The organism is Chloroflexus sp. MS-CIW-1 (assembly GCF_030444705.1).
Classification (GTDB): domain Bacteria; phylum Chloroflexota; class Chloroflexia; order Chloroflexales; family Chloroflexaceae; genus Chloroflexus.
In genome coordinates this window covers 1609216-1839901 of sequence record NZ_JAUBWR010000001.1, presented here as the reverse complement: position 1 = coordinate 1839901, position 230686 = coordinate 1609216, and the positions used below count along the sequence as shown (strand labels likewise).

189 protein-coding genes, 2 tRNA genes and 2 pseudogenes (2 of these 193 running past the window's edge) are annotated in these 230686 nt (G+C 53.5%); 117 read left to right on the top strand and 76 right to left on the bottom strand.

The genetic code is table 11. The annotated features are described in order from the left end of the window. Positions 1 to 1066: the 3' portion of a serine/threonine-protein kinase gene (locus QTO31_RS07375; protein ID WP_301428574.1), read on the top strand. 380 nt of this gene lie to the left of the window's left edge; the window shows 1066 of its 1446 coding nt (coding positions 381–1446); its start codon lies beyond the left edge, outside the window; it ends in the stop codon at positions 1064 to 1066. A 315-nt stretch (positions 1067 to 1381) separates the two neighbouring features. Here the strand turns inward: QTO31_RS07375 and acs are convergent, their stop codons facing one another. Both acs and prpE read right to left on the bottom strand, forming a co-directional pair. Beyond that, positions 1382 to 3316, bottom strand: coding sequence for an acetate--CoA ligase (gene acs / locus QTO31_RS07370; RefSeq protein WP_301428573.1), 1935 nt, complete (start codon positions 3314 to 3316; stop codon positions 1382 to 1384). A gap of 383 nt (positions 3317 to 3699) precedes the next feature. Next, positions 3700 to 5628: a propionate--CoA ligase gene (gene prpE, locus QTO31_RS07365; RefSeq protein WP_081910079.1), complete on the bottom strand. Its 1929-nt coding sequence runs from the start codon at positions 5626 to 5628 to the stop codon at positions 3700 to 3702. 570 nt (positions 5629 to 6198) lie between these two features. On the opposite strand from prpE, the gene QTO31_RS07360 reads away from it, so the two are divergent. Then, positions 6199 to 6678, top strand: a complete 480-nt coding sequence (locus QTO31_RS07360; RefSeq protein WP_301428572.1) for a hypothetical protein — start codon at positions 6199 to 6201, stop codon at positions 6676 to 6678. 303 nt (positions 6679 to 6981) lie between these two features. Here QTO31_RS07360 and menH read toward each other — a convergent pair whose 3' ends face one another. Continuing rightward, positions 6982 to 7785, bottom strand: coding sequence for a 2-succinyl-6-hydroxy-2,4-cyclohexadiene-1-carboxylate synthase (gene menH / locus QTO31_RS07355; RefSeq protein ID WP_301428571.1), 804 nt, complete (start codon positions 7783 to 7785; stop codon positions 6982 to 6984). Between the two features lie 483 nt (positions 7786 to 8268). Between menH and lon the strand changes: the two genes are divergently transcribed. Further along, positions 8269 to 10701: an endopeptidase La gene (gene lon, locus QTO31_RS07350; RefSeq protein WP_301428570.1), complete on the top strand. Its 2433-nt coding sequence runs from the start codon at positions 8269 to 8271 to the stop codon at positions 10699 to 10701. A gap of 30 nt (positions 10702 to 10731) precedes the next feature. Here the strand turns inward: lon and QTO31_RS07345 are convergent, their stop codons facing one another. Continuing rightward, positions 10732 to 11097: a DUF309 domain-containing protein gene (locus tag QTO31_RS07345; RefSeq protein WP_301428569.1), complete on the bottom strand. Its 366-nt coding sequence runs from the start codon at positions 11095 to 11097 to the stop codon at positions 10732 to 10734. A gap of 217 nt (positions 11098 to 11314) precedes the next feature. Next, positions 11315 to 12460 (bottom strand): glycosyltransferase family 4 protein, encoded by a 1146-nt coding sequence (locus QTO31_RS07340; RefSeq protein WP_301428568.1) that lies wholly within the window; start codon positions 12458 to 12460, stop codon positions 11315 to 11317. Positions 12461 to 12472: 12 nt separating this feature from the next. On the opposite strand from QTO31_RS07340, the gene QTO31_RS07335 reads away from it, so the two are divergent. The 3 genes from QTO31_RS07335 (at position 12473) to QTO31_RS07325 (ending at position 15246) form a co-directional block, all read left to right on the top strand. Beyond that, positions 12473 to 13519, top strand: coding sequence for a CehA/McbA family metallohydrolase (locus QTO31_RS07335; protein WP_301428567.1), 1047 nt, complete (start codon positions 12473 to 12475; stop codon positions 13517 to 13519). A 275-nt stretch (positions 13520 to 13794) separates the two neighbouring features. Beyond that, positions 13795 to 15006 (top strand): anion transporter, encoded by a 1212-nt coding sequence (locus tag QTO31_RS07330; RefSeq protein WP_301428566.1) that lies wholly within the window; start codon positions 13795 to 13797, stop codon positions 15004 to 15006. 164 nt (positions 15007 to 15170) lie between these two features. Beyond that, positions 15171 to 15246 (top strand) — tRNA-Arg (locus QTO31_RS07325). A 185-nt stretch (positions 15247 to 15431) separates the two neighbouring features. Here QTO31_RS07325 and QTO31_RS07320 read toward each other — a convergent pair. The 9 genes and pseudogenes from QTO31_RS07320 to QTO31_RS07285 form a co-directional block, all read right to left on the bottom strand. Further along, complete coding sequence (locus tag QTO31_RS07320) at positions 15432 to 16634, bottom strand: hypothetical protein (RefSeq protein ID WP_301428565.1); 1203 nt, start codon at positions 16632 to 16634, stop codon at positions 15432 to 15434. Positions 16635 to 16720: 86 nt separating this feature from the next. Further along, positions 16721 to 17548 carry a glycosyltransferase family 2 protein gene (locus QTO31_RS07315; RefSeq protein ID WP_031459547.1) on the bottom strand — a complete coding sequence of 276 codons (828 nt, stop codon included), beginning with the start codon at positions 17546 to 17548 and terminating at the stop codon, positions 16721 to 16723. Positions 17549 to 17964: 416 nt separating this feature from the next. Next, positions 17965 to 18588 carry a chloride channel protein gene (locus tag QTO31_RS07310; RefSeq protein WP_301428564.1) on the bottom strand — a complete coding sequence of 208 codons (624 nt, stop codon included), beginning with the start codon at positions 18586 to 18588 and terminating at the stop codon, positions 17965 to 17967. Beyond that, positions 18512 to 19057 carry a chloride channel protein gene (locus QTO31_RS07305; protein ID WP_081910014.1) on the bottom strand — a complete coding sequence of 182 codons (546 nt, stop codon included), beginning with the start codon at positions 19055 to 19057 and terminating at the stop codon, positions 18512 to 18514. The genes QTO31_RS07310 and QTO31_RS07305 overlap by 77 nt, the downstream gene beginning before the upstream one ends. 51 nt (positions 19058 to 19108) lie before the next feature. Next, the gene (locus tag QTO31_RS07300) at positions 19109 to 19579 is read right to left on the bottom strand and encodes an SRPBCC family protein (protein ID WP_301428563.1); all 471 of its coding nucleotides are present in this window, start codon (positions 19577 to 19579) and stop codon (positions 19109 to 19111) included. A gap of 12 nt (positions 19580 to 19591) precedes the next feature. Then, positions 19592 to 20464: a hypothetical protein gene (locus QTO31_RS07295; protein WP_051871118.1), complete on the bottom strand. Its 873-nt coding sequence runs from the start codon at positions 20462 to 20464 to the stop codon at positions 19592 to 19594. Between the two features lie 108 nt (positions 20465 to 20572). Next, positions 20573 to 20644 (bottom strand): annotated as a pseudogene (locus tag QTO31_RS19255) (zinc ribbon domain-containing protein); the annotation flags it as partial. Between the two features lie 28 nt (positions 20645 to 20672). Continuing rightward, complete coding sequence (locus QTO31_RS07290; RefSeq protein ID WP_301428562.1) at positions 20673 to 21974, bottom strand: hypothetical protein; 1302 nt, start codon at positions 21972 to 21974, stop codon at positions 20673 to 20675. Positions 21975 to 21984: 10 nt separating this feature from the next. After that, on the bottom strand, positions 21985 to 22734 hold the full coding sequence (locus QTO31_RS07285; RefSeq protein ID WP_301428561.1) for a VOC family protein: 750 nt from the start codon (positions 22732 to 22734) through the stop codon (positions 21985 to 21987). A gap of 112 nt (positions 22735 to 22846) precedes the next feature. Here QTO31_RS07285 and QTO31_RS07280 point away from each other — a divergent pair, with 112 nt between their 5' ends. From QTO31_RS07280 to QTO31_RS07225, 12 genes and pseudogenes are all read left to right on the top strand, one after another. Next, a complete protein-coding gene (locus QTO31_RS07280) occupies positions 22847 to 23851 on the top strand; it encodes an MDR family oxidoreductase (protein ID WP_031459552.1) in 1005 nt (334 codons plus the stop codon). 434 nt (positions 23852 to 24285) lie between these two features. After that, a complete protein-coding gene (locus QTO31_RS07275; protein ID WP_301428560.1) occupies positions 24286 to 25332 on the top strand; it encodes a PhnD/SsuA/transferrin family substrate-binding protein in 1047 nt (348 codons plus the stop codon). A gap of 78 nt (positions 25333 to 25410) precedes the next feature. Continuing rightward, positions 25411 to 26196 (top strand): phosphonate ABC transporter ATP-binding protein, encoded by a 786-nt coding sequence (phnC, locus tag QTO31_RS07270; protein ID WP_301428559.1) that lies wholly within the window; start codon positions 25411 to 25413, stop codon positions 26194 to 26196. Further along, positions 26186 to 26974, top strand: coding sequence for a phosphonate ABC transporter, permease protein PhnE (gene phnE, locus QTO31_RS07265; protein WP_031459555.1), 789 nt, complete (start codon positions 26186 to 26188; stop codon positions 26972 to 26974). Before phnC ends, phnE begins: the two co-directional genes overlap by 11 nt. Further along, positions 26974 to 27804 carry a PhnE/PtxC family ABC transporter permease gene (locus QTO31_RS07260; RefSeq protein ID WP_301428558.1) on the top strand — a complete coding sequence of 277 codons (831 nt, stop codon included), beginning with the start codon at positions 26974 to 26976 and terminating at the stop codon, positions 27802 to 27804. Before phnE ends, QTO31_RS07260 begins: the two co-directional genes overlap by 1 nt. Positions 27805 to 27822: 18 nt before the next feature. After that, complete coding sequence (gene phnG / locus QTO31_RS07255; protein WP_031459557.1) at positions 27823 to 28242, top strand: phosphonate C-P lyase system protein PhnG; 420 nt, start codon at positions 27823 to 27825, stop codon at positions 28240 to 28242. Between the two features lie 18 nt (positions 28243 to 28260). After that, complete coding sequence (gene phnH, locus QTO31_RS07250) at positions 28261 to 28893, top strand: phosphonate C-P lyase system protein PhnH (protein ID WP_301428557.1); 633 nt, start codon at positions 28261 to 28263, stop codon at positions 28891 to 28893. Positions 28894 to 28944: 51 nt separating this feature from the next. Continuing rightward, a complete protein-coding gene (locus tag QTO31_RS07245) occupies positions 28945 to 30111 on the top strand; it encodes a carbon-phosphorus lyase complex subunit PhnI (RefSeq protein ID WP_301428556.1) in 1167 nt (388 codons plus the stop codon). Further along, a complete protein-coding gene (locus QTO31_RS07240; protein WP_031459560.1) occupies positions 30111 to 30977 on the top strand; it encodes an alpha-D-ribose 1-methylphosphonate 5-phosphate C-P-lyase PhnJ in 867 nt (288 codons plus the stop codon). The genes QTO31_RS07245 and QTO31_RS07240 overlap by 1 nt, the downstream gene beginning before the upstream one ends. Then, a complete protein-coding gene (locus QTO31_RS07235; RefSeq protein WP_031459561.1) occupies positions 30974 to 31813 on the top strand; it encodes an ATP-binding cassette domain-containing protein in 840 nt (279 codons plus the stop codon). Before QTO31_RS07240 ends, QTO31_RS07235 begins: the two co-directional genes overlap by 4 nt. A gap of 14 nt (positions 31814 to 31827) precedes the next feature. After that, positions 31828 to 32517 (top strand): phosphonate C-P lyase system protein PhnL, encoded by a 690-nt coding sequence (locus QTO31_RS07230; RefSeq protein WP_301428555.1) that lies wholly within the window; start codon positions 31828 to 31830, stop codon positions 32515 to 32517. Between the two features lie 50 nt (positions 32518 to 32567). Further along, positions 32568 to 33788, top strand: a pseudogene (locus QTO31_RS07225) (alpha-D-ribose 1-methylphosphonate 5-triphosphate diphosphatase); the annotation flags it as partial. Here the strand turns inward: QTO31_RS07225 and QTO31_RS07220 are convergent. Further along, positions 33729 to 34241, bottom strand: a complete 513-nt coding sequence (locus QTO31_RS07220) for a hypothetical protein (RefSeq protein WP_031459564.1) — start codon at positions 34239 to 34241, stop codon at positions 33729 to 33731. The pseudogene QTO31_RS07225 and the gene QTO31_RS07220 sit on opposite strands and share 60 nt — an antisense overlap. Before the next feature lie 388 nt (positions 34242 to 34629). On the opposite strand from QTO31_RS07220, the gene QTO31_RS07215 reads away from it, so the two are divergent. Then, entirely contained in the window at positions 34630 to 35043 is a 414-nt protein-coding gene (locus QTO31_RS07215; RefSeq protein WP_301428554.1) for a hypothetical protein, read from the top strand. A gap of 162 nt (positions 35044 to 35205) precedes the next feature. Continuing rightward, on the top strand, positions 35206 to 38508 hold the full coding sequence (locus tag QTO31_RS07210; protein ID WP_301428553.1) for an EAL domain-containing protein: 3303 nt from the start codon (positions 35206 to 35208) through the stop codon (positions 38506 to 38508). Between the two features lie 106 nt (positions 38509 to 38614). On the opposite strand, the gene QTO31_RS07205 is transcribed toward QTO31_RS07210, so the two are convergent. Together QTO31_RS07205 and QTO31_RS07200 are read right to left on the bottom strand one after the other, a co-directional pair. Continuing rightward, positions 38615 to 39595: an AAA family ATPase gene (locus QTO31_RS07205; protein WP_051871121.1), complete on the bottom strand. Its 981-nt coding sequence runs from the start codon at positions 39593 to 39595 to the stop codon at positions 38615 to 38617. A gap of 85 nt (positions 39596 to 39680) precedes the next feature. Continuing rightward, entirely contained in the window at positions 39681 to 41066 is a 1386-nt protein-coding gene (locus tag QTO31_RS07200; protein WP_301428552.1) for a hypothetical protein, read from the bottom strand. Between the two features lie 249 nt (positions 41067 to 41315). Here QTO31_RS07200 and dps point away from each other — a divergent pair, with 249 nt between their 5' ends. The 3 genes from dps to QTO31_RS07185 are packed head-to-tail and all read left to right on the top strand — an operon-like array spanning position 41316 to position 43735. Beyond that, a complete protein-coding gene (dps, locus tag QTO31_RS07195; protein WP_031459570.1) occupies positions 41316 to 41807 on the top strand; it encodes a DNA starvation/stationary phase protection protein Dps in 492 nt (163 codons plus the stop codon). 16 nt (positions 41808 to 41823) lie between these two features. Further along, entirely contained in the window at positions 41824 to 43110 is a 1287-nt protein-coding gene (locus QTO31_RS07190) for an extracellular solute-binding protein (protein ID WP_301428551.1), read from the top strand. A gap of 58 nt (positions 43111 to 43168) precedes the next feature. Beyond that, positions 43169 to 43735: a zinc ribbon domain-containing protein gene (locus QTO31_RS07185; RefSeq protein WP_301428550.1), complete on the top strand. Its 567-nt coding sequence runs from the start codon at positions 43169 to 43171 to the stop codon at positions 43733 to 43735. 28 nt (positions 43736 to 43763) lie between these two features. On the opposite strand, the gene QTO31_RS07180 is transcribed toward QTO31_RS07185, so the two are convergent. From QTO31_RS07180 to QTO31_RS07170, 3 genes are all read right to left on the bottom strand, one after another. Further along, positions 43764 to 44909 carry a class I SAM-dependent methyltransferase gene (locus tag QTO31_RS07180; protein ID WP_301428549.1) on the bottom strand — a complete coding sequence of 382 codons (1146 nt, stop codon included), beginning with the start codon at positions 44907 to 44909 and terminating at the stop codon, positions 43764 to 43766. Between the two features lie 104 nt (positions 44910 to 45013). Further along, positions 45014 to 45400, bottom strand: coding sequence for a hypothetical protein (locus tag QTO31_RS07175; RefSeq protein ID WP_201771213.1), 387 nt, complete (start codon positions 45398 to 45400; stop codon positions 45014 to 45016). A 503-nt stretch (positions 45401 to 45903) separates the two neighbouring features. Then, a tRNA-Leu gene (locus QTO31_RS07170) sits at positions 45904 to 45989 on the bottom strand. A 585-nt stretch (positions 45990 to 46574) separates the two neighbouring features. On the opposite strand from QTO31_RS07170, the gene QTO31_RS07165 reads away from it, so the two are divergent. The 3 genes from QTO31_RS07165 (at position 46575) to QTO31_RS07155 (ending at position 50287) form a co-directional block, all read left to right on the top strand. Then, entirely contained in the window at positions 46575 to 48374 is a 1800-nt protein-coding gene (locus QTO31_RS07165; protein ID WP_301428548.1) for a DUF1800 domain-containing protein, read from the top strand. Between the two features lie 30 nt (positions 48375 to 48404). Continuing rightward, complete coding sequence (locus QTO31_RS07160) at positions 48405 to 49775, top strand: DUF1501 domain-containing protein (RefSeq protein ID WP_301428547.1); 1371 nt, start codon at positions 48405 to 48407, stop codon at positions 49773 to 49775. 83 nt (positions 49776 to 49858) lie between these two features. Continuing rightward, on the top strand, positions 49859 to 50287 hold the full coding sequence (locus tag QTO31_RS07155) for a cupredoxin domain-containing protein (protein ID WP_301428546.1): 429 nt from the start codon (positions 49859 to 49861) through the stop codon (positions 50285 to 50287). 196 nt (positions 50288 to 50483) lie between these two features. Here QTO31_RS07155 and QTO31_RS07150 read toward each other — a convergent pair whose 3' ends face one another. Genes QTO31_RS07150 through QTO31_RS07140 form a run of 3 tightly spaced genes read right to left on the bottom strand, consistent with a single transcriptional unit; the run spans position 50484 to position 52865 of the window. Beyond that, complete coding sequence (locus QTO31_RS07150; protein ID WP_301428545.1) at positions 50484 to 51533, bottom strand: agmatine/peptidylarginine deiminase; 1050 nt, start codon at positions 51531 to 51533, stop codon at positions 50484 to 50486. A 5-nt stretch (positions 51534 to 51538) separates the two neighbouring features. Further along, entirely contained in the window at positions 51539 to 52426 is an 888-nt protein-coding gene (locus QTO31_RS07145; RefSeq protein ID WP_301428544.1) for a carbon-nitrogen hydrolase, read from the bottom strand. Between the two features lie 28 nt (positions 52427 to 52454). After that, entirely contained in the window at positions 52455 to 52865 is a 411-nt protein-coding gene (locus tag QTO31_RS07140) for a gamma-glutamylcyclotransferase (protein WP_031459873.1), read from the bottom strand. A 159-nt stretch (positions 52866 to 53024) separates the two neighbouring features. Here QTO31_RS07140 and QTO31_RS07135 point away from each other — a divergent pair, with 159 nt between their 5' ends. From QTO31_RS07135 to QTO31_RS07125, 3 genes are all read left to right on the top strand, one after another. Beyond that, complete coding sequence (locus QTO31_RS07135) at positions 53025 to 53948, top strand: LLM class F420-dependent oxidoreductase (protein ID WP_301428543.1); 924 nt, start codon at positions 53025 to 53027, stop codon at positions 53946 to 53948. A gap of 136 nt (positions 53949 to 54084) precedes the next feature. Further along, positions 54085 to 55338, top strand: a complete 1254-nt coding sequence (locus tag QTO31_RS07130; RefSeq protein WP_301428542.1) for an MFS transporter — start codon at positions 54085 to 54087, stop codon at positions 55336 to 55338. Positions 55339 to 55622: 284 nt separating this feature from the next. Continuing rightward, complete coding sequence (locus tag QTO31_RS07125; RefSeq protein WP_301428541.1) at positions 55623 to 56339, top strand: SGNH/GDSL hydrolase family protein; 717 nt, start codon at positions 55623 to 55625, stop codon at positions 56337 to 56339. A gap of 139 nt (positions 56340 to 56478) precedes the next feature. Here QTO31_RS07125 and sfsA read toward each other — a convergent pair whose 3' ends face one another. Then, positions 56479 to 57255 (bottom strand): DNA/RNA nuclease SfsA, encoded by a 777-nt coding sequence (sfsA, locus tag QTO31_RS07120; protein ID WP_301428540.1) that lies wholly within the window; start codon positions 57253 to 57255, stop codon positions 56479 to 56481. Between the two features lie 283 nt (positions 57256 to 57538). Between sfsA and QTO31_RS07115 the strand changes: the two genes are divergently transcribed. The 10 genes from QTO31_RS07115 (at position 57539) to QTO31_RS07070 (ending at position 74852) form a co-directional block, all read left to right on the top strand. Continuing rightward, positions 57539 to 58543 carry a homoserine kinase gene (locus QTO31_RS07115; RefSeq protein WP_031459868.1) on the top strand — a complete coding sequence of 335 codons (1005 nt, stop codon included), beginning with the start codon at positions 57539 to 57541 and terminating at the stop codon, positions 58541 to 58543. A gap of 50 nt (positions 58544 to 58593) precedes the next feature. Then, a complete protein-coding gene (locus QTO31_RS07110; protein WP_301428539.1) occupies positions 58594 to 63774 on the top strand; it encodes an Ig-like domain-containing alpha-2-macroglobulin family protein in 5181 nt (1726 codons plus the stop codon). Positions 63775 to 64515: 741 nt separating this feature from the next. Beyond that, complete coding sequence (locus QTO31_RS07105) at positions 64516 to 65250, top strand: MIP/aquaporin family protein (RefSeq protein WP_301428538.1); 735 nt, start codon at positions 64516 to 64518, stop codon at positions 65248 to 65250. A 66-nt stretch (positions 65251 to 65316) separates the two neighbouring features. Continuing rightward, entirely contained in the window at positions 65317 to 66315 is a 999-nt protein-coding gene (gene dhaK, locus QTO31_RS07100; protein WP_028456952.1) for a dihydroxyacetone kinase subunit DhaK, read from the top strand. A 59-nt stretch (positions 66316 to 66374) separates the two neighbouring features. Further along, positions 66375 to 67019 carry a dihydroxyacetone kinase subunit DhaL gene (gene dhaL, locus QTO31_RS07095; protein ID WP_031459865.1) on the top strand — a complete coding sequence of 215 codons (645 nt, stop codon included), beginning with the start codon at positions 66375 to 66377 and terminating at the stop codon, positions 67017 to 67019. 43 nt (positions 67020 to 67062) lie between these two features. After that, a complete protein-coding gene (gene glpK, locus QTO31_RS07090) occupies positions 67063 to 68559 on the top strand; it encodes a glycerol kinase GlpK (RefSeq protein WP_031459864.1) in 1497 nt (498 codons plus the stop codon). An 84-nt stretch (positions 68560 to 68643) separates the two neighbouring features. After that, positions 68644 to 70314: an anaerobic glycerol-3-phosphate dehydrogenase subunit GlpA gene (gene glpA, locus QTO31_RS07085; RefSeq protein WP_031459863.1), complete on the top strand. Its 1671-nt coding sequence runs from the start codon at positions 68644 to 68646 to the stop codon at positions 70312 to 70314. An 18-nt stretch (positions 70315 to 70332) separates the two neighbouring features. Continuing rightward, the gene (gene glpB, locus QTO31_RS07080; RefSeq protein WP_031459862.1) at positions 70333 to 71571 is read left to right on the top strand and encodes a glycerol-3-phosphate dehydrogenase subunit GlpB; all 1239 of its coding nucleotides are present in this window, start codon (positions 70333 to 70335) and stop codon (positions 71569 to 71571) included. Positions 71572 to 71599: 28 nt separating this feature from the next. After that, the gene (locus tag QTO31_RS07075; protein ID WP_031459861.1) at positions 71600 to 72826 is read left to right on the top strand and encodes an anaerobic glycerol-3-phosphate dehydrogenase subunit C; all 1227 of its coding nucleotides are present in this window, start codon (positions 71600 to 71602) and stop codon (positions 72824 to 72826) included. Between the two features lie 118 nt (positions 72827 to 72944). Beyond that, on the top strand, positions 72945 to 74852 hold the full coding sequence (locus tag QTO31_RS07070) for a protein kinase domain-containing protein (RefSeq protein ID WP_301428536.1): 1908 nt from the start codon (positions 72945 to 72947) through the stop codon (positions 74850 to 74852). 175 nt (positions 74853 to 75027) lie between these two features. Here QTO31_RS07070 and QTO31_RS07065 read toward each other — a convergent pair whose 3' ends face one another. The 4 genes from QTO31_RS07065 to QTO31_RS07050 form a co-directional block, all read right to left on the bottom strand. After that, positions 75028 to 76227, bottom strand: a complete 1200-nt coding sequence (locus QTO31_RS07065) for a glycosyltransferase (protein ID WP_301428535.1) — start codon at positions 76225 to 76227, stop codon at positions 75028 to 75030. A gap of 1 nt (position 76228) precedes the next feature. Further along, entirely contained in the window at positions 76229 to 77446 is a 1218-nt protein-coding gene (locus QTO31_RS07060) for a patatin-like phospholipase family protein (protein WP_031459858.1), read from the bottom strand. A 197-nt stretch (positions 77447 to 77643) separates the two neighbouring features. Next, positions 77644 to 78171 (bottom strand): polyhydroxyalkanoate synthesis regulator DNA-binding domain-containing protein, encoded by a 528-nt coding sequence (locus QTO31_RS07055; RefSeq protein WP_028456961.1) that lies wholly within the window; start codon positions 78169 to 78171, stop codon positions 77644 to 77646. A 329-nt stretch (positions 78172 to 78500) separates the two neighbouring features. Beyond that, positions 78501 to 78977 carry a phasin family protein gene (locus QTO31_RS07050; protein ID WP_031460578.1) on the bottom strand — a complete coding sequence of 159 codons (477 nt, stop codon included), beginning with the start codon at positions 78975 to 78977 and terminating at the stop codon, positions 78501 to 78503. A 541-nt stretch (positions 78978 to 79518) separates the two neighbouring features. Here QTO31_RS07050 and QTO31_RS07045 point away from each other — a divergent pair. The 4 genes from QTO31_RS07045 to QTO31_RS07030 are packed head-to-tail and all read left to right on the top strand — an operon-like array spanning position 79519 to position 85238. After that, a complete protein-coding gene (locus tag QTO31_RS07045) occupies positions 79519 to 80766 on the top strand; it encodes a PAS domain-containing protein (RefSeq protein WP_301428534.1) in 1248 nt (415 codons plus the stop codon). A 37-nt stretch (positions 80767 to 80803) separates the two neighbouring features. After that, on the top strand, positions 80804 to 81109 hold the full coding sequence (locus QTO31_RS07040; protein ID WP_301428533.1) for a circadian clock KaiB family protein: 306 nt from the start codon (positions 80804 to 80806) through the stop codon (positions 81107 to 81109). Positions 81110 to 81113: 4 nt separating this feature from the next. Further along, positions 81114 to 82646, top strand: a complete 1533-nt coding sequence (kaiC, locus tag QTO31_RS07035; RefSeq protein ID WP_028456966.1) for a circadian clock protein KaiC — start codon at positions 81114 to 81116, stop codon at positions 82644 to 82646. 33 nt (positions 82647 to 82679) lie between these two features. Continuing rightward, entirely contained in the window at positions 82680 to 85238 is a 2559-nt protein-coding gene (locus tag QTO31_RS07030; protein ID WP_301428532.1) for an EAL domain-containing protein, read from the top strand. Positions 85239 to 85246: 8 nt separating this feature from the next. Here the strand turns inward: QTO31_RS07030 and QTO31_RS07025 are convergent, their stop codons facing one another. Further along, positions 85247 to 86050, bottom strand: coding sequence for an SDR family NAD(P)-dependent oxidoreductase (locus QTO31_RS07025; RefSeq protein ID WP_301428531.1), 804 nt, complete (start codon positions 86048 to 86050; stop codon positions 85247 to 85249). Between the two features lie 38 nt (positions 86051 to 86088). Next, positions 86089 to 87213 (bottom strand): ArsA family ATPase, encoded by a 1125-nt coding sequence (locus QTO31_RS07020; protein WP_301428530.1) that lies wholly within the window; start codon positions 87211 to 87213, stop codon positions 86089 to 86091. Between the two features lie 329 nt (positions 87214 to 87542). Between QTO31_RS07020 and QTO31_RS07015 the strand changes: the two genes are divergently transcribed. From QTO31_RS07015 to QTO31_RS07000, 4 genes are all read left to right on the top strand, one after another. Next, positions 87543 to 88181, top strand: a complete 639-nt coding sequence (locus tag QTO31_RS07015; RefSeq protein WP_031460572.1) for a cyclodeaminase/cyclohydrolase family protein — start codon at positions 87543 to 87545, stop codon at positions 88179 to 88181. Continuing rightward, positions 88178 to 89035 carry a bifunctional 5,10-methylenetetrahydrofolate dehydrogenase/5,10-methenyltetrahydrofolate cyclohydrolase gene (locus QTO31_RS07010; RefSeq protein ID WP_031460571.1) on the top strand — a complete coding sequence of 286 codons (858 nt, stop codon included), beginning with the start codon at positions 88178 to 88180 and terminating at the stop codon, positions 89033 to 89035. Before QTO31_RS07015 ends, QTO31_RS07010 begins: the two co-directional genes overlap by 4 nt. Before the next feature lie 103 nt (positions 89036 to 89138). Next, positions 89139 to 90443: a phosphoribosylamine--glycine ligase gene (locus tag QTO31_RS07005; protein WP_031460570.1), complete on the top strand. Its 1305-nt coding sequence runs from the start codon at positions 89139 to 89141 to the stop codon at positions 90441 to 90443. Positions 90444 to 90490: 47 nt separating this feature from the next. Beyond that, complete coding sequence (locus QTO31_RS07000; RefSeq protein ID WP_301428529.1) at positions 90491 to 90916, top strand: GNAT family N-acetyltransferase; 426 nt, start codon at positions 90491 to 90493, stop codon at positions 90914 to 90916. A 252-nt stretch (positions 90917 to 91168) separates the two neighbouring features. Here QTO31_RS07000 and QTO31_RS06995 read toward each other — a convergent pair whose 3' ends face one another. Continuing rightward, positions 91169 to 92437 carry a cystathionine gamma-synthase family protein gene (locus QTO31_RS06995; protein ID WP_031460568.1) on the bottom strand — a complete coding sequence of 423 codons (1269 nt, stop codon included), beginning with the start codon at positions 92435 to 92437 and terminating at the stop codon, positions 91169 to 91171. A 36-nt stretch (positions 92438 to 92473) separates the two neighbouring features. Then, positions 92474 to 93715, bottom strand: coding sequence for a DUF445 domain-containing protein (locus QTO31_RS06990; protein WP_301428528.1), 1242 nt, complete (start codon positions 93713 to 93715; stop codon positions 92474 to 92476). 39 nt (positions 93716 to 93754) lie between these two features. Here QTO31_RS06990 and QTO31_RS06985 point away from each other — a divergent pair, with 39 nt between their 5' ends. Next, on the top strand, positions 93755 to 94789 hold the full coding sequence (locus QTO31_RS06985; RefSeq protein WP_031460566.1) for a mechanosensitive ion channel family protein: 1035 nt from the start codon (positions 93755 to 93757) through the stop codon (positions 94787 to 94789). A gap of 177 nt (positions 94790 to 94966) precedes the next feature. On the opposite strand, the gene QTO31_RS06980 is transcribed toward QTO31_RS06985, so the two are convergent. The 3 genes from QTO31_RS06980 to QTO31_RS06970 form a co-directional block, all read right to left on the bottom strand. Continuing rightward, on the bottom strand, positions 94967 to 95911 hold the full coding sequence (locus tag QTO31_RS06980) for a CPBP family intramembrane glutamic endopeptidase (RefSeq protein ID WP_301428527.1): 945 nt from the start codon (positions 95909 to 95911) through the stop codon (positions 94967 to 94969). Positions 95912 to 96244: 333 nt separating this feature from the next. Next, positions 96245 to 96895: an SdpI family protein gene (locus tag QTO31_RS06975; protein ID WP_301428526.1), complete on the bottom strand. Its 651-nt coding sequence runs from the start codon at positions 96893 to 96895 to the stop codon at positions 96245 to 96247. Then, entirely contained in the window at positions 96888 to 97187 is a 300-nt protein-coding gene (locus QTO31_RS06970; protein ID WP_031458696.1) for an autorepressor SdpR family transcription factor, read from the bottom strand. Before QTO31_RS06970 ends, QTO31_RS06975 begins: the two co-directional genes overlap by 8 nt. Positions 97188 to 97362: 175 nt before the next feature. Here QTO31_RS06970 and QTO31_RS06965 point away from each other — a divergent pair, with 175 nt between their 5' ends. The 3 genes from QTO31_RS06965 to QTO31_RS06955 all read left to right on the top strand — a co-directional run bounded on the left by QTO31_RS06965 (position 97363) and on the right by QTO31_RS06955 (position 99854). Further along, positions 97363 to 97842 carry a hypothetical protein gene (locus QTO31_RS06965; protein WP_031458695.1) on the top strand — a complete coding sequence of 160 codons (480 nt, stop codon included), beginning with the start codon at positions 97363 to 97365 and terminating at the stop codon, positions 97840 to 97842. A gap of 12 nt (positions 97843 to 97854) precedes the next feature. Beyond that, positions 97855 to 98961 carry a PHA/PHB synthase family protein gene (locus QTO31_RS06960; RefSeq protein WP_031458694.1) on the top strand — a complete coding sequence of 369 codons (1107 nt, stop codon included), beginning with the start codon at positions 97855 to 97857 and terminating at the stop codon, positions 98959 to 98961. 152 nt (positions 98962 to 99113) lie between these two features. Next, entirely contained in the window at positions 99114 to 99854 is a 741-nt protein-coding gene (locus QTO31_RS06955) for a beta-ketoacyl-ACP reductase (RefSeq protein ID WP_031458693.1), read from the top strand. Positions 99855 to 100277: 423 nt separating this feature from the next. Here QTO31_RS06955 and QTO31_RS06950 read toward each other — a convergent pair whose 3' ends face one another. Next, positions 100278 to 102086 (bottom strand): 5'-nucleotidase C-terminal domain-containing protein, encoded by a 1809-nt coding sequence (locus QTO31_RS06950; RefSeq protein WP_301428525.1) that lies wholly within the window; start codon positions 102084 to 102086, stop codon positions 100278 to 100280. A gap of 776 nt (positions 102087 to 102862) precedes the next feature. Between QTO31_RS06950 and QTO31_RS06945 the strand changes: the two genes are divergently transcribed. From QTO31_RS06945 to QTO31_RS06900, 10 genes are all read left to right on the top strand, one after another. Beyond that, positions 102863 to 103723 (top strand): DnaJ C-terminal domain-containing protein, encoded by an 861-nt coding sequence (locus QTO31_RS06945; RefSeq protein WP_031458691.1) that lies wholly within the window; start codon positions 102863 to 102865, stop codon positions 103721 to 103723. A 430-nt stretch (positions 103724 to 104153) separates the two neighbouring features. After that, the gene (gene gltB / locus QTO31_RS06940; protein ID WP_301428524.1) at positions 104154 to 108755 is read left to right on the top strand and encodes a glutamate synthase large subunit; all 4602 of its coding nucleotides are present in this window, start codon (positions 104154 to 104156) and stop codon (positions 108753 to 108755) included. A 157-nt stretch (positions 108756 to 108912) separates the two neighbouring features. Further along, the gene (locus QTO31_RS06935) at positions 108913 to 109062 is read left to right on the top strand and encodes a hypothetical protein (RefSeq protein WP_173424543.1); all 150 of its coding nucleotides are present in this window, start codon (positions 108913 to 108915) and stop codon (positions 109060 to 109062) included. A gap of 62 nt (positions 109063 to 109124) precedes the next feature. Then, positions 109125 to 110624, top strand: coding sequence for a sugar transferase (locus tag QTO31_RS06930; RefSeq protein ID WP_301429447.1), 1500 nt, complete (start codon positions 109125 to 109127; stop codon positions 110622 to 110624). Beyond that, complete coding sequence (locus tag QTO31_RS06925; RefSeq protein ID WP_301428523.1) at positions 110624 to 112108, top strand: O-antigen ligase family protein; 1485 nt, start codon at positions 110624 to 110626, stop codon at positions 112106 to 112108. The genes QTO31_RS06930 and QTO31_RS06925 overlap by 1 nt, the downstream gene beginning before the upstream one ends. Beyond that, positions 112105 to 113067 carry an NAD-dependent epimerase/dehydratase family protein gene (locus tag QTO31_RS06920; protein ID WP_301428522.1) on the top strand — a complete coding sequence of 321 codons (963 nt, stop codon included), beginning with the start codon at positions 112105 to 112107 and terminating at the stop codon, positions 113065 to 113067. The genes QTO31_RS06925 and QTO31_RS06920 overlap by 4 nt, the downstream gene beginning before the upstream one ends. 36 nt (positions 113068 to 113103) lie before the next feature. Continuing rightward, positions 113104 to 114210 carry a YbhN family protein gene (locus tag QTO31_RS06915; protein WP_301428521.1) on the top strand — a complete coding sequence of 369 codons (1107 nt, stop codon included), beginning with the start codon at positions 113104 to 113106 and terminating at the stop codon, positions 114208 to 114210. Positions 114211 to 114213: 3 nt separating this feature from the next. Then, on the top strand, positions 114214 to 115368 hold the full coding sequence (locus QTO31_RS06910; RefSeq protein ID WP_301428520.1) for a glycosyltransferase family 4 protein: 1155 nt from the start codon (positions 114214 to 114216) through the stop codon (positions 115366 to 115368). A gap of 11 nt (positions 115369 to 115379) precedes the next feature. Next, on the top strand, positions 115380 to 116021 hold the full coding sequence (locus tag QTO31_RS06905; RefSeq protein ID WP_301428519.1) for a phosphatase PAP2 family protein: 642 nt from the start codon (positions 115380 to 115382) through the stop codon (positions 116019 to 116021). A gap of 275 nt (positions 116022 to 116296) precedes the next feature. Further along, the gene (locus QTO31_RS06900) at positions 116297 to 116512 is read left to right on the top strand and encodes a helix-turn-helix domain-containing protein (protein WP_031458683.1); all 216 of its coding nucleotides are present in this window, start codon (positions 116297 to 116299) and stop codon (positions 116510 to 116512) included. Positions 116513 to 117230: 718 nt separating this feature from the next. On the opposite strand, the gene QTO31_RS06895 is transcribed toward QTO31_RS06900, so the two are convergent. The 3 genes from QTO31_RS06895 to QTO31_RS06885 form a co-directional block, all read right to left on the bottom strand. Then, positions 117231 to 118193, bottom strand: coding sequence for a sortase (locus QTO31_RS06895; protein ID WP_301428518.1), 963 nt, complete (start codon positions 118191 to 118193; stop codon positions 117231 to 117233). Between the two features lie 318 nt (positions 118194 to 118511). Continuing rightward, positions 118512 to 119000, bottom strand: coding sequence for a plastocyanin/azurin family copper-binding protein (locus QTO31_RS06890; RefSeq protein ID WP_301428517.1), 489 nt, complete (start codon positions 118998 to 119000; stop codon positions 118512 to 118514). A 117-nt stretch (positions 119001 to 119117) separates the two neighbouring features. Next, positions 119118 to 120422 carry a pseudouridine synthase gene (locus QTO31_RS06885; RefSeq protein WP_301428516.1) on the bottom strand — a complete coding sequence of 435 codons (1305 nt, stop codon included), beginning with the start codon at positions 120420 to 120422 and terminating at the stop codon, positions 119118 to 119120. A 135-nt stretch (positions 120423 to 120557) separates the two neighbouring features. On the opposite strand from QTO31_RS06885, the gene QTO31_RS06880 reads away from it, so the two are divergent. Beyond that, complete coding sequence (locus QTO31_RS06880) at positions 120558 to 123974, top strand: adenylate/guanylate cyclase domain-containing protein (protein WP_301428515.1); 3417 nt, start codon at positions 120558 to 120560, stop codon at positions 123972 to 123974. Between the two features lie 471 nt (positions 123975 to 124445). On the opposite strand, the gene QTO31_RS06875 is transcribed toward QTO31_RS06880, so the two are convergent. Further along, on the bottom strand, positions 124446 to 124937 hold the full coding sequence (locus QTO31_RS06875; RefSeq protein ID WP_035419022.1) for a septum formation initiator family protein: 492 nt from the start codon (positions 124935 to 124937) through the stop codon (positions 124446 to 124448). A 64-nt stretch (positions 124938 to 125001) separates the two neighbouring features. Between QTO31_RS06875 and QTO31_RS06870 the strand changes: the two genes are divergently transcribed. Together QTO31_RS06870 and QTO31_RS06865 are read left to right on the top strand one after the other, a co-directional pair. After that, complete coding sequence (locus QTO31_RS06870; protein WP_011955408.1) at positions 125002 to 125424, top strand: helix-turn-helix domain-containing protein; 423 nt, start codon at positions 125002 to 125004, stop codon at positions 125422 to 125424. Next, a complete protein-coding gene (locus QTO31_RS06865; protein ID WP_301429445.1) occupies positions 125421 to 126131 on the top strand; it encodes an IS630 family transposase in 711 nt (236 codons plus the stop codon). The genes QTO31_RS06870 and QTO31_RS06865 overlap by 4 nt, the downstream gene beginning before the upstream one ends. An 80-nt stretch (positions 126132 to 126211) precedes the next feature. On the opposite strand, the gene QTO31_RS06860 is transcribed toward QTO31_RS06865, so the two are convergent. Both QTO31_RS06860 and pdxH read right to left on the bottom strand, forming a co-directional pair. After that, on the bottom strand, positions 126212 to 126628 hold the full coding sequence (locus tag QTO31_RS06860; RefSeq protein ID WP_031458677.1) for a polymer-forming cytoskeletal protein: 417 nt from the start codon (positions 126626 to 126628) through the stop codon (positions 126212 to 126214). Between the two features lie 608 nt (positions 126629 to 127236). Further along, entirely contained in the window at positions 127237 to 127872 is a 636-nt protein-coding gene (gene pdxH / locus QTO31_RS06855; RefSeq protein WP_031458676.1) for a pyridoxamine 5'-phosphate oxidase, read from the bottom strand. A gap of 49 nt (positions 127873 to 127921) precedes the next feature. Between pdxH and QTO31_RS06850 the strand changes: the two genes are divergently transcribed. Further along, entirely contained in the window at positions 127922 to 128503 is a 582-nt protein-coding gene (locus tag QTO31_RS06850) for a hypothetical protein (protein WP_035419019.1), read from the top strand. A 14-nt stretch (positions 128504 to 128517) separates the two neighbouring features. Then, entirely contained in the window at positions 128518 to 129744 is a 1227-nt protein-coding gene (locus QTO31_RS06845) for a glycosyltransferase family 4 protein (protein ID WP_031458674.1), read from the top strand. A gap of 328 nt (positions 129745 to 130072) precedes the next feature. Here QTO31_RS06845 and QTO31_RS06840 read toward each other — a convergent pair whose 3' ends face one another. From QTO31_RS06840 to QTO31_RS06805, 8 genes are all read right to left on the bottom strand, one after another. After that, positions 130073 to 132025, bottom strand: coding sequence for a glycosyltransferase family 39 protein (locus QTO31_RS06840; protein WP_301428514.1), 1953 nt, complete (start codon positions 132023 to 132025; stop codon positions 130073 to 130075). Between the two features lie 384 nt (positions 132026 to 132409). After that, positions 132410 to 132763 carry a DUF192 domain-containing protein gene (locus QTO31_RS06835; protein ID WP_031458672.1) on the bottom strand — a complete coding sequence of 118 codons (354 nt, stop codon included), beginning with the start codon at positions 132761 to 132763 and terminating at the stop codon, positions 132410 to 132412. 7 nt (positions 132764 to 132770) lie between these two features. Then, positions 132771 to 133712 (bottom strand): type II secretion system F family protein, encoded by a 942-nt coding sequence (locus QTO31_RS06830; protein ID WP_031458671.1) that lies wholly within the window; start codon positions 133710 to 133712, stop codon positions 132771 to 132773. Between the two features lie 9 nt (positions 133713 to 133721). Beyond that, entirely contained in the window at positions 133722 to 134723 is a 1002-nt protein-coding gene (locus QTO31_RS06825) for a type II secretion system F family protein (RefSeq protein ID WP_031458670.1), read from the bottom strand. A 42-nt stretch (positions 134724 to 134765) separates the two neighbouring features. Continuing rightward, positions 134766 to 136166 (bottom strand): CpaF family protein, encoded by a 1401-nt coding sequence (locus QTO31_RS06820; RefSeq protein WP_301428513.1) that lies wholly within the window; start codon positions 136164 to 136166, stop codon positions 134766 to 134768. Between the two features lie 49 nt (positions 136167 to 136215). Further along, positions 136216 to 137466: a CpaE family protein gene (locus QTO31_RS06815; RefSeq protein ID WP_301428512.1), complete on the bottom strand. Its 1251-nt coding sequence runs from the start codon at positions 137464 to 137466 to the stop codon at positions 136216 to 136218. 122 nt (positions 137467 to 137588) lie between these two features. After that, positions 137589 to 138629 carry a Flp pilus assembly protein CpaB gene (locus QTO31_RS06810; protein ID WP_301428511.1) on the bottom strand — a complete coding sequence of 347 codons (1041 nt, stop codon included), beginning with the start codon at positions 138627 to 138629 and terminating at the stop codon, positions 137589 to 137591. Between the two features lie 247 nt (positions 138630 to 138876). Further along, positions 138877 to 139761: an alpha/beta fold hydrolase gene (locus QTO31_RS06805; protein WP_301428510.1), complete on the bottom strand. Its 885-nt coding sequence runs from the start codon at positions 139759 to 139761 to the stop codon at positions 138877 to 138879. A gap of 85 nt (positions 139762 to 139846) precedes the next feature. Between QTO31_RS06805 and QTO31_RS06800 the strand changes: the two genes are divergently transcribed. Genes QTO31_RS06800 through QTO31_RS06785 form a run of 4 tightly spaced genes read left to right on the top strand, consistent with a single transcriptional unit; the run spans position 139847 to position 143507 of the window. Further along, positions 139847 to 140536 (top strand): uracil-DNA glycosylase, encoded by a 690-nt coding sequence (locus tag QTO31_RS06800; RefSeq protein WP_301428509.1) that lies wholly within the window; start codon positions 139847 to 139849, stop codon positions 140534 to 140536. 40 nt (positions 140537 to 140576) lie between these two features. Next, the gene (locus QTO31_RS06795) at positions 140577 to 142328 is read left to right on the top strand and encodes an alpha-amylase family glycosyl hydrolase (protein ID WP_301428508.1); all 1752 of its coding nucleotides are present in this window, start codon (positions 140577 to 140579) and stop codon (positions 142326 to 142328) included. After that, positions 142328 to 143104 (top strand): HipA family kinase, encoded by a 777-nt coding sequence (locus QTO31_RS06790; RefSeq protein WP_301428507.1) that lies wholly within the window; start codon positions 142328 to 142330, stop codon positions 143102 to 143104. Before QTO31_RS06795 ends, QTO31_RS06790 begins: the two co-directional genes overlap by 1 nt. Continuing rightward, positions 143085 to 143507 carry a DUF3037 domain-containing protein gene (locus tag QTO31_RS06785; protein ID WP_301428506.1) on the top strand — a complete coding sequence of 141 codons (423 nt, stop codon included), beginning with the start codon at positions 143085 to 143087 and terminating at the stop codon, positions 143505 to 143507. The genes QTO31_RS06790 and QTO31_RS06785 overlap by 20 nt, the downstream gene beginning before the upstream one ends. Here QTO31_RS06785 and QTO31_RS06780 read toward each other — a convergent pair. The 6 genes from QTO31_RS06780 to QTO31_RS06755 all read right to left on the bottom strand — a co-directional run bounded on the left by QTO31_RS06780 (position 143502) and on the right by QTO31_RS06755 (position 149608). Further along, on the bottom strand, positions 143502 to 143873 hold the full coding sequence (locus QTO31_RS06780; protein ID WP_301428505.1) for a roadblock/LC7 domain-containing protein: 372 nt from the start codon (positions 143871 to 143873) through the stop codon (positions 143502 to 143504). The genes QTO31_RS06785 and QTO31_RS06780 overlap by 6 nt on opposite strands. Positions 143874 to 143905: 32 nt before the next feature. Next, complete coding sequence (gene recR, locus QTO31_RS06775; RefSeq protein WP_031458661.1) at positions 143906 to 144520, bottom strand: recombination mediator RecR; 615 nt, start codon at positions 144518 to 144520, stop codon at positions 143906 to 143908. A gap of 83 nt (positions 144521 to 144603) precedes the next feature. Beyond that, on the bottom strand, positions 144604 to 144906 hold the full coding sequence (locus tag QTO31_RS06770; RefSeq protein ID WP_031458660.1) for a YbaB/EbfC family nucleoid-associated protein: 303 nt from the start codon (positions 144904 to 144906) through the stop codon (positions 144604 to 144606). 337 nt (positions 144907 to 145243) lie between these two features. Then, entirely contained in the window at positions 145244 to 146197 is a 954-nt protein-coding gene (locus QTO31_RS06765; protein ID WP_031458659.1) for a TIGR00266 family protein, read from the bottom strand. A gap of 78 nt (positions 146198 to 146275) precedes the next feature. Next, positions 146276 to 147622, bottom strand: coding sequence for a transcription termination factor Rho (gene rho / locus QTO31_RS06760; protein ID WP_031458658.1), 1347 nt, complete (start codon positions 147620 to 147622; stop codon positions 146276 to 146278). A 1464-nt stretch (positions 147623 to 149086) separates the two neighbouring features. After that, positions 149087 to 149608 (bottom strand): adenine phosphoribosyltransferase, encoded by a 522-nt coding sequence (locus tag QTO31_RS06755; protein WP_031460160.1) that lies wholly within the window; start codon positions 149606 to 149608, stop codon positions 149087 to 149089. Between the two features lie 205 nt (positions 149609 to 149813). On the opposite strand from QTO31_RS06755, the gene QTO31_RS06750 reads away from it, so the two are divergent. The 10 genes from QTO31_RS06750 (at position 149814) to pstB (ending at position 164156) form a co-directional block, all read left to right on the top strand. Continuing rightward, positions 149814 to 150749: an ABC transporter ATP-binding protein gene (locus tag QTO31_RS06750; protein WP_301428504.1), complete on the top strand. Its 936-nt coding sequence runs from the start codon at positions 149814 to 149816 to the stop codon at positions 150747 to 150749. Positions 150750 to 150771: 22 nt separating this feature from the next. Further along, entirely contained in the window at positions 150772 to 151638 is an 867-nt protein-coding gene (locus QTO31_RS06745; protein WP_236631234.1) for an ABC transporter permease subunit, read from the top strand. A 128-nt stretch (positions 151639 to 151766) separates the two neighbouring features. Then, the gene (locus QTO31_RS06740) at positions 151767 to 153767 is read left to right on the top strand and encodes a GAF domain-containing protein (RefSeq protein ID WP_081910028.1); all 2001 of its coding nucleotides are present in this window, start codon (positions 151767 to 151769) and stop codon (positions 153765 to 153767) included. A 125-nt stretch (positions 153768 to 153892) separates the two neighbouring features. Then, on the top strand, positions 153893 to 154858 hold the full coding sequence (locus QTO31_RS06735; protein WP_301428503.1) for a TerC family protein: 966 nt from the start codon (positions 153893 to 153895) through the stop codon (positions 154856 to 154858). Positions 154859 to 154870: 12 nt separating this feature from the next. Then, entirely contained in the window at positions 154871 to 156802 is a 1932-nt protein-coding gene (locus QTO31_RS06730) for a peptidoglycan recognition family protein (RefSeq protein ID WP_301428502.1), read from the top strand. Positions 156803 to 156888: 86 nt separating this feature from the next. Continuing rightward, positions 156889 to 158829: a choice-of-anchor Q domain-containing protein gene (locus QTO31_RS06725; protein ID WP_301428501.1), complete on the top strand. Its 1941-nt coding sequence runs from the start codon at positions 156889 to 156891 to the stop codon at positions 158827 to 158829. 443 nt (positions 158830 to 159272) lie between these two features. Next, on the top strand, positions 159273 to 161363 hold the full coding sequence (locus tag QTO31_RS06720; protein ID WP_301428500.1) for a PstS family phosphate ABC transporter substrate-binding protein: 2091 nt from the start codon (positions 159273 to 159275) through the stop codon (positions 161361 to 161363). A gap of 103 nt (positions 161364 to 161466) precedes the next feature. Next, entirely contained in the window at positions 161467 to 162381 is a 915-nt protein-coding gene (gene pstC / locus QTO31_RS06715) for a phosphate ABC transporter permease subunit PstC (RefSeq protein ID WP_301428499.1), read from the top strand. After that, positions 162381 to 163337 carry a phosphate ABC transporter permease PstA gene (pstA, locus tag QTO31_RS06710; protein ID WP_031460169.1) on the top strand — a complete coding sequence of 319 codons (957 nt, stop codon included), beginning with the start codon at positions 162381 to 162383 and terminating at the stop codon, positions 163335 to 163337. Before pstC ends, pstA begins: the two co-directional genes overlap by 1 nt. 18 nt (positions 163338 to 163355) lie before the next feature. Then, on the top strand, positions 163356 to 164156 hold the full coding sequence (gene pstB, locus QTO31_RS06705) for a phosphate ABC transporter ATP-binding protein PstB (protein ID WP_035419455.1): 801 nt from the start codon (positions 163356 to 163358) through the stop codon (positions 164154 to 164156). Between the two features lie 157 nt (positions 164157 to 164313). On the opposite strand, the gene rpmB is transcribed toward pstB, so the two are convergent. Beyond that, positions 164314 to 164499 (bottom strand): 50S ribosomal protein L28, encoded by a 186-nt coding sequence (gene rpmB, locus QTO31_RS06700; protein ID WP_081910030.1) that lies wholly within the window; start codon positions 164497 to 164499, stop codon positions 164314 to 164316. A 105-nt stretch (positions 164500 to 164604) separates the two neighbouring features. Between rpmB and QTO31_RS06695 the strand changes: the two genes are divergently transcribed. The 16 genes from QTO31_RS06695 (at position 164605) to QTO31_RS06620 (ending at position 184923) form a co-directional block, all read left to right on the top strand. Further along, entirely contained in the window at positions 164605 to 165459 is an 855-nt protein-coding gene (locus tag QTO31_RS06695) for a DegV family protein (protein ID WP_031460171.1), read from the top strand. Beyond that, a complete protein-coding gene (gene recG, locus QTO31_RS06690; protein ID WP_301428498.1) occupies positions 165456 to 168047 on the top strand; it encodes an ATP-dependent DNA helicase RecG in 2592 nt (863 codons plus the stop codon). Before QTO31_RS06695 ends, recG begins: the two co-directional genes overlap by 4 nt. 49 nt (positions 168048 to 168096) lie before the next feature. Further along, positions 168097 to 169173, top strand: a complete 1077-nt coding sequence (locus tag QTO31_RS06685) for an E3 binding domain-containing protein (protein ID WP_031460173.1) — start codon at positions 168097 to 168099, stop codon at positions 169171 to 169173. A 251-nt stretch (positions 169174 to 169424) separates the two neighbouring features. Continuing rightward, positions 169425 to 170495, top strand: a complete 1071-nt coding sequence (locus QTO31_RS06680) for a 6-phosphofructokinase (RefSeq protein WP_031460174.1) — start codon at positions 169425 to 169427, stop codon at positions 170493 to 170495. A 40-nt stretch (positions 170496 to 170535) separates the two neighbouring features. After that, positions 170536 to 171024, top strand: a complete 489-nt coding sequence (locus QTO31_RS06675) for an SRPBCC family protein (RefSeq protein ID WP_031460175.1) — start codon at positions 170536 to 170538, stop codon at positions 171022 to 171024. Next, positions 170981 to 171226: a hypothetical protein gene (locus QTO31_RS06670; protein WP_031460176.1), complete on the top strand. Its 246-nt coding sequence runs from the start codon at positions 170981 to 170983 to the stop codon at positions 171224 to 171226. Before QTO31_RS06675 ends, QTO31_RS06670 begins: the two co-directional genes overlap by 44 nt. Positions 171227 to 171596: 370 nt before the next feature. Beyond that, positions 171597 to 172391: a DUF6754 domain-containing protein gene (locus QTO31_RS06665; RefSeq protein ID WP_031460177.1), complete on the top strand. Its 795-nt coding sequence runs from the start codon at positions 171597 to 171599 to the stop codon at positions 172389 to 172391. 4 nt (positions 172392 to 172395) lie between these two features. Beyond that, a complete protein-coding gene (locus QTO31_RS06660; RefSeq protein ID WP_301428497.1) occupies positions 172396 to 173064 on the top strand; it encodes a hypothetical protein in 669 nt (222 codons plus the stop codon). A gap of 28 nt (positions 173065 to 173092) precedes the next feature. Further along, positions 173093 to 176620 (top strand): hypothetical protein, encoded by a 3528-nt coding sequence (locus QTO31_RS06655; RefSeq protein ID WP_301428496.1) that lies wholly within the window; start codon positions 173093 to 173095, stop codon positions 176618 to 176620. Next, complete coding sequence (locus tag QTO31_RS06650; protein WP_301428495.1) at positions 176605 to 177255, top strand: hypothetical protein; 651 nt, start codon at positions 176605 to 176607, stop codon at positions 177253 to 177255. Before QTO31_RS06655 ends, QTO31_RS06650 begins: the two co-directional genes overlap by 16 nt. Positions 177256 to 177385: 130 nt before the next feature. After that, positions 177386 to 179419, top strand: coding sequence for a glutamate mutase L (locus QTO31_RS06645; RefSeq protein WP_301428494.1), 2034 nt, complete (start codon positions 177386 to 177388; stop codon positions 179417 to 179419). An 853-nt stretch (positions 179420 to 180272) separates the two neighbouring features. Then, positions 180273 to 180971 (top strand): histidine phosphatase family protein, encoded by a 699-nt coding sequence (locus QTO31_RS06640; protein WP_301428493.1) that lies wholly within the window; start codon positions 180273 to 180275, stop codon positions 180969 to 180971. A gap of 6 nt (positions 180972 to 180977) precedes the next feature. Next, positions 180978 to 182195: a bifunctional glutamate N-acetyltransferase/amino-acid acetyltransferase ArgJ gene (gene argJ, locus QTO31_RS06635; protein ID WP_031457865.1), complete on the top strand. Its 1218-nt coding sequence runs from the start codon at positions 180978 to 180980 to the stop codon at positions 182193 to 182195. A gap of 15 nt (positions 182196 to 182210) precedes the next feature. Next, positions 182211 to 182954 carry a hypothetical protein gene (locus tag QTO31_RS06630; RefSeq protein WP_301428492.1) on the top strand — a complete coding sequence of 248 codons (744 nt, stop codon included), beginning with the start codon at positions 182211 to 182213 and terminating at the stop codon, positions 182952 to 182954. 21 nt (positions 182955 to 182975) lie between these two features. Next, a complete protein-coding gene (argH, locus tag QTO31_RS06625; RefSeq protein WP_301428491.1) occupies positions 182976 to 184361 on the top strand; it encodes an argininosuccinate lyase in 1386 nt (461 codons plus the stop codon). A 40-nt stretch (positions 184362 to 184401) separates the two neighbouring features. Then, positions 184402 to 184923, top strand: coding sequence for an N-acetyltransferase (locus QTO31_RS06620; RefSeq protein ID WP_028457041.1), 522 nt, complete (start codon positions 184402 to 184404; stop codon positions 184921 to 184923). Between the two features lie 572 nt (positions 184924 to 185495). Here the strand turns inward: QTO31_RS06620 and QTO31_RS06615 are convergent. Then, positions 185496 to 187130 carry a trypsin-like serine protease gene (locus QTO31_RS06615; protein WP_301428490.1) on the bottom strand — a complete coding sequence of 545 codons (1635 nt, stop codon included), beginning with the start codon at positions 187128 to 187130 and terminating at the stop codon, positions 185496 to 185498. A 313-nt stretch (positions 187131 to 187443) separates the two neighbouring features. Between QTO31_RS06615 and QTO31_RS06610 the strand changes: the two genes are divergently transcribed. From QTO31_RS06610 to QTO31_RS06600, 3 genes are all read left to right on the top strand, one after another. Further along, the gene (locus QTO31_RS06610) at positions 187444 to 187659 is read left to right on the top strand and encodes a Franean1_4349 family RiPP (RefSeq protein ID WP_301428489.1); all 216 of its coding nucleotides are present in this window, start codon (positions 187444 to 187446) and stop codon (positions 187657 to 187659) included. A gap of 359 nt (positions 187660 to 188018) precedes the next feature. Continuing rightward, entirely contained in the window at positions 188019 to 189398 is a 1380-nt protein-coding gene (locus QTO31_RS06605) for a PP2C family protein-serine/threonine phosphatase (protein ID WP_301428488.1), read from the top strand. After that, positions 189376 to 190287, top strand: a complete 912-nt coding sequence (locus QTO31_RS06600) for a hypothetical protein (protein ID WP_301428487.1) — start codon at positions 189376 to 189378, stop codon at positions 190285 to 190287. The genes QTO31_RS06605 and QTO31_RS06600 overlap by 23 nt, the downstream gene beginning before the upstream one ends. On the opposite strand, the gene QTO31_RS06595 is transcribed toward QTO31_RS06600, so the two are convergent. Together QTO31_RS06595 and QTO31_RS06590 are read right to left on the bottom strand one after the other, a co-directional pair. Continuing rightward, a complete protein-coding gene (locus QTO31_RS06595) occupies positions 190270 to 191232 on the bottom strand; it encodes a CobW family GTP-binding protein (RefSeq protein ID WP_301428486.1) in 963 nt (320 codons plus the stop codon). The genes QTO31_RS06600 and QTO31_RS06595 overlap by 18 nt on opposite strands. After that, on the bottom strand, positions 191216 to 192343 hold the full coding sequence (locus tag QTO31_RS06590; protein ID WP_301428485.1) for a lipocalin-like domain-containing protein: 1128 nt from the start codon (positions 192341 to 192343) through the stop codon (positions 191216 to 191218). The genes QTO31_RS06595 and QTO31_RS06590 overlap by 17 nt, the downstream gene beginning before the upstream one ends. A 609-nt stretch (positions 192344 to 192952) precedes the next feature. On the opposite strand from QTO31_RS06590, the gene QTO31_RS06585 reads away from it, so the two are divergent. Further along, positions 192953 to 193414: a hypothetical protein gene (locus QTO31_RS06585; RefSeq protein ID WP_301428484.1), complete on the top strand. Its 462-nt coding sequence runs from the start codon at positions 192953 to 192955 to the stop codon at positions 193412 to 193414. Here QTO31_RS06585 and pyrC read toward each other — a convergent pair. Both pyrC and QTO31_RS06575 read right to left on the bottom strand, forming a co-directional pair. Then, positions 193411 to 194406 (bottom strand): dihydroorotase, encoded by a 996-nt coding sequence (gene pyrC, locus QTO31_RS06580; RefSeq protein WP_301428483.1) that lies wholly within the window; start codon positions 194404 to 194406, stop codon positions 193411 to 193413. The genes QTO31_RS06585 and pyrC overlap by 4 nt on opposite strands. Beyond that, positions 194403 to 195335 carry a TerB family tellurite resistance protein gene (locus QTO31_RS06575; protein WP_301428482.1) on the bottom strand — a complete coding sequence of 311 codons (933 nt, stop codon included), beginning with the start codon at positions 195333 to 195335 and terminating at the stop codon, positions 194403 to 194405. The genes pyrC and QTO31_RS06575 overlap by 4 nt, the downstream gene beginning before the upstream one ends. Positions 195336 to 195643: 308 nt before the next feature. On the opposite strand from QTO31_RS06575, the gene QTO31_RS06570 reads away from it, so the two are divergent. Further along, positions 195644 to 195874, top strand: coding sequence for a hypothetical protein (locus QTO31_RS06570; RefSeq protein WP_301428481.1), 231 nt, complete (start codon positions 195644 to 195646; stop codon positions 195872 to 195874). On the opposite strand, the gene QTO31_RS06565 is transcribed toward QTO31_RS06570, so the two are convergent. Continuing rightward, complete coding sequence (locus QTO31_RS06565) at positions 195839 to 198577, bottom strand: TPM domain-containing protein (protein ID WP_301428480.1); 2739 nt, start codon at positions 198575 to 198577, stop codon at positions 195839 to 195841. The genes QTO31_RS06570 and QTO31_RS06565 overlap by 36 nt on opposite strands. A 142-nt stretch (positions 198578 to 198719) precedes the next feature. Then, the gene (locus QTO31_RS06560) at positions 198720 to 199700 is read right to left on the bottom strand and encodes a hypothetical protein (RefSeq protein ID WP_236631086.1); all 981 of its coding nucleotides are present in this window, start codon (positions 199698 to 199700) and stop codon (positions 198720 to 198722) included. Positions 199701 to 199850: 150 nt separating this feature from the next. Between QTO31_RS06560 and QTO31_RS06555 the strand changes: the two genes are divergently transcribed. Next, on the top strand, positions 199851 to 200042 hold the full coding sequence (locus QTO31_RS06555) for a hypothetical protein (protein WP_028457053.1): 192 nt from the start codon (positions 199851 to 199853) through the stop codon (positions 200040 to 200042). 132 nt (positions 200043 to 200174) lie between these two features. Here the strand turns inward: QTO31_RS06555 and QTO31_RS06550 are convergent, their stop codons facing one another. Further along, positions 200175 to 201254 (bottom strand): STAS domain-containing protein, encoded by a 1080-nt coding sequence (locus tag QTO31_RS06550; RefSeq protein ID WP_301428479.1) that lies wholly within the window; start codon positions 201252 to 201254, stop codon positions 200175 to 200177. Positions 201255 to 201339: 85 nt separating this feature from the next. Continuing rightward, on the bottom strand, positions 201340 to 202083 hold the full coding sequence (locus QTO31_RS06545) for an SDR family NAD(P)-dependent oxidoreductase (RefSeq protein ID WP_301428478.1): 744 nt from the start codon (positions 202081 to 202083) through the stop codon (positions 201340 to 201342). Between the two features lie 262 nt (positions 202084 to 202345). Here QTO31_RS06545 and QTO31_RS06540 point away from each other — a divergent pair, with 262 nt between their 5' ends. From QTO31_RS06540 to QTO31_RS06510, 7 genes are all read left to right on the top strand, one after another. After that, positions 202346 to 203401 carry a ParB/RepB/Spo0J family partition protein gene (locus tag QTO31_RS06540; protein WP_031457846.1) on the top strand — a complete coding sequence of 352 codons (1056 nt, stop codon included), beginning with the start codon at positions 202346 to 202348 and terminating at the stop codon, positions 203399 to 203401. Between the two features lie 643 nt (positions 203402 to 204044). Next, positions 204045 to 205076, top strand: coding sequence for a LacI family DNA-binding transcriptional regulator (locus QTO31_RS06535; RefSeq protein WP_301428477.1), 1032 nt, complete (start codon positions 204045 to 204047; stop codon positions 205074 to 205076). Between the two features lie 118 nt (positions 205077 to 205194). Beyond that, positions 205195 to 206520, top strand: a complete 1326-nt coding sequence (locus tag QTO31_RS06530) for an ABC transporter substrate-binding protein (RefSeq protein WP_031457844.1) — start codon at positions 205195 to 205197, stop codon at positions 206518 to 206520. Between the two features lie 99 nt (positions 206521 to 206619). Then, positions 206620 to 207756 (top strand): carbohydrate ABC transporter permease, encoded by a 1137-nt coding sequence (locus QTO31_RS06525; protein ID WP_031457843.1) that lies wholly within the window; start codon positions 206620 to 206622, stop codon positions 207754 to 207756. Further along, complete coding sequence (locus QTO31_RS06520) at positions 207753 to 208673, top strand: carbohydrate ABC transporter permease (protein WP_031457842.1); 921 nt, start codon at positions 207753 to 207755, stop codon at positions 208671 to 208673. The genes QTO31_RS06525 and QTO31_RS06520 overlap by 4 nt, the downstream gene beginning before the upstream one ends. A gap of 27 nt (positions 208674 to 208700) precedes the next feature. Next, complete coding sequence (locus tag QTO31_RS06515; protein ID WP_031457841.1) at positions 208701 to 210110, top strand: glycoside hydrolase family 32 protein; 1410 nt, start codon at positions 208701 to 208703, stop codon at positions 210108 to 210110. A 698-nt stretch (positions 210111 to 210808) separates the two neighbouring features. Next, positions 210809 to 211456, top strand: a complete 648-nt coding sequence (locus tag QTO31_RS06510; RefSeq protein WP_051871034.1) for a Uma2 family endonuclease — start codon at positions 210809 to 210811, stop codon at positions 211454 to 211456. 132 nt (positions 211457 to 211588) lie between these two features. On the opposite strand, the gene QTO31_RS06505 is transcribed toward QTO31_RS06510, so the two are convergent. From QTO31_RS06505 to rny, 5 genes are all read right to left on the bottom strand, one after another. After that, entirely contained in the window at positions 211589 to 213430 is a 1842-nt protein-coding gene (locus QTO31_RS06505) for an SLC13 family permease (RefSeq protein WP_301428476.1), read from the bottom strand. Positions 213431 to 213550: 120 nt separating this feature from the next. Continuing rightward, positions 213551 to 214249 (bottom strand): 3'-5' exonuclease, encoded by a 699-nt coding sequence (locus QTO31_RS06500; protein ID WP_301428475.1) that lies wholly within the window; start codon positions 214247 to 214249, stop codon positions 213551 to 213553. A gap of 8 nt (positions 214250 to 214257) precedes the next feature. Next, positions 214258 to 216099: a DUF294 nucleotidyltransferase-like domain-containing protein gene (locus QTO31_RS06495; protein WP_301428474.1), complete on the bottom strand. Its 1842-nt coding sequence runs from the start codon at positions 216097 to 216099 to the stop codon at positions 214258 to 214260. A 336-nt stretch (positions 216100 to 216435) separates the two neighbouring features. Further along, positions 216436 to 216768 carry a stage V sporulation protein S gene (locus QTO31_RS06490; RefSeq protein WP_028457061.1) on the bottom strand — a complete coding sequence of 111 codons (333 nt, stop codon included), beginning with the start codon at positions 216766 to 216768 and terminating at the stop codon, positions 216436 to 216438. Positions 216769 to 216966: 198 nt separating this feature from the next. After that, positions 216967 to 218499 (bottom strand): ribonuclease Y, encoded by a 1533-nt coding sequence (gene rny, locus QTO31_RS06485; protein WP_031457837.1) that lies wholly within the window; start codon positions 218497 to 218499, stop codon positions 216967 to 216969. A 362-nt stretch (positions 218500 to 218861) separates the two neighbouring features. Between rny and QTO31_RS06480 the strand changes: the two genes are divergently transcribed. The 3 genes from QTO31_RS06480 (at position 218862) to rimI (ending at position 221523) form a co-directional block, all read left to right on the top strand. Then, entirely contained in the window at positions 218862 to 219647 is a 786-nt protein-coding gene (locus QTO31_RS06480) for a DUF4058 family protein (protein WP_301428473.1), read from the top strand. Between the two features lie 283 nt (positions 219648 to 219930). Beyond that, positions 219931 to 220758: a hypothetical protein gene (locus tag QTO31_RS06475; RefSeq protein WP_301428472.1), complete on the top strand. Its 828-nt coding sequence runs from the start codon at positions 219931 to 219933 to the stop codon at positions 220756 to 220758. 123 nt (positions 220759 to 220881) lie between these two features. Then, complete coding sequence (gene rimI / locus QTO31_RS06470) at positions 220882 to 221523, top strand: ribosomal protein S18-alanine N-acetyltransferase (RefSeq protein WP_031457833.1); 642 nt, start codon at positions 220882 to 220884, stop codon at positions 221521 to 221523. On the opposite strand, the gene QTO31_RS06465 is transcribed toward rimI, so the two are convergent. Both QTO31_RS06465 and QTO31_RS06460 read right to left on the bottom strand, forming a co-directional pair. Then, positions 221478 to 222542, bottom strand: coding sequence for an SPL family radical SAM protein (locus QTO31_RS06465; protein WP_031457832.1), 1065 nt, complete (start codon positions 222540 to 222542; stop codon positions 221478 to 221480). The genes rimI and QTO31_RS06465 overlap by 46 nt on opposite strands. A gap of 8 nt (positions 222543 to 222550) precedes the next feature. Continuing rightward, positions 222551 to 223342, bottom strand: a complete 792-nt coding sequence (locus tag QTO31_RS06460; protein ID WP_031457831.1) for an inositol monophosphatase family protein — start codon at positions 223340 to 223342, stop codon at positions 222551 to 222553. Between the two features lie 582 nt (positions 223343 to 223924). On the opposite strand from QTO31_RS06460, the gene QTO31_RS06455 reads away from it, so the two are divergent. The 5 genes from QTO31_RS06455 to QTO31_RS06435 all read left to right on the top strand — a co-directional run bounded on the left by QTO31_RS06455 (position 223925) and on the right by QTO31_RS06435 (position 229313). Continuing rightward, positions 223925 to 224992, top strand: coding sequence for an STAS domain-containing protein (locus QTO31_RS06455; protein ID WP_051871033.1), 1068 nt, complete (start codon positions 223925 to 223927; stop codon positions 224990 to 224992). 391 nt (positions 224993 to 225383) lie between these two features. After that, the gene (locus QTO31_RS06450; RefSeq protein ID WP_269077973.1) at positions 225384 to 225515 is read left to right on the top strand and encodes a hypothetical protein; all 132 of its coding nucleotides are present in this window, start codon (positions 225384 to 225386) and stop codon (positions 225513 to 225515) included. Between the two features lie 60 nt (positions 225516 to 225575). After that, positions 225576 to 226541, top strand: coding sequence for a glycosyltransferase family 2 protein (locus tag QTO31_RS06445; RefSeq protein WP_031457829.1), 966 nt, complete (start codon positions 225576 to 225578; stop codon positions 226539 to 226541). Positions 226542 to 226855: 314 nt separating this feature from the next. Beyond that, positions 226856 to 228667, top strand: a complete 1812-nt coding sequence (locus QTO31_RS06440) for an NYN domain-containing protein (protein ID WP_031457828.1) — start codon at positions 226856 to 226858, stop codon at positions 228665 to 228667. After that, on the top strand, positions 228660 to 229313 hold the full coding sequence (locus QTO31_RS06435; RefSeq protein ID WP_031457827.1) for a phosphoribosylanthranilate isomerase: 654 nt from the start codon (positions 228660 to 228662) through the stop codon (positions 229311 to 229313). Before QTO31_RS06440 ends, QTO31_RS06435 begins: the two co-directional genes overlap by 8 nt. Positions 229314 to 229433: 120 nt before the next feature. Here QTO31_RS06435 and QTO31_RS06430 read toward each other — a convergent pair whose 3' ends face one another. The 3 genes from QTO31_RS06430 to QTO31_RS06420 form a co-directional block, all read right to left on the bottom strand. Beyond that, on the bottom strand, positions 229434 to 229793 hold the full coding sequence (locus QTO31_RS06430) for a YraN family protein (protein WP_031457826.1): 360 nt from the start codon (positions 229791 to 229793) through the stop codon (positions 229434 to 229436). Beyond that, positions 229780 to 230286: an HNH endonuclease gene (locus QTO31_RS06425; protein ID WP_031457825.1), complete on the bottom strand. Its 507-nt coding sequence runs from the start codon at positions 230284 to 230286 to the stop codon at positions 229780 to 229782. Before QTO31_RS06425 ends, QTO31_RS06430 begins: the two co-directional genes overlap by 14 nt. A gap of 322 nt (positions 230287 to 230608) precedes the next feature. Further along, positions 230609 to 230686: the final stretch of a spermidine synthase gene (locus QTO31_RS06420; RefSeq protein WP_236631084.1), read on the bottom strand. It continues 1557 nt past the right edge of the window; 78 of the gene's 1635 nt are visible here — the last part of the coding sequence; its start codon lies beyond the right edge, outside the window; its stop codon occupies positions 230609 to 230611.

Here is a 230686-nt window from a genome sequence, read left to right as displayed (position 1 = left end):
TGAGGACCTCGAACAAATCCTCGAACGAGAGGGGCGAATTGACGAGCAGCGGGTCTTGCGCTGGGCTGATGAGATTTGCGATGTGCTCAGTTATCTGCACGGGAAGGGCTTTATCTATCGCGATATGAAGCCTTCTAACGTGATGATTGAGCCAAGCGGCGATGTGAAGTTAATCGACTTTGGCATCGCAAAACTCTTTAAGCCCACCGAGCGCGGGACGCAAATCGGGACACCGGGCTATGCTCCACCCGAACAGTATCAGGGTCTGGCCACCCCACAATCTGATGTCTATGCGTTAGCGGCCACGTTGCACCACCTGCTTACAGGGCGTGATCCAACCCAAGAGTTACCGTTTTCGTTTCCACCGGCCCGGACACTGGTTCCAACCATCTCGGAACGAACGAGTGCTGCGTTAGAACGGGCACTACAGAAGGCGCCCACCGATCGCTTTGCTACGATGGATGAGTTTCGAGCAGCACTGATCCCCTCTACGAAACCACAACCGGTACAGGTGCGCGTTGTCCCCAAACCGGCACCGGCTGCATCAGCCGCTCGTCCGGCAGTCTCTCCATCGCAAGCTGCACCGGCGACAACAGTCTCTCCTGCTATACCTCAATCACCACCAGCATCGGCAAGCGGCACGACAATTCAATCGCCGAAGGTACCACCGCGTCGATCACCGGCACGGTTTATCGGTTGGTTTTTCGTGCTAGGGTTGATTGGGTTGATCCTGTTGGCTACATTCGCGACGGTGACCCGGCCAGATTGGCTGACACTAATCATCGATCCGGTATCAGGTGACAATACCAATTCGAGCTTCGGTGAACCTCTCCAAGTTACGTATGAGCTAGAGATAACCGTTCCGTCTCATGCTACTGACGAAGAAATTCTTGCCGCTTTCCGAGAGGCTTTTCGTGCACGAGTTCAGCAAGAGTACAGTGGACGGGCGCAGATCAACCAAAATATCCCCATTAGCTACTTTGGAAAACCAGAGCAGATAGAAGAGAGTAATGACCAGATTACCTATCGAGCACGTTTGATCGGTACAATCTGGGTCAGGAAGTGATGGTTGAGACAGGCTGTATGCCACGGTTGTCTCTGCGCTAACTTCCCATTTGCGCTGAAGCGGCTATGCTGTCGCCAGCGAGGACGGATCAACATTCTCAGCCGACCCGACAGCAACGAGGAGTGGTCAGAATGGCGTGCTTCCCCTTCTCTCCGTATGTGGGGGTGAAAGGGGAAAGGTGAGGAGCCAGCCATACCCTGACCTGGCGGGGGGTAAGTGAGGAGGGAGGCCGCCGTACTGCTGCACAGCCACGCTCTGTAACAATGACAGGGGCGCACCGCAGTGCGCCCCTGCTTCGTGTTCGTTGTTGAACGACTACTCTTCAAGCGTTGAAATATCACCTTCGGGCAGACCCAAAGCCCGTGCTCGCAAGACACGGCGCATAATCTTACCCGACCGAGTCTTCGGTAGTGAAGTTACAAACGTGATCGAGTCAGGCCGGGCGATGGGGCCTAATTCGTGCCCAACGTGTGCACGCAGCTTTTCTTCCAGCTCGTGGCTTGGCTCGTAACCGGCACGCAGGATGACGAATGCGTGAATCGCATTGCCCTTTACCTCGTGAGGCAGACCAATGGCCGCAGCCTCGGCCACTGCTGGATGGCTGACCAATGCACTTTCAACTTCGGCAGTACCGAGTCGGTAGCCCGATACTTTAATGACGTCGTCAAGCCGACCGATGACCCAGACGTAGCCATCTTTATCTTTGCGTGCACTATCGCCTGCGGCGTAATACGGCGGCACCTTTTGCCAGTATCCTTCGACGTAACGCTGCGGATCGTTGAGAATCGTCCGCATCATGCCGGGCCATGGAGACTTAATAACGAGCAGACCATCCTCATCTGGCGCGCATGGTGTGCCATCTTCGTGCACGACATCCACTTCAATCCCAAGGAATGGCCGTGTCGCCGAGCCTGGTTTCAGCGGTACCACTGGTGTTGGCGTAATCATGAAATGTCCGGTTTCGGTTTGCCACCAGGTATCCATGATCGGGCAACGGTTGTGACCGATCTTTTCGTAGAACCACTTCCACGCTTCGGGGTTAATTGGTTCACCAACCGAACCGAGCAGGCGGAGCGTACTCAAGTTGTGGCGAGACGGCCAGAGTTCGCCAAACCGCATCAGACCACGAATTGCAGTGGGTGCGGTGTAAAGAATAGTAATACCGTGCTTATCAACCATGCTCCACCAGCGGTCGGGATAGGGATAGTTCGGCGCGCCCTCGTACATAAATGAGGTTGCACCGTTAATCAATGGCGCATACACGATGTACGAGTGACCGGTAATCCATCCCGGATCAGCAGCACACCAGTACCGATCTTCGTCTTTGATGTCAAAGACAAACTTCAGGGTCGTGTACGTCCCGACCATGTAACCGCCGTGCGTATGGACGCCCCCTTTGGGCTTGCCCGTCGTTCCTGACGTATAGAGGATAAAGAGCATATCCTCAGCGTCCATCTCCTCGGTTGGGCAATGACCGTTCGCGATTGGCAAGCCGAGTAGATCATGCATCCAGAAGTCACGCCCCTGCTCCATGGGTACGCCGTGGTTTGTGTGCCGGAAGACAAGGCAGGTTTGTACGGTGGGGGTACGCGACAACGCCTCGTTGACGATCTTCTTCAGCTCAACGATCTTGCCGCGCATGTAGCCACCGTCGGCGGTAATCAGGACCTTGCTTTTAGCGTCAGCCAGGCGGTCGGCCAGCGCCGCTTCTGAGAACCCACCGTAGACCACACTGTGAGCAGCGCCAATCTTGGCGCAGGCCAGCATGCTAAACATCAACTCTGGGATGCGGGGCATGTAGATGGTTACAATATCACCCTTCTTGACCCCCATGCTCTTCAAGACGTTAGCAATCCGCGATACTTCATAATTGAGCTGGTAGTAAGAGTAGGTGCGCTGACTCCCGTCTTCGCCCTCCCAAATCAGGGCCAGCTTGTTCTTGCGCCACGTCTTGAGGTGGCGGTCAATGGCATTGGCGACGATATTGGTTTTACCGCCGACAAACCATTTGTAGAAAGGTTTGTTACTGTCGTCAATCACCTTTTCCCAGGGTTGATACCACTCCAGTTCACCAGCCATATCGGCCCAAAACTCTTCGCGGTGGGTGATCGTCCATTGGTAGAGTTCGTCGTAGGAGTTGAAGCCTTTTTTGCGGGCATAAGCCATTACATTCGATTGCTCAACCAGCGCCGGGTCAGGGTAATACATTTCACTTGTGTCGGGCAGCGCCACTTCGCGAGTCTCGGTCATGAGTCGAACCTCCTTGTTACGTGTTTGCACGGCAGTCTACATATCGTTGTGGATATGCCGATTATAGGCTGTGCCGCGCACTCATGTCAACCAGTCTTCTGTGGATATTTTCACGATAGCGAATGATTGTGATCGGAGATTAAAGATACGGTAAAGTTTTGCCAAATCATTCATGCCCTCACCTTCCCCCCTGGCCCCCGTCCTCTCCCACGCTGCGGGAGAGGACGGGGGGGACGAGCGGAGCGGGGGCGATCCTGCGCCTGTCACCGATACCGCGTTTACACACCCCTCTCCCGCAGTGCGGGAGAGGGGCTGGGGGTGAGGGTGATGGTCGTGCAGGCACGGGACGTGCCTGATGAGAGAGCTGGTTTTTTGATCAGACACTACGAGAGATCGCTGCGCAGTAACTCAATCGCTTCACGCACCATATCAACGGTAGCGTCGTCTTCAATTGTGCTCAAATCACCCAAGTTATCACCTTGATAGACGGCGCGAATGACACGACGCATGATCTTCCCCGACCGTGTCTTGGGCAGCATACTCACAAAGTGCACCGCTTTTGGTGTGGCGATGGGACCGATCCGTTCACGAACCAGTTGCCGGATTTCGTTGGCGATGTCGTCTTGCATCTGCGGTGTAATGTGCTGTTTGAGCACCGCCACCACCAGCACATCTTCGCCCTTCAGCTCATCACGCACGCCGATCACGCTGGCCTCGGCCACTGCCGGGTGGGCCGAAATCACCTCTTCAATCTCGCGCGTTCCTAAACGATGACCGCTTACATTGAGCACTTCATCGGCTCGCCCAAGCATGAACAGATAACCGTCTTCATCTTTGATGGCATAATCACCGGTCATATAGAGGAGTTTGTCTTTGAAGTGTCCCCAGTAGCCTTTTACGAAGCGGTCATCATCGTTCCACAGCGTGAGTAATGTACCGGGTGGAAGGGGGCCATGCTCGACCAGAAAACCTTTCTCGCCCGCCGGTACCGGATTCCCATCGGCATCAACCACCTCAAGCCGATGACCGAATGCCGGTTTGGTTGGGGAACCTGGCTTAATCGGGAGCAACTCGACGCCAACCGGATTGGTGACCATCGGCCAGCCACTTTCGGTCTGCCAGTAGTGATCGATGACCGGTACCCCAAGTGTGTTCGTTGCCCACTCGTAAGTTGGCGCATCGAGCGGCTCGCCGGCAGCGAAAAGGAGTTTTAGCGAACTAATGTCAGCGTCACGCATCCAGTGTTCGGGGAATTTGCGCAGTGCGCGCAAGGCAGTCGGCGCAGTAAAGACATGCGTGACCCCGTACTTCTCGATTACGCGCCACCAGACACCGGGATCAGGATGATCCGGACGCCCTTCGTAAACTACCGTCGGTACACCCTTGAGGAGGGGGGCATAGACGATGTAAGAATGGCCGACGACCCAACCAATATCGCTGGTGCTCCAGAAGACATCACCGTCACCGCAGTTGTAGATGGTACTCATACTGGCGTAAAGGGCTACCATGTAGCCGCCTGTATCACGTACCACTCCTTTGGGTTTGCCGGTTGTGCCTGAAGTGTAAAGAATGTACGAGGGATCGGTGCTAGCGACCGGTACCGGTTCGACATACCGTTCACCACGTTTCGCCAGTTGCTCATACCAGTCAAGATCGCGTCCTTTTTGCAATTCAACCGGCACCAAACCGCGATTTAGAACCAGTACATCGCGTACACTATCGGTATTAGCCTCGGCAAGCGCCTTATCGACAATTTCTTTCAGCGGTACTGGTTGACCTTTGCGCATACCTGCATCCGCAGTTACGATCAGCACCGGTTCGGCGTCGTCGATCCGCGATGCAAGTGAAGTAACCGAGAAACCGCCAAACACCACCGAATGAATGGCCCCAATTCGGACACATGCCAGCATTGCAAAGATGGCTTCGGGCACCATCGGCATGTAAATGATGATCCGATCACCCTTCCGTACACCTAGATTGCGGAACAGGCCGGCCAGTCGATTGACTTCGCGGTATAGCTCGAAGAAGGTCAGCGTGCGTGATTGACCGGTTTCCGCGCTCTCCCAAATGAGAGCCGCCTGCCCACGTCGTTTGCCAAGGGCGTGACGGTCAACCGCGTTGTAGCACAGGTTTGTTTCACCGCCAACAAACCAGCGCGTGAACGGCGGATTACTGTTGTCAAGTACCTTCTCCCATGGTTTAAACCAGTGTAGTTCAGCGGCGAACTCTGCCCAATACGCTTCTGGCTCTTCAATCGATCGGCGATAGACGGCTTCGTAGCCCACGGCGATCCTCCTCTGCGAGTTTGCAATCGTATTTTGAGGGAAACAAAATAGTTGCTCTATTATACCATCGCCGAGTCACAAATAGCACAGGTTGGGTCGGGGATAAGCTCCTCCGAAACGCATCTAAGCTATGTTTACGGCTGGTTCAGGCTGAAGGACGAGCAATCTATGTTGCCATCCGGGTGTGGATGAATAAGATGAATTGAGAGCTCCTATCCACATATCGAAGATGGCGGGCAAGCGGTCAATAGTATAGTGGTCAACGCGGCCCCTTGTCTTTTCGTAAATAGGTGCGGAAAAGAATCTAGTAGTGAAAGCTGTGAAAGTTTATTATATATAGATGCTAAAGCGAAGAATACCACTTGTTCATCTGCTCCTGTTAAGGTATGCTATGTGCTGAATGATCTGGCTGCGGTTTACCTCCTGTTCTGGGGTTGAGATATTGCAAGCCAGCCATGGGAATCGTGCAGTTGTGTGTCGAACATCCTCCGTTTGAACGGAACCCTGATCCTGGCTTTTTATCTCCCTTCATTCCCACTGATGTAGGCTAGCGGCCATCGATTACAAGCAACATCATGATCACAGAAAGAAACAACAGTGTCAGACAAAAAACTGGACATTCGGATTAAGTTTTTGCTGATCGGTGCAGAGGCGCTGTTTGTTAGCATCCTTGGCCTCATGCGCCTTTTAATTTTGGGCTGGCTGGCTTTGATTTTTGGAATTTTTCTGATTGTGGCATGGATGGGTTTTCATATAGTCTTGATGACTGCATTTATTCTAAGTTTAAGATCAAGGATCATAGATTGGGTGCTCTATGGCGCCGTCCATTTGTTTTACATGCTGGCGTGGTTATTTCAATACGATGCTGACGATCTACGCATATGGTGGGTAATTCAACTTTTGCCTTTCACCGGTGGTTTGGAGCCATTTCTAAATGAATGGGGTGGAACTCTGTTTTTAATAATGGCCGCGGCTACTTTTATTTGCTATGTGATTATCTTCATTCTACTCATTGTTCGGATCGTGCAATTTCTGGTGTCTCTCAATAAGGATACAAAGGATACACAAACCACATAGGCTTTCAGACAGAAGCTACTTCATCCATCTCTCTACGTGGATATATCTACACTCAGTGATACAAGAGGTTCGTTGTGCAGCGTGCGAAAATCACACTTCCGCACTGTTGTGTTGCATACCGGACAGTTTTGTACTGATGAAGCTGCTGATGACCACCACTACAATACTGATCAGTGCCCGATCAAAAGAGTGCCTGGTCTGCCTGTTCGACTGTGCGTGTACTATGTCCTTACCTGCGCAATCCTGCGGGCGTATCGGTTCATTTCCTTCACAGGGAAACGTTCCATCTGGCTCTAGAATCAGTCATGCCAGAAATGCGCTAACCAGTTCGGCAACCGCTGCTGGTTGTTCCAGATGAACGGCATGTCCGGCATCGGGTACAATGGCGTGACGGGCATGAGGCATCAGTTCGGCCATACGAGTGGCAATTGCACAGAACTTGGGATCGAGTGCGCCTGTGATCAAGAGGGTAGGGGTAGTGATGGTTGGTAATATCTCCCACAGCGATGGTTGCCGCCCAACACTCATCCCGCGTAAAGCGTTGGCGTAGCCGATTGCACTACCGGCCAGGCGTTGTTTGCGTTGCGCTTCACGAACAGCGGCTGGCAGTCGCTGTTGGCTGGCAAACAGCGACTGCGATTCCCAAAACTCAACGAACCATTCCAGACCTCCGCGCTCAATACGCTCGGCCAGTTCTTCATCACTCGCCAAACGTGAAGCTCGTTCGGCTGGGTCAGCCAATCCTGGTGAAGCGCCAATCAAGACCTGCCTGCCGACTCGCTCTGGTGCGCTGGCCGTGAGCAGTAACCCAATCCGTCCCCCCATCGAATAGCCCAGCAGATCGGTACGCGCAACACCGAGCTGGTCGAGTAAAGCGAGGAGATCGCTAACACACTGTTCGATAGCGTAGCGTTGCGGATCAGACGGCACGGCACTGGCACCATGTCCGACCAGATCGATCATTATCAACGTGCGGTGCTGGCTCAGCGCCGGTACCAGTGCCTGCCATGTCTGACTGCTGCCGGTGAAGCCATGGATCAAGAGCAGCGCCGGGCCGTTACCGGCTATTTCGAAGGACAAATAGATGTCGTTAAGTGTGATCTTCATTGTTCTCCTGTAACCTGATACGATAGTCATTATCTTATCATACTGGCGACCGTTGCTATGATGCTGGGGTGAGAGGGAATGCGTTGCAAAGTCCTTTCTGTTGGGCAATAGTGACAGAGGTGAGAGGTGAGAGGTGAGAGGATTGAACGAGAGGGGCAGGTCGTCAACCTGTCCCCCCTTTTCTCCTTCCTCGCGCCGTCTGGCAGAGAACAGTACAGGGTGAGCAGTCGTTTTCATCACTGCGAGAGCGAATTCCCCCTTCCCCTCTCTGTGTGAGAGCGGCAGGGGGGAAGGTGAAGGCGCCCCCCCTTCCTCTCCCGCAGCGTGGGAGAGGAAGGGGGCAGGGGGGAAGGTGAGGGGAGGGATACATATTTGCTCTCACCCGAATACTGGCGGCATATGTTACACTGGATGTACAAAGACCATAATGCGCAGGCTTTTGATCGCCTGAATTTCTGAATTAGCCTGCGCAGGAGCAAAGATATGACCACGACTCCGGCTAATGAACAATCGGCATCACCTACCGCCGGTACGGTTGTGTACGAACGACCGGTACTTCCGCTGCTTGATAGTGTCTTGTTTCCACAGATGCTGGCTCCGCTCTTGGTAAGTGATGAGCGGGCGATCAATGCAGTTGAACAGGCTGCCGCCAGTGATAGGCTGGTACTGGCGGTGGCCGTGCGTGGCCCGGCGGCTGATACAAACGTTGGACTTGAAGACCTTTACACGGTCGGGGTTGAGGCAGTTGTGCAGCGCCTACGCCGCTTGCCCGATGGCACACTCAGCATTGTGCTCGAGGGGCGCCAGCGCATGCAGATTGTCAGTGCGGTAGCCGAATACCCGGCGCTGCGTGTACTGGCAACACCACTCGCTACGCCGCCGCTCGATGAAGATGACGCGCTGATGGTCGAGGCGCTGAGTCGTACTATTCTGACCACCTTCGAGAAGATCGTGCGTCTATCGCGGAACCTGCCCGATGATGCGTATCTTTCCGCGCTTAACAGTGCCGAACCAGGCGAATTAGCCGATATTATTGCTTCGCTGCTCCCGATTTCTATTGAAGACCGGCAGCGTATTCTCGAGCTAGTTGATATTGAGCAGCGGTTACGTCAGCTTGAGATTCTGCTGGCGAAAGAGCTGGATCTCCTCGAACTAGAAAATCGCATTCACAGTCAGGTGCAACAAGAGGTTGATCGCAGCCAACGCGAACTCTTCCTGCGAGAGCAGTTGCGGGCGATCCAACGCGAACTCGGCCAAGAAGACCCGTCGCGTCGGGAACTTTTCCTCTTGCGTGAACGGGCAGCGGCTGCCGGTTTACCAGCCCATGCGATGGCGCGCTTTGAAGAAGAGTTGGCACGGCTTGAATTGATTTCGCCGATGTCTCCCGAACACGGGATGCTGCGCACCTATCTTGATTGGTTGCTTTCACTACCGTGGAGTAATGCCAGTCCAGAGAATCGCGATCTGCGGGCAGCGGCAGCAGTCCTTGAACGGAACCACTACGGGTTGCGGAAAGTCAAAGATCGTATCCTGGAATACATCGCAGTGCGCCAATTGGCCGGTCCGTCAAAACGAGCGCCCATTCTCTGTTTCGTTGGTCCGCCGGGCGTAGGCAAAACCAGCCTTGGTCAGAGTATTGCCGAAGCCCTTGGACGGCGCTTTGTCCGTTTGAGTCTGGGTGGTGTTCACGACGAAGCCGAAATTCGTGGTCACCGACGCACCTACATCGGTGCGCTACCCGGTCGGATTTTGCAGCGGATGAAGGTCGCCGGTACGATCAACCCAGTCTTTATGCTCGACGAAGTAGACAAACTGGGAAGCGATTTTCGGGGTGATCCGGCAGCAGCGCTACTAGAGGTGCTTGATCCTGAACAAAACAGCACGTTCAGCGATCACTACCTCGATCTTCCCTACGATCTCAGTCAGACCCTCTTCATTACAACGGCGAATGTCGCCGAGGATATTCCCGACCCACTCCTCGACCGAATGGAGCTGGTGGAACTCCCCGGCTACACCGAAGACGAAAAGCTCCATATCGCTCGTCGTTTTCTCATTCCGCGTCAGATGACCGATAGTGGCTTGCCGCCAGCGACTATTCGGTTTGGTAACCAGACCATCTCCACCATTATTCGCCACTACACATACGAAGCCGGGGTACGCAACCTCGAACGCGAGATTGGTGCTATCTGTCGCAAAATCGCTCGCCGGATTGCCGAAGGGAAGCGCTATCCGCGTCAGATTACGCCACGGGCACTGACCAAACTGCTCGGCCCGCCGCGCTTTGAAATCGGCAAAGTTGATCCGGTCGATCAGGTAGGGGTGGCGATTGGTATGGTCTACACCAGCGCCGGTGGCGACATTATGCCGGTTGAAGTGGTATTGATGGACGGCAAGGGCAATCTGCTTCTCACCGGGCAGCTCGGCGAAGTGATGCAGGAATCGGCGCAGGCTGCGCTCTCGTTTGCACGGGCGAACGCCAGTCGGCTGGGGATTGAGATTCGTCATTTCGACAAAATTGATATTCACGTTCACGTTCCCGAAGGTGCGACACCTAAAGATGGCCCATCGGCTGGAGTAACAATTGCCACGGCCCTCGTTTCGGCATTGACCGGGCGGAGCGTGCGCCATGACATAGCCATGACTGGTGAAATTACATTGCGAGGTCGCATCTTGCCGATTGGCGGGGTTAAAGAGAAAGTCCTGGGCGCGTACCGGGCCGGTATCCGCGAGATCATCTTACCGAAGCGCAATGAACACGATTTGGTCGAGATTCCCCAAACATTGCGGCGACACCTGAAGATTCACCTGATCGAGCGGATTGAACAAGCGCTTGATCTGGTGTTGGGGCCGCCACCGCCGAAAGAGCCGCGGCGAGCGCCACGGGTTATTCCGCGCCGTGATCGCGATGAGGAGTAATGCAAGCCATCTGCTTTGCGCGCAGCGTTCTCATTCGTGGCTCACTATCGTTAGCTTTGGAGCCGGTGCCTGTTCCGGATTATCCAGCACGGCTGTTACCGCGGTTGCCAGCGCATTCAGATCGATCCCGCGATAGTGCAATGGCAACCGGTGCAGCCGACGTTGGGCTTTGGCCCAGTTGAGACGAAGACCACGATAGTTCCCCTGTTGCCACTTCACCAGCGCGGCTGCGGTCTGGATCAACGTCTTGTAAAACTCGGCGTCTGTGCCCTGCGCCGCTCGCCAGCATATTTCCCACTGTTCGTGGGCGTGCCAGTATGCCCCTTGATTGAAAAGCTGAATCCCGACGCTGAACGGATCTTCTGCTACGGAAGGTTGTTCGTCGTGAATGGTCATAATGAGCCTCGACAGGTGTCTTCATCTGAACGTAGGTCGCTTCAACATGTTCGGATGTTGGTCATATTCGCCAATACATATCGTTCACCTGCAACGTTAGCCCAAAAGCACGCGCCACCAGCCTTGTGTGCCAGGAAAGCATTGGTGAAACCGGCGCACGCTCCCTGTTGTTAGAGGGGTAGAACCTGCCCCAGGCGATACATTGGTTGTTATCTGCTCACGACACGGTCAGCAGCACCTCAAGCGTTTGCCGGGCACAGGCTTCCCACGTAAACAAACGGGCACGAGCCAGACCACGCTGACGCAACGTTTCGCGCAGCGTTGCATTGTCGATCATCTGCATGATTGCGGCAGCAATCGCATTGGTATCGAGGGGATCAACCAGCAACGCCGCTTCACCGGCCACTTCAGGCAGTGACGAACTGGTACTGGTAATGACCGGGGTGCCGCACGCCATTGCCTCGATCACCGGCATGCCAAAGCCTTCGTAGAGCGATGGAAAGATAAAACACAGCGCACCAGCCAAAAGCGCAGGCAGTTCGCTGTCGGCAACGTATCCGATAAAATGGACGTAATGCGTGATTCCTAACTCCTGCGCCCGACGTTCAATTGGAGCACTTAGCCAACCACGTTTGCCGACGATCACCAGATCGATCTCATATCCGGCGGCTAGGGTTATTGCCAGTGCCTCGATAACCCGGGTCAGATTTTTGCGTGGTTGCACGGTGCCGATGTAGATGAGATAGGGACGTTGCTGTAAGCCATAACGAGCCTGCACGTCGCTGATCAGATGGGAATCGGCAGGTGGCCTGAATGTCTCACTCAAACCGTGATAGGTAACTGTAATCCGCCCTGGATCAACACCGTACCACGTCACCAGATCGTGTTTCGTTGCTTGCGAGACGGTGAGTACGTGACGGGCCGCACGGACGTTCCAGCGGGTCGTCAGTTCGAGTTCGAGGCGACGGCGGGCGGTATGGGCTTCCGGGAATACGCGGAACCCTACGTCGTGAATGGTAACGACCGTCGGTGGGTGGATGAGAGGGATCACATGGGCTGGTACAAAGAGCACATCAGGGCGAGCGAGCCAGCTTGTCGGACCAAGCCGGAGGTGTGTCCAGAGACGCGGGAGACGAATATCGCGTACTGTTGTGCGTGGACGCAAAGGCGGGAGTCGTTCACATCCACCATTGGTATACAAGCGGAAGCTAACATCAGCAGGTGCGATCCGATCAAGAGCCGCAATCACTTCATAACTGTACCGTTCAGTACCGGTACGTTGCTTCATCGTCACCCGACTGGCATCAATATCGATGATCTTCATACTGCTCTGTGGTAGCATGCAGAGGGCAACATTTGTCATCTGGAGTGTACCATGAATTATCCGTTCGTCTATCCTGGTGCAATACACATGCACACGACCTATTCTGATGGCTCGGCGACCTTTCCGCAACTGATAGCGGCTGCCCATGAAGCAGGGCTACGCTGGATCATCGTGACCGATCACGACACACTGGCCGGTCTGCCGTTTGCCGGATGGCACGACGATGTCCTGGTGATCGTCGGTCACGAGATCACACCCGATCATAATCACTTCCTGGCCCTCAATGTGGATACCGTGATCAGCAATGAATTGCCGCCGCAGCAGTTCATCGATGAAGTGTACCATCGCGGAGGCTTCGGCATCATTGCTCACCCCGATGAGCGAGTTCGTAATTCGTTCAAAGACATTTATCGCTGGGATGACTGGACGATTGATGGGCCGAGTCAGCGTGAAGGGCGAGTGGTTGGGTTAGAGCTGTGGAATCTCATGAGCGACTGGAGTGAACATCTCACCGACCGCAACAAGCTGGCACTTATACTAAACCCGCGTCTTGGTCTGAGTGGTCCAACGCTAGCGACGCTGGCCTGGTGGGATCGGCTCAATATGGTTGGCCGACGTACCTTTGGGATTGGCGGAGTCGATGCTCATGGCTTCAAACGTCAGGCGCCGTGGGGTGAGATTGAAGTCTTCCCCTACCCGTGGATGTTTCGCACGCTGACCAATTACCTCTTGCTGCCTGAGCCGCTCAGTCACGATGCGACAATTGCCACCAATCAGGTCTATGCTGCGTTAACAGCCGGTCGTTGCTATTTCGTCAACCGGCTCGACGGTGATGCGCCATCAATAGTTTTTCGGTTAAGCCGACCGAATGCCCTGGCCGAACTGGGGGATACGCTCAGTCTGACCGATAGCCCTCTTCTGGTTGAAGTTGATGTCGGCGCCGATGCCTATGTTCGTCTGATCGTGAATGGCGAGGTCATGACCAGTGGCGTGCGACGGATACGCCAAACAGTTACCGACGATGGTGTCTATCGCGTGGAAGCTTACTGGGGTGGGAAACCCTGGCTCTTTACTAATCCGATCTTCGTGACTCCCTGAGTCTGGTAGACCGGCGTACCCGCTACAAGGCCTTGGAACATGTTCTCCTGCGTGCAAGGGGTAATGGCGTGCTCCGAGATGGGCGCTTGCCATCCCTTCACCGCAGAATGCAGGCCTTCACCCTGCCCACACAAACGAGCGGATCAGGCTCTGAAACCCGCTGAATCGCTGGCAACAGGACAGTATGGCAATACGTCTCCTGGACATGCATCGCATTTGCTCATACAATACCGCTGTACAGTCATCATTCTTGTTCTTAGAAACCTGTATCATTTATGGTGATCCCCGTTCTTACGCTGCTCATCGTTGCAGCGACAATCATTGGTATTGCCGTTGGTCGCTGGCCGCTAATTCGCGCCGACCGTACCACAATTGCGCTGATCGGGTCGGCACTTCTGCTTGGCATTGGCGCCATCTCGCTCGAAGAAGCCTACGCTGCGCTCGATCTGGATACCATCCTCTTACTTTTCGGCATGATGGTCATCAACGGCAGTCTCTTTCTCTCCGGCTTCTTCGGCTTTATTACGCAACGAGTCGTACAATTCGCCCGTGGTCCACGCTCATTATTAGCCCTGGTCATTGGGGCGAGCGGCGTATTATCGGCGCTCTTCCTCAACGACACCATCGTGATCATGATGACGCCAATCGTCCTCGAGGTAACTCGCTCGTTACGTCGCAACCCGCTACCCTACCTGATCGGTCTGGCGGTAGCGGCGAATATCGGTTCAACTGCTACCATTACCGGTAATCCACAAAACATCATCATCGGTAACGCTTCTAAAATCCCCTACCTCGATTTCGCCATCGCTCTGACCCCAACTGCCCTCATTGGGCTGGTGATCTGTTGGGTGATTGTCATGCTCGTCTATCGTGACGAATTCCAGGGCGGTACCCTCACTGCTCCTGATATTCTACGCACACGGATCTACCGTCCGCTCCTTCGCAAAGCAGCGCTGGTCATCAGCTTCATGCTGATCGCATTTCTCATCGGTGTACCGGTACCGCTGGCGGCATTTTTAGCGGCGGCCATCCTGCTTACCACACGGCGCTTACGTCCTGAGCGCGTGTTCAAAATCATCGACTGGAACCTTCTCACCTTCTTTGCCGGACTTTTTGTGGTTACACACGCACTCGATGTTCAAGGTTGGACGGAACGTCTCTTTATTACGCTGCGCCCACTGGCTCAGGCTGGGATGGTACCGTTCGGTATCGTATCGGTCATTCTCTCGAATCTGATCAGTAATGTACCGGCCGTGCTCTTGTTACAGGGATTAGTACCGGCGTTTGCCGATCAACAGCGAGCCTGGCTAACGTTAGCGGCAACAGCAACCCTGGCCGGCAACCTGACGTTGCTCGGTTCGGTCGCCAACCTGATCATGGCCGAACTAGCCGCACGCTGGGGAGTACGGGTAACCTTTAGCGCGTATCTGAAGGTCGGTCTGCCGGTAACCATCTTGACTGTCATCGTGAGTCTGGTACTAGTTTGAAAAAAGGTGGCAGCGGTACCGTGCTCACCAATTGCTGGCGCACGTGGCTGGCGAGAGGTTCCTGGCGCAAGAGTCTGGTATTGGTGCGCGTAAAAGATGGTCGTGCTGTCGCATCACTCATACTTGCACGTAAAGAACGAGTATGGTACACTCGGGAAGGATACGCCCTCGTAGCTCAGGGGATAGAGCAGCAGTTTCCTAAACTGCGTGTCGTGCGTTCGAGTCGCACCGGGGGCGCCAGCAGCAAACGTGGGCAGAGCGATGTAGCTCTTTGCCCACGTTTGGTTTTGGCGTAGGTCAACGAGCGATCAAATATAGCATAACCGGCCAGGGTTCGATTACCATCCGCTATCACGCTCAAGAGCATGTCGGTTCGCAGCGAGCCGATCCTACTCAAAGCTTCATTAGTCGTGAAGCGACTGAATTCATTCAGACAGTTGCGCAAACTGCCGTACAACAGGTGCGCCGGGCGGCAATGATGTGACAGCCTGTCTGGTCAAGGCAACCAACAACAGCAGACAACACCCCCACCACGATGAGCCAAACACTCCATAAGCCAGGCGGGTATATTCTGGTAACAAATCAACGGTAAAAGGAAATATATCGGCTACTGCGTACAGATACAGCCCAATCAAGGCCGGTGTTGAAACAGCCGAGTAAAGGAGGACGGGCCAGTGTTGGTTTGCAGTTGCCATGATCATAAACGGCAACACCCACAACACATATTGCGGTGAGATACCTGCATATACCACATAAAACAACAGGAACACGATCGTTGCCTGCATTGGCAAGGTAATGTGAAACCGACTCATATACCACACCGCCCATCCGTACAGACCAAGAAAACCGTAAGCCGACAGCGAAATCACTTGCAGAGTCATATCAACCGGAAAACGTTCACCGGTAAGCGGGACATAGATTGTGCGGACCGGGACCATCACACCGAGCAGGGCATGTCCACGATAACCAAACAACTCGCGAATCACGGCTGCGGCATCGGCGAGCAGAAATGGGATGAGCAGGAAGAGCACCGGTAGTATGGCGTAGAGGATGAAGTGAATCTGGCGAGACAATGATGGTTGCTGACGGGCAAACATGGGTAGCAGTAAGACCGGAAATGACTTTAGCGCAATGCCAATGCCGAGCGCACCGGCTGCCCGTCGCCAGTGGTGTTCGGTGAAAAGCATCGCCAGTGCTACCCCACAGACAGGGAGAGCATCGAACTGACCGTGCCAGCACGAGATGATGATCGATACCGGATTCAGGGCGTAGAGTGCGGCGGCTAACAACGCACGCTGGGGGAATTGCGTGTGACGCCGGACGTACCTCCAGATAATAGCCACCATCGCAACATCGGCAATGATGATGGGGAGGCGAATTGCCAGTGAAAACGGCAAGACACCTTGCCAGTGAAGCCACAATGCAGTCATTTCAAAGCCGACCCACACCGGCGGGTACGGATATATGCCCGGCGTATGCGTGTATAGACCAAACATCCCCCGTTGATGAATAATCTCCGCTACGTGTTGATAATTATGGATATCGATAATATCACGTGCAGATAAACTTGCGCATAAACGCACGACACCGGCCAGGATCAGTAACCAGGCAATACGCGACATCAGCATCAATCTCCTGTTCGTCTCCGTGCTCTCTGTGGTGAGAACATTACCTTTGCCGACACTCACCACAGAGCACACAGAGTACGATCCATCTACTTTTCGTCTCCGTGCTCTCTGTGGTCTCTCAAGAGCGTGTGATACACAGTCAGACCAATTGTGAGTAACCAGGTTGCGAGTAGCCCATAATGCTTTTGATAAAAATAACGTAAACTGTTGCGGTAATGATGACTGGCAACACGGGCAGCAGACCAGCTTTGCCCGCCAAGATGAACGACAGCGAAGGTAGGGATATACATCACTTTCCAACCAGCTTTCCGCATTCGCAGACACCAGTCGTTATCTTCAAAATAGAGGAAGAAGTGTTCATCGAGCAGACCGACCTGCTCGAATGCGGCCCGCCGCACACACATACACGCCCCTGAAACCCAATCCACTTCCAGAGGTGACCGGACACCCCAATCGTGCAGATCACCACGCCTGAACAGCCGGTAAAGACCACGTTTGGAGAGGTAAGGTAATGTCGGATCGTTACCATATGCGAAGGCTTGGGGTGCCCCGCTAGCCGTTAACAACTGCGGCGATAAGATAGCAGCCTGGGGATATGCTTCAAGCAGCGCCGGCAAACGGACCAATGTCGTAAAAGGAGCCAGTACGTCACTATTCAGAAGGATTACTGCCTGACCGGATGCCAGGCGGAGGCCGAGATTATTACCGGCAGCAAAACCCAGATTCTCTTCACTACAGATAACCTCTACCTGTGGAAACTCCCGCCTGACTGCCGGTACCGTCTCGTCGTGTGAGGCGTTGTCAACCAGAATGATTTGCCAACCGGCCCGATCCGCTTCTGTCGCAAACTGTCTCAGACAGTTAAGTGTTAACTCACGGGTGTTGTAGCTGAGGACAATGACCGAAGTCTTCATCTGCGACCTTTGTGTCTTGACTGGCAATAAACCTGTGGATGATGGTACCACGTTTCGCAGCAGGATAGGTTTCTGGTGGTGGTCAGCAGGTCTCCGATGTTCGATAGCGATTGATCTACTAATGAACGTGACGAACGCACGGTGATCCAAACTGCCTGGGACAGGTGAGAACCTGACTGTGACAGTGGGATATGCACTGTGCGCCAATTGTATTGATAACGTCTCATGCCATACCAAATGTTGCTAAGCAAACCTCTGGATCATTGACACGGATCGTGTCACTCCCATCTGTTCACCGCCTTCCTCGTGTTGACGTATGAGTTTGATGGGATGGTTGTACACGGGTTACCCAGACAAGGTTGAGGAAGGGTGCTATGAACTACTGAAGCCATGCTTCAGCAGTTCAAACGTCCTGATTATATCCAGACAATAACACAAGCCCCATACCCAATCAATGCCCCCAATACCAGAAGTGGAGCGAATATACTACCAGGTGCACCAGTGCTGTAACTGGCAAGGGTAAGGAGCATGCGCATTGTGAGAAAACCCAGAACAGACTGCATGCCGATTTGTCCTAACAAAATATGCTCGGTAAAGCGATGACCACCCCCAATAAATTCTGGATACCAGAAACCAGCCAGATCTACGATTGCCCCGATGACAGCCGTGTAGAAAAGTTTCTGGCGTTGGTTTAAACGATCAACCAGGCTCAGCCCTCCGACCAAAGCTTTATTGAAGAGAACACCAACCAGGCCACAGACAACCCCTAACGCAGCAAACATCGCTAGGGTGTGCAACGGCTGAATTGAATGATCGGGGACAATAAATACTGGTAATTGCCCGGTAAACAGGCGACTAACCACATTCCCAACCACAGCCGCTACAAATGCAGCACTAAAGACCGTCGGACGGAAATCTCGTTGTAGTTCTTCTAACACAAAAATCAGACCGGCCAGCGGCGCGTTAAAAGCGGACGCAAGACCGGCTCCTGCTCCAGCCGCAATTAAGGTCAGACGCTCGCGTGGCCCGCTGTGAAGCATTGCAGCAACACCGGCCAACAGCACCACCGATCTGAACGCTCGGCCCCTCACGACCTAACACTAATCCGCTTCCAAGGGCCAAAACACCCCCGATCAACTTTACCGAAATGATACGCTGCCATCGTAGATCACGTAGACGGTGTAGTACAGCTTCAATGTGAGGAATCCCACTGCCGGCAGCCTCTGGTGCATAGCGCTGCGTGAGCCAGACAGCTAGAGTCGCACTACTGACCACCCATAGTATTGTTAGCAACCATCCAAAGGGCACCTGCTGGAAAGACTCTATCATTACCGTGCGTAATCCATCAGCAACACCAATAAGCCAGCAGAAAAGAGTAGTATAACCACCAGCCAGCAGTCCTACTACCATCGCTAGCGGGAGTAATCGTCGTCGCTGTTGTCGTTGATCGAGGTATTCGGCTAACTCATTGGCCAAAACTTTTGGTTCAGAAACGGGAGCTGTGCTCATACCTTTATCGTTCCGCTGCAGGATCTCGGTTATCGTATGCAAGCAGTCCAATCACCGTGAAGGTGTCACCTCTTCACACACCTGACGCAGGCGTATCATTTGGGCCTGGGCGTCCAGTTTCATCAGCGGGGCAATCGTGAGCGGCCAAATGAGATCAAGACCAGGCACACGCAAGCGGTACTCAATGCGATTGTGGATAAGCGTTTGATCAGGATTTTCCTGCGACGGGAACCACTGCCAGGCATCAAACCCTTCCCAGAAGCCGTCGAATGCCCAGAGAATCAGGCCCGGTCGTCGTTCAACGACGAGATAACCGGCTTCTAGCAATGGCCCTACACCGGTTAGCCGTAACCGCCAGCGCGCACCGGTCGCGAAGTTCCAGCCGTCGAGCGGTATAAATTGCACGGCTGGCGACATCCAGCGTTTCATCAATGCCTCATCGGTCATAACTGTCTCGACACGATCCATCGCGGCATGAACCACCACAAATTCTTCGAGCAGATGTGGAAAAGCAGCTTCCATCGTCGTATCCTTTCACGAGCCGGTCGGTAGCGACCAGATACCAAAATTGTCGAAGTGAACCTCAACCCCACCTTCTTCGCGGTAGCAGGCCGTTGAAACGCCAACCCGTCCGGCGCCAAAGGTGGTATCACGGAGATCGGCAGCCAGTGCGCCGTTCACGAACAGCCGAATCCGATCACCTTGTCTGATGACACGTAGCCGATTCTGCTCACTGATGCGGGCCAAGCGACGTGGATCACCTTCGGCTAACACAACCGGTTCGCCTTCGGTTGTGATCGCCGAGAGGCGGTAATAGTCAATGAAAAATTCAAACTTGTAGAAGCCAACATTCCGTTGCTCGGCAAAAATCAAACCGCAACTACCATTCTCTCCACCACGGAAGATTTGACAATCGACTTCGCTCATAAAATCAGTGAATGAGCTGAGTTCGTACAGTTCATACGATGTGCCACGTCCAGTCCACAATACCTTAAATACACCATCTTCGATCAGGTCAAGTTCAATCTCTTGAAATTCTCCGGTAAACCAGGCATTCCTGTTATCAACAAATTCATCGTAAAAGACTTGTCGCGCATGAGCGAAGAGTGTACTGACTTCAGCGTCGAGTGCTGCTGCCGTTTGCGTAGGGGCAATCTCTGTCAATGCCTGGGCCGTCTGTGCCTGTGCTATTTGTGCCAGTGCAGCAGCACCAAGAGGTGTCGGCTGACCGATGATTCCACCGATAGCGGTCGCCGATGCTTTCTGGAGTACGAAAGTGGTAGTGCGAGCAGGAGAAGGCGTCAGCACTGTCGCCACCGATGGCGGCGCTGCTTCAGGTGAGCGAAATAATTGGATAAGAAACGCACGACTCCCAATGACAACTAGAGCTAGTAGAGCAACAGCCATAATGATCCAGCGCCATCTGCCTGTCTGAGCGGAGGCGATGCTGGAAGATGGTGCGGGTGGAGTTTCCGATGGTAGCGGTATTTGTGGTGGTTCCGACAAACGGTTACCACAATTGGGGCAAAAACGCCCGGTAGACGCGACTGGCGAACCACATTGTGGGCAAGATCGTTCTGAAGACATAGCTTTTGCGCCTCACGCTGTTCAATTCTTAAACCTGTCGTGCACCGGCAAGACTCACTCCGGCCAGACTCCCGCCAACGATCCGCACCGGCAACCCGATCAGAGACTGGTATTCAGCCGTGATCCGTTGGATATCGCCTTCGGCGTCATTGCGCCCCAATACTACGAGTGTCGCCTGCGTTGCAGCTACCGGCTGGCGTACTCCCAGAATGGTTGATGCGACCAGACGTTCGGCTAAGGCTTGTGCGTGCGGGTCGATCAACCCAAGTGCTGCTTGTTCCCAGTGGCTTTGGGTGAGTAATTCCCCAATCAGATGCACATCCTCCTCGCGTTGTAGTCGGCTTGCCGCAGCACGCAACAGGGCCAGGATAAGCCGCGATCGCTGCTGTTCAGCAAGGACAAAGCTGGTTAATGCGGAAGGTGTCATCTGCTCGGTCGTCGCGCCGGTTGTAACGCTCGTGTGCGCAGGGAGTCGGTCACGTAGGTAGCGTATAAAATCCGTGAGACGCAGTGAAGCCAGGATTGCTCCCTCTTGACCCTGCGGAAGGTCAACCGCTGTTACTAGCTCAGCGACAAGGCGTTCCGCGAGCGTTAATGCGGAACGCAGGCGAAATGGTGGTTGACGAGGTTCATCACCGACGCGAATCGTCCAGATGGCACAACCTGGCGGCAGATGAACATTCCCGCCGATCAGGGCCTGATGTGGCTGAACAACCAGTACTTCATTGGCCGGTGCGCAAACAGTCGTTAGCGTGCCGATCAATTCCAACCCGCGACTGTCGAGATGATACAAACCCTCGGCGCAGGTAATCGCCAGCTCGCGTGGCGCAAGGTGAACATTGTAGGCGGTCACCAGAGCCTGCGCGACCGCAGCGATAACCGTAGCAGCACTTGCTTCACCGGCGAGTGGATGTAAAAGCAGCCGTGCACCCCCACCAAACCGCACAAACTCTTCGCGCATCAGGGCAACCCAAGCCATTAGTGCTGGCCCCCACCACGAACTGCGCGGTGGACGATGACGATCAATCTCGCTGACGGCATCTGCATATTCGTGCGGCCCCGATGACAGAAACAAGGCAGTGCAAGGAATGGATTCAGTCCGTTGCCACACCCGAATCCGAATAACCGGTTCAGGATCAGGCTGAAGTGCTACCAACACCCCGCCACCGGTTGGCCAGAGTAGCGTATGGATTCCGGTTTCGGCAACTACCCCACCACACAGATCAACCCAACCCGGTGCACGTACCACGGTTATAGAGCGGTCACGGTCGAAAAAACCACCCCGCTCGGCACGCACACGTTGCAAAAAACGCTCAAATTCAATAGCCACAAGCAGGGTCCTATGCTACATGTTCAGCCACAATCGCCGCACCAAGCGTTGCGGTAAGGTCGGGAAAATGCAACCCCTTCAGGGTAACGGCACAGATCCCTTCGCCCCGGCGCATTAGCCGATCAATCACGCGCTGATCACCTGAATCTGGACCACGTAGCACAATGGTACTTTCACCCAACGGAATGCGCACCTCAGCGGGAGCTGCCTGGGGTGTGATCCCCAACAACATCGCATAGCGGCCAGCACTTGCTATGGGATTGGTTACTGCTACAATCACTTCGGCAATACCCCGCGCACCATTACTGTGCCCCCAAAAATCAGCATCAGGCACCCGCAACGAACGATCGGTTACATCACCGCACAAAAATGGGAGATCGGGACTGGGCGGCCATGCCGTCTCCCAGGCCAGGCTGAGACCATCAGGTCGGATGCGACCACCGGGAACTGGTCCATTCATCATTAAGCCACGGTCGGCTGCTGCGGCAACAGCAATCGTCGTATTGACCGGCAACAGGGCAAAATCGATCAGACCAGGACCGACAGCTACGTGTCGCCACCAGCGATGTTCAGGAGCCGGCCGTCGAAACGCCAGCAACTCAAGGTACGTTCCATCAGGAAAGCTAATCAGCGCATTATGGGTCGCGCCATCAGCATGCTCACCGCCTGGCGCCACCACAAATCCGGCTGCGGTATAGGCCGCTACTGCCGACGACAATTGCTCTACCAAAATGACGACGTGATCAAGTGCGTGAATCATGCAAACTCCATTACAGAAGGTATAGTGGCGGTTCCTGTTGGCAAAGACTCCTATCCTCATTATAATCGACAATACAGAAATCACACCTGATAGCACAAAAGGAGAAGCGGCGATGAGTGAAGAACGCTTTACGGCCCTGGTGGTGGAGGAGGGGGCTGACGGTCGGAAGGTTGAGTTTCGCGAATTGCCTTTAAGCGCCTTACCAGAAGGTGAGGTGTTAGTAAAAGTTGCCTATTCTACTCTCAATTATAAAGATGGTCTGGCGATTACCGGCAAGGGAAAGATCCTGCGCAGCAGCCCGCTGGCGCCGGGGATCGATTTTGCCGGTACCGTTGTCGAGTCGGCAGATCCGCGCTACCGGCCCGGCGACAATGTCGTTCTTACCGGCTGGGGCGTCGGTGAACGGCACTGGGGCGGGTACAGCCAGTACACACGAGTAAAAGGTGAATGGTTAGTACCACTCCCAGAGGGAATGAGTCTGAAACATGCGATGACCATCGGTACCGCCGGATTCACGGCGATGCTCTGCGTGCTGGCCCTTGAGCGGCATGGGTTTATTCCCGGACGCGAAGTGCTTGTCACCGGCGCCGCCGGTGGTGTGGGGAGCGTTGCAGTAGCTTTGCTGGCAAAGGCTGGCCATAAGGTGATTGCGGCAACCGGTCGTCCTCATGAAGAAGCTTATTTGCGTGACCTCGGCGCCAGCGGCATTCTTGATCGAAATGTACTGAGCAGTCCCGGTCGCCCACTCGAAAGTGAACGCTGGGGCGGCGCTATCGATACGGTTGGCGGGGCAGTGTTGTCGGGCGTATTACGGGCAATGGCAATGCGCAGCGCAGTTGCGATCTGCGGCAATGCCGGTGGCGCCGAGTTTACGACCAGCGTGTATCCATTTATTTTGCGCGGTGTGACAATGATCGGGATCGAATCGGTCATGGTACCGCGCGAAGAACGACTCGTTGCCTGGGAACGACTGGCCCGCGATTTGTCGCCAGTATTGCTGGATCGGATGACAACCGTCATTCCATTCGCCGAATTGCCCGCTTATGCCGAACAGATTACTAATGCGCAGACCCGTGGTCGCGTGGTAGTCGATATTCAGAATAGTAAGGAGCGGTAAGAAGGCAGATTTCCTATCCCTGCATCAACCCTCTTCCTTTCTCAAAGCGAGAGAGGAAGAGGGCTAGAGGGGAAGGTGAAGGCTTCGCAATGTTTCAATGGTTAGTCGTGCTTGATACACGCATGAACGTCATGTCGCCACTAATAGCAATCTCCACCCTGCGCCGTTCGTCCGAGAGTGCACGTTACTGACCCGCCTGCATACCCCGACAATCAAGAACATTTTTCCAGACCCACACGAAACGACTACATGGTTGCGCCGCACGCTTCTCAACTCTTCCTTCTCAAGAGTGATGTACACCTTTTGCACAGACTTTATACTAGCTTATTCAATTCACAACTTTAACATAATCTTCTCATAACAATAACCGGCTATATTGCACAAGGCGATGCAAAAGCCTCGTCAGCGATGCCTGCAAAGGAGGATGCCCGGTTATGCAGTCGATACGATTCCTGATCGTTTTGTTGATGGTGACACTGGCACTGTCTGCATGTGGTGCCAGCGGTGGTGGTACGGCAGCAAATCCAAATTCACCGATTATCATTGCCTGGTTACCCAACGAGTCTGGCGCCGAACTTAAAGATGCACGTGACGCTATCGGTACAGTCATTAGTGAAACGCTAGGTCGTCCGGTTGAGCATCGAACAACCACTGACTACCTGATCGCAGTAGAAGCACTGGCTAACAACACTGCCCATCTCGGTTTCTTCGGCGCTGAAGCATACGTGCAGGCGCACGACAAGAACAGCAAAGTGATACCGTTGGTCATTCCAAGCGGTTCTGACGGTCGGCTCGAAACGGCTGTCTACTACAGTTGGTTAGCAGTAGTACGTGGTCAAGAAGGGAATTACCAGGAAAACGGCGTCTTCAAAATCGACAACATTCAGGGTAAGCGCTTCTCATTCGTATCGCCTAGCTCAGCCTCAGGCTTCCGCGTACCATCTGCGAATATCGTCAAATACTTCAGTCAGCAGGAAAAGTGGAAGAATTTGACCTCTGAAGAGCTGATTGAAGGCGGCCCGAATAAGTTCTTCAGCGAAGTTCTATTCGGCCAATCGCACCAGGGAGCCGCCATTAACCTCCTTTCGGGTAAAGTGGATATTGCCTCGTTCTGCGATGCCTGTGTTGCCAACTATATCGAGTTAGTATCCGGTGAGGAAAACAAGCCCGGTGCGGTGTATCGTGTTCTGAATAACGCTCCCGAACCGTTTGATAAGTTCCCCGGTGCCGAGTTTGTGATTATCTCATCGACACTGGTCATTAATGCTCCATTTGTTGCGAACAGCAGTATGTTGACTGCCGATGAGATCAAACGTCTTCAGGATGTGCTAACTTCCGATACTGTTGCCAATAATCCTCGCATCTTTGCGACGAAAGCAGAGATTGATGCAGGCTTCAAGCCATTGTTCCGCAAGACAAAGGACGAACGGTTCCTGGCTGTTGATGACTCGTTCTTCAACCCGATCCGAGAGCTGCGCTGACGGAAACACAACGTATAGCACTGGCGCCAGTTGATCGATTGGCGCCAGTGCTTCATCTGTGAAAAGAGGTGAGGTTCTATGAGCCTGCTTGAACTGCATTCGGTGACAAAGCGCTACGGTGCCGAAACCCTTGCTCTTAACTCGATTACTTTTTCGGTTCAATCCGGCGAGTTCGTTGCGATTATCGGCCCTTCTGGTGCTGGTAAATCGACCCTACTGCGCTGTATCAATCGCCTGATCGATGTTTCAGAGGGAGATATTCTATTCAATGGCGTAAGCGTACCAAAATTACGAGGCAAGGAACTCCGCCATCACCGCACTCAAATCGGCATGATCTTCCAGCACTACAACCTGGTAAACCGTCTCAGTGTGCTCGAAAATGTGTTACACGGGCGATTGGGATACAAAAATACATTCCAGGGCATTCTTGGCCTCTACAGTGAGGAAGAAAAGCGCGAGGCAGTACGTATTCTCGAAACACTCGGTCTGTACGAGCAGATGTACAAGCGCTGCGATCAGCTTAGTGGTGGTCAGAAGCAACGTGTCGGCATTGCCCGGGCACTGGTGCAACAGCCAAAGATGCTGCTCTGTGATGAGCCAATTGCCTCACTCGATCCGAGTTCAGCCAAGGTCATTATGGATACTCTGCGCGAAATCAACCGCACAATGGGGATTACAGTCTTGGTTAATCTTCATCAGGTTGACGTGGCATTGCACTATGCCGAACGAATCATCGGTATCAATCGCGGCCAAGTCATCTACGACGGCCCGCCACATGCACTGAGCAATGCGCAAATCTACCAGATTTACGGCTCAGAGGCTGGCGAACTGATCCTTGATCTAAAGGAGCGCTATGCAGCCTGATACTTTTTTTCGCCGTCGCCGTCTCCAATCACTGCTCTTTTTCGTCGTTATTCTTAGTGTTACCTACGGCAGCATTGTACTCACGCAGTTCGATGTGGTACGAGGACTCCTTGCCGTACCACAAGCGTTTGCATGGGCGGTAGTAAACTTCATCCCAGACGAACGGGCCTGGTCGCGGCTACCAAATATTCTGAGCAAGCTGCAAGAGACGGTACTGGTTGCGATCGCATCGTCGACTATCGCCGCCGTGCTTGGCCTGGGATTAGCCCTCTTTGGTGCAAACACTACCCGTCCCCATCCGTGGTTTAGCCTGCCGGCCCGTGCGATTGCCAGTGTGTTTCGGAATATAGATGTATCGGTTTGGGCGTTAATCTTGCTCTTCTCGTTTGGGCAAAGTGGGTTTACCGGCTTTTTCGCTCTTTTCTTCGTTACACTTGGCTTCATCACGCGCGTGATGATTGAGACTATCGACGAAGTGGGAGTGGAACCGATTGAAGCACTACGCGCCACCGGAGCAAGTTATGGTGCGATTATCAGTCAGAGCGTTATTCCATCTTGTTTGCCGCAACTGATCAGTTGGCTCCTGTACATGATCGAAACCAATATCCGCAGTGCCACGTTAGTCGGGATTCTGACCGGAACCGGTATTGGATTTTTGTTTGATCTCTACTTTAAGAACTTCAACTACGGGTCGGCCAGCCTAGTGGTATTGGTGACAGTTGCCGCCGTTTTACTCATCGAAACGGTATCGAACGCTATCCGAAGGATAATTCTGTGATGGAAGCATCTCTACCCTCACGCCGAATCCGTTTACGCCCACGCAATCGCGCCAACACCGTATTACAAGTCACTTTGATCACCTTGGTGTTGCTGACTGCGTATGGCCTGGTGACACTCGACACTCGCAACATCGATGTGTTTGCCGCTTTGGGCAATATGTTCAACGACTTTCGGATCGTGTTTCTCGAAGCACGATTAGAACGATTAAGTTGGTTTGAATTGTTTCGGGAGTTGATAACTACTGTCGGTATGGGGCTACTAACAACCGTTACTGGTGGGATCATTGCTTTTTTCCTCTCCTTATTTGCTGCCCAGAATCTGACGCCGCGGCAGGTTACCGACACTGTGAAAGCCCTAATGGCATTCATCCGTGCTGTTCCGACCGTGCTCTGGGTACTCTTCTTTGCTGTCACAACCGGTCTGGGAAGTGTCGCTGCTATTCTCGGTATGACCTTCCATTCGATCAGCTATCTGGTGAAGGCATACGCCGAGACATTTGAAGAGCTTGATTCCGGTATTCTGGAAGCACTGCGTGCGAGTGGAGCTAACTGGTGGCAGACGGTGTTCCAGGCAGTTGTGCCGTCTACTGCCTCTGCTCTTCTTTCGTGGACGTTTGTGCGCTTCGAGATTAACTTCTCGGTTGCGATTGCGATGGGTGCAACTGCCGGTGCCGGCGGTATCGGATTTGATATGTTTATGGCAAGCGCCTTCTACCTTGACTTACGCGAGCTGGGTGTGTTCACGTATGCAGTACTGATCTTCGCCATTCTGCTGGAATGGACCGCAACTCGTCTGAAAGAAACGGTCGGGATTAAGCGTCCGGTATAGTATCGATCAGGAGTTCGCATGCTTAGTACCTCTCATATTCTCAGTTGTAGTCCACCGCATCTGGTTTGTGAATTGGCCGAACAGGTGCTGACCAGATACGACCGTGAGGCAATAACATTCATCAGCGGGCCAAGGTATGTGCTGGTGCAATTGCGGGTCGTTGATGGAGTAGCCGAGACGGTTTTTCATGCGGGCGAAATCCTGGCTACCGAAACCAGATTAGAACTTAATGGGCAATTTGGCTTTGGCATGGTTATCGGACGTGATGCCGATCACGCAACTGCGCTAGCTGTGCTCGATGCAGCCCTACGCATGCCGGGCAATCCACACGCTGACCTGTACCCGCGCATTGCTGAATTGGAGCGCACCCTACGAGCCGCCTGCGAACAACGTTTTGCCGCTGCCGCTGCCACCAGAGTCGCGTTTGAGACCTTTTGATGAGCAAGAGTAATCTCTATGAGCCTCGTTGCTGCACCGCAAACACCACTTGAGCGATTCAACGGTCAGACCTTTCGTGTTCTGCTCGATTGTCTGGCTCGTCCTGGCAAGATCGGGCAGTTACCGCCACCTCCATTTACAAATGTCCCCTCACCTGCTGATGGAACACCGCCTCAGCTTACGGCCATTGCTGCCTGTATGAGTCTGCTTGATCAAACGGTGGGTTTTGTGCATGCCATCAATCAGACCTGGCTACCAATCAATCATCCACTATCGCGATGGATCACGGTGCGTAGCAATGTCCGCATGCTCACGCCATCAATGGCTGACTTCGCATTGTTGCACGATTTGGCCAGTATTGCACTCCTGCCCGAATTGCCTGTGGGAACAATGCTCTACCCCGAACAGAGTTGTACCGTCTTTCTCTGCGTACCAACCCTTGTCGCCGGTGGCAGCACTCTGCGTCTGGCAGGACCGGGAATCGCCACGACGGTGACCGTTGGGTTACCTGAGGCTACACCAAACGAGCTAGCAGTATTAACCGTGCGACGTGGACAGTTTCCATTAGGGATCGATCTCTTTCTGATTGATCGGCAAAGCTGCTGTTTGGGCTTACCACGCACGACCGAGATTACGTTATGCCGGTACTGAGACACACATCGGTCGTATTCTGAACAGGACAACACCGATCAAGGAGCAATTATGGGATACGTTGCTGTACGAGGTGGGAGTGAAGCTGTAGCACGTGCCGAAGAACTGGTTGATTGCCTGCGCCTCCTTGGCGGCAATACTCCACTTCAACTGCCACAAATACGGGATCAGCTACGTCATGCAGTCAGCCGAGCAATGCACGAGGGCGCACTCTACGCCCCGCTCCTGGCTGCACTGGCAATTAAACAGGCCGAGGGTGATAGCATCGAGGCCGCTTTTCTACTCCGCGCATATCGTACAACGCTGCCGCGTGTGATGACATCGTTACCGCTCAGTGGACGTGATATGCGCTGCCTGCGTCGTATCTCTGCTTCGTTCAAAGACATACCCGGCGGCCAGATATTGGGGCCAACGACCGACTATTTGATTCGGCTATTGCAACCGGCCCTGATGCACGAAGATGTGCGGGCAGTGATTAAGGCTGCCGAACGGTATCGAGAGCTTATCGCCAGTGCTCATCATCAGCCGGGTGAAGTAGGTCAGTTTCCGAAAGTCATCGACTATATGCGTCAAGAGCAAATGATCGTTGACATCCCCCCAGAACCGTCTGCTGAAGAACCTTACGATATTACTCGCGAACCGCTCATCTTTCCCTGCCCACGCAGTGCCCGTTTACAGGCGCTGGCGCAGGCCGATACCGGCAGTTTGATGAGTCTGGCGTATAGCAGTGTGCGTGGCTATGGCGATGCGCACCCGACTCTGATCGAACTACGGTATGGGTATATCGCGGTGCAAGTTGCTCACCCCCTCACAGGTGAGCCGGTCGTCATCGGTGAGATTGAGGCTACTGAGGCTGAGGTTGCTTCAAAAGCGCATAGTGTCACCAATACTAACGAGCCGCCACGCTTTAATGTCGGATATGGCTTTGCGTTTGGTCAGAGTGAGCTAAAGGTCATGAGCATGGCCATTCTTGATAGTGTCTTAACCCAGGCCCGTGCCGGCAGCCTGGCAGGAGAGTCAGGGCCAGCCGCACAGGAAGAATTTGTGCTGCTCCATACCGACGGTATTGAGGCGAGTGGGTTTGTCTCTCACTTCAAATTACCCCACTATGTCACATTTGCAGCCGACCTTAGCGTCCTTGGCCGTGCCCGTGATCATCACGCCCAGCGCCAAACACGTCTCAACCAGCTCGTTGATCAGGCGATCAAGGAACAATAATGACTGAACTGACAGACCAGTTGTACCATTTTGCGCTTCTTGATGAAGATGCACAGCGGGAAATCCGACGCAAGCTGTTGAAAGCCGTTGCCATTCCCGGTCACCTCGTTCCTTTTGCTAGCCGCGATATGCCTATCGCGCGTGGATGGGGCACTGGTGGACTACAAATTACGCTTTCGCTGATTACGCCGGAAGATACGCTCAAAGTGATCGATCAGGGTGACGACGAAAGTGTAAACGCAGTCAATCTGCGTCGCCTCATTACCCGTACCACCGGTGTTGCGACGACGACTGATACTACTGCAGCAACCATCATTCAAACCCGCCACCGAATACCCGAAGAGCCGATGCGGGCCGATCAAATTCTGGTATTGCAGGTACCAATGGCCGATCCACTCCGCTGGGTGGAACCAAACATCGAGCGCGCAACAATAATGCACAGTGAAGCCGATTACGGCAAGATGTGGGTGTACATGTACGAGAGTATTGTGCGCGCAGGCGATCTTCGTATCGCCAGTCAATATCCGGTCATAGTCAATCGTCGCTATATGATGGACACCACACCCATTCCACGCTGGGATGTACCAAAGCTGCACATGGCCGAGACGCTCTATCTCTTCGGTGCCGGTCGTGAAAAACGGATCTATGCTGTCCCACCTTACACCGCGGTCGAGCCACTTCAGTTCGAGGACTATCCCTTTCGCACGGAATATCGTCCAGGTCAACGTTGTGCCCGTTGTGGTGCCGAGAACACCTTTCTCACCAGTCATTTTGTAGCCGACGCGCATGGCGGTCGGTGGGAAACTACCTGCTCGGATGTATCGTATTGTACAAAACGATGTGCAGCAACGGAGACAACTGCATGAGCGAACAGTGGCTTTTACGAGTCGAGCAGCTTGAGAAGCACTTTGGCCCTGGCTGCCCGGTGTGTCGTCAGCTTACCGGCCCGACCACCGGTCGATCACGCTGTCCACGGTGTGGCACCGTCTGGGCTTGCGTCGATGTGAATTTGCAACTTCACGCAGGTGAAGTCCTGGGCATCGTCGGTGAGAGTGGCAGCGGCAAGAGCACCCTGCTCCAAATGATCTATCTTGCCTTGCGCCCCGACAGTGGTCATATCTGGTATCGCGAGAGCGACGGTCAACTGCGTGATCTGACCACCCTTAACCGCTACGAAGCACGTCTGTTCCAGAACACACACCTCGGCATTGTTTATCAACGGCCAGAGCTTGGCCTAAATATGCGCTTTTCAGTTGGTGGAAATGTCGCCGAAAAATTGTTGCTAGCCGAGTGGCGGCACTTTGGGCGCATTCGCGTTCGTACCAGCGAATTGATGAACAAGACCGAATTACTACCCGAACGGATCGACGATGAACCGACAACCTTTAGTGGCGGGATGCTCCAGCGCGTCCAGATTGCCCGAGCATTAGCCAGCCATCCAACCATCCTGTTACTCGACGAGGTCACCAGCGGCCTCGATGTTTCAGTTCAGGCCAGAGTACTCGATTTGCTCCGTCGTATCCAATGGACGGATCGGATCACAATGTTGCTGGTTTCACACGATCTAGGTGTAGTACGTCAACTTGCACGCCGCACTATCGTGATGAAAAACGGCCATATTGTCGAAGCCGGCCTTACCGACCAAATCTTGGAAGACCCTCAGCATCCGTATACCCAGCTCCTGGTCTCGTCGGCATTGTAAACCATTTAACACGTATGAATTATCTTCTTGAAGTCAAAAACCTTTATAAATCATTTACACTGCATCTAATCGATGGACGCACTATTACTCCGGTGTGTGACGTAAGTTTTAGCGTTGCTGCCGGCGAGCATCTCCTGATCCACGGGCGCAGTGGAATGGGGAAAACCAGTATTCTCAAATGTATTTATCGCACCTATGTGCCGACGTCGGGTACAATCTGGTTTCAATCGCACCAGTTTGGGCGAATCGATCTGAGCCGTGCCGATGAACGGATCATCATCGACCTCCGCGAAAGTGAAATTGGCTTCTGTTCTCAGTTTTTGCGCGTCCTACCACGAGTCTCTGCCCTTGACACAATCTGCGAACCCCTCTACCGCCAGGGCCTGGATCGTACAGCGGCCCAGGAGATTGGGCGTGAATGGTTACGGCGATTAGGGATTGCTGCCGAATTGTGGCAGGCCAGTCCGATGACCTTTAGCGGCGGTGAACAACAACGGATCAACTTGGGCCGGGCATTTATTGCCCGTCCGCGCCTGCTGCTCCTCGATGAACCAACCGCCAGCCTCGATGAGACCACCAAACAGGTTGTAATCAACATGATCCGGGCTGCACAACGCGAAGGAACGGCTATCATTAGCGTCTCTCATGACCTGACGGGTTTAGGAGTGTATGCAGATCGGCAGTGGACATTCCCATCAAGGTAAATGTTGAGACGTTCTTCGATCAGTGATCTACTTGCTGGAACACGAGGAAAGCTGTGCAATTCTTACTCACTAATGCTACTGTAGTATTACCTGATCGAGTCATTGAAGAGGGCTGGGTTGCGATTGAACGCGGGCACATCAGTGCCATCGGACGCGGTTCACATCCGCTAAGTGCAACGATACCCCAACTCGATCTGGCCGGTGCATATTTGCTCCCTGGCCTGATCGACCTGCACTGTGATGCCATTGAAAAGCTGGTACAACCGCGCCCCGGTGTCGAAATTGAAATCGGTGTTGCACTACACGCCGCCGACCGTCTCTTGCTCGGCTGTGGTGTCACCTGTCAGTTTCATGCCCTTTCGCTGGATGATGCTGAATTTGGAGTACGCAGTGAACGTTTTGTCCATGATTTTCTCCACCATCTGGCAACAGAGCACCACTGCGGGGCACGTCATTTCATTCATGCGCGCGTCGAAATGAGCAGTCAACGTGGCCTTGAAGCGCTGAAATTGATGTTAGGGCATCCCCTCGTACGGCTGGTCTCGATTATGGATCATAGTCCGGGGCAAGGACAATACACGACCGAAGCGGCGTTTCGAGCGTATGTTGCCCAGACGACCGGCCGCAGTACAACAGAGATCGATGAAATCCTGAACCGCAAACGGGCTTCCCAAAAAGACATCCCTGAGCGAATTAAACAAGTTATCGAATGGGCTACTCGACACGGCTTACCGGTCGCCAGCCACGATGACGATACCCCAGAAAAGGTAGCCCAGTGGGTTCAGTATGGCGTGCGGATTGCCGAATTTCCCACTACATTGCGCGCTGCACAGGCTGCGCATGCCGCAGGAATGGCAGTGGGCATGGGAGCGCCCAATGTGTTACGCGGAAAATCGAGCAGCGGCAATGTGAGCGCACTGACCGCGATTGAAGCCGGTGTTGTCGATTGGCTCTGCGCCGACTACTATCCCGCCTCTCTCTTATCGGTAATCTTTCGTCTCGCCGACCGTGGAACGCTCAGCTTACCGGCTGCCGTAGCGCTGATAAGCTACAATCCAGCACGAGCAGTTGGTCTCGATCACCTTATCGGCAGCATTCAGCCTGGTCGTATTGCCGACTTGATCGTCGTGCGCCGCATGCCCGATCCAGTGGTGCAACAGGTCTTTGTGGGAGGGCGACCGGTTTACACCTGGGCCGAGCACATCGAGCCATTACCCTTTACCGGTCACCATCCGTTGCCCAACCATTTGCCGCCACCACACAGCGATTGACCCAAACGACCAGCGGACAAGACCTTCAGGGCCGATAGCAAAGAGGAATGCCAGCGGAATACCGCTCAACCAGCGTCCCCATTCTGGCGGTGGTTGACCATCAATCGATAACATACCAACGTAGCGAATGCTGTAACCGTTGAAAATCCCGCCGATCTCCAGACCCACGACTGTCAGCCAGAAAACAAGCGCAGCGAAACCCCACTTGCGAGAAAGCATGCCGGTTGGCCAGAAGAGTAATTTGAACAGACTGCTCAGAACATACCCGGCGCCGAGAATAATGATCGTTACGTACCCGCTGCTCTGTAAGGTGGAAATGAGCCAGATCACGAATCGCTGGAATCCTTCGTTGTGGCCAAGAAGCCATTCGGTGATCCAGACACTGCGCTCAAACCACCACCAGCCGGCCAGTGGGAGAAACACAACTGCCAATGCACATTTGAGATGCAGCATAGGTATAGAGAGAAAACGTCATAGCAATACAGAACATCCTTTTACAGTATACAGCATTCTCGTCGATCAAGGATTTTTAAAGTCTTCCAGGTATGTTCATCATACTTAACGTGAGTTCGGGATAAGGAATTGCACTGCTACCCACTGGGACGGCGGCGATGGGATGCGCCTGATGGCGGCGCTGCGGGGTCGGTCATCGAATCAAGCCAAAGTCGAGCAACCCGCTTATGCCGGCACAGGGTCAGTACCGCCATGTCGCTACAAAGCGTACAATGGAATCCCCTGCCAGGTTGGTCACGTGCCTTCATTCCGTCTCGGGGATAAATTCCTGGTATAATGAGATAAAGTACACCTTTATCATAAGCAGTACAATGGAGAAACAATTCCTATGTCTGCCATAACTGACACCCTTGATCGAGTGTTTGATCGCTTACTCTTCCTGCCACCGCAACCACCTGCACCAGAAGTCAATATCGCCGAAGAGGTCGGTGAAGAAGAGGTCGTACCGGCCACACCCGGCGAGCGAGCTTTCAGCATCTCACTCTTTATCTCGGCAACCCGTTGTACCCTGCAATATGTACTTTTGCCGATTGTCTTGCCATTGATTGGACTAACAACCGACATCTCGCTTCCCCTGGTCATTCTCCTCGATCTGCTGGCAATCGCCATGCTGGTGCGCAGTTTGCGCTACTTCTGGCAAACACGCCATCCACGTCGGTTTGATATGCTCCCCCTTTCAAGTGTCATTCTTTTCATTATTCTCTTTGCACTGGGATTCGATATTTGGCAACTATTGCACTAAAATAAAACAGGATACGTCCCCACTCTACGGATGCCTGCTGTAAGCCTGAATTGATGCTCAGATACAGTCAGGCATCTATTACTGTAAACATCATTGCAACGCTATGCAGCAAAAGCGGTATACTACCATCTATGAAGACCAATACAACGATATGCTAATGGTATGAACCATCACGAATCATTGCCACAAAGCACGTTCCTCAATAATAGCTCAGTGTCAGAAGCTTTACGAACATTTGCAGAATGTCTTACTGAAATCGTTATTATTCTCGCACCTGATTACACTATTCAATTCATCAACACCGCAGTCAGTACCTTGCTTGGCTACGAATCGGCAGCGCTCCTCAACCGCTCCTTCTGCCAACTCATTCATCCAGATGACTACGTGATTGTCCGGCAATACCTGGATCAACTAGCAGTTGGTCAGTGTGGCGCACAACCGTTACGGGTGCGCCTGCGCCATGACGATGGAAGCTGGCGTATCTTTGAACTGCACATCTGTCATCACCAAAACCAGGCGCCGATTAACGGTATTGTACTGAGCGGATACGACATTACTGCGTTGCTTGCTGCCGATTATGCGTTGAGCAATAACGAGATTCGGTATCGCCAACTCCTCGAACTGATGCCAATGCTGATCGTGATCAGCAGTTATTCCGAGGGATTAATCCGTTACTGCAATCCAGCCGGTGCCCGCATGTTCGGTGTCTCTGATCCGGCAGAGGTGTTGAATTGCCCACTCACCGAATTCCTTTCGGCGGAAGAGCATACCCGTATGTGGCGTCGGCGGCAAGAGCTGCAAAATGGCGAGACTCTCAAACCCGCTCGTTACCACATTTATGCACGTGATCAGGTGGTACGAGTGGTGGAAGTGCAGGGTATCATTATCGAAAATTCTGGAGAGCTACAGGTGCTCAGCTTCGGGTTCGATGTCAGTGATCGCATCGAGGCCGAACGTCAGCTTAACCTGCGGGCAAAGGTACTGGCCCAGATCAACGAAGCGGTGATTGTGACCGACCGCAGTGGCGCGATTATCTACCTGAATGAAATGGCCGCCAATCTCTATGGAGTACGACCGGAAGAGGTGATCGATCAACCCCTCTCACGTCTCTTTACTGCCGAGCCATTACCCTACCAGTCATACGAACATCCTTCCTGGAATACTACTCTGCATCGAGGTTGGCGTGGCGAATTACTGCATCGTTTGCCCAACGGGCGCACGATGATTGTTGATGTCAGTATCGATCCACTGTATGACGATGAACTAGCGAGCGGCGGCGCATTAATCGTTGTGCGCGATATTACCAGCCGTAAGCAAGCTGAAGAACGATTGCGCCTTCTTGAGTCGGTGATTGTCAATACCAACGATGCTGTTCTCATCCTTGATGCCGAGCCACTCCAGGCGCCAGGGCCTTTTATCCGTTATGCCAACGCTGCCTGTACCCATCTGACCGGCTACGCAACCCAAGAGCTGATTGGCCGCAGCCTGCGAATTTTGCATGGCCCGGCGACCGATCCAACTACGCTGACGATGCTCTGGCAGGCAATGGAACGGCAACAAACGATCCGCCTTGAAATACTCTACTACAGCCGTGCCGGCGAACCGATCTGGGTCGATATGAGCCTGTCACCGGTTACAAATGAGCGCCATCAGACAACCCACTTCATCGCCCTGCACCGTGATATTAGTGCGCAAAAGTTAGCCTCTTTCCTTGAGCATGATCGTTCAGAGATTCTGGCACTCTTGCTTCAGCACAGTCCGGTGAACACGGTTCTGACGAAGCTAGTTGAATTGATCGAACGACAACGCCCGCATTGGCTGGTATGGACGGGAATCGATGGGCATACGTCGGTGTTCAGTAAGCGATTAAGTGAGGCGGCTGAACAGATTGAATTACGCATTCGCCAATTACTTGCCCATGCCCACCATTCGCGACCAATACCGATTGATTTGCGTACTCACTGGACCGATTTGTGCCATTACGGTGTGACTGGCTGCTGGCTCTGGCCCCTTGCCGGTACAAAAGGCGCACTGGCTATCTTCCATACCCAAACTGAATGGATGTCCGAACGTGATCAGGTCCTTTTACGAGTTGTCACTGACCTGCTAAGCTTGATTGCCGATCATAACCGGCTGAACACCCAACTGCGTTATCAAGAAAGGTACGACACACTGACCGGCTTACCTAATCGCCACCTGTTGCAGGAACGAATTGATCTGGCCCTGCATGATGCGCGTGAACATCGGCGTACAGTCGCACTCCTCTTTATCGATCTCGATGGCTTCAAGCAGATCAATGACTCGTTGGGTCATCCAACAGGTGATCGATTCCTGAAGCATGTCAGTCAGGTCTTTGCGACGTGTGTGCGTCCTCAAGATACGCTGGGCCGTATGGGCGGCGACGAGTTTCTGCTGCTAATGCCCGATCTGCCGGATGCACGCCTGGCCGATATGGCTGCTTACCGCCTCCTTGAGGCTCTGCAAACGCCATATCTCCAGGAAGGACAGGAACTACGGCTGACTGCCAGTATCGGCATTAGTCTTTTCCCACGCGATGGGGTTGATAGCATGACACTGCTCAAGAATGCCGAAAGCGCTATGCATCGGGCAAAGGAAACAAAGCGGAACGGTTTTCTGCATTATCGTCCTGAACATAGCCGCCGTGCTCATAACCGACTCGCGTTAGAAGTACAGTTGCGACGTGCTATCGAACGTCACGAACTCAAGGTCTACTATCAGCCTCAATACGACCTGGTCAGTGAACGGATCGTCAGTGTCGAGGCTTTGGTGCGCTGGCATCATCCCCAACGCGGCCCTATCTCGCCTGGTGAATTTATCCCTATTGCCGAGCAAAGTGATCTGATCGTAGACATCGGGTCATGGGTGCTGCGCGAAGCTTGCCGTCAGACAATGGAATGGCATCAGGCTGGCTACCCCCTGTTGCGTATGAGTGTTAACATTTCTGCTCGTCAATTGTTACGACCCGAGTTCATCGCTGAAGTAGCAGCGATCATCCACACGACTGGCTTACCGGCAAACTGCCTTGAGCTGGAGATTACCGAAGGGGTGATGCTTGATGACCCAATGTATGCTGCGCACCAGATCGATCAACTACACCAGATAGGTGTGCGGGTGGTGCTCGATGATTTCGGTACCGGTTATTCATCGCTTGCGTATTTGCGTCAGTTACCACTCGATGCACTTAAGATTGATCAGGCCTTTGTACGGGCTATCGATGAGCAGAACCAGATGGTAACGAACAGCCGAGCTTTACTGCGAGCAATTATCAATCTGGCCCATAGCCTTGGTCTGGCTGTTATCGCCGAAGGTGTAGAAACACCTGAACAACGCATCGCGCTGGCCAGTATGGGATGTGACATTCTACAGGGTTACTTGTTCGCTCCGCCATTACCGGCAGCGGAGGTCTGGCCGACTATTTTACGTCTGCAAGGGGATGATACGTAGGGGCGATTTGCGCCCCTACACCGTAGTATGCTCATGCGGCATACACGCCAATTGCTAGCACTTAACATACCTGCCTGAAAGACACCGTCGCAACCGGAGAACTTACTCACCGAAGCTCCTCTTCACCCTCTACCGGTACCGGAATCTGCGTCAACATCTGTTGGAGAATACCGATGGTTGTCTGGCCGCGCAAACGTGCCTCAGCCGTTAGAATGAGACGATGGTTGAGCGCTGGTATCACCATGGCCTTTACGTCATCGGGAAGCACAAAGCTGCGACCGGCCATTGCTGCGCGCGCCTGAGCCAAATAGGCAAGCGCCAGTGAACCACGCGGACTCGAGCCCAACTCGATGTCAGGGCGCTCACGAGTAGCGCGTGTGATCGTCACCAGATACCGACGTACTGGCGGACTAATAGATACCCCACGAACGGCTGCCTGTAGAGCGCGTACTTCACCTGCATCCACAACTGGTGATGGCAGTGATCCTGTTGCCGCTGTGAGTGATCGCTGCACGATCTCTTCTTCTTCATCAGCATTTGGATAACCCATCGCAACTTTGATCAAAAAGCGGTCAAGCTGTGCTTCGGGTAACGGGAAAGTACCTTCTAGCTCAATCGGATTTTGGGTCGCGATGACCATAAAGGGACGTGGGAGGGGACGTGTTTCACCATCAATCGAGACTGTGCGCTCTTGCATAGCTTCGAGGAGGGCGCTTTGCGTGCGTGGCGTTGCCCGATTGATTTCATCGGTGAGCACGATCTGGGCAAAGATAGGACCGGGACGAAACTGAAACTCACCGATCTTTTGATTAAAGAACGAAAGGCCGGTCACATCAGACGGTAACAGATCAGGGGTAAACTGAATGCGCTGAAACGTACAACCCAGAGCACCGGCCAGGGCACGAGCAAGTGTTGTCTTACCCGTACCGGGCACATCTTCGAGAAGCACGTGACCTTCACACAATAAAGCAGCAAGCAACAGATCAATGATCGCTTCTTTACCAACAATAATTCGACCAATCTGCTCACGAATGGCTGTCGTGATGCGATGTATTTCGGCGATAGCAGTTGCAGAAACTGTTGACACGATAAACACCCTACTCCCGAGAAAACAGAATGGTGACAAACAATGGCATTATAACAAACCCTGCAATGTCCGTTCCTGCTACCGGCTAACGGTTCAGCGGCATTGTAACGTAGTATCCATCAGTGCCACCAGGTCGAGTAGCGAACGGCGGATTCCCGGTCGTAATCAATGCCCGCGAATTCACCGAGTTGGGGTTCAAATTAACGACAACCGCCAGCCGATCTGAGGTAACGGCTGCGGCAACCGCCGGCGAACTTCCAGCCGTTGCCCCCGGTGCCGCCAGCGCAGCCCACAACAGGCGCTGTGAGAAATCAGATTTGACAACCAGCACAAACGGTTCACCACTTTCATAACCCCCCAGCGTTTGCGCAAATAACTGCATCCCACTACGGCCTTGCAAGCAACATGCGGTATCACCCACAATGAGCAGCGTTCCATCTGCTGCAACCGCCAGCCCACGAATCGAGATGGAATTTCCTTTACCATCGCTCAAGCGGGTTAGCAACCACTGCCCCCGTAGCAGCGTGCCGGTTGCAGGATCAAAACGTCCATACCAGGCCAGCGATTTAGCGCCGCTGAGATTAAACGGATTGTTGTAGGAGTCAAATTTGATCAATTCACTCGCGCTCAATACGCGATGAATGTCAGCCGGGTCGTGCGTAAAGATAGAATTCCCGCCATCGGTAAATCCGGCCATGTAGAGCATTCCATCAGCCCCCATTACCAGACGCCGACCTTCGCTATCAGCGGTAAGACCGGCCCCTTTAACAACACTCGCACTAAAGCCGTAGCGTTGCCATGCCAGCTCACCATCGTTCAGCCGATACGCACGAAGGAAGGCAACTTTCAAATCAGAAGCGGCCTGCGTATAGCCGGTAGCAAACACCAATCCACTGGTAGCGTCAATGGCAATATCGTGTACTGCCGTACCAAGTACGTTGATTGAACGCGGTATCCCACCGTTGGCCGGATACACCAGCAACATCCGGTCGGCAGCCATGAGCGCCGCTACCCGGCCATCGTGGGCAATAGCACAACGGACTACATTCCCTGGCGTTGCCGTCCACTGGATTGTCGTCAAATCCGGAGCAACCACACTCAATCCATCTGGACCACATACAACCACGCTACCATCACTGGCTAACGCCGCATGACTCAGCGTAGATGCGACACGAACAATCCGACTGATCGTTCGGCCATCAGCAGCAATCTGCACCAGTGCACCCGATCCACCGTTCGGTAAAACAGTCTCTGGTACACCGGCCAGTACCGGCACATTTCCGGCAATGATTACATTGCCGGTAGAGGTTATACCAACGGCAACAAGTGCATCGTTCTGCTCACTCACAAGATAACCGGCAACGGTCGGTGGCGAACTTTGCACGATGGGAATCCAGAGTGTCACCGGCCCTGACTGCTGCGCTTGAGCGACAGACACCAACATGATGACGAGTAAAAAGAGATTTGTCATGCGGAAAATCATAGGGATGCAGTCCTGATTATGCTTTGTACATCAGTACTAACCGGCCTATCTTGTTGTCACCGAATAAGCGGTACATAGCTATCACACCCATCAACATATCAAACTGTGTCTGGCAAAACCAGCCTTACTTTGGTATGATGATAGTACTAGTGATGACACCCTCGACTGCTGTCATCGCCGCTGTCAACCGTAATCGTTACGGTCTGGCAAGGACAAAGCGACATAAGGAGGGACAGTATGACACAGACAACCGAATTCGCAACGCGCATTGATATTCCGGCCGAGCATCGGCGCACGCTGATTGCGATGCTGAATCAGCAATTGGCCGATACGTTCGATCTGATGAGTCAGGCCAAGCAGGCCCATTGGAACGTTAAAGGGCCACAGTTTTTAGAGCTACACGAGTTATTTGATGAACTTGCCGGTCGGCTGGCTGGCTTTGTTGACCTGCTAGCCGAGCGTGTCACGGCGCTAGGCGGCACTGCTCTTGGTACAGCCCGTATGGCCGCCGCTGCCTCCCGCCTGCCGGAATATCCGACTGATATTACCGACGGTATGAGCCACGTCACCGCGCTTGCCGACCGCTTTGCGGCGTATGCCCAAACTACCCGTCAGGGGATCGATCTCGCTACCAGCCTGAACGATCAGGCAACGGCTGATTTGATGACCGAGATTGCCCGTGCTGTCGATAAGGATTTGTGGTTCCTTGAAGCGCACTTACAGGGATAACACGGTGTACCGTTGTGTGATTCGTGCCGCGGCGCTCATTGGCGTCGTGGCACTTCTGTGTACAGCGTGTGCCGCACCAACACCAACACCAACACCTGTCTCCCCTATCGTTGCTGCCACTCCAGTACCGACACCAACGCCATCACCTACTCCCCCGCCACCCCCAACAGCCACACCAGTCGCTCGTCGATTAACCATCTTGGTTGCAGAACCAGATGATGCACAACCAGCAATTGCTGCCGAGCTACAACAGGCAGCTCAGATCGCCACACTTGATATAACTATCGTTCCACGCAATCCTGATGGTTTGTTGTTAAGCCTGGCAACCGATCAGATGCTCGGTCTACCACCACCAGACTTGATCTGGGCCAATCAAGAAGCATTAGTGGGCTTGCTTGCCGATAACGCACTAGCACCACTCAACGTTGATCTACCACTTGATGTCCTGCCCGGTCTGCAAGCGATTGCGCAAACGGACACAACATTGTGGGGGGCGCCAATCACGGCCCAAGACATGCTCTTATTACTTTACCAGCCCGACCGTATACCACCGGCAACAACAACCGAACTCGTAACGCTCACCCAGGCCGCCCGCACACCAGAGCGAGCCGGCTTCGTACAGGGTTGGGGAGCAGCACGCTGGCTGGCGCCGTGGTTGTATGCTGCTGGCGGCGCCTTTACGACCCCTGATGGTACACAACCAACCCTTGACACACCGGCTATGACTGCGACGCTAACCCTGTTGCGAGATCTCTACCGGGCAGCACCCCGTAACGGTGATAGCTATGCCCATGGTCAGCGCTTGCTGGTACAGGGAATGGCTGCCTACGCTATTGATGGCGATTGGGCCTGGTCAACGTATCAGACGATCAGTGATACGTTTCAGATCGGGATTGCGCCACTCCCTACCTTCGCCGGTGCGCCGGCACGTCCGCTGATTGGCGGTAGTCTGCTGATGCGCCACCGTGATGGCAAAGCCACAACCGACGACATCACAGCACTCCTTGCTGTGCTTTATCAACCTGAAGTTCAATTACGGCTGAGCGCGGCCCTAGGACGTCTGCCAGCGCTTGGAAGCCTGCTATCCGATCCGAGTATTCAATCCAACCCACGTCGGGCTGTAGCCGCTGCGCACGCGGCTACGGCGCCAGGTCTACCGCCAACACCGGCTGCCCGTTGCGCAGTGTTCGGCATTGAATCGTATCTGTACAGTGCAACAACCGGAGACCTACCGCTCAACGATATACCGGCAAAGATGCAGCAAGCAGCACTGGCATGTCTACGTCAGTATATGCAACCTTAACTCGATTGTCTGCGTCATATCGAAAGACGTACAATGTTGAATGCAGAAAGGGAATGCTATGCATTGCCCGCATTGTCAGACTGAATTACCCGATGATGCCCGCTTCTGCATCGAATGCGGTATGGCGGTGCGCGTGACAACTGGCGAAACCGTCCAACTACCGTCATCACCGGACACAACGATTGCTTGCACAGCTTGTCATAGCATCAATCCGTCTCATGCTCGCTTTTGCGTCTTCTGTGGTGCTGCGATACACCATGGTACCGTGCGACCGGCAGTGAGCCTGCCGCGCAGCACTTCATTACCGCAGCCACAACAGACACGTGATAGTGGGTTTGAGGCTGGCATTACCCTCCTTCTCATCGGTGCAGCTTTCTTGATTCCGATGATCTTCAGACTGCCGCCAATGATCTGGCCCAACATCTTGATGGTGCTTGGTATCGCCCAACTATTGATCCACCTGCGCCGGGGTACTCTTTTCCCCGGTATCCGCAATGCCATCTGGTTGTTCGGGTTAGGTGTGCTTTTTTTAATACCGAAGCTTTTACTACCGGGGTTGTTCTTACTCGTTGGCCTTACCTTGCTAATTGAGAGCTGGAATTGGAGAAGAAAGGCACCATTTTGACATTAGCGAAACCAACCCATTGTTATCTTCATTTCCAGTAAGCAACGACATCAAACTCAAGGAGGTGCTTATTCGAGTTTCGTTTCCGAATAGGACGGCATTCGACTCGAGAAAATCCGAGTTCTGACAACATCTCAACATACAATTGTTCCGTTGAAACTAATGTCCCATAAAATGTTGAGTTGCCGACGATATAGTGTATTTCTGCGCCAGACGCTAATAGCTTTGGCAACTCACAAAAATGTTTCCACATATCCTCAACATACCTAGCGATATACTTTGCAAGTAACGCTCCACTTTTTTGCCGTGAACTTGCAATTGTTTGTAAGACACTCTCAAGATAGGAACTTTTGAAGTGTTGTTCTGGCCGTTCCCAGTCAGCAAGCCGACTCGTAGCGATCCCCCAAGTCCCTCCAATCGCTGTCCAATCCAGTTCACCTGCCTCCCGCCCATTGCTCAGAAACCCCAGCCAGTACATATATGGACGTAATTCACGAATGTATGACATCCGATTGGCATAGGGAGGGGACGTGATCACCAGATCGAATGGCCCAGCGACACGTTCTGCAAGGTGACGTGCATCAGCCAGAGAGACAACGGCTTCACCGGTCGGATTATCGGCAGCACTGCTAAGAACAAACTGAACATGATTGGCAAACACATCTCCTGTGTTGAAGAGCAAAAGGCGTCTGGTGTTTTGTTCTCTCCGGAACGACAACGATTGATGGTGGAAAGAGGCATTCGACTCCTCCATCAATGTGCGACAGAAGGCCACTAATAAGAGGTGACGTACTGAAGTATTTGGTTGGGTCACATGCTCAATAGCCGCACGGAGATAGCAGAGAAATTCACAAGTCTCTGGACTCCACCAGCGCTCGATATGAAACAGTGGTGGTGCCGGTATTGGTTCAACAGCACGACGTTCCACAAGGTGTAACACCTCATGGCAGGCTGCACGTGTCTCCTCGATCTGTTTCATCGAGTACCGGGCACTTTTGACTTGCGCCAGCCATACCAGGAATGGATTGATGTCTGTAGTCACACAGACATGGCCATGATATGCGGCGGAGAGTGCTGTTGTTCCTGTTCCACAGAATGGGTCTAAAATCCGTTGGAAACCGGAGCAGCCTGTAATAATCTCTTCAACAAGTCTGAGAGAGTAAGCTGGGGTCAATCTGATCCATCCATGTCTCCCACTGTTAGCGTTCAATTTTTGCGTATACTCGGCTCGTTGCTGAAGGTGTTCTCTTCTTGCACATATACTCATACACTACCTTGTTATGTCAACAAAACTCTTAAAATATCTTCTACTGCCTTACGGAGAGTCGGGCTATTTCGCTCGAAGAAACTCGCAAGGTCATAGCCAATCACGTCTCGCATAAAATCGTAAACTGAAATAAGTGGATCATTTGCACCAACAACACCTGTGAGCAGCATCCATTTCTCACGTCTATATCGATCCGAAATATCTGTATCAATTTGTGTTGAAAGAATAGCAGCACATGGCAAGTAAGCTTGTGTATATGCTGTTGCTGCATTCGCAATATCAGCATTTTGGCGCTTTGCGTCCTTACTCTTATAACCCTGTCGAACCTCAAAGACCGTTCCTTTTAACGTAGCAGCGACTCCTGGATCTACACCGATTTTCTTGGTTGATTCTTGCATCCATGCAAAATTTTCTCTCGTTTCCCCTTATCAGCAATTCGATCAAGAGGAATACGACCATCGAGGTACAGGGTTCGTTTCTTCCCCGATACCAAGAGGACATCATAAGACCATATCACATCTTCGTCTGAGAGGTCTAAAGTGTCTTTCAGTATTGTTCTAAAAAGTCGTTCGCATCCGATTCCGATCTGTCGATAGAGACTCGTCATTCCACCTGCGGCTCTATGCGCGGTATACATCATTGGATTATCCAGTCCAAACCAGCTATACAACGAGTCAGCTTTGTAAAGGTTTTGAAACTGTTGTAATGTTAAGCCTCCGCTCGGAGCGCCCTGACCAAACCGAGGCTTATATTCCGCACAGGTTTTAATCGGGTCAAGGAGGATTTTGAGGTATAGTTCATCCCCACCTTTCAAGTAATATTTCCTTTCTGGACATATCAACACACTTCCAGTGTTTCAAATCAGTAGAGCGACCATCATGGTCGCTCTGCATTGTTCGTATGGTGCCGGAGACGGGACTCGAACCCGTAAGGGGTTTCCCCCAGCGGTTTTTAAGACCGCAGCGTTTGCCTTTTCGCCACTCCGGCTTTCTGAAAAGACATTCCTGGCCTCTTATTATACCACTATTCAGGAGCAACGTTGCAACGACGGATGTTGCTCGTAGGCTTTTTCAACCCCTCACCCCCGGCCCCTCTCCCGCGCTGCGGGAGAGGGGTGTAGTGCAACGACGGATGTTGCTCGTAGGCTTTTTCAACCCCTCACCCCCGGCCCCTCTCCCGCGCTGCGGAAGAGAGGTGTGGTGCAACGACGGATGTTGCTCGTAGGCTTTTTCAACCCCTCACCCCCGGCCCCTCTCCCGCGCTGCGGGAGAGGGGTGTGGTGCAACGACGGATGTCCGTCGGCGCACGGCAATGGCAGGCGCCAAACGACCCAGCTTGCGAGGATGATGTGCGCTGATACGCCAACCGATGGCTTCCAGCCGCCGATCTTGCTCACTCTTCACGCCTCTCGCCAATTGCACGGCTGGGAAAGAATCTGGAAAAGTCTCAATTGAGCGGTAGTAGTAATTGATAGCAAAAGACAGTACCTTCAGGCGATTTTCAATTCTTCCAGTCAAGATTACAATTTTTTCAGATCGTTGAGCAATGACTCAAGTATCTGAAAGGTAAGCTATGGAAATTACGCGCCGCAACTTTCTGGAAGGAAGTGTAGCTCTCGTTGCTGGTGTGGTCACTGCGGGAGTGGCCGCTACTGGAACACCACCCGCGCCGGTGGCTGCGTGTTCATACACACAACCTGCATCGCTCCGTACCATCGCAATGCGCCGACTGGCGTTCGGTCCCAGCCCTGAATTGATGGCAATGTATGATGCCACACCGGGTGCCAGTGATGAGGAGCGATTTGACAACTGGGTTCGTCAGCAACTCAACTATACAGCCATCGACAACACGCCCTGTGCGAATCGGATTGCCTCGGCCCAACTCAAGATTCGCTACACCCACAACGGGCAAACGATCAACGAAGTCCGTCCACTCAGTTGGCTGTCTGCCTCACGTGAAACGCTCTGGCAACAGCGAGTTATTCCTGATTTACCCTCGGCCGAACGGATACGTCCCTACAACGAAGTGCGTGTCGCCACATGGATTCGCGCTGTGTGCAGTCGCCGACAGCTCTTCGAGGTGATGGTTGATTTCTGGCACAACCATTTCAACGTGAATGCCACGGCCAATCAACGCATTGCTGCCACCTGGCCAGACTACGACCGCATCATCCGTACTCACGCACTGGGGAATTTCCACGCGATGCTGACCGAGGTTACCAAAAGTGTGGCGATGATGTACTACCTCAACAATGTTAGCAACAAGGCCGGCGGTGGTGAGGGCGGTAACGAAAATTTTGCCCGTGAACTCTTCGAACTACACACACTGGGTAGTGATAACTACCTCAAGTTCTACGATCAACGGGGAAATATCCCGGTGGTTGAATATGGGAGCGAACGCTACGCCGCATCCTACATCGACTATGATGTCTATGAAGCCTCGCGTTGTCTGACCGGATGGACTATTGCAAACGGACGTGACGGTCGACCCAACACGGGAGCGTTCTACTTGATGGATTCCTGGCACGACAACTATCCCAAAACCGTGCTGGCGCCACCTCCCCTCCCTGGCATCGAACCGGCGCCCAACTTCCCCTTCAACAACGGCGCCGAGCAAGATGGAACCAAACTCTTGCGTCTGGTGGCTTATCATCCCGGTACGGCCAGACACCTCTGCACCAAGTTGTGTCGAAGGCTTGTTGCTGATAATCCACCGGAATCGCTCATTAATACCGCGTACAACGTCTGGATGCAACACCGTGAATCGCCAGATCAGATTCGGCGCGTGGTTGAGGCCATTCTACTTGCACCAGAAGCGAAGAGCACGTTCGGCGCTAAAATACGGCGGCCATTAGAAGCAATTTGGGCCTTTCTGCGGGCAACCAATGCTTCGCTCCCTAACGACGTGGCAGAAGTTAACGGTGATGCAACCAAAGGTAACTACTGGGAGAGTCTGTTCTGGAGTGTTGATCAGACCGGTCACCGGCTGTTTGGATGGGACACACCAACCGGCCATCCTGACCGCGCTGAATACTGGGCAAATACGAATGCCTTGCTCAGGACATGGAACAGTTTCTACACCTTAGCCCAATCATGGGGTGGGAATGTTGGGATCGATATCGTTGGTCAGACGCCGGCTGGTCTGTCTTGCGTGGGTATTGTCGATTTCTGGTTGCAGCGGATGCTGACTTACACGCCGACTGGCGATTTACGAACGTTGTTGATCGACTTCCTGGCTCAGGGCTTCGACCCGAATCAACCACCACAGCCGCTTCCAGGTGCACCTGACTGGCGATCACCTGAAGCGGTACGTGATCGCATTGTGGCGATGGTCCAGTTACTGGCAATGAGCCCCGAATTCTGGCTCCGTTAACAAGCACCGAACCAGAGGAGAACCTTACCTATGCAATGGACACGCCGTGAATTTTTGATGGGATGTAGCGCCGCAATTGCGGCTATGGCTGCTGCCCGCATCGGCCAATTGGCATTTGCCGAACCGGCTCAACCGCAGGCTACCAACGAGATTTTCATCCAGATTTTTCTGCGCGGAGGGTGTGATGGGTTGAGCCTGCTCTGCCCGTATGAAGACAACTATTATCGGACGGCGCGTGGTTCGCTGGCATTACCGACAAGCGGAGCACATGCTCCGCTGCGAATTGAACCATACAATCCCTCTTTCAGCATGACAGCCTTTGGCCTTAATAGCCGAATGCCACACCTACGTGATCTGTACAACAGTGGACATCTCGCATTCATCCATGCTTGCGGGCTGGTCGATGACACACGCAGTCATTTTGACGCAATGGATTACATCGAGCGTGGCACACCTGGGAATAAGACGACTAACAGTGGCTGGCTCACACGCCACTTGCAAACTCAGGGTGGTGCAACGACCCTCTTACCGGCAGTGGCTGCCAGCAGTGCAACACCGGCTTCACTTCTGAGTTACAATGGCGCAGTAGCCGTTACGTCACCCAAGGCATTCAAAGTAGATACCGGCTGGCGTTACAATCGACCTCAAGAAAATTATCCGTTCCTCAATGTTCTGCGCGAGATGTACAACCGCAGCTCGATTAACCCACTCGCTCAGGCCGGACGGCGTGTCACGCAGGTGATCGATCTGATGCGTGCCTTGGGGGATTATACGCCAGCCAGTGGTATTACGTACCCTGACAATTCATTCGGTAATGCCCTTAAGACAGTTGCACAGTTGATCAAGGCCGATCTGGGGCTTCAAGTGGCAACGATTGATTTTGGCGGTTGGGATACGCACGAAGCGCAGGCGAATAGTGATGGAAGCGGGTATTTACCTGACCGGCTCGGTATCCTCTCGCAGGGCTTGGGGGCTTTTTACAACGATCTCAGTGCTTATCATAGCCGGTTGACCATTGTCGTGCTGAGTGAGTTTGGTCGTCGGCTTGGCCGTAATCAGTCGAATGGAACCGATCACGGGCACGGCAATGTGATGATGGTGCTGGGTGGAAATGTGAATGGTCGTCGTATCTACGGTACCTGGCCAGGGCTTCATCCCGATCAGCTCGATAAGCGGCAGGACCTCCAGATTACGACCGACTATCGGCAAGTGCTGAGTGAGATTCTGGTACGCCGACTTGGCAACCCAAAGCTTGGTGTAGTCTTCCCCGGATTGGCAGCGTACAATCCACTAGGTATTGTAAGAGGTCCCGATCTGCCACCCGATCTTTCGGCAAACACGACTACGCTGGCAGATACCGGCTATCAGGTATTTGTACCGGTGATTCAACAGTGTCGTTAGCCGGTTAAATGCCGGTATGTCTTGTACGCTATTGCATGCAAAGGGGCAGGTTCTAAACCTGCCCCTACCGTTCTTGAATGATTATGATGTCTATCAGATGGCTGCTGGTACTCTTGACATTTCTGCTCGGCGCCTGTGCTACCCCCACAGCAGCCGTTGATCTTACCATTCGTAGCAACGGCTGTATTCCGGCGACGGTCATCATCCCGCCCGAACGTGAGCCAATACTGACTATCCGCAACACAACTGCTGATGCAATGGTCGTGAGCATCCCCACCATGGATCGCTGGGTCGAAGTAGCGCCGGGCGCTGATAGTGTACTCGAATTGCCCCGCTACATTATGGGGTCGTTTGATCTCTTCTGCCTCACTGCTGCCGATCATAGTGCACTAGGGGGTGATAACCCGTTTCTGTGTGTGTTGGAACCGGCAGAATTGATGCCGGTGGCCCGCTCAGCGGGTATGCTGGTTATCGAACCGCACAACCGAATACGCGAGATTCTTGGGCAGTAGTCGCACTCTCATTGAGAGAAGAGAAAGAAGAGTAGACAGCGAGGGAAAGTGCGTAACCGGTCGTTAGTATGCAGAGACGTGCAACTTCCTGTACCGGCGGCGGTTACGACCTGCCCTCGTCATCTGCGGTCATACCTGTCACCGCATGAGACGGGCGAGGTTTACGCTCGCCCTTCCCATCGCCATGAGCCATTAATTAATTGATCGCTGCTGCCGGTACCTGTTGACTGAGACAGTGCCACGATCCAAGCCCCCAGACCACATTGGTCGCATCAATACCCACTACCCGACGGGTAGGGAAGCAGCGCTGCAACACTTCACAAGCCCGCACATCGTTGGGGTGGTTGAAGGTCGGCACAATAACGGCATGGTTAGCAATGTAGAAATTAGCATACGACGCGGGCAGGCGCTGACCCTGGAATACGATTGGCGGCGGCATTGGAATGGTCAGAATAGTGAGTGGCTTCCCGGCGGCATCACGCATCAGTTGCAACCGCCGTAGATTGTCTTGCAGCACGTGGTAGTTTTCATCGCTAGGGTCTTCCTCGACGACCGTAACCACGACTCCAGGCGCCACAAACCGGGCCAGATCGTCAATATGACCGTCAGTGTCATCGCCAACAATCCCTTCGCCCAACCAGAGAATAGTATGCACACCAAGCATATCGCGCAGACGCTGCTCGATTGCCTGCCGGTCGAGGTGTGGATTGCGGTTAGGGTTGAGCAAACATTGTTCGGACGTCAGCAGTAAGCCATTTCCATCGACGTCAATTGAACCACCCTCTAACACCATCCCTCCACAGAAACGGGGTACACCGAGGTACTCGGCCATGCGGGCCGGGATCTGATTGTCGAGGTCGTAAGGTGGGTATTTGTTTCCCCAGGCGTTAAATTCCCAATCGGTAGCCGCCAGTTGTCGCCCCTTGGGAGTATCGCGCACCACAAAGATCGCACCGTGATCACGACACCAGGCGTCGTTGGTTGGAAACTCGTGCAATCGAATATCACCGGTAGCGCCGGCTTCAGCGAGGAAAGCCCGCGCCTGCTCGGCCATCGCAGCATCGTTTACATTGATATGAACTGTCTCGCCACGAGCCAGTTCAGCCACGAAGCGAGCGTACACTGGCCAGATGCGGTCGATGATCCCGGGCCAGCTCGCCTCTTTGTGAGGCCACGACAACCAGGTGGCCTGATGTGGCTCCCATTCAGCGGGCATCCGGTAACCCAATTCAGCGGGGGTTGCCATCGTGTTTACTCCTCATCGATATAACGGCGCGTTATCTCACCGTAGGCGTCAATTCGCCGATCTCGCAGGAATGGCCAATGAGTACGCTGCACATCGATCCGGGATAGATCAACGGGTGCGACTAGTACTGCCGGTTTATCAACCGGTGCGCGAGCAATAACTACGCCTGCCGGATCGGCGATAAAACTCTGCCCCCAGAACTCGATGCCACCCGCAGGATCGCCTTCGTGACCGGTACGATTGATGCTGACCACATAACAACCGTTGGCAATTCCATGTGAGCGCTGGATGATCTCCCAGCTTTGATGTTGGGCCACGCCATATTCAGCCTTCTCGGCGGGATGCCAGCCAATTGCTGTCGGATAGCACAAAATATCGGCGCCCCGCAGCGCAGTCAGCCGGGCAGCCTCTGGATACCACTGATCCCAGCAAATAAGCACACCAATGCGGGCGTAGCGGGTCTTGAACACCTTAAAGCCCAGATCACCCGGTGTAAAGTAAAACTTTTCGTAAAACAGCGGGTCATCGGGAATGTGCATCTTGCGATATTTCCCCAGATAACGACCATCCGCATCAATGACAGCAGCCGTGTTATGGTAAAGACCTTCGGCCCGCTTCTCAAAGAGACTGGCAATGATCACCACCTGCAACTCAGCAGCCAGGCCAGCAAGTCGCTCAGTACTAGGGCCAGGTACCGGTTCGGCCAGCGCAAAGAAATCGTGGTTCTCGCTCTGGCAAAAGTAGAGGGAACGAAAGAGTTCAGGCAGACATACAATCTGCGCTCCTTGCTCAGCCGCAGCGCGAATACCTGCCTCTGCGGCTGCCATATTGGTTTCGGGATCGGCAGTACAACGCATCTGCACCAGACCGACCTGCACGATTCGTCGGGTCATTCTTGCACTCCATTCATCATAAAGATGACTACCATTCGCCACGCTCGATCAAGCGTAACTCGCCGCGTCGAATAGCGGCTTCAACCGCAGCACCGGCTACATACACCCAGGCGGATCGCGTACCATCAACCGTCTGTACCGGTAATTCCACCCGCTCGTACAAATTGTCAGCACGACCGGGAACGTAATCCTCCAGTTCATCGAGCAATGCCAGAATATGCTGATAGCGTGCCGGATGAACATCAATCAGCTCACCGAAGACGGTTGCGTTTTGTGGGACGAGATCAGCAGCCCGCACGAGAAAGGGATACGGTCCGGCCGTGTAAAGAGCAGCAGCCGACAACCAGGCACGTGTTTCGCTTACAGTGTGCCCTGCCAGGAAACGGGCATAGTTCGTTTGACCTCGTTTCAATGTTCCGTAGACAAAAAATGGACGCATCAATTATTTTTCGCGGTATACTATCAACACGCCGCAACGCGGCTCATACATACTATAGCAGGTTTCGCCAGATCAGTGATAAGCACAGCCTGCCACTGCAAGCTGGCTGACCAAACCGCACAGAACTGCAAGGGCGGAAACATCCTCAGGAGAGGCACGATGACGATTGAAGTAGCATTGATGGTTGAAGGCCAGAATGGGCTAACCTGGCCGCGCTGGCAACGACTGGTGCAGGCAGCAGAGGATTTGGGTTTTGTGGGGCTGTACCGCTCCGACCACTTTACCAATGCGAATCCCCCTGAAAAAGAATCGCTGGAGTTGTGGGTTTCACTCACCTGGCTCGCCTCACAGACAAAGCGGATTGAATTCGGGCCATTGGTCTCGCCAGTTTCATTTCGACATCCGGCATTGACGGCAAAAATGGCAGCCGCCGTTGACGACCTCTCAGGTGGACGACTACAGCTCGGATTGGGGGCCGGCTGGCAGGAACGTGAACATTCCATGTTTGGCTTTAAGTTGCTGGCAGTTGGCCCCCGATTTCAACGGTTTCGCGAAGGACTGGAAGTCATCACCCGCCTTTTACGCAGTGATGAACCGGTCACCTGGATCGGTGAGTATTACCAACTGCGCGAAGCAATCCTGTTGCCGCGTCCTGTACGACCGGACGGGCCGCCGATTGTTATCGGTGGCAATGGCGAGCAGCGTACTCTGCCACTTGCTGCTCGTTATGCCGATGAATGGAATGCCGTGTTCGTTCCGCCAGCCCGTTTCGTCGAACTCAATGCCAGACTCGACACGCTGCTGGACGCGGCGGGCCGCCCACGCAACGCGGTACGGCGTTCGCTCATGATAGGGTCGGTGTTCGGACGTGATGAGCGCGAAGTTGAACGGTTGCTGGCCGGCCGCAGCCGTGCACAATTGCGAGATCGCGGGATTCTGGTCGGCGTGGCCGACGAAATTGTTGAGCAGATTGCGGCTTTTGCCGCTGTTGGTGTCGAGCGCATCATGGTGCAGTGGCTTGATCTCGACGACCTCGACCGCTTAGCAGCCTTCGCCAATAGGGTCTTGCCCCAACTTGCGTGAGTGCATGCCCCTACCGACGAAGAAGATATTGTCAATACTTCCATACTGGTTTTGATTCCGGTACCGCATGGAATCTCTCGTCAAACGTTGTGTTGAACCAGGCAGTATTTTCCCTCCCTGTGACAGATGAGAGGGTATGGAGAGCGCCTGGTGTGGAGCGATGTTCAAGATGAATACTGCGCAACAGATGCCCAACCGCTGGCAAACCATTCTCTGGATCATGTTTGCCGCCCAGTTTCTTTCCGCAATCGGTTTTTCCATCATCTTTCCGTTTCTTCCACTCTATGTCGCGTACCTCGGTGTGGCTACGGTTGGCACGGTGGCCCTATGGTCAGGATTAGTCTTCTCGCTTCAGGCCTTGACAATGGCGATTGCAGCGCCGATCTGGGGATCACTGGCCGACCGGTTCGGATACAAACTGATGGTTGAACGGGCAATGTACGGTGGTGCTGTGATCTTGCTGTTGATGGGATTTGCACGCTCGGCTGAAGAATTAACGTTGTTGCGCACCATTCAGGGCTTGATTACCGGTACCATTTCGGCGGCTAATGCGCTGGTTGCAACGGTCACCCCACGCGAACGTATGGGTTTTGCGATGGGAACACTGCAAATGGGTTTGTGGAGCGGAACGGCAGCCGGCCCACTGATCGGTGGTGTAATGGCCGAAACCCTTGGCTTTCGCGCAACGTTCATCACCACTGCCGCACTCCTGTTCATATCGGGTATTCTGGTAACGATTGGCGTGCGTGGGAATAGGAGGCCTTCCACGCCTCGCAAACAGCAACCGTTGGCTATATGGCAAGGCTGGTTGACGATCATCCGCACTCCGGGCATCAGTCCGGCCTACGGTATGCGCTTCCTCAGCAGCCTTTCCCAAACCATCTTGCTCCCCTTTGCGCCATTGTTTATTGCCAGTTTGCTTCATCCAAATGATCCGGTCAGTGCGTACACTGGTCTAATCGTTGGAGTATCTTCGGCAGCAGGAACAGCAACAGCGATCTGGCTTGGTCGGCTCGGTGATCGGATCGGTCATCAACAGGTATTGATGATGAGTGCGATATTGGCCGGAATCGCCTTTTTGCCGCAAGGACTGGTTACAAATGTTTGGCAACTGCTCATCCTGCAAGCGCTCAGTGGGGCAGCGATAGGCGGTATCACACCTTCATTAAGCGCACTGCTTGGTCGTTACACAGCAGCCGGTAATGAAGGCACCGTTTATGGGTTGGATAGCTCGATTGTCTCTGCTGCGCGTGCAGTTGCGCCACTGATCGGTACCATAGTGGTAGGTGCTCTTGGGTTGGGAAGTGTCTTTTTGGTCAGCGGCATGGCCTGTTTGGTGATCGCGATGAGTGCTGCACGCCTCCCAGCGCTGGTTGCGACGACCAAATGACTACGTTATGTTCGCTTGAACTGGGAGTATGGGCCAACACCCGCGGCCCCAAGGCGACTGTGTACATCGGGTGGCATTGCCAGCAAGTGTGTGATCTTCGTCGGTATCACTCGGTTATCAGTAACCAAAGCTGAGAACTCCGAAAACCTCTAACGTGCCCTTCGCCCACTTCCGCTCTCGAAACGAGAGCGGAAAGAGCATATTCATACCGACTCCGGTGACGACATCTGGCATCCATTGTGGTAAAAAGAAGGTAGGACAACGACCAGATCGGAGGTGTGCGTTTGAGCCATCGTTTTTGTCTTCTCGGCCTCGTTCTGTTAGGTATGACCTGCATTGGCGGATTCGTCGTCTGGCAGCGGGCCCGTCACTTTGAACGACTCTTCTACCTTACCCGTCTCGATCCGATTGGATTGAATATGATCCGGAATGAACCATCATCAACGGCGCCGATTGTGATGTTCGGCGACTCACGAGCAGCCGCCTGGCCAGCACCGACAGGATTTTTCATCACGAACCGGGGTGTTCCTGGGCATACCAGTACCCAATCGCTGCTTCGGTATCGTATGCACGTCAGTCCCTTGCAGCCAGCACTGGTTATCATTCAGGTGGGAGTGAATGATCTGGTTGCGCTGCCATTGTTAGCCAACGATGCTGAATCGATCGTTCAGACGACCATTGCGAATATCGGCGAGATGGTAGACCTAGCCAGAGTCGATGGCAGTCGGGTGATTCTCACCACGATCTTTCCGCTCGGTCCTGATCTGTTCTCGCACCTCGATCCGGGAACGGGTCAGATTCAGACCGCGATTGAGCAGGTGAATGCTGCTATACGTGCAATGAGTGCGCCAGATGTAATCATATTTGATAGTGCAGCGCTCCTGGCCGACGCAAGTGGTTACGTAGCTGAGGCATACCGCGCTGATCTGCTTCACATTAATCCAAAAGGTTATCAGGTGCTGAATGAGGCGTTGTCGATGCTGTTAACCGATACTCAGTGAGTCTTTGTACGACAAAGAACCGAGGAACGCAATGGAACGTCAGATGAACAACCGTCCCCAATTTCACAACGAAATACTGACGCGGCATAACGCAAAACAGATGGCGCCACCTACCCGCGGAAAATTTCCTCACAGATCGTCAACAGCCACGCCGCACATCAAGTGGTACCGCCGCAAGTGAGTTAAAAACCGGTACTTCGCGACCAAGCGTGATACCGGTGATCGAGACAGGACAACTGTAGGCGTACACCTCCACTCCTACCGAGCGTGCAAGCCGTAGTGCACGACTGAAATCAATATCGATCGTTTCATCAGGAGCAAACGCACAGCCTTTAGAACGTTGAATGATAAACACCACGGCTGCCCGTTGACCGTTACGGGCCGCATTGATCAACAGCTCGAGATGACGATGACCACGCTCGGTCGGTGCATCGGGGAAGACGGCAATGCCTTCGACAAGGTGAGTAACTGACTTCACCTCTAAGAGACAGGTATCTAGCCCTTCACTCAGGCGAAAATCGATGCGATGGGGACCCAGTTGCACATCACGCTGCACACGTGAATAACGGGCAAACTGTGGGAGCGCACCGAGTGACAAAGCCGCGGCAACCAACCGATTGGGCAACTGGCTATCAAGTGAAACGAGATCACCATCTTGATAGACAGCCACAACCTGAAACGCAGTCTTCCGGCCCACTTCCTCACGTGGCGCGAGTAACAGGCGAGCCCCTGGAACGAGGAGATCGATCAAACGCCCTCTGTCGGCGAGATGGGCACGTACCATTCGTCCACCCATCTGCGCCTCAACCAAGAATTGACCGGATCGTGCTGCAAAGTTGGCTTCAACCAACGGTGCACCGGTTGAGAGCGGCACCCGAACGATGGTGTGTTGTCCTGATCCTTGCCCTGTTGCCATACCTATAGTATACCACGACCGGTTTCATCTTTTGCAATCGCATAGCGTGGGGAGGGGATAATGCCTTACCCCGCAAGCGCATCCTGATAAACGGGCGCAGCGCGCTGTTCCCTGACCGACGCATCGCAACAGGCGGTGGGTGGTACTGCCGGACGGTACCCGATGTTGCCCATAGAGAGGGACGGTTCGCGAACCGACCCTCATTCGTCGATACCTGCATCTGTATTGTCACTGATCCTCGCGATGGTACAATACAGGAGGAAGCTGACGATGAGGGAGCTAGATGCTGACTCATGAAGATATTGCCCGCGTACTGGCACACTACGATGTCGGCGAGCTACGGTCGAGCCGCGCCGCCGGCCACGGTATGATCAATGAAACAGCGATTGTTGAGACCAGCTTCGGACGCTTTGTGCTTCGCCGTAACCGGCGCTTTAGTGGCTTACAAACCATCAAACTACGTCACCGCCTACTCGAATGGCTCCGACAACGAGGCTTTCCTGCACCACGAGTCCTGCCAACCAGGAATGGCGAAACAATGGTGATCATCGATGAACAAGTCTACGAGCTTAGCATATTCATCGTCGGCGATGAGTTCGATCCCGCTCGTCCACGACAACTGAGCGATGTTGGTCGGGTCCTGAGTAGTTATCATCGGGCTGTTACCGATTTTCCCGAACCACCACCACCATCAGCACCGCGTTATTTACCATCCAGCTTACGTGGACTGACCGAACGCTTGATCACTCGTGACATACTCGGTGATTTAACGCTCCCACTGCACTGGTACGAGCGACGCATTGCCGAGTTATGCCATCAGTTGAGCGATGAGACCTACGAATCTTTACCACATCTGCTGATCCACGGCGACATGCATCGCGATAATATCATCTTTCGCGGTGATGCAGTAGCGGCCTTAATCGATTATGACCAGATTGGTATTGATGCACGCCTGGTCGATATTGCCGATGCACTGGTCGATATGGCGATCGGTTCGCCGCCCCCCAACTGGCCAATGTGGGGAGTGTACCGGGCGCCACTCGATCTCGAACGAGTACGGCTCTTTCTCAAAGCCTATAATGCAGTTGTTCCGCTATCGCGCACCGAAGCTCAGGCACTACCGGCGATACTCGAAGTCATCTGGCTACAGGGAAATTTGCGCCGAACGCTCAGCACGCCAGACGCCGAACCTGAATATCACCTTGAATTACTAGGACAGGGACAGTGGCTGGCTGAGTGGATGGATCGCCATCGCGACCGCATTCTGGAAGCGGCAATGGTATACTGAGCACTATGCAGCATCACGAGTGAGCATATTTTATCCAGGTTCTACTTCGCATGAGAGCAAGCATTCAGCGAAGGATACGTGCGCTAGCCCATCTCTGGATGATCCTCCTAAGTGGGGTGGTGATCACATTACTAGGTGGCCTGGTCATACGCTGGCTAGCGCCGTTGTCCCCATGGGTTGAAACACCAACAGTTCAACTGCGCGATCCGTTGCCGCAGAGCAGTGCGGTACATCCGCGCAGTACGATAACACTCGTGTTCAGCACACCGATGAATCCGTTCACGGTCGTGCGCTCACTCCGTATTGATCCGCCACTAGATAGCTCATATCAATGGTCGGAAGATATGCGCGTGTTGCGCATTATTCCTAATCAAGCGCTTCAACCGGCTACGACGTACCGCATACAGGTTTTCACGACTGCTCAAAGCCGGTGGTGGCGACCGTTGGCCCAGGCGCTCGATGTGTCATTTGTTACCGCAGCTCAACCAACAGTTCAAACTGCCCTCGCCCCGCGCCGACTCGACGCTCCAATCGTACTCATCTTTAGTCAACCAATGATTCCTGCAGATGTTATCGATCAACCGGCTTTGCTCCAAGGGGTACGACTCTCACCACCATGGCCACTACGCGGTCAATGGCTTGATCAACGAACGCTCCTGCTTCAGCCTACCATCGCATTTACCGCAGCTTCAACATATACTCTCACAGTAGACAGTACCTTCAGCGATGCCCAGGGTATCGAATTAGGGCAGCCGTTCCGCTGGCAATTCACTACACCCTGGCCGAACCTGATTGAACAGACACCTCCGCCAGAAAAGCGCTGGGTAAACCCGCAGCAACCGTTGGTGTTGGTATTTGATGCCCCTGTTGATACTCGTCTGCTCAGCACGGCGCTCGATATTACGCCATCAATCAGTGGTAGTTTCACCAGCGCCACAACGAATAACCGATACACGGTTACCTTTACACCGTACACCGGCTGGGTGCCCGGGCAGACCTACCAGGTTCAGCTTCGCATCCCGAATACAACCCGTCTGCTCCAGAGTTGGCGCTTTTATGTCGAGCCAGAACCAACATTACTGGCCTCATTTCCAGGTCAAGGTCAGGTTCTGATGCCCGATCAAGAGATTCGTCTGCTGTTTAGCACACCGATGGACGAATCGGAACTGCGGGCCGGGCTCAGCTTTGAGCCACCGGTAGACGAGTTTAAACTAACTGTTGAGGAAAATCGGGTCATTGTGCAACCGGTGATCCAGGCAGCAACAACCTATACCATGACAATTGCGGCCGGTGTTCGTGACCACAGCGGAGTCCCGTTACGCATGCCAGTATCGTTAACAGTACGAACAGCTAGCCGTCCACCACTATTCCGAGTTCCTGGGGATGTCTTGCAACACTTTCCGGTCAACGCTTCGCCGGCAATTGTCGTTGAACGCACAAATCTGCGTGCGTTTCAGGCCCATCTCTACCAGCTTGATACTACGACCCTGATCCGTGCGCTTTCTCTGCACCCAGACGAATGGTCACGTTTTGTCCCAGAACGGTACGTGCAAACGCCAGTGCGCGTCTGGCGTGAAACCTTGAACGATCCACCCGACAGTCTGGTACGCAGTGTCTTTGCCATTACTGCGAACAGTAGCGGCGAATTATTACCCGCCGGTGCCTACTACTTGCGCCTCACGACCGATAGTGGATTACGGGTTGATCGACTTTTACTTATTTCATCAATGCGTCTGACAGTGATACCAAACAGCGATGAACTCCTGGTATGGGTGACAAAGAGTGGGAGCGGCGCACCCTTAAGCGACATCCCATTGAGCATCTATCTCGACGAAACAATGCTTGCCAGCGGCAAAAGCAACGAACAGGGTCTCTGGCGTGTTCCACTTGCCAATTTGCGTACATTTACCGGTGGCAGTGCCGGTCGTACTCTGGTAGCAGTAGCTGAAGACGACGGTATTGCCCTGAGTAGCATTCAGCTTCTCGACACATTTACCCCTCCGGTTAAAGCATTAGTCGCTGTTGATCGATTGAGTTACCGACCAGGGAGCATCGTGCGCGTCAATGGTCTTGTTCGCGAACAACAGGCAAATGGCCGATTAACCCTACCCGCTCCGAGAACGTGTCGCCTTACCCTCAATAGTACAACCTTGATTAGCGATGCCACTGCCGTTACCTGCACAATATCCGATAAAGGTATCCTCAACGGTAGTCTGCGGCTCGATGCGCGCACCGCACCGGGAACATACATCGTACAGGTCGCCATCAGTGACACCATCTATCAGATACCGATCAGAGTTACTATCCCGACTACCGGTGCCACCATCCACGTAACGCCAACCCGTCCCACCGGTCTCGCGGTTGATGTCACCCGTGCCAACCTGCCAATCAGTGGTGCGGTGATAAGCTGGAACCTGCGACTCGAAACCCTATCCATCGTTGAACTTGATGGCATAGCTGGTGAAGTGCTGGGATCAGCGAGTGAAACCTCATCAAGTGCAACGACCGATCAGAGTGGCCGAGTCCAAATTAATCTGCCAGCAGATGAAAACCTGATCCGTCCACTCCGGTACGAGCTCCACCTGACTGCACAGTTGCCCGACGGCGAGCAACTCCAGCAAAACACAAGTGGAATCATTCATCCGCGCAGCCCGCGGTTGTCTATTGATGCACCAACCGTCATTGCGCAAAACGAACGGGCAACAATTACGTTTACTTTGCAGAACGCTGAAGGTCAACCTCTGTCCAATACGCTGATAGAGCTGGAAGTTCGGCGTCAGATTGGTGATCCACCACTAATTATGCGACGGGTACGTACCGACCAGAATGGTCAGGCAACGACCGCACTGGTCCCGCTCCTCCCCGGACGCTACGAGCTGAGCGCCCGTTCTGGATCGAGTGTGAGTCGTCGGCAGTTGTGGGTAGCAGGTTCTGGAATTGCCAGTAGTGAACCCTGGCTGATTCCCGACCGCACCGCCTATTCAGTTGGTGATACGGCTCGTCTGCTTGTAAACGGACCGACCAGTGGTACCCTTCTGCTTATTGTCGGCCAGGGTGAAACAGCCCGTATCGCGCTGACCAGAGCACAAGCCGGTAACATGATGTTGCTTCCGATCACCGATGATCTCCCACCGCTAACAACCATTACCGCACTGATTGACGACGGGGTGAATCTGTGGACAAGTACGGTGAGCCTGTACATTAATCCACCATCACCACCACAGATCGCATTGTCGCAACGAGAAGTACTGCCAGGCTCAACTCTTACCCTGACCACTACCGCATCAACGGCAAATCTGTTTGTGGTGCTGACACCCATTCATGCACCGACGATTAATCTCGATGATTGGAATCGCCCGCTCACCAGTTCCTCATCATTCCGGCAAGGACTCTCTGGCATTATCCTGCCAGCAACTCCTGAGTCGACCGATCAGCAACACCGAATCTCGGTTCGTCTCCCGCAGCAACCGGGACGCTGGTACCTTAATGTGATTGCGATCGATGATCGTGGTTTTGCGACAGCAACCAGTACCCTGATTGATACCATTCAGTCAGTTGAAGCAATTGCTACTCCTTTACCGCCGCTCCGTACAAATGACACTGCCGTTGCCACGCTTATCTTGCGCAATATCGACCGCGAGGCGCGTACGGTACGCACTCGTCTCTGGGTAAGTGGCGGCATCCTGCTTGATCCAATCGAACAAATCGTTACGATACCGGAGCATACTGTCATGCCTATCCATTGGAACATACGACCACAACCCGATGTCGCGCTTATCGGTCTGCGTTACGAGGTGATAGACACTGCACCCTTACCACCGATTGAATACGCGATACCGGTCATCCGCGAGTCATTTTTGCCTCAAACGACCCAAACCCGTTTGGTTAACGATTCGCTCGAACTGAGTCTGGCAGATGACGAGCACGAGATTATCATCGCCGCTAATGCCCGATCTGCGCTGGCCGACCAGGCACAACGCCTGTTTCAGACCACGGCGCCCACTGCCGAAAGTCTGGCTGCGGCAATCATTATTGGTAACGAACTACAACGTACTGCTTCAACAACAACTGAAGTCGAGTATTGGCAGACAGCCATTGATGGTTCATTGCGTCAATTACGTACCCTTCGCAATCCTGATGGTGGTTGGGGATGGTGGCCAGATCATCCATCTGATCCGTTTATCACCGCTTTTGTGCTCGAAGCAATTGCCAAGATTGACCGCCGCGATGGACAGAACCCACTGCCAGGCGAATCTGCGATACGTTATCTGCAACGCGAACGATCAGCCCTTCCCCTCGATGTGCAATCATACATCGATTATGTGCTGGCAAAACACGGTATCAACGACCATCAGGAACCGGCATCCGACAATCTGACACCAACCGCACGTGCTTTTACCGCATTACGGCTCCGCCAATACAGAAACCAACTCCTGGCTCAATTCTGGACCACCGCCGGCAGTGGCCTACCGTGGGCAGGAGCCGAAGGAATGCCTGCCAGCGCGCTGGCCGTAAGTGCAAGTATCATTCAGGCATTAGCCGAAGAACAACCAACCGCTCCCAAACTCACGACCTGGCGTACTGCTCTCTTGCGACGCTGGCAAGGTGAGGGCTGGCCGACACCATACGAAGCGGCGCGTGTAGCGCTGGCACTGGGTCCAATGCTCTCAGCAAATGGTGCAGAGGTTACGGTATGGCATAACAACGACCGGCTGACCGAAGCCCAAACCCTGACTAATGTAGAACGCTGGCGATTACGAGGGGGAACATTGCGCATTGAGCCAACCAATGGGCCAGCACTCATCGCTATTCGCCGTGCAACCGCTGAGCATCCCCAAATCGAAGCAATACAGGCACAGCTCAGGTATCACCAGAGTATCAATCCACTGACCATCGATCAACCTGTTCAGGTCGATCTCATTCTGATCGTCAAAGAACCTTTTCTTCGCCTCGATGTCACCATTCCGCTACCAGCGGGGTTAACCCCAATCCAGGTAGATAGCGGCGCAACGCTCGCTTATTCTCGAATTGAGCGTGAACGGCGCACGGTTCGATTCGGTGGCGTCAATCTAACCCCCGGTGTATATCGGTTGACCGTTACTGCCAGAACAACAACCGCCGGTCACTTTCAGACACCGCCAGCAATTATTGCCACGCCGGGGAGTGGGTTGCCTGAACTGTTTGTGAGGGAAAAAGATACGATCATCATCACGACGGCGCCAACGAACTGATACCGGACGGATGCATCACTAGAGATTTTCTGAATTTTCATCGTTTGGTGTCATAACCACCGTCGCCTGGGAGCGCGAGCCTCCGGCGCGCAGCCTACAGTCGCCTGGGAGTGCGAGCCTCCGGCGCGCAGCCTGCACCGTGCCCATCTCAGCCGCACACCATCGCCCCGTGGCTCGCCATAAGAAAAGCGAAGAACTCGCCCCTGCTGATGAAGATGCCCCTCCCACTCGCTCTTCTTCTCTTCTCGTCCCTCTCCTCACTTAACCACTGCTAGGACTGGTAAACCTCATCAACCAATGTTGCAATATTGAAACACTTTTGTTCAGTACCTGGCATAGCCATAGCTTGACGCTCCTGTTCCACATTTGTTACCATATTTGTGCAGCAACTCAATGAAGAGGGGCGATTTCCCAACACTCGTGTATGCCCCACAAAACCTTACAAAATATATTTTTAGCCAGCAAACCCATCCGGACCGCGCATTGCACGGTGCAATGCATCGTGTTGTCATAAATTGTGACAGGAAAGGAGGTGCGCAGGGCGGGTCGCCGATTGCTACCCGTTAGACGGCGTGTACGCCCAGTTCAGATGCGCCGGTACGCCACGAGCAGCGTACAACGCGACGGGACACGGTCGCACGGCAATTGGCGCGCATCACGTTCTCTGCTTGAACGCTGGATCAAAGGTGATTCGTTGGGAACTGGTTCTGGCTGTTTTGTATTGCAAGGAGGAGACCCTCTATGCCTGCGTCCTTTCTGGGCGAAGTTTTTGGTACCATGGTACTGATCCTGTTTGGCAACGGTGTCGTGGCGAACGTATTGCTGACGCAATCGAAGGGCAACGGTGGTGGCTGGATCGTGATTACCACAGGTTGGGCATTTGCAGTGATGTGTGGTGTCTTTACAGCAGCAGCCTTGGGTAGCCCTGGGGCTGATCTTAATCCAGCCGTCACCGTGGCTGTCCTGATTCGCGGGGGCTACGACTTCGGAACTGCCGTGATGCACATTGTGGCGCAATTTATCGGTGCCTTTATTGGCGCCACTCTGGTCTGGCTTGCCTACCTCTCACACTGGGAAGTAACGAAAGACCCTGGCCTCAAACTGGCTTGTTTCAGCACCGGCCCGGCGATTAGCAATCCGGTCAACAACATCATTACTGAAGTGATCGGTACCTTCGCGCTGGTATTCATCATCTTCGCTATCTTTAGCGCCAACGGTGCCACAGGCGGAAATCCGGCGAGCGGTCTGGGTCCATATCTCGTTGCAGCACTGGTTTGGGGTATTGGTCTTTCACTCGGTGGTCCAACTGGCTACGCGATCAATCCGGCACGCGATCTTGGTCCGCGAATTGCACACTTTGTGCTACCCATCGCCGGGAAGGGCGACAGCAACTGGGGGTATTCGTGGATACCGGTCGTTGGCCCGCTCATCGGTGGCTCAATTGCCGCCTTATTGGCGAATGCGCTGGGTATGTGAGATACTAGATACTGTTGCGCATCGCCTACGAACGGTTAGCAATTATCACTTCAAGGGAGGAAGCCTGTGAAGAAGTTGATTAACGCTCCAGAGAATGTCGTCAAGGAGGCACTGGCCGGAATGGCAATTGCCCATGCCGATCTGATCCAGGTGCACTTCGATCCTGACTACATCGTGCGCGTCGGTGCACCACATAACAAGGTCGGCGTTATCTCTGGAGGTGGCTCTGGTCACGAACCGATGCACGGTGGCTTTGTCGGCTACGGCATGCTCGACGCTGCCTGTCCGGGTGCCGTCTTTACCTCACCGGTACCGGATCAGATGCTTGCCGCAACCAAGGCTGTCAATGCTGGAAAGGGCGTGTTACACGTCGTCAAGAATTATACTGGTGACGTGATGAATTTCGAGATGGCAGCAGAACTGGCTGCCGCCGAAGGTATTGAGGTCGCCAGTGTGATCACCAACGACGATGTGGCAGTTGAAAACAGCACCTGGACAGCCGGTCGGCGCGGGGTAGGAGTGACCGTGCTGCTCGAGAAGATCGTCGGTGCTGCGGCAGAAGCTGGTGCTGATCTGGCGACGTGCAAAGCAATTGCCGAGCGAGTCAACGCGAACGGTCGCAGCATGGGGATGGCTCTGACCCCCTGCACCGTACCCCAGGCTGGTAAACCGGGCTTTGAGCTAGCCGAAGACGAGATGGAGGTTGGTATCGGCATCCATGGCGAACCCGGCCGACGCCGCGAGAAGTTGGCGCCGGCGCGTGATATTGCCGAGATGCTTGCTGGTCCTATTCTTGAAGACCTGCCCTTCAAGAGTGGTGATGCTGTACTGGCCTTCGTCAATGGCATGGGTGGTACACCACTGATCGAGTTGTACGTGATGTATAATGAACTTGCCCGTATCTTGAAGGATCGGAACATTACCATTGCTCGCTCGCTCGTCGGCAGCTACATCACGTCACTCGAAATGGCAGGTGTGAGCTTTACCCTGCTCCGTCTTGACGATGAGATGATTAAACTCTGGGACGCTCCGGTCCATACGCCGGCGCTACGCTGGGGAATGTAAGGTATCAGTATGTATAGCGGGGCAAATTGCCCCGCTACCAGATCGCACGCAGAGGAACTATGCAGATCACCGCCGATCATGTGATACGTTTTCTCCAATTGGTCGCTGAACGGGTTAAAGAGCAGCGTGACTATTTAACCAAGCTCGATGCCGCAATCGGTGATGCCGACCACGGTGTCAATCTTGATCGTGGTTTCAGTACAGTGATGAGCAAGCTGCCAACTGCAACCGACCGGAGCATTAGTGGTCTACTGAAACTGACCGGCATGACACTGATTTCCACCGTTGGTGGCGCCAGTGGGCCACTGTATGGCACAGCCTTCCTGCGCGCAGGAACAGCTATTGGGGATCGAGCGACGATTGGCGCTGAAGAACTGATTGCTGCACTGAGCGCTGCGCTTGATGGCATTCAAACTCGTGGGAAAGCGACTCGCGGTGAAAAGACGATGATCGATGCGATTGCACCAGCAATCGATACGCTGAAAGAGCAGTATGCAGCGAGCGGTGATCTGTTGGTTGCAATGCGTGCCGCTGTCGCTGCATGCGAACAGGGTATGATTGCGACTGAACCAATGCTAGCAACCAAAGGACGTGCATCGTACCTCGGTGAACGTTCAATTGGTCATCGTGATCCTGGTGCTGCCTCGGCTTATCTGATGGCCCAGGCGCTGCTCGAGACCATTGAGCGTGCAGCACAAGGTTAATGTGTCCCGTATGCCGCACAGGTAGACAAAGGAGTCATGAATTATGGCAAAGTATGCCGCCGCAATCGATCAGGGAACAACTAGCACCCGCTGTATGATTTTTGACCACAGTGGCAATGTCATTTGCTACGACCAGAAAGAACACGAACAGATCTATCCCCGACCCGGCTGGGTAGAGCATAGCCCTGATGAGATTTGGGAACGTACTCAAAGTGTGATCCGCAGTGCATTGAGCAAAGGTGGCCTCAGCGCGAACGACATCGTCGCTGTTGGGATTACCAATCAACGTGAGACGACGGTGGTCTGGAACCGCAACACCGGACGACCAGTCTACAATGCGATTGTCTGGCAAGATACGCGCACCGATCAGATTTGTAATGAATTGGCAGCCGACGGTGGACAGGATCGCTTCCGGCCCAAGGTTGGTCTCCCGCTGGCAACCTACTTCTCTGGTCCTAAGATCCGCTGGATTCTCGACAATGTTCCCGGTGCACGCGAAGCCGCTGAAGCTGGTGATGTGATCTTTGGTAATATCGATACCTTCTTGACCTGGTGGCTGACCGGTGGCCCCAATGGTGGCGTTCATGTCACCGATGTCACGAACGCTTCGCGCACGATGCTGATGAATCTCGAAACCCTTGATTGGGACGATGAGATACTCGGCATTATGGGTATTCCACGGCAGATGCTGCCCAAGATTATGCCGTCAAGTATGGTCTACGGCACTGCTACCGGCGAGCTGGCCGGGGTACCGGTAGCCGGTATTCTGGGCGACCAACAAGCAGCAATGGTTGGTCAGACCTGCTTTGATGTCGGTGAGGCGAAGAACACCTACGGCACCGGATCGTTTATGCTGCTCAATACCGGTACCAAACTCGTTCCCTCGAAGAGCGGTCTGTTGACAACTGTTTGCTATAAGTTCGGTGATCAGCCTGCCGTTTATGCTCTTGAAGGCTCTATCGCTATCACCGGTGCATTGGTACAGTGGCTGCGCGACAATCTCGGCCTGATCACCTCGTCGGCTGAGGTCGAGTCGCTTGCTAATCTGGTTGAGGACAACGGTGGCATCTATTTCGTCCCGGCCTTCTCTGGTCTCTTCGCCCCGTACTGGCGTTCCGATGCACGTGGGGTAATCGTCGGCCTGACGCGGTATGTCAATAAAGGTCACATTGCCCGTGCGGTACTTGAAGCGACTGCGTACCAAACCCGCGAAGTTCTCGACGCGATGGAACAGGATTCGGGTGTGAAACTGACCGCATTGAAGGTCGATGGTGGTATGGTGTACAATAATACCCTAATGCAGTTCCAGGCTGACATCCTGGGAGTGCCGGTTATTCGGCCGAAGGTTGCCGAAACAACGTCGCTTGGTGCTGCGTATGCCGCTGGCCTGGCAGTTGGCTTCTGGTCGAATACCGATGAGATGCGCGCTAACTGGGGTGTCGATCATACGTGGACGCCGCAGATGGACGAGGCAACCCGCGAGCGACTCTACCGAGGTTGGAAGAAGGCGGTCACCCGCACCTTCGATTGGGTAGAGTAACCCGCTTTCCTGTACGCATACAATGGTAGCAAGACCGGCGGGAATCTGTACCCTGCCGGTCTTGCTGACGATTAGGAGCTTATGATGCAAACCATCTCTACCGATGTATTAGTGATTGGCGGCGGCGCAACCGGCACAGGCTGCGCGCTCGACCTCGCAATGCGTGGAATCCGTTGCGTGCTGGTCGAAAAGGGAGATTTGACCCATGGCACAACTGGCCGGTATCACGGTCTTCTGCATTCGGGCGGGCGCTATGTGACCAAAGACCCGCAATCGGCGCGTGAATGTGCGCAGGAAAATGCAATCTTGCGCCGCATTATGCCGCATTGTATCGAGCAGACATCTGGGTTCTTTGTCATCACACCGTGGGACGATGAAAGCTATGGTGATGTCTTCGTCGCCAATTGCCACCGTACCGGTGTGCCGGTGCAAGAGATCAGTGTCGCCGAAATGCTGCGTCGTGAACCACTCCTCAATCCCCGTATTTCACGGGTCTTTGAGGTTCCCGACGCTTCCGCCGATTCGTTTCTCGCTACCCATTCCGTAGCGCTGGCCGCACGTGAGTACGGCGCCGACATTCGTACCTATCACAATGTGATCGAATTGATCCGGGTTGGCGACCGGGTTGTAGGAGCAGTCGTTGAAGACCTGCGTAGCGGTGAACGGATTCGAATCGACTGTGCTTATGTCTTAAATGCGGCTGGGGCCTGGGCTGGCAAAATTGCAGCACTGGCAGGCGTAACGGTAACGGTCGTACCGGGCAAGGGTACAATGGTGGCGATGAATCACCGCATGGTAAACACGGTGGTGAACCGCTGTAAACTCCCATCCGATGGTGACATTATTGTACCCATTCACACAGTAGCCGTCATTGGTACGACCGATGTCCACGTTCCCGATCCTGATGTCTTCGGGATTGAACCAGAAGAGATTCAATTTATGCTCGATGAAGGTGAGAAGCTCGTTCCCGGCTTCCGTCAATATCGTGCGCTACGTGCCTGGGCTGGTGTCCGTCCGCTTTACAAAGACAAAGATGTCGCCAGCGACCGTGATATTCCTCGCACGTTCAAGTTACTCGATCACGAAGAGCGTGACGGCGTGAGCGGTATCTTTTCGATTGTTGGTGGTAAATGGACAACATATCGCCTGATGGCCGAGCAGACGGTGAATGAGATTGCACGACGGTTAGGCAATACCCAACCCTGTCGCACTGCTAGTGAAGTGCTGCCGATCCCGAAGTTTGAGCACACTCGTCACGCTACTGTAACCGTTTCACCTGATCCGGCAGCGCAGACTCCCCACTACTGGCTCGGAAAACCACTGGCACTGGTCGAGAGCCAACACGCCGCCGGTGATCTGATTTGTGAATGTGAACTGGTTACCCGTGATCGGATTCAGGCCGCAATCGATGCTGGCGCTCATAATCTCGACGATATTCGACGCGATGTGCGGATGGGCATGGGGCCGTGTCAGGGTGGCTGGTGTATCTATCGCACGGCAAATATTTTGTATGAACGGCGCTGTGCCGATGGTCTGAGCCACGTTCATACCAATGAAGCGATACTGCATTTTCTCCAGGAACGCTGGAAAGGTCTTACCCCAGTCCTGTGGGGTGATCAGTTACGCCAGGCCCGCCTCGACGAATTGATCTACTACGGTGTCCTGGGTATTCAACGTCTGCGGGCACTGGCCGAACCGGGGGGTGGTCTGGTAACCCAACATCCGGCTATCGCAACCGAATATGTACAGGCGTAAGGCACCAGGAGAGCTGCTATGTATGATACGATCGTCATCGGCGCTGGCCTGGCTGGTTTGATGGCAGCAATCGGGCGTGCCGAACGCGGTGAAAAGGTGATGGTGCTTGCCAAGGGTCATGGGACAACGCACTGGACGACCGGCTGTCTCGACCTCTTTGCCGAGGTTGATGATCCTATCGCCGGTATCATTCAACTTACCGACCAGCGTCCACACCACCCCTATGCCCTGGTTGGCCTGACAATGATCGAGCAGGGCGTTGCCCGATTCCGGGCTATCTGCGAAGCGGCTGGCTACCCGATGGTTGGCAACTTCAACCGAAATCTGCTGCTCCCTACTGCTTTAGGCGCGTTGCGCCCCACTGCTTTTGCACCTGCAACAATGATAAACGGTGATGCCCGTCAGTTGCGCGATGGTCGGCCAACGCTGATCGCCAGTTTTGGCGTACTCCGTGACTTTTTTCCACCGCTTATTGCCGCCAATCTCCGTGCTCAGGGGATTGCTGCCGAAGCAGCATTGTTAGCCCTGCCACCAACTGGTCGCCAACACGATTTCAGCCCGGTCATCCTGGCACGCATGTTCGACCAACCAGACTTTCGGGCCAGAGTTGGTGAACAACTTGCTGCATTCGTGCGCAAGGGCGGCTATGCTCGTATTGGTATGCCAGCAATTCTAGGCTTGAAGCATCCTACCGAGGTGGTACGCGACCTCCAGAATCGGGCGGGTGCCCTGATCTTCGAGATTCCCACACTACCAACCTCTGTCGCCGGTATGCGGTTATATCACATTCTGGAAAACGCATTGCTCAGTCTTGGTGGTAGAATGCAGTTGGGTGGATTTGTCCAACGCGGAGAACCCCTCAAGGAAACGCTGGTGGCTGTGTTCAGTGAAGCGGCAGCCCGTGAACAACGTCATACGGCCCGACGCTGGGTATTGGCAACCGGTGGCATTCTTGGTGGTGGCATTCGCGCCACGCCGGAAGGTCACCTGCGTGAAACCGCTCTTGACCTACCCCTTCAGACACCCGACAGCCGATCCGGCTGGTTTGCAGCACGTTTTCTGGCTGAGCAAGGTCACCCTGTCTTTCAGAGTGGTGTGCGCGTTGATCGGTCACTACGCCCCCTCGATGCCAGCGGTCGCTTAGTATATGAAAACGTGATGGTGGCTGGCAGCGCACTCGCCGGTTTTGATCCGGTTCGCGAAGGATGCCTTGAAGGAGTTGCAATTGCCACCGGCTGGGCAGCCGGACAGCAGTAGCAGCCCATTTGCGAGAGGGACAATCACCATGGATCATATTGAGCTATCGCTCACGCAATCGCTCGATCACTGTATTAAGTGCAACATCTGCACTGCGGCCTGCCCCGTGGCCGCCGTAACCGACGCCTTCCCCGGCCCAAAATATGTCGGGCCGCAAGCCCAACGCTTTCGTCATGCCGCGCAGCCGGTTCCTGATGCCTCCGTTGATTACTGTTCGGGATGTCGGGTTTGCAATCAGGTCTGTCCGACCGGTGTGCGAATCGCTGAACTTAATGCCCGTGCTCGAGCGCAGATGGTCGCCGAGCGTGGGATGCCTCTTCGTAACCGAATCATTGCGCGTTCTGGATTGGTTGGGCGCCTGAGTTGTGGACCACAGGCGCCTCTCGTCAATCTGACGCTGAGCTTTGCGCCCGCACGCTGGCTCATCGAACAAGTGCTGGGAATTCACCGCCACGCTCCACTGCCAAAAGCAAGCACCTACACGTTCCAACACTGGTTCCGACGTCGGAAATCAACGGTGGCCGGTCGACGCCCTAAAGTGGTCTACTTCCACGGTTGCAGCACAAACTACTACGAACCACACGTTGGTAAAGCGGCAGTGGCCGTGCTCGAACATCTTGGGTTTGAGGTGATCATTCCACCACAGCGCTGCTGTGGCCTGCCCTTACTCTCCAACGGCGATTTTCCGGCTGCGCAGAAGCACCACCAGTACAACGTTGCGCAACTGTTACCATTCGTTCGCGCCGGTATACCCATCGTCGGTACCAGCACCAGTTGTACGCTCACTCTGAAAGAGGAAGCTCCGGAACTCCTCGGTCTCCACGGTGATGATGTTCGCGCAGTGGCTGCCGGTACGTATGACATCTTCGAGTTCTTGCGTAACCTTCACGAGCGCGGTGAATTACGCACCGACTTCCGCTCGATTGAACGTCGCCTCCCGTATCACCCGCCATGTCAGTTACGCGCCCATCGCATTGGCCGTCCGGTACTCGATGTATTAGGTTTAGTACCAGGCTTGCACCTTGATGAGAGTCGGGCTGATTGTTGCGGTATCGCCGGTACATACGGCTTGAAGCGTGAAAAGTATCAGATTGCAATGGACGTTGGGAAGCCACTTTTTGACTTTGTACAAGCCAGTGGTCAAAACCTCGCTTTGTGCGATAGTGAAACCTGTCGCTGGCAAATCAGTGGTGCTACCGGGGTAGAAACCCGTCACCCGATTGAAATCCTGGCCGAAGCATACGGAGTTCTGTAGTATATCTCAATGTATTTTCAACTTTTATTCGGAGCAGCGTAGTATCCCACTGCTGCTCCTACATTTTGTTATAATACGTGCTAGTCTTGTACTATATGTGCGTAGGAACTATTTGTCGATGATTGAACCAGAAACAGTCTTACAAGGTCGTTATCGCATCATATCCCAAATTGCCAAGGGAGGTATGGGGGCGGTCTATCGAGCGCGCGACCTCCGCTTGCGCATCGATGTTGCCATCAAACAAACCTTGTTTAACGATGAGGCATATCGACAAGCATTTGAACGCGAAGCTCAAATCCTGGCCCGCTTGCGCCATCAAGCATTACCACGGGTCATTGATCATTTCATCGAACCACAAGGTCAATTCTTAGTTATGGAGTTTATCCATGGCGAAGACCTGGGCAATCAACTGGCCCGTCTCGGTCGTCGTTTCGCCTCGCCGCAAGTCTTACCCTTGGTAGTAAAATGGGCCGATCAACTCCTCGACGTGCTACACTACTTGCACACACGACCGGTACCGGTCATTCATCGAGATATTAAACCAAAAAATCTGAAATTAACCCCAAACCACGATATTATCTTGCTCGATTTTGGGCTAGCGCGCGGCGGAATGACGGTTGTAGCCGGAATTGACGGCTCAGGGTCGCGAAAGGTCTACGGCTTTACCCCACCATATGCACCTTACGAACAGATGCGCGACGGCGAACCAGACCCGCGCAGCGACATTTATTCGCTCTCGGCAACATTGTACCATCTGCTAACCGGCGTTTTGCCACCTGATGCGATGACTCGGATGGCAAAGCTGATCCATGGTCAGCCCGATCCCCTTCAGCCGATTCGCAGTCTGGCGCCCCATGTGCCAGAAGGATTAGCCCGGTTGATCGAGCAAGGGATGGCTACCCTGATCGATCAACGTCCGCAATCGGCCCGTGAAATGCGTGAAGCCTTGCACCGACTGCGCGGAAAACCGGTAACACCAGCAACACCGGTAACAGTACGTCCTATCGCTTCAGAACCATTGCCAGTACCTCCCGATACGACCGAAACACCAACCGAACCAGTGCCAACTCCATCGCAGGCGTCACCGATCACCCCACCAGTAACACCGTCACGTGCGACATCACCGACGCCGGTAGGAACACAGTATCGCCGCCTGGTAACCGGTAGCCAGGTTCGTAGCCTGGCATTTACGTCCGATGGCAAATCGATCATCGCCGGCCACGATGATTATACGATCAGTGTCTGGGATGTAACGCACGGTGAACAAACGCAAACTCTGCGCGGCCACGAGAGCACTGTGCGTGCGGTTGCTGTCAGTCCTGATGGAACACTGGTTGCCAGCGGAAGCGACGACGAGACAGTCCGTATCTGGACAACTACCGACTGGCAGTCTGTACAGATCATCCGTCAAACCGGCACTTCTATCGAGAGTCTCTGCTTCAGTCCCGACGGTCGTTATCTGGCGGTTGGCGGTTGGGGCATGGCGATTACACTGTACGAGATCCGAAAAGGGAAGATCGAGCCGATTGGCCTGTTTAACAGTCCTTTTGTTCATTCACTGAGTTTTTCACCAGATAGTTCATTGCTGGCTGCCGGTTGTTACGATGGCGCTATCTACCTCTGGCAAACAGCGACACATCAGCGGTTAAAACCGATTGAGGGGTTTAATACATTCATTTACAGCGTCACTTTTAATACTGCCGGTACCATCATTGCCGCCTGTAGTGGTACCGCTATTCGCCTCTGGCGCGTGCGAGATTTTCTGCCTCTTGACACCTTACAAGGCCACACTGCACCGGTGCGCGGTCTGGCGTGTAGCCCGCGTATCCCATTGCTGGCTTCAGGAAGTGAAGATCGGAGCGCTCGTTTTTGGTTGATAGATCAATCGCAGCCACTCCCCCTTATCCTCGAACACAGCTCTGGCGTCAGTTGCCTGAGCTTCAGCCCCGATGGTCAACTCCTGGCTACCGGTACCCACGATGGCCGTATTTACCTCTGGCAAGCGCCGGTCGAGAGTCAGGTTTAGAACCTATCCGACATATCCTGTCGCAGCAGAAGATCGGTCGGGGCGCAGCACCGCTACGCCTGTACATCAGGATGCGCTCGTGGGGTAAGGAATAACCCTTACGTTGCCCTGCCCTGGTCTTCGGGTTACGTATGAACCTGAGCGACATCGGGATTTTTGCGCAAGCTCTCACACCTCACCGCACCCGCTCAACCAGCGCGATGATCCGCTCTGCACGTCGGCCATACGTGTGTTCAGCAGCCACTGCTCGCCGTGCGGCTATCAGCGCCGGGTCGCCTTCGTTCAGAGCCGCGGTGAGTGCCGCCTGCAAACCAGACAGGTCACGTCGTGGGAAACTATAGGCAAGCTGTGGTGGTACAATCTCGTGTAACGCCGGAATCGCCGGTATGACAATCGGCAGACCCAATGCCAGATATTCAAACAACTTCAACGGCGAGGCTGTTACATCGGTAACGGTATCGGGAATGACAAGAACATCGGCAGCGCCTAAACAGCGCACTACCTCGGCCTGCGGTCGTGGCGGCAACACGTAGAGATCGGCTGGCGTCGCTGTTGTCTCAGCAACCCGTAATCCTTCACTGACTGCGTGTGCAATCAGGGCTGCTCGCTCACCAGGTCGCCCACCGAGTATCAGACCGCACAACGTCGGATGGGTAGCCTTGAGTGCCCGTAAAGCACCGAGAAGACCCTCAAGCCAGCGATGAGCAAAGGTCATGCCTGCGTATGCGATGACCGGTACGGTGGGTAACAAACCAAGTTCGGCACGACACTGAGCACGATCTTGCGATGTAAATATTCGTTCATCGTAAGCATCTGGAATAACCGCAACATCTGCCGGATCACGCCATCCGAGCTGGGCCAACAGGGACCGGAAATCATTTGTCAGTGATACGACGGCAGTTGCCCGACATAGTGCGGTACGATCAATCAGATCGAGTAATCCACGCGCCCAACGCTCTTTCGCCCGCGAAGGATTCCGTGACTCAAAATCGTGGACTTCGTAAATCACCGGTATTCCGAGCTTTGGGCCGAAGATACCGGCCCACCAGGCCGCAATGATCGGCTGACGAATATAGACAGCTTCAACCTGATGACGTTGAGGCGCAACCCGCATCGCGGTCATCGCTGCAAAGACTGAGTGCTCAAGGTAGTACAACAGTGTACTCTTGTAGAAGCGTGAGAGCTTGCCAATGGCCGGTCGTGGCAGATGCACGACATTCAATTCACTGAAGCGACTCGGTTCAAACCCCCAACGTGGAATCAGGGCCAGCGTATCCGGTCGGCGAGCTATCAGCTCGCGGAGCGTGGTAAACGTTTGCAGGGCATTAGCTGACTGCAAATTCAAACTAGTGGGGTATGCAATATAGACGATCATCTTAGCGCGCAACCTCAAGCCGCGACAACAAACGATCAAGCTCGGCTAACGTCGATGCCAGACCGGCCGGCGCAGGATGCAATAAACCGCCGGTCACCAACGCAGCGCGTACAAGCTGAGGATCATCACCGGCCACCTCCAAATTACGGAGGTCTTGTCTGATCCGTTCATCACTGATGGGAATGCCATGACGAGCCATCATTGCCCGGTAATAGGGATAGTGTTCGCACAACTGCTGGGCCACACTTTCAAAACCATGACGCGCAATCGTCATCCGGGTCTGGAAACGCATCGTATTTTCGGCAAACATGATTCGGTCACGGCGCGACGGTTCGATCAGAATAATATCCACCTCAGGATGGCGACGACGCACCTGCTTGATATGATAGTGCAAACCGGCGTGAATGAACGTGCGGAAGACCTGATTACCAATCCGCTGAATACCCTGTTCGCTGATAGATTGTCCCGGCGCATGGCGGCGATTATCAAACGGCACCATTGGATTAATACAGACGATCAGGTCAGCACCACGCTCGATTGCTACATCAAGACTGGCCGTACCGCGTAAGCCACCATCGATATAATCACGCTCGCCGATTCGTACTGGCTGATAAAAGATCGGAATAGCGGCTGACGCGCAAACTGCCAGCGAGATCGGCACATGCTCGAGCGGTGGTAAGCCAAAAACGGCCCGTTCTCCAGAATCGAGATCGGTCGCTATGATCAACAACTCGCGATCCAGATCGGCAAAACGGTTTGAGCGACCGGGCTGTTCAAAAGCCAGCCGCAGATACCGCTCGAGCGCTCGCGAATCGTAGATACCGGTAGGTAAGCCAACAGCCAGCGTCTCAATCAAATCAAGAAGCGATGCTTCCCCACCTTCACGAAGCCAGCGCCGTAACGTTTGAGCCAGCGCCCCAGGTAAGTGCATCACCCGACGCAGCATATCAACCACATTTAACTGGTACAAGTGATGTGGTTCAAGCTGATCAATACCGAGCAACGAGCTTTCAAGGACACTGATCAATGTACGCGGTGACATATTGTTGGCCAGGCAGGCGTTCACCAAAGCCCCAGCGCTTGTCCCCACGTAAATATCAAACTCGTTGACTGACAAACCTTCAAGCACCTGGTCAATGGCACAGAGGGCGCCAATTTCATAAGCGGCACCGGCGACACCTCCACCGGCAAGAACCAGAGCTGTCTTGCTACGCTGCATAACCAGCCTCTTTGCGATAACGTATACCAGCGAGCCAGGGATCGTGCGATGTTTTGGTCAGCGCCAACGAACTGTTTGCCCTGCCAGGGCGATACGGTGATAGTTAACAGCCTGACAGAAGCGATTCAGCATCACCCAACGATCACGTTGGATACACCAACTGAGAACCAGGTCATTGTCAAGCTGGCTGTCGATGTTCAACGACGACGTAGCAATTGTTCAACTGTACTGGCCAGGGCATCAATCTGGGCATGGAGACGCTCGACATCGTTGCGCGTCGGCACATTGGCAATCCGGTCGGCAAGTTGATGCCGGGCATCGTCGGCAAACTCTTTGCGTAGTAACAGTTTGCGCCAGCGATCAGCCTCTTCGGGGGAAAGTTCACCTTTGTCAACCAGGATATCGATACGCCGCCCAATTTCAGCTTCGATCAAGTCGTCACCACCGAGCGAACTAAACAGCACCCGACGCAAGTTAGAGATCGTATCTCCCCCAACCTGGATCAGGTCGGTCAATAAATTAGTTGGCAACGGTGACCGGCGTCCACGAGCCTGCAACACAACCTGCGCCAGAATATTCGCGGTAATATCATCACCTGTTTCGTTATCAAGCACCTGGACGGTTTCACCCTCTTGGATGAGGCGAGCAATACCGTCAAGCGTGATGTAACGTTTCTGATTGGTATGGTAAAGTTTACGATTTGCGTATTTCTTAATCAGGTGCATAGGAATTGCCGCCTTGTACCGGATGCTGGTATGCGTAGTGTGCCCACTAACACAACTGGTACGAACACGAGATGCAAACAGTCTTAGCGGCAATTATAACACGCTGCGCCAAAATGCCGACAACGACGATTTACCATCCTTCACATTGCCAGGGACGAAAAGAACGCTGAATAGCCCGGATGGCGAATACGCACTGTTCACTGTGGAGCGATGCACAGCGGTGAACACCATGTTCAGCGAAAGAAACATGATACGGGCGAAGGAAAAAACACGCCTTCGCCCTTTCCATTTACGGTACCGTGCGTCTTGCCATGGCAGGCAGAGTATTCCTACTCTCCGGCACTCTCTTCCTTGGCCTCACCCCGCGTGCGATTGCGCGTGGGAGTCTCTTGTGTCCGGCGCAGCTCTTCTACACGCAAGGCTAGCTGGGCGATCTTGGCGCTCAGCTCATCAATGTCGCGCTTGGAAGGAATATTGAGCCGATTGAGGAACTGCTCAAAGCTAGTCTCAAACTGGGCTGCCAGATTGTTCAGATTGGTCTGAACCTGATCCGACTGAGGCACAGCCGTCTTACGGAGGTTCTCCATAGCCTCCTCAAACAGCTTCTGGGCATCTTTTTGGGCCAGCTCGCCACGCTCAACCAGCCGATTCAGGAAGGCTTCCGCTTCTTCACGGCTGAGCGCAAAGGCGCCGATACCGGCCAGTATGAGCTTCCGAACGATCTCAAACACCTGGACACTCGGATTGACCGGTGGCTTCTCGTCGATTTGGCGAACATTGACTTCGATCTCTTCTACAGTTGTCATACTTGCCTCCTGCTTTATATGGATCACGTTCAGGTCATCTGTATCATAGCACAGTCTATGCGATTTCGGTAGACGTATAACGCGCTGCGTTACACGTCCAAGTATAACACGCTGCGTCATGAAAGTCAACGCTCCTATGTATATCAAATTGCTATGGGAATTATTGCAAGTGGCTGTACCGGGTAGCGTGCGTAGCCCCCTCATTTCATAATGAGGAAAGGGTACAATGAAGGAAACCCACCTCTACCAATGGAGATGGTCACGAGCAACGAGGAAACAGAGTCTGACCGTCGCTATTCGTTGGAATGGGAAGCGGCACGTCTCCTGAACATGATGCTCTGCCGACAGGTCAGGAAACGCTTCATTCCTCATCTTTGCATATCACCTCTGCCAGGTCGGTTGAAAATGTTGAAAACTGCTCACGAACCTGTTTACTACTTGACAGTCAGTTAAAGCCGGTACATCATGCATAACTGTGAGTATTATATTGTAATATGCTGTTATCACACAGGTTCGTCTTAGCCGTTTGCTTTCGGATGGAATGAAGCGCAGCAATCCGGGCATTATTACACGCTGCGTTGGCAAACACGGTCCGACGAGGAGGATCATTATCGAACCGCCGACCCGCTCAACAGCCGAAGAAAATCTGCGAGCCATTGTCAGTCATGACGCCGATGGTGCCATTATTGTTGACAACAGTGGCGTGGTGCGGTTCTTGAACAGTGCCGCTGAACGGCTGCTTGATCGACATGGCGCTGAACTTCATGGGCAAGTTTTTGGTTTTCCGCTGGTCGTTGGTGAACGAGCGGAGGTTGAAGTGTTGCGCCCAAACGGCGAATTTGCCGTTGCCGAAATGAGGGTCGTGTCGATTGTTTGGGAAGGGCAGGATGCGCTGCTTATCACTCTGCGCGATGTCACCTTCGAGCGTCAGGCCGAGACAGCCTTACGCGAGGCGGAAGAGTTTAGCATTACTATTCTCAATTCGTTGACGAATGAAATTGTTGTCCTTGATGAGCAGGGTAAGATCGTGGCAGTGAATGAGGCCTGGCTGCGGTTTGGGCGCGAGAACGGGATTACCGATCTGGCTGCGATCAGTGTAGGTGCTGATTACTTTGCAGCCTGTGCGGTAGACAAAACGTTAACCGGTGGCATAGATGTACTGCAAGGGTTGCGGGATGTATTAGCAGGGAATAAAGAAGAATTTTCCTGCGAGTATGAACTCCCTACCTCAGCCGGAACCCGCTGGTTCGCCCTACGTGCAGTGCCGTTACGTGGAAAACGGCGCGGTATTGTCATTTCTCATACAGACATTACCGAACAACGGCGAGCAGCGCAACTCGCTGCCGAAGCTGAAATGCTACGCGAACAGGTACGACAGATGGAGCGCGAGCTGACCAATGTTGATGCGCTCTCGCGACCCGAAGACACAGCACGTTCGCGTTTGAGTTCACTACGCCAGCGGCTGCCCGAGGTCTTCGAGTATGCGTTGCATCGCTATGGATCATTGTTAGATGAAGCACTGCAAAGTCGGATTCACCGTACCCAGTTGCCACCGCGCGCGTTACGTGAATTGGGTGAATTTCTCGGTTCAGGATGGGCTACTCCGCGCGATCTGATCGATATTCATTTGCAAGCCATCCGGCAGCGGAGCGCACAGAGTCCACCGAAAAAACTACAAGCCTATGTTGAAGAGGGCCGTTTACTTTTGCTAGAATTAATGGGTCACTTAGCATCGTTTTATCGATCACTTGCAATTGGTGAATTAGCTTCTCGTCCTCCAGAACAATAGCAGAGGCTCATACGCTGACTGCTGGGATGAAGGGACTGTGAGTAAAATTGTTTTGCATCTCTACATTGCGGGTCAGACACCACGCGCTGAACGAGCGATTAACACTCTACGCCAGATGCTGGAATATGATCTGGCCGGCTATGAATGTGAACTGACAATTATTGATGTGTTGGCCGATCCACAGCAGGCAGAAGATCAAAAAATCCTGGCAACACCGACTCTGATAAAGAGTTCGCCTCCGCCATATCGACGAATTATTGGCGATCTATCGAGTGTTGCCGATCTCCTAAATGTACTGAATTTGCCACCAAAGACAGGTTCATCAATGATAAACAAGGAGTAATCAGGTGTGCGCTGATCACATCGAACGTCTGCCAACCGGAATTACCGGTTTTGATCATATTGCCAACGGTGGTTTGCCGAAAGGGCGTACCACTCTTGTTTCGGGTACTGCTGGTAGCGCCAAGACCGTCTTTGCTGCCCAGTTTCTGGCTGCCGGTATTAAGCGGGGCGAGCCAGGTGTGTTTGTCACCTTTGAAGAGACACCCGAAGCATTGCGTCGCAATATGCTCGGCTTTGGCTGGGATATTGCCCGCTGGGAGGCAGAGGGGAAATGGGCGTTTGTCGATGTTTCGCCACAACCTGAAGAGGAGATCGTTGAACTGGGCACGTACGATCTGGGTGCGTTGCTGGCGCGAATCGAGCATGCAGTACGCAGTATCGGCGCCGTTCGCCTCTCGCTCGACTCGCTAGGCGCGATCTTTACTCGTCTGAACGATACCCGAGTGGTACGCAACGAGTTGCTTCGGATTGTCAGTACCCTCCGTCGTCTCGGTGTAACGGCGGTGTTAACCGCCGAACGAACGCAAGAGTATGGTGAGATTGCGCGCTACGGGGTGGAAGAATTCGTCTCTGACGACGTGGTAATTCTGCGTAACTTGCTCGAAGATGAAAAACGGCGGCGCACCGTTGAGATTCTCAAGTTCCGTGGTACATCGCACCAGAAAGGGAGCTTTCCCTTCACCGTGATCCCCGGTGAAGGTATTCATGTGATCCCCCTGTCGGCAATTGAACTGAAGCAACGCTCCTCAAATGTCCGTACCACTTCCGGGAATGCCGAGCTAGACCGAATGTGTGGCGGTGGTTTCTTCCGCGACTCTATTGTACTGGTGAGTGGCGCAACCGGTACCGGCAAGACCCTCATGGCAACCACCTTTATGGCAGCCGGTGTCCGTCAGAAAGAACGCTCACTGTTGTTTGCGTTTGAGGAGAGCCGTGATCAACTCTTCCGTAATGCCATCGGCTGGGGAATCGATTTTGAGCAGATGGAACGCGATGGTCTCTTGCGGGTCGTTTGTAATTACCCCGAAGTGACCAGTCTCGAAGACCAGTTGATCTTTATGAAAGCGGAAATCGAGCGCTTTCGCCCACAACGAGTGGCCGTCGATAGTCTATCGGCGCTTGAACGTGTTTCGACAGTGAAGGGATTCCGTGAGTTTGTGATTGGGCTGACATCTTTTATCAAGCATCAAGAGATGGCAGGCCTCTATACCTCAACGACCCCTACGCTGCTCGGCGGTTCATCTATCACCGAGGCCCATATTTCGACAATTACCGACTCGATTATTCTATTGCGTTATGTTGAGCTATTCGGGGAGATGCGTCGCGGATTAACGGTCTTGAAAATGCGTGGCTCGAGCCACGACAAAGATATTCGCGAGTTTACAATTGATAGTCGTGGAATGCACATCGGACGACCATTCCGCAATATCTCTGGTATTCTGTCGGGCCAGTTTACGCATATCGCACCGAGCGAAATTGAACGGTTAAGCGCAATGTTCCGCGACGAGGAAGGGACGGAAACAGCAGAAACGAACTAAACCGCCGTTCTGTAAGGTACGAGGAGGCTTTTCGTGCAGCACAACGATAGTGAAGTCGATCAACCATCACGTGCTGATGATCGTGCGTGGTCGAATCTGGATCAGCGGACGCTCGAAACGATTGTTGCTAACAGCACGAATGCCCTGCTTGTGCTCGATCAGAACGGGTATGTTCTCTTCGCGAATCGGGCCACCCAGCGATTGTTCGGTCGTCGGCCCGATCAGTTGGAGGGCAGCCCGTTTGGTTTTCCCCTGCAACCCGGTTTAACCGTTGATGCCGAGATTATCCGTCCCGATCAGTCAGTTGTGATTGTTGATCTGCGAGTCGAGCCAATAGAATGGCAGGGTTCATCGGCTCTCCTCGCAGTGCTGCACGATATTACCGAGCGTAAACAAACCGAACAGTTTCTTATCGAAACGCAACAGTTACTCCATTCAGCACTTGACGCATTGCCATCCGCCATTGCAATCCTGAATCGCTATGGGCAAGTTCTGGCAGCTAACATTGTCTGGCTGCAATTGGGACCTTTATTGGGTGTTGAAAGTGCTGACTGTGCAGTGGGGGCGTCATTTCTGGCTGCCTGCCACCTGGGTCAACCCCCGGCAGGGTTGCTTGCCGATACAATTGAACGGTTGTTGCAAGGGGCCGACGAACGTTTTGAAGGTGAATTTGCGGCCGTAGGAGATGGGCATCGGTGGCTAGCAGTGCGAGCAGTGCGGTTTGGGAACGATGAGCGGGTACGGGTGGTGATCACGCTAGAAGATGTTTCTACTCGTCATCAAGCCGAGCAAATTGCGGTGGCTCGTCGTCGTGTTCTAGAGATGATTGCCTGCCAGTACAATTTGAAGACGATTATGCGCGAGTTACTCGTGTTGATTGGGCAGCAGATCGTCGATCTGATATACAGTGCCTTTACACTCCACTCGCATGGTTTATTTGTCAGCTGCAGCGCTGTACTCGAAACAGCCGACCTGCAACAATTTGATGCATGGGCACACGAGGTTCTTTCATTGGTGCCGTGCCGGTATCAACGCATCACCGAGCTAGCTTCTGATACACCATATTGGTGGTCTTCGGTTGAGCCGCTTGTCCGCAAGTACACCATCAAACGAGGTTGGATTATCGGGATACGAACAAACCGCGATGCAGCCGATGGGTGTCTATTGCTATGTCGGCGGGACGATACGCCGTTAAGTGGCGATGAACGAAATCTGCTTGAACAGATTGAACAATTGACGACTATCACGATTGAACAGCAGACGACACTGGAAAAACTGGCGTATCAGGCTCATCATGATACCCTCACCGGGTTGCCAAATCGCTTGTTGTTTGAAGATCGGTTGCAGCAGGCGATCGAACACGCTCGGCGTACAGATACGTTAGTGGCAGTGCTCTTCATCGATCTGGATCGTTTCAAACAGATCAATGATACGCTAGGCCATACGATAGGTGATCTCCTGTTAATTCAAGTGGCGCGCCGGTTTGAATTGTGCATTCGCGCAACCGACACCTTAGCCCGCCACGGTGGTGATGAGTTTTTACTGGTACTGCCTGATATTACTGCGCCACAGCAAGTAGCCGTCGTAGCGCAGCGTCTGCATGAATCGCTCATGCATCCTTTTTTCGTCAATGGGCACGAAATCTTTGTCAATGCCAGTATCGGCGCAAGTCTCTATCCTATTGATGGAAAGGATGTCGTTGCGTTGCAACGGGCCGCCGATATTGCGATGTATCGGGCGAAACAGACCCATAGTAGCTTTCAGTTTTTCGATGCAACGATTGCGGCCATCTCATCCGAGCGCTTACGGATCGAGACGCTCCTCCGGCGTGCCATTGAACGTAATGAATTGCTTCTCTTCTACCAGCCTCTGGTTGATCGAACCGGTACCCTGGTCGGTTTGGAAGCGTTGTTACGCTGGCAAAGTGCTGAGCTGGGAATGGTCTCGCCAGCGAAGTTTATCTCTGTCGCTGAAGAGACTGGACTGATCGTGCTTATCGGACAATGGGTATTGCACGAAATTGCCCGTCAGATCAAATACTGGTTGGAGGCAGGACTGCCCGTTGTACCGGTCGCCGCGAATATCTCGGCCATTCAATTTGCCCAAACCGATTTTGTTGAGCAGGTAGAGGATATTCTTAACACGGTTAATCTGCCGTTGTCCTGGCTCGAACTGGAACTGACCGAGAGTATGCTCATGGGGCACATCGAGAATCTCCGTCAGCAGCTTAACCGACTCCGTCAGCTCGGCGTGACGCTAGCGGTTGATGATTTCGGCACCGGTTATTCGTCACTTGCCTACCTCCACCGGCTACCGATCAACGTGCTTAAGATTGACCGTTCATTTGTAGCTTGTCTTGATGATGCTGATGCTACTGTTGAACGAAGCCTGGTGGAAACCATTATCACATTAGGCCATCGTCTTGGGATGCAGGTGGTGGCTGAAGGGGTCGAGACCGCTGAGCAATACCGGATACTGGAAGCAGCCGGTTGTGATACGTTCCAGGGGTATTATATCGCCCGTCCACTATCGGTTGCAGATGTGGTAGACTGGCTGAAAAAAGGGCGCAGCGGTGCTGCGCCCTGCCAGTAACGTGTATGCTATCGGTTACGCTGCACCGCCGCTTTCAGCAAACGCCAGATCGCACGATGGCGCGGCATCACCTCAAAGACCTGCCCATTCTTCCCTTCACGGACAATGCGCAACGCCAGGGCTGCTGTCTCTTCGGCAGTCGTGCCAAAGATGCGGAGCACTCGTGGTAATTGTTTGATCGCTTCTCCGCCAGGACCAACTGTCTCAAAATGGTTGATCATATCGGTCGGTACCATACCAGGAGTGAGGACGTTGAAGCGTAAATAAGGGTGATCCTGGTAATCACGGGCAAAGGCTTCGGTGAGACGGACAATAGCGGCTTTAGAGGTGCTGTAGGCCGAGAGAAAACGCTGGGCACGTTTTGCCCCACCACCAGACAGATTGATGATCTGACCATTCCGCTGCCCGATCATGTAGGGTAATGCAGCACGACAACCGTAGTAGGTACCAAGTAGATTCACCCGGATCACCTGTTCCCAGGCCTCAGGTGGCACATCGAGGGCATAGCCAAACGGCCCAGAAATACCGGCATTATTGACCCACAGATCGATGCGACCCATCCGTTCGGCTGCCGCTGCCGCCAGAGCTTCGACTTCTGTACGATGGGAGACATCACAGCGGATACCGCTGACGTTTAATCCGGCAGCCTGCAAGGCCCGCTCAGCTTCGGCAAGGTTGCTGGTATTAACCGATGAGATAATGACCTGCGCACCGGCACGGGCTAGCGCTTCAGCAATAGCACGACCAATGCCACGGCTACCACCGGTAACGACAGCTTTCAGATGGCTTAAGTCGGTATGAGTACGAGCCATAACGTCCTCTCTCACATACAACAGGCGGTCGCAATTGGTTAACGGCGTTGGATGGTCAATCGGTCACCTTCCCGGATGGCACGGATCGGAACCCCGCGCAGCGCTGGCGGTAAGAGCAAATGGCGTCGATACGGCCCAAGTGACACGATGAGTTCGTCACCACTGACGCTGATACTGAGATCATCACGATTGACACCCGGTAAAAACAGACTCAGATACGGAGCGTTGGCCGAATTCACGGTGATAGGAGGTTGGAGTGGAGCTAGCGGTAGCATCAACTCACGCCCCAGCGTGACAAATGGTGCAATCGCCCCCGGTGTGGCCCTGAAAAAGAGAGGTACCTGGCGTAAGCCTGACCAGCGCGTAGCCACTGCCGCTACCACTGCGTTCTGCTCATGGCGTGCATCGGCCAGCGCAGAGTCTTCTTTACCGGTCGGTAACAACGGACCGACAATCAGCGCATCGAGATTCAGTCCGAAGAGGTGAAATGCCGGTACAGAGATGATTGCCTGCCGAAGACCGGCCTGATCGGGGCGAATGACCAGCCTTGCCCGAACCCATGTCGGATCGAGTACTGCATCGCGCAATTGCTCAAATTTCACTCGTGCATCCTGCATACGACCGATCTGCTCAAATGGCAGGAGATGAGCAGGTAGCGCAGCTCGTGCCAGCGAGTCGCTCGATTGACCAGGGCCACGGTCAAGCCCAAAGAGTTGACGCATCAGCCAACGGAATGTATCGGGGACGGCCAGCGCACGAAGCAACCCGTCGACCGAACCAGCATCAACACAGATCAGCGCATAACCGCGACGGGCATGTTGTGCCAGACGGTAGACGGCTAAAAACAGATCAATACCGGGAAGCAAAGGTAAATCTTCGCCACTGATCGGTGGTCCTGGCAAATTGAGCTGGGCTTGTAACTCGTTCCAGACACTGTTCAACTCACTCAAGATTTGAAATGTCCACAGATCAAGATGCCCGGTCAACGTCGTCGGCTGTGGTGCAAGCGGAACCCCAAGCAAGGTAACACAAGGGTGCGCCGGAGCGAGGCTAACCAGCAGCGTCGATTGCCCCTGATTTGACGCGGCCACAGCAGTAGCGGTCGCCGCGATAGCACTGGCTTCACCACTAAAAATAATGACGTGCGAATGTGCTGGCCACATAGGTTATTCCATCACACTTGCCGGAAATACCCTACGATCACCGGATTGCGAGTAGAGAAAGCGCTGTTTCTACAAACAAACTCACTTCAGAGACACAAACCAAGGTCTTTGCCCTTGTGGCGTATTGCATATGATACTCCACCACTCCTGTCACGTGGTCACATTATACCCCTGTTGCGGAAGATGCTCGTTATCAGTTGCATAACCAGCGCAGATGTCGAAACCTACCGCATCTAGGTGCAGATCGCTGGTAGCAGCAATCGGCTATAATGATCGGTATCAAACGCCATCGTGCGTTTTATTGGGATCGTTCTACTCCGGGAGGCGATATGTCAGAGTCATTGATGCAACAACCACTCGGTGCCATCCTCGACGCTTTGGCCTCACGTGCGCCAACGCCGGGTGGTGGTAGTGTGGCAGCTCTTACCGGCGCCATGGCTGCTGGATTGGTCAGCATGGTTTGCGAACTGACCATCGGCAAACCACAGTTTGCCGAAATGGAAGATGAATTACGCACGATTCATGCCCAGGCTGAGCAATTACGCAACGAGCTACAGCGCCTTGCCGATGAAGATATTGCTGTATTTAACCGGCTAGCTGCTGCCTATAAACTGCCACGTACCACTGAAGCCGATGCCGCAACCCGCAAGGCTGCCATCCAGCAGATTACCCGCCTCGCAGCGGAAGTCCCACTCCGCACTGCACAGGCTGCTGCTGCGTTGTTACCACTTTGTACAACACTGGCAAACAATTGTTCTCGCATGGTTGTCAGTGATGTAGGAGTCGCTGCCCTCCTGGTGCGGGCTACAGTGCAGAGCGCGGCACTGAACGTTGAAATCAATCTCGCTACACTGGAGGATCAACTCTTTGTCCGCGAAACTCGTGCGCAATTGCAGGATCTACTCATCGGGCTTGGTGATGAGGTTGATGGCATCGTCACCATTGTTCGGGGAAGGATGGTCGGATGAGCGCCCGTATTCTTGATGGTCGTGCAGTCGCACAAGCGCTCCGCACCGAACTAGCTCAGCAGATCGCTGAGTTGCGTGACCGGATTGATCGTCCACCTACAATTGCGGTCATTCAGGTCGGTGATGATGCGGCAGCTACGCGCTATGTGCGCAGTATTGATCGGTTATGTCAATCGCTTGGTGCTGCCTGTCGCGCAATCGCGTTACCAACCGTAACAACCCAAACTGACCTTGAAGCAACGGTAGCCGACCTGAGTGCTGATGATCGCATCGATGGTATCTTACTGCAACTACCGCTCCCCCAAGGGTTATCGCTCGATGGGGTGTTAAGCCGACTTGCCCCTGAAAAAGACCTCGACGGTATTCATCCGATCAACGCCGGTCTCCTTGCGCAGGGACGTGCCGCGTTGATACCGAATACTCCCGCCGGTGGCATGGAGTTACTCCGGCGTTTTGAGATCGAGGTGCGTGGGAAACGGGCAGCCGTCGTGGGACGCTCGGCAATTGTCGGGCGGCCAATGGCCTTGCTCTTGTTGCAAGCCGATGCGACGGTGACCATTTGTCATTCACGTACACCCGATCTTGGCGCAGTCTTACGTGAGTGTGACATCATTGCTGCTGCGGCCGGACGGCCCGGTTTAATCACTGCCGACATGATCAAGCCTGGTGCTACCGTCATCGACTTTGGTACGAATGTCCTCGCCGATGGCAGCATGGTTGGCGATGTTGATTTTGCCGCTGCGGTTGAGGTTGCTGGCGCAATTACGCCAGTTCCCGGCGGTACCGGTCCGGTTACGAATGTCATGCTAATGCGGAATTTGATCACGGCAACGCGAACCCGTCTAGGCATTTGAACAGGTACATTCCTGCAAGACAAGCGGATTGTCCACGCTCTGAACCGGCGCTCGACCTGGCGTAACCAGCAATATGGTGTAGCAAGCGAAGGAAACTACCAGTATGAAAATTCTGGTGCTTGGGAATGACGGACGCGCCCATGCGTTAGTTTGGAAACTCTTCGCCAATCCAACCGCTGACGTTCTGGTAGCACCGGGTAACGGTGGCGCCTGTCAGATCGCACCGCAGGTTGACCTGGATCCGCTCCAACCGGCTCAGATTGCACAGTGGGCTTTTTACGAACAGATCGATCTCATCGTGCCTGCTGCAAGCGAACCGCTCTGGGCCGGACTGGTTGATGAGGTTATTAGTATGCACATCGGGGTGTGCGGTGCATCAAAACGTAGCAGCCAGCTTGAGTGGAGTCGTTGTTTCACGAAAGACCTTCTGTTACGCTATCAGTTACCGACCCCCCACGGACGTTGTTTCACCAGTCTACCGATGGCCGAGAAATACCTGGCCGCGCAGCCATTGCCGGTTGTGCTGCGCGGTGATCATCCCGCCTCCGGCGAAGGGGTCTACCACGACCGTTATACAGCACTCAAAGCATTGCAGGCGCTGTTCACTTCGCAACCGGTGGAAGACAGTAGCCCTGGCGTCGTCATCGAAGAATTTGTTGAGGGGCCGCTGGTAAGCTTTTCAGCCATCACCGACGGCAGTCATCTGGTATCGCTACTTCCAGCCCGCATCTATGAAGGTCTGGGACCACAGCCGGACAGTCCACCGGCGCCGGGGATGGGCGCCATTACCGGTAACTCGACATACGCACAGCGCCTGACAGCCTACCTCGAGCGGCACGTGATGCAACCATTAGTTGCGGCCATCGCCCGCGAGCAGTTGCCTTACTGGGGCATCATCGGTGTTGATTGCATCATCGGCACCCAAGGCCCGCGGATTATCGGTTTGCGTTGCAGTCTCCGCGATATGGAAGCACAGGCTGTTTTACCACGAATGATCGATGATCTGGTACCCTACTTTGAAGCGGCGATTGCCCGTAATCTGCACCGATTACCACCGATTCGCTGGCGCGATGAAGCTAGTGTAGCCTTAGCCCTGGTAACCCAGGGCTATCCTCATCATTATCCGCTCAATGCGACGGTAGAAGGCCTAACCGATGTAGACGAAGGTATCCTCGTTTTCCATGATCAAACCGATTCACCATTGATCTTGCGCTACGATCCAGCCCGTCGTGAACGCTTATTAGGCGGCGGGAGCGGAGGCATGTACCTGACCGGCGGTCACGTTGTGACGGTTGTAGCATTGGGGGCAACATTAGCCGGTGCACGCGGCCGTGCACTGATTAACGCTGAACGTATTCGCTTTCCGGGTCGTACCTATCGCGAGGATGTCGGCGCCAGTGAACGGTAATTGACAGTCGAGAGAGGTACCCTCCTGTAACTAACGGAGGCTGACAGTTGAACATCTTCATAGCTACCACAGACGAGGAAATTGCTGCCTGCTATCCGGTCATGCGTGAGTTGCGACCGCATCTCACTGCAACAGCATTTGTACCACGCATTCGCCAGTTGATGGCGGTAGGTTATCAATTGGTGGCACTTGTTGATCACGATGAGATTGTCGCCGTCGCCGGTTTTCGGATTGGTGAAAATCTGGCCTGGGAACGATTCCTCTACGTTGACGATTTAGTGACTCGTGCTGAACGACGTTCCAACGGCTATGGTGCTATTCTGCTGAACTGGTTGAAAGATTTCGCAGCCAAAGCTCATTGTCACCAATTGCATCTCGATTCTGGCACCTGGCGCAAAGATGCTCATCGCTTTTATGAACGCGAAGGCATGCAATTGAGTAGTTTTCATTTTACGTGCGATATACACCCCTGACGTTAATAGAGAAATTTGAGAGGGAGACCGTATCTTCCCATTCCGACAGTGATCTGCGACCAACCCCTATTGCCGCGTCGATCACGCTCATCACCGCAGCGGTAGGGGCGACGACCAAGATTGCGCCGACGCCGCTTGGTGGCCGCGCCGATCACGTTCATCACCGCAGCGGTAGGGGCGGGTTTAGAACCCGCCCTCTGCAACGCCGTATCCCGCAACAACTGTCTGTTACTGCAAGGACCGTCATCCCGTCTACACAGCACGCAACGCCTGGCGCAGATCGGCGATCAGATCATCGGGATGTTCAACCCCTACCGAAAGACGGATCATTGCCGGCCCAATCCCAAACTCAAGCCGTTCTTCAGGATCGACATCGGCGTGCGTCATGGTTGCCGGATGCTCGGCTAACGACTCGGTACCACCCAGACTCACAGCCAGATGGATCAATTGCAGATGATTGAGAAAGCGGAACGCTTCCGCCTCGCCACCGTGGAGATCGAACGAGATCATCGCCCCCGGTCCCAAACATTGCCGCCGATAGATGTGGTACTGCGGATTATCACTCTCCAGATGACCAAGATAATAGACCCGCGCAACTTTAGGGTGCTCTGCCAGAAAATCGGCAACCCGCCGGGCGCTGGCCTGTTGTGCTTCCATCCGTACCTTGAGCGTCTCCAGGGAACGCAAGAGCAGCCAACCGGTATGTGCGCCCGCCATAGTCCCCATAATCGTGCGCATCCCCTTCACCTGAGATATTAGCTCACGACTCCCTAAACAGACACCGGCAATCACATCGCTATGCCCACCGATATACTTTGTCGCCGAATAGAGCACCAGATCGGCGCCATGGGCCAGCGGATGTTGCCAGAGTGGCCCCAGAAAGGTATTATCAACAGCCACCAGTACTCGACGTGGCATGCGCTTTGCCAGCGCAGCAAAGCCTGCAATGTCTACCAGTGCATTCGTTGGATTAGCCGGTGTCTCCAAATAGATCATTCCAACCGCTTCAAACAAACCGGCACGTCGTAGTTGTACCTCAACCTGTTCTGGTGAAACCCCTGTCACAAATCCATAGCGGCGGATACCGAAGGCCGGTAAGATGTGCTTCAGGAGATAATCGGTGCCACCATAAACCGGCTCGCTATGCACAATCACATCACCCGGACGCAAAAAAGTTAGGAGAGTTGTTGTGATAGCAGCCATCCCACTGGCAAAGACCGCCGCTGCTTCTGCCTGATCCCACAATGTCAGACGATCTTCCAGAATCTCAAGATCGGGATTGTTAAGCCGACTGTAGATCAAACCGATCTCTTCCCCTTCACGCGGACGACGCAGACCATACGCCAGTTCAAAGAAAGCCTTCCCGTCTTCCGCAGTTTGAAACACAAAGGTCGAGGTTTGAAAGATCGGGCACTTGATCGCACCTTCCGAAAGCGCCGGCACATAGCCGTAGCTCATCATCAAACTTTCGGGATGCAGCCGATGATCGTCAATCATCGTTTGTTTGCTCTGCTTCGTCATACTTCGCCTCCTTGCGTGTTGAGCAGCGTCGCTCACTCAGGTAAAGAGAAGAGAGACACTATGAATAATGAGACCGACTAACCCACCCACAATGGTACCATTAATACGGATAAATTGCAGATCGCGACCGAACTGCAACTCGATTTTGCGCGTCGTCATCTGCGTATCCCAACTATTGACAACCTGGGTCACAAACTCGCCAATGACGTGCCGGTAGCGACTGACCAACGCTACAACCACCGCTGTCATCCAGTTTTCTATCTTTTCGTACCATTCGTTGTTATCTTCGATCACGTCGGCAAAACGCTCAACTGCAACGACGATTGAACGGTGCAGTGATGACGATGAAGTAACACTTTGTTCCAAGAGGGTGAGCTTCAGATCGCGCCAGCTCATTCGCACCAATTCCTGTGCCACCGGATGGTTTATCAATTCGTGTTTCAATCCGTTGATCTGCTGCTGCATCTGCGGATCAAACTGTAAATCGACGATCCAACGGTCAATGAGACCAGCAAACTGATGGTAAACTGGATGGTCAGGATTACCGCGTAACTCGTCTAATAACCGCTGAACTCCTTCCAATAACCGCTCGTAGATTCGCCGATCGACAATCCGTGGTACCCATGGTGGCAATTCGCGGGCGATTCGTCGTCGAATTTCGTTCTCGTTTGTGGCGATGACCTCGGCCAGCAGATTGATCAACTGCACCAGAGCATCACGCTGCCGATCACCGGCCAGCAATATCCCAAGGAACCGTCCTACCAGCGGCGCTGCCCGTATTGTCTCCAAACGCTGATTGAGACCGCGGCTCAACGCCCGACTCACCTCATCGTCATCGATCACGTTCAAGATGCCGCGAATGATCTCCGTCACCGCATCGGCGATCTGATTCGCCCGTTCAGGGCTGCGGAGCCACTTTGCTAGGCGCTTGACCAGATTCTGGCTCCGTATCCGCGTGGTGATCTGATCAGGATCGAGAAAATTATGTTCAATGAAACGACCAAAACCGACGGCGATCTGCGATTTTCGGTTTGGAATAATCGCAGTATGTGGAATCGGTATACCAAGCGGATGACGAAAGAGGGCCGTAACCGCAAACCAATCTGCAAACGCACCCACCATTGCCGCTTCGGCAAAGGCCCGCACAAACGGTACCCACGGCGCGACATCGCGAAAGATACTCGTTAAGACAAAGAGCACGCCTGCTGCGACCAGTAAACCGGTCGCAAGGCGTTGCATGCGCCGTAAATTGATGATACGTTGTTGTTCGTCTTCCACGTTGATTCTGCTCCTCTCAGAGTAGGATATAATCTCCGTATGATGACCAATACTACCAATTTTACCGAAACTATCATCTTTACCATCGCAATCCTGGCCCTAAGCCTCGTCCTCGATTGGCTGTTACGTCCGTGGGTTCGGCGCCGAGCTAACGCCCGGAATGCTATCGTCGGCGAAGCTATTGCTATTGCCAGTAGTGGTCAATTTACCTTCTGGGCAATCGTACTCTGCATCTACCAGTTCGGTGGTACACTGTTCAGCCCTGATCTGCTCACCGCCTGGCAACCTACCCTTACCATAGCTGGTAATCTCGCGATAGCTATCTTCATTGTGCGGCTACTGACCAATCTTGTCGATAGCTATTTTCGCCATCGACAGATCGGAAACGTCTCGTTGATCCAGAATCTCTTGCGCGGCTTGAGCGCACTGGCTATTGGGGGAACACTGCTAATCAGCTATGGATTCCCCATCAGTCCGGTGTTAACCGTGATCGCCGGTTCGAGTCTCGGCCTGACGCTCGCCCTCCGTGAACCACTGGCCAACTTTTTTGCCGGTGTCCAGATCATCGTATCAAACCGCGTTCGCCCCGGCGACTACATCCGACTGGCGTCGGGAGAAGAGGGCTTTGTAACTGATATTCGCTGGTCTGACACCTATCTTCGGCAGTTGGCGAATAACATCATCATCATCCCCAACGCCCAGATGATCTCACAGATTGTAACCAACTTCAGTCGTCCTGAACCTGAACTCGCAGTCCTGGTTGACAGTATGGTTGGCCCCGATGCCGATCTACATCGTATTGAAACCATTGTGCTGGATGTTGCCCGTGAAGTTCTGGCAGCAACGACCGGTGCTATAAACACATTTGAGCCGCTGATTCGCTTCAACGGTATTGATGCGTCCGGCATCCGCTTTACCGTTGTCTTACGTGCTCAATCGTTCACCGATCAGTTCCTGTTGCGCCATGAAATGATCAAGCGGCTGCACACACGCTTCCAGGCCGAAGGAATTGCTCCGCCAACCCAACGTGTACGGTTGGATGAGGGGGTAAAGTTGTTATCGGGGAATAGTTAACGTTCCCTGCAAAAGGCCTTCACCACAGAGCATGTGCAGAGAATTCAGCGAATTTTGTCTATTCTTGCAGTGGTGAGTTTTGCACGGATGAAACCTGATAATAGATGTACGGACGCAGCGGCGCTGCGCCCCAACTGATCTTCTTCTGCAACAGGGTATTCCAGATCGGCTCTTAACCTACTGCTTGACCATCAACACCTCCGGCGCTACAAATGATTGATGGGTGTCAGGTGAATCGGCAACCGGTAGGCGACGCATCAGGACCAGTAGCGCAATGATGATCAACCACAGCGGCCAGCCGGTAAGACCAAGAGCAGTCGCCCAGATGGTATCAACCGTTGAACTGGCACGGGCAAAGAGCACGATCACACCTCCAAAGGCGTTCAAACTGCCATGACCGATCACTGCCGGCCAGACACTCCCTGTCGCCAATCGCGTCCAGCCGAGCAAGATGCCAACCAATACGCAAAATACCGTCATCATAATGACACCCAATCCCGGATTTGTCGGGTAGTTGTATCCCAGCAAAATGATCGGTGCGTGCCATAGCCCCCAGATCACGCCACTGATGATCAGTGCCGGCCATTGACCAAGCGGTAGCAGGTTAGGTAACAGATACCCACGCCAGCCCCATTCTTCCCCGAAGACGGGAATAGCATTCAAGAGTGGACCGATGATCAGGGCAATCAGAAGTTGGCTGACCAAAATCGTCCATAACGATCCGTTGTCCAGGGTATCGATACCTGCTGCCTTCAACACTTCCCGCAAGCGCGACAACGACAGATCGAGATCGTACACGCCTAGCAGCGCACTGACAAACGGTGAGACGAGCATGACCAGTGCCGGTACTGTCCATGCAAATAGCCAGTACCATCCCCAACGACGACCTCTACCGATCACTAGCCCAGTTGCTCTGATAATGCCCTCCGGCGGTGGACTGATCCAACGAGTGACGATCAGGGTTGCCAGCGCGGGCGTAAACATCATCAGGATCATAAGCAAAGGCGCCAGTGGATGTTGCAGACCGGCGCCGCTGATCCACAACGGTGCACAACAGAGCCACCCCAACCCTGCGGCCAAACCAACAAACCAGCTTACACCGCGCCAATTGAGTGTGCTCATTATGTCTCCTTTCTTGCAACAACCTTGCGTCTGCGGATCGCATTCACATTCGATAACCGAACAGTTCAACAACAGAGAGACCCCGACGAACATCGCACATTTGCTGACCGCACTCCCAATGCCCTACGGTTTTCCGAAAGCACGGGCCAGGGGCCAGCGTAGTTTGCGATGCACAGGGGGCATCGCCCGCTCCCTCAGTATCCGCTCTGGGGTAGACTTCGCACGCAGCCCAAGCACTGAAAACGTGGAAAACCACTCTACGATTTACCCGATATGTTCTCGTATCACAAGACCTTTCTGCAAACAACACCTCGGTTGACCGAGCTTGATCCTTCAGCCAACTTGCCGATGCTTCACCTGCCGCCAGACAATATACGAATAAGGGATCGTAGACAAAACTGGCAGGATGATCAGTAGAAGAACGGTAATAAACAGCCAGTCCTCAGCGATGAAGAAACTGACCAGCATTGCCAGCAATCCGCTGCCAACGATGATTCGGGTGCCAACTCGATGCGTCTTGCGCCAGACCTCATCATCAGCGAGTGTCCATGGTGTGCGAATACCAACAAAGTAATTCGGAGTCACCCTTCCCAACTCGTTCCCTAACACCACCATGAAGAGAGCCATCCCGATGCTGAGGAGACGTGGCACGCTGAACGACCAACCAACCGCTGCTCCTACCGTAATTATCTGTAGCGCCGCCAGAAACAGGACAAGGCTATTCATTATCAATGCGTAGGTGCGAGAAAAAGCAACATACCCCTGTCCACGTGGGTCGATCCGTGGCAAGAGTGGTGCCAACACTGCAATAATGGTCGCCCCTAGCGCTGGCGCCAGGGCAGCGATCCACGGGCTTCCATACCCATCCACCTCACCGGCTGCATTCCAATGAATAGGCGCCGGATCGGGAATGAGTGGCAGCATAGCAAAGCCAAACACCCACATCAGAACCACTACGACCATCATGAATCGTAGACTACGCATGCCCGTCCCCCTTTCGCTCGATGCCAATGCGCAACACTTCCATAAGACCGTGAAGCACCTCTTGTAAGACGGTAGCATTCACGCGGTATACAATCCGCTGCCCATGCCGCTCAGCCGTTACCAGATCGGCGGCTTTCAGAACGTTCAGATGATGAGAGACACTCGGCGCCGAGATCGCAAAGTGGGCCGCAATCTCTCCGGCAGTCATATCACGATCTTGAAGCATCCGAATAATCGCCCGCCGAGTGGGATCCGACAGGGCATGAAGGGTACGAGTGATTGCCTGTTCCATAGATATTTAGACAAATTTCTAAATCTTCTCAACTGCAAGTATAGAGAGCTTTACTGTGCTTTGTCAAGATGGTTGTATACTATATGTAACCATGCTGTAACTACATCCACTACGCTAAATGCAGAATTTCGTGCTTTAACGCGCCTTGATGGCGTGTCGTCAAAGGAGATTGGCAATGACTCAGCCTCCGAATGGCTTTGATCCGAATGATCCAATCGGAACATGGCGGGCATGGCGTGATGCCACACTCGATGCGTGGGCAAAGAGTATGACTGCACTGGTGAACACCGAGACGTTTTCGCAGGCTATCGGTGCGCAGCTCGATGCCCTGTTGGCAGTATCAGGTCCGGTACAACAGGCAGTGCAGCAGTACATGGAGCGGTATCTGGCCCAGGCCCAGTTACCCTCGCGTAATGAGGTCGTGACCTTAGCCAGCCGCCTGACCAACATCGAGTTTCGCCTCGATGATATGCAGGCCCAACTCGATGAGTTGACCGACCTGGTTCGCAAACTGACCAGTTCCGAGACGCAGCCGGCCCCTGATCTCACTATGATCGGCGAGCGCCTCCAGGTGATCGAAGAGCAACTGACGTCCCTTTCTGCCGTTCGTGCTGCTAATCGGCCGCGTAAGGCGACGACAGAAGAGAAAGAGTAGGAGTGTCTAATCATGACAAGTTCTGATGCCGCGCCAATCGATCTCGAGCGGATGACCGAGCAGTTGCTGAAAGAGATTGAGCGTACTACGAAAAGCAGCGATATGGCTGCCCGTCTGGCAACAAACCGCATTCGGGTTGCGGTCGGTCAAACGCCAAAAGAGCAGATCTGGGCGCTGAATAAAATGCGTCTCTACCACTATTATCCGCAGGTACCACCCGAACAACGCAAGCCGGTTCCTCTTTTGCTCGTCTTTGCCTTAATCAACCGACCATACATCTTCGATCTGCGCCCAGGGAACAGCTTTGTCGAGTACATGCTCCAGCATGGCTACGAGGTCTATCTCCTCGATTGGGGCACACCCGGCCCCGAGGATGCCCACTACGACTTTGAAGACTTTTCCCTGAAGTTCTTACCCCGCGCCGTCCGTGCGATGCAGCGCCACAGCGGCAAACGTGAATTCTCGATGCTTGGCTGGTGTATCGGCGCTACCATCGTTACGATCTACGCTGCAATGCGCCCTGATGACGGCCTGCGGAACCTGGTTTTGCTCACTGCTCCACTTGATTTCAGTGACAAAGAGGGTAGCACGTTTAGCCGCTGGCTCAACACCGAGTACTATAACGTCGATGAACTGGTACGCCAGTTTGGCAACGTACCGGCAGCCATTATCGAATATGGCAATAAGATGTTGAAGCCGGTCGAGAATTACATCGGTACCTACCTCAAGCTGTGGGATAATCTCGATAATCCGGCAGTGGTCGAGGCCTGGCTGGCGATGAATACATGGGTCACCGACAATGTTGACTTCCCGGGCGCTGCATTCCGTCAGTGGGTCATCGAGTTTTTCCGTGAAAACCGGCTGATGGAAAACAAGTTAATGATGGAAGGCCGTGTGGTTGATGTGTCAAACATTAAGGCGAATCTCCTGAATGTGATCGCCGACAAAGACCACATTGTGCCTAACTGTCAGTCGCGTTCGATTATGGATCGAGTCGGTAGCAAAGATAAGAAGCTGATCGAGTTGAAAGGTGGCCATATCGGGATTATGGTCGGTAGCGGCGCCAGCAAACGCGCCTGGCCGCAGATTGAAGCCTGGTTGAGCGAACGTAGCAACTGACATTCCCCTTTTCAATTTGCCGGTACAGCCGTGAGCATCGTCGATGTCCTCTCTTGAGACGATGCTCGGCTTTGTATCGTCTTATGTTCTGGTGAGCCGACAGATGGAAGTCGTCGGATCGGCTGTGTGTTGTTTGAGTAAAGGAGAAACCCATGCGACTCAGCGGAAAGGTAGCTTTGATCACCGGCGCCGGCCAGGGAATCGGTCGGGCGACCGCGTTGCTTTTTGGTCAGCAGGGGGCAAAGGTTGCGGTCGCCGATATTAATGAGGAAGCAGCCACCAAAACAGCCAATGATATTGTGGCAGCCGGCGGCGATGCGAAAGCGTTCACCGTGAATGTCGGGCAAGCGGCATCGGTTGAAGCTATGGTGAAAGCGGTGGTTGAATGGGCCGGTAAAATCGATGTCTTAGTGAACAATGCCGGCATCACACGCGACGCCCGCATGATTAAAATGACTGAAGAACAGTTTGATGCGGTGATCAATGTTAATCTGAAGGGGGTCTGGCTCTGCACTAAGTATGTGGCACCGATTATGATCGAGAACGGCGGTGGTTCAATTATTAATGCGGCGTCTATCGTGGCCTTCAACGGTAATTTTGGTCAGACCAATTATGTTGCATCAAAAGCCGGTGTGATCGGAATGACCAAGACATGGGCGCGTGAATTTGGGCCGAGCGGGATTCGGGTAAATGCGGTTGCCCCTGGTTTTACCCAGACCGAGATGATTGCTCACGTCCCTGAAAAGGTGCTTGATGAGTTCAAGAATCGCACTCCGCTCCGTCGCCTAGGCACGGCTGAAGATATGGCTTACGCTTATCTCTTCCTCGCCTCTGATGAGTCCAGCTTCATTACCGGTGAAGTATTACCGGTCGATGGTGGTCTTGATCTGTAAGAGCCTAAATCCAGATTCCTCATTGGGCACGTACCGTACCCGTGCGAGCATTGCGTGAGAAGGCGCCAACCATCCTCCCCCTTCCCTCTCCCACAAGGGGAGAGGGAAGGGGGGCCAGGGGGAAGGTGAGGGGCGCCAGGCGTGCTCCGCAGCACCGGCGCTGAACCCGCTACCCATTTCTATTGTCTCGAAGAGACGCCTGCGTTACCCGCCACCGTATGCTGGCAGGGCGGGTGCCACACCCGCTCTTTTCTTGTGGGTGCGTATTCCCTGTACTGTATCTAAAGCTGAAATATGATGGACGATTAGCCTGATGCGGGTGAAGTAGCCTGGTGGGGCAAGACAACGCCTTTTCCTCACGAGCGTACCCCAATGGCCGGACGCGGCAGTGCCGCATCCGGCCAGGAAGTTTCAGATAGACCCTTAGTGTACTGCTTCCTCAGCAACCTCCTCTGTCGGGTTGCTTGCTTCCTCTGGTGAATTACGCGCCGTGCGTTGCAATGCTGCACCACCGGCCAGCGCTGCTGCACCCAACCCAGCCAGCCAGGCCAGCGGCGTTAAGGCACCACCGGTAGCAGGCAGTGTTGCCGGTGTTGGCACACTTGGCTGAGCCGGCGTTGTCGCTGGCGCAGCGCCAATCGCGATCCGGCCATCAACCACCGGATTGACCGGCGAGTTCGCAGCAATATATTCCTCTACCACATCAGATAGAATGAAGCCAGTATCGACCTGGTTACGTCCACGAGTGAAGACACTGTAGCCATCACCACCGGTCAGCATAAAGTTATTCGTTACCACCACATAATCGGCGTTGGGATCAATAGCTGCCCCGCCTACCGTGACACTGGTCACTCGACTACTTGCTGGTAGCGACGGATCGTAAGTGAAACGCAAACCGGCCACCTGCGGGAACCGCCCAGCCCCACTCTCAACCTGGCTCACGCCGTTGTTCAGTGCTTCAACAACCTGTGCGCCTGTGAGTGTAACCAGTGCCAGTGTATTGCCGAAGGGCAATACTTCCAATATCTGGCCAACGGTAACCGGGCCAGCCGGAATCGAAGCTCGAATCCCACCACCGTTAGTAATCGCTATCGTCGCGCCTGAATTGCGAGCTTTCGCCAGCATAGCCTCGGCGACCAGATTACCCAGATTGGTCTCACGCGATCGGATATTGGTGCGACTACCATCGAGGTCAACCGCAGTCGACCCAACGACCCGGGCACGAAGCTGATCGATTGGACCACGGAACACAGCAATCCGGTTCTCGAACCCCTGATCGGCTGGTAATGATGGTAGAACCTCGGTTGGATTACCCTGAAGGTCAATCACTGTACCGGCAGCATTGAAGGCAACCGTAATATCACCCAGCCAGCGGCCCCATTCCCAGTCCGTGACGACTACGACTGGTTTTCCATCTGGGCCTGCAATCAACTCAGGATACGGCGGGAAGTCTACCTTATTCATCGGCCGCATAGGCGTATGTGAGTGACCACCGATAATCATGCTCATACCACCGACTTCGCGAGCGATCTGGCGATCAACGTTGATGCCTACGTGGGTCAAGGCAATAATTGTGAATGCACCCTCTGCCTTTAAAGCCGCCACTTGCTGACGTGCAGCTTCAATGGCAGAGGTAAAGGTTATGCCCGAACCGGCATTTGAAAGTACCCCAGTATCTTCAGGCGTCAGACTAAAGATACCGATCTTCTTGCCGTCTTTCTCGATAATTGTGCGTGGCTTAATAAGCCCGGCAAGCGGATTTCCAGCCGCAACCGTGATATTAGCACTCAACACGGGAAATTTGGCCCGAGTAATAAAATCTGCTAATGCCTGTGGCCCCTTGTCAAATTCATGATTCCCGATCGCCATGGCCTCGTAACCCATCGCGTTGTAGAACTCGAGGTCGGCCATCCCGTTATACTGATTGAAGTAGAGCGTCCCCTGAAACACATCGCCAGCATCGACCAGTAAGGTTGGCAGCGCTGTCTCACGACGAATCTTGTCGATCAACGCCTTGCGACGCGAGACTCCGCCATGAACCGGATTGTTGCCACTGAAGACCGGTTCAATCCGGGCATGATGATCATTGGTGTGCAAAATCCGCATGCGTAAGACGGGATTCTCTTGCGCTAACGCCAACCGAAAGCTGCCATCGCTGTACATCGACAGCAATGCACCCGCTCCTAGCGCAATCGTCCCTTTGAGAAACCGCCGACGTGAGATCTTCTCCATAATGGTTTCATCTCCATTTCAATGCGTGAACGACCACAACGATCTCCTGTGACCCAACCGATAGTCAGGTCGGTCAAGCAGGACGTGCAAACCTCAAGGTGCAAGCCGATGGTGAACGAAAATGGGCATACGCATAGTACCGTAAGTTGGCGATTCTTGCAAGTAATAAGAAGCTATTTTTTCTTTCTAAGAATACTTAATGTTCACTTAACACTACTTAACAAATAATTCCTGTAAACTGGTGCTGCCCTCGGTTGCATGATGCAACTGCTTTGCTTTGCATCTTTACACCAAGAGCCTATCTAGAAAATCTTGTGTTGGGAAGCTGAAGTTCACTCAATATCGCTGCGTTTCCAGATCGTGAGTCATCCGAAAAAAAGTGTCATATTCCACTATCCTAGACCACATTTGCGCACCAGTTGTAGGAATAAGGCGATGAATCCGCCACAAAGCAGCACCGTCCTCTACCCTATCCTGGTCAATGTCGGAATGAACATCATCGGCGTATCGACAATGCTCTGGTTGCCACCCCACTGTTGAGAAAAAAGCAGCGCACTTCTTCACATGGTGCGGATGGTTTCAGCTCTTCCACTCACTCTTCTCTCCCCTCTACCTGGCACACGACCGTAGTCGCTAACCGGCAAAGAAAGTTCATACACATATCTAACACAGTCAGCCTTGACGATCCAGATAACGCTCTCTACAATCAAAAATAACCTCTTTCGCGAGGCATCGGTATCCTGCGCTTCTGCTTCTACACGACGCGGGGCATATCTATGAAGGATTATTACCAGGTATTGGGGGTAAATCGCAACGCCAGCGATGAAGAGATAAAGCAGGCCTACCGACGACTGGCCCGCAAGTATCACCCTGACGTCAATCCAGGCGATCCCAAGGCCGAAGCGCGCTTCAAGGAGATCAACGAAGCCTATCAGGTGTTATCCGACAAAGAGCAGCGCGCCAAATATGACCGCTTTGGCAGCGACTTTCGACGGTACGAGCAAACCGGCTTCGGCGGCTTCAATTATGGGAGTCAAGATTTTGCCGATCTGTTTGAAACGTTATTCGGTCAACGGCGAACAGCCGGTAGCGGCTTTTCGGTCAAGCTCGACGGCCAGGATGTTGAACAATCGGTTGAGCTAACCCTGGAAGAAGCGTATACCGGTACGCAACGCACATTGCAATTTTCTAACCCTAACGGCACACCGCGAACGATTACGGTCAAAATCCCAGCCGGGATCGATACCGGCAAGCGCGTGCGTGTTCCTGGCGAAGGCGCCCCTGGCCTAAACGGTGGTCGCCGTGGTGATCTGTATCTGGTGGTAACAGTAAAACCCCACGACCGCTTTGAACGCAAAGGAAACGATCTATACACGACGGTGCCGGTAAGTATGTACACTTTGCTCCTCGGCGGTCAAACAACGATTGCGTTGCTATCGGGTAAAACTCTGAGGTTGACCATTCCACCCCAAACGCAGAATGGGCAAGTGTTCCGCATTTCAGGGCAGGGCATGCCGTCAATGCACAGTTCTCACTTCGGTGATCTGTACGTGACCGTGAGTGCTGTTTTACCAACGAACCTCTCACCACAAGCCCGTAAGCTTGTCGAGGAATTACAACGTCTTACCGGAATGTAGGTACCTCACCACACTACAGCCTGCAACAAGTAGATCAGTTCGATCTCTATTCATGCCTTAACGTATTGCGAAACAGTTGGTACTTTCGTACAAAATTACTTGACACACTTGCCCAAGATGCTGTAGAATGCTGGATAATAATTCCACTACAACAGTGATGTTTGACGCGATCCATCGAAATGGTGATCACACCCAACGGCGTTGTGTGACACATTTCTAAGAGTATCCGAATCACATCATTAAGTAAATTAAGCACGGCTCTGTAGCCACTATTCCGTCACCGTTACCCGGTGAATGGTATCATCTTACTCTAATGTAAAGAACGAGAGTGCGCTCACCCTTCTCCTCGCAGTTGAGGAACGGTGAGCGCCTTTTTGTGTATTTCTGTATTTTGGGATTCGCTGTATTAGTAGTAACCAAGGAACGAGCAATGTACCTTCCTGCGCGAGACCCTGCCCAACTGTACGACCCGCGCTTCGAGCACGATGCATGCGGTGTCGGTTTTGTCGCCCGCGTCAATGGTCGGGACAGCCACGATATTCTTGAGCTGGCGCTCACAGCTTTGAGTCGGCTTGAACATCGCGGAGCCGTAGCCGACGATGCCCGCACTGGTGATGGTGCTGGAGTCCTGACGCAGCTTCCATACCGTTTGCTGCGTCGAGAGTTAGCCGCAGTTGGGGTATCTGTACCCGATACCGATCTCGCGCTGGGGATGCTTTTTCTCCCCACCGATCCCGACCAGTGTACCAACGCCTGTTCGCTTGTCGAACAGGCATTAGCAGCGCATCACTTACCACTACTCCGCTGGCGTGAAGTACCAATTGATCCCGACGTATTGGGTGAACGCGCCCGCCGAGCCATGCCAACAATCCGCCAGATTATTGTTGGTCGGCCACAAGGACTCGATGACCAGGCCTTTGAACGCACCATCTTTCTGGCCCGGAAGATGATGGAACGGCTTTTCCGCCAGGCCAGCTTACCGGCATACATCCCGTCATTCTCATCACGTACCGTTGTATACAAAGGTCTGCTTCTCGGATCGCACTTGGCCGACTTTTATATCGATCTGCGCGATCCTGATTTTACGACCGCCATTGCCGTCTATCATCAGCGCTACAGCACCAACACCTTTCCAACCTGGGATCGGGCACAACCGTTCCGTATGCTGGCCCATAACGGTGAGATTAATACATTGCAGGGCAACGTCAATTGGATGCGTGCCCGCGAACAAGCCATTACCCTCCCAGACGATTTCTTACCCAGCGGTGCGCCATCGATGAGTGAACTGCTGCCGGTTATCGACGAGAATGGTTCCGACTCGGCTATGCTAGATAACACGCTCGAATTACTGGTGATGGCCGGGCGAGATATTCGGCATGCAACGGCTATGCTGGTACCCGAAGCCTGGGAAAAGGTACCTGACATCGATCCCGATCTGCGGGCATTTTATCAGTATCACTCTTGTCTGATCGAACCGTGGGACGGCCCAGCTGCCCTGGCATTTTCCGACGGGACTATTGTCGGCACCGCCCTTGACCGTAACGGTTTGCGACCGGCCCGCTACATCGTCACCGATGATGGATTGGTTGTCTCAGGTTCAGAGGTCGGTGCTGTACCTATCGCCGAAACCCGCATTGTCTGTAAAGGGAAACTCGGCCCTGGGCAGATGTTGGCAGTTGAGACCAGCTCAGGAAAGATTTACACCGATAGTGAAGTCAAGGCACTACTGGCGCAACGTCGCCCTTACACCGAATGGCTTAAAGATCATTTGTGTTATTTACCTTCAAATCTCCCCACACCGGCGGCTGAACACGAAGAGGATTTGCAACCACTACAGATGGCGTTTGGTTACACCTCTGAAGAGCTGAATGTGATCCTTAAGCCAATGGGAATGACCGGTCACGAACCGGTTGGCTCGATGGGTGATGATACACCGATACCACCACTCTCGCAGTTGGAATTGGGACGACCGCTCTTCCACTTTTTCAAGCAGCGTTTTGCTGAAGTAACTAATCCTCCCATCGATCCACTGCGTGAAGAGTTGGTCATGTCGTTGAGTGTAGGCATTGGTCGTCGCCGCTCAATTCTGCTCGAAACACCAGAACACGCTCATCTGTTACAACTGACCTCTCCCATCCTGACAGATGCGCAGTTGGCGGCAATTCGCACGCACAGCGATCCACTGCTGCGTTCGGTAACGATCAGTCTTCTCTTCTCTGCGCAGCACATCAATGCAGAAAGTCTGTTGCAGGCTCTCGATCGAGTGTGCGCCGACGCAGCGACGGCCGTTCAAGAGGGGGCAGCCATTATCATTCTGAGCGATCGCGGGCTTGACGCTGATCACGCAGCGCTACCAATTCTATTGGCCACCGGTGCCGTTCACCATCATCTCATCCGTACCGGTCTACGCTCGCGGGTCAGTCTACTGGTCGAAACCGGTGAAGCCCGCGAAGTACATCATATGGCGACCCTGATCGGCTATGGCGCCGAGGCGATCAATCCCTACCTGGCACTGCTCAGTGTGCGCCGGATTGCTCTTGAACGGGATGCAGTGCGGCAGCGGGCCGAGCATGGTGTCGGCCATTATACCGATGATCTACGCACCTCTGCACTCGCCGAAGAGGCCGAGCACCACTACATTCACGCTCTAGAAAAGGGCCTGCTCAAGATTATGTCGAAAATGGGCATTTCAACCCTCGACAGTTATTGTGGTGCTCAAATCTTCGAGGCGTTAGGGTTAGCTCACGATGTCGTCGAACGATGCTTCACCGGTACTCCATCACGAGTGGGAGGTGTCTCGTTTAGCCGTATTGCTCGTGATCTGGCCGTCCGCCATGCCCGTGCATTCCAGACCGGTCGGGTCAGTCTGCCACATCCCGGCTTCTACAAATTCAAGAAGGATGGCGAATACCACGCCTTTAGCCCAGCCGTGGTTCACGCGCTTCACAAGGCGGTACGCAACCCCCATGCGCTCAATGGTGATAGCACTGGCCCATCGCTGAGTAATGAAGGCTACGCCACATACCGGGCTTATGCCGATCTGGTTAACAACCGGCCCCCAACCGAGCCGCGTGACCTGCTAGAGTTTATACCGGCTGGCCCACCAGTACCGATTGATGAAGTGGAACCCATTGAGTCAATTGTAAAGCGATTTTCGACGGCGGCGATGAGCCATGGCTCGACTAGCTCTGAAGCCCACGAGACATTGTCAATCGCGATGAACCGCCTGGGTGCAATGGCAAATAGCGGTGAAGGTGGTGAAGCACCAGAACGCTACCACGATGAACGTAATTCGCGGATCAAGCAGGTGGCATCGGGTCGTTTTGGGGTAACGCCGGCGTATCTGGCCAGTGCCAGTGAGTTGCAGATCAAGATGGCGCAGGGCGCCAAACCAGGTGAAGGTGGTCAGTTGCCCGGCCATAAGGTCAATGAAGAGATTGCCCGGATTCGCCATACGGTGCCCGGCGTGGCGCTGATTAGCCCACCACCCCATCACGACATTTACAGTATCGAAGACCTGGCACAACTGATCTATGACCTCAAGCAGGTCAATCCCAACGCTCGCGTTTCAGTCAAGCTGGTAGCGACATCCGGCGTCGGCACCATTGCTGCCGGTGTAGCCAAAGGATATGCCGACACTATTCTGATCAGTGGTCATGCCGGAGGCACCGGCGCATCACCGTTGAGCAGCATTAAGAATGCCGGTATCCCATGGGAATTAGGTCTGGCTGAAACCCAACAGACACTCATCATGAATGGTCTCCGCGAGCGAGTCCGGCTCCGGGCTGATGGTGGGTTGAAGACAGGCCGTGATGTAGTTGTAGCAGCTCTCCTTGGCGCCGATGAGTTCTCTTTCGGTACCGCAGCACTGGTCGCCGAGGGATGTATTATGGCCCGTGCCTGTCACAATAATACTTGTCCGGTTGGTATTGCCACCCAGCGCAGTGATCTGCGGGCAAAATTCCCCGGCAAACCAGAGATGGTGATGGCCTTCTTCCGATACCTGGCTCAGGAAGTTCGCGAGATTCTGGCCGGCCTTGGGCTGCGATCACTTGACGAGGCTGTTGGTCGGACAGACCTGCTCCGTCAGCGCAAGACTAACATTGAAGCGGCTGATGCACTCGATATGACACCTGTTCTCGGTGCAGCAGCGTTGATTGGCAAAGGTCCTATTCGCCACGGCGGAAAACCCAACGCACTTCCACCTGAGCAGAGTTTGAACGATCAGATTATGATCGACGCTGCCGACGCATTAGCGGCTAGTGGCCCGGTACGGCTCCGCTACACGATTAACAATTGTGACCGTTCGGTCGGCGCACGATTGGCCGGTGCAATCGGGCAGCTCTACGGCGATAAAGGACTACCACCCGATACCATCACCATCACCTTCTACGGCCATGCTGGGCAGAGCTTTGGGGCATTCAACGCTCCTGGCGTCTCGCTCCACCTCATCGGCGATGCCAACGACTATGTCGGAAAGGGGATGGCAGGCGGACTGATCACTATCGCACCATCGCCCGAGGCCCAATACGTCTGGCACGAGAACGTGATCGCTGGGAATACTCTGCTCTACGGCGCTACCGGTGGTGAATTCTATGCCGCTGGTCGGGTAGGAGAGCGCTTTGCCGTGCGAAATTCCGGCGCAACGGCCGTCGTCGAAGGCGTTGGCGACCACAGCTGCGAGTATATGACCGGCGGGGTCGTTGTTGTGCTCGGCCCAACCGGACGCAACTTCGGCGCTGGTATGACTGGCGGTGTAGCCTATGTGCTCGATGAAGCAGGTACGTTTGCCCAGCGCTACAATCCACAACTGGTCGAGCTTCGACCGCTCAGCGACCGGGATGAAAAACGGGTACGTGAGTTGATCCGCCGCCATGTTGCACTGACAAAAAGCCCACGCGGTAGTGAAATTCTGGCCCGCTGGGATCACTACCGTACCTGTTTCCTGAAGGTCAAACCACGCGACGCGGTAGCTCAAATCGAGGCTGCTGCCGAAGGTACCGAAGAGCCTGCGGCTGCTCGTGCGGCATAATCCACCATCACTAACGATAGACGGGACAGAAAAGCTGTCCCGTCTATCAGCTTTTTATCAGCTTACAAGACCGGCAGATTATGGTAAGATAGAGCGCTGCGTCATGATGCGCAGTCACAATTGTGTGGAAAGAACAGAAGAGGGAGAAGAGCCGCGTATGCTCTGGATAAGCCTGATTGCTCTCATGCTACTTATTGCAGCCTCGCCAGGTATTATGCTCTACATCGAACATCGCCGGTCAGTCGCCAATCATCGTGATCCGGCACGAGACTCTCACCCCTATCATCATGACATTACCTCACCGTAAATAGTTGCACTGGGAACCAGGTATGTCATTGTTGATGGTTAAACAGGCAGACAGACTTGCGCATGATTGAACATCCACCAGCATCAGAGCGTGCGTCACGAACGAGCCGACAACGTTTGCGCCGCAAGCAGCGTTGGACGGCCGTCGGTATGTTTTTGATCGATCAGATGCTCATCTTTGCCGGTTTCGGCATAGCATACCTGCTGCGCTATCAGGTAAGCTGGCCGGTGCCATTTGATCGGATTATCGCCGAAGTTGCTACTGAGAACCTGGTTCCCTTCAGTGCGTTTCTACCGATTGTCTTCATTCTTCAGGCCATCCTGAGTTTACGCTTTATCGGCAGCGGATTTTATCGTCCCAGCCGTCGCATGACCCTGCTCGACGAGACCACTGCCATCGCCGGGAGTGTGATTACAATGATCGCACTGCTGATGGTGGTGGTCTTTCTGTACCGGCCTTTCTTCTACTCTCGCTTAATCTTTGCGTTTGCTGCCATCACCATCATCGGCTTGTTGTTGAGCTGGCGTCTGTTGCTCATTGGCATCCGTCACTGGTTTTGGTCTCGTGGTCTTGGCCGTGAACGAGTACTGGTGGTAGGGGGCACTGGTCTCGGTCAGTTGGTCATGCAATCACTGACTGCTTCACCGGGTATCGGTTATACGCTTGTTGGCTATCTAAGCGATCAGCCAATTATTGCCGGTAATCGAGCACGTGTCTTTCAATACCTCGGTGATCTCGACGATTTTGAAACCGTCGTCCTCCAACAGGACATTCAACATGTCATCATTGCCCTACCATTTTGGGAATACGAACGATTACCCGAATTGGCCGCCCGCTGCCAGCAACTCGACGTTGAATATCAGATAGCCCCCGACATATACCAGCTCAGCTTCGACCGCGTTGACATTATGCACTTGAGCGGTATCCCCCTGCTCCAACCAAAAGCGGTTCAACTTCAAGGCCTGAACCTGGCCCTAAAACGAATCTTCGATCTGTTAGCTGTGTTGATCAGTTTACCGATCACGATTCCGCTAGCAATTATTATTGCGTTTCTGATCTGGTTTGACTCTGGGCATCCAATTATCTTTCGCCAGCAACGGGTTGGCAAACACGGTAAACTATTTACCTGCTACAAGTTTCGCACGATGGTGCCGGATGCTGAACAGCGGCGCAAGGAATTGCTTCACTACAATGAAGCTGATGGCCCCTTGTTCAAGATACGCGCCGATCCACGGGTAACGCGGATCGGGCGCTGGCTACGGCGCACCAGCCTTGATGAACTACCGCAACTGTATAATGTTCTTCGTGGTGATATGAGTCTGATCGGCCCACGACCTGCGTTACCGGAAGAGGTGGCTCGCTACGAACCATGGCATCATCGCCGACTGGCAGTGCTTCCGGGGCTGGCCTGCCTTCCCCAGGCGCTGGGACGTAGTGAAATCTCCTTTGACGAGCAGGTGCGGCTTGATATTTACTATGCTGAGAACTGGTCATTAAGTCTCGATTTCCGCATTTTGATGATGGTCATTCCGGCGATTCTGTCCGGTCGTGGTGCCTGGTAATGCAGTTGTTTTCGATAGCGTATCGAGCAGATCAACGATGGATATGGCTGATCGGCGCGGGGTTAGCAGGTCTGCTCCTCGCCTTCACCCCGCCGCTGGTGGCAGCGAGCTGGCTGCTGAGTATTACCGCTCTGGGATTAGCAATCTGTGATCCGGTCTGGCCTGTTGCACTGGCCGTCCTCTCTGTTCCCTTTCAGCAATTAGTCACGCTCCCTGGCGGGCTGAGTGTCACGCAGGCCTGTTTGATCGTGGTGCTGCTGAGTCTGTTCAGGCAGCTCAGCCAACCCTGGCCTGCCCTGAAACCTCCTGGTATTGCGCTGGTGATCTTTATCTGGATGCTGGCGCTCTCGGCGGCTACAACACCACTGAGTCGGAGCGAAGCCTTAAAAGAGACGCTGCGTTGGACAACGGTACTGCTGATCTATACGGCAACTGTTTGGGTGCTTCAAGACCCATCGCGCATATCCTGGCGTCGGAAGGTATTGATCACCTGTTTACTGGTCGCGCCTGGCATCACGGCACTGATTGGTATTGGACAGTTTCTCACCGGAATCGGGCCTGAAAGCTTTGCCATCGCTGGGGGCAGAGTACGGGCATACGGTACTATCGGGCAACCCAATTCGTTTGCCGGCTACATGAATCAGGCATGGCCACTGGCGGTCGGGCTGATCGTGGCTCTGATTGAAACCCGCCCCCGCCCTTCGCAATTTTGGCCTATCCTTTGTGCACTCGGTATTGCCGCCGGCAGCCTGCTTGGCGGACTACTCACGAGTTTTTCACGCGGTGGATGGCTCGGTGCCCTGATCGGTGGGCTGATAACGGCTATCGTCTTTGCCGGACGCTACGGCCGCACGATGGTTATCCGCACCGGAATAACCGTATTGCTGATAAGCATAAGTAGCATTCTGTTGCTGCAAAGTGGGATTCTGCCACCAGCATTGAGCAATCGCATTACGTCAATCACCGATAATTTGCGCCTATTCGATCCCCGTCATGTTGAAATTACACCCTCAAACTTCGCCATTGTCGAACGGATGGCTCACCTGCATGCGGCATGGCGGATGCTCCAGGAACGACCACTCTTGGGGATTGGGCCTGGCAATTTTAGTATCGCCTACGAGCGCCCGACCTACAGTGGATCAACCCCGACCTGGATCAAGCCATGGTATCATTCTCGAGGTCATGCCCACAACTACTACCTGCACATCGCCGCCGAGAGTGGTTTTATCGGTCTCAGCGCATATTGGGGCTTTATCGGCAGCATCTGGTATTGTATCATCCGAGCAGCACAACAAACGCATCATGCATTGATCCGCGGAATCATCCTTGGTGGAACAGGTGTAGTGGGTGCACTGAACGGTCACAATCTCTTTGAGAATTTGCACGTCTTAAATATGGGTATTCAATTCGGTGTTGTGATCGCTTTGCTGGCAACACTTGATACGGGCAACACCATACTACCAAAACCCAAAGAGGAGTTATGACGTATCTCATCACCGGTGCGGCCGGTTTTATCGGAAGCCATCTGGTTGATCGCTTACTGGCACGTGGTGAGCAGGTAATCGGTCTGGATAATTTCACCGATTACTACAGCCCTCACCGTAAGCGTCGCAACCTCATGGGGGCGATGCAACAACCTGGATTTACCCTCATCGAAGGTGACATCCGCGACGCCGATACGGTAGCAATGATCTTTGCCCGTTATCGACCACGGTTTGTCGTTCACCTGGCAGCAATGCCCGGCCCCCGCCCCTCAATCGCCAATCCACAGCTCTACGAAGCCGTGAATATCGGTGGGAGCCTGGTCATTCTTGATCAGGCCTGGCGCGCTGGAGTTGAAAATCTGATCCTGGCGTCAACGTCATCGGTGTACGGTAAGACCAATCGCGTCCCGTTTCGCGAAGATGACACGACCGACCGACCTCTGTCACCGTATGCTGCAACGAAAAAAGCAGCCGAAGTGCTGGCCTATACCTTTCATAGCCTGTACGGGGTGCCAACCAGCGTCGTGCGCTTTTTTACCGTCTATGGACCCCGAGGCCGCCCTGATATGACCCCGTACCTGTTTGTCGAACGCATGGTGCGCGGTCAGCCCATTACGCTGTTCAATGGTGGCGAAAAGCTCTTCCGTGACTACACTTACATCGATGACATTATCAGTGGTGTTATTCATGCACTTGACCGACCGCATGCCTACGAAATATTCAATCTTGGCCACTCACAACCGGTCGAAATGTGTCATTTTGTCACGCTGCTTGAACAGATTACCGGCTATCCGGCCCGGATCGAGATCAAGCCATTACCGGCCACCGAACCACCGATCACCTATGCCGATACAACGAAAGCTCACCAACTTCTCGGCTTTTCGCCAACCGTCGCTATTGAAGAGGGGCTAAGCCGGTTTTGGGAGTGGTATTGCATGGAATGCGCACAGGACGCCTGATCGGGTTGCACATGTGTGGTACCATCGAGTACGATTATGTCAGAAGTGAACGAAACGCCTGACAGGTTCGGGAAGGCTAACCTGACTATGAGCGATCAACCAACACCGGTCTCCGGAACACCTGAAGATAGTAGAAAGCATGATGGTGATCGAGAAACGTTTTCGCTTGGTCAGCGTCTGCGCCAGCCACGAACATTAATCTCCTTCGGCATCGCTATTGCTATCATTATCTTTGCGGTGCGCAGCCTCGATATTGACCTAGCAGCGACCTGGCAGTATATGCGCTCGGCCAATCCGTGGCTGCTCGGTACTGGTTTGATCGTCTTTTACCTCACCTTCCCGCTACGTGCACTCCGTTGGCGCATGCTCTTGATCAATGCTGGCGTACTGGTAGAGCGTGGCCGCCATTCGTGGGCGTCATTGCCCGCGCTGATCGAATATATCTATCTTTCGTGGTTCGCGAACTGTATCGTGCCGGCAAAATTAGGTGATGCGTACCGCGGCTATTTATTGAAACATAATGGCAATGTTTCGTTTTCGGCGACGTTTGGGACGATTTTTGCCGAACGCTTGCTCGACATGATCGGTCTGTTCAGCTTACTCGTCCTTTCTGGCTTTCTCACGTTTGGCCCTCATATGCCTGAAGGCACGCAGATCGTCTTCGGATTCGGCGGTTTGCTTGTTGTCATTATTATCGGCGGGCTGATCGGTATGCGCTGGCTTGGCCCGCAAATCCGTTGGTTCATTCCGCGTCGTCTGCACCGCGTGTACGGTAACTTCGAGCACTCGGCTCTGACATCGTTTACCCCTGCCATCTTACCGCGGCTGTTTGTGCTCACCGCTGCAATCTGGACCCTCGAAGGATTTCGGCTCTGGTTTGTCATTCAGTCACTCGATCATACCGGCCTCAACTTAACCCTGGCTGCGATCATCTTTGTCGCCCTGGCCTCATCGCTGCTGACCGCACTGCCCATTACACCGGCTGGATTGGGGGTGGTAGAAGGAACGATTACGGTCGTGTTGACACTGTTTGGGATCGCGGCTAGTTTAGGCAGTGCTGTTACGCTGCTAGACCGACTGATCAACTTTTGGAGCATCGTGATTTTTGGCTTCATCCTCTACCTGTTTAGCCGACGAAAATAAGCCATGCGCATCGGTGTCGATTATACAGCGGGCATCTGGCAGGGCGCCGGAATAGGGCGGTATACTCGTGAATTGGTCCGTGCAGCCGCTCAGTCTGATCCCGAACTCTCATTTCAGCTCTTCTATGCGGCTACCGGTCTTGATCAGCAAGGACCATTTGTTCACTACGCGCAACAACTCGCAGCCACGTATCACAATATCAGATTACGACCGCTCCCGATCACTCCACGACTCCTGACCATTCTCTGGCAACGTGTACGTTTACCACTTCGGATTGAATGGCTGATCGGACCGCTCGATGTGGTGCATGCCCCCGATTTCGTATTACCACCGACCCGGGCACGTACCCTTCTTACCATCCACGATCTGACCTTTCTGGTCGAACCAGGCTGCGCCGAGCCAAAGCTCCGTCGCTACCTGAGTACCGCCGTCCCACGATCACTCCAACGGGCCGATCTGATCGTTGTTGACTCAAAAGCAACGGCTAGCGATCTTGGTCGTCTGTACGGCATTCCCAACCGGCGCATCCGCTTACTCTACCCGGCAGTTGATACGCGCTTTCGCCCCATACCAACAGCCGAGGCACAGGCGGTTCGTCAACGCCTGGGCTTACCCGAACATTTTTTGCTCTTCGTCGGCACGCTCGAACCACGCAAGAACCTGGTACGACTGTTACAAGCTTTTACGCTGCTGCAATCAGAACATCCCGACCTGCACCTGCTGATTGCCGGAAAGCGCGGCTGGCTCTACGACGACATTTTTGCCACCGTTGAACAATGCCATTTGCGTGACCGTGTTCACTTCCTCGACTTTGTTGCTGATGAAGATTTACCGGCATTGTATAATTTAGCTAGAGCCTTCGTATATCCATCGCTATACGAAGGATTTGGCTTCCCGGTTCTTGAAGCACTTGCCTGTGGAACACCGGTAGTGACAACGAAAGTTTCGAGCTTACCTGAAGTGACCGGATCGGCTGCCGTATTCGTCGATCCACTCGATCCAGAGGATATTGCTGCTGGCATCCGTACTGCGCTGAGCAACCCGATGCCACTACGCACCGCCGGCCCACAACAGGCAGCATTGTTCCGCTGGGAGCAAGCTGGCCAAACGCTTGTCGCTATTTATCGTGAGCTTGTAACAATAAAGCAGGCTCGCTGAGGGTTATGTATATGATGCAATCGAACGATCTGACCGCCGAAGCACTGAGTCGAGGCGCAATACCAGGGCGAGGATACGCTATCGCCCGCCGGATTTCACAGATATTACACCCAGTACCACTCGGCATCGTAAGTATTTTCATCGTTGGGGTACTTGGTAACGATAACTGTATCCATGGCCTGTGGTGGTCACTCCTCTGCGCCCTGCTCCACGTCGTGCCGCCAACCATCTTTTTCAATATTCGCTTGCAGCAGGGGGCTTATAGCGACGATGACATTTCAGTGCGCACTCAACGCAACGAACTGTACCTGTTTGGAATGGTCAATGTCTTGATTGGCACAGTCATTCTCTGGGCACTGCACGCCCCATTACCGCTGCTAGCCATGCTTGTATCAGTTGCGGTGATGAATTTCCTTTCGTTTCTGATCAACCTCTTCTGGAAAATTAGCATTCACTCGGCCAGTATCGGCTCGTGTGCTACGCTGGCAAGCATTTACCTGCCCGCGCTTGGTGGCGTGTGTTGGGCGGCAGCTATTGTGTTGGGATGGGCGCGATTACGCACCCGCAACCACACCCTGATGCAGGTCATTGCCGGTATCAGTCTGGCGGTAGTGTGTGTATTAGTTGTCTATCGACTCTTTGGACTGATTTAGCTTCATTGCCAGAGCACTTCTTGTCTATCAGCTACTGGTTCGTGGCACGGCTATCTGACATTATTTACGCCCCGCTGTAGGAAAGAGTAACGTTGGAATCTCCTCCCGTCTCATCTACACTCCTCGTGGTAGTGTGTCAAATGGCGCGATGGTGCAAGAGGGGTATAAGCGAAACGCCAGCGTAGCTAGATAGCCCAACATGCAGTCGCCAACTACAAGTTGTTTCATTGTGCTACACTTCACGATGGTAAGAGTAAACATCAGAAGGAGCGCCAATGGCACGCCGTGAAGGAATCAACCCCGATGCAGTCTATTCACGCGAAGAGGTTGCCCGTCTGCTAGGGGTAAGTCTAAGTACCGTAAAACGGCTGATCAGTAGCGGTCAGTTGGCAGCCAGCCGACCGGCAGGCCTCCGTCGTGTGTTTATTCGTGGTACCAGCATTTTGCAAATGCTCGAGACGACACGCATCAACGAAGAACATCGCGGCTGAAATACTTATGCAAACTTACATAATACCGGGAAGATACTGCTAATGATTGATGGCGTTGCCCGCCAACACTGGTCCTCACAACACTGAGAGGGTGATCAGAAACCTGGATTGCTCATCGAGCGCATACCATACGGGTGCGACCATTGCGTTAGGGGGCGCCCACATTCGTTCGCTCCCGCGCCGTACCTTCCCCTCCCTCGCCCTGTGGAGGAGCGGAAGGGGGTAAGGGGGAAGGTGAGGGACACCAGGCGTGCTTTGCAGCACAGGCCCGGAAACTGTCGCGGAGACGCATGCGTTACCTGCCTACGTTCCCCTGCCCATTGCCAGGGTCGAGCCACATCAAAAACCTAGGTTTTTGATCACACTCTGAGAGATTGGCAACAACGGCGTATGCAACAATGGCGATGAGGCACGTATGCAGGATCAGGACGATCCCCAGACAAGGGGTTAAAAAGGGGGGAGAGCGATTTCAGGCATTGGACAGATATCGAGATGGGAGACGAGGCCGGAGGTGCAGCGGTGCTGCATCAGGCGCTTCTTCCATTCCCTGAGCGTGTAGCTGAATATGCCCTTGCCGACCAGGGATTGACGGAATGATTGGCTTGCTGAAGTCACGTTTCAGTGTTGTACATAACTCAACATTTTTTCAGACACACTCTGAGAGGTACGGCATTATCGTGAAAGCAAATCCTGGAGAAGAGTATTGTACAGATGTGCTTTAAGGAGCACGCTCATCAGAGTTATCTACACTCGCAGCGGGTAACGCTCGCACAATGACACGTTGCTTGAACTTATCGGGTCCACTGGGTGGCCAGCAGGTAATCATCGTGACCACCTCATAACCGGTTGGTGCAATATAGCGAGCATTGGCTAATCGCTGCTCAGCGGGCACCCCTTCTTCATCAACGATAATCCGCTCGTGTACGATGTAGCGGTAGGGCTGACCTCGACTGTACACAATCACCTCATCGCCCGGTTGCAGGTAGAAGAGGTCTTTGAAAACCCGACCATACCCACCGACATGTCCTGCCAGTACGATATTATCGCCTTCACCGGGATTAGCCGATCCACGATGCTGACCAACCGCAAACTCAGCGACCTGCCAGACCGAGATCAACTGACCATTTTCTTCCACTGTCTCCCATCCCACTTCGATCACCTTCGAGTCGACCTTAATCTTCGGTATTACCAAACGTTCAACTGTTGCTACCCATTCAGCTCGCGTCGACTCAGGCGGTTCAGAAATAAGTAAACCGCTATCAACCCCGGCAAGAGTCGTTGCCCTGTTCGTTGCCGGTATTGGCGGTAGCGTACCATCGGTTGAAGCTGGTAACGGCGCGGCAACCACTGCGTCGGACGCGGTCTCCCCTCCTGGAACAGTTGCGTTAGTCGGTACAGGGGTGGCAACCGTGATCTCAGCTAAAGGCAACAGTGGACGTGCATCGGCCGGGCGAAAGCCACTGGTGGTCAATCGTGGCGCCGGTAAAGGTGAATCACCACGGGCAGCCCAACGGTAATATTCCACTTGCAGGGTTGCAAACAACACATAGATAAGCAAACTCGCGCCGATAACCATCAGTGATGTCCCAACGAGCCATTGCCCACGACGTTTTGTCGGCACACGCCGCCAATTGATGCGATGAACAATTTGTTGACCAATAAGCGGTAGACGACGAAGCATGATCAGTGTTCCTCAGCGTTACAACTTGTTATTCAGTATATCATGTACCATCTTGTGTTACGCACAGGAACGGCGGAGGGATGTCTCTGGCAAAATCAACAATGACCTTTGAAGGAAGAACAAAACAGACTATCAACAGCCCAGGTTGTTGATGCGGCGGCTGAGTTACTCGCCACTTCAGCCGACTCTCCTGATGAGCGCTTGATCAAAACCACGAGTTTCTGATCACGCTCTTTGACCACCATATTCATACACAACATAAAATCACGGAGCACGTATTGTCGTGCTCCGTGATTATTTGTGTCACAGATTAAGATGTTAGTTTACCACCAACTTACCCTGCATCAGCGGGTAATGACCTGGCACGGTACAAATGTAGAGGTACGTACCGGGGGCCGGTGCCGTAAATGTCACCTCGACCGTCTCATTACCGTTGGCCAATGGTGACTCAGCAATAATATTGCTCTTGTCGGCCGGTAAGTAGTTTGCCGCCGGACCAGCAGTCAAACCGGCATTAGCAATTGCAGCAGCTTCAGCATCGCCACCCTTGATCAGAATCCAGTTGTGCTGTTGCACAGCCGAGGTGTTCTTGAAGCGGATTGTGACCGTCTGACCTGCCGCAACCTTCAGCTCTGTCTTATCAAAAGCCAGCTCTTCACCCTTTGAACCGATTTCTAAGGTGACCGGCCCACTACCAGAACCACCAGTAGCACCGCCACTGCTGCTCCCACCACCACCACAGGCTGCCAGTGCCAAAGCCATCAACGTTAAGACCACCAATGTGAGCATCCGTGACCACATCTTCATCACTCTTTTCCTTTCTTGTGGCATCTATCACAAGCATACACCCAAACATTTATACCACTATCTTGTGCTTTGTCAAGCTCATCAGTGCTACTTATCCATAGTTCATTTTGATAGGAATTATTCCTGATCTTTATCACGATGCGAGCGCCGGATGCGTTGCTGGAGATTGTTCTGAGCAGGTTCGCCTTGACGATTCGGTCGTGCAGATGATGATTTGCTGTTTGCTGGACGCTGACGCTCGTCTCGATACGTCCGCCCTGTGCTCTTCCCTGCACGACTGCGCTGTTCTTCTCGCCATTGTGACGGTGCACCCCGTTCGCCGCGTTCCTGACGTGGCGGTACTGCCCGTTCGCTGCGTTCCTGGCGTGACGGTGCTGCCCGCTCGCCGCGCTCCTGACGTGGCGGTACTGCCCGTTCGCTGCGCTCCTGGCGTGACAGTGCACCCCGTTCGCCGCGCTCCTGACGTGGCGGTACTGCCCGTTCGCCGCGCTCCTGACGTGGCGGTACTGCCCGTTCACCGCGCTCCTGGCGTGGCAGTGCACCCCGTTCGCCGCGCTCCTGGCGTGGCAGTGCACCCCGTTCGCCGCGCTCCGGTCGCCTTCCTGCTGTGCGCTCATCACCACCCACAGCAATGGTAGAACGATCAGCTGGTGGTCGAACAGCCGGTGTCGTTTCGTCTGATTTTGTCGGCGGGTGCCGTCGGGCCGAGATGTGAGCACGCAGCGCGGCAACTTCTTCATCGGTCAAATAACGCCAGGATCGTGGTGGTAAGTCGCCGAGTAGCAGATTACCCTCACGTACCCGTATCAACCGTCGCACTTCATAACCGAGCAGTTTGGCAACCGCCCGAATCTGACGCTTACGCCCTTCCCGTAAGACGATCCGAACCCATACCCCCTCCGGTGCCGTCCCGATCATTTCTACCCAGGCAGGCGCTGTCATCTCACCATCGAGCAAAACACCATTACGCCAACTCCGCAACGCCTCTGGTGTCAGTGGCCGATCAAGAAGCACACGGTACTCTTTTTCAACCTCAAAGCTAGGATGGGTCAGGGCATACGCCAATTCGCCGTCGTCGGTCAGCAATATCAAACCCTCACTATCAATGTCGAGGCGCCCGACCGGAAAAACCCGTGCCGGTACATCCACTAGATCGAGCACAGTTGGACGACCATGGGTGTCTTCAGCGGTTGACACCACACCTGCCGGCTTATGAAGCATAATATAGGTACGTTTGGCCGGCATACGGATTGGCTGACCATCAACCCGTACCTCATCGTGCTCTAAATCAACCCGTGTGCCGGGCACAACCACGACACGCCCATTGACCGTTACTCGTCCGGCAGCAATGAGTGCTTCACAATCACGTCGTGAAGCAATACCTGCACTGGCCAAGACCTTTTGCAAACGTTCAGGACTCACAGATAGCCTTTCTACGTCCGAGAAGATGCGGTAGAATGACAACTCGTCGTCGCTTGACAGTATACCATACTACGTTTTACAACCCGATTTAGAGTACAATAAGAAGATAAGGCAACAGCAGCTTATTGCCAGCACATGGAACAACAAACACTTAACCAGTTATTCCGACCTTACGTCCCTGTCACCTTACGCGATGCACTTGATGCTGGAGCATTACGGGCAGGACAGGTTCAGACGTATCAGGCAACCATCCTCCACACTGATCTGAAAGGGTTCACTCGTCTCACCGCATTATTTGCCACACTTCCCGACGGAGCCGAGCAATTACACAATATTCTAAACCGCTATTTCGAGGTCATCATCGCTACGATTACTGCCAATGGCGGCGACGTCATCCACATTGCTGGCGATGCTTTGACCGCATGGTGGCCAGACATCACCGATCCCGCGCTGGCGATGCGCTGTGGTTATGTCCTCCATAATGCACTAACAACCCTCAATCCTATCTCAACTCCCGAAGGACCTTTCACGCTCGAACTTCGGGTAGGGATCAGTGTCGGGACAGTATATCTGACCCTGGTAGGGATACCCAATCAAGGTATCCACCCGATATTGATCGGTTCACCGATCAATGCCGCCAGTCTGGCCGAGCAACAGGCCAATCCGGGGCAGGTGCAGTTCTTACTGATCAATACGCAGCCAACTCCGACCATCGATTACTACCCTTCAGAAGCCCCTATCCTGCGGTGGGAACATTTTCTCCCGCCGAGTTTCGCTCGGCGTCTCCAACTCAACACTCTGGTTGCTGAATATCGGCGATGTGTTCCGGTGTTCGCAGCCTTTGATTTACCAGAATATCCGGTTGACCTGCAAGCCTTGGTTACCCAAGCACAAGCCATCACGATGCGCTGGGGAGGGTGGCTCAACGAGATCGAGCTGGGGAGCAAAGGTGCGGTTATGGTCTTCTTGTTTGGGGCACCGGTTGCTCATGGCGATGACACCAGCCGGGCGGTTGGTTGTGCGATAGAACTCCGTAATCGCGGCGTAATTCGCAAGGCAGGAATTACTGTGGGCACTCTTTTCGTCGGTGAAGTTGGGGGGCGTCTGCGACGAGTGTACACTGCGCAGGGTGAAGAAATGAATCTGGCTGCCCTGTTGATGGATCAAGCCCCAACCGGCGCGATTGTAGTCTCTGGAAGGGTACGGCAAGATATTATGGGCCGGTATCGCACCACTCAGCCGCAACTCGTGCCGATCAAGGGTTACAATCAACCCATTCCCACAGCGCTTGTTCTCAGTGAGCCAACTCTTGCTACTCAGCAAGCATTACAGGCATCGCTGGCCGCGTACACTGAGCTGATCGGGCGCGAACAGGAACGTCAGATGATAGATCGGCTTATCGCCAATGCTCCGCGCCAGGGTCAGGTCTTACTTATCGAGGGTGAAGCTGGGATTGGGAAATCGAGCCTGATTCATCATCTGAGCATCAAATGGCTTGAGCGTCGGTATCATAGCTTCCGAGGCGAGTGTCAAAGCGGGATGCAAGAGCAGCCGCTGCATCCGTGGCGGTTCATTCTCGGTGAGTTGTGTGGCATTGATGACAGCACTCCATTGCAGGCTCGATATGAACGGTTACAGCAGATGGCAACCGAATTATCCTCAGCTCTCCCCAACCACATCGCAACGCTGGCGCACCTTCTTAACATTGACGGATTTGTGCACGCAAGACGCTCAACTGATATTAGCCCTCTTGTGATTGAGCTACTGATCAATCGTCTAAAGCGAGAACCCCTCTTGATCATATTAGAGGATATTCATTGGGCCGATCCAGCGTCGCTGCAACTCCTGAACGCGATCATTGAAGCAGTGCTCCCTCACTTACCGCTGTTGATCGTCGTATCGTACCGTCCACTCGCCAATCACGTAACCCCCATCATCGAGAGCATACGTCGGCAGCCGTTTACAACCCATCATCTGCTTGAGCGATTGCCTGCGGCTGAACGCATCCATCTCATTCGTCAGTTAATCGGTGTGAAGGAGATCGATACGCCCCTGCTCCAATACCTCGAACGGTACGCTGCCGGACAACCATTCTTTATCAAAGAATATGTGCATATATTATTGCAAAAACGTCTGATCACCATTGAACAAGATACTGCCCGCTTACATGAACCCATCCCATCGCTACAACTCTCAAGCCAGGCATTGGGGATCGTACAGGCGCGAATCGATCAAATGGGTGAACGCACCCGCCTCACGTTGAAGATAGCCGCTGTCATTGGCCGGAGCTTCCCGCTGCGCTTGTTACAGCATATTCACCCCGCTCACCTTACTGAAGATGAATTGCATCAAGATATTGCCGCATTGGTTCGCGACCAGTTGATCGAACTCGAGATGAACGAACCAGAGCCGATCTATCGGTTTATCTTCGGTATCGCACACGAGGCCGCTTACCACAGCCTGCTCTTCACCCAACGTCGCGATTTGCATCAGGCAGCCTATACCTGGTATCTGACAAAGTATCAGAACGAACTCACTCAGATGAAAGCACCGTTGGCCGTATACGACGTTATGATTCACCACAGCTTACGCGCCGAAATGTGGGCCAACGCTGTCGAACACTGCTGGCAAGCGGCATTGATCTGCGTCCAACGTTCACTCTTTCAAACAGCGCTGCACTACATTGAAAAGGGAATTGCGCCGAACTATACCTCTTCTCGGCGCGCCGAACTTCTCGTTTTGCGTATCATCCTTAATGATCGGATTGGTGATCATCTACATCAGGCAGAAGATTTCCACCTGTTTAAGGGCATCTTGCCCGAACAAGAACAGCCGGTTTTGCATGCTCTGGCTTCGGTGCTGTATCTCCATCATATGCTCGTTAGCGGTCAGTTCGATCACTTCGCCACGCAACGTATCTCCACTCAGAGGCAAATCGACCGCTTAAGCCAGAATGATGCACGTGCCGGTCGCCTTTTGCAAGCCGGTCTCTGGCTCGTCAACGCCCAATATTTGGCCCTCCAGGGTCGATACAAGCAGGCAATGGCAACGCTTCACCGTATAAACCGGATCGGTAAAACGGTACCCCGCCACACATCACCACAACCTATGCTCATCGATCTGATAGCGATGGAAAGTCTCTCTGCCCAAAGTTATGAATTGCAAGGTTGGATACTCATTGAGTCCGATAATTTCCAACGAGCACAAAAGCGCTTCCAGCAGGCAATACGACTGACACGAATGGTCAATGACCAGATCATCGAAAATCGCTCTCAGATCGGTCTGTATTATACGATGATAATGCTTGGGCAATACGATGGTATCGATCACCGACTACAGCAAGCTTTGCACATGGCCCGGTCAATCGGTGATCGGTATAGTCAAGTGCTTGGATTACGTACTCAGGCAGTTCTACACTTCAACCGCCACAACATTACCGCAGCCCGTCAACTTATCTGGCAAGCTATCGCCCTCGCCCATAGTTCACAAATAGCTGTTCTTGAAATTGTTCTGCTGAATCAGCTTGAAAAGCTAGCCCGGGCGATGCAGTAAGGTTATCTAAAAGCGTGATCAAAAACCTGGACTTTTGATGAGACTCGACAATAGTATCTGCAAACGTTGGCGGGCAACCCAGGCGTTTCCTCAATCTAAACAGGGTTTCAACGGTTTTAGCGCCTGTGCTGTGGAGCACGCCTGGGAACATGCCTGGCGCCCCTCACCTCCCCGCTTACCTCCTTCCTCTCCTACCTGGGGAGCGGAAGGGGGAAATTGGTGCTTCCTTACCATCCCCCTCGCCCTCTTCCACTCCTACGCGGGGAGAGACAGAGGGAACGTGGGGTAGCTGGAGCGAAAGAATGCTGTCAACCCCTCACACAATGATCGCACGAGTATAGTACGTCACGGTACATGCTCAATGAGAAAGCCCAGGTTTTCAATCAGGCTCTCAGATGGTGAATGACAACCGCGGGGAATAACTATAGTCCACCGCAAACCGGTAAGACAAGACACTGATATAGAGCCAGATTAGGGAAAAAACGCTTGCCACCAGCGCTGCCAGTTAGGTGCTGGCGATGGAAGCGGCGCAGGTGTCGGTACAACTGGCGATGTTAGTGATGGTACTGGCGTTGGCACTCGTTCAGGGACGATGACAATGTCGCCTTCTCGTACCAGGCCAAGATTACGAGCCCACGCTTCGGTTGCGGCATCCGACTGCTCATATTCAAGTTGCGCCGTTAAGGCCTGCATCGTGGCCTGCAATGCCTGCATCTCTACCTGCGCAGTCGCCAATTCGCGTTCAAGCGCACGAGCAATGATAATCTGATTAACCAGCGTAACGGTAATGCTCCCGATCATCACCAGCAAGACTCCCATGATCGCCAGTGAAGCCAGCGTGCGACTACCACCGGGAAAAGTTGTCTTTAACCAGCGTCGCATCCGGCCACGAAATGTGGCCCAGATCCGTCGCCAGGCAGTGAATGAATATGAGGGTTTTGGTGATGAACGGTAACGACGCATAAGAATATTAGTCCGTAAACTAAGTTCTCTTGCATTCCGAGGTGATATCGGATAGACTGGTGGTATGAAAAAAGATCACCTGACTCTGACAGAGAACGACCGCACCACGCTTGAAGGACTGCTTGCCAAAGGTACGCTCGCGGTCAAGACGTTCAAGCGCGCGACCGCGCTGCTCGAACTCGATCGCGGCAAGACCCTGCGTGCGGTGGCTGAAACGCTCGATGTGACCTACACCACGGTCGCCGCTTGGCGCAACGGCTACCGCACCAAAGGGTTGGACTGTCTGTACGATGCGCCGCGTTCTGGCCGTCCGATTGTCATTGATGGCGCTCAGCGCGCCAAAGTCACGGCATTGGCGTGTAGCGATGCACCAGAAGGCCATGACCGCTGGACCTTGCGCCTCCTGGCTGAGAAAGTCGTCGAAGCTGGCTTCTGTGAGACGATCTCGCATACTATGGTTGGCACAATTCTAAAAAAAACGAGCTGAAGCCACATGTACAGCAGACCTGGTGCTTTGGCGCCCTCACTGCGGCCTTTCTGGCCCAGATGGAGCGCATTCTGGCACTCTATGCGCTGCCGTATGACCCGCACTATCCGGTAATCTGCTATGACGAACGGCCCTGCGTTCTGATCGGCGACACCCTCGTTCCGGCAGCGATGCAGCCAGGCAAGCCACGAAAACAGCACTACGAGTATGAAAAGCTTGGCTCGTGTGCGCTGCTGGCGGCAATCGAACCGCTGACTGGCAAGCGCCTGGCGCAGGTACACCCACAGCGCACCAAACGAGAGTACACGCTGTTTTGCCAAGCACTTGCCGCCCAGTATCCAAACGCGATCAAGATCCGACTGGTACAGGACAATCTCAACACCCACAACGCCAGTGCCTTCTATGAGCATTTACCGGCTGAAGATGCGTTTGCCTTAGCAGAGCGTTTCGAGTTCATCTACACACCCAAGTCGGCCTCCTGGCTCAATATGATCGAGTGCGAGTTCGCAGTGATCTCGCGCCTCTGCCTCAACAGGCGCATTCCATCGATCCAGACCTTGGGCCGGGAGGTGTTGGCCTTGTTCAACGAGCGCAGCGCCAAGGCGATCAAGATCAACTGGCAGTTCTCCATCCAGGCCGCTCGAACCAAGCTCAATAGCCACTACACCAAAGTCCATCCCGAGAATGAAAAATACAAGGAAACTTAGTTTACGGACTAATATGTACTTGCATCAAGTAGTGATGTAGCAACTTGTGCAAGTACCCATCGCCCTACGCGATGCAATGATCACGATTCTGCGGCTGGACGTGGTGGCTCAAGTAATAACGGCTCTTCAATATTGGTCGTCATTGAACTCTGACCACGGAAGAGGCCACCTGGCTCGATATGCAGCGCAGCCGTCGTAATATCACCCCACACCTTACCGGTCGGTGAGATTTCCAACTGTTCGAGCGCCGTAATTTGTCCTTTCACCGCACCCGATACATGAACATTCCGCGCTTTAATCGTGGCAATAACCCGCCCCGTCTCGCCGATAATCAGATTGCCAACGACCTCAATATCGCCTTCCACCGCGCCATCGATGCGAACATTCCCTTCGGCATTCAAGTTGCCAATAAACCGGGTATTGGCACCGATGACCGTTTCTGTCCGCCCATTAACAATCGTCGGCGTTTGAGCGGGCTTGCGGTTTGTACCAAACATGCGCGCGATCCTCCTCCACATAACCGGCCACCTGCTTATATCAAAAGACGTTAACGAGGCCGGGAGACGACCCAATCGTTCGGGTAATCGTTGTTGACATTATAAACGATAGTCGCTGATGGGGCAACGTTCAGCAAGAACCACGCACCGTTTCAACATTTTCCCCTCTCGCAGTGGTGAAAAGAGAAAAGAACAACGAGCACAGAAGAGGTAACGTTCTGTTCTGCCAGTGGTCTGACACCATGCCCCTCGTCGGTGCACCGATTTCGTCCGTCAGCGTCTTGTAAGGGCTATTCCTCCCTGCTGTGCCGCGCCTCGGAACACGAACCGCTCACTGTCTCGGTGGGGCAGGTTCTACCCCTGCCCCTACTTGTGACATGCTAACTGATGGGATCATGTGGAAAGCAGCGCACGTCGCAGTAGCACCAACCCTCTCACCTTCGTCCCAATCCTCTTCCGCGCCCACCAGAAGAGCGGGGAGGACGTGAGTTGCTAGATGGCGTTTATCACTCGTGTCGTTGTTCGTTCGCAGCGAGAAAGCCGTTACAACACGAAACGCTACGCCAGTGGAAACGCTTCAGGAACCCTCACGAACTCTTACCACTTCATTACGGTGCGAGTCGTTCGCGCTGCCAACCATCATCATGACGAGTGTAGCAGAGTCGATCATGCAAGCGCGAAGGTCTTCCCTGCCAGAACTCAATCCGATCTGGAATCACGCGGTAACCACCCCAAAACGGCGGCCGTGGCGGGTCTTGATCGGCAAAACGAGCGGCTATTTCGGCCACCCGCTGTTCCAGTTCGGCCCGATCAGCAATTGGCCTGCTCTGTGGCGAAGCCCACGCTCCGATACGACTGTCACGTGGCCGAGTGGCGTAATAGGCATCGGCCTCTTCATCACTGACTTTTTCTGCATACCCCTCTATCCGCACCTGCCGTTCAAGTTCAGGCCAGTAAAAGACGAGAGCTACCGCAGGATGAACGGCCATTGCTTGTCCCTTCCGACTCTCGTAATTCGTAAAAAAAACGAAACCACGTTCATCTACCCCCTTTAACAAGACCATACGGGCCGAGGGGCGTCCATCAGGATCGATTGTCGCCAGAGTCATGGCATTCGGCTCAATTAAACCTGCTGCTACCGCTTCGTCGAACCAGCGCATAAACTGCACAATTGGATCTGGATCGGCGTCAGCTTCCGATAAACCGCGTTGCGTGTACTCCTTACGTAAATCGGCCAGATTCATCACAGTACTCCATTTGCATAAGAACGCTGACTGAACTACAATAGCGCCGATGATGAACAATAGCGCTGCCATTTATGTTGCTCACACTAATCACGCTATCGTTGCAGAGGCGCTGCACAGACTGCTCATCGAGCAGGGGTTCATTGCCGTTGAGCGCGCCCCGCACGAGATAAGCGGCATTATCATGATACCTGATAAACCCTACCGCCATTTCTTCGTTGCACCATCGGCGCAGGGATGGGTAGCAATTTGGGAAGACCCCCGCTACTTCGCCGACCGTACACTAGCCAAAGGACTGGCCAGCCGCTTACAAACGCGCAGTGTCTGGATCGAAGTGGGCGGGAATGGTGTGAGTTGGGCGCGTGGCCTGTATGAAGGAGCAATTGTTCTTGAAGAACGGTTTGAAGCGGTTGAAACCACCTTCTACGGTGAACGGGGTATCGTTCATTTAACGTTTGATCCCGATACCTTACCCGACGAATGGATTGCTCACCTCGATTTACCCGATCCCGATTTGCACTATGAAGCTATTCTAGCCGGTGCTCAACCATCGGCTGGGCCACCGCTGCACCTGGTCGTGCAGCGTCGCATTGGTGTTCCTGCAATGAACACCACACGCACACGTGGCTAATGCCCTGTACCGCTATGCCATACAACATTTTGATGATCGCCTCGACGAGTTTCTTTTCCGACTACGGTAATCATGTGCGTATTTTAGAAGAGATTCGTGCCCTACAACGCCGTGGTCATCGTATTGTACTGGTGACGTACCATAATGGTGATGATATTCCGGGGATCACCATTTACCGTTCGTGGGACGTTCCCTGGATCAAGCGCGCCGTTGTTGGATCATCACGCCATAAACTCTATCTCGATATTGGCTTGGGATGGCGTGTATTACGCACCGCTCTCCAGATGCACCCAGATGTTATTCACGCTCACACTCACGAGGCGGCTGCTATTGGGCTTCCACTCCAACGCCTGCTGCGTCGGCCATTGATCCTCGATTACCAGGGCAGTATGACCAGCGAGATGCTCGACCATGGCTTCATTCGGCGCAGCAATCCGCTGTTCGTCCCTCTGACCCGTCTGGAACGCATGCTGAACCGTACCGCCGATGCGGTAATGACATCGACTCACAACGCAGCCAATCTTCTCCGTCGTGATGGATCGGTTGCGGAAGATCGCCTCTTCACCATTGCCGACGGTGTCGATACCGAGCGGTTTCGCCCCTTCGATGGTTCACCCGAATGGACAGCCCAACGCGCTGAGTTGCGCGCTCAGCTCGGTATTCCGTCAGATCGGCGGATCGTGGTCTATATTGGCTTGCTGGCCCCTTATCAGGGCACCAATCTGCTGCTCGAAGTGGCCCGGCATCTGTGTCAGCGGTATCCTGACCTCCATTTCTTGATCATGGGTCACCCCGATCCACAAAGTTACCGCAATCTGGCTGCCAGTTTGGGAATTGCCGATCACGTTACACTTCCCGGTCGGATTATGTACCGTGATCTCCACAGTTACCTGGCGCTCGGTGAGGTTGCCGTCGCCCCGAAGATGAGTTTAACCGAGGGTAACGGTAAAATCGGCAACTATATGGCGATGGGTTTACCTACTGTTGCCTTCGATACACCGGTGAACCGCGAAATTCTGGGGCCATACGGTTTTTACGCCAAACTCGGTAGTGTAGCCGATTTTGCAGCCCAACTGGAATTAGCGCTAACGAATCGCGAGCTGGCAGCCGAACGTGCGGCTGGTGCACGGGCAAGAGCAGTAGCAGAACTTTCGTGGGAACGAGCGGCGATTGCTATCGAAGCAATCTACGCAGCGGTGATCGCCCGCCGTCAACAATCAGATGAAGAAGCTAACGAATAACCAAAGTGGTACCTGCCCTGATGTATTCTGTGTCGTTTCGCTGAAGCATGAAACACGATACCTGTGCAACCATCGCGTGAGGTATTCCAACATGCTTTCGCTCCCGCTCCATTCTCCCCCTTCCGCTCCCCGTGTGAAAGCGGAACGGAGCCAGCTCAAAGGTAAGCACCGCCACCCTCCCCCTTCCGCTCCCCGTGTGAAAGCGGAACGGAGCCAGCACGAAGGTAAGCACCGCCACCCTCCCCCTTCCGCTCCCGCAGCGTGGGAGAGGAAGGGGGCTGGGGGGAAGGTGAGGGCCACCAGGCGTGCTCCGCAGCACCGGCTCGGATCAGCGGTAAATCAGACGAATCGACTCAACGATCACCGTGCCCCCATCTCCTACACTAACCGGATCAAAGCGGATACCACCAATCTTTTCCATCTGTTCAGCTATGCTATTGAACGGGAGACGGTAGGTGGTCATATCTGTACCCGGCATGAGGGTAAACGAGATTGAGTGTTCTTCACGCGCCTGGCCATTCAGATCGAGAAAGAATATTTGCGCATCATGCACATCTGTTGTTACCGCCAACCGTACCTCTACCGCAACAATATCAGCAGACGAGAGAAGCAACGGCGGGCTAATCAACTTGGGATCAATTCCCGGAATGATATGCCAGCCCGAAGGCGTTATACGCTCTGCTTCTACCTGCTCAGCGCGCCACCCCCAATGCCCCCGACGAAAATCCCATCCTTCGCCGCCGGCTAATACATTGGCACGTGGAATAAACCGGTAAACCGGTAGATCGGCCGGTAACGGGGCTATCTGCAACATCGACTGAATCGGCGCATAGCACGCAGCTACCGTCTCCGCAGTTAGCCCGAAACGCTCGGCAGGTGTTGGGGGTTGATCGGGTGGCGCCGGCAGTGGTCGTTGTGCCTCGTCGGCAATCAAGACGGCATAGCCCGCAGTAAGGGTAGTTTCAATCCGCTGCTGAATGCGCGCACAGGCTGCCGACCAATCACCACTACTGGCAGTCATCGCTTGATTGAGACCGTAGACATTTTCGTGCCCCCAGTAATAAGGTAGATACAGTTCGAGCACACCGTCGGGCACGATAATCAGATCGCCAGTTTGAGTCAGCGCCGCTACCGCCTCGGCAATTCGCCGTTGCCAATCACGATGAGCATCACCCCGTTCGATAATCGTTGGCAAGTTAAGTACCAACATGGCTATCACCAGCACAAGACCCGCCCGATAAATCCACTGTATCGTCAATACCGCACTGAACAAGAGTACCAACGGTGGCAGACTGGCAATCCAGAATTCGATGTTGTCAGGTTCCCACCAGAGAAAGAACAGACCGTACACTATCAACCAGCTTAAGACCCCGATCAACAACGGATGAGGCAGGCGCGAAAATGCGCTGCGACCAGCCAGCAAGAGCACTATCCCGCTTATGCCAATAAATGCCCCTCCTTGGAGTGCTAGCGTCTCACGCCAGCCCTTCAGCAATCCGATCAACTTAGCCTTATCGATAGCGCCACCCCAAAAACCGGTCTGAGCATATCCGGTCAGCCATATCCACACCTCGGACCAACTCCGCATCCCACTTACCCCAAAGGCAACCCAGAGATACGCACTACCGACCACCGCCACCAGCGGTAGCACATAAGCAACCCCAAGCTGGTAACGAAGCCGTTGTGTCTTTGCGCTCAGGCCAATCGTCAGCAGAGCAGGTACTGCAAATAAGACATTCGTTTGATGGCCTAGAACGGCAAAACCATGAACCAGACCTAACCACGCCGATAGTTGCCACGTTGGGGTTTGCACAATTCTGAACATCAACCAGAGTCCGGCGACCAGTGCCACCACTGCAAGGGTATACACTTCAACTTCGACGGCGTAGTACCAGTAGGCATAGCTGAAACCCATACTGATACTCGCTATCAATGCGGCGCCAGTTGACCGAGTGACTGACCTGCAAAGAACAAAAAGCACTGTCACCCCGATCGCACCGGCAATCGCATTGATAACCTGAAGCCATACAGCAACACTACCATGCCATCCGATAACGGTTGCCAGTGCCCGAATTACTGCACCAAGGGGGCCATATAACAGGTGATGTGGATGAAACAACTCTGACCACGGTTTCCGGTCAACATCGAGAATGTACGAAAGTGCATCGAAGGTATGCACGTTCGTTAACGTTACACCGTAGAGGGTAGAAAAAGCCAGCAGGAGAATGAGAACCAACCAGCGCAACCCAATCCGCGACAAAACAGTATCAAACACTGTCATACAGAACTTACAATGCTACCACAGCATACTGAACCGCAGGGATAAACCTTGATGCAAAACCTTCGTTCGAGAACTTGATCTTCTCGCCTCACACTAAGCACCGCAAAGAACACCTGAAAAACGCTCTTTATTATCTGGAAAGCGAGCCACCAGCCCGCATTCTGCCGAGAGCGAGCAGAACCCCTCTCCCATCATTCCACTGGGGGTAGAAACTTCCACACCCTTACAGAGTAGAGAATGCTCAAGCACTCGCTTGCGGAAGAGCAAGATTAGAGCACGACAGGGTAAAACCCTTCCCGTCGGTTATTCTCCTCATTTAGTTACCTTTTACTTTCTCTACCCTGACTCAACAGAAAACGCCGATTGAACGACCTTCTTGCCACGTTATCCTATCGGTTGCACAACAATCTGATCACCGATCGTTGTTTGCGTCGCAGCAATCACCCCAACTGGCAATTCAAGCACATAACGAGCCTGACGATGGCCGGCATAGAGACGCCAGGGTGGCAGATTTGGATAAAGCGCCACAACCTTCCCATGCCGATCTACGAAGATCGCATCAATAGCGAAGCGCATAAAGAGCATATGAATGCTACTGCATGGTTCAATCAGCAATCCACCATCAACCGGCAACGACTCGCGCCCTAACAGACCACGACCACGAGCCACAAACGAACGCGCCACCTCGCACTTGCGGGCAAGGATGGCGCGTCGCGTCTGATTAACAACTTGAACCATACCGCTATTAGTTCCCCATATTACTATTCATAACACCAAGTGCCTGCATAATCCTTGGCACAGCCGGACCCAGAATAACAACAAACAGGGCTGGGAAGATCAAGAATACCATCGGTATCAGCATCTTCACCGGCGCTTTCTGAGCTGCCTCCTCAGCCCGCTGGCGACGGCGCACGCGCAACTGATCTGACTGGATACGCAGAATCTTCGACATCGACACACCTAATTGATCAGCTTGAATGACTGCCGATACGAAGGTTTGCACATCCTCGACGCCAGTGCGGGTTACCAGATCGCGTAACGCTTCACGGCGGGTACGTCCGAGACGAATATCCTGAAGCACGCGCTGAAACTCACGTGACAGCTCATTATCCCACTTTTGGGCAACCCGCTGGAGAGCCAGATCGAATGCTAGACCTGCTTCAACACTGATACAGAGCAGATCAAGCGCATCAGGCAGCGCTTTGAGAATATTCTTCTTCCGTTCTTTGATCTTGCGGTCGAGCCAGATACCAGGCAGAATATAACCGATCATTGCTGCGATCAACGTTCCCATCAACGCCTGCATAAACGGCAGTCGCCCGATAACCAACAGGCCAACGACGACCAACAATGAAATCGCCAGCGCCATCCGCAGACCGATGAACATATTGGGGGTGATATTACCGGGGTTACCGGCCAATTGAAGGTTCACCCGCAAGCGTTCTTGATTCTGTTTCAGGCCAAACCGTCCCAGCGTGGTTAACAGTGAACGAAAGAGTGGCTTTAACACCCGTTCACTGAACGGTTGCTGTAACTCCAACTCTTCGAGAGAGAGCGAGACATCGGTATATTGATCAAGCCGTTCACTGATCGCCTTCGACTGGTTCATTTGCCTGACGGCAAAGATGATCAGCCCCATACCTACTACCAAAATCAGGGCCACGATAGTTATATCAATCACAGACATCGCAGCACCTCACACTTCAATATCAATAATCTTCTGAATCGCAAAGTAACCAAGCGCAATCATAAAGAGGGATGTCACCGGCATACAACACCAGGCCTCAGGTGGAAAGCCAAAGGTGAAGAGGGGTGCCATATAGGAGGGATTTACCACGGTAATGAACATCGCGAGACCGATCGGTAATCCAGTAATAATCCACGAAGAGATACGTCCCTGTGCGGTTAAGGTTGAAATTTCACCCTTAATACGTACTCGTTCGCGAATAGTATGACCAATAGTATCAAGAATCTGCGCCAGATTACCTCCTACTTCCATCTGGATGCTGACCGCAGTGATCAGAAGGTCAAGGTCATCAGAGGGTACCCTCCGCAACAAGTTTTGCAGCGCTTCTTCAGTCGAGCGACCCAGCCCTACTTCCTGGACAACACGGCGAAATTCGGTCGCCGCCGGTTCTGGAGCTTCACGCGCAACCATATCGAGGGTTTGCAAGAAGCTGTAACCGCCGCGGAGTGCATTCGCCATCATGGTGATCACGTCACCTAGTTGGTTGTTAAACGCTTTCAACCGTTGCGCCGCCCGGATGTTCACATAGATGTTAGGTATAAATGAGAAAACAACCGCACCAATGATTGCAGCGGCTATCTGAGCAGCAGGCGAAGCTCGACCGAGAATAAAGCCAAAGACTACCCCAAGCAGTGCAGCACCAAGTTTTAACCCAATAAACTCGGCGACCGTCAGCTTCAAATCAGCACGCGCCAATTCTTGCTTGATCGAACTGCCCTGCTTACTCCGCGACACAACCGAGTCGATGCGCTCAATAGCCTGACGAGCAATTGGCTCATTCGCACGTTCTTGCACGCGACCACCACCGGTATATGTCTCGAGCCGCTGGGAAACATCAGCCGTTGCCGATTGACGCATCAACAGCACGACTGCACCTATCAGCAGGATTAGAAGCACCCCTAGACCAGCGAGTGTAACTGGCAACATATCCGGTGCGAGCAAGCGTTCCATAACGGTGATGCCTCCTTCTCACGCCGACAATCGTCGGGAGTATTAGAAGCTGAAACGTTCCGACGAACCAAAGATGGTCGGCGGTAGAAAGATATTGAGGGCCTCGAATTTCTCGAGAAAACGTGGTCGTACACCAGTTGGTCGCAACTGACCAACAATCTTCCCCTTTTCATCAATTCCGGTTTGCTCGAAGACGAAGATGTCTTGCAACACGACCACATCGCCTTCCATACCGGCAACTTCGGTAATCTGAGTAACCTTCCGTGAACCATCCTTCAAACGCGACTGCTGCACGAACACATGGATCGCCGAGGCAATCTGCTCACGAATCGCACGGGCCGGCAAATCCATGCCCGCCATGAGACACATTGTTTCGATTCGGCTCACTGCGTCGCGTGGCGTATTGGCGTGAATAGTTGTCATTGAACCATCGTGACCCGTGTTCATCGCCTGCAACATATCAAGAGTCTCACCACCACGACACTCACCGACAATAATACGTTCAGGGCGCATGCGCAGACAGTTAATGACCAGATCACGAATGGTCACTTCGCCCTTACCTTCTACATTCGGTGGCCGCGATTCGAGCGTTACGACGTGCTCCTGACGCAGTTGCAATTCGGCTGCATTCTCAACTGTGATAATCCGCTCATCTTCGGGAATGAATGACGAAAGCACATTGAGCAACGTCGTTTTCCCCGATCCAGTTCCACCAGCGACGACAATGTTCAAACGAGCCTGGACACAAGCAGCCAGAAAATCGGCCATGTCTTGCGACATAGAACCGAATCGAACCAGATCCTGGACGGTCAACTTGTCTTTGCGGAACTTACGAATAGTGATCGTCGGCCCATTAAGCGCCAGCGGTCGAATGACAACGTTTACCCGCGAACCGTCTTTCAAGCGCGCATCAACCATCGGCGATGATTCATCGACCCGCCGCCCCAATGGTGCCACGATCCGGTCAATGATCCGCATGACGTGTTCATCATCGGTAAATGTAATATCAGTTTTTATCAACTTCCCTTTCTTTTCAATGTAGACTTGCTTGGGGCCGTTGACCATAATTTCACTAACCTCATCATCGGCCAAAAGTGGTTCAATCGGACCAAGACCAATGATGTCGGCAGCAATACTTTCAAAGAGTCGCTGGCGTTCACTGCGCGACAGAACAATACTTTCGCTATCAAGAATTGCGTTAAAGATCTCTTCGACCTGTTTACGCACTTTTGCCGGGTTACTCAAATCGATCTGGGGGTTTAGTTCATTAATCAAGCGATCCTGCACTCGCGAGCGAAGTTCGCGAAACGTCTCATCAGTACCAGTACTGGGAACCCCAACCGACGGCAGTCGACCGGTTGTCTCTGGCCGAATCGGCGCTCGCGACAGAGTCGGTTCGGCAGGCGTCGGAACGCCTCCGCCAATTCGCTTAAGCAATGACATTGCGTTAACCTCCCTTTGTAAAACAACCGTCGGTTATAGCAGCAATTATCTAGCGGCGGGGGATCAAACCACCGAGCAGACCGCGCGATTTTGCCGCCTCTTTGCTCGCTGCCGCCTCTTTGCTCGACTTAGCCACCAACTCACGAGCCAGGTTCATAATGTCTTTCGACACCTGATGGTTAGGTTTTGCCAGTATCAGGGGTGTACCCTGATTAATAGCCAGCGTCATTTCCTGAGCAGCATCACCGATCTGCAACGCCAGCTTCCGCTGGAGATGCTTCTCGACATCTTCAGCGCGAATACCGGTACGGTTTGTTGCTTTATTCAGCACCAACATCACTTTATCTGCAGGATACCCGAGAAGATCGGCCACTTCGAGGAAGAGTTTAACATTCCGGATACAGTGCATTTCGAGGGTCATAAGGGTAATCACGCGCTGAGCCAGATCAAGTGCAGCTAGTGAGCGATCCTGAAATGATGCTGGTGTATCGACAATGACGTAGTGAAACTCCTGACGCAAAGCTTCGAGGATCGTGCGAATCTGATCGGCGGTAACCAGTTCACCGCGCTGTGGATCAGGCGGAGCCAGAAGAACACGGATTTGTGTCGGATGAGTCGCCATCACATCGTTCAAGAGATCGCGATCAAGTCCTTCGATACGCGAGGCCAGATCAAGGATCGTTTTATCCGGCCGCAGATTCAGGAGCACGCTCAGGTCACCAAAGAGAACATTCCCATCGACCAGCGCCACCTTCTTGTTTGTCTGTTGACGAATAGCTACCGCCAGGTTCGCCGCGATTGACGAAACACCAACACCGCCTTTCGGGCTAAATACGGCAAAGATTTCTCCATCAACACCAGACGGTCCGCTCGCCGTCTGACCGCTCATCCCCATAACCGGCACCACCGGACGGGTTGCTGCCAGACGTGCGACATGACGAATCGAGCGATAGAGATCATCGGCGCTGATCGGTTTAATGAGAAACTCGCGCGCTCCTGCCAGCATCGCCCGCCGAATGTAATCGGTTTCACCCTGGACACTCATAATGATCACCTGAATGGTCGGGTCTTGGGTCAGGATCGCTTCCGTCGCAGCAATCCCATCCATATCAGGCATGTTGATGTCCATCAAAATGACTTGTGGGCGATGCTGACGCGCAAGAGCAATCGCTTCACGTCCGTTGCTGGCTTTGGCAACGACTTCAATATCCTTTTCAAAGAAGAGCAGTTTTTCGAGTTGATCGCGAGTATCGACGATGTCATCAACGATCATGACTCGAATCTTGTCACCTTCACTCATTGCGATAACTCCTCAGTTTGCCTCGTTAGTAACGGACGTGAGCATCACGAATACGAGCAAGCATTGTGTAGACTATACGGTACGTTAGTATTGTACCTCATAGCTGCCTTCCATGGAATAGGCTAGGGCGTCGGTCGGAAAACTTCGTCCTCGCTGTATACCCGTGGCGGTAATGGACGGGGCAGAGGAACCCCAAACTCGCGGACCAGGAGATCAAGGGTTACACCTGTGGTCTCCTCTATCGCAGTATCATTAGCACCACGGAGCGCCAAGACGATCCGGGCATTTGATTGCAGTGCGAACTCCATTAACTCGATTTCCTGGTCGGTCAGCCCTAACACGACCATCCAAAATCCTTCTGTCAATGTACTGACACCGCCTGCCCCACCCTCAACCACCTGACCACCGGTGATAGGCTGTCCGGAAGCATCAACCTGCGGCAGGCTTGACGATTGCGGCGGTGGGATCGTTTCGGTCGGGCTGGTACCTGCCCCTTCGGCAGATGCAGTTGGTACTGCCGGTCGCACGATCTGCAATACCTGTGCACGTTGAATGATCGTCTTGGTCGTGAAGAAGGTCTGTGTTTCTCCAAATTCAAATTCACGTATAACCTGATCGTTATCATTCACGGTTATTACCTGTCGCGGGCCAGGACGAACAATCTGACGCTCAACCGAAAACGTAGCCACGACATCAACAAAATCATTTACTCCAATCTGGTCGGCGACACCGGACAGATTATTCACGAAGAGTGGATACGCCTTTACTCGTGGCTGTCCAGGTTCGGGGGTTGGGATACGTTGTGCCAGACCGGGATCACGCAGATCAGCACGCCTGATCGGCTGACCAGCAGGAACCGGATTAATCAATAATTTGCCGAGCACATCATTAATCTTGCTGAACTCCTGCGCTTCATCAAACTCGGTAATCTGTACTTCAGCGACTTCGAGCACTGTTGGATCATTGAGCAAGGTGTTTGCTTCAAGATCAACACGCGCCTGCACAACAGGAACAAAGGGTACCTGGGTAGGAGGGGGCGGAACCTCAGGCGTTTGGGAGGTAGTGACAGCAGTTTCACTACCACGCAAGATCAAAAAAGCCGCCAGTCCACCGATAATGACAATAAGTCCGATCAGTAGAAAGAGTAACGCACCACGCTGCATAGAAGGCAACCTTCCTGTTCAACGAAGCCGGTCGGCTTCGCGCATTGCGCTGCCATTATAGCATACACAAGCAAGCTGTGACAGGAATTCTTACACCTTCTTTAACGGGTGCGGTTTAGACAGCCACTCATGTGTATCAGGTCATCGAATAGAGTGTTGTTTTTCGTAGATGACGCTGTGCTTTTACTACCTTTATAGGAGAGGGTTTCTTAGCCCAGAACGATACTTATTCACAATACAGAGCATCTTACGACAAATAGTCGTTTTCCCTGTCAAGAAATTGTGCAATTGTTTGATAACATGTTGCCGGTTCTTCAACCATTGGTACATGACCACAGTCAGGAATGAACACTACCTGTACATCGCGCAAATAACGACTGAGCGCCATCACGTTTGCCAGTGGAAAGACCGGATCATTACGTCCACTGATGAGCAAGACTGGCGGCAAGGGGCGCTGTAGTACCCGTTTAAGCTGTGGATGGCCTATAATAGCAGCCGATTCGATAGCTACTAGCGGATCCATCACAACCAGATCGGCGATCCCCTGCGCCAGCAGTGAACTGTCGAGTGGGCGTCGTACCATCGGGCGGGCCAGTAACTCTGGTGTTGGTGGCAGTGTCCACCACGCTCTCCGCCAATTGTGTGTGACTTCCCACCACGGTCGCCAACAGAGCAACCACGGTCGCCACCAAGCAGCAGCTACCTGCCACTGAGCACCGGCAATGGTGACCAGGCTTTCTTCATAAAGGTTGGCACTAAAACCGAAACTGATTAAGACGAGACGCTCGACTCGCTCTTGTGCCAATCCGCTGGTTGCCAGAGCGACTGCGGCACCCAGTGAATGACCGGCTAACGCAAACCGGTCAATACCGAGTGCGTCGGCTACTGCTAACACAGTTCTGGCATACGAAGTTAGAGTTATCGGTTCAAGCGGTGCGGGTGAAGCACCACAACCGGGGAGATCGATCGCAATCAGTCGGTAGTCGGGCAAAAATGCCGGTGCGGCCTGCCAGTAACGACTTGAAGCCCCCCAGCCGTGTAAGAAGATCACTGGACGTCCTTGCCCTGAAACTCGGAAAGCAACCGGCCCCAGTGGACTCTCGATTTCCCAAAGCGTAGACAATGTTGTCATGGTAGAACCTCCTCTATTCCGAGATCCACTATAATCCCAAACAGTTACAGTTTGTTGGCAGTCGTATGAGCTGATGTTAAACAGTATGTCACCATCGATGATTAACGAACTGATCAGTGATCTGGCTGCGCTTGAAGCGCCACCTGATACGGTCAATATGTATGCCTGGCGTGCTGCTGATGAGTTGCAAACCCAGGGGAATGCCATTCGCCGAAACAATCTGGCCCTGGCGCTCTCGCTGGCGCTAGAACGAGGCCCCGATCTGCTGCTGGTCGGCGAGGCTCCCGGTTACAACGGCGCACGACGGACTGGCGTTCCCTTTACCAGTGAACAGATTCTGCTGTCCGGCATTGAACCACTACATCAATTTGGGGTTGAACGGGGATTTGCCCTGGCAACCACTGATGGCCGAATTTCACGTGAACCGACTGCGACGATTGTCTATCGCGAGTTGGCAGCACTAAAGCGATTTGCCGTTGGCTGGAATACGTTTCCGATACATCCACATCAACCAGGTCAACCACAGAGCAATCGTACTCCACGCCAGCACGAACTGAGGCTTGGGTTACCCTTCCTAGAGCGCGTGTGCAGTCTCTTTTCTGCCTGCCCGGTTGTGGCGATGGGTCGAATTGCCGATCAGGCCCTCTGCCGTCTCGGTATTCCCCATGCAGTGGTTCGTCATCCAGCCCAAGGTGGTGCACGCCGCTTTGCCGAAGAGTTACGTCAGCTCTTTGCCTGCACCAGGAAGTTGCTAACGGCAGAACATCAGCTATAATGCAGATAATAACGATTAATTCACAATGAAACGATTGCTTATGCACCGAACAGTATGTACCCTGCTGATGATCATCTTGCTTGTAGCGTGTGAGATGCCAGCAGCGCCATCAACCGACTCATCACCCACTCCGATCACGGTCAACACGCCAACGAGTAACCGGCCACCAACGCCGACCCGTGATCCGCGTTTGCCGACATTGCCACCGCGGATAACCCCTGGCCCGACAGCTACTCCATTTCCGCTTGCAGCCGGTTGGTGGGATGGTGCGGTCTGCTACGAAATCTTCGTGCGCTCGTTTTACGATAGTGATGGTGACGGAATCGGTGATATTAACGGGATCATTGCCAAACTGGATTATCTGAACGATGGCGATCCGACCACAACTACCGATCTAGGGATTAACTGTATCTGGTTGATGCCGGTAGCCGAAGCTGCAAGTTACCATGGGTATGACACCATCGACTATTACACGGTCGAACGCGACTACGGTACTAATGATGACTTCAAGCGTCTGGTAGCGGAAGCCGAACGACGTGGTATCAAGATTATTATTGATCTGGTGTTGAACCATACCAGCACCCAGCATCCCTGGTTTCAGGAAGCGTTACGCGATCCGAATTCACCCTACCGTGACTGGTATCTCTGGTCGGCCATCGATCCTGGCTATCGCGGCCCGTTTGGCAATAATGTGGTCTGGCATAAATCGCCCGTTCGTGATGAATACTACTACGGCGTTTTCTGGGGTGGCATGCCTGATCTCAACTACCGGAATCCAGCCGTAACTGCGGAAGCATATAAGATTGCACGCTTCTGGGTTGAAGAAATGGGAGTTGCTGGCTTCCGCCTTGACGCCATTAAGCATTTGGTTGAATACCATACGCTTCAGGAAGACACTGCTGAAACATTTGAGTGGCTGCGTGCGTTTCGCCGCTTTCTCGAGCGCGAACTGCCGGGCACCTTCACAATTGGTGAAGTCTTCAACGGGAATCCCCGCACCCTGGCGCCGTATTATCCCGATCAACTTGACTACTATTTTGAGTTTGAAGTAGCCAACCAGATTCGCGGAGCGGCCAATACCGGCTTAGCGCGTCTGTTTATGCAAGCAGTACAAGAGGCTTACACCAAACTTCCTTACCAACGCTGGGCGCCTTTCCTGACCAATCACGACCAGAATCGGGTGATGTCGGTACTGGGCAACGACTTCGCAAAAGCGAAACTTGCCGCATTGGCACTCTTGACCATGCCGGGTTTACCCTTCATCTACTATGGTGAGGAGATTGGGATGCTAGGCGTCAAACCAGATGAACGCATCCGTACTCCGATGCAGTGGACGAAGGAGGAGTTTGGTGGATTTTCGTCCGGTATTCCCTGGCAGCTTCCGCAGCGCGACTATCCGGAAAAGAATGTGATGCTACAAGATCAAGACCCCGACTCGCTACTGAACACGTATCGGCAATTAATTCATCTCCATGTTGGTACTCCCGCACTGGCAACCGGCGATTTCTGGCCACTAACCGTTAAAGGCGCCGGTATTGCCGCCTATATCCGACGGAGCGGTGATAATATAGTATTAGTGATGATTAATTTTGACAAAACTCCTGCCGGGCCATTCAGTCTGACGCTGGACAGCAGCGATTTGCCAGGTGGTGCCTACCAATTGACCACGCTCTTCGGCACACCACCAGCACCGGCAGCGACACTAACGATTGATAATGGTGTCATTGTTGATTATCAGCCATTTACCGAAATTCCGGCTCAAACCGGGTATATCTTCAAGCTGGAGCGCTGATGGTACGGAGAGTAACTGCAACTCGCTATGTCACACCTTTACGCGAGGGTGGATCGTTGCCAGCAATTGTTGAAGCCGACGATGATGGACTGTATGTGGTAAAATTTCGCGGCGCTGGACAAGGGCCAAAAGTACTGGTAGCTGAACTGATTTGTGGTGAACTGGCCCGTGCGCTTGGCTTACCGATCCCTGAACTGGTATTTATCGATATCGATCCGGCATTAGGCCGCAACGAACCCGACCGTGAGATACAAGACCTGCTTTCCGCTAGTGCTGGCTTGAATCTGGCGGTCGATTTCTTACCCGGTGCGTTAGCGTTCGATCCAGTCGCAACCCGCACCCTCGACAGGAGACTTGCGTCACTCATTGTCTGGTTTGATGCGTTTATCACGAATGTTGATCGTACACCGCGCAATACAAATCTGCTCTGGTGGCATCGGCAGCTTTTTCTCATCGATCACGGTGCGTCGTTGTACATGCATTACACATGGCAAGATTATCAACAGCGTGCCCGTAACCCCTTCAGCCGGATTCGGGATCATGTCTTGTTACCCATCGCTACCGAGCTGGAAACCGCCGACCGCGAACTGACAAGCCGGATCACGCCAGAGCTACTCTGGAACATTGTGGCGAATGTCCCTGAGGAATGGCTGGTCGATCACCGCTTCCCTTCCGTCGAAGCTCATCGAGCGGCCTATGTAGAATATCTCGGTCTGCGGCTGACTGCACCACGTGCATTTGTACAGGAGGCTATCGATGCCCGCGAGCGCCTTTGAATATGCGTTGTTGCGTCTGGTACCACGGGTCGAACGAGGTGAACGGATCAACATTGGTGTGGTGCTGCTCTGCCGACAACAACGGTTTCTAGGTATTCGTATTCACCTCGATGAGGCACGCATTGCCGCACTCTGGCCTGATCTCGATCTGGTACCGGTGCGTGAGCAATTACATGCGTTTGAGGTCGTCTGCACTGGTGGCACCAAGGCCGGGCCGATTGGCGAACTTCCGCTCTACGAACGATTCCGCTGGCTCACAGCGACACGCAGTACCATGATCCAGCCTTCAGCAGTTCATTGTGGACTATGCGAGTCACCGCAGAAGATGCTCGATCACATCTTTCGGCAAATGGTCTTATGGCCGGGGCAGCTCGTGGTTGGCGCAACCAACAGCAGGTTATAACTCAACCCGCACTCGTTCTACCATCGCCTGAAGCGCAAAGCGAGCCTTGCCCAAATTAGCAATTTCACTTAACACGCCGAGTACGCCATAGTAACCGGGAATGATCTGCGTTGCCAGCATAAGCATGGCATCGGTTTCCAGCACCAGATCACGAACATAACCGGCGCCAATCCGATTAGCGGCTGCCGCGGCACGTGAGGTTAGATCGGCCAATTCCAGTTCAGCGAGTTCAATATCAACATCGAGTTCTGCGGCATTCGGATGATAAGCCATTGCCACGCTTAACCCATCGGTGCCGACAATACCGGCAAACTGTGCCCCTTTCACGCTGGCAATGGCTTCGTTGAGAATGGTATTCACATTCATACCTGTCTGAATGAGAGATAGCTCGGTTTCCCTTACAACTCACGGCGTCCTTCAAATGCCGAACCGAGAGTCTCCGGGTCGGCCCATTCGAGATCGCCCCCGGTTGGTAATCCGCGCGCCAGGCGCGTCACCCGCACACCCAACGGCGCCAGATCACGGAGCAGCAGAAAAGCAGTTGCTTCACCCTCAGTATTGGGATTTGTAGCGAGGATCACTTCCTGTATCGGTTCACTCCGAATACGAGTTAACAACTCATCGATCTTGAGATCCTCACGGTATATTCCTTCAAGCGGAGCAATGTGGCCGTGGAGCACGTGATACAACCCACGGTACGCACCGGTGCGCTCGATGGCCAGGACATCGAGCGGTTCTTCAACGACACAAACTTTCGTCTGATCACGTGATGGATCGAGACAAATTGGGCACAACTCACCCACCGTAATGTTGAAACAGCGCCGACAGTAGCCGACCTGTTCTTTCACGTCGAGGATGGCCTGCGCGAGAGCCTGAGCCTGCTTTGGTTCGGCACGCAAGAGAAAGAAGGTAAGACGCGAGGCAGTTTTTGGGCCAATGCCGGGTAGCTTGGCAAACTCCTCGATCAGGCGCGCCACCGGTGGGGCTATCAATTGTTCAGGACGCGCAGTCATACCATAGGCTCCCACGCGAATAAAACTGATGCCAGGGGTTATTCCCCGACATCACTGTATTCCGCACCGAATACCATATTGGCCTAGAATAGCCCCTTGAGACCACCAGTTAGTGGCTGCATTCGCTCTTCGGCCAGTTGCTGAGCTTTCCGTGAGGCATCATTGATCGCAACGAGCAAGAGGTCTTGCAACATATCAACATCGTTGGGGTCAACAACTTCAGGTGAGATAGTGATCGATTGCACTTCACGGTGACCGTTCATTTTGACCGTCACTGCACCGCCACCAGCAGTTCCTTCAACAATCGTGGCCGCCAATTCTTCCTGTACCTTTTGCATCTGGCGCTGCATTTGTTGGGCCATTTGCATCAGTTGCCGCTGATTCATAAACTCACTCCTTTGTCGTACACTTCCCCCACGCCAGACAGCCCCTATCCGTCTTCCGTACTAAATAGTACCTGTTGTGTATGTAGCGTACCACACTCCTCAATGACTGTACAGCAATATTCTAACCGAAGTTGTTATCCAATGCAGCAGCGCTCAGCCAACAGTGAGGACGTCTCGGAGCGAAGAGAGCGTGAGAGATAGGGATGGCATGACATATCAAACATACCAGAAATGTTGAAAAACCCTCTCACCTCTACTCCCTTCCTCGGCCATTTTGGGCGAGGAAGGGAGGAATAGCAGTGGGCAACTGTCGGTATAAGGAATATTCAGGCCTATGCTAATCATTCGTGAACAGATTGCCAAAATTAATCCCCCCTCCACCACTTGAACCACTTGTAGACGGCATATACTGGGCCAGTTTCTTGGCAAGATTCATTGCTGGCATCGTCTGGAGCCAAACCCGCCCCGGCCCACGGAGAGTAGTCAGGAACAGGCCCTCGCCGCCAAAGAGGATGTTCTTGAAACCACGGACTATCTCTACATCAAAGTTGACCGTTGGTTCGTACATTGCCACATGGCCGGTATCGACCTTCAGCATCTGGTTAGCTTCGAGCGTGTACTCAACAATCTCACCGTCAAGTTCAACAAATGCGAGGCCTGGGCCGGTAATCTTTTGCATGATAAACCCTTCCCCACCGAATAACCCGGCGCCGAGTTTGCGGCGGAAGTGAATATCAAGCGATACACTACGTTCGGCGCACATAAAGGCATCTTTCTGGCAAATCATCGTCTGACCAGGCCCCAGGTTGAGCGGGACAATTTTCCCCGGGAATTCGGCTGAGAAGCCGATGATCCCCGGTCCACCTTGTGGAGTGAAGTTGACCATAAAGATCGACTCACCGGAGAACATGCGCTTGAAAGCGCCTCCCAGACCACCCTCCATGTTGGTTTGCATCTGCACATTGGCACTCATCCAGCTCATTCCACCACGTTCAGAAAAGACCGTCTGTCCAGCGGGGACTTCGAGGACCACTGCCTGCATCGTCGTCCCAATAATTTTGTAGCGTAAGCCACTTGCCCCAACGCCGGTGCCAACAATCGGTGGATCCGGTAGGTCGATCCGCTCGCCAGGGCGGTTATCATAGACATCAGCCATACTGGCAGATGTACCAGAAGGCGGCACCAGTGGCGGTGGCGTCGGTGTTGATGACGCCGGCATTAACCGTGCGCCGCAGTTGGTACAAAAACGAGTGTTAGGGGCTACCGGAGCGCCACACTGTGGACAATTCATCAGAAACCTCCTTCTTGACGGGCTAGCACATCCCTGCACCATTCTGTACGTATCGCGTATGGGCAAAGTTGCATTGGGTCAGCTCTTACTCAATGTCTGCAAAAACTCTGCGTTCGATTTTGTTTTCGCCATCCGAGTCAGCATCAGCTCCGTGCCCTCATTTTCACCAAGCATACTCACCATGCGGCGTAACGTCCACACCTGGCGTAACGTTTCAGGGCTGAGCAAGAGGTCCTCACGTCGTGTCCCAGAACGCTGAATATCGATAGCGGGGAAAATGCGCTTTTCGGCCAGTTTCCGATCAAGGTGCAGCTCCATATTCCCGGTGCCCTTGAATTCCTCGTAGATCACATCGTCCATCCGCGATCCTGTATCAATAAGACAGGTGGCGATAATCGTTAACGATCCACCGTTTTCGATGTTCCGGGCAGCACCGAAGAATCGCTTCGGCGGATACAGCGCAATCGGATCAATACCACCAGACAGAGTACGACCACTCGGCGGCATCGCGACGTTGTAGGCGCGCGCCAGACGTGTGATCGAGTCCATCAAGATCACCACATCATGCCCAATTTCCACCAGCCGCTTTGCACGTTCAAGCGTCATTTCGGCAACTTTTGTGTGGTTCTCGACCGGCTCATCAAACGTCGAAGAGATCACCTCACCGCGTACCGAACGCCGCATATCGGTCACCTCTTCTGGCCGTTCACCGATGAGCAAAACCATGAGCGTAATATCGGGGTAATTGGTTGTAATACCGTTAGCAATCGCCTTGAGCAGCATCGTCTTCCCTGCCTTGGGTGGCGAGACGATGAGACCACGTTGCCCACGTCCGATAGGAGCAATCAGGTCAACCAGGCGTGTGTGCAAGAGGTTTGGCTCGGTTTCTAACTTAATCTGTTCGTTAGGAAAGATTGGTGTAAGCTGATCGAAGAATGGACGTTTACGGGCAGTTTCCGGATCTTGTTCATTAATTTTCTCGACGCGCAGGAGCGAATAGTAGCGTTCATTCTCTTTTGGCGGACGAATCTGCCCCCAAATCCGGTCGCCGCTGCGGAGAGCGAAGCGTCGAATTTGAGATTGCGAGACGTACACATCCTCAGGACTGGGAAGCATCCGGTTGCCGCGCAGAAAGCCAAAACCCTCCGGCATAATATCCAGGATACCGTCGCTATAAATCGTGCCAAACTCGATAGCACCGCGCTCGACAATGGTACTATCGACGGCATTACTCTCGACAACAGGAGGAGGATCGACAACCGCAACCGTTGGTGCGGTGTTCATCATCTGCTTCGCATTCTGAGCTTCGATGAGTTTGTCGATCAACTCACGTTTTTTCAGCGAGCTAATCCCTGAAATGTCAAGTTTACGCGCCATTTCGCGCAGATCCGCGAGCGTCTTCGTTTCAAGTTCAGCAACCGTCATCACGACACATTCTCCTTGGAAACATTCAGAAACAGATAAACGTATCGAAAGTGAAGAGTACCTCAACCTAATCTGTCAGATGGTGAGATTGCAGATGAAAGAATGACAGCATGGCAAAGCAGACTTTGTTCTTGATGATGAGACCTGTAATTTGTACTCGAATTCGTAGATGTATACCTGATAGTGCCGGAACGGCAATGTAACACTGGGGAAATCACTGTAGCGCCATCAGCGCTGTCATCTCAGGACGAGACACATATGTTGCGTTTGGGATTTAGCGATAGTATAACACAAATGTCAAGATCAAGGCAACTGTCGATGGAAGGAGGATGTTTTCAACGTTTTCACCCGAGCCGAGAGAAGTTCGGTGAACAGCGAGGTGAGAGACCCAGACGCTCATTGGTGCACCGAAGCAGATCGTCTCTGCATTGGGAAGGCCTGGTTCTAATTGCACACCACACAGGTGGGGGCGGGTGTCAAACCCGCCCCCACTATGGGCTGGAAGCCCGCGCACCCAGGGCACCTCGGTAGTACAAACCGATCCGCACACAGCCAGTGCAGCTCACCTGCGGGCTGGAAGCCCGCACGCCCAGGGCATCAGTAGCACCATAGTGGGGGCGGGTGTCAAACCCGCCCCCACTATGGGCTGGAAGCCCGCGCACCCAGGGCACCTCGGTAGTACAAACCGATCCGCACGCAGCCAGTGCAGCTCACCTGCGGGCTGGAAGCCCGCACGCCCAGGGTACCTCGGTGGCACCATGGTGGGGGCGGGTGTCAAACCCGCCCCCACTATGGGCTGGAAGCCCGCGCAGCCAGGGCACCTCGGTAGTACAAACCGATCCGCACACAGCCAGTGCAGCTCACCTGCGGGCTGGAAGCCCGCACGCCCAGGGCACCTCGGTAGTACAAACCGATCCGCACGAGCCAGCGCAGCTTACCTGCGGGCTGGAAGCCTACACGCCCAGGGCATCAGTAGCACCATGGTGGGGGTGGGTTTCAAACCCGCCCCCACTACGGGCTGGAAGCCCGCGCAGCCAGTGCAGCTCACCTGCGGGCTGGAAGCCCGCGCACCCAGGGCACCTCGGTAGTAAAAACCTATCCGAATGAATTTATCATCACCTCACGACAGATGAACCTCGTCGATGGATGTAATACGATTCACGAGGAGGGGCGAGGCAACGCCTCACCGACATTCCTATCGCAGAAGAAGATTCGGTTGGGGCGCAGTGGTGCTGTGCCGTACATCTATCAGGTTTCATCCGCTGTACTGTGAGACAATTATTCGGATAGGCGCTAAGTGCATGGTGTTCTTCGGTATTGACCGGTCGTTGAACAAGCCGACGACGCTGAAAAGCCCTCCTCGTGCGTGGCGTGTGCTGATAGATGTTGACCATACTGGATAACCAAAGCGGGTAGGAGCATGTGTCTGCTCCTACCCCTGCATCGGGCGTAGCGCCATCAACCTCAAAACTGGATGAGCGAGAAGACCGAGCGATCGCGCAAGCGCTCGCGGCCGTTGAGGAAGGTTAGCTCGATCACGAAAGCCAGTTCAGCAACTCGCCCGCCAGCCATCTCGATTAAATCGCATGCCGCAGCAATGGTACCTCCGGTTGCCAGCAGATCATCAACAACTAATACCCGTGCCCCTGGCTGAAACGCATCGCGATGAATCTCAAGTCGATTGGTGCCGTACTCGAGCTGGTATTCGATCTGATACGTTGCCGCTGGCAGTTTTCCTGGTTTTCGGATCGGCACCAGGCCAACACCAAGCCGATAGGCAAGGGGGGCACTGAAGATAAAGCCACGCGACTCAATTCCTACTACTGCATCAATATGCTGATCACGGTAACGCTCGTGCAGACGGTCAATCACTTCACTGAACGCCGGGCCATTTCCGATAAGCGTTGTAATATCCTTAAATTGAATACCGGGGATGGGGAAGTCGGGAATGTTTCTGATCAGACTGGCCAAATCTTGCTGCGTCATACGCCCTCCATCTTTACTGATCGTCTGCCCACACGCTATTATAGAGAATTCGATGACGTGCACGTGCAATAGTATGTGCTTCTGTTCACTATTTAAGTTTGATCATGCCTGTTTCATCATAGCATCATTTTCTCGCATCTGGTGGTATATTGCCCGGCGTAGTACAATGAGCAGATGATGAGATCTCCGATTCGGGTATGAATGTATGAATGCAATCGAATGCCACCAACTCAGTCGGCGTTTTCGATCAGTGATCGCAGTAGACCAGCTCGATCTCTGCATTCCAATCGGTACCATTTTTGGCTTTCTTGGCCCTAACGGCGCCGGTAAGACGACCACCGTGCGGATGCTGTGTGCCCTGATAGCACCTTCTGCCGGTAGCGCCCGTGTAGCTGGTTTTGACATCCAAACCGAAGCTGAGGCGGTACGGGCGAATACCGGTATTTTGACCGAAACACCCGGTCTTTACGATGCACTCAGCGCGATAGAGAATCTGGTCTTTTTTGCTCGTCTTTATGGGCTTTCGCGCGATCAGGCAACCGAGCGTGCAACCTTTTATTTGCGTCTGTTTGAGCTTTGGGAGCGGCGCAACGAACCGGTTGGCGGATTTTCAAAGGGTATGCGCCAGAAACTGGCAATTGCGCGCGCCTTACTACACGATCCGGCAGTGCTCTTTCTCGATGAACCGACTTCTGGTCTTGATCCGGCAGCAGCACGGGCCGTGCGCGATCTGATCAAGTCGTTGCGGGCAAGCGGCCGTACCATCTTCCTAACGACCCACAATCTGGCCGAAGCCGATGAGCTGTGCGATCTGATCGCGGTATTTCGCACACGGCTGATTTCGCTCGATACACCGGCTAATCTCCGCACTCGCCTGTTTGGTCTTGGCGTGCGAGTCATGCTGGCCGGCCCGGCTGCGCCGCTGGTGGCAACTGTGCAGGCATTACCATTTGTTATTGATGTGACCGCCGATGAACAGACGTTATTTATTCGTTTGACCGATCCTGAACACGATAATCCGGTGCTGGTACGAACATTGGTTAACGCCGGCGCTGATATTCGTTATCTTGAACCCTTTACACCATCTCTTGAAACCGTCTATCTTGAGCTGATGCAAGAAGGGTCAGCGATCGGCAAGTAGGGGGACAATCGAAGGGTCAACGATGACAATAATCGTCATCCACGATCATTACGACCAGAGAGCTTACGACGACAAACCTGAGCAGGAGTGCAGCATGGTGCGTTGGGAACGGGTCAAGGTCATTATTGGCAAAGAGTGGCTGGAACTGCGACGTTCACGCGGTTTACTGGCGGGAATGTTGTTGCCGCCACTCCTCCTTCCGCTGTTTACGCTTGGGCTTATCTTTGCGATGGGGATCGTCAGTGATCCCGATACAGCCGACATTCCGGCGGCAGCGGTTGATCCAACGCTAGCAAACCTGTCGCTCGAAGCACTGGCTCAGGTCATCTTCGGACGACAGTTTTCAGTTCTCTTTCTCTTGTTACCGATGATTATTCCGAATGTGCTGGCTTCATACAGCATCGTTGGCGAGAAGAATCGGCGAACGCTTGAGCCATTGTTAGCGGCACCGATCACGGTGAGCGAGTTACTGGTAGGAAAAGTACTGGCAGCAATCATTCCTGGTATTCTACTGACATGGCTTTGTGCCACGATTTTCGCCATCGGTCTGGTGCTGGTCGTGGTTGATCCGGTGGTGCCGACGCTTGTTTTCCAGCCTGGCTGGTTGATTATGCTTATTTTCGCCAGTCCACTCCTGGCAGCAATTTCGGTGGCGCTCACGGTTATGATCTCTTCCCGAGTAAACGATCCGCGCAGTGCGCAGCAGATTGCTGGTGTGCTGATTGTGCCGGTTATGTTGCTCTTTTTCGGTCAGATGTTGGGACTTTTTGTCCTTGATGTCATCGTGGGACTGAACTTCTCGCTACTGTTATTGCTCCTCACTGTTGGTCTGATCTGGATAGCGGCGAGAGTGTTTCAGCGTGAGGAAATTCTCACTCGTTGGCGCTAAATGTACTTGCGCGAGCGGATATAATTGAGTGAAGAAGGAAGCAATGAGCAGCGACGAAACCGAGACCAAGATACTGGCAATACGGTATTCGCTTGCTCTCGTCACCACCCTGCAATAGGGAGTGATCTATGGACGTGACGCCCCGGCCTATGTATGAGGTATTGACCTCACAACCACCCGATCTGATAGGGGCAATCCGTGAGACAATGCCATCGATTGGTATGCTGATCGATGCCCTTGAGCAGCGCACCGATCCTGCAATCCGGCTAAGCCTGCTCCGTCAGATCGGTACAGAGTGGTACATCTGTGGTGGAACGGCTGAGGTGCTAACGGAGTTGGGTTTGCATCTTGCGGCCCACCTCCCAATGGCACAAGGGGTCGTCGTGAGCGAGTTACTCCTGGCCTTCGGCGCCGCTCAAGAGGAGCAGCGCACTCGCGAATGGGAAGCCCGGCTAGTGGCGCGGGCAACCCAGCTCGATGGTTTACACCGCATCATCTCGGCAGCCAATTCAACCCTCGACCTCGATTCATCATTGCAAACAGTTGCCGAGACGGTAGCCCAGGTGATGAATGTCGAGGCCTGTTCGATTTACCTCTACGACAAACACCGTGATGAACTGGTCTTACGGGCAACGCACGGCTTAAATCGAGCGGCGGTTGGTCAGGTCGTGGCCCGACTCGGCGAAGGAGTGACCGGCTGGGCTGCGCAGTTGGGTTATCCTGTAGCTGTACACGACGTGCACAAAGACTCACGTTACCAACGGGAACCACAACTCGGTGAAGAGCTGTTCCGTTCGATGCTGGCAGTACCGATTGTGCTCTTCTCTGCCGAGCGGTTTCAATTTAGCGCCGATAAATTGCAAGGCGTGATTAACGTGCAGACAATCGTACCACGCGATTTTACCCAAGAAGAAATATCGTTTGTTGAGACAGCAGCCGGCGAACTGGCGTTTTTTATTGCGAATGCCAAACTGTATCAGCAAACCGATGAACGGTTACACCAGAAGCTACGTGAGTTGACGACTTTGCAACAGGTATCGAAGTCGATTGCCGAGCAAATTGGTCTACAGGATGTGCTCAATTTGATCGTTGAAAAGGCTGTTGATCTCTCAAAGGTTGACCGCGCATCTATCTTTCAGGTAGGTGAAGACGGCAAGCTGAAACTGGTTGCCAGTTATGGTGGTGAAGGCGATGGGGTACGCGATCTGATTATTCAGACAGTACGCGATGGCCGACCCCTGGCCGTGATGAACGCCTATCAGGATGCACGGTTTCCACAACTACCGGCAGTCGCTCGTGAAGAGAATTTTTATTCACTCTTCTGTATGCCGTTGCGGGCCAGAGGCCGCACCATCGGTGGTATTTGTCTCTATCGCCGTGAGCCGCATCTGTTTGATTACGAACAGGTACGCCTCTTAAATACCTTCGCCGATGAGGCTGCGATAGCTATCGAGAATGCACGTCTGTACGAAGAGAGTCTACGTGCGTTACGGATCAAATCGGCACTGTTGCAAGAGATGCACCATCGGGTGCGCAACAACCTGCAAACGATTGCCGCCCTGCTTGCTATGCAGTTGCGTCGGCTTGATCCGGCCAGTCCTGGTGCGAAAGCCCTCCGTGAGAGTGCTGCACGTATTCAGGCAATTGCGGCTATTCATAACCTTCTCTCGCGTGACGATATTGGTGTCACTACTGTCAGTGCGGTGGCTCGTCAAGTCATCGAGAGCGTGCAAAGCACCCTGTTCGAGACAGATATTCGGGTCGACTTCGCCTTTCTTGGTGATGAGGTGCGCATTGGTTCACGCGATGCAACGGTGTTGGCGCTGGTCATTAATGAGCTGGTTGACAATGCCTTGACGCACGGGTTAGGTATTGAAGGTGGTCGAATTGAAGTTGAAGCAGTATTAAAGCATGGGCAGGTAGTGGTTGAGGTACGTGATGATGGGCCGAGGCATCCGCCACCACCATCACGACAGAGCAGTGGGCTAGGCTTACAAATCATTGAAACGCTTGTCAAGGGTGATCTGAACGGCTCGTTTAGTTTGACTCGTGATGTCGAAGCGGGCTGGACACGAGCGCGGATCTGTTTTCCGCAACGCATCATTGATGAAGAGCGGATCGAGGGATGAACGGGCGACTAATCCCGAGTTATGCAATCCAGTCCGCTGTCCTTTACTGGTCAGGTATAGCAACAAGTACGTAACCGGGACAGACATACCTGGCATGAGGTAGGGTTATATCGTTTGGAGGCATTGTGGAACCGACAATCTGGGCCTGGATTGGCTTTCACGCAGTCGTATTTCTTGTTTTAGCGCTTGATCTGGGTGTCTTCCACCGTCATTCGCACAAAGTTTCTCTTCGGGAAGCAGGCTTATGGACAGTCGTCTGGATCACGTTGTCATTGGCATTCAACGCTCTGATCTGGTGGTGGCGTGGCCCCGAAGATGGTTTGAATTTTCTTACCGGCTATCTGGTTGAGTATTCGTTAAGTGTTGATAATATTTTTGTGTTTGTGCTTCTATTTAGCTACTTCCGCGTTCCACCGCAATATCAACACCGAATCCTCTTTTGGGGCATTTTAGGCGCTCTGATCATGCGTGGAACAATGATCTTGCTCGGAGCGGCATTAGTTGAACGATTTGAGTGGATTCTCTACCTGTTTGGTCTCTTTTTGTTGGTTACCGGCATTCGCTTAATTTTTCAGGATGATGAGCCTGAAGTCGACCCGCAACGAAATCTTTTAGTGCGACTAGCACGACGAGTCCTGCCAATAACTACTGAGATGCGTGGCGACCGTTTCTTCGTACATGAGCAAGGTCGTTATAATGCAACACCGCTCTTCCTTGTGTTGTTGATTGTCGAAAGTACCGATCTTCTGTTTGCCGTTGACTCTATTCCGGCAATTTTTGGCATCACCCACGATCCATTTATCGTCTATACCTCAAATATCTGCGCTATTCTGGGCCTCCGTTCACTCTATTTTCTGCTGGCTGGCGTGATGGAGTCGTTCTACTACCTGCGCTTCGGGCTGGCCATTATTCTGTCGTTCATTGGGATCAAGATGCTAACGCCGCTCATTACCGGCTGGTTCTCCGGTGGTCATGGTCTGCACATCCCCACCACCGTCTCGCTATCGGTGATCGTCGTGACGCTGCTGGTATCGGTGATTGCATCAATTATCCGTTCACACCGCTTGTCGCAAGCAACCGACTTGCAATGAAGGAGCTGTCTTATGCCCGACTTTCCTACTGAGGGTTCACCACCGTTCATCAACCGGATGCTGACCGTCACCGAATGGCGAGACTACGTCGCTAACTATGATTTTGGTAAACTTGCACCGAGCCGCCTGGTCTTACACCACACCTACCGGCCAGATGAGGCTTCATGGCGCGGTTTAACGACTATGCGCGGGATTCAGCGATTTTACGCCGGAAAAGGCTGGACAGCAGGTCCCCATATTTTCGCCGGTCCCGATGGTATCTGGCTGGCCACGCCAATGTCACAGATCGGGATTCACGCAGGCACCGGCAATGGATCGCTTGCCCAGGGCTGGTATTCTATCGGACTGGAGATGGTCGGCTATTTCGATAAGGTCTTACCATCGGGAAAGGTGTGGGAGCATTCGCTGGCCGTGATGGGAGAACTCTCGCGCCGTCTGAAGATACCTCCGCGACAGTTGATCTCGTTTCACCGCGACTATACCAACCAGAAGAGCTGTCCTGGCTGGGCAGTCACGAAAGAGTGGGTTTGGTCACAGGTAGAAGCATATCTCAACAACACGGCACCACCTGTCGTACCTCCCGGTCAGATTGGCACCCCAACACCCGATGATGAACGATTGATCGAAGTGCTGCTCGAAGAGGGATACAAACATAAGACGAATGGTCAGGGGTACAACGCCGATTGGGCCTTCCATGTCTATGCCCTCGAACATCAGCTTGGGATGCCAATGGGACCCAGCGCACGCCTGAAAGTAGACGGCAAAGAATACAACTATCAACCGTTTGCCCGCGACACACTCTACTGTGAAGTGCCTAACTGGGGTGACGTGAAGACGCTCAGTGAGTTGCTTGGTGGGAGTATTCCAGCAGGTGGTCTAGGACGGGCACTTCTGGAGGCAACCTATCAGGCCGGTGGTTCGCCGTTCCGTCCCGATTGGGCTTTTCATCAATATGCTGTTGCGCAACGATTAGGGCCACCGGTTGGCAAAAGTGCGCAGATCACGGTTGATGGGAAGCAGTATGCGTACCAGGCATTTGCGGTTGATACCCTCTACAACCTGGTACCCAATTGGAAAGACGTGCGTCGGTTGAGTCAGATTGGTACAGCTACCGATGCGGCAACGGTGAAACTCCGTGATGCACTACTGGCGGAGACCTACAAGCAGGCCGGGACGACCTATCGGCCTGATTGGGCGTTTCATCAACTGGCCCGGCAGTGGGCTATCGGTGTTCCGCTGGCAAACAGCTATCAGATCACGCTCGAACAGACAACCTACGCTCTGCAACCATTTGCGCTCGACGTTCTCTACAATGTGGTACCGAAATGGAGCGAGGTAAAGCGACTGAGTGATCTGGCTCGACAACACGGAATGCCGGTGTTAGGAGCAGCGATACCGACAGAACCGGTCACAACCGGTACCCGATTGACAACAACCGCTCAACCACCTATTGATGGTGAAATGACCATCATTCAGATAACGCCGCCAGCACTGGCTTTCAGTGAGCGTGGTGGCGAGCGTGTAAGTATGGTCGTTCTGCACGCAATTCCCGGCGCCGTAACAGACACCATCGCCGCGATGACCGATTTTCATGCGCGCTTCACCACTCATTACCTGATTGGACTCGATGGACGAATTTATCGTCTGGTTGATGAAACCAGGGCGGCCTGGCATGCCGGTTTCGCCATCGGCAGTGGAATACGTTACAACCTGAACCGGATCAGCATTGGGATCGCGCTTGAACGACCGGTTGGATGGCCAACGGCGAGCAGCATAGGTGATACCGACGCTCAGATACGGGCACTCTGCTGGTTACTGCGCCAGCTCGATGAGCGCTACCAGTTGTCACCCGATGCGATTGTACTCTGGACGAGTCTGGCCGGTAGTGATGATGAAGCACTGATAGGATTACCCCTGGCGACCCTGCGCGAAGCGTTGAAGTAGTGAAAAGAGGGCTGTTATCGGTCGCAGAAGTGATAACGGTACTTTCGCTACCATATTCGTGTTTCACCAGCAAATGACGGTAAGCTATGAATCAACTAGGCTGGCGATGTCTTACGGGTTTGTTATTCATCTTTGCCTTGTTCCTTGCGCCGGCAACACCTATCAGGGCAGAGACAAAGGTGGTTGGTGATGGCACACCAACCAGTTGTACGGCAACAGCCCTCGTCACAGCAGTCGCAGGTGGTGGTGAGATTTCGTTCAACTGTGGTGCAGCACCTCATACCATTGTGCTGCCGACACCCCTGATCATCACCTCCGCCCAGACGATTATTGATGGCGGGGGCCTGATTACCCTTCAGGGTGGTGGCGGGCGGATTATCGACCATTTCACCACCGGAAATAGCGGTTCCAGTCGACTTGAGTTACGTAACCTTACCATTACCGGTGGACGTGCCAGCGGAGGAGGCACCGATCAATCGGCGTTCAAAGGGAGCGGCGGTGCAATCCGCAGCTATTTTGCAGCAGCTAACCCCGCCTACACCCCCACCCTCGTTATTGATCGGGTCATTTTTCGCGATAATCAAACTACACTGACGACTGTGCCGACAGGAAAGGACGCCTACGATTACGGCGGTGGTGCAATCTACAGCCAGGGCGGGGCGGTTATCGTAACTAACAGTCGCTTCGAGGGGAATCACGCCAACAACGGTGCCGGTGGCGCAATCCATTTGTTGCAAAGCAGTCTGCTGGTTGAAGATAGTATATTCGTGGGGAACACCGCAATCGGCTTCCGCCCCCAAGACAGTCTAGGCGGTGCAATTTCGGCTGATGGGGTCGGCGGAGCAAACCGAACCTTACGTATCGTCCGCTGTCGCTTCCAGGATAACCAGGCTTACAATTCCGGTGGCGCCATTCACGCGAATCTGTATGAAGACAGTAGTAGTTTTGAGGTCATTGACAGTTCATTTATTTCAAACGCTGTAGTTGGCGGGAGTCGTGGGCAAGGTGGGGCGATTGGTGGCGGTGGTACGGCGATTAGCACCGGTACCGGCAATCCCTCGGTATTGATCAGCGGCAGTCTGTTTCACGCCAATCGAGCCCGGCGTACACCAGGAGCCGACGCAAACCCGCGTGAAGATGGTTCAGGTGGAGCAATTGCCTTTCCGCAGCAGGTTCGTCTGCGCATTGTCAATTCAACCTTCGTTGCTAATCGCGCAGAAGGAACCGGTATCAATGCCAACGGTGGTGCGCTTTACGTGCTGAACAACCGTCCTGAGCCGTTTGTTATTGAGTCCAGTACATTTGCCGAGAATTATGCCGGTTGGGTCGGTGGTGCGATCAGCCATTCGGGAAACGGCAGTGTCAGCAACAGTCTCTTTGCCTACAATACTGCCGACAACGGTGGTAATGGCTGGAGGATTCAGCAGCATTGTTCGCGTGAACTAACGCATGATGGTCGCAGTCTACAATATCCCCCTCGTCTCACCAGCGCTAATTTCTGGAACGATGTCACCTGTTTTGCGGGCAAGAGTGCTCCCACTCAAACCGGTGATAGTCAATTTCGCGATCCATTCCTCCAACCATTAAACAACAATGGTGGCCCAACCCTGACAATGGCTATTCCTGCCAACAGTCCGGCACGTGACGCCGGCAGTGGCTGCCCAACGACCGACCAACGTGGGATGAGTCGTCCACAGCTTCAGGCCTGTGATCTGGGGGCATTTGAATTAAAAGTACCCTTGATTGCCAATCCACCGCTCATCGCTCGTAATCAGCCACCACCACCGCTGCTTTTGCACGGGGTGGATTTTACCAGCTCAACTCAGGCCTTCATCAACGGACAACCACGTTCGACTATATTGCTCAGTAGCCAGCAATTACGGGTAACATTGACGATCACCGACGTGGCTGATCTGGGTTCGCTAACAATTACCCTAAGTGGTCCTGGCAGCGCAATTGGTGAAGCAGAAGTATTAGTCGTTGATACAGTTTATAGCGCCTATCTACCGATGATTATCACGAACTAACACATACCACACAAACAGATGAACCTCGGCGATGAATGCACTGCGATTCACGAGATTCACGGCGAGGCGGTGCTTCGCCCCTACAGGTATCCACGACAATGGTCACGAAGAGCTTCAGGGCATGGCGCTGCTATGCCCCTACATCCATTGTACATCGATTGATTGATGATTGACAGGTTTCATCCGTTACACCGTGAGACGGTTATGCGGAGTTGTCGTATCCAATACGCTCATCCTGCGAATGTTCACCTCAATTTAACATTTTCTTAATCATACAATGATACTTCCTTAAATCAACCCTTGTATCGTATAGTCGCAAGCGTCACTCACGACATCCCTTAGAGTGTCGCACCAGGAAGTGTGGTAAGCCGGGCAACGAGTTGCCCCGGTCTTTAGGGACGCTTGCAGCATTACAGATAGTAGCCAAAGGAGAAGAATCAGGTATGGTACGAAACGCAAAACGATGGATCTACGGTCTCATGTTGATGGCACTAATCGTGCCGGTGATCGCAGCGTGTGGCGGACAGCAAACCGCACAACCAACTGCCGCACCAGCACCGACCACGGCACCAGCACCAACTGCTGCACCAGCACAGACCACAGCACCAGCACCAACTGCTGCACCAGCACCGACCGCTGCGTCAACTACTGACTATGCCTCACTACAGGGTGATATTCTGGTTGATGGTTCATCAACGGTATATCCCATCACAGCCGCGGCTGCCGAGGAGTTCGCGAAGTTAGCACCTAATGTGCGGGTGAGCGTCGGAATTTCCGGTACCGGCGGTGGGTTCAAGAAGTTCTGCAACGGCGAGACCGACATCTCAGATGCGTCACGGCCAATCAGGCAGGAGGAACAAGAGGCCTGCGCTAAGAATGGTATCGAGTTTATCGAATTGCCGGTTGCTTACGACGGTCTGTCGGTGATCGTCAACCCGAAGAATGACTGGGTGACCTGTCTGACCGTAGCCGAATTGAAGAAGATGTGGGCACCGGAGGCGCAGGGCGTGGTGACGAATTGGAAGCAAATTCGTGACAGCTTCCCCGACCGACCGCTCGTGCTGTTCGGTGCGGGTACCGACTCTGGGACATTCGACTACTTCACCGAGGCGATTAATGGCAAGGCCAAGGCAAGCCGTGGTGATTACCAGGCCACCGAAGACGACAACGTGACGATTGTCGGCGTGAGTGGTGATGTCAATGCCATCGGGTATCTGGGCTACGCCTACGTCGTCGAGAACCCAGGCAAGGTCAAGCCGATTGGTGTCGACGGTGGCAAGGGCTGTGTCGAGCCGAGCTTCGAGACGATTGCCAACGGCACCTATATCCCGCTGTCACGCCCGCTGTTCATCTACGTGAACAAGAAGGCGGCTGAGCGGCCAGAGGTACAGGCGTTCGTCAATTACTACCTCAGCTCAGAGTTCACACCGATCATTCAGACCCCCCAGGTCGGCTATGTCAAGCTGTCAGACCAACTCTACGCCGCCATTGCTAAGCGCTTTAACGACCGCGTCGTAGGCACGCTGGTGCGCCCCGGCGAGGAAGTCGGTCTCACACTTGATCGATACTTGACCGGTGAACTGCCATCGAGCGTACCAACCTTCGATTACACCAAGCTGAGCGGCGACATTCTCATCGATGGTTCATCGACGGTATATCCTGTGACGGCGGCAGCCGCAGAAGAATTCTCGAAGCTCGCCCAGAATGTGCGGGTCAGTGTCGGAATTTCCGGTACCGGTGGCGGGTTCAAGAAGTTCTGCAACGGCGAGACCGACATCTCGAATGCGTCACGGCCAATCAGGCAGGAGGAACAAGAGGCCTGCGCCAAGAATGGCATTGAGTTCATTGAGCTACCGGTCGCTTTCGATGGTCTCTCGGTGATTGTCAGCCCGCAGAACAACTGGGTGACCTGTCTGACCGTGGCCGAGCTGAAGAAGATGTGGGAACCAGAGGCGCAAGGCGTGATCACGAACTGGAAGCAAATTCGTGACAGCTTCCCCGACCGACCGCTCGTGCTGTTCGGTGCGGGTACCGACTCTGGGACATTCGACTACTTCACCGAGGCGATTAATGGCAAGGCCAAGGCAAGCCGTGGTGATTACCAGGCCACCGAAGACGACAACGTGACGATTGTCGGCGTGAGTGGTGATGTCAATGCCATCGGGTATCTGGGCTACGCCTACGTCGTCGAGAACCCAGGCAAGGTCAAGCCGATTGGTGTCGACGGTGGCAAGGGCTGTGTCGAGCCGAGCTTCGAGACGATTGCCAACGGCACCTATATCCCGCTGTCACGCCCGCTGTTCATCTACGTGAACAAGAAGGCGGCTGAGCGGCCAGAGGTACAGGCGTTCGTCAATTACTACCTCAGCTCAGAGTTCACACCGATCATTCAGACCCCCCAGGTCGGCTATGTCAAGCTGTCAGACCAACTCTACGCCGCCATTGCTAAGCGCTTTAACGACCGCGTCGTAGGCACGCTGGTGAAGCCCGGTGAAGAGGTTGGGTTAACGCTTGACCGTTATTTAGGTAAGTAAATCAGTTGGCACGGTATGAGCAAGGGTTTCTCTCCCTTGCTCATACGGCATCTCTATGGTAGGCTAGAGATGGTACGTTGAAACACTTTTCAGGGAGGATTACGTGGCTGTTACTGACCTCCAAAAACAATCGAGCTTCTTGCGTAACACTCGCGAAAAACTGATCCAGATTGCATTGCTACTCGCTGCTACTGTTTCTATTCTGACAACGATAGGTATTGTCTTCTCACTCTTGTTTGAAACCATTGCCTTCTTTAGCGAAGTTTCTATCATTGAATTTCTCACCGAAACTGAGTGGACGCCTCTCTTTTCAATAAAGAAGTATGGTATTTGGCCACTATTATCGGCAACATTGTTAACCTCGGCGATTGCCCTCTTGGTAGCAGTACCCCTGGGGTTGGTAGCAGCTATTTTTCTCAGTGAATTTGCTTCTGACAATGTCCGCCGAACGACTAAGCCATTGCTAGAGATTCTGGCCGGTATTCCGACCGTCGTATACGGCTATTTTGCCTTAACCACAGTTACCCCGTTTCTTAAAAACTTTATTCCAACCCTAAGCATTTTCAATTCACTCAGCGCTGGCATTGTTATGGGTGTTATGCTCATCCCATATGTTGCGTCGCTTAGTGAAGATTCACTCTCGGCGGTACCTAATTCGTTACGGGAAGCCGCTTATGGTCTAGGTTCTACCCGCTTTGAAGTGGCAACCCGTGTCGTAGCGCCAGCCGCCATTTCAGGCATAGTAGCCTCGATAGTATTGGCCTTCTCGCGAGCCGTGGGTGAAACGATGATCGTGGCAATCGCGGCCGGACAGAATCCACGCTTCACATTTGATCCGACAGTCCCCGTCATGACGATGACCTCATACATCGTACAGGTCAGTCTTGGTGATACTCCGTATGGTTCATTGAGTTATTACACGCTTTACGCGGTTGGTTTTACCCTATTTCTCTTTACATTCATCCTCAACATCTTCAGCTACTGGATGGTTCGCAAGTTTCGGGAGGTCTACGATTAATGTCTACACAGGAACGACTTCGGGATGACGCCAAGGAGGCGGCTGAACTGATCACCAGCATCGCCGATACGGTAGATCGAGGAAGCGGCAATCTAAAATGGCGTCACTTCAAAGGGACAATCTTATCTGTCCTTGGCTGGGCCAGTATCATTTTTGGCCTGGGTGTTCTGGCGATTCTCATCATTGACGTGATCAACCGAGCAACTGGTATCTTTACTGGTGGTCAGAACTGGTTAACCTGGGATTTTTTCAATAACTTCGACTCGCGATTTGCGCAGCGGGCCGGGGCGAAAGCTGCTATTGTTGGTACCCTCTACACAATTTCGCTCACAATCCTTTTTGCATTTCCATTAGGTGTAGCAGCAGCAATTTATCTTGAAGAGTATGCAAACGACAACTGGTTTACCCGGTTAGTTGAGATTAATATTAGTAATCTAGCAGCCGTTCCCTCCATTATTTACGGCTTGCTCGGATTGCAGGTGTTTGCCCGCTGGCTCATGCTCGGTCGTAGTATCATAACCGGTGCGCTAACCCTGGCCCTCCTAGTCGTGCCAATTATCATCGTGGCCTCTCGCGAATCAATTCGTGCTGTTCCGCTAAGCCTGCGTCAGGCCAGTTACGCCCTAGGCGCGACTCGCTGGCAAACAACCTGGTATGTTGTACTCCCGCAAGCAATTGGCGGCATCCTCACCGGCAGTATTCTGGCCGTTTCACGGGCTATTGGTGAAACAGCACCACTGATCACGATCGGGGCGCTGACATTCGTGCCGTTCCTGCCACGCAATCTCTTCGACATTTTCACAGTGTTACCCATCCAGATTTTCAACTGGACCTCGCGACCGCAGGATGATTTCCGTGCACTGGCGGCTGCCGGTATTGTGGTATTGCTGGCAATTTTGCTGACTATCAACGCACTGGCGATCTACCTGCGTATCCGTTACCAGAAACGTTATTAGTACAAGTGAAGGTTAGCGATGACAGTTCACGATCTCGAACAAAATAACCCTAATGCGCTTGAAGCGCGAAACATGAGTGTCTACTATGGCTCATTTCGAGCCGTCAAAAACGTTAATCTGGCAATTGAGAAGAACCGCATCACAGCGTTGATCGGACCTTCAGGCTGTGGTAAGAGCACCGTGTTGCGCTCCTTTAATCGCATGAACGATCTGGTACCCTCGGCACGGGTTGAAGGTGAAGTGCTCTTTCACGGAGAAAACATCTATGCACCGGGTGTTGATCCGGTCAATGTACGGCGGCGAATTGGAATGGTTTTTCAGAAACCCAACCCGTTCCCTAAGAGCATCTACGAGAATGTAGCCTACGGCCCGCGCGTCAATGGCTGGCGCCTCTCGAAACGTGAGATGGATGAACTGGTCGAACGATCACTGCGTGGTGCTGCGTTGTGGGATGAAGTTAAAGATAAGCTGAATCAGAACGGCTTGTCACTGTCGGGCGGTCAGCAGCAACGCCTCTGCATCGCCCGGGCTCTCGCGATAGAGCCGGAAGTGATTCTCATGGATGAGCCATGCTCGGCTCTTGATCCAATTTCGACCTTGAAGATCGAGGAGCTAATGTTCGAGCTGCGTCGGAACTATACGATTGTGATCGTCACCCATAATATGCAGCAAGCATCACGGGCCTCTGATTATACGGCTTTCTTCCTGATGGATAGTGATCGGGCTGGTCAATTGATCGAATACGGCCCAACCGCACAAATCTTCCAGAATCCGAAAGACGAGCGTACCGAGCAATACATTTCGGGCCGGTTCGGATGAACCGCACGTGCTCAACCTGCCCTGTCGCGAACGTCGCTGACTTACACGGCGACGTTTCTGTTTGCACGTCACCATCGTATCGGCTATAATGAAAAAAGCGCAGAGGCCAGCGTCCCTGCCGGACACTGGCCTCTCGTAATGAGGATCAGCGATCAGCTTAGCGGGTCTTCGCCAATGTACGCATACAACGAGTGCAAATCCGTACCTGAACTTGTTGACCACTGGCCGTCATCAGCTTCGTCTTCTGAATATTGGGACGCCACATACGGTTCGTCCGCCGTTTTGAGAAACTGACATTGTGTCCAAATGAAGGTTTTTTACCGCAGAGTTCACATATTGCCATAGTATCACACTCCAAAAGATACAAGATTGTTTGTAGTTATACTCCGTGAGACTATACCATATTGCATTCGCTTTGGCAAACCACACCCACGAGACAGGGTAGACCATGGCAACGATGAAGGTAATTACCGACGGTGTAAGTGACATTCCATTTGAGGTGGCACGTGAACTCGAGATTGAGGTAGTGCCACTCCTTGTCCGTATCGACGACCGCCTCTACCGGATTGGAATCGATATTAGCGAAGATCAAGTTTACGATCAGCTTTTTAACGGCCATGATCGGGTCGAGATCGTTAAGCCAACAGCAACGACCTTTGAGCAACTCTACCGGAGCCTGCTCGGACGCTACGATTACGTCTTTTCGATCCATCTCAGCCAACATCTCGGCTCTATTTTCAGTGAAGCCATGGCCGGACGTGCGCGCTTACCCGCTTCAAGTACCAGAATCGAGGTGATCAATAGCAAACTGGCCGGTATGGCACTCGGTTCGGTAGCGATTGCGGCAGCAAAAGCGATTCGCGAAGGCATGTCGCCGGCTGAGGTCAAGGAGCGGATCGGACAAACGATTCGCCACACCCACACGGCATTTTTTGTCGATACCATGGAATATCTGGAACAGAGCGGATTACTAACCTTCAGTAATTCACTGATTGGTTCGATGCAACGCATTAAGCCTCTTATGATCCTTGACGAAGGCGAAATCGTTCCGTATGAGCGCACCCGTACCCGGGCAAAGGCAATTGAAGGTCTGTTTACCTTCGTCGAGGATTTTCCTCACGTTGAAGGGGTGATCATTCACTACGCTACCACCCCTGAAGATGTGGAGAAACTGTTAGAGAAGCTCGACCCGATCTTCCCCCGTGATCGGGTACAGGTATCGCGCATGGGACCGGCGATTGCAGCCTGCCTTGGCCCTGGTGCAATGGCAGTAACTGCGTTTGAAGGCTACAATGAGGCATGACCGAGGCTGAGCGACAGCAAGTAACGGCGCTCGGTAAGCTGTTGGCCGCCGAGCGCCGTGATGGGTGCGCAAATCGCGTGGCAAGCGATGGCCTGATGACATATCTCAAGCAATGGTCGGCAACCGCAGTGAGTGCAGCTCGTCTCCCTGCCGTCCAACGTGCTATCGGTCGGCTGGTTGGTTACGATAGTATGACCGTTGCCGAGCGTGATCAGGCATTGGCAGAAGCCATCGAAGACCTGCGATCACTCTTTCGTACCGGTAACAGTTCAGAAACGGTTACCTCCATCGCAACACCGTCAAACGAGCCAATACCAGAATCAACGAACGTTTCAAAGGTGAGTCGTTCTCTTGGCTCACGGCAACCGCGCCGACAAACTGTAAAGACACAGCAACGATCATTGGTCGAACTTGAACTCGACGCCCCACTAGAACAGATCGCCGGCGTTCAATGGCGACTGGTTGCCAGCTTTCGTCGGCTAGGTGTCAACACCATTCGCGATCTGCTTTACCATTTTCCCCGCCGCTACGATGATGTTAGTAATCGACGGATGATCGGCGAGTTGCAGATTGGCGCCGAGGAAACCGTGATCGGCGAGGTCACCGATGTACGTACTATCGGTACCGGACCCAAGTTGCGCGTGCGAGTTGAGATAAGTGATGAGACTGGTTCTATCGAGGCGATCTTCTTTAATCAACGCTGGATCGCCCAACAGATTCGGGTCGGTCAGACCATTGCCCTAAGCGGAAAAGTCACTACGTTCGGCGGCAAACGACAATTTAGCAGTCCACGCTGGGAACGCTATACTCCCGATCCTGATGCTCTCTTACACACCGGACGGCTGGTGCCGATCTATCCGCTGACTCAGGGGTTGCATGAAAATCAGGCCCGCCGCTTTATCAAGCAGGTCGTCGATGCGATGACCCCACGAGTCGTTGATCATCTGCCTCCAGCTCGTCGTGCTCAAGCCCGTCTGCTCCCTCTTGGTGAGGCATTGGCTCAAATCCACTTCCCATCAGATAAGAAAAAACTCGACGAGGCACGTCGGCGGCTCGGTTTTGACGAGTTTCTCTTTATCCAGATCGGTGTTCTACAGCGTAAACGTCTCTGGCAACAAGAGATGGGTTATGCCTTTACCATTAATGAAGAGGTTCATGCTGAGCTTCTGCACTTGTTACCATTCCAGTTAACAACCGCCCAACAACAGGCAATCAGCGAAATCTTTGCCGACTTGCGCCGGCCATCGCCAATGGCTCGCCTCTTGCAAGGTGATGTCGGGAGCGGAAAAACGGTAGTTGCCGCAGCAGCACTGTTGCAAGCGATTGCCAACGGTTTTCAGGGCGCCCTTATGGCGCCAACCGAAATCCTGGCTGAGCAACACGCCAAAAATTTGAAACAGCTTCTCGGTCGCGTGCGGGTACCACGTAAAGCCCCTACGTATCAGCAAACTTCGTGGCAGTCTGCACTCGATGCGGAAGAGTCGGCAAAGCTGGCCGAGATGATAGCAATCCTCGGTAGAACCCCCGAAGAGGATGCGGAAGGTGCACGGGTAGCCTTGCTCACCGGTAGTCTGAGTGCGCGCGAGCGGCGGCAAGTGCTCGAAGGTATTGCACGCGGCGAGATTGACCTGGTGATCGGTACCCACGCCCTTATTACCGAGACAGTACAATTTGCCAATCTAGGCCTGGTCGTGGTTGATGAACAACATCGTTTCGGCGTGGAACAGCGGTTGCGCCTGAAGAACAAGGGCTACAATCCGCATATGCTGGTGATGACCGCCACTCCTATTCCACGCACCTTGACACTGACGATCTACGGTGACCTTGATGTATCGGTGCTTGATGAACGACCACCTGGCCGTCAGGAGATTCGTACCCGCGTTGTTAGCCGATCAGAACGGGAAAAAGTGTATCGTCATATTCGGAAGCAAGTGGAGGAAGGAAGGCAGGTTTATGTCATCTGCCCACTGGTGGAGGAGAGCGAAAAACTCGATCTCCCCTCGGCGGAAGAGATGTATGAACGACTCCAGCACGAGGTCTTTCCCGACCTAAAAGTAGCGCTCTTGCACGGAAAATTATCGGCGCGCGAGAAAGATGATGTGATGCGGGCATTTCGCGCACATCAGTACGACATTCTGGTGGCAACTGCTGTGATCGAAGTTGGAATTGATGTTCCCAATGCCACCACGATTGTCATCGAAGGAGCTGAACGATTCGGTTTAGCCCAGTTACACCAGTTCCGGGGGCGCGTTGGACGTGGCAACCATCAGAGTTACTGCTTTCTGATCAGTGATAGCAACAATCAACAGTCAAGAGAACGTTTAGCTGCTCTGGAGCAGACCACCGATGGCTTCAAGTTGGCCGAAATCGACCTGCAATTACGGGGTCCAGGCGAGTTTTTTGGTACCCGTCAGAGTGGGACTCCCGACTTGAAGATGGCGCGCCAGGGTGACACCCGCTTGCTGACCGAAGCGCGTGCGCTGGCAGACGCTATTCTCGCCGATGATCCAGAACTGAAACGTCCTGAACACGAGCTGCTCCGTCGCAAGGTGAATGAGTTTTGGGCGGCGGCGATGCAGGCTGGTTAGCCTAGTAAGATTGACCAGAGTACACATAGGAAACATTCGAGGTCACTTCATGCAGGATCAGATTATCGATATGCCTAAAGCGTTAGGTGAAGCGCGCCTGCTGAAATGGCTGGTGCAGGTGGGCGACACAATCACGCCAACAACTCCGTTGGCGCGTCTACTGACCGACGATGCCGAATGGGTGATACCGGCTCGATGGAGTGGGGTGGTGGTTGAACATCTAGTCAGGGAGGGTGAATCTATCGCGGCCGGTAGGGCGCTAGCACGCTGTACGGCACCGCCGCGGCTCCGGGCTACACCGCTCGCCCGCCGTATGGCAGCAATGTTGGGCATTGATCTAACGAAACTGACCGGCAGTGGCCCGGCCGGTCGTATCGGGCGTGCCGATGTGATCAGAGCAGCCGACCGATTTACCACTACACCTGTTCCGCATGCGCCCCCACAACCAGCGACACCGGCTACCGTACCCTCGTCTATTGCTTCAGAGACCGATGCTGCGTATGGCGCAGAAACAGCAGCGATCACGACTTCCGTAATCTTACCAAAAGTTACGTTCTCAGAACTGATCCCGGTGGCCAGTGTGACTGTTGCCGTTAATCTCCAACCGTTGCTGCAACGTTGTGCCGGGCAGTCGGCAGTGTTTGCGGCGTATGGTCTGCAAGCCACCCCGCTGAGCGCACTGATCGCCGCCGCCGCCAGCATCTTTCCGCTTCATCCTCTGATCAATGCAACCTGGAGCGATACAGCTATCGTTATCCGCCACCGGTATCACGTTGCCGCTGGCCTCCCTGACGGACGGTGGGTATTGATTCGTGATGCCGGTGATCTTACCGAACGTGGCATTGCACGAGCACTCAGTCGTGAAGAGCACGACCTGCAACCGGCAACATGCGCTGTTGCCATAACCACCGACTGGTGGCGTTTGATGCCACCGCTACCAGGAACAGCCGTAGCGATTACGCTGAGCGAGGCGCGTTTACAAGCGGTCGCCCTGACCGAGACCAGTTTGCAGATCGGTGCTGTTGCCCAGCTTAGTGTATGCTACGATGCACGAATTCTTGACCATCCTACCGTCATGGCTTTCCTCACCGATCTGTGTCACCGGCTTGGATGTCAGACTGTCTAGCGCTATACCTGGTTAGAGAGTGGGTGAATATTCCCTTCCCGATCATCATCATACTTTTCCTCTCACGGCAGTATGCGGGCCGGAGGCCCGCGCACCCAGGTATTTCCACCTAAACGACTGTTCATGGTTGCCTCACAATTACGCAAAACCTTCACTCTTTTACCAGCACAACATAGTTGCAAGTGGTATAATCTGGTTGTCAGACTGGAAAAACCAGGAATAAGAATAATCGATCCGAGGGAGTAAAGCCCATGGCGAATAAGAAGCAGCGGATCGGCGTGCTCACCAGCGGAGGCGATGCGCCAGGCCTAAATGCCGTTATCCGTGCAGTCGTCAAGTCGGCGTCTAGTCTCGGTTGGGAAGTGATCGGTATTAATGACGGATTTGAGGGGTTATTAGGTCAAAAAAGCTATCGTGTTCTGACCAACGCAGACGTTCAAGGACTATTGCCACGCGGAGGTACCATTTTACGTACCACAAACAAAGGGCACTTTGGGCCACGACGGAGCGATGAACTTTCTGAATCGGACCCGTATGTGCGCGCCGTCAGAGCCATCGAAGAACTGGGACTGCGAGCGTTGATCACCATTGGCGGCGAAGGAACACAACGCATAGCCCTCGAACTGTACAAATTGGGCGCTCCGGTTATTGGGGTTCCAAAAACGATTGACAACGACCTCGCCGGAACCGATCGTACATTCGGCTTCGACACAGCGCTACAAGTCGCTACCGACGCGATTGATCGCCTGCACACGACGGCTGCCAGCCACAATCGCGTGATGGTCCTTGAAGTCATGGGGCGCCATACCGGTTGGATTGCGCTTCACGCTGGATTAGCTGGTGGAGCCGATGTCATTCTCATCCCGGAGATTCCATTCTCGATGGAGCGTGTCGTCGAGAAGGTAATGATGCGTGATCAGCAGGGAAGTGCATTCAGTATTATTGTGGTTGCGGAGGGTGCACGACCGCGCGGTGGGAGTGAAATGTACGTCGCCGAAGGTCGTTTAGGCGGAATCGGACATTGGGTAGGGGAACAGATCGAGAAGCTGACGGCTAAAGAGGTACGGGTCGTCGTGCTCGGTCACCTCCAACGTGGAGGTTCGCCATCGCCGTATGACCGGCTTCTCTCCACTCGTTACGGAGCCGCCGCTGTGCAAGCAGCCGCACGCGGTATCTACGGCGAAATGGTAGCACTCCGTGGTCAAGACATCGTGACGGTGCCGTTAGATGAGGCCTGCGGCCACTTAAACCGGGTACGTCCGCATAGCGATCTGGTACTCTGCGCACGTAGTTTGGGGATCGTGTTTGGTGATGAACTCTGATGTCGCCCACGGTGTCGGCAACAGAGCGAAGGTATACGAGATGATTCGTTACGAAATTGCTGCCACGACGGTAACCACTGCACCGCCAGAGCGTGTGCTGGCGGTGCTCGACGATTTCAATAACTGGCCGCGTTGGATGCCATCGTTAGAACGAGTACGGATCGAGTTGCCACCGAATGAACGACCGCGCACCGGCTATCGCTTCAAATTGCATGGCATGTTTGTCCATGCCGAGATGGAAGTGATTGACTATACACCACTCAGCCGGGCAACGCGCTTTCGCATCAGTTTTCCACCTTTCCAGGGCATTAATCGCTGTCGGTTGGTGCCACTAGAGGATGGGAGGTATCGGATCGAGCGGCTCGATCAGTTAGAATTGCCCGATCTGGTGGCCCATCTGATTGATGCAACTCAACGGAAACGTTTTGAAAAGCTAGCGCTAGAATTTCTTCAGGCTTTGCGCCGTGAAGTTGAACAAACACCACATGCAACAGTCACATCCACTCCACCAACTGGCCGATCAGATTGAGCGGACTGGTCTCTGTGTACCTGTAGCAATGCTCTTACACATCGTTGCGCCGCTCGATGTTGTGTGCAGTCAGACGGTGCAAACCATTGCACCGTTCCTGCACGGTACACGCTGGACTTCAGTAGTCGATGTGCTCACTGTTCCTGACCATTGGCCGATGCTGCGTGATCTGTTACAGTCACGGTTGCGCAAGGAAGAATGATCCATCAGGGGTAAGGAAAGTTTCTTTCCTTCGATGACAGGATTCTTGCCTGGCTGCCAGGCACTTACCTCTTCAGCCCTATGGGTGCTGGGGATGGAATTCGCTCCTTCCGCTGCCGTGATGAACGTGATCAATGAGGCAGCGAACATCTGATTGCAGACGTTTGTCAGAAGGGGAAGCAGCACACCTCCATCTGCACAGTGAACAGGTTGGACACTCATCCATTCTCTGCCGACCAGGGAGAGAAGATTGAAAAGCTCTGAATAATACCGTCAAACAATTGACAAAGCCGATCTGGTGGGTTAAACTCAATAGGAAATTAATCATCAGGCTGTAAAAGATTGCTTTTCGGCGGAAGGAATACCAACTCATGACCTTGCCAGCAATCTTCTTCATTATTATTCTCGTTCTGGTCGTTGCACTGATCTGGCTTCATTATGCCCGTGTCCAGGCTGGTCGCGTGCCCGAACGACGACCGCTGCCTGCATTAGAGGTACTACGCGCAGCACTTGCCCGCAGTGCAGAAACCGGCCGACCGGTTCATCTCTCACCAGGCGCCAGTACGATTGGAGCCGGTGAAGGGCAACGGGCCAGTACTGCTGAGTTGCTGGCCGGTTTGAACATTATTGGACGAGCCGCCGAACAAGCTGCTGCTGGCGGGGCTTCTATTGTCGTTAGTTCGGCTGATGCGGTTGCTCACTTGGCGCTACGTGGGGTAGTGCGCCAATCGTACCGATCGTTTGGGCAGGAGCAGTCGTTTGATCCACGTCAGATCGAGCTGTGGGCCCATGGCGATGCGATGGCTTATACGGCTGCAGTGGCTGCCATCTATGCTCGAACTCCGCTAGAAGCCAGTTTACTGGCCGGTGCTTTCGCTCAGGAGGTGTTGTTAACCGCTGAAACCGGTGCTGAGCGTATGGTACCGCAGGTTTTGGGGAGTACTCATCCATCAGCGTTGAGCTTGATGGCGATCACCACCCCCCATACGTTGATTGGGGAAGAAATTTACGCTGCTGAAGCATACTTAACTCCTACTGCAACACCGCAGGCTCGTCTACTGACCCACGATGCACTGCGCACCGTAGTTGTCTGGCTAATGCTGATCGCTTTTGGGTATGGATTTTTCCGTATTGCCTTCGGATGGCCTGCCTTAGCGGGATGGTGAGTCAATGTCTTCGCCACTGCGTAACCCTCGCCAACTTATCACGGTGTTGATTGCCGGTGTAAGCGGACTCATTGTGTTGCTCGATTTTGTGGGCGCCGGTCCGGCAGTTCGTGTTCTGGCAACAGTGCTGGTGCGCTGGGCAGCTTTGATTACGGCTATTGCAGTGGTGATAGGGATATTCAGTGTCTTCCGTTCCCATCTGCAACGCATTCAGATGCGTGCACCAGAAGCAGGCTATAGTTTGGTTCTGCTGGGCGGAATGATGATTGTCATTGTGGCCGGTATTCTCTACCCAACGCGCACAGCAACAGGTCTGGCATTACCGGCAACACTGGCTGCAATCCCAATCCGTACTGTCTTTCGCCTGATTTATGAACCACTTGCCGCCAGTTTACTGGCATTGCTGACATTCTTTGCCCTTCGCGCCATGCTACGCGCTGCTCGTAGCGGTCGGGCAGAAGCTATCTTTGTTGTTGTGGTGGCACTGCTTGCATTGATTCTTCAATTGCCACTATTAGCTGTAATACCGGTGATTGGGCAGGCTGTCCAATGGCTCAATGACTATCTGGTTGCGGCTGGCGCACGCGGCCTTCTACTGGGTTCGGCAATTGGCGCACTGGTAGCCGGGATTCGTCTGCTCATTGGTTTTGATATGCCGTATGCTGACCGTTGAGCCGATCGGCACGGCACGCTAATGCCTTATGGAACACTTACCGCCATGGCTTCGCAACGTACCATTGCCCCCACCACCAACCGACGCTGATGAGACGCCGGACTGGTTGCGTGGTATTGATAGTTTTACGCCGCCACCATCAACTGCGGCGCATACACCCGATTGGTTGACTGAATCGGCAGAGCAGGCGGAGGCAGCCAGTATTCCCGATTGGCTGGCTGAACTACAGGCTGAGGTGTCCGATCCACTGGCCGGGTCTGGTACGCCGCCCCCCTGGATCAGTGACGTAAAACCAGAACCTACTGCTGAACGACCATCAGCCTTTGGTACAGCCGATTGGTTACAAGGTTTAGAGAGTAGATCACCAGCGGAGTCATCCCTGTCCTCTGAACCACCACCAACGACGACCTCGCGCTTGCGAATGCCGGTTGGACCAACCGATTGGCTACGCAGCATGGGGCACGAAGAGGAGGTCGAATCCGCAGCCCAAGAACCGGCAGCAGAAGAGGCTTACCTTGATCTCGATAGCGGTGTCCCAGATTGGCTACGCGAATTGAGTGAAGAGGAGATCACGCAGGCATTAGCCACTACGACGCCTGAACCATCATTGAATGTAGCTGAAGCAGAAACTCCTTCCGAGCCGGAAATGGCTGATTGGCTGAGTGAACTAGACCGCTTAGCCACTGATACTAAGTCCCCGGCACCCGATTGGTTGACAGAGGGGACTGCAAATGACGAGACGATCCTGGCAACCAACGAGCCCGAATGGTTAACACCAGATCAACCGTTACCTCCCACGCCATCTGCCCTCGATTTACCACCATGGCTACAGAACATTGCTGGCGATGAACCACCTGCTGCACCCGGCTCAGTACGTCTTGATCTACCGTCCTGGTTACTTGAAGAAGATGTCCCTTCATCACCAACGGTTGCACCCGATGCCCCAACATTATTGGCCGACAGCAATGTTATGCTCCCACCGAGCGGTGCTGTTGATCAAGATATTCCAGGCTGGTTGAAAACGGAACCTCCTGCATCCGTACCAGAATCATCAGCCGACATTCCAACCTGGCTACGCGAATTAGAGTCTACTGAGCAGGCAGAACAAGGGGCTACAGAATCTGAGGCACCAGCCTGGATACAAGAGACCGAAGCCCCTGCTGCCGAGGCGCCTGCCTGGTTGCAAGAGCAACAGGCTGAAGCCCCTGCTACTGATGTGCCTGCCTGGTTGCAAGAGCAACAGGCTGAAGCCCCTGCTACTGACGTGCCTGCCTGGTTGCAAGAGCAACAGGCTGAAGCCCCTGCTACTGACGTGCCTGCTTGGTTGCAAGAGCAACCGGCTGAAGCCCCTGCTACTGACGTGCCTGCTTGGTTGCAACAGGCTGAAGCCCCTGCTACTGACGTGCCTGCTTGGTTGCAACAGGCTGAAGCCCCTGCTACTGACGTGCCTGACTGGTTGCAAGAGCAACAGGCTGAAGCCCCTGCTACTGACGTGCCTGCTTGGTTGCAAGAGCAACAGGCTGAAGCCCCTGCTACTGATGTGCCTGCCTGGTTGCAAGAGCAACCGGCTGAAGCCCCTGCTACTGATGTGCCTGACTGGTTGCGAGCGGCTGAACCGCAAACCAGTGATGTGCCTGCCTGGTTGCAAGAGCAACCGGCTGAAGCCCCTGCTACTGACGTGCCTGACTGGTTGCAAGAGGCTGAAGCCCCTGTCACTGACGTGCCTGACTGGTTGCAAGAGGCTGAAGCCCCTGCTACTGATGTGCCTGCCTGGTTGCAAGAGCAACCGGCTGAAGCCCCTGCCACTGACGTGCCCGCCTGGTTGCAAGAGCAACAGGCTGAAGCCCCTGCTACTAATGTGCCTGACTGGCTGCAAGCGGCTGAAGCCTCTGCTACTGACGTGCCCGCCTGGTTGCAAGAGCAACAGGCTGAAGCCCCTGCCACTGACGTGCCTGACTGGTTGCAAGAGCAACAGGCTGAAGCCCCTGTCACTGACGTGCCTGACTGGTTGAAAGAGGCTGAACCGCCGACCAGTGATGTGCCTGCCTGGTTGCAAGAGCAACAGGCTGAAGCCCCTGCCGCCGACGTGCCTGCCTGGTTGCAAGAGCAACAGGCTGAAGCCCCTGCCACTGACGTGCCTGCTTGGTTGCGAGCGGCTGAACCGCAAACCAGTGATGTGCCTGACTGGCTGCAAGAGGCTGAACCGCCGACCAGTGATGTGCCTGCCTGGTTGCAGGAACCGTCATCAAGTACGGTTGATACACCTGACTGGTTAGTAACCGATGCAGCGACAGAAGCGGTACCGTGGTTGGAAGCAGCGTCAGCTCAGTCTGGTTCCGTTACCGAGCCACCACCAACGACAAGCTCAACCAGTGATGAATTCTTGAGTGGAGCTGACTTACCACCCTGGTTGCGAGCTTCATCTGAACGAGTGGCTGAGCCGGCAGTTACACCTTCATTAAGCTGGTTACAACGTTTAGGAAGTCGTGAGGCCGATGAGGGTGAAGCGGTTTTGGCCGGGGCTGAAGTGACTGTTGTGAAACCGCCATTGCCAGCCCCTGCTCGGCGTACTTCTGATCAGATAGCGGCAGTTACATTACTCGAACACCTGCTTCAATCACCATTACCGGTAACGATGCCCACCGAGCAACCGGCTGTCGCCCGTCGTCGTTTACCGGTTCTTGAACAATGGCTTGCCCTAGTTTTATTGCTTGCCATCCTCATTGGTCTGTTGTTGCCAGGTCTGACCGGAACACTGACGAATCAGGTGCAACCATCTCCAGCAGCAGTTGCGCTCCATGATCAGCTCGCCAGCCTGGGGAGCGAAGATGTGGTCTTGATCGCATACGAGTGGAGTGCACAACGTGTTGCCGAATTGCGACCACTCGAATCCGCATTGCTTGCCGAATTGACTGACGAGCGAACGAAGCTCATTATCGTTAGTACCGACCTGCAAGGAACTCTGCTCTCGTTTGATCTGATTGGGCCATTGCGGGCCGCCGGTTACAACAACGAGAACGGTGTGACTTTCGGCGGACGTGATTATGTGCTGCTCGGTTATCGGCCAGGTGGTGAACTGGCTTTGCGCAGCCTGGCCCTCGATCTACGCGCTGAATTGCGCCGTGATTACACTGGTCAGGATGCAACCGCAGGCTTACTGGCGACCCGACCTGATGGCACACCTCGAATTGAGACGTTAAACGATCTGGCAATGATCGTGGTTCTCGCCGATCAGGTACAGGATGTACAGGCCTGGATGGAACAAATTCACAGTGCAGCCCCAACCGTGCCGATTGCATTCTTGCTCCCTCAAGAGGTCTATCCACAGGTCCTACCGTACCTGCGTTTACCTTATGTCTACGCGGTAGCCGGTCAGCGCGGTGCTATCGATTTACTGGCCGCAGGAAATGCTGACGAAAAAGCAACGTATGCCTATTCCTATCAGACATGGGCAACACTGGTGTTTATTGGTGTGCTGGTGCTGGGAATGCTGATCGTTGGGATTGGTCGTTTGTTCCATCTGGTAAGAGGTAAAGACCGATGGATATTGCAATAACCTTCATTCCAGTTGTTCTGACGCTGCTGGTGTTTAGCCGTGTGATCGGTGATACACCGGCTTTTCGGCTGGTGCAATATCTGTTTGTTGGCGTTGCACTCGGTTACGCTTTCGTTGTTGTTTATCACCAGGTGCTGCGACCGGCTGTTGTTGATCTGGTTGCGGCCAGTGGTCAACCAGCGCTGGTTACCTGGCAGTTGATACCATTTGTGTTGGCAGCTCTGTTGCTTACTCGTGTCAGCGGCCAACAGACCAGTTCCTGGCTGGCAAACATTCCGTTAGCGCTGGTCTTTGGTGTTGGCGCAGCACTGGTTGTCGGTGGTGCGATAGCCGGTACGATACTACCACAAGTACTTGATTTTACTCGCGCAGATTTCTCGTCGCCAGTAACCATTCTCGGCAGTATTGTGCTGGTCACTGGCTCAATTGTCACATTGCTCTCGTTTTCACTGACACGCCCATCTGATCCACAGCGACAACGCCAGATCGATCTGGTAACTCGCCTAGGGCGTTGGGTGCTGCTGCTGGCATTTGGCTTCTTCCTGGCCGGTAGTGTGAGTTCCTATCTGACTGCGCTCAATGAACGACTGCTCTTCATCATTGACTGGGTACGCGCTGTTTCAGGAAGCAGTTGAACATTCCCTACGCACCATTCTCGCCATAAGGTGAGCAAACGTCTGTCGAAAACAGTCCAGTGCAGGGATGGCAAAGCATACTTACACAACCTCTTGTTGCAAATCAACCGCAGAGGACAAGGTGCATAGCATGGCAGACAATGTGCGGGCCATACTGGCAATCGAAATCGGTAGTCTGACGACCAGAGTTTCACTCATTGACCAGGTCGATGGCGAAAGTCGGCTGATCGGTCAAACCGAGACTCTGACCAGCCGTGAATTACCGTATCAGAATGTGTTCTTTGCGGTGCAGGAAGCAACTGCACAACTCGCCGAACTTACCGGTCGGCAGTTACTGCACGAAGGGCACTTGCTGATGCCACGAACCATTACTGGTGACGGTATTGATAAAGTGGTAGTGGTTACCTCAGCACTCGAACCGTTGCGCGTGGTTGTAGCAGCAATTGCAACTGATGTCTCGGCACGAAGTGCGTTGCACGCTATTCGTGGGGTGCCGAATGTCGTGTTAGAGGTGATCACTCTGGATGATGTCTCACATCACCCAACCAGTAGTGTCCAGTCATGGATTGAGCGTCAACTTGAAAAACTACTTCCACTCTTACCAGACGTGATCATCTTGACTGGTGGTATTGAGGGTAGCGCCATTGAGTCGATGAAGCGGCTGGCGCATCTGGTTAATCTCAAGCTCTCTTTCACCGAAGCCATCAAACAACCGTTGCCCACAGTTATTTATGCCGGTAATACAGCCGCAGCATCAACCGTTCACACGATCCTGAGCCGACACAGTTGTGAGTTGATCAGCGTAGCAAATGTACGACCAACGCTCGATCAAGAGAACGTCACCCCATTACGACAGGCATTACTGGCTCGCTATGCACGACAGCTTACCGATTTGCCTGGCGTACAGCAGTTGGCAGATTCTGAAAAGAGAACGCTACACACGATTATTGAAGCGCAATATGTGATGACGCGCTTCCTGGCCGAGCGACGACAACAGCCGGTCTTGTTTACAGATGTTGGTGCGACAACCACCACGCTGATCGCTGCCGCACCAGATCACGTAAGTGCTGCAATCCACGGGGTTTGTGGCACCGCATTCGGGGTCAGCAATTTGTTATGCGAAGTTGGCCCTGCCGCAATTGCCCGTTGGCTACCATTTGCGATTGAAGAGCAAGAACTGATCGAACGAGTATTGCAGCGAACGTTACGCCCACAAACAATGCCCGTAACCCGCGAGGATTGTTATCTTGATCTGGCGATTGTGCGCGAAGCATTAGCTTTGGGAATGGCTACGTTGCGCGATGGACAGCCAGCTCTGACCTACAGCTATCTTGTTGTTAGTGGAGGTGCGCTGGTTCACGCCCCTCATCCTGGCATGACCCTGCTGGCGATCCTCGATGGTTTGCAGCCAGCCTATGAACTACCAGGCCTCCTGTTACCGATCCATCTCGACAGTCTGGGGCTGCTGGCGGTATGTGGTGGCATAGCAGCGCACAGCGCCGACGCAGCTGTATCGGTTTTTGATCACGATTTGCTGACGAATACGCCATTAGCAACCTGCATTGTGTTACAGGGTGGCAATCGGTTCGGCGATCCGATCGCTGAGATTGAACTGATCACTGTTGGTGGTGGTAGTGAACAAATCCAGGTCCGCAATGGCGATCTGCTCCGCCTGCCGTTACCGATTGGTCGTTATGCACAGGTAAAGGTGCGACCACGAGCCGGTGTGCGTGTCGGTAAGGGTGCCCCTGGCGAGGCGGTCGAGAGCGATCCGGCTGAAGTGCACGGCAGCCTGCTCGGCCTGGTCGTCGATGCACGAGGACGACCGCTTGCCTTACCAGAAGATGGTACGGAACGCCGACGGCTTCTCTGGTCATGGTTGCGGGCAGTCGGTGCTGAGCACAGCGATAGTCCGTACCCTGAACCTGTAACCACGTTACCGGAGATGCCGATACCGGAATCAGTGATAGCACCTGCACCAGTTGTCGCCAGGCAACGACGAAGCTGGTTTGGACGCCGGAAACAAGGGCCAACACCGTCGGAGATGACCTTATCACCGGCAGAGACATCACCGGCAAAAACACCCGCTGACGATCTCGATGAGCTGCGCCAGAAGGTCACAAAATCTGCGCGTCGGAGTTGGTTTGGTCGGCGCAAATCGTAATAGCGTTGTATATCAAGGCTTTTCTACGTTTCCGGCAGTGGTGTAGAAAAGAGAACAGAGGTAGCGGGGTGAGAGGGTTTCACCCTCCCGCGAGTGAGGGTCTGAGGGAAGAGCAGAAACTCGTGGTTCTGATCAGGCACTCAGCAGGGGCGTCGGCTAAAGTGGCGAGAAACGACGCGCCTCATCAACAATTTGGGCTGTTGATGAGGCGCGATCTATGGCATTTCCAAGATGGTTCGGGGAACATTGGCGGGCAACTGGCGCCCTCACCATCCCCCCTGGTCCCTCTTCCACACGGAACGAGTAAGGAGGGGCAGAGTGTGGCTGGCGTGAAAGTATGTTGGCTCCCCTCACACAATGGTCGCACGAGTACGGGACGTGCTCAACGAGTAATCTGGGTTTTGATCAGGCTCTGAGAGCATGATGGTCGGCTAACGCGCCAACCGATGAGTTCCCACCATAGACCACACAGCATGGGACGGCGGCCAGCGCCTTGCGAGAAACCGGGTAGATCGGGGATCCCCGTCCGCACATGCATGAGTCCAGTGTTGAGAACATTGAAAAGCCCTTCTATCTGACACTGCACAGCACACACTATTGTGACCTGTGGTATACTACTTTCGTCAATTTTCGTCAGGCGAGAAGGCGGTGTTACGATGTCTGTGATTATCCAACTCTGCAATATGTACAGCGATTTAGCTCCTCGTCATAGTCATCGTCGCCGTCGTCGTAGTCAGCCAGTCACACGATCTGGCTAGCGGCGCCTGCATTCTTGTAAGGATTGTTCTCAGGCCAGCTTGCCAGCGCAGGCTGGCCTCTTTTATGTAGTGACCTGTAAGTAGCGAAGGAACATATGACCCACTTGTATTTGATCCGCCATGGCGAGTCGGTCGCCAATGTGAAACCAATCGTAGCCGGAATGAAAGGTGACGTCGGTCTTACCGAGCGCGGTATCGAGCAGGCTAAACGTCTGCGTGATCGTCTGGCCACCAGTGGAGAGATCAAAGCTGACGTACTGATTTCATCAACATTACCCCGTGCCCGCCAAACTGCCGAGATCATTCAACCGGCCCTGGGAATTCCGATCATCTTCGACGATGAAGTGCAGGAATTGAAAGTCGGTGAAGCCGATGGCATGACAAATCAGGAAGCCTGGGCCAGGTTTGGTGTTCCCGATTTTGACCGTTACCCGCTCCGACCACTTGCTCCCGGTGGCGAAAGTTGGGGCGACTTTACGCTGCGCGTCAGTCGTGCACTTACCCGCATTACCAGTGAATACGAAGGGAAGACGATTGTCATCGTTTGTCACGGCGGTGTCATTGATTGTTCGTTCATCCACTTTTTCCGGATGCCGAGCCTGGTGGTACCACCGATTGATTTTCATACCCGTAACACCAGTATTACCTGGTGGGAACGGGTAAATCGGCGTCATCAACAACTCTGGCGGCTCAACACGTACAACGATATTGCTCATCTACAAGGAATTGGTGCAGTTGAGTCGGTTCGCTGGGAAGACACCCATCCCGCTGCACCGGTACCAACCGAGGAGTAGGAACGCATGATAACATTTCTTGCTGACGGACACGCTACCAGCCCACGAGGCTGGCGCGCCGCAGTAGCGGCATGCGGGATTAAATATGCCGATCGCGATGACCTGGCTCTGCTGGTTAGTAATTATCCGGCAACAGCAGCCGCGGTGTTTACCACTAACGCAGTGAAAGCCGCACCGGTACGCTACGATATGGCACTTATGGCACAAGGGACTGATCTGCGGGCAGTTGTGATTAACGCCGGTAACGCCAATGCCTGTACCGGCGCCGACGGTGATGCCGCGGCTGTTGCGATGGCGCAGGCTGTCGAGCAGGCGTTAGACTTGCCGCCGCGCAGTACATTTGTTATGTCAACTGGAACAATCGGTGTTCCTATGCCGATAGAGAAGATTGTGCGCGGGATTGCAGTGGCGGCCCGGCGACTGAGTCCTGAGTACGGACCGGCTGCGGCACGTGCCATCATGACCACCGATACCCGCCCCAAACATTGCGCTGTAACTGTAACGCTCTCTGGTGGTCAGGTTATTACGATCGGTGGCATGGCTAAAGGTGCCGGGATGATCCATCCCAATATGGCAACCATGCTGGCCGTTGTCACCACTGATGCGACCGTACCAGGGCCAGTCCTCGATCAGGCGATGCGGCAGGCGCTCGAAGTGAGTTTCAACAGCATTAGTATTGACGGTGATACCAGTACAAACGATACGTTGCTCGTTATGGCTAACGGGGCCAGTGCTGCGCCGCCCATTACCGATCTTGACACTCCTGACGGTGCTGCTTTTTGTGCCGGTCTGACAGCGGTTTGTCAACATCTTGCCCATGCCATTGTCCGTGACGGTGAAGGAGCAACCCGTTTTGTTACGATTACAGTGCGTGGGGCAGTCAACGATACCGAAGCTAAACTGGCAGCAATGACCATTGCCCGTTCACCATTGGTGAAAACGGCGTTGTTTGGCGCCGATCCCAATTGGGGGCGAGTGTTGTGCGCAATTGGTTATTCGGGGGCTACTGTTGATCCTGATCGAGTCGTGCTCTCGTTTGGTGGTATGCGGGTGTTGGAAAATGGGTTACCGTTACCGTTCGACGAGCAGGCTGCCCATCAGTTGCTCGATGTCGCCGAGATCACGATTGATGCCGATCTCGGCCTTGGCGAGGGCAAGGCAACAGTGTGGACGTGTGATTTGAGCTACGACTACGTGCGGATCAACGCCGCATACCGTACTTGATGCCGGGAAAAGATCATGGATCTCGCCGACTGCCAATCGATTGCGCGTGAACTGTGTCAGCGCCTTGCCACAGCAGCGGACGTTGCCATTGTGGTGGCAGGGATGATAACGCCCGCAGCACCGCTTACCGATTTTGATCCGATTGAGTTGTTGCTCATCACGGAGCAAGCACGGCAACGTCCACTGCACAGTTTCATGATGCGAGGTGTGCCGGTAACGATCCATCCTATCGCCGTCCCTGATCTGGAAGCGGTCTTGCAGGCACCCGATCTACGCTGGCCGCAATGGTTGAGCTGGCTGGTGCAGGTACAACCTGTGATCGGTACGGCTGAACAGGTACAGGACTGGTTATCACGAGCCAGGGCGTTACCAGAACGTGTCTTTTACCAGAGCATCATTCCGTATCTGCCGCAATTGGTATTCCAGCGTTACAGTGAATTACGGGCAGCTACCGTGCGGCGTCAGGCTTCGGTGGCAAGATTGCTGGTGTCTGAATTATTGATGGAAATGATCAGCGCACTCTGTTTGATCAACCGTTGTTGGACCACACAACAGCGATATGCTGGTCTGAACGAGAGTTTTTCTTTCCCGTTACAACCGCGTGATTGGCCGCAACTGGCTCCTGCACTGATCGCAGCGCAAGAGCTTGATGAGATCGGACGGCTGGCCGGCACGCTGATCGGGAATTACTGGCAACTCCTGGTACGTTGTAGCCTACAGATCGAAAACTACCAAACGACCGCCAGTGCACCATTGTGATACGAAAGAGGAGGATTGTCGATGGAACACCGGCTCTGGGGAGGACGGTTTAGTGAACCTACGGCGGCAGAGATGCGCCGCTTCAACGACTCATTCCATTTTGATGTGCGTCTGGCCGAGGTTGATATTGCCGGTAGTATTGCCTGGGCCGGTGCGCTGGCACAAGCTGGCCTGATCAATGAGACCGAACATGCCGATCTTATCCGTGGTTTGGAACAAGTGCGAGCTGAATTCGCAAACGGTACGTTCGTGGCCGTAGAAAGCGATGAAGACATTCACACCGCTGTCGAACGTCGGCTGCGTGAACTGATCGGCGATGCGGCGCTCAAGCTTCATACCGGACGTTCGCGTAACGATCAGGTCGCTACCGATATGCGTCTCTACACCATCGGGATTGCCCGTCAGCTTAACCTCCGTTTGCGTGATCTGCAACTAGCGCTCTTGTCGCAAGCCGAACAACATACTGCGACGGTTATGCCAGGCTATACCCATTTGCAGCGCGCCCAACCGATTACGTTTGGGCATTGGTGCTTAGCTTATGTTGAGATGTTTGCCCGTGATCGGAGCCGTCTTGAGGACGCGATTCGTCGCATGCGTGTGCTCCCACTCGGCGCAGGTGCGCTGGCCGGCAATTCGCTTGTGATCGAACGTGAGCGGCTTACCGAATTGCTCGATGAATTTGATGAATTAGCGGCGAACTCGCTCGATGCGGTCAGTGATCGCGATTTCGTCGCTGAAGTTCTCTTCGACTGTGCCCTGATTGGTGTCCATCTCAGCCGGTTGGCCGAAGACATCATCCTCTACACCAGCGCTGAATTTGGGTTTCTCGAACTGGCCGACGCCTACAGTACAGGCTCAAGTCTGATGCCACAAAAGAAAAATCCTGATAGTATGGAGTTGTTGCGCGGTAAGAGTGGTCGCCTGCTGGGAAACCTCGTAGCATTGCTTACGGTATTGAAGGGATTGCCGCTGACCTACAATAAAGACATGCAAGAAGATAAGGAACCACTCTTTGATAGCTTTGACACCCTCGATCTGGGGCTACAAATAGCGGCAGCGGCCATTACGACAATGAAGGTGAAGCCCGAACGAATGGCAGCAGCCCTCGATGATGCGATGCTCGCTACCGATCTGGCCGATGAACTGGTACGCCGGGGCATTCCCTTTCGTCTGGCGCATAGCAAGGTAGGACGATTGGTGCAGCGGGCATTGGCGCTCGGCGTAAGCTTGCGCCACTTGCCACTCTCTGAGTATCAGGCCATCGAACCTACCCTCGATGCGAGTATCTACGCAGTATTCGACATGGCGCGTAGTGTAGCCCAAAAATCGAGTTACGGCGGCACCGCGCCCCAGCGAGTACGTGAGCAATGCGCACGCTGGCGCGAATTGTTAATGCAGAACGACTGAGTCGTACCCCGATAACAGATGGAGGATTACAAAAACAGCCATGACTAGCCCATTGTACGCACCTCCGGTAAGTTTACCGGTCCTTCATATCCGACCCGACGCTGCGGTTACCATTCGCCGGGCGCGAGTCAGCGATGTCCCACGGCTATACGAAATTATCAACTACTACGCAGCACGTGGCGATATGCTTCCCAAGACGCTCGATCAGCTCTACAATCGGGTACGTAATTTTAACGTGGCCGAGGCCGATGGTGAAGTGATCGGTTGTGCTGCCTTGCACATTACCTGGGCCGATCTGGCCGAGGTGGTCAGTGTTGCAGTCCATCCGTCGTTTCAGGGTCGTGGCATCGGTCGAAAATTGATCGAACCACTCTTCACCGAAGCAATGGAACTAGGTATTCCCACACTCTTTACACTTACCTTACAGGTTGGTTTTTTCAGCGCGCTGGGATTCCGCGAGATCCCCAAATTACGGCTACCGCACAAAATCTGGCAAGATTGCGCCACGTGCTTTAAGCAGGATCGCTGCGATGAAGTAGCGATGATTCGGCAATTGCCGTAGGTGAGAGTCGTTATCTCAGCACCTAGTGACCAAACATACGCTGGGTTTGAGTGAAGCGACAAATTATCAAAGATACAGAAGTTGCACAATTCGGGAAAGCCCATTATACCAGGGGTATCAGTTATGCTATACCCGACAATCGTGCTGAAAAAAGAATGACTTCACTGCAAAAAGGTGATCTTCTCACCACAGAGACCGCGGAGATCGCAGAGACTAAAGATAATTTTATCTTTCATTGAGCATAGGGTTGTGAAATTTTTTCTTACATGCACCCAATAGCCAAAAATTATTCACAAATCTTAGACGCTCTGCGTGCTCTGTGTACTCCGTGGTGAGTTTTTGCAGTGGACTCAAAAATGAAATACGCGCAACATACCTGATCATTGTCAGCACGCGGGCCAGAGGCCCGCGCACCCAGGGAATGGGAACGAGAGGGACGGATTTGGAACCTACCCCCAATGGTGTGCTGAGTGTTTCGATGTTTCTCCCCGTTCCCATCAAGACGCGGGCCAGAGGCCCGCGCACCCAGGGAAAGGAAGCGCATTTCAGACACATCAGACACACTCCGCGAGCTACTTCTGAATGATCGGAAGATAACGTACTGCTGGCACAGAGACGGTTTGCGTCGCTCCACCGTAGACTAATCTCGTGCTATTCTCAAGCAGCTCTACATTCGTGATCCGTGCAACATTACCCACTGCACCAGCACGTAGCAGAATCGCTACCTGCACCTCATTGCTAGCAGGAAGATCGACAATATTCCAGCTTACCTGTCCGCCGCTTTGTGTGCCACCATCGCTGATTGCCACTACCTCAACACTATCAGGCAGATCCACGACTAACTCAAGATTAGTCAAATCGGCGCCTGCACCCTGACCAAAGTTAGAAACAGTAAACACAACTGGAAACGTCTCACCGACCTCAATAAATTGTGGCGCTTCAGAGCGTACAAATGGCAACGGCTGATCGATCCGCGTTACAGTAGCACCACGGGTATTGTTGCGGATAAGCGATCCACCATTGGCTTCGACCCGATACGTATCGGCAACAACATTCGCAGAAGCCTGAACCTGGTAGGTAAGAGCGATAACATCTCCTGGAGCGAGACTACCAACCGACCAGGTAACCTCACCAGTGCCGCTGTTGTAAATACCGCCATCACTGATGCTGCCCGTTACCAGCGTAGCACCCGTCGGAACAGTCGAGAACACCTCGACATCACTCAGCGTCGTTGGCCCACTATTAGCAACAAAGATCACGTACTCAAACGGCTCGTCCGGTGCTGCCGCTGAGAGATACCATAGGTCAGGATCAAACATCTGTAACTTCCAAACATCAACATGAGGCTGGTTGTTGATCTGCGCAGTAATCCAATCGGCGAACGAGGCAGTTTTAGCGTACACACCGGGGAAGTTCGGCCAGGCACAACCGATTCCAAAACTAACGATACCGGCATGAAGCAAGCCACCAGAGCCATCGGGAACCATCAGTGGCCCACCGCTGTCACCCTGGCAGGTATCAATCCCGCCGGATGGATACTGACCAGCGCAAAGGTGCAACGATTCATTCAACCCACCACTGTAGCGCTCATTACACGTCGCTAGATCAACAATTGGGACACTGGCCTTATGAGCCACGTAAGGAAGATCAACTCCTGTCTGTGGCAAGCGATTGCCCCAACCGGCAATTTGGGCGGTCGTACCCACAGCAAAGCGAGCTGCATCGGCTGGTGTTGCAACCCGAATCGGCGTGATACCAGTCACTGGCTCGTTCAACTCTAACAAAGCGATATCGTTAGCGAGTGTTGCTCCTGCAAGGTAGAGCGGATGAGTAATAATTGCTGCCACGATCTTCCGCTGAGCTGCGGTCGCCTGCGACAGGTCTTGCTGACCAACTAACACCTCCACTGCATTTGGTGCAACCGTGCCTTCCTCTGAAACCAAACAATGCGCTGCCGTAAGTACCCACTGAGTCGTCGTGAAATCACCGCCATCGTCAATAAGCGCACCACCACAGAATGCAAACGCCTCATCGGTAATCGACGCATTGAGCAACGCCACCAGCCACGGATAATCACCCGGTTGCACCGGTTCACCGCCAACAATACTAAGGGTTGGCGGCGGGAGTGGTCGCGATGAGGCAACCGATGGCAGCAGCCACATCACGATCAGAGCGAACAGGATCCCCCTCCAGAATAGTTTTCGCATGGCATCTCCTTATCATTCCAAAATCATGTAACGTTATTGATTTTAATAATATCAAAAGCAACGTGACTTGTCAATGAAAGGAATGTCATATTGCGACCATTCCTGCATCCAGCAGTATCCAAAACGGTAGATCAGGCTGTTGCATCGATGAAGTAAAAAAGTGGTATATTAGACGTGAGCTTTTCCATGGTTAGCTCTAGCAGGAAAATTGGGCAGAAAGGCTTGTTTCACCACAATCTTACTAGCGCCACACGGGAGCAACCGAGAACCGGTACAACCCTGGAGATAAGCACGTAAAGCAAGGAGACCACGTATGAGTCCTGATTTTGAACGACTGATTGGTCGGGCAGTCCTTGATCCTGACTTTCGCAAGCGGCTGCTTGATGATCCTGATGCAGCAGCGAAGGAAGCCGGTCTGCAACCCGATCCAGATGAGATGGAGCGCCTGCGCAAAGCCCTAACCGATCCAGCTCAGCGGAAACAGCTTGAAGATATTGATCGGCAGGTTGCTGCGCCTGTTTGGAATTAGAACTTTTCTGAAAAAGCTCCTATCATCTAGATGTGTAGGCTGTAGGCTTATACCTTAACGAGATGAACCACATCTGAGATGTTGTCTCGCTGAACTGCTAGCGCACGCTCGCAAGCAGCATAGCTAATGATCTCACTCCTCCTCAACCTCCTTCCTCTCTCGATGTGGGAGAGTAAGAGAAGGTTGAGCCGATGGCCTTTTCATGAGAAGGACCTTGAAACGAGTTACCTATTACGGGATTAAGAGTAAAGGTATCAGCTACTTCAACCTGATGGTACACACAGTTACAGATAACACCTTTGATCGCCTGGGAACATACTATGGGAGATAGGTTCTAAGAGTATTTATTTGTAAGAAATATGAAGTCGCAAGACACCCAATTACTTAGTGAATTACTAAAACAGCTTGATGATGAAGGTGATGAAACACGCTTGCGTTCGACTTTACGAATGCTCAACCTGATCGTTCTAACCCTTACCCTGCTAGCACTCCTTATTATGCTTATTCCACCATTTTCATTAATAGTTTCTTACGTTATTGTCTTCATTTCAATTGCAATTAACATTTTGATCGAATGGTTGATCTGGCGAAATCACGCAAAAATTGGCGCATATATCTTTGTTGTTTGGACAAATTTTGGCATCATTACTTTTATGATTGCGAATGCCATTCAACAAGAGATATTGAATTTGGTAATGTTTGCAGGAACTACACCATTGTTTACTATCCTGGGTGGTCTGTTGTTAGGCTGGCGATTCGCAGGTATTCTTACGATAACTAATCTCATCATAGTCTTTTTTGTCTACTTTTGGTTTTTTACTACAACGGGAACATCACGAGGTGTGTTTGAAGAAACGACTGGACTGTTTATACCAGTTCTGCTCTATTCAGTTCTTGTTTGGGCGGCAATTTCATTTTACCAATATTATCTAACCTCTTCACGTCATAAATTGAATCAGGTCCGGACAAAGCTCTTGCAAGACCAGATACTTCGCCACGATCTGGAAATCGCTCGTATGCTTCAGCAACGCCTCTACCCATCGGCTCCACCATCGATAGACCATATCCAGATCGTGGCATATTCGGAGCCGGCCCGTGAAACGAGCGGAGATTTCTACGATTTTGTGCGGATGCCCGATCAACGTTGGGCCATCGTTGTGGCCGATGTGACCGGTAAGAGTATTGCGGCAGCGATGGTCATGGTTATGGCGCGATCGGTTCTGCGCTCTTATATCACCAGCCAAAAAACGCCGACGGCGATCCTGAAGGCAGCAAATAATGCCCTTTGTAACGATGGTCTTGGTAATCAGTACGTAACCGTTTTCCTTGGTATTCTCGATCCGCAAACAAACACGATCCGGTTTGCAACCGCCGGACATCCTTTTCCGTTTCTCCGTCGGAATGGTCAGATCCAAGAGATCGGCCACGGAAGTCTACCATTAGGAACACGGCTGAATACGGAGTACCGTGAAACAACGTTGCAATTGCAAGCAGGTGATCAGATATTTCTCTTAACCGATGGCTTTTTCGAGGTACGCAACGCTCAACGTGAAATTTTTGGTTTTGAGCGTCTGAAGCTTCTTCTTAATCAGATCGATCCACATGATCCTAGACGAGCACTGGAACAACTCCTAGCGGCTATCAATCAGTTTTGTGACCAAGTTGAACGAAGTGATGATATGACTGCACTGATCATTCAGGTGCTCCCACAAACGTATGCTGCAACTGCTACCGTCTGAAGAAGACTACTGGCAATCTGTGTCAGCGCAATTGATGACGTTGATTGAACCGCTCCCCCCAACACTCCGTCAGCCGCTCGTTCAAGTGCTCGACAACTCGATTCATCGTCTTCTCACTCTCTGGCCTGTCTGGTTGTCGTCTTTGATACCTCTTCCAACATCGAGCCGAGATCGGCTCGCTTTAGCAACCTTATGCGGCGGTTGGGCAGCAGCAATCCGTGATGCGTGTCTCGATGGCGAGCTAACCCACCTGGCTGCACCACTGAGTCGGGCATTGTGGCGCAGAGCATGGTACATGTTTGGGACGCTGGGCATCGATCTGCGATTACTGCTAGAGTTAGAACAGCGCATGGTTGCTGCATATCGAAAAGAACTTGCCGCCCGCACGGCTACCGGCTGCTGGCAACCAGCACAACTACGGCTGTTAACAGCACGTTGGGTTTGTGATCGAGCTGCGGGCTGGCACGCTGTGCAGCGTGCTCATCTGATGCTGGCCGGTGTGCTGCCAGATCACCCGCTGACCCTGACATTGACCAACGCACTTGATGCACTGATCCTGGCCCGTCAGCTCGGTGATGATGTTTCTGATCTGGCCGATGATGTTCGCGCAGGCCGAGCCGGTTGGCTTATCCGACTCATTGCCGAGGAAATCTGGCGGGCTGAGGGCAAAGCAACGCCAATCGAAGGGCAACGTATCGCCGGACGCTGGCTGCTTGATACAACGCTACGTCAGAAAGTGGTACATATCCATGCAACGTTGTGTCAGTATGTAATGCAGGTATTACAACCCTACACCGGGTACATTCCCCGACTGATTGATCTGGTTAGCTCAGAGCGAGATGTCGGACCGATGATACCAACCATGAACCTGTTAGTACTCCCACACTAGCCGCTCGCGCCATTGGTTAATCCGTTCGTCACTATCAATACACGCATCTAGCGCAATCCGTGCGTGGGTCAGGGCACTATCGCGGCCAATGAGAACTAACCGGCAAAGCGGAACCGGTCGCTCTTTGATACGCAATGCCCTACTATTCACGCGCCCAGCAACCACATGCACTTCATCAGCCCACGGCGAATCGGTACAGTAAACAATACCTTTGGCGCGAAACAGGCCTTGTTCGGTAAGCTGGCGTAACGTCTGTTCTAGCGCCGAACGACACAATGGTAGATCGGCGTACCAATCAATAGCAGCAAACTCACTGTGCTGATGTGGTAAGAAATCCGGCACCGAGCCATCGTAGCGCGGACTGAAAATCAGTTCAGGTGCGACATCGCCATACACGGCTGAAACAATTGGCGCACGCCGATTAATTGAGCGCAGCCGTTCATCGAGATGTTGCCGGGCCTGAGGAGTCACCAGATCGGTATGCGTCACCAGGATCAGGTCGGCAAGTTGAAGCTGACGCATTGTTAGCGGTGAAACAGCCATAACACGGTCAAAATCGGCTGCTGAGACGAGGGTGACCAGCGTATCGAGCGGAACATCGGCGGCTCGCAACTGGCGGATCAGTGCACCCGGTTCAGCAAGGCCGCTGGTCTCGATAGCGATTGCCGCCAGCGGGCCACTATCGATCAACGTTTCAAGCGCAAGCAAGAGATCACTCCCTGCCACACAACACACACAACCACCCGTTAGCTCGATCAACGGAGAAGCACCATGCTGCGCCAACAACGTACCGTCAATCCCCAGCGCACCGAATTCATTGACGATAACACCGATACGACGATCAGCACGTGCTAACAAGCGGCGCAGCAGCGTCGTCTTGCCACTACCGAGAAATCCACTGATCAACGTCACCGCCGGAGTTGTCCGCTCACTTTGTATCGGCATAACCGGTCAATTCCACATACCCTCGACCACGCATCCTGCCACTTACCTCAACTGCCCCCTCCCAGTAGACGACAGACGTCGGTAGTTCTTGGTCGCGTAGCGCTGGTGTCACCTTAAGCTCGATCCCATAACGCGGAATGCGCATGTACCAACCAGATGGGTACACTGCCCCACTACGTGGACTACGCCAGGTTTCGGTTACTTCCAGCTCTACATCACCAGGGCCAAGAATAATCACCGTATCATCGGGAAGAAGCAGACTTCCACCGACAAACGGTGATGGCTTGCCATCTGCCGCCCGAAGCTGGTAATACATTAGATCGTGACCACTCTCAAGCTGTAAGGCAAACCAGTCCCAACCGATCACACCCTCTTCGAGTGCGCTGGTACCCCACTCGCGATCCATCCAGGTTAGACCATTCACGGTATATGTCACAGAGCCGATCCGAATGGTACCACTGCTCACCATGCGCGTCAGTGAATAGTAAGCCGATGCGTTGCCAACTTGCGAACCCTTCTGACTCACGCCGGCATTTCCCTGTAAGACCGGTGGCCGACTGTTGACCGCCACCAGATCGAGGGCCACATCATCTTGGGCAGCGCGGAGCCGCATCGTCATACCTTCAGGTCCACTGCCTTCTACCGACCAGTCATTCAGAAAGACGTGGAAGGGATTACCACTGGCACCCGCCAACCCTACTGCGGCCCGACTAAAACGCTCGAAGGCATAGAAGCGTCCCCCATTAATATCACTGATGGCAAAGTGAGCCATGTAGACTTCATTGGTCGCCCATGCCGAATCACGGGCCGGCAGGTACGGGCTGAGCGCTCGTCGGAAGAAGGTCAGTTGGAAACCAAAGCGCCGTCCGTTTTCGGCTGTCAGATTACCGGTATAGTACCACCACTCAGTTTGAAACGTTTGATGCGGGCCGTGATCGGCAGGAAAGATGAAAGGTCGTGGTTCAACAACACGCTCAAAGCCAGCGATGTCACCGGCATTCACGGCCTCAATTGCGCCAATGGTAGCCTGAACGACCGGTCGAGCTGGTGAGCTACAAGCGGTGAGGAATGTTACGGCGATGATCAAAATCCATTTTGCAAAAGAGTGCATAACTTTTCGCTCGTTGTAACGGTTATATAAATAGGAAGTCTCTTTAGTAGTGTACCACGGATTGATGCAGATACTCGGGATTGGTCGCGAAATGAGTGGGTAGCGGTACGCTCCGCTACCAACAGTGGCTTGCTGTCAATCGGGAGAGATAGGGGTTCTTAGAGCGTGATTAGAACCTGGGCTTTTGCTGAGGCTCGACCAATGGCATCTCCAGAATGGTTCGGGAAACGTTGGCGAGCAACGCATGCAGCTCTTCGAGGCGATGGAAACGGGTAGCAACGGTTTCAGCGCCGGTACTGCAGAACACGCCTGGCGCCCCCCACCTTTCACCCTGCCCCCCTTTCTTTCCCACACAGGGCGAGGAAGGGGGAACGTGGGGTGGCTGGAGCGAAAGAATGTTGATACCCTCACGCAATGGTCGCACGAGCACGGTACGTTCGCAATAAGAAATCCGGGTTTTTGTTCAGGCTCTCAGGTACGATCCGCAGCCAGATGCGGTGGAGCATAGCCAGACAACTCAGACAGCGTGCCACTCGCTCACATGCAGGTGCGGGCCAGAGGCCCGCATTCACAAGGAATGAGAGCATTATGTTTTCAAAGGAGTGTATAATGAACCCTGACGATGATGCCCGTGTCCTTGTAGTTATCGTGCCAAAACCGCACGACCTGGAACTAGTACGTACCGCAGGTTGGTACCGACTACCGCTGGCCCATACGCCACCGCAACTCGCCGCCGATTACCTGGCCTTTTATCAACCGGCCTCATTTGGTCAGGCGCGCTGGCAGATTCAGTACTATGCCGCTATTGTACGTTACCAGCTTGTACACCGCCGTGATCTTCTCCCAGCGGAGGCAACCCACCCACGAGCCGGAGATCGTTATTACCGCATTGACGTAGGGCCGTTACAAGAACTCGAACGACCGGTACCATCGGCACGTTTACGCCGCATCACCTTTATTGCGACTACCTTTGGCCGTTTACGGCAGGCAATCGATGTTACCGATCTGTTCACCCCAACACCACCGCCAGAGGTATGGGGTGGTGGTTTAGCCGGAAAAGTAATCACCTAGTCGGTCAGTACGCGCCAGCGTAATGTTTGACCGGCAGCGAACGGCACGACATCACCGTACCGTGGTGGTACCGTCCAGGGGTCTTCAACCAATCGCACCTCGCGCTGCGGTGGCTTCAACCCATGAATCCGGCAGGCATTACCGCTCACAAAATCGGGCAAGCGGTCAAGCGCATGATGGCGCTCAAATAATTCGACCAGCATTGGCAACAGCACCGGCGCCGAAAAGATACCAGCAGCGCAAAACGCAGCCTCTTTGCGCTCAATCGGATGCGGCGCCGAATCACTGCCAAACATCAATTTAGGATGACCAGACAACGCTGCGGCCAAAAGTGCATCGCGGTCTGACGGTCGTTTGGCAATTGGTTTACAGAACAGATGAGGTTGTAGCAGACCACCAGCTACATCATCAAGGGTAATCAAGAGATGGTGGAGCGTTACTGTAGCAAACAGGTTCGGGTAGCGGTCAAGTAATTCGAGCGCCGCAGCCGTCGTGATATGTTCCATCACAATTCGTAGACGGGGGAAGGTCTGGGCCCAGCGCTCATACACCGGTAAGAATTCAGTTTCACGATCCAGCACAAAACCGTGGCTTTCACCGTGTACAAGCAGGGGAATCCCTAACTCTTCCATAACGGCCAGGGTCGGCTCAATTGCTTCCAGATCACTTACCCCACCGGTACTATTCGTGGTCACACCCTCAGGGTAAAGTTTGATCGCAAAGATTCGCCCACGTAATGCGTGCAAGGTAGCGGCATCGTAAGCGCGGAAAAAGAGGGTCATCAGTGGCATAAACGGATACGACGCCACTGCAGAGCGTATTTCGGCCTCGTATGCCGCAAGCCGATCAAGATTATCGACCGGTGGCACCAGATTCGGCATGATCACCGCACCGGTAAACTGAGCCGCAGAAAATGGCGCCACCAGGCGGAGCATCGCTCCTTCGCGTAGGTGTAGATGCATATCAAGGGGAGCAAACAGCGAAATGGTCATAGACGTTTTCCTGGCTGACGTGGCAGACGCAAGCGTGCTGCCACAAAGCGATCATGAGGAAGATTGATTGCAGCCGTGATCCGGCTAATTTCGGCGCTTTCAGCGCCAGAAAGTTCACCGTCGGCAAGCGCAACCGCAAAGAGTGCGTCGAGAAATCGTTCACGCTGCTCGACAGTTGTTGCGTCGGCAAACGCCTTGGTAAGACGAAAAAAATCGAGATTGGAAGCGCTCTCAGTCAAGGCTATTTCAGCGACCAACGTTGCCCGAGTATGATCCAGATGCCACCACTCTTTGAGGATGGTCACAATACGGTCGTGCTCTGCGGGAGTCACCTGATCGTCAACACGAGCAATCAGGGCAAGGAGACCACCGGCCAGCGTTAAGACGTGCAATTCATCGCGGTCTATCCCAAGTGCGTCGATGTCCTGCCCCAATCGCATATGTAAGGCATAGTAAATACGATTACGGAGAAATTCCGGCAACAGTTCCTCGCGATTAGGGCCAGGAGCACGAATTCCGAGCGCGACCCGAAAAGCCCGTCCAAGCTGATGCAGCACACTCTGGCTATCACGCTCTAGAGCCTGCTGAATTGCTTGCACCACCTCACGTTCAACTGGCGTCACTACCCGATCCGCAGCCACCAGCCGCTGAATCGCATGTAAAACCATCTGCCGCTCTTCCGACGTCGCGATCAGATCGCGCAGATCATCGACGAGGCGTGTGCGTTCAGCCGCTTCAACTGGTGAAGAGAGATACATTTCCAACTCGGCCCACTCATCGGCGGTCAAGGCGAATTGACCGCCGGTTTGACCAAGTTCGGCCAGCAACCGTTTGAGATCGTTGATTTCATCAAGCGAGAGTTCACCATCGGCCCACGCTGCTGCAATTATCACTTTCGCCAGGGCCATGACCAGTGGATGTTTTGCCATGACAGTTCCCGATGTTCCCCAAGAGCGATAATCATTGGATGTTTACGCTTGTGCGACGCGACCGCTGAGCGGATTTTGTCAGCACAGACCTCGAAAGAACAGGTTTGCCACGTTTTCGATACCTGTACTGCGAAGTTCCTCAATACAGAGGATGAAAGCTCCTGTATTTTGAAAGACAGTACTATACAGAAGACTAGAAATATTGTACAATAGCTAAGAAGAGATTATCTACCGGTAAAGAGGCCGGACACAGCAATGTCGCTCGCCCGTTTGGGTTGAGCGACGTTTAACATTCAGGGAGTGACATTATGCAACCTCAACTTCATTGTCCACATTGTGATGAACCGCTAGTATCAGAAGGTATGTACCTCCGCTGTACGACGCACGGTCTCTTCTTCCGCTACGGCCCCCGCCGGTTGTTAGCCGCACCGATGACAGTTGAACGACACGAGCCATTACTACCCTGGCAGACGTTGAGTGAAGAACCTGCCAGAAAATTATCGCTACCAACCACCACCACCGCCGCGGCCACCAAATGAACCACCACCACCACCGCCGCCGAAAGAGCCACCGCCGCCGCCACGGCTACTCCATTCACCCGAGTGCGATGACGTGCTCCACGAGCGGCTGTGTCCCCAACCGCCGGTCGTCCTCCCAAGCCGAATCACCGTCGAAGCTACACTATCGGTAGCCTGGGGTGAGATAACCGGTGGTTGTAGCGTGTTGAGCAAATCGGTTGCTGCAACATCAATGTCCTGCGCTTCACGCAAGGCAGCACGTAATGCTTCTTCACCATTGATAGGTAACCGAATTTGGTGAAACCGTTGCCGCAATGCCGTAATTTGCCCCACTACTGCAGATGACCCCCCCAGTGGCGATGTACGTTGTAGTTGAGTAATGCGGTTCAACTTTTCACGTACCCGCTGCAAAACCTGATTGAGTTCAGCACGTAACGTTTCTAAACGCTGTACTTCGGCATATGCCTGCTGGTACGTCGTGGTTGCAGCCTCGGCCAGAGACTGGTACTGTTCAATCGCTGCGGTCAATGCCTGCCGACGTGCCTCATCTTCGTGGATTTCAGCCTGCTGGAATAACGTGTATGCCTGTTGCAGCATTGTTCGTACCTGCTCAAGCTGTTGACGGACCGCTGGGGAAAGATCGGCATCGTGAACAGCCACGTAATGCACCAGTTTTTGCACTTCATTGGTTGCCAGTTGCTTTATCTGCTGTGCACGCTCACGTAAGCGAGTGGTCTGCTCAACTTCATCACGGGCGCCGGCCAGCGCTTCATCGGCCAGGCGATCAGCTTCTTGCGCGGCGCGAACCAGTTGTAGCCAATCGGGTTTTGCTTTGGCTGCTTCGGCCTTCGCCGTCGCCAGCAGAGCTGCCGCCTGCCTTAGTAGGGCATCAGCATGAGGACTGACATCAGGATTATGGGCCGCAACAAACGATGTTCCATCTGCAATCGACCGTTCTGCCTCGGCTAGAAGGTCACGGGCGATAGATCGGGCTTCTTCCAACGCACGAAGCCGATCGGTAATCGCCGTAATCAGCCGCACCGCGTGATCGAGTTCCTGCTCGGCCGCATCGAGATACGAGCGCGCAGCCAGAAATCCTTGTACTTCCATCGTATTCGCCGTTCGCGCCTGCTCCCAATGCTCAAAAGCACGTGCAACGGCTGCCTCTGCCTCACTACCGTTTCCACGAATATCAGCCCATGTGCTCTCGGCAAATTCATCAACCAGATCAAATGCCTCGCGCCCAGCGGCAATCAATTTTGCTGTTTGCGGGCCACGTGCGGCCAGCGCTGCAATACGACGTTCGTTGTCAGCCCGAATGGTCGGAAGATCAAAGCCTTCTCGCTGCGCCCGTGCAAGCGCTGCTTCAGCTTCTGCGATTGCAGTGGTTGCCGCTGGTATTGTACCTTGCTGTAACGTATCTGCCAGTCGATCCAGCGCTGCTCGCGCTTCATCGAGGGCTGCGTGACATGCTTCCATCCGATAACCCTCAGCGGCCAGCGCCTCTGCGGTGCGGCGGCCTTGAGGAATAGCGGCTCGTACAGTTGCATACCGGTCGAGAATGTCAATCAGGGTCTGTCCGATTACCGACGCCTCTTGCGCTGTGTGGATTGCCTCAGGAGCCTCTAATCGCTCTAGGGCCGCTTCTGCCCGATGAAGAACAGACTGAATCGGCCTGAGCACGGCTGCATGATCGGTTAATTCCTTCCCAAACTGAGGCAAGCGCTCAGAGACGTCGGTCAGGACTTTTTTTGCGCGTGCAACATCCTCCTGCGCCTGACGCATCAATGCTTCATAATGAGCACGCCGTTGATCAAGCGCATCAAGGTAACTGGCAACCTCTGCGGCCTTTGCCTGTAGCTGTTCATAAGCGGTTGCTGCTCTCTCTAACCGCTGCACCGATGGCTTTGCTTCACGTTCCAGTTGCTCGCCAATCTCGTCAAAAGCGACTTTTAAGTCGGTAAACGCTTTACGCACGACCTCCTGCATCTGCTCTAACTCGGCTACCGCTGCTGGTGGATACGAAAGACGGTCAAACTTCGCCTTCTCGAGCGAACTGTTAAATCGTTGCCCAAGCTGCACGATCAGGGTGCCAATCCGTTCACGAGCATCACGCAATCGCCGCTCGGCAGCCTGACGAGTCTTTTGGCGACGGCGAAGCTGGTACACACCGACACCGGCAGCCGCTACGCCAGCCAGACCCAACCCGCCGATCACGACGGGGGTTAAATCGGTATTGATGGTAATCCCGCCACCCGGACGTGGCGGATTAACGATTGCAGCTTCAATGGCCGTTAATGAACTCGTTACACCGCGCGTAAAATCGCCATCTGATAGACCAGGGTTAAGTTTATCGGTACGGATCAGCTCGTAGTTGTCATTTACTGCCAGCGCGTCGCTCCATTCGTCACCGAACCAGATCGCACTGTAGCGATTATTTACTGCAACATAAATGGCAATCAGCATCGAGCGCACAGCTCCATCACTACGAGCCAGGCCGTCGGCGATGAGCCGCCGTTCAAAATCAGCTTCACCACCAGAATCGACAATATAGACTGCTACCTGTGCTCCACGGCGTAGCAGCGGGTCAGCCGCAGCCCGAACGGCAGGTTTATTCAGACGACCAGCGGGATCGAAGATCACCAACTGCCCCTGCGCCCATACCTGCGTCAGGAATACTAGAGCAAGCAGCGACCCGATCCACCAGCGCAACGCGATTCTCATGCCCAATCTCCTCTCTACAGCACCTTTCGGTCAACAGGTGTGAGCATTTAAAAGACGATGAAGCAGTGAGCAGACGATTTTACAGCACGCTCCATGCTCTCCTCCTTTTTTACGCTGAAACAGCGGCTGACGTTGCATAATTTCATGGGCGTGGAGAACCACTGCCTGGATTGGGAAGGTCACGGGCATCTGCGGGCGGTGTCAAACGAACAGGGCGGTTAATATCGCTCAACCGGACATCGAGGACAAACGAAAAAGGTTGAGCCTGCCCTTGCGGATCAGTTGCCGTACCATCGAACGTGATTGTCAACTGACGCAGATAGCCATCTGCACATACCAGTATGCGAGCAGAGGCTTCGGAAACGGTACTATCGGGCAACTGGGTAGGTAAGCCAACTGCACCTAGACTGGAAAAGAGAGCGGTCGTAGCGTCACGGTCGCCCAAGTATTCCTGACATTGCACACCATCTTGCTCGACGACTGCCCCAGCGGTGAAGCGGCTGAAATCGGCACCTGAACGGCTAACTGCGCTTAATGTCGTATCAACCTGCGTTGGCGGGGTAGCGATGGCACTCTGTTCTGGCGTTAGTCGGTACCAGACATCATCGGGCGCACCGAGGAAGGTAAGCGGCCCGCGCACATAACTGACACCACCAACCGTCATAGCCTGTAGGCCACGGGTCACATCGGCGCCGAGAAACGCTGCCAGAAAACCGCGCAGTGTGAATGAAACATCGGCGCCAGCAAACTGCCCATCGAGAGTCAAGAGATCGGTTAGATTATTCCCCAGATTAAAACCTCCAACCAGACCACTCCCACGCAATGACAGTTGCATCCGGTATGTATCGATATTTGCCGTCTGCCGAATTGCCGCTGGAATTGCCGTGCCTGCCGGTTCTGCGACGGGTGTTGGGGTTAGGGTTGGCGTTGGTAGTGGGGTTGGAGTCGGTAACGGTGTTGGCGATGGCACCGGTGTCGGAATGGCTGTCGGCGATGGCGTCGGTGTAGCAGGTGCACCACATCCGATGAGCAGCACTGTAATCAGAACAAACACAAATAGACGCACAAAACCGTCCTTTCTGCTCAGACGCATTGCCAGGAAGGCACGCAGGGCAATGCGCATGCTGATTATAGCAGTGGCTAAGCAGAGATCGCAAAGGAGCGGGTAAAGAAGGAAAAGGTGAAGTACCCTGCTTCATTCGCGGTAGCAGTTGCGCTCAGCGCATAATCGCAGTATGATATGACAAACGTATGCGCAGACAGGAGGCGAGCGATGGATCTCTGGATTATGATCGGTATCGTCATCTTCGTCTTTATTGGTCAGGCCATTTTGTGGTCGTGGGTCATTATTCGGCGCAATCAAGTAGCTCCCGACGTTAAAATCTTTAACTGGCGTGAACTGTCACAGGCATTCGATCGCTGGCTTGAAGAACGGCAGCGGCGGCGGCAGCGACGTTCATTCTAGGCCTGAACGTGCGAGGAATGTCTGCATCATCCGGCAATCGTCGGTGCTCAGGCCTGATCAGCCCCTTTCTGCATCATAAAGAACAGAAAGGGGCAATGGTCATGTTCTTCGCTACCGTCTATGCTCCAGCTTTCAGGCGGCTACCCGATCCCACTTAAGGGCAGAGGCAAGATCGGCGGCAGTAGTTACCTCTGACAAATCAATACCAAGCGCAACAATTGTCTGAGCAACTTCTGGCCGGATACCAACCAGCGTAACGGTTGCTCCCAGCAAACGAGTAGCCTGTACTAGTTGCATCAACCCTGCAGCAACTGTCGTGTCAACAAAGGGCATTCCGGTAATATCAATCACCAGATGACGGGCGTTCGTCCGATCAATTGCCTGAAGCGCAGTAGCCTGAGCCAGAGCAACTCGTTCCGCGTCAAGCTCGCCGACCAACGGCATAATCAACGTCTCGTGGGTAACGGGCAGTACCGGCATACTCAAACCACGAATTAGCTCACGTTGACGTTCATTCTCACGTAACAACCGTGACTGCTCGGTCATTTGCCGTTCCACTTCAGCCAGGGCCTGCTGTAAATCAGCCGTTCGTTGCGCAATCCGTTCCTGCAATCCGTTACGCTCTTGCGCAAGTGCTTCGTTCATCTCACGCAGTTGAGCAATGACACCAAAGAGGCGTTCGTGGAAAACCCAGAGCTGAAGCAGCAAAATTGCACTGATACCTGCTACTCCGGTGAATTGAAACGGCAACACCAGCGGTTCCGGAATCGGTGGGAAGAACTGCACTTGCGAACCAACGACCATCGTGGCAATCACCGCAATCCACGCTACGATGAGTAAGCGCTTGAGGATTGCGCCACTTACAAAGGGAAGCATTGCGACAATCGCAATAATCGGGCCAAATGCCATTAATGGCGCCAAATCAGGCAAAACAATAGCACCCAGGAAACCATACAGGGTCAATGCAACAAAAGAAGTCGTTAGTGCGATACGGATCTGACCACTTTTCGCCTGCCCCCATGCCTGTAACAAACCAACCACCAGCACCCAGTCGAGTATCATCAGCGCGACCAGGGGGGTGGTTTGCCAGATCAGGGCAGATACCGTAGCAATGAGGGCTACTACCCCAACAACCCCTGCCATCCATAGCAGGAATTGGCGGAGCTGGCGACCCTGTTCAGGAGACAGATGAGCAATTGTTGTTTCATTCATGTCCGAATGCCCTCTATAACACTGCTACGCCTTCATATGCTACCATATTTTCACAAACGTATAACATTCAACGTTTCGTTTCGTCCTAATCCATCGTCAGCCCACCATCGACATCGAGCGTTTCGCCAGTAATAAACGCGGCTTCTGTTGAGGCCAGAAAAACGACTGCTGCAGCCACTTCAGACGGCGCTGCAAACCGACCCAGTGGAATGAGACGCTGTGCCCGATCTCGTAATTCCGGCGTCATCGCGGCAAGGAGTGGAGTTTCGACCGGACCAGGACAAACAGTATTGGCAGTAATCCCAAACGGAGCGAGTTCCCGAGCCAACGCTTTCGTCAATCCAATCGCACCTGCCTTCGCCGCACTGTAGGCTGCACTCCCAAGAATGCCACCACCACGTTTACCGGCAACCGAAGCAATCGTAATCAGGCGACCATAACCTGCTGTAATCATCGCCGGTACTGCGGCACGGCATGTATAGTAGATCGCCGTAAGGTTGATATTCAACACGCGGTGCCACTCTTCTGGCGTTAAATCGAGAAACGGTGCGGTGCTGAGCACTGCCGCATTGTTGACCAGAATATCGAGCCTACCCCACCTGGTAATCACATCCTCGATTGCCGCCGTCACCTCATGCACAGCAGCGACATCGACAACCACACTCTGCGCACGTGGACCGAGTTGAGCGACCGTTTCAGCCACTGCCGCAGCATCACGGTCAAGCAACGCAACATACGCCCCATGTTCAATGAGAGCAGCGGCAACAGCACGACCAATCCCACGTCCGGCACCAGTCACAATGGCCATTCGGTGATGAAGATCAAACATAGGAGACCTCGTTTGCTAGAGCTGACACTGACAGGAACATGGTACGTCATCAGCCATCTATTTGGCACCGCGATAGCAATCGGAGCGATACGACGGAAGAGAATCTGCTGAAACCTACTGTGACAAGAGATCACTCAGTAGACGCGCTGAGAACAACAGTTGCCAGGAACGCACAATCCTGATATACTTGGTACAATTGTTCGGATACTGATCAATGACCGGTCGCGACCGGTCGTTGCCTTGTCAGAGGGAGAATGCCGAGATGCAGTTACTCTACCTCGATCCGCGTCAATTAGAGATTGACCCAACCGGTGTTCGTGAAGAACCGGGTGACATAGCCGGATTAGCAGCCACTATTGCCGAGTACGGCCTGCTTCAACCTATTGGCGTGACCCCAGTTGGCAATGGGCGCTATCGCGTCGTCTACGGCGGACGTCGGCGGGCTGCCGCCATTCAACTCGGATTAAGTAAAGTCCCGTGCATCGTGCTTGATAATGACGACCCCGATCTATTGTTACGTCAACTTATTGAAAACGTCCAACGCCAGGACCTCAACGACATCGAACAGGCGCGGGCATTCGCACGTTTGCGCGAACATATTATAGCCACCCGTGGCAAATTACCTGACAGCGAACTTGATGAAGCTGTTGGTCAGGCAGTTGGTCTCGGAGCACGCACGATTCGGCGCTACCTTGGCCTACTAGAGCTGCCTGAAGAGGTCCAGCAGATGATTCGCCGTGGCGAGCTAAATGTCACTCAGGCCCAACATCTGCGCCGCATCACGAACCCGAAAACGCAGATCGATCTGGCTCGATTCGCTGTTGAAGAGGGTATGTCAGCCGCCGAATTAAGTCGGCTGACCACCTACTTTGCGGCCAACCCCAACCTGACCCTCGAAGTGGCGTTGCAGGCGCTCGAGCAGGGTGAGGAACTACGCACCAAAGCAACACCCACGACTAGTAGTGGCGGCCCGTTACACCATACACCAGCGATCACGGTCGAACTTCCTGATCACGACGATAGCTGGCAAGATGAGACGGACACCGACGCTGGCGCATACCTGACGGTCGACGAAGAGACGATTGAGAACCAGCCGAAAAACAAGGCGCGTGTCTTCCGCATTCGCTCACTCGACCAGATGGTTGATGAAAGTGATCGATTGGCACGGGCCGTACACGACGGCGATCTCCTTAAGTGGATCGAACGTGATGAAGGGGCTGCCTTCAAAATACGATTGCTGTTACGTCAACTCGAACGTTTAACCCATACTTTACGCGAGATTGCTCAACAGTATAACGTACCGCTTGATGACGAGTGAGGCATCATCAGAAACCTCCATCGTTCGCGCTCGCCGTGCTGATCCGCAGCATCAGGTTGGCTCCGGTAACCATACGACAAACCGCTATCCGACGATGGTGTCGGTGCGGTTTGCGAACTGTGCCTCCGCAATAGTTTTCTGCACCCGAAACGAGCCTGATTTGAAATCTGGTTTTTTGATTGGACTCAGAGCATTCAGGGTGTGTCTGAAACATACTCCTGATCACCCGCGATGCATGCAACGCATGCTAGATAGCGGTTTGCAACGTCCTCAGTGACCGTTCTCCGGAACGTGACACTGCGGCCTCCCTTCTTTCCTTTGCTACAAAGAGTGAGGAAGAGGAGCTTGAGGCATGTTGGGAAGCCACCCCTGCTGATTCGGTAACAGGTATGATCGACGAGGCAACGAGGGTCTCCGTACACCGTCGTCGGAGTGAGAAGCTACACGCATCCGCACACGCTGCGGACAGATTGGAAAGCCCCTTTCGCGCTCACACATCTTTTCACGTTTGGCCATCGCCTCTACTGGACAGAGGAAGAACGTAGAAAAGCACCACCTTTCTTTTACATACCCTTGACAAACGCTTAAACTCATGCTACTGTTAAAACCAATTAGTAATTCGTTTTAGTTACAGATACGGTCAATGAGCGACCAACCTCATCCAAAACGTAATCGCCCGCCGTCAATGCACGACGTTGCGCGACTGGCTGGTGTTTCGCAAACAACAGTATCGTTTGTGGTCAATAATGTCACAAGCGTAGCAATCAGTCAGGAGACGCGCGACCGGGTCTGGGCGGCGATTCACGCGCTCGGCTGGCGACCCAACGCTATGGCCCGCAGTCTGCGCACCCGCCATTCGCAGACATTAGGGTTAATATCTGACGAAGTTGTTACCTCTCCATACGCTGTACGCATGATCCTAGGTGCGCAAGAAGCAGCATGGGCCAATCGACAGATGTTGTTGGTCGTTAACACCAGCGGCCGTAGTGACATTGAACAAACAGCCCTTCAATTTATGCTTGAACGACGGGTTGAGGGCTTGATTTACGCAACGATGTATCACCACGAAGTGACACCGCCAGCCGACCTGAAGCTCGTATCGACGGTATTGGTGAATTGTTTCGTTGCCGACCGCTCTTTACCGGCAATTATTCCCGACGAAGTGCAGGGAGGATACACCGCAACGGAAGCGTTGATCCGGCGCGGTCATCGCCGTATCGCCTTCATTAACGAAATCATTCCGATGCCAGCCCTTTTCGGTCGTCTAGAGGGGTATCGGCGTGCACTTGCCGACTATGGCTTGCCTGTCGATCCAACACTGGTGCGAAGCTGTCATTCTAATGCACGAGATGCCTTTACTGTTACCCGTGAGTTACTCGAATATACCGAACGCCCAACCGCGATCTTCTGTTTCAACGACAAAATGGCAATGGGCGCTTACGATGCCATTAAACGGATGGGATTACGTATTCCGCAAGACGTAGCCGTTGTTGGTTTCGACAATCTCGAGCTGATCGCGGCTCAGCTCTACCCACCGTTGACTACCGTCGCACTACCACACTACGAGATGGGACGACGGGCCGTCGAATTACTCCAATCTCTCCCGGCAGGCGAAAGCCTCCCGCCGATTCAGCATTACATCCCCTGCCCATTGATCGAACGGGCTTCGATATAACTGCGGTTTGTTGCCCGACATTTCTGGCAACTCCACGATGAAAGGAGGCACTTCTGCAACAATCACTTGTAAGACGATGGTCAAAGCCGACTACTATCTAATGGAAGGAGAAGACACCATGTCCCGTTCACGCTTGAGTCTTTTGATCGCTTTGATGGTTTTGGTTAGCCTTATCCTGACTGCTTGTGGTGGAGGCACAACCACACAGCCAACCGGCAGCGGTAGCACGAATCAGACTACTGGTAGTGAAAAAAAGCGCGTTACCATTCTCGGTGCATTCGGTGGTGGTGAAGCTGATGCCTTTGAAGAGGTTATCAAAGTCTTTGAGGCAGCAAACCCCGATATCGATGTGGTATATACCGGTGTCAATGACTTCGATACCCAAATTGTTGTGCGCGTACAGGCCGGCGATCCACCAGACATCGCCGGTTTCCCCCAACCTGGTGGTGCAGCTCGTCTGGCCGCCGAGGGCAACCTGGTTCCACTCTGGCCAGAGATAATCGCTCAGATTGATAAGAACTACGCACCATTCTGGAAGGAATTGGCAACCTTTGGTGGCACACCCTACGGCGTTTTCCATCGCGTGAATGCGAAAGGATTCATCTGGTACAACAAACCGGCTTTTGAAGCTGCCGGTTATACGGTACCAAAAACCTGGGATGAATTAAAAGCGTTGACCGAGAAGATGAAAGCGAACGGTCATACGCCATGGTGCGAAGGGATTGAGTCAGGTGCCGCAACCGGCTGGAAAGGTACCGACTGGATTGAAAATATTATGCTACGCACCCAGACCACCGCGGCCTACGATCGCTGGATTTCTGGTGAACTGCCCTTCAGCTCGCCGGAAGTCAAGCGTGCCTTTGAAATCCTGGGTGAAACCTGGTTCACCGATGGCAACGTCTATGGTGGTCGTCAATCGATTGTCCTGACCAATTTCGGTGATGCTGCGACTTTCCTCTTCACTGAACCACCGAACTGCTGGCTACATTTGCAAGGGAGCTTTGTGACCAACTTCTTCCAGGATTCGGTGAAGGCCGATCTTGACAACAAAGTCGGGTTATTCGTGATGCCACCGATTGACCCAAACGTCACTCCGGCGCTCGAAGTAGGTGGTGATGTCTTCGTTGTATTGAAGGGTCGTGACCGCCCAGAAGTTCGTAAATTCCTGGAGTTTATGGCTACCGGCGCTGCAGCAGACCCCTGGATCAAGCTCGGTGGTGGAGTCTTCCCTCACAAAGATCAGAATCTGAGCCTCTACCCAACCGCGATTGAGCGTCAGGTTGCGGAAGCAATTCTTGCTGCGCAGGCTGCCCGCTTCGATGCCTCAGATGCTATGCCTGCAGCAGTGAACGCTGCCTTCTGGAAAGGTGTGACTGATTGGGCCAGTGGCAACCGTGATCTCGACACGGTTTTAGCCGAGATTGATGCAGCACGCAACCAGTAGCCATCTTCCATTACACAATGGCGGGTAGCAATTACCCGCCATTTCCCTCCGGTATTGATGTGTAGCGCGGTGACATGACCACGCAAAGGAGGACTTTTCATGCGACCCAATCGCGAAATAGACCGGTTGCCAGAGATAGGCGGCATTGGCGTCTTTCTCTCAACCACGTTTGGTCGTCTGTTGGTTTCGCTCTTTGTACCAGCAGTTACATTCATTGTCTTGTACCAGGTCTTTATCTTCCTGCGCGACACCCAAATCCCCCAGTGGATGACAGCCATCATCGCTATTCTGTGGGGGGTCGGTGGCGTATTAGCGCTCTTCACCCTCTCGAACTACCTGATCGAACAACTTTCACCGGCCTGGCGCAGACGTCTAATCCCCTTTGTTTTTGTTGGGCCGGCACTGGCTATTCTGACCTGGTATCTGGTATTACCGACAATTCGGTCGTTTATCGCCAGTCTGTACGATGCACGTGGGATCAATTTTGTCGGTCTCGACAATTATATTTATGCCTTTACAAGCCAGGAGATGTTGCAATCGTATCGTAATAACTTCATCTTCTGGATGATATTTGGTACCGGCATGAGTGTCGGCTTTGGTCTCCTGATTGCCGTCCTCGTCGATAGGACACATCCGGTCTTCGAGACGATCTGTAAAGCGCTGATCTTTATGCCGATGGTCATTTCCGGAGTTGGGGCATCGGTGATCTGGAAATTTATCTACGAATATCGTCCAACTGGATCGACCCAGATCGGATTACTCAACGGTATCATTACCGCATTAGGTTTTGAGTCACAAGGATGGCTGCTCTTACAGCCCTGGAACAACCTCTTTCTGGTCATCATTATGGTCTGGTTACAGACCGGCTATTCAATGGTTATTATCTCTGCTGCGATCAAAGGTATCCCTTCGGATTTGCTGGAAGCAGGACGGATCGATGGTGCAAACGAGTTCCAGATTTTTCGTAACATTATCTTGCCATCGATCCAGGGAACACTGATTACGGTGACTACAACGATTATTCTCTTCACCCTGAAGATCTTTGATATTGTGCAGTCGATGACCGGAGGCAATTTCGGCACTCAGGTCATTGCTAACGTGCAATTCGTACAACTGTTCCGTCAGGTACATAATGGTCGTGCAGCAGCAATTGCAATCATTTTGCTGCTCGCAGTGTTGCCGGTGATGTATTACAACCTGCGGCAGTTTGGTAAGCAGACGGAGGCCTTCCGATGACGACCACGACTCTGGCAACACCACGTCGGCGACGACGGTTTCGGTTTGGCACTTTTATGGTATATGTTGTGATGATCATCATCACCCTCTTCTGGATCACGCCAACGGTTGGCTTGTTAGTAAGTTCGTTCCGCCCGGCCGATGATGTGAAGACGAGTGGCTGGTGGACAGTAGTCATCAATCCCGATAAGGCACGCTTTACCCTCGACAACTATCGCACTGTTTTAGGTTTACCAATTCCTGGACGATCGTCACCAACCGGAAGTAGCCGAGTCGGCATGGATGTAGCGCTCATCAATACGCTGACTGTAGCATTACCATCAACGATTATCCCTATCTTGATTGCAGCGTTTGCTGCCTATGGTTTTGCCTGGATCGATTTTCCTGGTCGGCGAGCGCTGTTTATTCTCGTTGTCGCCATGCTGGTTGTCCCCCTTCAGATCTCGCTCGTCCCCATCCTGCGCGATTACGTAGCCCTCCAACTCGGCGGTACGTATCTCGGTGTCTGGCTGGCCCACACCGGTTTCGGTCTGCCATTAGCTGTCTATCTCCTTTACAATTATATCAGCACCATTCCACGTGATCTTTTCGAGTCAGCATTTCTCGACGGCGCAACTCACTTTACCATCTTCACTCGCCTGATCCTTCCACTCTCTACACCTGCCCTGGCTAGCTTTGCCATTTTCCAGTTTCTCTGGACATGGAATGATCTTCTGGTGGCATTAGTCTTTCTTGGCGCCGAACCACGAGTACAGGTCGTTACTCAACGTCTGTTAGGCTTACTTGGTCAGTTCGGTCAGGAATGGCATTTACTCACTGCTGGGGCATTTATCTCAATGATCGTGCCGCTGATTGTCTTCTTCTCGCTTCAGCGTTTCTTTGTGCGCGGCCTGATGGCCGGATCGGTGAAGGGTTAGGCGTATCCATCGATGAGAGGAATCTCTATGACGGCAGATCCGCAACGTCCGCGCTACCATTTTCTCCCACCGGCAAACTGGATGAATGACCCAAACGGGTTAATCCAGTGGGGAGATACTTTTCATCTATTCTATCAATATAATCCTGCCGGAGCGTACCATCGCCAGATTCACTGGGGACACGCCACCAGTCACGATTTGGTGCATTGGCAGCACCAACCGCTTGCCCTTACACCAACACCGGGCGGAGCCGACGCGGATGGGTGCTGGTCGGGTTGTGCTGTTGATGATCATGGTACACCAACACTGATCTACACCGGATTTCGCCTTCCAGATGAGCAAAAACCCTGTTTAGCCGTCAGCTATGATGGGTTGCAGACCTGGCAAAAGTGGCCGACACCGATCATTTCCACACCACCGCCGAACCTGGATTTGCTCGGTTTTCGTGACCATACCGTCTGGTACGAACACGGCCTCTGGCACATGCTAATCGGTTCTGGAATTCGCAACCAGGGTGGCACTGTTCTCCTCTACCGTTCACCTGATTTACGCCATTGGGAGTATGGCGGACCCTTGCTCATTGGTGATGCAACTCAGTTTCACCCAATCTGGACGGGTTTGTTCTGGGAGTGTCCAGACTTTTTCACGCTTGGTCATCGGCAGGTGTTGGTCTGTTCTGTCTGGGATCAGCGACCTTACTACACCATCACAATGATTGGTGATTACCAGTATGGTCGATTCACGCCACATACTACTCACAAACTGGATTACGGCGATACCCACTTCTACGCTCCGCAAACGATGCTCATTCGCGACGGTCGGCGGATCATGTTTGGCTGGATGATGGAAGGACGTCGTGAGGCAGCAATACTAGAGGCAGGTTGGGCCGGTGTTATGACCCTACCACGCGAAGTACGGTTCACCGATGACGGTCAGGTGGTTACCTTACCTGCCAGTGAAATTCAGCAACTACGTCAACGTGAAGTGCATGTTCCTCCGCACCGGGTTATGCCAAATGAATTACATTGGATGCCGATTCGAGGGGCACAGCTCGAGATAGAGCTAACGCTGCATCCACCGCAACGCGGAACGTGTAGCATCTTGCTTCGGGCTAACCCTGATGGCAGTGAAGCAACCGTGTTGCGTTACGACTATCAGACCGCAACCCTGACGCTTGACCGACGTCGGTCAAGTCTGACCAGTGATGTTTGGCGTGACGATCATCACGCACCCCTTGCGCTGAAAAAAGATGAACCGCTGGCGTTACATATCTTTCTCGATGCCTCGGTTATTGAGGTCTTTGCGAACAATCGACGTTCAATTACGAGCCGTATCTACCCTGTTCACCCTGACAGCCTGGGTATTGCGATAGCGACAGAAACGGATCCGCTCGACGTACTTTCCTTCCGTGCCTGGCAAATGGCTGATATCTGGTAAAAACGATAGCCGGACGCGCAAGAGGCTTGCGAACCCACATGTCAATGTTGACAATAGAGGGTCGGGTTAAAACTCGCCTTATAGCCTGCTCATAGCTGACTACCGATTGGGTTTCAATTGGGCTTCTACTACGATTAACAGACACATTGCTACATTCACGTCGGGAGTGTAACTATGGTTCGCAATCACAATACTCGCCGCCGCCACGCGGTTTACAAGGCTTCGACTTATAAGAGCCTATCCCACTATATCACGACGGATGAACCTCGGCGATGGGTGCAATGCAATTCACGAGAAGGGGCAAGGCGACGCCTCGCCCCGGCAAGTATCCCCGACGATGGTAACGAAGCGCCTATCCGACCTCTCCTGTCGCAGCAGAAATCGTTGGAGCACTGCGCCCATACATTAGCATAAGACGGGGATTCGGATAGGCTCTAAGAGCGCATATCCACGTCCATCACGCTCAAATCTCACTCTTCTTCTCACACTCCGCTGTGCTACGATACCACTACACCCATCAACCTTACCAGGGAGGAAACCAGATGACTCAACCTCCTACCACGCCACCACCAGCCGACGACCTCTTCCACTACGGCTGGCGCTTCGTGCGCAACCAACACCCGACGACCTGAACGATCTCGAACAAGTCCCACTTACCCTCGAAGACGTGTTGCACCCGGAAGTGAGAGATTTTCATCGTGCATGGTGATCGCCACACAACTAACCGCCTGTACCTTACCGCCGTGTTGCGGGCACAGCTCGAACCAAACGGCCAGGCCATTATGCTGAGTAATGTGCGGGTGGTGTGGGACATCCCCGATCTGCGATCGCATGGATCAGACGTAATGGTCATTTCCGGTCTGCGTGAGCAACGCAATTGGAGCACCTTCGATGTGGCGGAGGAAGGTGTCCGACCGACTCTGTTCATCGAGATTGTTGAGCCGGAGACACGCGAGAACGATGTGGAACGGAAGGTGGAGCACTACACACGAGCAGGGGTGGCGCAGTACGTGATTGTAGATAATGTGGGTTGGCAGGGACAGCGGCAGTTACAATTGCTCAATTACCGGCTATTCAGCGGTAGGTACCAACTGCAACCTACCAATAACCGAGGCAGGGTATATCTGGAGGTTGCCAGGCTGTGGCCAGGGATCGAAGGTGACCATGTTTTTTGCTACGACGAGCATGTGGTAGCACTTGGTGAATACGTAACGGTCATGCAACAAATCACAGAGGCTTTAGCACGGGTCCGCCGTGAAGCCGCTGCCCGCGCCGAAATCGAAACCCGTCTGCGCGAATTGGAGGCGGAACTACGTCGGTTACGCAGCACACGATCAACATTCTGACTTTTAGGACTGGAAGCGTCTTGTACCTGCACAGTACGCAGGCAATGAACTGCAACCCAGGAGATGGAGACATCTGTATTCTCAAGAGCTGCTAAGCTCTTTTGATACGAGCGGGTCGGATGCCAGACGTGATCACCAGGGGAAGAGTATTGGCACAACAACCAGACATATCACCAGCACTAACACCTGTAAAAGGATCCCGGCGCGCATATAGTCGATAAACCGATACCCACCAGGAGCCAACACCAACGTATTGACCGGTGAAGCAACCGGTGTGGCAAATGCAGTAGAGGCAGCAATTGCGGCTGTGATCAATAATGGCTCTGGCGCTAGACCGAGTTGCTCGGAAACACCGAGTGCGATCGGCATGATGAGCACGGCTGTAGCAGTATTCGAGATAAACTGGCTTAGCAAACTGGTCACAATGAAGATACCAGCCAGTATAGCGAGTGGCGAGAAATTCCCTAATGCAGCGACCAACTGTTCAGCTATTAAAGTCGCACCACCAGTTTTCGTGAGTGCTGTTGCCATTGGCAGCATCGCTGCAATCAACACTAGACTCTCCCAGTTTAAACGTTGGTAGACATCTTTCAGCGAGACACATCCTCCGAGCACCATTGCCACCGCAGCAGTCAACGCAATCGTCACAATCGGGAACCAGCCGGTTGCCATTGTTATTAACATCACTCCCATGATCGCAATCGCTAACCACGCTCGCCGATTAAACGGTTGGTCACTCACCGCCATGTCACGGGGAAAAGCAACAATCACCAGATCACTAAATGTCTGCTGGCTACGAACAATTGCTTCCAATTGTGCCGGAGCGCCCGCCACTAACAGCGTATCACCAAAACGTAAGGGTTCGTGCACCGGATTACCACTGAATGGTTGCCCCAAACGACGTACACCTAACACCGTCACGCCAAAAAGTTGGCGTAATTCGGCAGTTGCAATCGTCTGTCCTTCAAACCGTGATCGCGGAGTTAGTGCAACTTCTATCACGTGGAGATCAGGGCCAAACGGTAACTGCGACGACAGTGACTGAATAACTGCTCGCTCTTGACGACAAAATAATTCCAGCGCTTCTCTCTCACCAACCACATCAAGGAGATCACCCGCTAGAATACGAGTTGCCGCAGTCACGGCTCTTGGCAAACCGGGTTCTGATCGCGATTCAGGCCAGCGTCGGATACCAACGACAGTAATCCCATAACGGCTACGAAGTCGAGTTTCAGCCAATGTCCGACCAGCTAGCGGTGAGTCAGCCGCCACTCGTACTTGCGCAAGCCCTTTCGCCAGGCGATATTCTGCTGCTAATTCAGCTAATGTTGGCGCTCTTTTATCATCGGTAACGGTGATTGCTCGCACCGGCAAAAGCCAGTGTCGCAATACCACCAGCGTCAGAGTGACCGTTAACAACACGGTCAGACCAACTGGCGTAAAGCTAAAAAAACCGAGTGGCGGTCGGCCAGCAGCCGTCAGCGCCTCAGCGGCGATCAAATTCGGTGGCGTACCAATCAATGTTAGCATCCCACCAATGAGAGCGGCATATGCGAGGGGTAATAGTAAGCGCGAAGGGCTGATCCCTGCCCGCTGCGCCAGACTGACAGCTACCGGCAGCATAATAGCTACCGTGCCAGTTGAGCTGATAAACGCTGAAAGTACGGCAACCGCAGTCATCAATATCACGAGAATCCGTGGCTCACTTCGCCCGGCAATCTGACCGAGTTTGTTCCCAATCCATGCTGCAACACCGGTTTGAAATAGTCCATCGCCCACAATCATCAACGACGCGATTAACACGACCGTCGTGTCACCGAATCCTGCCACTGCTTCGGATGGAGTCAGGATGCCACCAAACATAAGTGCAAGTAAGCCCAGGATTGCAACCAGATCGATCCGAATTCGATCAATAACAAAGAGTACGATCAGACTCAGTAAGACACAAAGAACAAACACAATTTCGGTCGTCATAGAATCCCACTTTTACCCACTGTCGGTAAAGTCATCTCCATTTCCGCTGTCGGTCAATCGCCAGCACCCCGACCATACTGCGCCTTGGTTAGAAATACAGTCCGTTATGGCCTCTACGCATCATACTCCACCCGCCCGGATCAAACCGGCCAGATTACTTCGGCCCTGATCGGCCAGTATTGTGGCCTGCGCAATGAAGAGCTGCGCCGTCGTCACGGCATCGTTCAGTGCATTGTGTTGCGCATACACCGGCAAACCGAGTGCTGTCGCTAGCGCACGCAGTTCAATCGCCGGATCAGGCATATCGTGCGGCTGTTCACCCGACCAGCGTGCATTCAAGTGCAGGGTTAAAGCCAGCCGGGCTGTATCCAGAATTGGGCGGCGGAGCCGACCGCCGAATGGTTTTAAGGCGGCATTGATAAAGCGCACGTCAACCTGCGCTACGTGGACCACCAACACACGCCCGGCAATCCGCTGCAACAACTCGGCCAACACCTCTGCGGGCGGCGGCGCATGCTGTAGCTCTTCGGGAGTAAGATGATGGATACGAATACTCTCCACGCTTGGTTCACGATCAGCAGGGGGGCGGATCAGCGAATACCACGTCTGCTTCAATAACACACGACCATTCTCAACATTCACCGCACCGATCGCAATCAGTGCATCATGCCGGGGATCAAGTCCGGTTGTTTCTACATCGATCACCGTGTAAGGCACCTCACGCCACGGCAATTTTGGGTCAGGCTCAGGAAACGCCTGATATGCACGCACAAAATCGGCAGGCGGAATCCGCTGAAAAAAACGCGACCAAAATGCCATAGACACCTCTACGCCAGCCGATCAGTTTGAAACATGAGCGCAACTCCACGCTGCACTGAGGCAATCGCCTGTAACGACTCTTTCACTTCACGACGTTCACGTGGCCCTAATTGATGAAAGTTGATCAGATTATCAGGCGGCAAACCAAGAGCGATCTGTTTTTGCTGATGATGTAAGCGCAAACTGGAGAGTAATTCAAACGCACTGATCAAATTATCGGCGTCTTCATGGCTGAGAACACCAGCAGCCTTTGCTGCCCGCAAACGCGCAATCGTGTTTGTCTCATTACTATGCGCTTCGAGCGCAAAAAGACGCGCCAGATCAACAACCATTGCTGTTCCGCGAAGTTTGAGATCAAGCAGATCGCGCTGTTCACCGCGACGTTCGAGGGCGACCTGACGGAAGAAGGTCAGCGGTGCCGGTTGACGCAACGCCGCACGAGCCAATCGTGCTATGAAGATACGATGTTCAGCGGCGTGTTGGGTAATGGTGCGTAACACCAGCTCTGCGGGTAGCTGTCCGTACACCTGCCGGTAGTCAAAAAAGATTGCAATTCGCAACAGCGCCTCCTCATCAGGAATTTCGATCCAGCGCCGGAAGTAGTGTTGCCAAACCGATAACGGCTGTCGCCACTCAGGATTGGTCGCCATGATATTACCAGGACAGCGCGGAAAGCCACATTCAACCAGCCAGCCGACTACCAATTCGGCTAGTTTCTCGAAATAAGAGACATCTTCTGATGACGCCGAATCGTCATACACCAGGGCATTATCTTGATCGGTGCGGAGGGTCTGTTCATAACGTCCCTCTGAACCAAGTACCAGCCAGGCATATGGTACCGGTGGTGGACCAAGTTGAGCTTCGGCATCACGCAGCAGACGTTGTAACAAAGCGTCGTGGGCAACAGCGACCACACGACCAATATCACTGACCCGTGCTCCTGCCGCCATCAACGTGCCCACGGCCTCGGCTACCTGATCGGTATATCGACGGAGATCGGCCAGCGATGTCGCTCGTTGCAACAGTCGCGGTAGAAACAGTGGGCTATTGCTTTGTCGGCGTAAAATATCAGTGTGAGTAATCACCCCCACAACCCGATCACCATCAACTAGCGGCAAATGGTGAATCCCGCGTTCGAGCATGAGCAGCAAGCCCTCGAAGGCTAATGCATCCGCCGAGATAGTAGTTGCCGGCGCACTCATCACCTGTCGTACCGGTGTTGTATCCGGCAACCCTTCAGCTAACACCCGATTGCGCAAATCACGATCAGTGATAATTCCAGGTGGAACCTGATCAACAATTAGTGAGGAAATACGTTCAGCACGCATTAGTCGGGCAGCATCACCCACAGTAGCATCAGCGCTGATCGATACCGGTGGCCGTGCAACCAGATCACGGAGCCGGGTTTGAAACAGCGCCGGATTAGATTCCGCCTGCCGTGACTGAAGGGCATAACCGAGTCGCTCAATCACGGAAGCAGCAAAAAAAGCAGCAAACTGAGGATATTCAGCACGGAGACGGTGAAAAATTGCACCGGGCAACAAATAGAGCAGCGTATCGGTGTGCGCACGCACGGTTACCAGCGGCGGCTGACCGCGGATCAGTGAGGGATGCCCGAATGCCTCGCCAGGACCAAGCGTATCGACAACTTGATCTTCACCACGGAGTAAATCGACCGAACCTTTACACACAATGTACAAAAACTCGGAAGGCTTTCCACCTCGGGTCAAGATGGTCTGCCCGGACCGGACAAACTCAATCTGCAATTCACCGGCAATCTGTGAGACCACTTGATCAGGAAGGCGGTCAAAGGGTGGGTAAGAGCGTAAGAAGCGTGCAATTTCATCCATTGGGAAAACCTGCCATCAGCATTACATCCAACATCTGCGAACCTGGCATCCGCTGCCGGAGCACTCGAACTATCTACGAGATAGTATCACATCGTTGTGAGCACCATTGTACCGCAGGATTGGTGCGCTAAAATCTGATCGGATAACGGCCGATCAGGGACACAACACCGCAGCGTTCAATACGAGAGATAGGCGAGGCCGGCTGTACTCACACCTTTGCTGGCAATTCTATGCGAAGAACGTCATACCGGCCTTCGGACAGCCCGTACCTGAAAACAGTAAAGGCATCTCCTGTGGGGAGATGCCTTACGAGCAACGACGGAGCCACACAGGAGACTACCGGCGTTCAATGAGGAGACGAATAGCAGTGCGCTCTTCGTCATCAATTGACACATCGATAAATGACGGAATACAGACGATATCGATCCCCTCCTCACTCAGATATGCGCGAGCGATAGCAACAGCTTTAATTGCCTGATTCGTCGCGCCAGCGCCGATCGACTGCACTTCGGCCGAACCATTCTCGCGCATAACACCGGCAATCGCGCCGGCAACGGCACTCGGCCGCGAGCGGGTCGAGACCTTCAAGACCTCGGCACTACGCTGCTGACGAGCGGGGGCGGCGCTACCTTCGCCGACAGCCCGCTCTAGCGGCTGGGCGTTGCTCATAGCTTCCTCCTGTTGGTGACGTATAGATAAACGACGACTCGTATCATCGGGCGGAGTTGCCAGGTTCATACCGGCGCAGCCTCCTTGTGTACAAGAACCTTATAGCCGATGACCGAAAGCGTGCCCTTATTGTACCACACGCTATCGTGATTTGCAGACCAAATGATCACCAATTTGAAGATCATCTGGCCTGATATACTACCGTGCGTAATCAACGGCACGGGTTTCGCGAATGATCGTGACCTTGATTTGACCAGGATACTGCAAGCTCTCTTCGATCTTCCTGGCAACGTTGCGAGCCAGATGAATACTGGCCAGATCATCTATCTGATCTGGTTGTACCATCACACGCACTTCACGACCAGCCTGGACCGCGAATGCACGTTGAACACCAGGGAACGACGTTGCGACGGTTTCAAGAGCTTCTAAGCGCTTGATATAGAGGTCGAGTGTCTCACGACGAGCGCCCGGACGGGCACCAGAGATTGCGTCCGCAGCGATGACCAGAAATGCTTCAACCGTCTGCGGTTCCTCATCGTAATGATGTGCCGCAATAGCGTGAACGATAGCCGCCGAGCGACCGAGTCGACGAGCAATTTCTGCGCCGATCAAGGCATGTGGTCCTTGTACTTCGTGATCAACCGCCTTGCCAATATCGTGGAGCAAGGCAGCCGTTTTGGCAACATTGATATTGGCGCCTAGTTCGGCAGCCATATGTGCCGCGAGTAAGGCACATTCAAGCGAATGTTGCAAGACATTCTGCCCATAACTGGTACGATATTTCAAACGACCGAGCAGCTTGATGAGATCGGGGTGTAAACCCTGCACATTCGCTTCGTAGGCCACACGCTCACCCTCTTCGCGCATAATTTGCTCGATCTCGAGTTGTGTCTTGTGTACCACCTCCTCAATTCGTGATGGATGGATACGACCATCCTTTAATAACTTCAACAGTGCCACTCGGGCCACTTCCCGACGTACCGGATCGTGACACGACAGCGTCACTGCTTCAGGGGTATCATCAACAATAATATCAACACCGGTGATCTGCTCAAAAGCACGAATATTGCGCCCTTCGCGGCCAATGATGCGCCCTTTCAGTTCTTCACTCGGCAGATTCACCGTTGAGACGGTCATTTCTGCAACGTAATCACTCGCACAGCGTTGAATTGCCAGTCCGATGATTTTTCGGGCAATCTTATCGGCCTCTTCTTTTGTTTGCTGTTCGAGTTCACGGATGCGCCGAGCAGCATCTTCGCGTGTTTCGCGTTCAACTTCGGCCAGGATGATCGAACGAGCTTCCTCACGCGATAGTTGTGAGATTCGTTCCAGTTCCTGCGCTTGCTGACGCCGTAGCCGTTCAGCTTCCTGCGTCAATTGTTCAATTTGCCGCTCACGCTGCTGGATTAACCGCTCACGTCGCTCTATTCCTTCCAATTTCCGATCGATATTTTCCTCTTTACGTTGCAGACGTTCTTCCTGTTTTTGCAAGCTCTGTCGCGATTCACGCAATTCAGCTTCAGCTTCATTTCTGATGCGTAATGCTTCATCTTTGGCTTGCAAGAGAATTTCTTTTTGCTGCGAGCGTGCCTCTTCAATCAGCAGGCGAGCTTCCGCAGCTTTGCGTTGTACCAGTGAGCTTACCCCATTGTTCGCCCACCAGATGCCTATGCCTGCACCGCCGACCAGCCCTACCAGTAGGGCGATGACGGCCCAGAGTAACTCTGTCACGGTAGCCTCCTATGTAGTTGTTAATGTGCACGACGTCGGAGTTTATATGTGACCGACGATATGCAGATAGATGTTGTAATAATGGACAATTGTTTATCCATTCAGGTAATCATCATCATACTGATCGATGTACCACATGTCAAGCCTCTTGCCAATAGTGAATAAGATCACATAAGGGAAACATTTTTCCTCTCTCACCTTCCGCGAACTTCTTCTAATTCCAAACGGTAAAAGGAAGGAGGAGACCGGACAGCCGATTACTGAAGAGAGGATATTCGGAGCGGAGATACTCTCAGCGAAGGGGGCATCCTCTATCTTAATCGTATGGTATCATGCTGATAATTACTCTCTTGGAGGCCATTATGGAACTGCCTTTCCCCGGTATGGATCCCTACCTCGAACTACCCACACTATGGCCTGATGTACACGCACGCATCATCAGTGCAATGTGTGATGCTATCCAGGAACAGCTCGGACCAAACTATGTTGCACTCATCACCCCCTACATCGCCCTCGAAAGTATCGAAATTGCCCCCACCCGCCAGGTGTTCGTGCCCGATGTCGGCGTGTTTCGCGACGAGTCTACCGATACCGGCACATCGACCGCTACAATCACCCCGGCCCCACTCACCATTCCAGTCTCGATCACCGTGCCCACCCGGTATGCCCGGATTGAAATCCGCTCGGTGCTTCAGCAAACCCTGATTACCGCCATTGAATTGCTCTCCCCCGCCAACAAACGCCCCGGCCCTGACGGGGCTGATGCCTACGAAAAGAAGCGGCAGGAACTCTTCACCAGCAATGTCCACCTGTTGGAAATTGACCTCTTGCGCGCTGGGGTTCGCCCTCAGCTTGCCCGTCCCCTCCCCCCTGCCGCCTACTACGCCTTCCTCAGCCGTGCCTATCGCCGTCCTCTGGTCGAGGTCTGGCCGATTGCCCTTAGTGACCCATTGCCGGTCTTGCCGGTACCACTCGTTTATCCTGACCCGGATGTCGCCCTTGACCTCGGTACAATCCTGCGCCAGGTCTATCGGCGCGCCCATTACGAGCGCGTGATCGACTACCGCGCCGATCCTCCTCCGCCTCCCCTTTCACCGGACGAAATGGCCTGGCTTGACCAGCAACTTCGCACACAGGGACTGCGGTGAGGAGGATAGGAGTTTTTAAAATTCTTTCCCCACCCGATAATGGTGACGCAACAGAGCCGGGAGAGCGGTGAGCGAGACGGGTAGACTCTCGATCCATCTTCACTTTGGGGAATGAAAGAGAGGTATGTCCGGCAGTACGGACACTGAAAACTCTGAAAAGCCCTAGATGTTCCAGGTTGAACGCCCTGCTACCATCTGCTATAATCCTGAGCAGAATTGGCAGTTGATTCAGTATGCCCTGTATGCAAAACGTTGCATCCTGCCACAAAGAGAGGATATTCGCATGTTGCGCGCATCCTGGCGAGCCACGTTGCTCCTGATGATATTAACGTTTAGCCTGCTGGTATTGGCTACTTGCACTAATCGTAGTTCCGCTTTTACGACACCGTTGTATGTTCAACAACTAACGACTTCGCCAGATGAATATGCAGGCCGCGACGTAACTGTTGACGGCGCATATGTTTGGCGACCAGGCGACCCTTCACTATCGGTATTGGCTGTTGGTGTCAGTACACTCGATAACGGCCTTGATGCTCAACCCATTGGCGAGCCAATCTGGCTGGAAGGATTTCCCGCCGAAGTAACCGAACATTTGCATCGGCCAGGTGATTCGGTGTACGGATTTGTTCGGGTACGTGGTCGATTCGAGGCAAACGGTAACTACGGTCCAGGCGGAGCCTACCGGTACCTGCTTACAGTCAGTAGTGCCGAACCTATCGAGCGAATCCGACGAGTCGAACAACGACTTACCGACCGGCCACTCGGTCCAGATAAGGTCTCGTTCTTCGAGCTGCTCCGCAATCCAGAACAGTATCAAGGACAACGCATTACAACGCAGGCCTATTACTTCTGGAACTCGGTGATTTATGTATTGGCTGAAGGTATTTCAACCGAAGAAGATGGTTCCAGCCCGCAACCGATTGGCGGCGCAATTTGGGTCGAGCAATTCCCACCCGAGCAATCGGCGGCTTTGACCATCGGGCCTAATAACAGCTTTGTTTGGGGCCTGGTTGAAGTAACCGGTACTTTCCAGACCGGCGGCGGGTTCGGACGTGACGGTGCATACAAGAGTATTTTCTTCGTCGAATCGGCCCGCCCTGTACAGCCATAGCACTGGTGAGCGGAATTTGTGCAGGAACGTTGTTGAAACAGGCTGCGCACCGGCTTATCAAAGGGGAAACCGGTGCGTTATTCACGCAACGGGGCAAAGAAAGTGTATTATTTCATCGAGCCAATGCGTGAAGAGGATATTCCATTTGTTCAGGAGATCGAGCGGCAAAGTCAGATGACTCCCTGGTCGGCGCTGACGTATCGGCGCGAGATTCGCAATCGCCAGGCATGTCGGTATGTCGTCGCTCGTGCCGAGACTCAACCGCCTAACGGCAGATCGCCACACCCTGAATATCCGTTGCTGATCCGCATGCTCCAACGCATCGGGCTTTTCACTCCTACACCGTACCCAGCCACACCCATCGTTGGCTACGGCGGTATCTGGCTTAACGAAACCAGCGGTCACATTACCACCATTGCCGTCGCACCAGCACATCGTCGGCGTGGAGTAGGAGAACTTATTCTTAATGCACTGATTGATAGTGCTTACGAACTACAGGCGGAATATCTCTCGCTTGAAGTGCGAGTCAGCAACCTTACAGCACAGCGTCTCTACCTCAAGTATGGCTTCCGTCCGGTTGGTCAGCGCGCCAACTACTACACCGACAATCAAGAAGATGCGCTGGTGATGTGGACTGATCCTATTAATACAACGACCTACAAAGATCGCCTGCGTGAATTACGACAACAATTGTACGAGCGCTTACGCCAACAAGCGAATCAAGTCACTGCGGAAAGCCCAAGGAGTGGCCCAATCGTTGGATAGAGAGGACTCTGCCGGAGATCACTTGCTTTGAACCGGCCACGAAAGACCGCATCGGCCAGTTCACGGTGGAGGGTAGCCAGACGTTCTCGCCCCTGCACCCGATCACGAAATGCGGCATGGCGTAACAACAGAGCTGCCTCATTACGCGGCGAGAGTTTACCGGCGAAAAGGCGATGCGGAGCGCGGGGCGCTAATCCTAGCTCATCACACCGTTGCAATAACTCACGATCACGCTCTTGCCGGTAGAGAAGATTTACGGTCGCTTGATCGCGATACATATCCCGGTAGTAGCGCGGTGGATACGATCCCACCTGATTGAGCAGCACGTTGATCCGATGTCGATGCCGTTCGTTTGGGATGTGTAGATAATCCCAAACGACGAAATCCGCCCCAGCTTCCGCACAGGCATGCAACACCCGACGCAAACTGAGATTGGTGTCGTTCACATAGGGCATAATCGGAACCAACGCCACCCCTACCGGAATCCCCGATCGTTTCAGCTCAGCGATCATTTCAAGCCGCAATTGTGGTGATGGCGCCCGTCCTTCCAGGCGCGTTGCCAGATGCTGATCAAGTGTGAGGAGAGTCGTCACCACAATCGCCAGACTATGCTCATTCATTCGCTGAAGCAAGGAGCGATCCTCTACTACCAGCGGGCTTTTGGTCATAATCAGACATGGCTGACGATGATCGGCCAAGACCTGAAGAACCTGCCGGGTAATCCGATATTCCTGCTCAGCCGGTTGATACGGATCGCTCAGCGCACTTATCGCAATAAGATCACCACGATCAATCGTCGGCAATACAGCGGCCAGCCGTTGGGGCAGATCAACCGGAATCGCAATCGTCGCATTCAATGGTCGCTCACTGAACACCCAGCTATCGCAGTAAGGACAACCCAACTCACAGCCGGTATAGATGCTCATCGTATAAGCCGAGAGAAAATACTCGTTGATGAGCGGTCGGCGAGCACTCAGCGGTGGTACATCGGGTGTAAGTTCACGTTGATAGTAAGCCATAATTCCAGCTACGATTTTGCTAAACGCTGCCGACGGACGGCAGCCAGTGCTGCCAGTAATTCAGCGTGAATCAGACCATTCGTAGCAACAATGCGATCACCGTCAAGCGGATGCCAGAATCCGCCTTGCCAATCGGTAACCGTTGCGCCAGCTTCTAAGGCAATTAACCCGCCTGCAGCAACATCCCACGGCTTGAGACCTAACTCCCAGTGACCATCGGTGCGACCGGCAGCAACAGCACAGAGATCAAGCGCCGCCGAACCGGGCCGACGAATATCTTGCACCAGCATAGCCAGGTGCGTCAATTCGGCAAGATTGTTATCAGCCTGCTCAAAGCGGTCGTAGGGTAAACCACTACTCAGTAAACTGCGCGCCAGAGAAGTCGTCTGCGAAACCCGCAACCGGCGACCGTTGAGAAATGCCCCCCGACCACGCTCGGCGTAAAATAGCTCATTGCGCATCGGATCGTAGACCACTCCAAGGAATAGCTGACGATCAACGAGTAATGCAATCGAAACACAAAAGATGGGCAATCCATGCAGAAAATTGAGTGTCCCATCGAGTGGATCAATCAACCAGGTATACGACGACGACGTATTCACTCCACTCCCCTCTTCCGCAATGATTGCATGATCGGGGTAGCGCGACTGTATTGCGCCGACAATTAGTTCCTCACTGGCCCGGTCCACATCAGTAACGACATCAGCGTACTGTTTCGGTTCATAACCAATATCGCGCTCAGCCCCGGCCCGAATCAGGGCACCGGCACGATAGGCCAACTCGATGGCAAAATCAAGCATGGTTGATACTGGTTCAATCATTGTTGTATCTCTCTTCCGATGCTGAACCTATCAGCATAGCTCAGGATCGAATCGATACGACCAAATGTGACAGCGTAGCAATCCTACTTCCTCATTGTATCAGAAGACCGATATGCACGTTTGAAGCTAACGCGGTCGGGTTTTCTCTATCTCCCATCCTCTTCCTCGCCCAAATTAGTCGGAACGAGCACCAAATCTGCCCCAGTATACTTATGAGCCTATCCGGAATACCCTGTCGCAGAAGAAGATCGGTTGGGGCGCAGCGGCGCTGCGCCCGTACATCTACGTACATCTACCAGGTTTCATCCGCTGTACTGTGAGACAATTTTTCGGATAGGCTCTTATTACAAACCGCACGCTCATACCTGAGCTACCGCGATTATCTTCACGCTACCACAGCCGGATGTAGCCAGCGACCTGTATCGCCCCCAGGTGCTTACAGAAAATGTAACAAGGGCACGCAAAAGATTCTTTGGAAGCAACGTTAATACAATCTGTGAGGAAAGATTCGGTTATAATAAGGATAGCCTCTACGCCGACTCTGTTATACACAACCGACGTATGAACACACTGCAACACAACGACGTTCATGGTAGACAGCAGATTCATCAACTGCTCGTCTGGGCGATTCTAACGGCAATTCCGGCAATTCTTGGTCAAGCAGTCGTCGCTATTATTTTCTCACTCGTACCTCTCTACATTACAACAGCCGGTTCTCTTATTCTGTTAGCCCTGGAATTATGGGCAATGAGGCTCAACCATCGCGGAAACGTTATTGGTGCAGTTATCTTATTCTGTGTTACCGTTGGCTTGTATGGAATTTTGCTTGTGGTCATATTGCCAGAATCACTTCCCGCAGTAACCCTGACCTCAGTCATAACGACATCGATTGTCCTTCCCTATCTGGAACAAAAATGGCATTTGTTCTGGAATGTCAGTACCGTCATCCTGGCTACGACAATAGCAGTGCTCGGCCTTTATCTCCGAATTATCGAAACCATCAATACCGAGGCTATCAAACCCATCATTGTCCTCTTTGTTGCACTGGCAACAGCTATTGCGCTCCTACTCCTCTGGCAAAACCAGGCCCGTCTTACCAGGGCTTTACAGCAAAGTCAGCAGACCAACAAAGAACTTCAGGCGTTGCAAGCATCGCTGGAAGCACAAATTGCAGAACGTACTCGAGTCTTGCAAGAAATGCTCCAAACGGTAGAAAAACAGGCTACAGAAGAAAGACAGCTACGTGAAACCCTGTTGCAGCAGCAAGAGGTTATTTTGGGGTTAAGTGTTCCGATCATACCGGTGAAAGATCAGGTGCTGGTCATACCTCTGATCGGATTGATCGATGAGCATCGCCTGCAACAAATTCAGCAACGAGCACTTCAGGCGATCAACCAATTCAATGCTCACACGCTGATCCTTGACATCACCGGCATACCGGCCATCGATAAGCAAGTTGCAACGAAGCTCATTCAGATCGCACAAGCGATACGTCTCCTTGGCGCCAGAACCTTCCTGGTCGGGATTCATCCTGAGGTAGCCCACTCAATAGTACGAGCAGGGATTGAATTGCATCACATCCAACCGTTTGCCCGGTTGCAAGATGCTCTGGCCGGAATTGTGAAATAAAGGCATCTCCCGTGTAGAAGAAACTAGGGTGCAGGGATGATGATAAATAATCCTGCACAGGATGATCGTCAGCCAAAGACATCTGGCGAGAGCGAATGACAAACTATCTCAGAGCGTAATCAATAACTCATTGTCACTGCAACGTGACGTATCGCATTCCCAAATACAGCTCGTATGATCGATCCGATCTCGCATAGAGTGATACGATTACAGATGGATTCGACACCACTGTATCTTGACGAACGGGCCAGGGTCAACCTGATACGCTCGTCTCCCAAATCTCGTACTAGCAATATAACCACCTAAAGCACCCATTATTCCTAACATCACGCTCATCAGGTCTCATAGATACCACCCGCATGTTCTAGTATGTAGACCGAAACTGAAACCAATGAAGACGTACCTTCTGCTCACTGTCGAACCATCAACAGTGGTCTGGCCTTATTTTCTTGTCGCCATCATATACCCGGCAGTGATTATCTGGGTCTTAGGACGACGCTTCAACCAGGTAATGGTAGAATAGGCCCGGCAGAAATTCGATCATCACCTGCGCAGAAGAGGTGACCTAATCTATACTAACAGTATGAACACTATTGGCGTTGTTGTCGTTTCGTATAATACTGCCTCCCTCCTACGCCGCTGCCTAGCGTCGCTCGCTTCCTGTCGCCTACCATTGCAGATCGTTGTGGTTGATAACGGGTCACTCGATGACAGCGTCACGTTGGTTCAGCGTGAATTTCCACACGTTATGCTACGCGAACGGCCAGAAAATCCCGGTTACGCTGCCGCCTGTAATGAAGGTATCGCCTGGCTGAACAACAACTGTGATGCGATTCTGATACTCAACCCCGACACTGAAGTTCTGCCCGGTGCGATTGAGGCAATGGCCGATTTCCTGGCTATTCACCCCCGTGTCGGCTTGGTTGGTCCGCGTCTGCTCAATCCAGACGGTAGTTTACAACGAGCTGCGTTTCGCTTTCCTGACCTGATCACTACCACGCTTGATCTCTTTCCGCCAGGTGAAGTCTTACCCGGTCGTCTGTACGATTCATGGTGGCACGGTCGTTATCCACACGAACTCGGCAATGAACCATTTCCAATCGATTACCCGCTGGGCGCATGCATGCTGGTGCGCACAAGCACGATTGCCGAAGTGGGTGGAATGGACGAAGACTACTTTATGTACTGCGAAGAGATTGATTGGTGTCGCCGAATCAAACAGGCAGGATGGGCGATCTGGCACGTACCCGCTGCACGGGTTATTCACGTTGGCGGTGCGGCGACCGGTCAATTCCGCTGGCGTATGCAGGTAGCGCTCTGGCAGGCTCGCCAGCGGTATATGCGTAAGTTTGCTTCACCGTCCGTTCAGCGTCTTTTCCGTGTCCTTCTTGTCAGCGGGATGTTGCGGCTCATCGGCAAAAGCTGGTATACCTACTTGACCGGTCAGATCGACCGTGATACCCTGCGCGGCCAACTCCTGGCCTACGGCACTATTCTGCAAAAGACTCACAATTTCTCGCCAATACCGGTTGCGAAGGTAACGCGCTAATGCTATAGTACCAAACAAGAGGAGTATTGTCTGGCGGAACAATGCACCTCGATAGATAAGATTATATTTTCATTTCGCGACTCAAGCCTAATACGGTGAGGTTGGCTCGCGTGATCATACTGACGCATTGCTCCGCATCTGATGATAATTCTGACGCAACGCAGGGATGACCGATACCACGTGAACGAGATATGGTAGGTGTCGCCCGGTAGCGTTGCCAGTGTATCAACAATTTGAACGAAAGCGTGAGCTGGCGTCAATGCGTGCTCCGCGAACCTCCCTCCTGATGTACGACAGGAGCAGACAAGACAACGATGTACGACCAAAAGCGACCAGATGTCGCGGTCTTTATCGACTTCGAGAACATTTATGTCAGCGTGCGTGACAAGCTCAACGCAACGCCCAATTTTGAAGCGATTATGGACCGCTGCAATGACCTCGGCCGTGTGGTGATTTCACGCGCCTATGCCGATTGGTACCGTTACCCACGCATTACCAGTGCCCTTTACGCAAACGCTATCGAACCCATCTACGTCGCTACCTACTACTACGACAAGGATGCCGGTCGCACCGGACGCGCCATCAAGAATAGCGTCGATATGAACCTCTGTATCGACGCTATGAAAACGCTCTATACCAATCCAAACGTCTCGCGGTTTGTGCTGGTAACCGGCGACCGCGATTTCATTCCGCTCGTCCACAGTATTCGCCAGCACGGGAAAGAGGTCTTTATTATTGGGATTGGTGGCGCCGCCAGCACCCACCTGGCTCAGAGCGCCGACGAGTTCCTCTTCTACGAACAATTGATCGGTCGTCAGCCCAACGCCAGTGCCGCCGCTACGGCAATTGCGAATCGGGCAACTGAAATCAACCGTACCCTCGAACCGGTAGAAGTCAGCCCACCGCTGTCGGCAGTGGCTGCCCCTCCGCCTCCGCCCTCTGAACCTGATGTCTACGATGTGCTGGTGCAGGCTATTCATTTAGCCCGTAAGCGCGGTTATGTGACCACACTCGGCTCGCTCAAGATGCTGATGAAAGAACTCATGGGTGGCGATTTTAAAGAGAACCGCTACCGTGACCTGAATGGACGACCATTCTCGAAGTTTAAAGATTTGGTCATCGATGCCGAGCAGCGCGGGAAAGTACAAATCTTTACGAAAGGTTCGGTCAATGAGGTCTTTCTACCAGGCGAAGACCCAATGAAGCTCTCACGTTTTGCCCCATTGCTGACCGAGGAATTACCACCAGAGCCGGTGGTAATCGACCCGCCCATCGGCAGTAATGGCAGTTTGCAGATCGCTGAGATCAGCCCGATCGTCGTTGAAGAGCCAAAAGCGGCAGAACCACCAGCAACGACAACGCCAACTACTTCCAACAGTCGCCGTCGGCGCCGTCGTTCACGCCGTAGCGGAAGGAGTCGTGAAGAAACCGGTGCGCTGAACGTTGAAACAGCCGCCACGCTCGATGAGTTGCCGGAGGTTGAACCAGAATACAGCCCACCGCTCGTTGAAGAACCGGTGCAAGCAGGCGAAATGCTCAAAACATCGCTTGCCGAACTCGCTCTAGAACCACTGCCGATAGCGGTTGAACTCGAGCCGGTACCTGAACCGACTCCGATCGTCGCTGAAACTGCTCTCACAGAAGCTGCAAGCGAACCGCCAGCAAAAGCGAGTCGTAGCCGCCGACGATCCCGCAAGACGAAGAGCGAAGCAGAAGCCAACACCGCAGCACCTCAGCTTGAAGTGGTGGTCGCGCAGCCTACACCGGCGCCAGCTATCACCGACGTGGTCGGCGCCGAACCAGTTAGCGATATGCCCTCTGCTACTGCTGAAACCGGGTCTCCCTCAATCAACACAGCTCCAGATGAGGAATCCGGCCAGGTTGATCTCAACTTCGAGTTCAGTGAAGCCGAATGGGAACTCTTTCACACGACAGTACGTGAATTGGGCAAACCGGCAACGTTCCAGCAACTCTTGAGCGCGTTGCAGACTGCCCGTAAAAAGCACGGTCTGCCGCGCACGACCGAAGAGAATCGCACGATGCTCAAGCAAGCTATTCACCATGGCATGCTTGAGCGCATCACCAGGAATCGCCGCGTTTATTACACGTTGAAGACCGATGAGTAGGTTGGTCAAAATCTGTGGCCTGCGAACGGTCGATCTGGCGCTGGTAGCCGCCACTGCTGGCGCCGATATGATCGGACTGGTGTTCGCCCCTAGCCGCCGCCAGGTCAGTATTGCTGAGGCACAGTACATTGCAGCAGCGGTGCGGGCTTTGCCACCGCCGCGACCGCTGATCGTAGGGTTGTTTGTCAATGCACCGGCAGCCGACGTGGCCGAAATCACGACGGTTGCTGGTCTGGAAGCTATTCAGCTTAGCGGCGATGAACCACCAGACTACCCAATTCCGCAGGGTCTCCCCTTACTTAAGGCTATCCGTATGACCGGTACACGCGACGAAGAGGCATGGCTGGCTCGCATTGCCACCGCTCCGTCGGTTCATAGCGGGTTGCCATCGATGCTGGCCCTGGTCGATGCCCACGTTGCCGGTGCGTATGGTGGGACCGGAACTCAAGCCGACTGGAGTCGTGCGGCACGCATTGCTCGTCAGGTTCCTACCGTACTGGCCGGTGGATTAACGCCGGAAAATGTCGCAGCGGCCATTGCGCAGGTGCAGCCACTGGGTGTTGATGTCAGCAGTGGTGTCGAGCGCGATGGTCAAAAAGACCCAGCCTTGATCACCGCATTCATTGCCGCAGCACGATGTGGATAGCGGCTCAGCGGTTGGCGAAAGCCTGAGTTACTCTTACGTTTTTCCTTTCGGCAACTGCGTCAGCACAAACGACAAGAAATGAAGAGATTATGGTCAGGCAATTGTTGAAAACGGCAATCGCTATTCCCCAACGGCTGACACCACATGGTCGCAAACGACAAAGCGGCCAGCCGTTACTGTAAGCGCAACAACATCGATCCGCCAGAGTGTCGCGGGCGGAAGTTGATGATCGATCAGGTACTGATACGCTAAAGCGATCAACCGTTGCTGTTTTGGGGCGGTAATCGATTCTAGAGCATAACTATCACGACGTGTGCGTACTTCCACGAACACAAGCTGTTCGCCATCGCGGGCTACCAAATCGATCTCACCATAGCGACATCGCCAGTTGCGTGTCACGATTGTGTAACCACACTGCTCCAGATAGGCTGTAGCTGCTTGTTCGCCGCGATCACCCAACTGGCGCTTAGGTGTAGGCATACTTCCGCCAAACGTCGTTCCGCTCAAGCTCACCGAGGAGGGCAAACGCGAGATACTGCGGCTGGCGTGGTGTCGAGAGCAACACCATATTTGCCTGTTCAGGAGTACGGCCACCCTTGCGATGGTTACAATCGCGGCACGCAGTAACCACATTTTCCCAAGTCGTCTGCCCACCCTGTGAGCGGGGGATCACGTGATCCATCGTAAGATTGGCACGCCCCGGTTGTTGACCACAGTACTGACACGTCTCGCGATCACGGGCAAACACCGCACGCCGTGAACATGGAAGCCGGAGCTGGCGCGGAATCCGGATATAGCGCACCAGTCGAATCACTAACGGTACGTGATAGGTCACCGACTGTGCACGTAACTGCTGCATGGCAGCTTCAACTAGCTCAGCTTTCTCTTGTAAGAGGAGAACGAGTGCACGACGAACCGAAATTAATTGTAACGGCTCGTAACTTGCGTTGAGAACAAGGACTCGCTGCGCCAAGTGACACCCCCCTTAACAATGAACCGATGTTATCACCGTAACAAAGGCTCTTGCCCGGGGGCGTCATGGCCCCGCGCTAGAGCGGCTTCTTGCGGTTCGCGGAGGACACAGCCCTTATCGCACGTAATACCGCACTGTCGCCACTCATGCTGCGTCGATCACGTTGGCGACCAGCATGGTAGCAGGCAATGTGCCCGGTATGTCCTAGACAGTATGGGTTGCGGTACTGCAACGGCGAATATGGCATGAAATTCGACCTTTTTTGATACAGTCTGACAGGCCGATATAAAGGTAACATGAGATTCAGGTTTTTGTCAACCCATCAGCGGTCAATTTTTTCAACTTCGCTCAAGATCAGACCATCGATCAACTGTTCAACCGGAGCCAGATCGTCGGTAAA

Bases quoted from the DNA above. Each gene is read 5' to 3' on its own strand.
- QTO31_RS06525 (WP_031457843.1), top strand. From the start codon at position 206,620: ATGCGACCCAATCGCGAAATAGACCGGTTGCCAGAGATAGGCGGCATT.
- QTO31_RS06680 (WP_031460174.1), top strand. From the start codon at position 169,425: ATGGCGAATAAGAAGCAGCGGATCGGCGTGCTCACCAGCGGAGGCGAT.
- QTO31_RS06565 (WP_301428480.1), bottom strand. From the start codon at position 198,577: ATGAGAATCGCGTTGCGCTGGTGGATCGGGTCGCTGCTTGCTCTAGTA.
- QTO31_RS06445 (WP_031457829.1), top strand. From the start codon at position 225,576: ATGAACACTATTGGCGTTGTTGTCGTTTCGTATAATACTGCCTCCCTC.
- QTO31_RS07310 (WP_301428564.1), bottom strand. From the start codon at position 18,588: ATGCTTCACAGCGGGCCACGCGAGCGTCTGACCTTAATTGCGGCTGGA.
- QTO31_RS07150 (WP_301428545.1), bottom strand. From the start codon at position 51,533: ATGGCAACCCCCGCTGAATTGGGTTACCGGATGCCCGCTGAATGGGAG.
- QTO31_RS07005 (WP_031460570.1), top strand. From the start codon at position 89,139: ATGAAAATTCTGGTGCTTGGGAATGACGGACGCGCCCATGCGTTAGTT.
- QTO31_RS06945 (WP_031458691.1), top strand. From the start codon at position 102,863: ATGAAGGATTATTACCAGGTATTGGGGGTAAATCGCAACGCCAGCGAT.
- QTO31_RS07320 (WP_301428565.1), bottom strand. From the start codon at position 16,634: ATGCTGATGTCGCGTATTGCCTGGTTACTGATCCTGGCCGGTGTCGTG.
- QTO31_RS07230 (WP_301428555.1), top strand. From the start codon at position 31,828: ATGAATTATCTTCTTGAAGTCAAAAACCTTTATAAATCATTTACACTG.
- phnG (WP_031459557.1), top strand. From the start codon at position 27,823: ATGCTTAGTACCTCTCATATTCTCAGTTGTAGTCCACCGCATCTGGTT.
- QTO31_RS06870 (WP_011955408.1), top strand. From the start codon at position 125,002: ATGAAAAAAGATCACCTGACTCTGACAGAGAACGACCGCACCACGCTT.
- argH (WP_301428491.1), top strand. From the start codon at position 182,976: ATGGAACACCGGCTCTGGGGAGGACGGTTTAGTGAACCTACGGCGGCA.
- QTO31_RS06550 (WP_301428479.1), bottom strand. From the start codon at position 201,254: ATGAATGAAACAACAATTGCTCATCTGTCTCCTGAACAGGGTCGCCAG.
- QTO31_RS06830 (WP_031458671.1), bottom strand. From the start codon at position 133,712: ATGTCTGTGATTGATATAACTATCGTGGCCCTGATTTTGGTAGTAGGT.
- QTO31_RS07295 (WP_051871118.1), bottom strand. From the start codon at position 20,464: ATGGCTGTTGCTCTACTAGCTCTAGTTGTCATTGGGAGTCGTGCGTTT.
- argJ (WP_031457865.1), top strand. From the start codon at position 180,978: ATGATAACATTTCTTGCTGACGGACACGCTACCAGCCCACGAGGCTGG.
- QTO31_RS06560 (WP_236631086.1), bottom strand. From the start codon at position 199,700: ATGCGCATTGCCCTGCGTGCCTTCCTGGCAATGCGTCTGAGCAGAAAG.
- QTO31_RS06595 (WP_301428486.1), bottom strand. From the start codon at position 191,232: ATGCCGATACAAAGTGAGCGGACAACTCCGGCGGTGACGTTGATCAGT.
- QTO31_RS06740 (WP_081910028.1), top strand. From the start codon at position 151,767: ATGGACGTGACGCCCCGGCCTATGTATGAGGTATTGACCTCACAACCA.
- QTO31_RS06935 (WP_173424543.1), top strand. From the start codon at position 108,913: ATGCTCTGGATAAGCCTGATTGCTCTCATGCTACTTATTGCAGCCTCG.
- QTO31_RS07130 (WP_301428542.1), top strand. From the start codon at position 54,085: ATGGAGAGCGCCTGGTGTGGAGCGATGTTCAAGATGAATACTGCGCAA.
- QTO31_RS06535 (WP_301428477.1), top strand. From the start codon at position 204,045: ATGAGCGACCAACCTCATCCAAAACGTAATCGCCCGCCGTCAATGCAC.
- QTO31_RS07010 (WP_031460571.1), top strand. From the start codon at position 88,178: ATGAGCGCCCGTATTCTTGATGGTCGTGCAGTCGCACAAGCGCTCCGC.
- QTO31_RS06825 (WP_031458670.1), bottom strand. From the start codon at position 134,723: ATGGAACGCTTGCTCGCACCGGATATGTTGCCAGTTACACTCGCTGGT.
- QTO31_RS06605 (WP_301428488.1), top strand. From the start codon at position 188,019: ATGAAGTCGCAAGACACCCAATTACTTAGTGAATTACTAAAACAGCTT.
- QTO31_RS07200 (WP_301428552.1), bottom strand. From the start codon at position 41,066: ATGACAAATCTCTTTTTACTCGTCATCATGTTGGTGTCTGTCGCTCAA.
- QTO31_RS06650 (WP_301428495.1), top strand. From the start codon at position 176,605: ATGGATATTGCAATAACCTTCATTCCAGTTGTTCTGACGCTGCTGGTG.
- QTO31_RS07235 (WP_031459561.1), top strand. From the start codon at position 30,974: ATGAGCGAACAGTGGCTTTTACGAGTCGAGCAGCTTGAGAAGCACTTT.
- phnC (WP_301428559.1), top strand. From the start codon at position 25,411: ATGAGCCTGCTTGAACTGCATTCGGTGACAAAGCGCTACGGTGCCGAA.
- QTO31_RS06465 (WP_031457832.1), bottom strand. From the start codon at position 222,542: ATGGCTTACTATCAACGTGAACTTACACCCGATGTACCACCGCTGAGT.
- QTO31_RS06910 (WP_301428520.1), top strand. From the start codon at position 114,214: ATGCGCATCGGTGTCGATTATACAGCGGGCATCTGGCAGGGCGCCGGA.
- QTO31_RS06835 (WP_031458672.1), bottom strand. From the start codon at position 132,763: ATGGTTCAAGTTGTTAATCAGACGCGACGCGCCATCCTTGCCCGCAAG.
- QTO31_RS07185 (WP_301428550.1), top strand. From the start codon at position 43,169: ATGCATTGCCCGCATTGTCAGACTGAATTACCCGATGATGCCCGCTTC.
- QTO31_RS06815 (WP_301428512.1), bottom strand. From the start codon at position 137,466: ATGAGTGAAGGTGACAAGATTCGAGTCATGATCGTTGATGACATCGTC.
- glpB (WP_031459862.1), top strand. From the start codon at position 70,333: ATGTATGATACGATCGTCATCGGCGCTGGCCTGGCTGGTTTGATGGCA.
- QTO31_RS06495 (WP_301428474.1), bottom strand. From the start codon at position 216,099: ATGGATGAAATTGCACGCTTCTTACGCTCTTACCCACCCTTTGACCGC.
- QTO31_RS07305 (WP_081910014.1), bottom strand. From the start codon at position 19,057: ATGAGCACAGCTCCCGTTTCTGAACCAAAAGTTTTGGCCAATGAGTTA.
- sfsA (WP_301428540.1), bottom strand. From the start codon at position 57,255: ATGGCAACAGGGCAAGGATCAGGACAACACACCATCGTTCGGGTGCCG.
- QTO31_RS06810 (WP_301428511.1), bottom strand. From the start codon at position 138,629: ATGCAGCGTGGTGCGTTACTCTTTCTACTGATCGGACTTATTGTCATT.
- QTO31_RS06770 (WP_031458660.1), bottom strand. From the start codon at position 144,906: ATGAATCAGCGGCAACTGATGCAAATGGCCCAACAAATGCAGCGCCAG.
- QTO31_RS06520 (WP_031457842.1), top strand. From the start codon at position 207,753: ATGACGACCACGACTCTGGCAACACCACGTCGGCGACGACGGTTTCGG.
- QTO31_RS06905 (WP_301428519.1), top strand. From the start codon at position 115,380: ATGATGCAATCGAACGATCTGACCGCCGAAGCACTGAGTCGAGGCGCA.
- QTO31_RS06900 (WP_031458683.1), top strand. From the start codon at position 116,297: ATGGCACGCCGTGAAGGAATCAACCCCGATGCAGTCTATTCACGCGAA.
- QTO31_RS06435 (WP_031457827.1), top strand. From the start codon at position 228,660: ATGAGTAGGTTGGTCAAAATCTGTGGCCTGCGAACGGTCGATCTGGCG.
- QTO31_RS06610 (WP_301428489.1), top strand. From the start codon at position 187,444: ATGAGTCCTGATTTTGAACGACTGATTGGTCGGGCAGTCCTTGATCCT.
- QTO31_RS07155 (WP_301428546.1), top strand. From the start codon at position 49,859: ATGATGTCTATCAGATGGCTGCTGGTACTCTTGACATTTCTGCTCGGC.
- QTO31_RS06915 (WP_301428521.1), top strand. From the start codon at position 113,104: ATGTCAGAAGTGAACGAAACGCCTGACAGGTTCGGGAAGGCTAACCTG.
- pdxH (WP_031458676.1), bottom strand. From the start codon at position 127,872: ATGAATCTGGCCGATTTACGTAAGGAGTACACGCAACGCGGTTTATCG.
- QTO31_RS06500 (WP_301428475.1), bottom strand. From the start codon at position 214,249: ATGGCATTTTGGTCGCGTTTTTTTCAGCGGATTCCGCCTGCCGATTTT.
- recR (WP_031458661.1), bottom strand. From the start codon at position 144,520: ATGACTGCGCGTCCTGAACAATTGATAGCCCCACCGGTGGCGCGCCTG.
- QTO31_RS06845 (WP_031458674.1), top strand. From the start codon at position 128,518: ATGCCATACAACATTTTGATGATCGCCTCGACGAGTTTCTTTTCCGAC.
- QTO31_RS07075 (WP_031459861.1), top strand. From the start codon at position 71,600: ATGGATCATATTGAGCTATCGCTCACGCAATCGCTCGATCACTGTATT.
- QTO31_RS06970 (WP_031458696.1), bottom strand. From the start codon at position 97,187: ATGGAACAGGCAATCACTCGTACCCTTCATGCCCTGTCGGATCCCACT.
- QTO31_RS06840 (WP_301428514.1), bottom strand. From the start codon at position 132,025: ATGACAGTGTTTGATACTGTTTTGTCGCGGATTGGGTTGCGCTGGTTG.
- QTO31_RS07145 (WP_301428544.1), bottom strand. From the start codon at position 52,426: ATGACCCGACGAATCGTGCAGGTCGGTCTGGTGCAGATGCGTTGTACT.
- QTO31_RS06545 (WP_301428478.1), bottom strand. From the start codon at position 202,083: ATGTTTGATCTTCATCACCGAATGGCCATTGTGACTGGTGCCGGACGT.
- QTO31_RS07045 (WP_301428534.1), top strand. From the start codon at position 79,519: ATGAAGCGCAGCAATCCGGGCATTATTACACGCTGCGTTGGCAAACAC.
- QTO31_RS06890 (WP_301428517.1), bottom strand. From the start codon at position 119,000: ATGAAGATGTGGTCACGGATGCTCACATTGGTGGTCTTAACGTTGATG.
- QTO31_RS07330 (WP_301428566.1), top strand. From the start codon at position 13,795: ATGGTGATCCCCGTTCTTACGCTGCTCATCGTTGCAGCGACAATCATT.
- QTO31_RS07345 (WP_301428569.1), bottom strand. From the start codon at position 11,097: ATGACCATTCACGACGAACAACCTTCCGTAGCAGAAGATCCGTTCAGC.
- QTO31_RS06750 (WP_301428504.1), top strand. From the start codon at position 149,814: ATGAATGCAATCGAATGCCACCAACTCAGTCGGCGTTTTCGATCAGTG.
- QTO31_RS06895 (WP_301428518.1), bottom strand. From the start codon at position 118,193: ATGCTTCGTCGTCTACCGCTTATTGGTCAACAAATTGTTCATCGCATC.
- QTO31_RS06745 (WP_236631234.1), top strand. From the start codon at position 150,772: ATGACAATAATCGTCATCCACGATCATTACGACCAGAGAGCTTACGAC.
- QTO31_RS06985 (WP_031460566.1), top strand. From the start codon at position 93,755: ATGATGACCAATACTACCAATTTTACCGAAACTATCATCTTTACCATC.
- QTO31_RS06685 (WP_031460173.1), top strand. From the start codon at position 168,097: ATGCAGGATCAGATTATCGATATGCCTAAAGCGTTAGGTGAAGCGCGC.
- QTO31_RS07260 (WP_301428558.1), top strand. From the start codon at position 26,974: ATGGAAGCATCTCTACCCTCACGCCGAATCCGTTTACGCCCACGCAAT.
- rho (WP_031458658.1), bottom strand. From the start codon at position 147,622: ATGACGGTTGCTGAACTTGAAACGAAGACGCTCGCGGATCTGCGCGAA.
- QTO31_RS06975 (WP_301428526.1), bottom strand. From the start codon at position 96,895: ATGCGTAGTCTACGATTCATGATGGTCGTAGTGGTTCTGATGTGGGTG.
- QTO31_RS06995 (WP_031460568.1), bottom strand. From the start codon at position 92,437: ATGACGAAGCAGAGCAAACAAACGATGATTGACGATCATCGGCTGCAT.
- QTO31_RS06965 (WP_031458695.1), top strand. From the start codon at position 97,363: ATGACTCAGCCTCCGAATGGCTTTGATCCGAATGATCCAATCGGAACA.
- QTO31_RS07115 (WP_031459868.1), top strand. From the start codon at position 57,539: ATGCTGACTCATGAAGATATTGCCCGCGTACTGGCACACTACGATGTC.
- QTO31_RS06780 (WP_301428505.1), bottom strand. From the start codon at position 143,873: ATGAATGTGAATACCATTCTCAACGAAGCCATTGCCAGCGTGAAAGGG.
- pstB (WP_035419455.1), top strand. From the start codon at position 163,356: ATGACAGTTCACGATCTCGAACAAAATAACCCTAATGCGCTTGAAGCG.
- QTO31_RS06615 (WP_301428490.1), bottom strand. From the start codon at position 187,130: ATGCGAAAACTATTCTGGAGGGGGATCCTGTTCGCTCTGATCGTGATG.
- recG (WP_301428498.1), top strand. From the start codon at position 165,456: ATGACCGAGGCTGAGCGACAGCAAGTAACGGCGCTCGGTAAGCTGTTG.
- QTO31_RS07135 (WP_301428543.1), top strand. From the start codon at position 53,025: ATGACGATTGAAGTAGCATTGATGGTTGAAGGCCAGAATGGGCTAACC.
- QTO31_RS06505 (WP_301428476.1), bottom strand. From the start codon at position 213,430: ATGACGACCGAAATTGTGTTTGTTCTTTGTGTCTTACTGAGTCTGATC.
- phnH (WP_301428557.1), top strand. From the start codon at position 28,261: ATGAGCCTCGTTGCTGCACCGCAAACACCACTTGAGCGATTCAACGGT.
- QTO31_RS07050 (WP_031460578.1), bottom strand. From the start codon at position 78,977: ATGACAACTGTAGAAGAGATCGAAGTCAATGTTCGCCAAATCGACGAG.
- rpmB (WP_081910030.1), bottom strand. From the start codon at position 164,499: ATGGCAATATGTGAACTCTGCGGTAAAAAACCTTCATTTGGACACAAT.
- QTO31_RS07105 (WP_301428538.1), top strand. From the start codon at position 64,516: ATGCCTGCGTCCTTTCTGGGCGAAGTTTTTGGTACCATGGTACTGATC.
- QTO31_RS06515 (WP_031457841.1), top strand. From the start codon at position 208,701: ATGACGGCAGATCCGCAACGTCCGCGCTACCATTTTCTCCCACCGGCA.
- QTO31_RS06630 (WP_301428492.1), top strand. From the start codon at position 182,211: ATGGATCTCGCCGACTGCCAATCGATTGCGCGTGAACTGTGTCAGCGC.
- QTO31_RS06440 (WP_031457828.1), top strand. From the start codon at position 226,856: ATGTACGACCAAAAGCGACCAGATGTCGCGGTCTTTATCGACTTCGAG.
- acs (WP_301428573.1), bottom strand. From the start codon at position 3,316: ATGACCGAGACTCGCGAAGTGGCGCTGCCCGACACAAGTGAAATGTAT.
- phnE (WP_031459555.1), top strand. From the start codon at position 26,186: ATGCAGCCTGATACTTTTTTTCGCCGTCGCCGTCTCCAATCACTGCTC.
- QTO31_RS06490 (WP_028457061.1), bottom strand. From the start codon at position 216,768: ATGAGCAACGCCCAGCCGCTAGAGCGGGCTGTCGGCGAAGGTAGCGCC.
- QTO31_RS06570 (WP_301428481.1), top strand. From the start codon at position 195,644: ATGCAACCTCAACTTCATTGTCCACATTGTGATGAACCGCTAGTATCA.
- QTO31_RS07220 (WP_031459564.1), bottom strand. From the start codon at position 34,241: ATGCTGCATCTCAAATGTGCATTGGCAGTTGTGTTTCTCCCACTGGCC.
- QTO31_RS06785 (WP_301428506.1), top strand. From the start codon at position 143,085: ATGCCCGCGAGCGCCTTTGAATATGCGTTGTTGCGTCTGGTACCACGG.
- QTO31_RS07340 (WP_301428568.1), bottom strand. From the start codon at position 12,460: ATGACAAATGTTGCCCTCTGCATGCTACCACAGAGCAGTATGAAGATC.
- QTO31_RS06645 (WP_301428494.1), top strand. From the start codon at position 177,386: ATGGCAGACAATGTGCGGGCCATACTGGCAATCGAAATCGGTAGTCTG.
- QTO31_RS06660 (WP_301428497.1), top strand. From the start codon at position 172,396: ATGTCTTCGCCACTGCGTAACCCTCGCCAACTTATCACGGTGTTGATT.
- QTO31_RS07065 (WP_301428535.1), bottom strand. From the start codon at position 76,227: ATGATCGTCTATATTGCATACCCCACTAGTTTGAATTTGCAGTCAGCT.
- dhaL (WP_031459865.1), top strand. From the start codon at position 66,375: ATGCAGATCACCGCCGATCATGTGATACGTTTTCTCCAATTGGTCGCT.
- QTO31_RS06765 (WP_031458659.1), bottom strand. From the start codon at position 146,197: ATGAATTGTCCACAGTGTGGCGCTCCGGTAGCCCCTAACACTCGTTTT.
- QTO31_RS06620 (WP_028457041.1), top strand. From the start codon at position 184,402: ATGACTAGCCCATTGTACGCACCTCCGGTAAGTTTACCGGTCCTTCAT.
- lon (WP_301428570.1), top strand. From the start codon at position 8,269: ATGACCACGACTCCGGCTAATGAACAATCGGCATCACCTACCGCCGGT.
- QTO31_RS06665 (WP_031460177.1), top strand. From the start codon at position 171,597: ATGACCTTGCCAGCAATCTTCTTCATTATTATTCTCGTTCTGGTCGTT.
- QTO31_RS06880 (WP_301428515.1), top strand. From the start codon at position 120,558: ATGGAACAACAAACACTTAACCAGTTATTCCGACCTTACGTCCCTGTC.
- rimI (WP_031457833.1), top strand. From the start codon at position 220,882: ATGCGTGAAGAGGATATTCCATTTGTTCAGGAGATCGAGCGGCAAAGT.
- QTO31_RS06875 (WP_035419022.1), bottom strand. From the start codon at position 124,937: ATGCGTCGTTACCGTTCATCACCAAAACCCTCATATTCATTCACTGCC.
- QTO31_RS06860 (WP_031458677.1), bottom strand. From the start codon at position 126,628: ATGTTTGGTACAAACCGCAAGCCCGCTCAAACGCCGACGATTGTTAAT.
- QTO31_RS06800 (WP_301428509.1), top strand. From the start codon at position 139,847: ATGTCACCATCGATGATTAACGAACTGATCAGTGATCTGGCTGCGCTT.
- QTO31_RS06790 (WP_301428507.1), top strand. From the start codon at position 142,328: ATGGTACGGAGAGTAACTGCAACTCGCTATGTCACACCTTTACGCGAG.
- QTO31_RS07245 (WP_301428556.1), top strand. From the start codon at position 28,945: ATGGGATACGTTGCTGTACGAGGTGGGAGTGAAGCTGTAGCACGTGCC.
- QTO31_RS06725 (WP_301428501.1), top strand. From the start codon at position 156,889: ATGAATCAACTAGGCTGGCGATGTCTTACGGGTTTGTTATTCATCTTT.
- QTO31_RS06930 (WP_301429447.1), top strand. From the start codon at position 109,125: ATGATTGAACATCCACCAGCATCAGAGCGTGCGTCACGAACGAGCCGA.
- QTO31_RS07025 (WP_301428531.1), bottom strand. From the start codon at position 86,050: ATGGCTCGTACTCATACCGACTTAAGCCATCTGAAAGCTGTCGTTACC.
- QTO31_RS06600 (WP_301428487.1), top strand. From the start codon at position 189,376: ATGCTGCAACTGCTACCGTCTGAAGAAGACTACTGGCAATCTGTGTCA.
- QTO31_RS07070 (WP_301428536.1), top strand. From the start codon at position 72,945: ATGATTGAACCAGAAACAGTCTTACAAGGTCGTTATCGCATCATATCC.
- QTO31_RS07015 (WP_031460572.1), top strand. From the start codon at position 87,543: ATGTCAGAGTCATTGATGCAACAACCACTCGGTGCCATCCTCGACGCT.
- QTO31_RS07140 (WP_031459873.1), bottom strand. From the start codon at position 52,865: ATGCGTCCATTTTTTGTCTACGGAACATTGAAACGAGGTCAAACGAAC.
- QTO31_RS07315 (WP_031459547.1), bottom strand. From the start codon at position 17,548: ATGAAGACTTCGGTCATTGTCCTCAGCTACAACACCCGTGAGTTAACA.
- QTO31_RS06575 (WP_301428482.1), bottom strand. From the start codon at position 195,335: ATGGCAAAACATCCACTGGTCATGGCCCTGGCGAAAGTGATAATTGCA.
- QTO31_RS07110 (WP_301428539.1), top strand. From the start codon at position 58,594: ATGAGAGCAAGCATTCAGCGAAGGATACGTGCGCTAGCCCATCTCTGG.
- QTO31_RS07055 (WP_028456961.1), bottom strand. From the start codon at position 78,171: ATGCACCTGATTAAGAAATACGCAAATCGTAAACTTTACCATACCAAT.
- pyrC (WP_301428483.1), bottom strand. From the start codon at position 194,406: ATGACCATTTCGCTGTTTGCTCCCCTTGATATGCATCTACACCTACGC.
- QTO31_RS06720 (WP_301428500.1), top strand. From the start codon at position 159,273: ATGGTACGAAACGCAAAACGATGGATCTACGGTCTCATGTTGATGGCA.
- glpK (WP_031459864.1), top strand. From the start codon at position 67,063: ATGGCAAAGTATGCCGCCGCAATCGATCAGGGAACAACTAGCACCCGC.
- QTO31_RS06475 (WP_301428472.1), top strand. From the start codon at position 219,931: ATGTTGCGCGCATCCTGGCGAGCCACGTTGCTCCTGATGATATTAACG.
- QTO31_RS06430 (WP_031457826.1), bottom strand. From the start codon at position 229,793: ATGCCTACACCTAAGCGCCAGTTGGGTGATCGCGGCGAACAAGCAGCT.
- QTO31_RS06585 (WP_301428484.1), top strand. From the start codon at position 192,953: ATGAACCCTGACGATGATGCCCGTGTCCTTGTAGTTATCGTGCCAAAA.
- QTO31_RS07210 (WP_301428553.1), top strand. From the start codon at position 35,206: ATGAACCATCACGAATCATTGCCACAAAGCACGTTCCTCAATAATAGC.
- QTO31_RS07160 (WP_301428547.1), top strand. From the start codon at position 48,405: ATGCAATGGACACGCCGTGAATTTTTGATGGGATGTAGCGCCGCAATT.
- QTO31_RS06450 (WP_269077973.1), top strand. From the start codon at position 225,384: ATGAAGACGTACCTTCTGCTCACTGTCGAACCATCAACAGTGGTCTGG.
- QTO31_RS06455 (WP_051871033.1), top strand. From the start codon at position 223,925: ATGAACACACTGCAACACAACGACGTTCATGGTAGACAGCAGATTCAT.
- glpA (WP_031459863.1), top strand. From the start codon at position 68,644: ATGCAAACCATCTCTACCGATGTATTAGTGATTGGCGGCGGCGCAACC.
- QTO31_RS07175 (WP_201771213.1), bottom strand. From the start codon at position 45,400: ATGCAAGAATCAACCAAGAAAATCGGTGTAGATCCAGGAGTCGCTGCT.
- QTO31_RS07275 (WP_301428560.1), top strand. From the start codon at position 24,286: ATGCAGTCGATACGATTCCTGATCGTTTTGTTGATGGTGACACTGGCA.
- QTO31_RS06960 (WP_031458694.1), top strand. From the start codon at position 97,855: ATGACAAGTTCTGATGCCGCGCCAATCGATCTCGAGCGGATGACCGAG.
- QTO31_RS06655 (WP_301428496.1), top strand. From the start codon at position 173,093: ATGGAACACTTACCGCCATGGCTTCGCAACGTACCATTGCCCCCACCA.
- QTO31_RS06460 (WP_031457831.1), bottom strand. From the start codon at position 223,342: ATGCTTGATTTTGCCATCGAGTTGGCCTATCGTGCCGGTGCCCTGATT.
- menH (WP_301428571.1), bottom strand. From the start codon at position 7,785: ATGAAGATCACACTTAACGACATCTATTTGTCCTTCGAAATAGCCGGT.
- QTO31_RS06805 (WP_301428510.1), bottom strand. From the start codon at position 139,761: ATGACAACATTGTCTACGCTTTGGGAAATCGAGAGTCCACTGGGGCCG.
- QTO31_RS06980 (WP_301428527.1), bottom strand. From the start codon at position 95,911: ATGAGCACACTCAATTGGCGCGGTGTAAGCTGGTTTGTTGGTTTGGCC.
- QTO31_RS07300 (WP_301428563.1), bottom strand. From the start codon at position 19,579: ATGGAAGCTGCTTTTCCACATCTGCTCGAAGAATTTGTGGTGGTTCAT.
- QTO31_RS06820 (WP_301428513.1), bottom strand. From the start codon at position 136,166: ATGTCATTGCTTAAGCGAATTGGCGGAGGCGTTCCGACGCCTGCCGAA.
- QTO31_RS06670 (WP_031460176.1), top strand. From the start codon at position 170,981: ATGCAACAGTCACATCCACTCCACCAACTGGCCGATCAGATTGAGCGG.
- QTO31_RS06480 (WP_301428473.1), top strand. From the start codon at position 218,862: ATGGAACTGCCTTTCCCCGGTATGGATCCCTACCTCGAACTACCCACA.
- QTO31_RS07215 (WP_301428554.1), top strand. From the start codon at position 34,630: ATGTCTGCCATAACTGACACCCTTGATCGAGTGTTTGATCGCTTACTC.
- QTO31_RS06730 (WP_301428502.1), top strand. From the start codon at position 154,871: ATGCCCGACTTTCCTACTGAGGGTTCACCACCGTTCATCAACCGGATG.
- dps (WP_031459570.1), top strand. From the start codon at position 41,316: ATGACACAGACAACCGAATTCGCAACGCGCATTGATATTCCGGCCGAG.
- pstA (WP_031460169.1), top strand. From the start codon at position 162,381: ATGTCTACACAGGAACGACTTCGGGATGACGCCAAGGAGGCGGCTGAA.
- QTO31_RS06555 (WP_028457053.1), top strand. From the start codon at position 199,851: ATGGATCTCTGGATTATGATCGGTATCGTCATCTTCGTCTTTATTGGT.
- QTO31_RS07285 (WP_301428561.1), bottom strand. From the start codon at position 22,734: ATGATTCACGCACTTGATCACGTCGTCATTTTGGTAGAGCAATTGTCG.
- QTO31_RS06540 (WP_031457846.1), top strand. From the start codon at position 202,346: ATGCAGTTACTCTACCTCGATCCGCGTCAATTAGAGATTGACCCAACC.
- QTO31_RS07335 (WP_301428567.1), top strand. From the start codon at position 12,473: ATGAATTATCCGTTCGTCTATCCTGGTGCAATACACATGCACACGACC.
- QTO31_RS07165 (WP_301428548.1), top strand. From the start codon at position 46,575: ATGGAAATTACGCGCCGCAACTTTCTGGAAGGAAGTGTAGCTCTCGTT.
- QTO31_RS06755 (WP_031460160.1), bottom strand. From the start codon at position 149,608: ATGACGCAGCAAGATTTGGCCAGTCTGATCAGAAACATTCCCGACTTC.
- QTO31_RS06920 (WP_301428522.1), top strand. From the start codon at position 112,105: ATGACGTATCTCATCACCGGTGCGGCCGGTTTTATCGGAAGCCATCTG.
- QTO31_RS06590 (WP_301428485.1), bottom strand. From the start codon at position 192,343: ATGCACTCTTTTGCAAAATGGATTTTGATCATCGCCGTAACATTCCTC.
- QTO31_RS06850 (WP_035419019.1), top strand. From the start codon at position 127,922: ATGATGAACAATAGCGCTGCCATTTATGTTGCTCACACTAATCACGCT.
- QTO31_RS06795 (WP_301428508.1), top strand. From the start codon at position 140,577: ATGCACCGAACAGTATGTACCCTGCTGATGATCATCTTGCTTGTAGCG.
- QTO31_RS06695 (WP_031460171.1), top strand. From the start codon at position 164,605: ATGGCAACGATGAAGGTAATTACCGACGGTGTAAGTGACATTCCATTT.
- QTO31_RS06955 (WP_031458693.1), top strand. From the start codon at position 99,114: ATGCGACTCAGCGGAAAGGTAGCTTTGATCACCGGCGCCGGCCAGGGA.
- gltB (WP_301428524.1), top strand. From the start codon at position 104,154: ATGTACCTTCCTGCGCGAGACCCTGCCCAACTGTACGACCCGCGCTTC.
- QTO31_RS06530 (WP_031457844.1), top strand. From the start codon at position 205,195: ATGTCCCGTTCACGCTTGAGTCTTTTGATCGCTTTGATGGTTTTGGTT.
- QTO31_RS06675 (WP_031460175.1), top strand. From the start codon at position 170,536: ATGATTCGTTACGAAATTGCTGCCACGACGGTAACCACTGCACCGCCA.
- QTO31_RS07240 (WP_031459560.1), top strand. From the start codon at position 30,111: ATGACTGAACTGACAGACCAGTTGTACCATTTTGCGCTTCTTGATGAA.
- QTO31_RS07020 (WP_301428530.1), bottom strand. From the start codon at position 87,213: ATGTGGCCAGCACATTCGCACGTCATTATTTTTAGTGGTGAAGCCAGT.
- QTO31_RS06950 (WP_301428525.1), bottom strand. From the start codon at position 102,086: ATGGAGAAGATCTCACGTCGGCGGTTTCTCAAAGGGACGATTGCGCTA.
- QTO31_RS07280 (WP_031459552.1), top strand. From the start codon at position 22,847: ATGAGTGAAGAACGCTTTACGGCCCTGGTGGTGGAGGAGGGGGCTGAC.
- QTO31_RS06925 (WP_301428523.1), top strand. From the start codon at position 110,624: ATGCAGTTGTTTTCGATAGCGTATCGAGCAGATCAACGATGGATATGG.
- QTO31_RS07060 (WP_031459858.1), bottom strand. From the start codon at position 77,446: ATGCAGCGTAGCAAGACAGCTCTGGTTCTTGCCGGTGGAGGTGTCGCC.
- QTO31_RS06640 (WP_301428493.1), top strand. From the start codon at position 180,273: ATGACCCACTTGTATTTGATCCGCCATGGCGAGTCGGTCGCCAATGTG.